The organism is Tropicimonas omnivorans (assembly GCF_031846565.1).
In the GTDB taxonomy this organism is placed as follows: domain Bacteria; phylum Pseudomonadota; class Alphaproteobacteria; order Rhodobacterales; family Rhodobacteraceae; genus Tropicimonas_B; species Tropicimonas_B omnivorans.
On record NZ_JAVRHL010000003.1, the window covers coordinates 1 to 225936 of the forward strand.

Consider the following 225936-nt stretch of genomic DNA (forward strand, 5'->3'; position numbering starts at 1 on the left):
GCGTCCGGCCCTCGCGCGCGAGGCCTGCGTGTCCGCTTGTGCCTCGTTCCAGGCCGTGCGGTATTCCTCGATGAACGTGTCGAGGAGGGCAGGGTGAAGCAGGCGTTCCCGAAGACCCGCCAGGACACGCTCCTCGACGGCGTCGCGGCGGATGGTGGTTCGGTTAGTACAGATGGCCGGTCCCTTGTTGGCAACCGCCGAGCACCCGTAACGGGTCTTGTTGATGAGTGTGTAGCTTGCCGCGCAACATCCGCATTTGATCAGTCCCGAGAGCAGGTAGCTCGGGCGGCGTGCCAGCGGCCGGGGGCAACCCGGATTGCCGGGCGAAGGCGCGGGGCAGGTGGGGCTGGTCTGCGAAGCCGAACGCCGCGGCGACGCCCGCCACGGTGTCACCGAACGGCAGAGCGCGCCGCGCGAGCCGCAGGCGGTACTGCATGGCGTAGGCGTGCGGCGTCGCCCCCGTCTCGCGGCGGAAGCGACGAAGCGGAGGCGGCGGCGTCATCGCACGCACCGGCGGAGAGCACCCGGGCGAGTAGATCGGTCGGGGCCTCCTCGGCTTCACCGGCCTCTCCCGCGGCAATCGCCCGCATCACGGTTTGCGTGCTGCTGGCCGGGTCGACGGACCGGCATGCGCCGAAGCCGATCTCCCGCCGCGCCGCACCGGGGCCAGCAAGGCGGGCTACCAACGAAACGTCGACATAGACGATGTCCCGCCCCCGTCCCGCGCCCACGGGCGCGCCGTCAGGCATCTTCTCGGGGCTGACCGCGATCACGTCGCCGGGGCCCGCCTCGATCGCCCCGCAGCCCGACAAAGAGGCGTGTACGCCAGCGCGCATGAGGCAAGGCCGAACTCGTCGTGGGCATGGCGCGGGAACGTGCGGGCCGATACAAGCAAGATCTCCTCGACACCCGGAAAGCAGGGTGGAGCAAGGCTGCACGATGAGCGGGGAGGGTGGTCATCGGCCGATCCTGGCGGGTCGGGGCGACGAGCGGCAGCACCGGTGAACGTGTTATCCCGGTCAGTTGTCGTTCAGGGATGAAGCTGGGTGGGAGCAGACCGAAGCCCCACGCTAAGCTGCGCACCAAGGTCAGCTGGCTTGGATAGCGCCCTTTGCAAAGGTGACACTGCTGGCATCGGCAAGGAGCGCGAACGGCCCGGAGCAGAAACTGGACTGGGCAGGTGTCCAGGTGAAACTTTCTCGTTCCGTTCGAGGCCCGTTCTCCGGTTCAGTTGCGTCTCCGTCCGGGTGCCGCGGGCCTGGTCAGCTCCAGCGTGGTTCAGCGCCAGGTCTCGGTGCTGACATCTCTGGCGCGGGCAACGGTCCCTGCCTCATCGTACTCGATGAGCAGGACACGATGTTGGGAGAACATGACGTCCCGCATCACATACCATGTGTCGTCTTCGCCAAGGACTTCGTCCGGCTCGCCGAGGATCTCGTGGGCCTCGATACGAGACAGCCCGGTCACTCGTTCGACGACGCCAGGAACCATATCGCGGCGGGTGCGAAAGCTCGCGTCTGTCCCGCCGGCGCTGCGCCATGCCTCGGGATCGAATTCCTCTGCAACGCTCGGCCCTGTATCGAACATCACAATGGCAACCAGCACCGGCAGGAGCCGTTTCCACCCAAGGTATGGCATCGCGATCCCTTAGAGGTTTCTACGGCTCATCCATAGCTGATGTGAAAGGAGGACAGGAAGTCCGAATCTTACGAGGCCTGCCGGCACCCGACTTTCCGCAGATTCCTGCCTGTCAGCGCCAACCGGTTATCTGGTGTCCTGATCACCGGTCCCATACTGAGAGACCTGAATCTTGAGTTTGCCCGCCGTGGCGTTCCGTCCAATAGGTGCAGAGATGCGCAGAGCCGTCGCACTCATCTCGGTGGTCATGCTGGTGGCAGGGCCGACGCGCGCCGATACTGCCCGGGATCTGGCTGTACTGATCGACGCACCGATCGAAGACGTCCGCCAGGCGGTCGCGGCCATCGATAGATGCGCAGCCAGTCAGCCGGACACCCGGGCAAATGCGTTCCGCGGCCTGATCGACGAGGCCGCTGCCTTCGCGGCGGGCGAGACGCTGCTCGGCACCCGCGAACTCCTCACCGATTTCACGCGTCAGATCGTCAGCCAACTCGCCGTCGATAGTGGTTGCACGGCCCTTGTCGATCTGTGGGACAGCAGCGACCCCTGGGTGCGGACATTGCCCGAGGCGGGGATCGGTCTGTCGCGGGCCGACATCGACGCGACCGAACGGTTGGAAGCCCTGGGTCGCCCCCTGTGGGACAGTGTTCCCACCGCGGCGGCGCGGGACCGGCTCCTGGCCCTGTGGGACAGTTTCGACCCGGAGGACGATCAGGTGGTTCTCCTGTGGCTGACACGGCTCAACGCCTGGGCGCCCGCGGTCGAAGAGGCCTGGGAGGATCTGGATGCCGATGCGCGGATCCTTTCGACGCGCGTCGCCTTCGACACCTTGCTTCCGGACGCGGCAGACCTCGAGGTAATCCTTGGCCACGATGACCTCGGCAGCTGGATCGGCGGACGTTACTTCTTTTCGGGGCACGCGGATCTTGAGCGTTTCGAGGGCGTCACGTCGCTTGCTAAGGCGGGATACTTCGGTGGCAGCTACTACAGCACGCTGGCCGAGTCCTACCGCATGGCCATCGACACGATGACCTACATGGGCAACTCGATGGCCTCGATGGGGCTGCTGTTCGACATGATGGACATGAACGCCCAGTATTGAGGGCCTTCCGGTCAGACCGGCGTTATCTCGGCATGGGCAAGTCCGAATTCGGCCAGGACGTTCCGCGCGCGTTGCGACATGACAAGTCGTCCGTCGGGGGCTGTCCCGAAGTCGTCCGTCCCCTCGATGCCCGTCGGCCGAAACCAGACGAAAACCGGAAGAGCGACCTCGGATAAGTCCGGCGCGACGGAGATCTCGGCGTTATCGATGCGAGCGCCGGTCAGTCCCTCTGAAGCGATCGCATTCCAAGCTTCCTTGCGCAGCAGAAAGACCGGGAAACTCTCGATCAGCCCGTCGCCAAGCCAGCCCTCGACCCGGTAATGCACTTTGGACACCACGGGCGGATGGCTCGACCGATCAATGACCGTACCTTCGGCAAGCCCGCCCGCAACCTCGGGCTCCACATTGAAGAACTGCTGCTCGCTCATCGTCATCCGAACACCCTTCTCTGCGCCGCCAGGCCCGACGGCTCGTGCCACAGGCGAGCAACATGTCAGGTTATCACGCCGTCAGCGACACTGACCGTATCCGGAGTTAACAGGGGTCTGTAAACCCTCGTAGAAGACGGACTCTACTGGCAGCAGCGACATAGGCCTGCCTCCGGGACGGCATAGTATCGGTCGGAAACACTGTGAGGGAAACTTGGCCCGAAGCCGAGATTGCCTCGTCCGTCAGAAAGGTCTGTCTCACACCGGCCGCGAAACGCTCGCCAGTGCCCGAAGCTGCTCTTCGGGCAACACGGGGCGAATTGGCCGAGAGGAGCCCTTGGCGATCGCTTTCCGCTTCGCGATGTGGTCAGAGCGAAAGGCGATTGCTTGCGGAGAACTGGTTCATGACATTCCTTGGCTACATCGACCTCTATTGCGAGCGAACGGCGCCGGGGTTTTGGAATGAGCCAATCAATGCCTTGAGCAATGCTGCGTTCCTGATCGCGGCAGTGCTCGCTTGGCGTGCGCTTCAGGCGTCTGGCCGCCGCGGCCTTGCGGAGATCGCGTTGATTTTTCTGGCTGCGTCTATCGGCGTCGGATCATTCCTGTTTCATACCTTCGCCAACGGCAAAACTGAGTTGCTGGACGTGATTCCGATCTGGACGTTTGTCGCATTGTACATCACCATCGTGATTTTTCGAATGAGCAACGGAAACTATCTGAAGACGCTCAGGATATGTCTTATCGTAGCCGCCTGCGTGGGCGTAGGGTTCTGGACGACAGGTAGAGACATTGCCACGAACGACGCCGCGGGGCCCGAACGCCTCAATGGGTCCCTGCAATATCTTCCAGCCATTGTGGCGCTATGGGGGTTTGCCCTTGTTACACTTATCAGGCGTCATCCGGCCAGGGCGCTTGTGGTGACGGCAGCAGCCTGTTTCACGATTTCTCTGGGCTTTCGCACAGTCGATTTGATGGCGTGTCGCGCGACGGGTGTGGGCACGCACTTCATGTGGCATGTCTTGAACGGCGCAATGATATTGGCGCTGCTGCTGGCCCTTATTCGACATCTCCCGCGACCAGAAACACCCCACCGTGACGCGAAAGTCGGGTAGGTCTCGCGCGGCTGGCCTCTGATCTTCACGGGGTTTGAAAGCGCGGCGAACGGCAGCTTCGACGGGCCGCGCTGCAGCATCCTGATATGAGGCTGTGGGGCAGTTCTGGGCCGTTCGAGGTGACCCGGTAATCAGGGCAGAAACCGGAATTTCGCTGCAAGCGCGCGATCGAAGGTCTCGCCGCAAGGGGCGCAATCTTGAGGGTGAGGTGACGTCAGAGTGGCTCCGGAGGCCCTCCGTTCACCAGAGACGACCGAGCGGCCGACATACCCATTGCTCGGACCCGATAATCCTTGTGCATTTTCTGGTACTTGCCGGCTTCCAGAGCTTCGCGGACGCCTTTGTCACATCACTAGTCCAAACAGGATTTGACATACCGGTACAAATTATCACTACTGGTGGCGTCCGGAGGAGGAGGATTTCATGAAGCATCTACGTCTCTACGGAGCCGCTGCGGCATCCATTTTAGCCATCACAGGCGCGCAGGCTCAGGACTTTTCACAGGCTCCCGCCCTCACGGCGATGGTCGAGGCTGGGGACCTTCCACCCGTCGAGGATCGCCTGCCGGCGTCGCCGGAGGTCGTTGAACCGCTGGAGCGAGCGGGGACGTATGGCGGGGTCATCCGCTTCGGTCTGAGAGGCAGTTCGGATCACAATCACATCCTGCGTTTGATGGGGCCGCAGGGTCTGACCCGCTGGGACCCCGAGTACACCGAGGTCATTCCCAATCTCGCCGAAAGCTTCGAGGCCAACGAGGACGCGACCGAGTTTACCTTTCGCCTGCGCGAGGGGCTCAAATGGTCCGACGGTGAGCCCTTCGACGCAGACGACGTGATGTTCAACGTCGAGGATCTGCTTCTCAACGAAGAGTTCGGGCCGACGCCCGTGCGCTTCACGTCAGGCAATCAGCCGCTTTCGATCGAGAAGATCGACGATCTGACGGTGAAGATCACCTTCGCCGCGCCCTACGGGACCTTCCTGCAGGAGCTGGCCGGGCCGCTCGGGCAATATCCGACGCTCTATGCGAAGCATTACTGTCAGCAGTTCCACCCCACCTATGCCGACGACATCGACCAGAAGATCGACGATGCCGGCGCAGGGGACTGGCAGACGCTCTTTCTTCAGACGTGCGGCGACATCGAGATCCCGGCGCGCTGGGGCAACCCCGACCGGCCGACGATGGACCCGTGGATCGTGACCGAGCCCTATACCGGGGCCGCGACGCAGGTCCGGCTGGAGCGGAATCCCTACTTTTGGCAGGTTGATACGGAGGGCAACCAGCTTCCCTATATCGACGCGCTTTCGGGAAGCGTCTCGCAGGACGTGGAAAGCCTGCTCCTGTCCATCATCGGCGGCAATATCGACTGGGCCCTCCGACACATCGACACGACGCAGAACCGCCCCGTGCTCTACGAGAACATGGAATCGGGCGGCTATCGCATGATCGCGGCGGACCCGCGCGGGGGCACGCAGATGACCCTCGACCTCAACCTGATGCATCCCGATGAGGGCCTGCGCGAACTGTTCAACGAGCGCGATTTCCGCGTGGCACTGTCGCTGGGGATCGACCGTCAGGCGATCATCGATACAGTCTTCCTGGGCGTGGGTACGCCGTGGCAGATCGGCGATTTCGAAGGCTCTGCGTTCTATAACGAGCGGCTTTCCACGCAATACACCGAGCACGATCCCGAGGAAGCCAATCGACTGCTCGACGAGTTGGGGCTCGAGCGGGGAGATGACGGCATTCGCCGGATGGACGATGGCCGCCCGGTGCGTTTCCAGGTGGACGTGATCCCGACATATGCACCCGACCATGTCGACCAGCTCGGCCTTATCGAGCAGCAATGGGAAGAGATCGGCGTGGACATGGAGGTCAATCCGGTCGAGCGCACCTTCTTCTTCGAACGGGCCAACAACGCGAACCAGCACGACGCGGCCGTCTGGCCATCGACCGGACCGCTTCTGACAGGAACGCCCGACCAGATCATTCCGATCAGCGACGGGAGCCGGTGGGGTATCCCGTGGTTCAAGTGGTATTCCACCAGTGGCGTCGAGGGTGAAGAGCCCCCGGCCTCGGTGAAAAAGCGTCTCGAACTTTACGACGAGGCCCGCGCCACGACCGATCCCGAGGTCCGCGCGGAACTTCTACAGCAGATCAACGAGATCGCGGCGGACGAGTTCGAGATCATCGGGATTGCGCAGGCGATGGTCAGCTACGGGATCGCCAATGAGGATCTGGTGAACGTTCCGGACACAATGCCCAACGACTGGATCTATCCCACGCCGGCGCCGACCCTGCTTCAGACTTGGTTCTATGACGACCGGAATTGAGATCTAGGCCACCTCGGTCGCGGGGCGTCCATGCGGACGCCCCGTACCTCCAATTCAGGATCGGATTCCCCCATGCTCCTCAGCTTCATCTTGCGCAGAATGCTCTGGGCCGTGCCGTTTCTATTCGCGGCCTCGCTCGTTACGTTCGCGCTGATCACATTGCCGCCGGGTGATTACATCACCACCTACGCCCAAACCCTGTCGCAGTCAGGGGATGCGGTGGATCAGGGCCGACTTGATGCACTGCGCGAACGCTATGCGCTCGATAAGCCCTTCCTCGTGCAGTATTTTGCGTGGATCGGCGGCATCCTTCAGGGAGATTTCGGTATCTCGTTTGAATGGCAACAGCCCGTGTCGACGCTGATCTGGGATCGTCTCGGTCTCTCTTTTGCCCTGGAGTTCTCGACGCTGTTCTTCTCCTGGGCCATCGCGCTGCCTATCGGCATCTATTCCGCCGTCCGCAAATATTCAGTCGGTGATTATGCGGCGTCGGTCATCGGATTCCTGGGGCTCGCGATCCCGAATTTTTTGTTCGCGCTCGTGCTGATGTATATCGCCGTTGTCCATTTCGGTAAGAACGTCTCGGGACTTTTCTCCCCCGAATACGTGGGAGCGCCGTGGTCATGGGCCAAGTTCGGCGATCTGCTCCAGCATCTGTGGATCCCCGTCATCATCCTCGGCACCAGCGTGACCGCCGGCCTGATCCGCATCATGCGTGCGAACCTGCTGGACGAGCTGCACAAGCCGTACGTCGTCACGGCACGCGCCAAGGGCATGTCCGAGTGGAGCCTGATCCTGAAATACCCCGTGCGGCTTGCGCTCAATCCGTTCGTGTCGACCATTGGTTGGGCCTTTCCGCAGCTCATCTCGGGTGCGGTCATCACGGCCTTCGTGCTATCTCTGCCGACCGCCGGACCGCTGATGCTTCAGGCCCTTCTGGCGCAGGACATGTACCTTGCCGGCGCCTTCATTCTTCTTCTGTGCTGTTTCTCGATCGTGGGCATGATGGTTTCGGACATCCTGCTGGCGCTCGTGGACCCGCGCATCCGGTTCAGGTGATCCGATGACAACCATTCCCGATCCCCGTATCGAAGAGATCGCCACGGACGCCGAGGCCTCGCAATGGCGACTGACGTGGCGCGCGTTCAAGCGACACCGTCTGGCTTTGGTAAGCCTCTGGATCATCGTCGCTATTTACCTGATCGCGCTGTTCGCGGAGGTCGTGGCGCCCTACGATCCGCACGCGACGAGCTCGACCGCGGTTTACCACCCGCCGCAAGCCGTCCACTTCATAGACCGCTCGGACGACGGCTTTGCGATCCGGCCCTGGGTCCAGAAGATGACCCTCGTTCGCGATCCGATGACCCTGAGCGCGACCTACGAGCCTGCCGAGGGTGAGAAGGTCTATCTGTCGATCTTCGGGAAGGGTGACGAGTACTCCCTTTGGGGTCTCTTCGACGGCGACCGTCACCTCGTTACCGGCGCCGATCCGGACGAGCGGTTTTACCTTTTCGGGACGGACAGGCTGGGGCGGGACATGCTCAGCCGGACGATTTACGGGGCGCGCATCTCGATGTCCGTCGGTCTACTCGGCGTCACGTTCAGCCTTATCATCGGGACCATCCTCGGCGGGTTCTCGGGCTATTACGGCGGACGGATCGACATGGTGGTACAGCGCCTCGTCGAACTCATCCTCGCCTTGCCGACGATCCCGATCTGGCTGGGCCTCAGCGCGGCGCTACCGCAGGACTGGTCGCCGCTGTCCCGCTATTTCGCCATTACCGTCATCCTCTCGCTCGTCGGGTGGACTGAGCTCGCGCGGGTCGTCAGGGGACGGTTTCTCGCGCTCCGGACCGAAGAATTCGTCACCGCCGCGCGGCTTGATGGAGGCAGTCAGTGGCGGGTCATCTTCCGGCACATGATGCCGTCGATGGCCAGCCACATCATCGCCTCGGTCACGCTGGCGATCCCGGCAATGATCGTCGCGGAGACGGCGCTCTCCTTCATTGGCCTTGGCCTGACGCCGCCGATCATCTCCTGGGGTGTCTTGCTGAAGGAGGCCCAGAACATCCGCTCGATCGCGCAGGCGCCCTGGCTGTTCATCCCTGGCGGGGCGGTCTGCGTGGCCATCCTCGCCTTGAACTTCCTCGGCGACGGTCTGCGCGACGCGGCCGATCCATATTCCAACGCGGAGCGTTGACCTATGACGAATACCGACACCCGTCCGCCGATCCTTCAGGTCGAAAACCTGACGGTGGAGTTTCCCACTCAACATGGGCTCTTTGAAGCCGTCTCCGACGTCAATCTCTCGCTGCACAAGGGGCGCACGCTTTGCGTCGTGGGCGAAAGCGGGTCCGGAAAAAGCGTCACCGCCCGTTCGATCCTGCAGATCGTCGACCGGCCGGGCCGGATCAAGGACGGGAAGATCATGCTCCGCCAGCATGTCCGCGGGCGCGATGAGCTGGTGGACATGGCCCGGCTGGATCCGAAGTCGAAGGAGATAAGGGCGATCCGCGGTCGCGACATCGCGATGATCTTTCAGGAGCCCATGAGCTCCCTGTCTCCCGTTCACCGCATCGGAGATCAGGTGGGAGAAGCCATTCGCCTGCACGAGAAGCTTTCGAAGAAGGACGCGCGGGACCGCGCTGTCGAGCTTCTGCGCCAGGTCGAGATCCCGAAGCCCGAGCAGGCGGTGGATCGCTATCCCTTCGAGTTCTCGGGCGGGATGCGGCAGCGGGCGATGATCGCCATGGCACTGTCCTGCGATCCCGCCGTGCTGATTGCAGACGAACCCACCACCGCGCTCGACGTCACGATCCAGGCGGAGATCCTCGCGCTCATCCGCTCGATTCAGGAGCGGAGCGAAATGGCGGTGATGTTCATCACTCATGACATGGGGGTCGTGGCTCAGATTGCCGACGAGATCGCCGTCATGCGCTTCGGCAAGGTGGTGGAGACCGGCGGCGTCCGGGAGCTTTTCGAGAAGCCGCAACATCCTTACACGCAAGGACTTCTCGATTCCGTGCGCCAGCTCGACCAGCCTTCGGCGCGGCGGCTCGACATGCGCGCAGCGAAACCTGTCGGTGCCCCGATCCTCAATGCGAAGGCCGTGCGCAAGGAGTTCTACATTCCGAAGGGCATCTTCGGGCGGAGCCATGATACGCTGGTTGCGGTGAACGACGCCGACCTCAATCTGCGCTCCGGTGAGAACCTCGGCATCGTCGGGGAAAGCGGATCGGGCAAGACGACCCTCGGCCGATGCCTGCAACGCGTCCTGACCGTCACGACAGGACAGATCGACTACACCTCCGCCGGCGGCGAAACGATCGATCTCGCGCCCTTGTCCGACGCGGATCTGAAAGAGCCGTGGCGACAGATTCGAACGGTCTTCCAGGATCCCTTCGCATCACTGAACCCGCGGATGACCGTGCAGCAGATCATCGCCGAGCCGCTCGTCACCAGGGCCGAGTTGTCCAGGCAGGAAATCCGCGATCGGGTGCGAGAGCTTCTCGAGGTGGTCGGACTGCCACCCTCGGCCGCCGGTCGCTACCCGCACGCGTTTTCCGGTGGACAGCGTCAGCGGATCTCGATCGCCCGAGCCATCGCGCCGAACCCCCGCGTCATCATTGCGGACGAGGCGACCTCGGCCCTGGATGTCAGCCTGCGCACGCAGATACTCGATCTGATGCTGGACCTGCAGGAGCGGCTTGACCTCAGTTTCATCCTCATCAGCCACGATATCGCGGTGATCCGATACTTCTGCGACCGGATTGCGGTCATGTATCGGGGGACCATCGTCGAGACCGGCGAGACAGAGGACGTCTGCACCAATCCGCAGCACGATTACACCCGCGCTTTGCTTTCTGCCGTCCCGGTCGCCGATCCTGCGCGCCGCGGCAGCACCGAGCGTCTGCGTTACCACGAACCGGCTTGAAGGCGAAGCACACGTGAAGATTACCAAGATCACCACCCATCTGATGCAGGTCGGGCCGCGTCCCAAGCCCACTCCCGGAGCAGAGGCCCCCACGAAGGAGAGCTTTCGCGGCTCACGCAACTGGCTCTTCGTCAAGGTCCACACGGATGAGGGGCTCTACGGTGTCGGCGAATGCTCTGGCTGGCCGCGCGCCATCGCGGCTGCGCTGCTCGATCTCGAACAGGTCATCGTCGGGCAGGACCCGGCCCATATCGACCGGCTCTGGGCCAAGATGCACACCGCAATCATGGGGCACGGACTGACCGGAACGGTGGGCAGCGGGGCCATGACCGGGATCGAGATGGCCCTTTGGGACATCAAGGGCAAGGCGCTGGGGCAGCCTGTCTGGAACCTGCTCGGCGGACGTTTCCGCGATCGCATCCCGGTTTACGGGCACGCACGGACAACCGAGGCGGCCGATCGGCTGATGCAGCGCGGCTACCGGGCGCTCAAGGTGGGCGTCATCACCCTCGAGGATGTCGATCTCGTGTTGCGGCTGCGCGAGCATGTCGGCCAGGATGTCGACGTGATGATCGACGCCCACGGCCCGCCGTGGTGGACGGCGGCCGACGCGATTGCGCTCGGCCGCGCCCTGGAGCCGGCGAACCTGCTTTTCTTCGAGGACCCGGTCGCGCCTGAAAACCTCGACGCCCTTGCCCGGGTGCGCGACGCGGTCGACATCCCTCTCGCGGCGGGGGAACGTGTCAGCACGATCTGGGGCATTCGCCCTTACATCGAGCGCGGACTTGTCGACGTGATCCAGCCCGATACCGGACGCGCAGGTGGTATCACACAGATGCGCAAAATGGCTGCCATGGCCGAGGCTCATTACATCACGATGGCGCCGCATTCCGGCTCACTCGGGCCCGTCGCGGAGTACGCTGCCCTGCACGTCATGGCGACGATCCCGAACGCGCTGATGCTCGAAAGGGTGGAGTTCGACTGGGAGGGGCGGGGCGATGTCATCACCCCGGCGCCGGTCGTGGAAGACGGTCATATCAGGGTGCCCGATACGCCCGGTCTCGGGGTCGACATCGTCGAGGACGAGATCGCCCGGTATCCCGCTTCATTGAACGTCATCCTCGATCCCGGCGAGAAGCATTACCAACCGGGTACGGCAGACGGGTATCCCTATTTCCAGACCCGGTACCGTCGGTCCCGCCTGCTGTCGCCTGCACCCGACAAGAACGCGGAGTAGTGGAGCGATCCGCATGATTTCCGATCTCGAGGTGTTCTCACACACTCCATCCCGGGTCGGCGAAAGCCCCGTCTGGGATGCCGACAGGATGCGCCTCTTGTGGGCCGATATCCCGACCGGACAGATCCGTGCCAAGGGCGTCGACGGCGGGGAAGAGACGGTCTGGCAACTGCCCGAACCTGTCGGCTCCTTCGGCCTGACCAGCGACGGGCGCCTCGTCGTCGGCCTCGCCTCCGGTGTCGCACTCTTCGATACCGCAACCGGTCGTCTCGACCGCCTCGCCGAGCCTGAACCCGAACAGGCCGAGCATCTCCCATCGAACCGTCTCAATGACGGTAAGGTGGGCCCCGACGGTGCATTCTGGATCGGTAGCATGCACAAGGTCGGATCAGGTGGTGCGGCGCTCTGGCGAGTGACGGCCGATGGACGGGCGGAGAAGAAGGTGTCCGGCCTCACCACGTCGAACGGTCTCGCCTTCAGCGCTGATGGCCGTACCATGTTCCACGCGGATTCGGGTCAGTGCTGGCTCGACCGCTGGGAGTTCGACCCCGCGACCGGGCACATCGGAAAACGGACAAGGATTGCCGAGCCCGATGACAGTGTCGGCCGGTCCGACGGAGCCGCGGCGGACGTCAACGGTAGATACTGGAGCGCCGGCGTCAGGGCGGGTCGCCTCAATCTCTTCGAGGCGGACGGCAAACTCGTCGGAAGTGCCGACGTGCCGGTGCGGCGCCCGACCATGCCATGTTTCGGCGGGCACGACATGAAGACGCTGTTCTTCACCAGCATCCGTCGCCCCGGTGACGCCGGTCCCGACTGCGGCAAGGTCTTTCGCTGCCGTACGGACGTCGCCGGCGTGCCCGTTTCCCGGTTTCGCGTTTAAGAGCCGCAATCGCCGCTTCGCGATCCGTGGGCTCTCGAAGGGTCAGCTGCCGGCAAGCTCGCGGCCCAGCAAATCCGACGCCTGCATCACCGCATCTCCCACCGCGGACAGCCGCGCGTTCGTGAGGCGCAATGACAGACCGGACACCGAGACGGCGCCTGTTGCTTCACCATTCGATGCGCTGACGACAGCTGCTATGCAGCGCAGCCCGGGGGCATGCTCCTCATCGTCCAGCGCCCATCCGCGGGCCCGAATTTCCGTCAGATCCCTCAGCAGCCCGGCCAGATCTCGGTGACTTTTCGAGGTCATCGGTGGCAAGCCGTGCCGATCGACATGGGCGCGAACCGCGTCCTCGGGCCAGGTGGCCAGGATGGCCTTGCCCATGCCGGAGGCGGAGGCTGGGACACCGGCCCCACCCGGAGCGGCAATGGCCCGCATTATCTCGCGACTCTCCACCTGGCCGATTGTCACGAGGCGTCCGTCCTGAAGGAGACCGACATTCGCCGTCTCGCGTGTCCGGTCGCGCAGGCGTCGCAGGTGGGGCAGCGCAGATCCGGCAAGCGCGTGCCGGCGATCGAAGGCGAGACCGGTCGAGAACGCCTCATGCCCGACATGCCACAGACGCGTGGTGCCGTCGAACAGCGCAAATCCTTCGCTTTCGAGAGTGGTCAGCAGGCGGTGGGTCGTCGAAACCGGCAGCCGGCTGGTCCGCGCCAGGTCGGACACGCTCGCACCCTCGCGGGTGCGTCCAAGCAGGCGCAGCAGGGTGAGCGCGCGCGCGACCGACTGAACGCTGCCTTCCGCCATGGAGACCACCACCTTTCCACATGATGGAAAGCACCGAATGAATCCATGCGCAAGCGGGGCCTTCATGCAACCTGCATCCCAAGCTGAAGGAGGATCCCGCATGACCCGCGTCGAACGCCATGGCCTCGATGTCGCCGCACCGCTTGCAACACTGATCGAGGAAGAGCTGCTGACGGGAGTGACGCCCGATGCCTTCTGGTCCGGCTACGCCGCGCTGTTGCAGGATCTGGCGCCCGAGAACCGCCGGCTGCTGCAAGTGCGTGAGGACCTCCAGGCGAAAATCGACGCCTGGCATGCCGAAACTGGTCCGAGCTTCGACGCGGCAACCTATCGCGCTTTCCTGTCCGAGATCGGCTATCTCGACCCCGAGCCTGGCCCCTTCGCGATCACCACCGGACCCGTCGATCCTGAAATCGCCGCCGTCGCCGGCCCGCAGCTCGTCGTGCCGGTGACCAATGCCCGCTTTGCTCTCAACGCGGCGAACGCGCGCTGGGGCAGCCTCTACGACGCATACTACGGGACCGACGCTGTCGCGGGGCAACCGGCTGGAAAGGGATACGATGCGGCGCGCGGGGCGGACGTGATCGCGCTGGCGAAGGCGCATCTGGATATCGCCCTGCCGCTCGTCGATGCCACCTGGGCGGAGGTCTGCGCACTGGAGGTCGAGGGCGGAGCACTGCGGCTGAAGACGGCAGATGACAACGTCCGGCTGTCCGATCCGGCGCAGTTTGCCGGCTACCTGCGAGAGGCGGACGGTCCGCTCAGGCTGCTGTTTCGCAGCAACGGGCTGCTGATCGAAGTCCTCGTGGACCCGGCGACGGAGGTGGGACAGAATGATCCCGCCGGCATCTCGGATGTGCGGCTGGAATCGGCGCTCACCGCGATCATGGATTGCGAAGACAGCGTTGCAACGGTCGATGCCGAGGACAAGTGCGTCGCTTACCGCAACTGGCTCGGTCTGATGCGGGGCGATCTGGAAGAGACCTTCGAGAAAGGCGGTGAGACCGTCACACGCCGGATGAACCCGGACGTGAGCTATCTGACGCCCGAGGGCGACGAGATCGTGGTGAAGGGCCGTGCGCTGATGCTGGTGCGCAACGTGGGCCACCTGATGACGACGGACGCGGTTCTCCTGGACGGGGAAGAGACGCCGGAAGGAATGCTCGACGCCGTCGTCACCGTCGCCTGCGCGATGCATGACATCGCCAGGAACCAGGGCCCCCGCAACTCCTCCACCGGTAGCGTCTACGTGGTGAAGCCCAAGATGCACGGGCCGCAGGAGGTCGCGTTTGCAGACACGCTTTATGCGCGTGTCGAGGACTTGCTCGGCCTCCCGCGCAACACGGTGAAGCTGGGTCTCATGGACGAGGAGCGTCGCACCTCGGCCAACCTCCTTGCTTGCATGGAAAAAGTGAAGGACCGACTGGTCTTCATCAACACGGGCTTCCTGGACAGGACCGGCGACGAGATCCATACGTCGATGCAGGCCGGGCCCGTCATTCCGAAAGGCGAAATGAAGGACAGCGCCTGGCTGAAGGCCTATGAGGACGGCAACGTCGATGCCGGACTCGCGGCCGGACTTCCGGGGCACGGGCAGATCGGCAAGGGCATGTGGGCCAAGCCCGACGAGATGGCGGAGATGCTGCAGGCCAAGATAGGCCACCCCCGCTCCGGCGCGACAACGGCCTGGGTGCCATCACCCACGGCGGCCACGCTTCACGCTACGCACTATCACATGGTCGACGTGTTTGCGGGGCACCAGGATCTGAAGGCGCGCGAGGTTGCGTCGAAGTCCGCTCTGCTCGACCCTCCGCTCCTGAAGGGCCGCAACCTTGACCCGGCCGAGGTGCGTCGGGCGCTGGAAGAGTGTTCGCAGTCGATCCTGGGCTACGTCGTTCGGTGGGTTGATCAGGGAGTCGGCTGTTCGAAGGTGCCGGACATCACCGACACCGCGCTGATGGAGGATCGGGCGACCCTGCGCATCTCCTCCCAACTTCTGGCGAACTGGTTGATGCACGGGCTGGTAACACGGGACGAGGTCGAGGACGCGCTGCGACGGATGGCCGTGAAGGTCGATGCGCAAAACGAAGGCGACACGTCGTACCGCCCGATGGCGCCGGGTTACGATGGCCCCGCCTTTCGTGCGGCCCGGGCGCTGGTTCTGGAAGGGGCGCAGCAGCCGTCCGGCTATACCGAGCCGCTGCTCCATAAATACCGACGCGAAGTGAAGGAGACCGCGTAATGCTGACGATCAAGAGACTGGATGCCGGCGAGGCGCGGGTCCTCATCGAGGGCGCCGCCGCCAAGGCACGCGAGATCGGCGTGCCGATGTGCATCGCGATCACCGACGAGGGCGGTAACCTGGTAGCGTTCGAGCGTATGGACGGGGGCAAGGTCACCTCGATCACCATCGCCATCGACAAGAGCTATACCGCCAGCGCGGCGAAAAAGGCGACGCACGAATATGGTGAGATCAGCCAGCCCGGAACGCCGGCCTGGGGCATCTCCAGCGCCATCGGCGGGCGCCTGATGGTGGTCGGCGGTGGCCTTCCCGTCGTCGTTGATGGGGAGGTCGTTGGCGGAATTGGCGTCTCCTCGGGCACCCCGGCTCAGGACCGGGAGGTGGCGCAGGCCGGACTGGACGCGCTCGCAACCTGAGGTCGACATCGGCTCGAAAGGGGATCGAGCATTTCGCGATCGCCCGGTCTCGATAAAAAAAAGGCCGGGCGAGGCGCGGTTCCCGAAGTACAAGCGATATGCGCAACAGGAGATAGCGATGCAGATGCCACCGCCGAGTGCTGGAATCCTCTCCCGCAAATCCGCCGTCGTTGCTCGCCTGCGGGACGTACTGGGCGATCGCGGCGTGATCGAAAGGCCGGCGGAACTGCTGGCCTATGAATGCGACGCGCTCTCGGCTTATCGCTGCACACCGCTCGCCGTCGTGTTGCCGTCATCGACGGACGAGGTCGCGGCGGCCCTGCGCGTCTGCAGCGAAGAGCGCGTGCCGGTCGTGCCGCGCGGTGCGGGGACATCGTTGACCGGCGGCTCCATGCCAACGGCCGACGCGGTGATTCTGGGCGTGTCGCGGCTGACACAGGTGCTCGAGATCTCGACGGGCGACCGGCTCGTGCGGGTCCAGACCGGGCGAACCAATCTGTCCGTCACGGGGGCGGTGGAGGCGCACGGGTTCTTCTATGCGCCTGACCCCTCCAGCCAACTGGCCTGCGCCATCTCCGGCAACATCGCGATGAACTCGGGCGGCGCGCATTGCCTGAAATACGGGGTGACGACCAACAACCTGCTGGGTGTGCGGATGGTGCTGATGGATGGGACCATTCTCGATCTGGATGCGACGGCGGAGACCGGGGCACTGGACCTGCTGTCCGTTGTCTGCGGGTCGGAAGGGCAACTCGGGATTGTGACAGAGGCGACCCTGCGCATTCTGCCAAAGCCCGAGGGGGCGCGGCCGGTGCTGATCGGCTTCGACAGCGCCGAAGTGGCCGGGGCCTGCGTCGCCGGGATCATCAAGGCCGGTGTGCTGCCCGTCGCGATCGAATTCATGGACGCTCCCTGCATCCGAGCCTGTGAAGCGCATGCCAAGGCGGGCTATCCCGACTGCGCCGCGCTGCTGATCGTCGAGGTCGAGGGTGCTCCGGCGGAGATCGACCACCAGATCGGACTGATCCGCGACATCGCGGCCAGCCACGATCCGGTGGAGTTCCGGGAGGCCGGCAACGCCGATGAGGCCGCACGCATCTGGCTCGGGCGCAAGTCCGCCTTCGGTGCGATGGGCCAGCTCGGCGATTACATCTGCCTCGACGGAACGATTCCCGTGACAGAGCTGCCGCGCGTGCTGAACCGGATTGGCGAGCTGACCGAGGAATACGGTCTCGGCTGTGCCAATGTCTTTCATGCCGGCGATGGCAACATGCATCCCCTGATACTCTATGACGCCAACGCGCCCGGCGATCTCGAGAAGGCCGAGGCAATGGGGGCGGAGATCCTGCGCCACTGCGTCGAAGTCGGCGGCTGTCTGACCGGCGAGCATGGCGTCGGTGTCGAAAAGCGCGACCTGATGGAGGCTCAGTTCAACCCTGCCGATCTGGAGGCGCAGATGCAGGTGAAGGATGTCTTCGACCCGAACTGGCTGCTGAACCCGGCCAAGGTCTTTCCGCTGGAGCTGTCAGAGGCACGGCGCGGGCAGGGGGCCGAGGTGGCGTGAGAATGGCGGACACGTCCATCATACCCGCTGACGAGGCCCAGTTGGCCGAGGCCATTCGGGCGGCCGACGGTCCCTTGTCGCTGACGGGTGGCGGCACGCGCGGCATGGCTCCCGAAGGGCGGATCCTGTCGCTGGAGGGGCTGACGGGCATCGTCGACTATGTCCCCGCGGCGCTGACGCTCATCGCCAAGGCGGGGACGCCGTTGGCCGAGGTGAATGCTGCTCTTGCGCAGGAGCGGCAGCGGCTGGCCTTCGAACCGCCCGACTGGCGCGCGGCGCTGGAGACCACTGGCGATCCCACGATCGGTGGCATCGTTGCGGCCAACCTCTCCGGCCCGCGGGCCGTCACGGCGGCGACCCCGCGTGATCACCTGCTGGGGCTCCGCTTCGTCGACGGCGGCGGGACTGTCGTCAAGTCGGGGGGGCGGGTGATGAAGAATGTCACCGGGCTCGACCTTGCCCGATTGGTCTGCGGCTCGCGGGGGCGGCTCGGAGCGATTACCGAGGTGGCGCTGAAGGTCCTGCCCATGCCCGAGGCAACGGCGACGCTGGCTGCGCATGGCCTTGATGCGCAGCAGGCCGTTACGGCCATGTCCGCCGCGCTTGCGACGCCATGGGAAGTGACCGGCGCTGCGCGCACACCCGATGGCACGACGTACCTGCGGATCGAAGGGTTCGCCGAGTCGGTCGCCTACCGGCAGGAGCGACTATTGGCGCATCTGGGAAAGGGCTGGGAGATATCCGAAAGCGATCCCTGGCCGGGTATCCGGGACATCAGGGGCCTGGGGCAGGGGGAGTTGTGGCTGCTTCGTTGCCGGCCGTCGGACGCGGCGGGGCTCGTGGTGCGCGCCGGGGCGGAGCGGAGCCTGATGGATCTGGGCGGTGCGCGACTTGTTCTTGCCGTGGCGCCGGGCACGGACCTGCGGGCGAGCCTGCCGGGCGTGCCGGCGGTTCGGGTTGGCCGGCCCGACGCGGCCCCCGAAAGCCCGGGCGTCGCGAGGCTGTCGGCTGGTTTGAAGGCGCGTTTCGACCCGCGCGGATTGTTCGGAGATCATTAGATGCAGACCGCCTTCACCCCCGCGCAGTTGCGTGACCCGGCTACGGCCGAGGCCAACTCGATCCTGCGGGCCTGCGTGCATTGCGGCTTGTGCACCGCGACCTGCCCCTCCTACCAGGTGCTGGGGGACGAGCTGGATTCGCCGCGGGGGCGCATCTACCTGATCAAGGACATGCTCGAGAATGACCGCGATCCCGATCCGGAGACGGTCACCCATCTCGACCGCTGCCTGGGCTGTCTTGCCTGTACGACGACCTGTCCTTCTGGCGTCGACTACATGCACCTGCTGGAGCATGCCCGCGACCATGTCGAGAGCCGCCACCGCCGGCCCTGGCGGGATCGCGCGCTGCGGGCGCTGCTGGCTGGAGTGCTCCCCCATCCGCGCCGCTTCCGGCTGGCACTGAGGGCAGCGAAGATCGGTCAGCCGTTTCGGCGGTTGCTGCCGGACAGGCGCCTCAGGGCCATGATGGACATGGTGCCCGCGCGGACCGCTGCGTCGGCGCGGCACGACGAGCCGGGGCTCCACCCGGCGCTGGGCGAGTCGCGCCGGCGTGTGGCGCTGATGACAGGATGCGCGCAGAAGGTGCTGGACGCGGACATCAACGCGGCCACCATCCGGCTGTTGACGCGGCTGGGGTGCGACGTGGTCATTCCCGAGGACACCGGCTGCTGCGGAGCCCTGGTCCAGCACATGGGCCGGACCCAGCAGGCGAAGAACAGCGCTGCGCAGATGATCCGGGCGGTGACGGCAGCGGGCGAACTCGATGCCTTCGTCGTCAACACGTCAGGCTGCGGCACCAGCATCAAGGACTGGGGTCATCTGTTCCGGGGCGACCCGCTCGAGGTGCAAGCGGCCGACGTCGCGGCCAAGGCGCGCGACGTGTCGGAGCTGCTCGAAGAGTTGATGCAAGAGGCCGAGGTCACGTCTGTCGACCCCGCCAGGACTGGTGTCGCCGGAACCGACGCCTCGCCTGCGGACCGGCCTTGGGGTCGGGTGGAGAGTGGCCCGCACAAGGGCCTGCGGGTCGCGTACCACGCCGCGTGTTCGCTTCAGCATGGCCAGCGCGTGAAGACCGCGCCCAAGGCTCTTCTCGCGGCGGCAGGTTTCGAGGTGATGGAGCCGGCCGACAGTCACCTGTGTTGCGGCTCGGCCGGCACCTATAACCTGATGCAGCCCGAGATCAGTGCGGCGCTGCGCGAACGGAAGGTGGGCACCATCGAGGCGCTGACACCGGACGTGATAGCCACCGGGAATATCGGCTGCATGATGCAGATCGGCGGCGCCACCGGTGTGCCCGTCGTGCATACGGTGGAGTTGCTGGACTGGGCGACTGGCGGACCGCGACCGTCCAAACTCGTTTGAAGCTGCCGCGGTCGATGCAGCGAAGGACGGTCCGCGATCGCCAGAACGTCCGGCGAGGCGGCGCAAGACCAGCCACGACAGCCAGCGAGATCAAGTCGGGGCGGCGATGCGCTGTCAGTCGAGATGGCCCGATTGGCTCCGGAGGCAGGAGTTGCAACGGGTCTCTCAAGCAGAAGAAGCCCCGTGACGGTCCGCAGCTACAGGGAGGGCTAGGCCTTCACCCTTGCCTCACATCGAGCCAGACCCCTCGAACATCCGACGCCGCGCGTTGCAGATGTGGGTTCGCATGTTCTCACTGGCCTTGTCCGGATCCCGCTTCCAAAGTGCGTCGAGGATTGCAAAATGCTCGTCCTGGACGAGACGGGTGCGCTCCCTGGGCCTGCGCAGGGAGAGGCTGCGCGTGACGTTCATACCGGCGAGAATGTGGGTGCGGAGCTGAAGCTGAACCGTTCGATGATAGGCATTGTGCGTGGCGTCGGCGATCGCCTGGTGGAAGGCGCAGTCCTCCTCCGTGCCAATCTCGCCCTCGGTCACGCAACGGTCGAGAGCCGCGGCACACGCTTCGATCCGCTCGCGATCCTCGTCGTCCCAGCGACGTGCCGCAAGCGCCGTAGCGATAGGTTCAATTCCCTCGCGAAACTCGAAGCAACGCTGCAGGTCGCCGAGCGAGTCGATCGGGGCGAGGGCGAAGATCGAGGGGTCCGGCCTCTGCTTGACGTAAGATCCCGATCCCTGCCGCGAAACGATGACGCCATCTTCGCGGAGTTGCGCCAGGGCCTCACGCACGACCGGTCTTGATGCGCCGAACTTCTCACAGAGAGTCAACTCCGCCGGCAACCGGGAATTCTGCTGAAAGTCCCCGCGCGCAATCATCTCCAGGATGCGTTCATAAACGGCAGTGCTGAGGCGAGGGGACTGGCCAGTGGTCGAGGATGCGCTGGCGAGAGGGCTGTCTGCCAAGTGAGTTGCTTCCTTGGTTCTGTGCACTCTACCGCCCCTGCGGTCGAACGCTACCGGTACCCGGAATCTTCAGCAAGGCCAGCCGATATGTCAATAGCTGTACCGCCTTCGGCCATGGATCGCAACCTTGCGTGACGCGTCGTCCGCACCAACAGCCCTTCGCGGAGCTCACCGGACATCTGCAGCACTTGACGTCATTTCGGTATTGGTAAAGATTGGTAAAATGGCAGCCGGCAGCGATGCTGCGGGATCTGAAATGACGAAGTGGAAAAGTAGCGCGATGCTGGTCTCGTCCAGGCTGTTTTCGCCGCGCCATCAGGCCCCTGGCGGTCCGCACGGGTTTGGTTTGATCCAAACGAATGGGGCGAAGGCGATCGTGGCAGCCATGGTAACAGCTTGAAAGATACTGCAGCGCGACGTTTGCGGAGTAGGTGAAGCGGTGTCTTTCGGTTGCCGACCCGACCGCCATTTCGGTGCGCCTGCCTGTACAAATGAATAACCGGAGAAATTTCATGGCCCTGACGCCCGAGACCAGAGAGAAGCTGAAGACCGTCTCTACTCCCACTCTCATGACCGCCCTTTACAAGCGTGGCCTGCGGAACCAGTTCATCCAGGATGTGCGCCGTATAAACCCGGCGAGCGGGACCATGGTGGGCGAGGCATTTACTCTGCGTTACATGCCGGCACGCGAAGACCTGAATACCCTGTCGGTCTTTCGCGACCGGTCGCATCCTCAGCGCCGTGCCGTTGAAGATTGCCCGGAAGGTGCCGTCCTCGTCATGGATAGCCGCAAGGATCCGCGCGCAGCTTCGGCCGGGTCGATCCTGGTCAGCCGATTGATGGTTCGCGGCGTGGCGGGTGTCGTCACCGATGGCGGCTTCCGCGACACGCCCGTGATCGAGACGCTGGACATCCCGGCCTATCATAACCGGGCGTCGGCGCCGACGAACCTGACGCTGCATCAGGCGATCGACATCAACGTGCCGATCGGCTGCGGCGATGCTCCCGTCTTCCCGGGAGACGTGATCGTCGGAGACGGAGAAGGCGTTGTCGTTGTCCCTGCCGATCTGGCGGACGAGATTGCGGACGAGGCGGTCGAAATGACGGCCTACGAGGATTTCGTCGCGGAAATGGTCCTGCAGGGCCGATCGATCATGGGGCTGTATCCGGCGACGGACGATCAGACACATGTGGACTTCGAGCAGTGGCGGAACGCGAACAAACGGTAAGCCCCACCTCGATCAGAATGGAGAAAAGAACGATGGCATCCAGCGAAAACCCAAAGCTTGCCTTCCTTGGCCTCGGGGTGATGGGCGCGCCGATGGCGGGGCATCTCGCCAAAGGCGGCGCGGACGTGAAAGTCTACAATCGTACCGGCTCGAAGGCCGACGCCTGGGTCAAGGACCATGGCGGCGAGAGTGCTGCGACCCCGCGCGAGGCTGCGGAAGGAGCCGATGTCGTGCTTGCCTGCGTCGGCAACGACAACGACCTCTTCAGTCTCTGCACGGGCCCCGACGGCGCGTTTGCCGGCATGAAAGAAGGCAGCCTCTTTGTCGATCACACGACAGTCAGTGCGCGGGTAACGCGGGATCTCGCGGCGCGCGCGAAGGAGGCGGGCATCGGATACGTCGATGCGCCGGTTTCAGGCGGGCAGGCGGGAGCCGAGAACGGACAGCTGTCGGTCATGTGCGGCGGAACCCCGGAAGATTACGCACGCGCTGAAAGTGTCGCGGCGCCTTACTCGAAGATCTGCCGCCGCCTGGGCGATGTCGGGGCCGGTCAGCTCGCCAAGATGTCGAACCAGATCGCGATCGCGGGTCTGGTACAGGGATTGTCCGAGGCGATCGCCTTCGCGGAACGGGCAGGGCTGGATGGCGAAGCGCTGGTCGAAGTCATCTCGCAGGGCGCTGCGGGATCCTGGCAGATGGTGAATAGGCACAAGACCATGCTCGCCGACGAATTCGATCACGGGTTTGCCGTCGACTGGATGCGCAAAGACCTGGCCATTTGTCTCGATGCCGCACGTGAACTGGATGCCTCACTCCCGGTTACCGCGCTCGTCGATCAATTCTATTCCGACGTTCAGGCAATGGACGGTGGTCGCTGGGATACATCGAGCCTCGTAAAGCGGCTACGGCGATAAGTCGGGCCATTCGGACCGGCGGCGCCTAGTGTTGGCGCCGCTGGCCGCGTGGCGCCGGAGTTCATTCTTTCGTTTCGACAATGGCGTAACTGCGCTTAGTTTCCGCTGTCGCGACGACCTGCCCGTCGAGCCGTCGGGGTGGACCTGCCACCTCGTGCTGCAGGCCCGACCGATAAGCTCATCGCGCAAGGTTTGTCTGGCCTCCTTGAAGGTCCGGCGGATGCCGGAAGCCCCAAGATCGAGATGCTGACGCCTTCGCGCTGATCCTGCCCCGAAAAACTGGACCGGAGGGCCACCGCCGCGCACGGCGTGAGGAGGGGCAGCGAATTTGGTCTTTCGCCGTAAGACGTGGGGGAGGGAGCGAACCGAGAGGGATCCGGTGCCTCGTTCATGATCGCGTGCGCCGGCGGCTGCGATTTTGCGCGAGGCCCCTTTCGGGGTGGGGCAGCCCGGATCCTCCGGACTGCCGCAAACTCATTAGTCTTCAATCGCCACATCGGCGATGAGGATTTCAAGCCCGGTAAGCGGGTTGGGCGTGTAGTCGACGTTTTCGCCCAGCATCATCAGGCGGACCTGTTCAGCGATGCCGAACAGCGTCGTCTCGTCGAGATACAGGATCTTCGCCGCTTCCTGGAAAAGCCGGGCGCGCTCCTCGTCCTGCGCCACGTCGGCCTCGGACACCAACCGATCGATCTCGGTATTGCAGGTCGAGGTGAGACGACCTTCACAGGTGATGTACTTGGGGAAGCTGAAGGACGCGTCCCCCGACGTGTTGTCGTGCGAGATCATCATCATTGTCGCCGGCTCGTCTTCAGGGTGCGGCGCTCGCAGGTACTCCAGCCACGCGGTGTTTTCCAGGCTCAGTATCTTCGGGTTCAGTCCGGCCTCTTCCAGCATCTGGGCAATCGCCTGCACCACCTCCGCCAGGGCGCATTCGCGAGCTGCTGAAACAGGTCAATCTTCCCGCGCAATTTGCGGATCACTATCCCAATCAACTGTCAGGTGGGCAACGTCAGAGGGTCGCAATCGCTCGGGCCCTGGCGCTTGAGCCTGAGGTTCTGATCCTGGACGAGCCGGTATCGGCTCTGGACGTTTCGGTTCAGGCGCAGGTGATAAAGGTGCTGATGTCACTGCAGGAACGTCTGGGATTGGCGTATATATTCATCTCGCACGACCTTGCCCTTGTCCGCCTCGTCGCAACGAGGGTTGCGGTCATGAACAAGGGCAGGGTGGTGGAGTACGCCCCGTCCGAGCAGCTATTCGCGAACCCTCGGGACGAATATACGCGGACCCTTCTGGACGCCTCGCCGGCGATCGAAGAAGGGCAGATATATTCGTAGCAGCGGGTCGCCATCAGCGCTTGCGTATTACGCCGTCGTGGTCTGCGGCGGCGAAACGCCCCCCCTGGAAGTGCTGTGACACAGGGCCCTCCGTGTCCTCAAGCAGCGCCTCCGGTGCCGCGAAATCGGCAATCAGGTCCTGGGGGACATATCCTAACTTCTCGGCTTCGGAGTTGTCCCACCAGCTTCCTCCTCCCTTGGAAACTCCATAGACCGTGCTCGCTGTCACATCCGGATGTGTGAGACCGATCAGCACAAGCTGTGCCAGGTCCCGCGGGCTGATCCAGACTTCAAGAGACCTGGGCAGCATTGGCCGGACGCTGCAATTCCCGATCCGGATTATCATGCTGCGCAGCCCGTATTTGTCGAAATAGAGCCCCGCCGTCAGCTCGCTCCAGCATTTTGAAAGACCGTACAATCCATCCGGTCGCATGGCTTCGGACGTGCCGACGATCGTCGTGCGGGGATAAAGGCCGACTGCGTGGTTACTGGAGCCGAGCACGATGCGATCCAGCCCTGTCTCCCGGGCGGCCTCGTAGACATTGGTCGTGCCCGCGACGTTTATTTTGAGGATCTCGTCCAGCGAGGCCTCCTTCGGGATTCCTGCAAGATGTACAAGGCCATCCAGTCCCTCGAAGGCTGAGAGTAGATCCTCCGGGTTCAGCATGTCCGTCTCGCGGAAGTCTTCGTTCTCCGCGAGATCGGGGGGACAAGCCAGATCCAGCACCCTGATCGAGCCGACTTGCTTGCCCAGCTCTCTCCGAAGCCCCGTCCCGACACGGCCGGCACCACCCAGAACCCCGACCACGCTGCTCTTGACGTCCCGCATGTAACTTCCTGCTTTCCCCAAGGATGATCATTCTACCAATTGTCGGGGAGCGCCAGCTTGTCAATAATTGTAAGGTGGAATACCGGGGGGCGCTGCAGGTCAGGTCGTGGACCTGCGTCTGCGCGGACAGACCGGGGTCCGGACGGAAGCAACGTGACTGAAACGCACGCGGAGCGCGTTTTTAGGAGAGTTCATGGGCCAATTTCGTTCCAACGGTCAGACCGGTGGCCGCTTGCGACTGGATCGGGGCGGTATCATGATCGAAGTTCTCGAATATGGCGCGCGGCTGTCGCGGTGCCTCGTGCCGGATGCCACGGGACATCGCGCCGACATAGTGCCCGGCTTCGATACGGCCGAGGCATACGCCGAGCGAGGAGGCGTCACCGGCTCGATCGTCGGCCGTTACGGCAATCGGATCGAGGGGGGCAGGATCGCAATCGGCGATCGGGTTTTCGAATTATCGCGCAACGACGGCGTGCACACGATGCATGGCGGTGCCCAGAATTTCTCGAGCCGGATCTGGCGTGGGGAATACGTGGACGATGATACCATTCGCCTTCGCCTGACGAGCCCGGAGGGCGATCAAGGCTGGCCGGGCCACGTCGAGGCGCAAGTCGAGTACCGGCTCGGTTCCAACCAGACGCTTGCCATCGATATGTCCGCCACCTCGGACACCGACACCTACTTGAACATGCTGTTTCACGGGTACTGGAACCTCGCGGGGCAGGGGACGGGACCGGTTCTGGCGCATTGGCTGAAACTCGCTGCCGACCATTACCTGCCGAAGGGCGGGCCAGGTGTGCCGACGGGAGAGATCCTGTCTGTCGCGGACACCGCGTTCGACTTCAGACGGGGCAAGCGTCTCGGGCAGGATATCGCACGAGTGGGGAGGGGGTACGGCCACGCCTTCTGTCTTTCGAATTACCGCCCCGGCAGGGTTGCGCCAGCCCTCGTACTGGCATGCCCGAGCAGCGGACGCGCGCTCACGCTGCGTACGGATCAGCCGAGTGTCCAAGTCTATACTGCCAACCTCTGGTCAGCTATCGAGGGTAAAGGCGGAGCGGTGTATGACGCTCACAGCGCGGTGGCGCTGGAAACGCAAGCCTACCCGAACGCCCCGAATACACCCACCTTCAATCCGCGCCCGCTCCGCGCGGGTGAAACCTACACCAACAGGATGAGGTTTGCGTTCCACAACGTTGCGAGAAGGGATCGAGGCGCTGCGCTCTTCTCCTGATGTGGACGAGACGCGGACGCCTCCTATGCAACAACGTCGTGCGAGACCAGTTTTCTGCCGCCCACGCGCGGTCCTGGCGCCCGTCGCCTCAGTTACGGCGATCCAGGAGGGGAGCGACGAGTTCTGCGATGAGGGACGATCCCCGCTGTGACGGATGGGTCCGGTCGTCGTCGAAGAGCGAGAGGTCGTCGGAGCTGAACACATCGTCCATATCTGCCAGATCGACCCCCGCATCGGCGTCGGCCATGCGCCGGACGCGGGCTTCGAGCACCTGGTAGGGCGCTTCGCAGACAGTGCCTGCGTAGAGGGGCGTCGTGTAATAATCCGTCCACACGACGCGCGATCCGCGACGGCGCAGATCGGCGACAAGCGCGGGAATGGCCCCTTGCATCCCGTCTTCCGAAATGAGCCGGTCCAGCACCGGGCCGCAATCTGAACAGTCGCAGGTGCTGCGCAGGTCGTTGGCGCCTCCATCGAGCACGATCCACTCGGCCGTCACGCCATCCAGTTGGGAGGGAATGTTGAAGGGTCCGAAGCCCCCGAGCATCCGGGCGCCGGGCATCGAGACGTCGCCCACCGGCTCTCCGAGCCTGGCATTCAGGGTATCCGCGACCGAGGCGTCCTTGTCGCGGTTCCATGCCATGACGGAATCGCCGGCGACCACGACGCGCGCCTCATCGGGCACCCCGCGACCACAGGCTGCCAGCAGCAGGAGGGGAAAAACCAGCCAGCGTTTCATGCGATCAGACGTAAGACGCCGCGCCGCAGGATCAATTGCGCCTCTCCCTGGGCGGAGGATCGACGCCGCCCGGCAAGCGTGTCCTGCCCAGGGCACCGACAGGCCACGCCGCGAAAGTGGCGGCCTTCAGTCCCGTTCCCCCGCCCCGCCGACGAGGCCGAGCCGGGAGGCCATCAGCGTGGCCTCGGCGCGGCTGGCGATGCCGAGCTTGCGGTAGATGTTCTTGACGTGGCTGGCCACGGTGCTCTCGGCGACATCGAGGGCGAGGGCGGCATCCGCGATGCGAAGGCCACGGGCGATCAGGGACAGGACCTCGCGCTCGCGGCGGGTCAGGCTCCCGTCCAGTTCCTCGGACGGGCCGGTGCGCTGGAAATGCTCCATGATGCGCCGCGCGATGGGCGGGGAAATGGCCGGTATTCCCTCCGTGATCTGGCGAAGCTGGCGCTCCAGCCGCGCCTCGGGCTCGCTCTTGAGGAGGTACCCTCGCGCACCGGCCGAAAGCGCCCCGACGATCGCGGTATCGCTCGCCATCGCGGTGGTGACGACAGGGATCGCCATTGGCCTGACCGCGACAAGTCGGCGGATCACGTCGAAGCCGCTGCCGTCGGGAAGCCCCAGGTCGACGAGGGCGAGGTCGATCGGATCGCGCAGGCATGCGGCAAGGGCAGACCGGGTATCTGCGCGCACCGCAAGTTCGGCGTGCGGGAAGACACGCGCCGCGAGGGCCGACATCCAGTCCCGCATCTCGTAATTGTCCTCGACGACGAGGATCCGCACGATGCCCATGTCAGGCCGCGGCGCGATCGGCGAGACCGGGCCCCAGCTTCGCCAGGATCTCGGTGCCCTCGGACCCGGTCGACAGATCGAACGCGCCGCCGCCGGCTTCGAGGCGTGCGCGCATGTTTCGCAGGCCGTGCCCGTCCGGGGCCATCGCGCCGGCAAAGCCGTGGCCGTCATCGGCTATGAGCAGCGACAGCGCATCGGCGCCGCCGACGGGATGGACCCGCATGGCCGTGGCGCCCGAATGCTTGATCACGTTGCTGACAGCCTCGCGCAGGACGGCGCGCAGGGTGACGGCGCGCATGAAGCCGATCCGGGCGCCTTCCCCGAGGGCGCTTGTCGGCCAGTCGAGGGCAATGCCGTGGGGGGCGAGGCGCTCGGCAGTCTCGAGCCGCATCTCGGCCAGGAGTTCGCCGAGATCGAAGGTGCTGTCGAAGCCCTCGTTGATGATGGTGCGCAGATCGGCCAGCGTATCGCGCAGCAGATCGTCCTTGCGCTCCTCGTCGGCGGCGTGAAGCGCCGAGAGGATCTGGGCGCCGATATTGTCATGGACATCCCGGCTGATGCGATCCCGCTCCGTCCGCACGCCGGTCTCGAAGGCGCGGCGGCTCTGTGTCGCGAGATCCAGCAGACGGACGAGCTGGCGCCATGTGGCAATGTCGGACGGTGCGAAGACGCGTCGCCCCCCCGCGGCATAGGCTAGGCGCCGGGGCGGAAGGCCGGCCGGCCCGGGCAATTCGAGGGCGAGGCCCGACTGGACGAGGCGGGGTTCGGGCCGGGTGGCCCCGTCCGGCTCGACCGGCGACGCGCCGTAGAGCTCGGCCAGAAGCGCGTCGTAGCGGCTGTGGCGCCGGGTTTCGTCGGGGGCGAGGGCAATCTCGAGAATGGCGGGCATGTAGTCGGCGGAGGCGTCGAGACCGGGGCGCCGGACAAGCGTCCGGTGGAGCAGGAACTGCCTCAGCGGGAACCAGACGAGGCCCGCGAGGATCAGCGACAGCGCAAGCGAGACATCCGACCGCGCGCCGAGCCAGCCGATAAGCAGAAGGTCGAGGGCGAAGACGGACAGCGCCCCCCCGAGCCAGAGCCAGACCAGCCAGGCGTAGCGGTCGAGGTCGAACAGGCGATAGCGCAGCAGCCCGAGCGCGAGCCCCACATGCATGATCGAGAAGAACCCGAAGGCGTAGCCCTGGCTGATCAGCGACTTGTCCGTCAGGCCGAGCGCCGGCGGCGCCACGGACAGGAACACGAAGAGCGAGCAGCCGACGAGCGTGGCCACCAGAAACCAGCGCAGGCCCGCCCGGTCGAGCGGCTCGCCGCGGCTGCGGATCCATTGCAGGACGCCGAGGACGATGGCGCCGATCATCTGGCTTAGCACCGCGAGCGAGCTCCAGAGCGCCGGCGCGAGCCAGAGCATGTCGGCGACGATGAGTGCGCCGTAGGCAAGGAGCGGAACGAGCAGCCAGCGAGGATGCCAGAGCGGGCGCGGGTACATCATGAAGAGCCCGACGAGCGCGATCCCGAAGGACATCGCGCCCACATGGTTGATCGAGCTCAGCCAGCGGAAGATCGTGCCGTCCATCGCGATCGGCCGGGTCGAGTAGATCGCGGCGGACCAGGCGAAGACGGGCACGAAGAGGCCCGTCGCGGCGAACATCCGTGCGCCCCAGTCCCTTGGCCGCAAGGCAAGGACCCAGGCGCCGATCAGCACCGCGAAGATGCCGACGCCGATCTGGAACCAGAAGGCGGCGGGCAGATGGGAGGCCATGCGCGCGACAGGGGCGTTCGGCGCTGTCGCGACTTCCCCTGAAGCTGTCTCGTAGCGCAGGTCTGTGCCCGGGGTCCGCAGCGCCTCGAAGAGCCTGTCCTGCCTGGCGAAGAAGGCCGCCCGCTCGCCCCAGCTGGGCAGGGTGTCAGGCTCCTCGATCAGGTCGCCCGCGCCGATCTCGATGCCGCCGGCGGAGAGAAGACGCGCGTCCGGCGGCAGGTCGGACTCGGTGCGGGCAAGCGCGGTCCAGATCACGAGGGCGGCGGCGAGAAGCGCAGCAAGGGCGGCGACGGCCAGCGCCGAGACGGGGGAAAGACGGATCACACTCGTTACGAACATACCAAGGACCATCGCGCGTCGGGCCCCGAACGTCCCTCCCCGGAACGGGGGATGGTGCGGCGGCGAACGATTCCCAGAATTAACGCTACGGAAGAAAGCCGCGTCAACAGCGGCTCTCATGTAGGGATCAGTGAAATGAAACTATCGACCTTGGCAGTCGCGGCGCTCGTGACGGCGCTCGCGGCATGTGGAAGCGGTGGCGGCGGTGGCTTCACCAACGTCTCGACGAGCGGCGGCTCCGGTGGGTCGAACGGCGGTGGCGGGTCGAACGGCGGCGGCGGATCGTCCGGCGGCGGCACGGATGTCGAGGGCGCCGAAGGGCTTGGCAAGGTCGTGGAGCTCCGCGGTTTCGCGGCCCAGTCCCGGAAGCAGGAGATGAATATTCCGGGCTCGCCCGTGACGTTGTACGAGGCCGGGCCGTTGCCGTGGAACAATGCCGGCGGCAACGTGAGCGGCCCGGACGGCGTCATCACCGGTGAGGTCGATCTGAGGAACGCCACCTTCGCCGCCAATACCGGCCAAGACTACGTCAGCGCCAGCGGCACGGCCAGCCTGACGCTCGACGGAAGCTTGCCGGACGAGCCGAACGCGACAGGCACCAGCTTCCTTGGACGGCCGTCCTTCCAGAATACGGGCTCGGCCGACCTCTTCACCGTGCGCCCTCGGGATGAGAGCGGCGATGACGTCGAGGATTTCTTCGTCGTCGAGTACGGAAAGAACGTTCTGGATACGCGGTTCAGGGACCAGACCGTCGCCATCCTCTACGGCGGGGACTTCTCGGACGAAGCCGCCTTGTCGGGCAAGCCCGCGACAGCGACCTACAGCCGCTCCGAGGGAGCCGAGATGAGCTTTGCCGTCGGCCGCTCCCCGGCCGAGTTCTCCGGTCCCGGACAGGTCTCCGCCGACGTCCGTCTCGATGTGGACTTCGCCAACTCGACCGTCAGCGGGCGGATCGGCAACTACGACGGCAGCGCGGATGACCCGATCGGCGATGTCGCTCTCGAGAACGGCAAGATCTCGGGCGTCCACTATTCGGGCGGGGCGCGGCTCGTGCAGAGCGGGACGACCACCTCCGCCGGAACGACGTCGAACGGTCACTTCGCCGGCTCCTTCATGGGCGACGATGCCTCGCGCACCTCGGGTGTCCTTCTGCTGAACGGCACCGCGCCGGATCCGAACGATGGCGGCGCCTCCAAGGCGTTCTCGATCACCGGCAACTACACCGCCGATCAACAGGCCCAGCCCTGATCGGCCGCGGGCCGGCCTCCTCCCGGGCCGGCCCGCACCTTGACCCCCTCCCGAGGAGCCCCCGCCCCATGACCGGAGCTTTCCGCCCGTTCCTCGTCGCCCTTACGCTGGCGCTCGGCCTCCCGTCGGTCTCCCTCGCAGAGGCGGGCGCCCCGACGATCCGGATCGAGACCAATCAGCAGGTCATCGCCCTCGTCCGCCTTCTCATTGCCGAAGGGCGGTACGACGAGGCGCGCGCGGCCATCGCGTCCTGGCAGCCGGACCACCCCGATGCAGCCATCCGGCGTGCCTATGTCGAGGGACTGATCGCAAGCGGGCAGGGGGACGAGATGCGCGCCGCCGGGATCTACCGCGCGATCCTCGTCGAACGTCCCGAGCTTGAACTCGCGCGCATGGAACTTGCCGGCGCGCTCTACCGCGCGGGCCGGGACGGCGCCGCGCGCGGGCAGGCGGAGCGCCTGATCGCCGCCGGTGTGGACGACCGCACCGGCGGCTCCCTCCAGCGGCTCGTCCGCTCCATCGACGACCGCCGCCCGGTCCGGGTCCGCGGCTTCCTCTCGGTCCTGCCCTCGACCAACGTGAATGGCGGGACGGACAACGAAACCGTGCCGCTGGGTGACCTCGAGGCGGACATCGACGAGGAAAGCCGCCGGGCGTCCGGCATCGGACTCGCAGCCGGGGCGCAGATCCTGGGCCGGGCGAAGCTGTCCGAAGAGACCGCGATCCTCTCCGATCTCACCCTAGAGGCGCGCCGCTGGGAGGAAATCGATCGCACGCTTCTTCTGGGCAGTGCCCGCATCGGGATCGATCAGCGCTTCGACCGGGCCTCGGTCTATCCCTACCTGTCCTTCGGCGCACAAGCTCAGGACGGCGATGACAGCTACCACTACCGCGGCATCGGCGCCGAACTGAACGTTCGCGCGGGAACCAACTGGCGCCTATTTGCCGCCCCCGACTGGCGCGACGAGACCTTTCCCGACACCCCGGATCGCGACGGCCGGACGCTCTCCTTCAGTGTGCAGGCCGACCGGTTCGGCGGGGCCGACCGCTTCGTGCGACTGATTGCCGGATATTCCGGCGCCCGGAAGGAGACCGAGCGCTACTCGTTCGACGAATGGCGCGTGGGACTTGGCGCCTACCGCGAGTTTCCGAGCGGGATCACGCTCTATGGCCAATCGTTCTATGCCGAACGGGACTACGAGGGCGATTATCCCGGCCTCTCCGAGCCGCAATCCGACCGGCGGACGGAGCTTCTCGCGACGCTGACCAAGCGGGATGTCGTGATCGCCGGCTTCGCGCCCCAGATCACCCTGACGCACAGTCGCAACCGCTCCAACGCGGCCTTCGACGACACCCGGGCGACCACTGCCGAGGTCCGGCTCACCCGGGACTTCTGACGCGGCCCGCGCCGGTCCGGCGCCGACGATCTTTCCGATATCTCCCCGCGATCCGGTCCGATCGTTCCGCATGACGCGGGGCAGTCGAACGAGCTTCCCTATTTGCATCTCCCGGCTTGAGGTTCTCCGCCGCAAGCCGCAAATCCCTTGCGAATTCCATAGGATACAAGGACCAGGGAGCATGATGCTTCGCAATGCAGCCTTCGGCCTGGCCCTCGCGGCCGGCTTCGGTACGGCGCCCGCGACGGCGCAGGTGGACGAGATCCTCAACGTCTCGTACGACATCGCCCGCGAGCTCTACGCGGCGATCAATCCGGCTTTCCTCGACCAGTACGAGGGCGGCGATCTGACCATCAACCAGAGCCATGCCGGCTCCTCGAAGCAGGCGCGCGGGATCCTTCAGGGGCTCCAGGCCGATCTCGTCACCTTCAACCAGGTGCTCGACATCCAGATTCTCGCCGACAACGGCTTCGTGGCGGAGGATTGGCAGGACCAGTTCCCGAACAACGCCTCGCCCTACTATTCGCTGCCGGCCTTCATGGTGCGCGAGGGCAATCCCAAGGGGATCGAAAGCTGGGACGACCTCGTGGCCGAAGACGTCTCGGTCATCTTCCCGAACCCCAAGACTTCGGGCAACGCGCGCTACACCTATCTCGCCGCCTGGGCCTATGCGCTGGCCGAGAACGAGGGCGACGAAGAGGCGGCGCAGGCCTTCGTCGACAAGCTGCTCGAGAATGTCGAGGTGTTCGACACGGGCGGCCGCGGTGCGACGACGACCTTCACCGAGCGCGGGATCGGCGATGTCCTCGTGACGTTCGAGGCCGAAGTGCTCAACATCGTGGATCAGACCCCGGGCTACGAGGCGGTGGTGCCCTCGCAATCGCTGCTGGCGGAGTTCCCGGTCGCCGTGGTGGAGCGCGTGGCAGAGCAGCGCGGCAGCGCGGGGATCGCTCGCGATTATCTCGAGTTCCTCTACTCGGCGCCGGGCCAGGAGATCCTCGCCAGCTTCAACAACCGCGTGCATGACGAGGCGGTCGTCGAGGCGAATGCGGACCGGTTCCCCGAGGTCGAGCTGTTCACTGTGGAGGATGTCTTCGGGTCGTGGCAGGAGGCGCAGGACACTCACTTCGCCTCGGGCGGCATCCTCGACCAGATGCTGCGCGACTGACCCGCCGCGCCCCCCGGGCCTGATGGTGCCGGGGGGCGCAAAAGGACGACGATGCCTGTTCTGCAGACCCCCCAGACGCGCCTGTCGCGGCGCCGCCGCAGCCCTTTGCCCGGGCTCGGCCTCACGCTCGGCGTGACGGTCACCTTCGTCACGCTCATCGTGCTCCTTCCGCTTCTCGGTCTCGGCTGGCAGCTCGCCCAGCTCGGCTGGTCGGACTATCTCTTCGTGATGACCGACAGCCGGACGCTCGCGGCGCTGCGGATCACGCTCACGGCGGCCGCGGCGGCGACGGTGGCGAACGGGCTCTTCGGGCTGCTTCTCGCCTGGGTTCTCGTGCGCTACCGCTTCCCCGGCCGTGCCGCGCTGGACGCGCTCGTCGATCTGCCCTTCGCACTGCCCACGGCCGTCGCCGGGATCGCGCTCGTGTCGCTCTATTCCCAGAACGGCTGGATCGGCGCGCTGACCGCCCCCTTGGGCTTCGAGATCGCCTATAGCTGGGCCGGCATCGTGATCGCCATGCTCTTCACCTCGGTGCCCTTCGCTGTCCGCGCGATCCAGCCCCTGATCGAGGAGTTGGACCCGGCCGAGGAAGCCGCGGCCCTGACACTCGGCGCATCGCGCTGGCAGATCTTTCGCGCGGTCACGCTGCCGCAGTTGATGCCCGGCATCCTGACCGGAACGGGGCTCTCCTTCGTGCGCTCGCTGGGGGAATTCGGCGCGGTGATCTTCATCGCCGGCAACATTCCGTTCGAGACCGAGATCGCCTCGCTCCTCATCATGATCCGTCTCGACGAGTTCGACTATCCGGCCGCGGCCGCGATCGCCGGAACGATGCTGGCGCTGTCGCTCGTCCTCCTCGTCGCGATCAACATCGCGCAGACCCGGCTCTATCGCCGCTTCGAGACGGGGGCCTGAGATGACGCGCCGCATCCTGATCGGCCTCGCAATCCTCTTCGCCGCGCTCGTGATCGTGCTGCCCGTGGCGGCCATCGTGTCGCGCGCCTTCGCCGACGGGGCGGGGGCCTGGTGGGCGGCGGTGAGCGAGGCGGAGACGCTCCAAGCCGTGCGGCTGACCGTCATCACAGCGCTGATCGTCCTGCCGCTCAACATCGTCTTCGGCCTCTGCGCGGCCTGGGCCATCGCGCGCTTCCGGTTCCCCGGCCGCCGCGCCCTGCTGATCCTGATCGAGATTCCCTTCGCCGTCTCACCGATCATCGCCGGCCTGTGCTTCCTCCTGGTCTACGGCGCCTACGGACCGATCGGCGGGGCGCTCCAGCCCTGGGGCGTCCAGCTCATGTTCAACCTCACGGGGATCGTGCTCGTCTCCCTCTTCGTGACCTGTCCCTTCGTGGTCCGCGAGGTCCTGCCGGTGCTGTCGGTCACCGGGGAGGACGAGGAGAAGGCGGCCCTGACCCTCGGAGCGTCGGGCTGGCAGATCTTCCGCTTCGTGACCTTTCCGAACATCACCTGGGCGATGGTCTACGGGGCGATCCTCGCGACCGCGCGGGCCATCGGGGAATTCGGTGCGGTCGCCGTCGTCTCCGGCGCGATCCGTGGCCAGACGATGACGCTGCCCCTGCAGATCGAGCTTCTCTACAACGACTACAACACGACCGGCGCCTTTGCGGCTGCGACGCTCCTGACGGCGCTCGCCCTCGTGACGCTGGTCCTCCGCGGCCTGATCGCCGCGATCCATCCCGCCCGCGGAGCCACGCCATGACGCTCGACATCGCTTCCATCTCGAAATCCTACGAGGGGACGCCCGTGCTGCGGGATGTGTCCCTGACCATCGCGGACGGCGAGTTCGTGGCTCTGCTCGGACCGTCGGGATCGGGAAAGACCACGCTTCTGAACGTCATCTCGGGACTGGTGACGCCGGATGACGGACGCCTGTTGCTGGACGGCGCGGACATCACGGCGACGCCGGCCGGAGAGCGGCGCTTCGGCATGGTGTTCCAGAGCTACGCACTCTTCAGGCACATGACCGTCGCGCAGAACATCGCCTTCGGCCTGCGCGTGAGGACGGGGCGGGACCGCCCCTCCCGCGCACGCCGCGACGCACGGGTCGAGGAGCTTCTGGCACTGATCGAGATGGAGAGCTTCGGCGACCGCTACCCGGCGCAACTGTCGGGCGGTCAGCAGCAGCGGGTCGCGATGGCCCGCGCGCTTGCCATCGATCCGCGCCTCCTGCTTCTGGACGAGCCGTTCTCGGCGCTCGACGCCCAGGTGCGTCAGTCCCTCCGGGGCTCGGTCCGCGAGTTGCAGCAAAGGGTCGGCATCGCGTCGATCCTCGTCACGCACGACCAGGCCGAAGCGTTCGCCGTCGCGGATCGCGTCGTCCTCATGCGCGACGGCCGGATAGAACAGGTCGGCACCGCCAGCGATTTGAAGGAGCGCCCGACCACCGATTTCGTGCGCGACTTCATCGCCTTCTAGAGCGGGATCCCGGGGCCCGTCTCCCCCGGCGCCGAACCGGCACTCCCGGTGCCGCCGTCATCCGCGCCGGTGGTTCCTGCCGGCGCCCGCCCTACACTCCTTGTCGAAATCCGGATGCACGCCCAGGGCCGGGTCTTTCCCCCCGCCTGCGGGGCGCCTCCGGGCCGACCTTGTTGATCGAGAGCCCAAATGTGCCGAGTCCTTGCCTATATCGGACCCGAACTCCCCCTCGAAAGCCTGCTCCTGACGCCCGAGAACAGCCTGGTGAACCAGAGCCTCGATCCCGAACTGCATCCGCTTTTGCAGCTCGCGGGCTGGGGCTTCGGCGCGTGGAGCGAGCATCTGCTGAAGCCGGAGGAGCCGCTGATCTATCATCGTCCCATTGCGGCCTTCTACGACGACAACGCCAAGACCATCATTCCAAGCCTGCAGGCGAGCACCATGCTCGCCCATGTCCGCGCGGCGGCCTACAACTCGAGCACCGTCCTTGCGGATGAGAACTGCCATCCCTTCTCGTTCGACGGCACGCCCTGGATCATCGCGCAGAACGGATCCCTGCCGAACTGGCGCCTTCTCCAGGCGGAGCTCCTCGATCATTGCAAGACCGAGTATCTCTCCCAGATGAAGGGCACGACGGACACCGAATTCCTTTATGTCCTGCTCCTGTCGCTGCTCGAGGGCAATTCGGATGCGGACATGCAGCGGGCGTTCGAGCGGATGCTGTCCCTCATCCTGGACGCCATGAAGACGCTGGATCTCGTGAAGCTGACCAAGCTCAAGATCGCCCTCGTCGCCCCCAACCGCATCATCGGGGTGAATTTCGGTCTCGGCCATTCGGGCGAGACAAAGATCGATGCAGACTGGAGGCAGCTGCGCAAGTCCGGGTCCGGGGACGACCGGTCGCTTTCGATGCTGATCGAGCCGATGTACCTGCTGATGGGCAAGAATTTCGAGCAGTACGAGGGGACCTACAAGGTCGATGTCTGCGATGCGGGCGAAGCGACCGCCGCGATCTTCGCCTCCGAGCCGTTGACAGAGGAGGGCGATGACTGGATCGAGATCGGATTCAACGAGATGGTCGCGCTCGACCGGTCCGGCGGCACCCTGTCGAAAACCGTCAGCCGGCTGAACACGTGATGCTGCGGAGAGGAGGCCCGGCGCCGATCCGGCCGCTGGCGGGGGCAGGGGACGGCTGATGGCGGATCGTTTTACCACGTTTGCGGACCTGAAAGCCGCGGCCGAGGCGGGAGTGGATTACCGCATCCGCCTCGATGATCGTGGATCCCCGGCCGTCATCCTTGCGCCCCATGGCGGTACGATCGAGCCGGAAACCGCCGAACTGGCCGAAGCGATCGCCGGCGACGATCTGTCTTTCTACCTCTTCGAGGCCCTGAAGCCGGGCGCGCACGGCGATTTCCACCTGACATCCCATCGTTACGACGAACCCCGCGCCCTCGATCTCGTCGGGCGATCGGAACGCGCCGTCGCCCTGCACGGGCGGCGGGATGACGGGACCAATACGGTCTGGCTTGGCGGTCGTGATGCCGCGTTGCGCGATGCCATCGGAACAGCTCTCGAAACGTCCGGTTTCGACGCCGCGCGCAACGACAGGCTGCCGGGCGAGCATCCGGACAACATCTGCAACCGAACGCGGTCGGGCCGCGGGGTGCAGCTCGAGCTGCCGCGGTCCTTGCGCCATGTCCTGGCGGACGAGGCCGAAACCGCTCGAACCTTCTGCACCGCCATTCGAAAGGCCCTCGGCGCCGTGTAACTTCTGCCGGGCAGCGGTCATGCCTGGGCCTGACGACATGTGTCACCGCATCCTTGCTCGCAGACCATCAGTGGCCGGCGGGGCCGGGCGATCGTGCTTCCCGTTGAGCAAGTGAGCCCGCCCCGCTCGGTGGACCGGTTTCGGCATCGGTGCATGAAGGAACCCGGCGCCAAGAGCGGGGCGGCCACCGAAGCGGCACCGGATTGCGAAGCCGACCTATTCATCCAATCGGGCGCCGCGGGCGGGAAGCCTAAGGGGGAACTCCGGGCCGCCGCTCATCGGGCTCGAACCGGTTAATCAGGGAGCGAGGCACGCTTATCCTGTTAACTGCTTGACTCGTCAAAACTCGCAATCTCCAGCGAATCACATAAGCCTGAAAGATGAACGAAGGGTAAGAGGCGAGGTGGTTGGATGCGTAAATTTATCTTGGTACTGGCGGGTATCTTCATGGGGAATGCGGCGATGGCTCAAGGCTTCAGTGAAGACTTCGGCTCCCTGAGAAACGATCTCTGGCATGTGGCTGAGTATGACTTCGACCATCCGATGTTCGACACGGATTGGAAGACCGATCACGCTACCGTCGCGGACGGCCTGACCCTGCGTCTTGCGCCGCAAGCCGGAAAGGCGAATGGCTTCACCGGCGGCTCCATCCGCCGGACCTTGCCCACGCAATACGGCCGGTACAGCGCGATCATCCATCCCGCGGCGGGGGAGGGGCTCGTGACCGGTTTCTTCACCTATACCGGCCCTGCCTACGGCACGCGTCACGACGAGATCGACATCGAGTTTCTGGGCAAGGACACGACCCGGCTTCATGCGGCATGGTTCGTCGATGGCGAGCTGAACTCCCGCTTCATCGATCTCGGGTACGATGCCGCCGATGCGCCCCGCCTTTATGCCTTCGACTGGTTGCCGGACCGAATTCGCTGGTACGCGGATGGCAAGATGATCCTCGAGATCACGGAAGCCGACGGCCCGCTGCCGCACGTGCCCGGAATGCTGTTTGCCAATCTCTGGGCGGCGGATCATTCCGTCGCGATCTGGTCGGGAAAGACCCGTCCCGACATCTCTGCGACGGCCCGATTGAATTGCGCGAGCTTTGCGCCCTGGACCGGATCCGGCTTCGACGCTCCTCGGCAATCTTGCGACGGCGCGTCCGGAACCGAACGTCTTGCATCGGCCAGTCGCTGAGGCGTCGGCACTGCATGCAGATGCCCTGCGCTGCAGGACCTCCATGCCGGTGCTGATTCTCACTGCAACTGCCACTGCGATTCGCCTTCGATTTTGCTGCTCTCTCGTTCGTCTCGATCAGGGATAGACCAGGGGGTTTAACAGGAAGCTAAAATCCACGCCTTGCGGGATAATTTTAGTCATCGCCACCTGGAGACATGAGGCGTCGACGCAGTCGGGACCGGGTGTTCGAATCGGCAAGGCCGTTCGCGTTCAGCCCCTCGGCGGACTGGAAATGCGCCAAGGCGGTCTGCGTCGCCGAATCGTATCGTCCGGAGGTCTGCGGCAGGTAGCCCAGGATCACCAATCCGGTCTGCAACGCCCGGAGCTCGGGTCCCTTCGGCGCGGCCACGATCTCGGGGCGGACGATCACCGGGGGAACCGCAACGTTGGCCGGGGTCGCGACGGGGGGCGGGGCGGGAGCGGGAGTGGCTGCGGGAGCGCGTGACGCAGCCCGCGTCGCGACGGGCGCAGGCGGCGCGCTTGAGCTGCTGGCGATCACTGCCGGTGTGGGTGCGGCGACCAGGGCGAGCGGCTCCGGTCCCGTGTCGGTGGCGCGGCCGGAGGAGGAGACCGCGGCGACGGGTGTCGGAGCCGTTCGCCCCTCGGTCAGGCAGGTCTGGTAATCGACGCCCGAATGGCGGCCGAGGAGGCCGATGACCCCCAGTTCGATCAGGTTGCGCACCGCCTGGCTTTCGGATTCCAGCGAGGAGAATTCCAGCGTCAGGTCGAAGGGACGCAACTTGATCAGCCCCGCCGCGCCCGACTTCCAGCTGCGTCCGACGACGACCATGGAATTGGAAACGGACGCACCCGGCAGGACCTGCCGCGTCTTGTAGTTCACCAGGTGGAGATCGACCGTCACGACGCTCAGGGTGCGCTTGCCGGACACGCCGACCGCACCGATCGTTTCATCAAGTTCGGTCGGCGCGGCGGCAAACCCCGCCTCCCGCTCGTGCACACCGCGATCGAGTTGAGAGATCGAGCCCCGGATGTAGTATTCCGGTTTCGGATCGCCCCGCTTGGTATCCTCCGCGACGATGACGTTGAGCCCGGTGCCGCGTACGTGGGTCTGATCGAGGAAAACATACGCGCCGCTGCTGCGGTTCATCTGGCTGATGGCATTGATCAGCATGTCGTCCGCGCCGATCGGCAGCTTGCGTGTGCGATCGGGAATATCGCTCGAGGACAGCGTCGTCCGTCCGCCGCCACGCGCGAGCAACAGACGATCCATGCAGGCCAGCGACTGGCTGAAGGACGTGATGTTGCGCACCGGGGCGGCGTCCGGCTGCATCGTCCGTATGGCGGTCGCGGGCGAGGGGCCGCCGCAGCCGCCGGCGACGCCGATCAGAAGGCCGAACGCCCCCCACCTGCCGGCCCGGCCGAGCGCTTCGCGAAGGGACGGCCAACGGCCGCGACTGGGAGTGTTACGCGTCATGGGCTCTGTCCGGTTTCGGTTTCCCATCGTTCCTCCCTGCTACAGCAACAAGCTTAAGGCTTCCTGAGCCCGGGTGAGGTTTTCACGGCAGAAGCGGGCCGAACGCCTTGTAGTGCAGCGCTTCGAGCACGATGGCGTTGGTGTTGAGCGCAAGGATGTCGTTCGCGCGTCCATCGGCCTCGTACCGGCCGGCCGCCCACCCTCCGTCACCTGCAAGATCGGCAAGCTCGGTGCGCAGGAGGGCGGTGTATTCGGTGTCGTAGATCGCGTCCCAGCCGAAGGCGGCCTTCAGGCTGACGGTGCGCAGTTCGGGGAAGAACTCCCCATCCTCCGTGACGACCGCCCAATCCTCGCCGTTGCTGAAGACCGAGCTGTAGAGAAAGCTCGGCTTCTGATCGATATGGTCTTCGGAGACGGCGGTCAGCTGCCCGGTTCGCGCGTGGCGGCGCTCCTGCGCGCGGTAGAGCGTTGCCGCCAGGCGGCCTGCCTCCGCATTGAAGCCCATTTCGAGACCCTGAAGGATGTAGGGTTCGCTCAGAACGGGCGTGATCGCACCGAAGCTTGCGGCGCTGCGCAGGTCGACGGCGACGCGGGTCCCCTCGATGCGGCGCCAGTCGATCACCCGTCCCGCAGAGATGGCCGAGGTGGCATCCAGCCCCCAGAGCGCCGCGGCGCGGGCGGCGTATTGCTCGTAGCCGATACGCCCTTCCTGAAGATAGACGAGCCCGTCGGCCTCCCGCTCCGTGCCGATCAGTTCCCCCGCAACGGCCATTCCGTCGAGATGCCACTTTGAGAGAACGCCGCGAATCCAGTCCCGGAAGCGCGGGTGATGCTCCTCGAGGACCCTGAGGGCCACGAGAAGGCGGCCCATGTCGATTGCGGACCAGCCGATGCCGTCCGGCGTTGCGCTGTTGCCGTAATCCACCATGGCGAGGGTGCGGGTGTGGTAGGCCTTGTTGGGCAATTGCCCGTCCACCAGGTCCATCTCTCCGAAGCTCTTCAGAAGCTTGTCGGCGCGCCAGCCGAGCTCGGCGTCATCGATGATGTCCAGCTTCCGGGCCGCGACGAGGGAGAGGATATAGGAGGCCTGATCCCACATCGTCGAGGAGGGGTATCCCGCGACGGAACTGACGAGGCCGGTGCCTGCGTCGGTATTGGCCTCCATGTAGCGCCACGCGATGACGGCCGCTTCGCGGTCGGCGGCATCGAGGGCGCGTGGCGGTTGCGCCACAAGCTCGGGCGGTTCGGTCAGGTCCAGCGCGGCCAGCGCGCGGGAGCCGAACCGGCCGGCACCATCCGCGGTGACCGCCAGGCCGGTGGCGAAAACGAGACCGGCGAGAAACAGCAGGCTCGGGCGAAGCGAGAAGGAAGGCGTCATCGTCGGATCCTCGTCAGGGCGTGGCGGTGAGTGGCGGGGCGGGCAGTGAGGCGGAAGCGGGCGGGACCGATGGCGCGCCCGGCTCCGTATCGGGGCGCCAGAGCGCGGCCAGTGCGATCTGCCCGACGGCCAGCATGTTCCAGCCGAGCCAGAATGCGTTCACCGTCAGCATGGACAGCGCGTACCCATCGGCCCCCGAGAGGTGCTGGACTATCCCCCAGCACAGTGCTCCGGCCATCACCCCGAGAAGAACCACGTTGGGCATCACCCGCTTGAGAGACGGCGAGATGACAGGCGTCTTCGGCGTGGGCGGGAAGCGCGGGCGTCGTCCCCGCGCCACGGCCCACATGGCGCGGATCTGAAGAGGCAGGGAGGCGACGCTCATCGCGCGGCCATGGTGGATATTGTATCCCTTGCACCCCGCCAGCATGGCCAGCTCGTTCAGGACCAGCATGGGCATCAGGTGGAGGAAGAAGTCGGCCGAATAGGCGTCGACCGGGGCGATTCCGAAGGCCAGCGCCACGGCCGGCGCCAGGAGCAGGACCGGAGCCCAGAGCGTACTGAAATAGGACCAGAAGGTCGCGGCATAGTGCAGCCGGGTGCGCCACGGCATGCCGCGCCGGAACAGCGGATTGTCCCGCAGCATGATGTCGAAGGTGCCGCCGGCATATTTCAGACGCTGGGTGCTCCAGGCGTCGATCGACCAGGGCGAGAGCATGCGGCACTCGATCTGGGGATGATAGACGGATCTCCACCCCGAGGCGGCGTCGGAATGCAGGTGGATCGAGGTCAGGATGTCTTCGGAGACGTGATAGCGGTACGGCTGCATCGGGGTCCGCCGCAGGACGGGCGCGGCGAGGGCGCCACGGCGAAAGAAGCGGGCCGCGATCCGGTCGAGGAGGCGGCGCTGGTGACCCAGTGCACCCTGGAAGACGGCGTCGCGCCGGTGGATCGATCCCGCTCCGCAGCAGAACGAGGCGCCGTTGCGGTTCCTCCGCCGCTGGATCACGTCGAAGAACAGCATGGCATCGGAGCGGAAGGGATCGGCCCCGACGCGGTCCATGCCGGTCAGCCGCCGCATCAGCGGGGCGAGGCGCGATGCGGGCCGGGCGAGACGCCGGCCGGCGCGGCGCGCGAGCCAGTCCTCCCACGGAGTGCCCTCGGGGATGTCGTAGAACCAGTGCGGCGTCTGCACCCAGGCGACGCCGGGGTCGCGGAAATACCCCATCGTGTTGAGCAGGAAGCCCGGCAGGACCCGGGTGTCGGCGTCGCAGATCACGACGAAATCGCCGGCCGTGCGGAACAGCGCATTGCGCAGGTTGCCCGCCTTGAACCCCACGTTGTCGTCGCGCCGGAAGTACCCCACCCCTTCACGACGCGCGAGCGCCGCCATCTCGGCGCGGTCGCCGTCGTCACAGAGATGGATGCGCAGCACGGTGCCCTCCGGCACCCGCAGCTGCCGCGCCGCCGCGATCGACGGGGCAACAACCTCCACCTCCTCGTCGTAGCTGGTGATGAAGAGATCCACCTCGATCGGACCGTCCCCGCCCAGCCCCGCTTCCGCGCGAAGGGCCGGTGCCGGCAATTGCGGAGTGTCGCCTTCGCGCCAGATGTCGTGGAAGAACAGGAAGGTGCCCAGGAGGCCGAGCGTCTCGGCCGAGGCGACGAGCACCGAGAACGCCATCGCATCGGGGTTGAGCGAGGAGGTCCAGCGCCAGAGCAGGTACCAGATGCCGCACCCGATGGTCGCCCCGGCAAGCAGATGCCAGATCTGCTCCTGCCGCGCCGAATGCGGCGGGACCTGCGGCGGAAAACGGTTTTCGTACCGGCGGAAATAGGGTGTCATCGATGTCGCTTCCTGCTGCATCATTGGTCGGGCGGCGGCACAATGCCGTTGGCATCCCGCCAGGCGTCGGCCAGGGCGGCTGCGATGTCGTGAAGCTTGCCGGCCTCTTGTCTCGGCTCGTCCATCCCGGCGCCCTTGATCGACATCGACCAGCTCCCCGCACGGACCTTCAGGCTCGGATCGCGCGTCATCACGGCGGTCTGCGTGAGCGAGGCGAACCCCGAATAGCGGTAGCCGCAGGCATCGGCCGGATCGCCGAAGGAGGCGGAGAGGGATAGCTGAGGGGCGCCGGGCAGGGCGGCGGCCTCTTCCGGTGTCACGACCTCGAGACCTGCCTCCCCCAGGATACGGACAAAGGCATCATGCAGGTCCGCACCGAACGTATCCGGCAGGCCGGGCGGCGCCGAGATTCGGGTCGCGTCGAAGCCGACCTGCGTCAGGCCCTTCAGTGTCGCGCCCTTCTCGGCCATGGGCAGCGCCTCGAGATCGCCGAGGTCCGGCGCGGCGGAGGGCGCACCGGAATCGCAGATCTGCGGAGCGGCCAAGTGCGATGCGTGCCGCATGGTGGCGAAGAGCCTGCGTACGGTCGCGGTTTCGCCCGGCTCGAAGGGGCGGCTTTCGTACGATCTGAGGGCCGGGCAGCTGGCCGCCTCGGCGCAGGACGGATCGGGCCGGGCCTGCTCGTGCAGGATCCAGAAGCTCTCCGTACGTCTCTCCTGCGCACAAGCGGGGGCAGCAGACGCGAGGGAGGCCAGAAAGAGGATGCGCAGTATCGGTGTCATCGGCATGGCATCCTCAGGCACTTCGGCGGGCGGGACGCCAGGATCCGCGGTCCTGCGGGGAGGCTTCTTGCGGGAGCGGCGTCGTGTCCCGGCCGGTTCCGGTGAGATCGAGATGACGCGTCGGGCCCGCCAGGACGCGGTACAGGCGGCTCTTCTCGGCGAGCCGCGTTCCGGCCTCGACCATGCTGTGGGAGACGCGACTGTTCCGCCCGATCACCGCGCCGGCTCCGATGACGCAGGGTCCATGCAGTTCGGCTCCGGCCTCGATCACCGCGCCGGCGCCGACATGGCAGGGCCCGTGCAACCGCGCCCGGCGCGAGATCTCCGCCCCCGGGGCGATCCAGAGGCCCGGCCGGACGCGCTGGCTGGCGGGAAGTATCCCCGGCAGGTTGCCTTCGAGCGCGGCACGCATCGCGCCATGATACTCCTCTGCGTTGAAGATCGCGCGCCAGCGGAAGGCCCCGGTGTAGGCGCTCACATGGCCGCCGGACGCGATCAGACGCGGCAGCAGTCCCGTTGCGAGCCCGCCCCCGGCCACGTCTCCGAGCCGGTTCAGGATGTCCGCGCGGATGATGTAGATGCCAGCCTCGGCGCTCCCGGTCGCTCCCGCCGGGTCGATCCCGGTGATCCGGCCCTTGCCGTCGTTCTCCAGCCGGACACCACGTCGCTCTCCACCGAGACAGGAGGCGGCGAAGGTCACGTCGGCGCCCTGCTGCTTGTGCCATGCCGCCATGGCGCCGAGGTCCGGATCGCCGAGGATGGGGCCCGCAACGACCACGACATCGCCGCCGAAGGCCGCGTGGCGCGTGGCCATGCCGGCCAGCGTCTCGACGGCTCCGCCCTCTCGGGGCATGCTTGCGGCGCTGCAGAAGAACTGTGCCTGTCCCGGAACCGGGTTGTCATGCAGATGGGCCGGCAGGTCCCTGTCCGGATCCGCGGCATCGATGAGGACGTCGCCGAGCCCGAACCGTGCGAGATGCTTCAGCTGGTGCGCCAGAAGCGGCTGGCCCGCGATGTCGAGGAGCGGCGCCGGCGGACCGCCGGGAACGGGGCCGGGCCGGTCTGCGCCGCACAGGATCACGGCGCGGTGGTTGCACAGCTGCAGCGCCCGGAAGGGAGGGTCCGCCAGGGCGCTCGCGGCGTCGTCGTGACAGGGCAGGATCCCGCCCAGCCCGGCCTTCTGCAGATGGCGCCGCGTCGTGTCGCCGAGGCCGCAGAAGGTGAGGCGCAGACGATCGCCGTAGCGCCCGTAGAGCTCGACTAGGGACGCAGTGCCCGATGCGCTTGCCCCCGTCATCGCCGACAGATCGATGATGGCGGCCGACACGCCGCGGGCCAGGGCTTCGTCACAGACCCGTCCGATGGCCTCGATGGCACTCATGCGCAGCGTCGTGCCTTTGAGGCGCAGGTGGATCAGGCGCAGGGAAACATCTTCGACCGAGACCAGCATCGGGATACTCCGGAACAAGGGGATCAGGCGGCGGTAGCCGGGCGGAAGCGGCGCGGAAGGGGCAGGGGCCCCAGTCCGATCGTCCAGGCGAGCGGCGGGCAGCGTCCGATCAGCCAGACGAGCGCGGAGGTGCCGCTGAGGGCGACCCCGATCTTCACGCCGATCTGCAGGATCGGGCTCAGGGGCACGCCGGAGATCGCAATTTCCGCCAGATCGAGGAAGATCGGGTGGCAGAGATAGATCCCGAACGCATAGGGCGCGGCCACGCTGATCCACCCGGGCCAACGCCGCCCGGCGAAACACATGCAGATCGCGAAGAGCACGATCGGCATCAGGTAGTCGGCCCAGTAACCTGCGGTGAAGCCATACGGCCACTCGCCCTTCTGCACGGTGAGCCACGTCGCCGCGAGCTTGGCGAGAAAGAGCGCGGCGCCGGCAAAGAGAAGCGGCGGCACCCATGCCTCTCGCGCGTCCGCCGGATCGGCCAGCCCGCCGCTCGTCCGCCACAGGCCGAGGAACGCGCCGGCCACCATGCCGTACCCGACATAGGTCAGGCACTTCACGAAACGTACGATCCAGGACAGGGCTTCGGTGTCCCAGAAGGTGGAATATACGAACCCGTCCAGCTCCCGCTTCAGGGCCAGCGTTGCCAGGACCCCGAGGCCAAGGATGGGTTGCTTCACGGCAAGCCGGAAGAGCGGATAGGCCAGGATGATGCCGAAAAGGGTCGGGATGAAGTGCATATGGTACTTCGATGCGCCGAGGAGCAGGTACCGCGCCCAGATGACCGGGTCGGCGAGTTCGGCGCGCAGGGCCGTGCCGTAGCCGAACGCGTCGGCCTTAAGGAGGCTGTAGAAGGCATAGAAGACCGTCCAGAAGACGAAGGGCACGAGGAGGCGGCGCGCCTGGTCGGCAATGACCCTCGAATAGGAGCGCGGCCTGCGGTCCAGCGACATCAGGAGCAGGAACAGAGCTATGATGATGAAGAGTTCGGTGCGCGCGACGTAGATAATCGCGCGCACCAGCATCGGCGCAATCCGCTCGACTTCGGAATAGTCGACGAACGGTTGCCCATTGGCATCCGCTGTCGCATGCAGTCCGATCATCGACACACCCGCGGTCAGCCGCAATGTATCGAGCCAGACATAGCGTTCGGTCTGCGCCATTTGCTTCCCCAATCCCCTCACAGGATCCACACTTCACGGCGATCAGGTTTGGCAGCGCGGGCCTAATTTAATCTGAACGGCATCAATCGCTTGGCGCTTTCGTTTGCAGCAAATTTAGAGTTTCGGATTTCTCGAAAATTGCGTGTTCCTTTTCCCGGAATGCACAAGCGGAATATCTCGGGATTAACGATAATTTATGTCCTGGCCCCTATCGCGGAGGCAAAGGAAAGGAATCCGATGTCTCTCACTCGACTGATCAGCACCGCCCTGCTCGCACTCGGCCCGTTGCCGTCGATCGCCAGTGACGCGCTGTCGGCGCAGGATTGCGCCGCTCTCTGGCAGGCCTACGGCGTCGCCCACGCCTCCTGCCGCGAGGCGCTGGGCGGACAAAAGGCCCACCCTCCGGTGGCGGAGGCCGCGCCCGAAACGGCGCCGCTCGCCACATCGACGCCCCCCGTCGCTCCCGGCCGTCTGACCCGGCAGGAACGACAGGACAATCTCGTCTTCTCGGCCGGCAATGCCGTGATCGATGAGGGGATGAGCGACCAGCTCGACCGTCTGGCGGGCGCGCTGGAAACGCCGCCGCTCGCGGAGGCGTGCCTGCGCCTCGTCGGTCATGCGAACCGCACCGCCGGTGACGACCGGGCCGCCAATGTGCGCCTTGCCCAGGAACGGGCCGAAGCGGTCGCTGAGGCGATCCGCGCGCGGCTCTCGAAGCCGGGCCGGATCCGCGAAATCACCAATGTCGGCGACCATCAGCCGTTGCCGGGCCGGCCCGTAAGCGCCCCCCTGAACCGCCGCGTGACGATCTACGCCCGCCGCTGCCCTTGAGGGCGGAGCCTCAGAGCTCCGTCGCCCTGAGCGAGATCGCCTGCGCGCCCGGACCGGTTTCGCCTTCCGTCAGCCCGGCCTGCACCAGGTCCGCAAGGCCCGGCCAGCGCCGCGCATCGCGGCCGGTGCGGGCTTCGTGCGTTTCGATCCAGGCAAGGTAATCGATGACGTCGGCCAGCCCCGCGAGGGTCAGTTCCCTGTCTCGATAGCCCGGCTCCTCGATGATCAGGCGGACCTGCCGGTTCGACAGCCGCGCGACGAGCGCCTCCGGCACCGGACGGGCAAAGAGGCCGTCGAGAGCTTCCCGTCTGCGCCCGTCATCCAGCGAAATCCGCGCACCGGGTGTGATGGGCCCCAGAAGCCAGGGGGCCTGCGACCCGTCGAGCCGCAGGACAATGCCTGGGCCGCGAGCGACGCAGCCCCTGAGCGGCACCCGGCAGCTCACCGTCCAGGCCGAGCGCCGAAGCCCTTCCTCGACGGAGACAAACCGCGCGGTCCCTTCCGCGGCGATCTGCGCAAAGAGATGCCAGCCCGGGTCCGGCGACCGGGCGGGGGCGGCGCCGAGCGAGGCCAGCCCCAGTCCACCGAGGGCCGCCAGCGCAATCGAGGAGCACCGCGCGCGCCAGCTCAAGCCCCTCAGAAGGCCCCTGCCGGCGCGGATGGCATGCATCGCGCCGGCGGACACGCAACGCTGCGCTTTCTCGAATGCGAGGCCTGACGGCAGATGCGATAGGGTCCTGAACATGACGATCCTCCTTTGCGAGATAGGAGGATGCAGCGTCGCAGGGTGCAGGGCCAAGGCTCGACCGCGTCACGAAGGCGGCGGTTCGAGAGAAGTCGAACGACCGCCCCTTTGCTCATTCAGTCGGGGGGAACACCGATTTGAAATAGTCGGTGAGGAGCTCGTACTCAGCCGGTGATACCGGACGTAATACGGCCGCTGCGGGGGGCATTGCGGGGTCCGCCGGGGCCGGATCGGCCTCGCCCGTCACCACGTCGTCCGTGCCCGGCAGGGGCGCAGCGATGCCGATCTCCGTCAGAAGTTCGGTCAGATCGGTCGCGGCCGGATCGGCCCCCGACATCGCCGGAGTGTCAGCGCCTTCCACTTGCATCTGGAGCAGCATCACCGCCATCTGCGGGTCGAGCCCGATCTCGGTCATCAGGTAGCTCAGATGCTCCACCATCTTCGCATTCTCGGGAACGGGCTCCTCCGCGACCGCTTCGAGCGCGTCTCCGGGCGCTGAGGAGGCGGGCTCCGCCGCGCCGTCTGCCGGGGTCAGGGGAACGCCAATCGCGTCCATCCGGCCAAGGTTCAACTGGCGCTGAAGCTCGATGATCCGGGCTTCCAGGGAGGCAAGGCCGCCATGCGGCGCTGGATCGGCCGGTGGGGGTGCGAGCATCGCGGCGGTCTGCGGCGCGGCCGGATTGGCCGCCGGCGCCGAAGGCAGGTCCGCTTGAGCGGCTGCAGGAGGAGCGGCTGCAGGAGGGGCCGCCGGCGATGCGGCTGCCTCGGCGGAGCGCTGCAGGAGCAGTTCTCTCAGCAGGTTCAGTTCGCCGCGCACCTCAGCCACCTCGGAGCCTGCCGGATCGGGCGCCGCGGTGGGCATTGCCAGGACGGGAAGCATCGGCTGGGTCTGGGGTTGAGGCATCGGAGAGGCCCAGCTCTGCGGCTTGGTCAGGCGCCCGGCATCGGTGAGACCCGCGGCATTGGGGACCGGCCAGTCCCTTGGCAAAACGGTATAATCCTGTTTTGCGGCAACCCAGCGCAGGTAGGCGAAGACGGCACCGACGCCCGTCAGGGACACCCGCGCCTGCTCTTCCCCGTCGCGCCGGCGCACCAGCTCGCCGCCGCTGCCGAGAAGTGTCTCGAGCTGGGCGGTCAGCGGCATCAGGACCTGTTCGGGCAACTGGATCTCGCTCACGCCCTCGGCCAGGTGCAGGGTGTCGCCCTCCTGAACCCCGTCGAGCTTGATCTCGAATTGCCCGCGACCGTTCAGGAACACTGACAGCGGCCCCTTCCGGCCCATGCAGGACAACGTGCGGGGGCGGCAGACCACTTCGAAGATATCGGTGTCGAGCCGCGGTGTGGGGGCAAAGCGGGCATAGCCATCCGGATCGAACCGGAAGTAGACGCCGCCCACGAGACCTTCCTGAAAGGTCGGCCATCCGAAGGCGCCGCGCAGCTCCTGCATGGCCTCCCGCGCGCCGATCGCGAAGGGGATCGAGGTGTCGAGAACCGCGTTCTCCGATGCGAACCCGTCCGCGGAGGCGGGGTCAGCGGCGGTCTGTCCGGATGCGGCGACCGGAAGGATGGCCCACAGCGCGAGCGCCGCGGCACCTGAAAGGGGGAACTGTCTCATCAGTAGTCAGCCTCGCTCTGGATCGAGTGGCGGAGGGCCGGCAGCCAGTCCTCTTCCCTCGGCGGATCGGGATAATTGCGCTTCTCGCGCACGTTCTGGTCGCGGTAGGCCGTGAACCAGACCTCGGTCGAGCCGGTATACGGCGTCAGGATCGGGCCCTGCACCTTGTGCAGGAGTGCCGCCAGGATGATGCCGTTGTTGTTGGCGCTGACGATCTCGACCCGCCCCTGGCCGCCTTCGTAGAGCCCTTCGTACATTCCCCTCTCGGGGTCGTAGAGCTCGATGATCGCGTCGAAGAGCACATCGGTGTACTCGGTGTCCCACAGCGCCCACATCCCCAGCGCGGCCTTCGCGGCGACGGCGGCATGTTTGGGAGAATAGTCGCCCCTGGGCGTGACCGTGTTCCAGGGGTAACCGTCCGAGAAGATGCTGTCGTAGACGAAGTAGGGCGAGCCCTTCACGTTGTGTTCGGAGCGCGCCGTCATGAAGCCGGTCTGGCGCCAGCGCGCTTCTTGCACGGCATAGATCCGGTCGGCGAACTCGGCGCGCCAGCCATCCGAATGGAGCCAGGGCGGCGTGGTGTCGTCATGGGGCAGGTCGAAGCCGAGCTCGAGCCCGTCCTGCAGGTAGGATTCCGTCACCACGTAATTCTGCGAGTGGAAGATGCGGGGATCACGCCCGTCATAGGGCACCGCAACGCCGAACATCGAGGCGGTCAGGAAAGGCTCGGCGCGATGCGACAAGATCGGCTTGAAGCCCCAGAGCGCGAAGCCTTTGGCGGCATATTCCTCGTATCCCAGACGGCCTTCCTGCGCGTAGACGGTGTCCCCCGTCTTCTTGTTGACGTAGGCGCCGCGCATCAGCCCTTCCTCGTCGATGACGTTCGAGAAGTCCCATTTCAGCAGGACGGAATCGATGCTGTTGCCGAGATAGGGAAAGCGGTTCTTCATGATCCGCATCCAGATCAGGAACCGGCCGATATCGAGCGCCGAGAAACCGATCTCGCCGTCCTTGTTGGCATAGTTCACCTTCGCCCCGGTGCGGGTGTGGTACACCTTGTTCGGCAACTCGTCGCGGAAGAGGTCGAGCGTCTTCAGCGTGGTCAGAAGCTGCACGGCGCGGCGGTCGAACTCCGGCTTCTCGATCAGGCACAACTCGTAGGCCGCAACGAGACCGCTCATGTAGGAGGCGGTGTCCCACATCGTCGTCGAGGGGTAGCTGCCGACCGAATTGGCGAGGCCCGTTTCCTCCTGGGTAAAGGTCTCGAAATAGTGCCAGGCGACCTTCGCGGCGCGCATCTCCCGCTCGCTCAGGAACCCGCGGCGGGGCTTGTAGGGGCGAACATATTCGTTGCGCTTCGTATAGCTTCCGGGAGGCGCGTCGGCGGAGCCATCGTCCAGGCGGTCGTAATAGTCGGACGGCATCTCGCACATCCGCGGCGGCCTCTCGCGGCGCGGCTCGTCGCGGACCATGCTTGTCGTGACGCTCGGCAGGTTGCCCCGCATCAGCGCCGGCAGATCGTCCCGGTCGCCGCCGGCCATGATCGGCACCGCCTCGTCGGGCTGGTTGAGAAAGATCGTCCGGGCCCCGATCGCGACCGTGGCCGTCAGCGCCATCATGCCGAGGGCGGACGCGCCGAAGGCGAGGCCACCGAAACGGATCGTCTTTCGCGATGTCTGGCGAGTCGACCTCATCGGCAATGTCTTTCTGTTTCGGGCGATTGTTCCGGGCTCCGCAGCTTGCGGAATGCAGGGCCGCCCGGGATGTGACGGTGTCGATAATTGGCAAATCCGGCTTAAGAAAATGAGAATCGCGACCGGCCCCGAAGGCGCGGAATTTCCAAAAATCTTATGCAGTTCAGTGCGCTTGAAAGGGCTTTCTTAAATGAGGGGGGCGTATGCCTTGCCGAACCTGTTTTTCGAGAACGGATTTGCCGATGCTCACCTCCGCTCCCCTGCAGACCGCCCCCGGCATCCCGCTGGACCACGAGCCGCCCGCGCCCGACAGGGGGCAGTCCGGGATCGGCCCGGAAGGTGAAGCTGGCGGTATCCTCGCGACGGAGCTGCAGACGGAGCACCTTTCGCCGGCGGGCCTGCCCATGGCGGCGCGGGCCCTGCCGATCTGGGCGGCCAGCATGTCCACGGCGTTCACCGTCGGCGCAGGGATCTGCCTTCTGGCGATCGGGCTTCTCGCGGTCTTCTTCCAGACCCTCGTGGCGGAGGAGGCGCAGACCCTTCTCGCGCCGCTTCTGGCCGCGATCGGTATCGTGCCCGTGATCGGCAGCCTCGTCTTCGACTACGCCCATACCCGTGCGCTCGCCGGGTATCGTGCGTTGAGACTGGCTCAGGCCAGGCGCGCCAATGCCTGGCTCGGGGGCGCAGCCGCGTTGATGCTCGCGATCCTCCATCCACTGCTGGGGCTGGGGGTGGTTCTGGCAGCCGCCGCAGCCAGTGCCGGCGCGCGGATCCTCGCCCGCCGGGGGAGCACCGAACCTCTCTGGGATGTCACGCCCGAGGAGGCCACCGCACTTCTCGCCGGGCGCGACGCGGCCGGTCTGCGGCTGGCGCGGAGTGCTCCCGAAGGCCATGCGATGGAAGCGCCCCTGCGCCGCGCGTCCGGCTGGCTTTCCGCCCTCGTGACACTCGCCGCGGCCAGTTATCTCGCCGGTACGGCCCACCTGACCACGGGTGCGGTGCCCGGGGCCGCGCTCATTGCCCTCTGGGCTGGAACGGCGGTTGCCGGTGCCATTCTGGCCCGCTCCCGGCCCGAACGGGATGCGGCCGATCTGGCACGCACCATCGAGCCTCTGGATGCCGACTGCGATGCGCCGCCGGGCCTTGCCGTCCGGAGCCTGACCGTCACCATTCCGGGCGGCTGGGCGCTGCTTTCGGGGGCCAGCTTCTCCGCCGAGCCCGGCACGATCATCGGCGTCTCCGGGCCCAGTGGCGCCGGCAAGACGCTCCTGCTCCGCGCCCTGTCCGCGCCCTACGATCTCGCCGGGCTGGACGTGCGGGGCTCCGCGCGGATCAATGGACGTGACCCGTGGGCCAGGACCGTCGAGGCGGGCCCGGTGCCGACGGTCCACCTGCCGCCCACGCCGCTCGTGCTGCCGGCCTCCGGGCTCGAGAACCTGACCTGCTTCCACGCGGGTCCGGCCGAGGCCCGCGGCAAGCAGATCCTGGAACGTCTGGTCTTTTCCGCCGATGAGGCCGACCGGATCTGCACCGTTCCGGATGCCAGCGTTCTGCCCAGCGGGCAGACGAAGGCACTGGCCTTTGCCCGCGGGTTCCTCCTCGCTCCCGATCTCTACCTTCTCGACCGGCCCGAGGACGGGCTGGGCCCTGCACAGCTCGACGCTGTCCTGTCCCGGCTACGTCTCGAATGCCAGCTCGGCCGTGTTGTCCTGATGGTGACCGAGAACCGCGCGCTCCTCGAGGCCTGCGACAAGCTTCTCGTGCTGCAGGACGGACGGGTATCCGAGTTCGGGGATGCGAGCGAGATCCGAGCCAAGCAAAGCGCGGGCTGGGCCGGCTTCACCGCCGATCGTACCCTGGAGAGCGAAGAAGCGCTGACGAGCTGGGTTGAAGGACGGTTCAGACGCCCCGGCGACGAGGCGAACCGGCGTGCCGCGGCCCAGTTGGCCGCCGAGATGCTCGCCTTCTCTTGTCAGACCGCCGCGCCCGGGTCCGGGCAGCGCCTGCGCTTCGAGCTCAAGCTCTTCGAAGGTCACGGCGTCCTGCGCATGATCGACGACGATCCGGCCCTGTCCTCGGGAAAGCTGGAACAGGCTCGCCGTCAGGCGATGGACGAGGGTCTCGTCGGGCGAATGCCCCCGCTCGCCCGTGTCTTGCGCTACAGCCGGGATCTGGAGGCGAGCGTGGAGAACGATCACCGGCTTTTGACCGCGACGCTGGACATCTATGACCCCCGCGCCGGGCAGGGCGGGTAAGCCCATGGCCCGCTCCTCGCCAGCTTTCCGCCATTGCCCGCGCAGCGCTCGGCGCGGCATCGCGCCAGCCGTCTGGCTTTTGAGCGCCGTCGCCTGTCTCGCGATCCTCGCTGTCGGAGCCTGTCTTGCGGCGAGACTGGCGTCCGTTCCGACGCGGCAGACCTATCCCGGCACGCTTCTGTCCACCGCTGCCCCGCTCAGCCTCGAACTTCCGGCGGGCCTGCCGCCGGCGCAGATCCTGGTCGCCGGCGGGGATGACGTGGCCGCCGGTCAGACCCTGGCGGTCCTCGACCGGGACGCCATTGCCCAGGAACTCGAGGCCTTGCGCCGTCAGCGCCTTCTCGACGTCACCCTGCGCGCCTGCCTGCTGACTCCGCCGGACGAGCCACGCTCGATCACGACCACACAAGAGCTTGTCGGCGGTCCCGGTTCGGAGCTTGACGACGAGACACGCGCGGGGCTCGCCCGGATCGAACAGGAATGCGACGCCCTCAAGGAGGGTGGCAAACGTCGGGCCGACCGGATCGGCGCGGCGGAGAAGGCGCTCGCCCGGGACATCGCCCTTCTCGATACGGCCCGGCGAATGGTGCTCGAGGAGACCGATCCCAGGGACAGGGCGAGCCGGACAATCGCACTAGCGGCGAAGCGAGCCGATCTGGAGAAACGCCGGTCGGCCCTCGACCTGGCGCGGCGGGACGCCGACGCCTCGTCGCAGAGCGAGAGAGGCAAGCGGATCGACATGCTGACGGACCGCATCGCCGAGGCGACCGACCGCGAAAGGGTCCTGGGTCAATATCACGAGGCGCCGCGGCTCAGCTTGCCGCAGTCGGGACGCATCCTCCGGGTCAGGCAGGTGCAGGGCGCGATCGGGACCGACGATGCCGTTCCGCTTCTCGACCTTCAGCCAGCCGGTAGCGCGTCCTGGCGTGTGCGCCTCGACCTGCCAACGGATGACGGGCAAGGGTTCAGGATCGATACGCCCGTCCACGTCTTCATCCTCGGCACCAGCGCCGGGGCGCAGAAACTGTCCGGCCAAGTCAGGCACCTCGCCTTCATCCCCGGCAAGGACAGCATCGAGGTGGAGATCGCCCTGGACGGGCCCAGTCTGTCAGAGCTCGAACGCATGCCGATCTCGCGCGGGCTGGACGGCCCGGGCCGCGCGGTGTCGGTCTCCGTCACCCGGACGCGAACGACGCCGGCGAAAGAAATCGGTCTCGCTCTGAGCGATCTCGGAGGTCGGGTCCACGTAGGTTGGGGGCGTTTTCTTCCGCCATCGCTCGTTCTCTCCGGGCTGGCATCGAGAGGTGCCCTGTCCGTCGGCGGCGCCCCATGAGGGCCTGTACGGTGGCCACTTCGGTTCCGTCTCGGTAGAAGGCCGCGATGGCGCGGCCCGGTCAGCGCGACGTCCAGGGCGTGCTGGGCAGCGGGCACTGAGCCGAAACGCGCGGGGCCTTCTTCTGCGCCGGAGGGCCGGATTGGCGGATGACACCGCACCGATGACAGGAGACTCCCCCATGCTGCCGTGGGTCAAGCTTGCAACCGCGACCGCGCCGGACGGCGACACGCTCAGGCTCCTGCGGCGGGGGGACGAGTTTTCCATTCGGCTCGACGGTGGCAACGAGCTGATGAACAGCAGGCTCGGCGGGTCCGAGGAGGCGCTCGCCACGCTGGCGCTCGGCCGCCTGTCCGGTCGCTCGGCGCCGCGTGTCCTGATCGGCGGGCTCGGCATGGGGTTTACCCTTCGCGCCGCCCAGGCGATTGCGCCCGAGGGCGCGCAGCTCGTCGTGTCGGAACTCGTGCCCGACCTCGTGGGCTGGGCGCGGACGCATATGGCGCCGGTCTTCAAGGAGTGCCTGTCCGATCCGCGGGTCGAGGTGAGGCCGGGAGATGTCCTGGCCGAAATCCGCGAGGCCGAAGGAACGTACGACGCCATCCTGCTCGACGTCGACAACGGTCCGGACGGTCTGACCCGGGCGGGAAACGATGCGCTCTACGATGAGCGCGGTCTGCGCTCCGCGCGCCGGGCGCTGACCGGGGGCGGGGTGCTGGCGGTCTGGTCCGCGGCACCGGATGCGGCCTTCCTGAAGCGGCTCTCGGCGTGCGGGTTCGAGGCCAGCGCGCATACGATCCGGGCGGGGCGCAGCAAGCGCGGCTCACGCCACACGATCTGGACGGCGGTGCGCCCCGGACGCTGACAGCCGTGAGAGAGACGATCCGCGGCTCGATCATCTTCGGGGCCGCGACGACGAGCTTTTGCAGGATGCCTCGCTCTTGTCCACGTGCCCGCCGGGGGAGCGTCTCGTGCCTCGATCCCGGCCGGCGTCCCTTCGTCCCGCAGGGCTTCGGGGGGAGGTGCCGGCTTGTCCGGCATTGTCCCGCAGCCGGATAAGGGCCTCTTCTGTCCTCATGGCGGCATCCGGCGTCACTCGCGGCGCCGGGCGCGCCTCACGCGATGCGCTCTCCCCGGCACCAGACGCCGCGCAGGATCGGGGCGTCGCCGGCTTCAGCAACGCGGATGACATCGCCGCGCTGGCCGGAGGAGAGTGCGCCGCGATCCTCGAGACCGGCGGCGCGGGCCGGGGTCGCGGTGACGCAGGCGACGGCGCGGGGCAGATCGTCCCAGAGCGCGGCCAGCCGGAACGCGGAGAGAAGCAGCGCGCTCGGAACGTAGTCAGAGGACACGATATCGAGCAGATCCGCCTCCGCCAGTTCGCTGGCGGCCACGTTTCCCGAATGGGAGCCGCCCCGGATCAGGTTCGGCGCGCCCATCATCACGCGGATGCCGGTCTGCCGGCAGGCCTCCGCGGCCTCCCTCGTGGTCGGAAACTCGGCGAAGCGGACGCCGACGCGATGGGATGACGCGACCTGGCCCGCCGTGGTGTCGTCGTGGCTGGCAAGCACCGCGCCATAGCGCCGGGCCTCCGCCACCGCGCCGGCCTCGTGGACCGCGCCGAAGCGAGCCTGCAGCGCCTTGAGCTCGGCCACGTGCTTCTCGAATGCCGCGTCGTCCATGCCGCGCTTCTTGGTGACATAGGCCCTGAGCGCCCCGAGGTCGCGGAACTGCCGCTGCCCCGGCGTGTGGTCCATCAGGCTGACGATCCCGACCCGGTCCGAGGGACCGAACTCCGCCATCTCCTCCAGCAGCGTTTCGGAGCAGATCTCCGCCCGGAGATGGAGGAAATGGCTGATCTTGAAATGACCGGCGGCGCGGAGGCTCGTCATATCGTTTGCGAGCGTTCTCGCATAGGCGCCGTATCCGCCCGTTCCGCCGTGGATCGATCCGACGCGCAGCGCATCGAACACGGTCGTGATCCCGGTCGAAGCGAGTTCCGCATCATGGGCCAGAAGGGCAGGGACGTGCGGCCAGTCGACCTCCGGGCGCGGCTCGATATGGCGCTCGAGGTTGTCTGTGTGCAACTCCACCAGCCCCGGCAGGATCATGTCCCCGGCGCAATCGATCGCGCCCGCAGGCACGCCGCCGCCCTCCGCGATCTCGGCGATCTGCCCGCCTTCGATCACGATGCGCCCCGGAAGGACGCGGTCCGGCAGGACGAGCCGGGCATTGGCAAGGTGGACGTCGTTTGGCATGCGGTGCTCGTCTCGTGGTGCCGGATCGGGATCGGCAGGGGGAGGGGGAAGCGTCATGTCATACACTCGGGTCGCGGTCTACTATCTGCCGCCGGGCGGCGATCTGGCCAGATTCGGAGCAAGCTGGCTGGGATGGGACGTCGCGCAGGGCTGTCCGGCGCCGCAGCCCGCCATCGCTGGACTGGCCGAGGTCACTGAAGCGCCGCGGAAGTACGGATTTCACGGCACGCTCAAACCACCCTTCAGGCTTGCGGAGGGGTTGGACATCGCAGCTCTCGAGGAGGCCGTGGAGAGCGTCGCCCGGACTGGTGCGCCGGCGCGGGCAGACGGGCTCGCGCTCACAACCCTCGGGGGCTTTCTGGCGTTCACTCCGGTCGGGGATGCGGCTGCCATCGAACGGCTCGCCGCGTCGTGCGTGACCGAGCTCGACGCATTCCGGGCGCCGGCCGGACCGAACGAGATCGCGCGGCGCCGAGGCGCCGGGCTCACCTCCCGTCAGGACGCGCTCCTGACGCGCTGGGGGTACCCGTATGTCATGGAGGAGTTCCACTTCCACCTCACCCTGACCGGGCGCCTGCCAAAGGACAAGGCGGAGGGCTGGTATCGGGAGGCCCGCGCACGCCTCCCCGAGTTGCCGGTGCCGTTCGTGATGGAGGACGTGGCGCTGGCCGGCGAGCGGCCGGACGGGAGATTCGAGTTGATCCGGCGCTTCCCCCTCACCGGCTGACGCGCCGGAGCGCGCGTTCCCGGGCTGCCCGGATTTGCGGCATTGCGCAGAACGTTCAATCCGTTCCGGGGGAGTCTCCCCGAGGCAGACGGATACCCGGCGCGGCCCGAGCCCGACCGGATGCCATGCACGTCTTGCGCGAGGACACGCCGTCGTCCCCTGCTGGGCGCTTTCAGGAGGGCCCAAGTCGTTTTCGAGCGCTGAGGCGCGATTCGGGGGTGCTAGACAGGACCTGCAAGGTGCCGCTGGAGACAGAGGAGAATTGGGAAGCCGGTGAGAGGCCGGCACTGCCCCCGCAACGGTAAGGAAGCGATGGGCATGGCGACGGAGCCACTGGGGCGAGCAGCCCCGGGAAGGAGCCATGCCGGGCCGCCGGGCCACGCTTCAAGTCCGGAAACCAGCCTTGCGAGAACGTCAGCCGCGGGAGGCGGTGCAGACGCCGGAAGAGTCGCACGGGAAGCGGCATCTGACGGTCTGCCCGCCCTCCGAATTCACTAATCGCCGCGGGGTGCGGCAGGGGAACACCATGCACCACGACCTCACGCAGCTTCTGGCCACGCACAGACCGGGCTACGCGCTGGAGCGACCCTTCTACACCGCCGCCGATATCTACGAGGCCGATCTCGAGGCGATCTGGTACCGCGACTGGCTGTTCGCCATACCCGCCTGCGAGCTCGAGAAGACCGGCTCCTACGTCACGCACACCGTCGGTGCCTACAAGGTGATCCTCGTTCGCGGGGCGGACGGGACGATCCGCGCCTTCCACAATTCCTGCCGTCACCGCGGCTCGATCATCTGCAAGGCCGCGAAGGGCCATGTGCCGAAACTGGTCTGCCCGTATCACCAGTGGACCTACGAGCTCGACGGCTCGCTGCTCTGGGCGCGGGACATGGGGCCGGACTTCGATCCCTCCGCCCATGGCCTGAAGCCTGTCCATTGTCGGGAGCTGGCCGGCCTGATCTATATCTGCCTGGCCGACGAGGCGCCCGATTTCGACACCTTCGCGGACCTCGTGCGCCCCTACCTCGCCGCGCACGATCTGTCCGACGCCAAGGTCGCCCACGAATCCTCGATCATCGAGAACGGCAACTGGAAGCTCGTCTGGGAGAACAACCGCGAGTGCTATCATTGCGGCGGCAACCATCCCGCGCTCTGCCGCACGTTTCCCGACGATCCGGCCGTCACCGGCGTCGAGGACGGCAAGACGCCGCCGCATCTGGCGGCCCATTTCGATCGGCTCGAAGGGGCCGGGATCCCCGCCCGGTTCCAGATCGACCCAAGCGGCCAGTACCGGATCGCTCGGATGCCGCTGAAGGCCGGCGCCAAAAGCTACACGATGGACGGGGGCCTCGCGGTCACGAAGCGGCTGGGGCGCGTGCCGTTCGACGATGCTGGCGCCCTCATGCAGTTCCACTACCCCACGACCTGGAACCACTTCCTGCCGGATCACTCCATCGTCTTCCGCATGACCCCCGTCAGCCCGACCGAAACCGAGGTCACGACGAAGTGGCTGGTGCACAAGGATGCCGTGGAGGGGCGCGATTATGACCTGAAGCGCCTGACCGAGGTCTGGATCGCCACCAACGACGAGGATCGGCGGGTCGTCGAGGACAACCAGCAGGGCATCAACTCTCCGGCCTACACGCCCGGGCCCTATTCGCAGTTCCAGGAATCCGGCGTGCTGCAATTTGTCGACTGGTATTGCCGCAGCCTGTCGGAGCGCCTGCCGGCGCCCTCCCGGATGGCGGCGGAATAACGGCGATGAACGATCTGTCCTCCCTCCCGAAGCGTGCCGTCTGGTCAGATGCCGAGCCGCTCGAATGCGTCTCCATCATCCCCGAGGTGCCGAACACGGCGACCTTCACCTTCCAGGCTCCGTCCGGCGCGCTGTTCGACTTCTCGCCGGGCCAGTTCCTGACGCTGGAACTGCCCTTGCCCTCCGGAACGATCCACCGCACCTACACGATCTCCTCCTCTCCCTCCCGCCCCCGGTCCATCTCGGTGACGATCAAGGCGCAGGCGGGCAGTATCGGGACCCAGTGGATGCTGAACGAGCTTCAGCCCGGAATGCGTCTCAAGGCGTTCGGGCCCGCCGGCGTCTTCACGCACCTGAACCATCCCGCCGAAAAATATCTTTTCATCTCCGCGGGATCCGGCATCACGCCGTCCATGTCGATGACGACCTACATGTTCGACCTCGGAACCATGCCCGACATCGTCTTCGTCAACTGCGCCCGCCGCCCCTCCGAGATCATCTTCCGCGAACGGCTGGAGCACATGGCGTCCCGGATGCCGGGGATCGATCTCAAATGGGTCGTCGAGGGGACCGACCCGTTCCGCCCCTGGACCGGCTATCGCGGCATGTTCAACCAGCTCATGCTCGGCCTGATGGCGCCCGACTATCTGGAGCGGGAGGTCTTCTGCTGCGGTCCAGAGCCGTTCATGCGCGCGGTGCGTGAGGCGCTCTTCGGCCTCGGTTTCGACATGGACCGCTACCACCAGGAGAGCTTTCAGGCGCCGGCGGAGACCGATGCGGACGTCCCCGAGATCGACGACGTGGTCCCGGAGCAGGGTACGGACGTGGAGCTGACCTTCGCGGCGTCCGGTGTGACAGCGACCGTTCACGAGACGGACACGATCCTCGCCGCGGCCCGCAATGCCGGACTGAACATCCCCTCGGGCTGCACCTTCGGCGTCTGCGGCACCTGCCGGATCAAGAAGGTCGCGGGCGAGGTCCACATGGTACACAACGGCGGGATCACCGAGGAGGATGTCGAGGCCGGATACATCCTCGCCTGCTGTTCGAACCCGATCGGAAACGTCACCGTGGATGCGTGAAAGTCCGGGCGCGGCCTTTTCGGCCACGCCCGGCCAGTCCGGTCAGTCCTGAACGAGAAGGATGTTCAGATCCAGCTCGTCCATGCGCGCCATCACGCGGTCGAAGCGGAAGGCCGGCGGCTCCATCGGGAAGACATGCATCTCGGTCGGATCGCCGATGGTGCGGAAGAACGGCTCGAAGACCGCAGGGACGAGCCACCCGAAGAACTTCGTATAGGGCGTGTCGAGCCGGTAGCTGTGGACCGTACCGGGCGTGACCTGGCAGTAATCGCCCGGATAGAGCGTCATCTCCTCGCCGTTGACCCAGAGCGTCATCCGTCCTTCGAGGCAGAAGAAGTTCTCGGTGTGGTGCTTGTGATAGTGCCACGGGATCGGCTGCCCCGCCGGCCCCTCGGTGAGCACCGCGAAGAACGCGCCCTCGGTCGAGGCGGATGTCTGGAGGAGAGAGAAGAGCTGGTCCGCCGCAACGAGCCGCTCGCCCTCGCCGCCCATGAGCACATAGGGCCGCTTCTCCTCCGGGATCTCGCGCGCGGTGACGATCGCGGCCTCAGCCTCGGGAAGCGCGCCCAGCCAGGTCACGTCCGAGGCGGCAGCCGCGGCATCCAGTCTGGGCTGGGGGATCGTGAGGTCAGGCAGATCCGGCTGGACAGGGCGGGAGAAGGGTGTGCCGAGCGCCTCGTAGAAGCCTCCGAGACCGGAGCCGATGGACCACGTCAGAATCCGGGTGCGCCAGCTCTTCATGCGGTAGCCATGCGCCGTCCCGGCCGGAACGTAGGCGTAGTCGCCGGCGGTCAGAAGGTGCGCCTTTCCATCGAGGTGCAGCTCGAGCCGTCCGTCCATGACGTAGAGCGCCTCGTCCGTCTCGTCGTGACGGTGCAGCGGCAGGCCGGCATCCATCGACCCGGTGAGAACCGCTGCGGCACAATCGCCGTCGGTGTCCTCGGGGCGGGAGATCACCGTTGCCACGTGGCCGCCGATCAGGCGGAATTCACCCTCGCCGTCCCTGAGGGCATAGAGTTCGTGCGCACCCGGCAATGTGCCGTCGGCCTGCGCCGTGGGAATCTGCCCCAGTGGAGCGTCCGCCATGACGATATCGCCGGTGAGCGCAGCGGCCGCACCGCCAAGTGCGGCTCTGCGGAAAAAGCTTCTGCGGGAGAGAGTCATCGAAAATCCTGTCGCGTTGGTATCTGCGTCGTGGCTATTCCCATCCAGACATCAAGTATAATATAGATATGTGACTGACTTATCATATCGAGTGATCAATGGAGCTTCGACATCTGCGTTATTTCACCGTACTGGCAGACACGTTGCACTTCGGACAGGCAGCGGCGCGGCTGAACATCGTGCAGCCGGCCCTGTCGATGCAGATCAGGAAACTCGAGGAGGAACTGGGCGTCGCGCTGTTCGAGCGCTCCCGCCGAAAGGTCGCGCTGACCCCGACCGGCGAGCTGTTCCTCATCGAGGCGCGGCGCTGCCTGTCCCATGCCGATCAGGCCCGGTTTCTCGCGCAGGAAGCGAAGCGGGGGGCGATCGGGCAGTTGCGGCTCGGGCTGTCCAACGGGGCGGTTCAGTCCGGCGCGCTGCGACGTGTCATGCGCGCCTTCCGGGCCAGCAGTCCGGGCCTTCTGATCGAGCCTGTGGAGGTGCACCCTGCGGGCGCGGCGGACGCCATTTTTCGGGGAGATATCGATGCCTCCCTCGGAACCACCGCCTCTCTCGCGCTGCCCGAAGGGCTCGAGAGTTACACGATGGCGCAGCACCGGGCCCTCGTCGTCCTGCCGGAGGAGCATCCGCTGGCTGCAGAGGCGGATATCCCGGCCGAAGCGCTGCGCGGCGAGACGTTCATCGGCTATGCCGGGCCGCACGACGTGATGGGCATGTCCCTGACCGTGGGGGCGCTTGGCTACCTTCCCGCCGCGCAGAGGGCCGTCAGCAGCCCGTCGATGACGGTCGGCATGGTGGCGGCGGGTCTGGGCGTCGCGATCGTGCCGGAGAGCATCGCCAGGCCCGAGGCGGGCGCCGTCTTTCGCGGGCTCAGGGACCGGAGGTTCGATATCGACGTGACGCTGCTGTGGTCCGGATCGCAGAGCGCGAGCACCGCCGCCGCCATCGCCCGGATGCTGGCCGAGGAGCCGTGACGGAGGAGAGGTCGGACGGGTTCGCCGCCCGGAGGGGGGTTGCCGCAAGGTCACGGGGACGTCACCATCGGGTCGGCAATACCAGGGAGATGCCCCATGCGCGCCGTACTCGCACTCATTCTCATGACCACCCCCGCTCTCGCCCAGGAGGCCGCCGACGCGGTCGCGCCCGAGCAGGCGACAGGTCTCGTCCGGGAAACGCCGGAGCCGGTCACGTCCGATAACTGGATGGTCGTCGCCGCCAATCCGCTGGCGTCCGAGGCCGGGGCCAAGGTGCTGAGGGCCGGGGGCAGCGCTGCAGATGCGATGGTCGCGGTCCAGGTCACGCTCGGTCTCGTCGAGCCGCAATCCTCCGGCCTCGGCGGCGGAGCCTTTCTCGTCTGGTACGATGCCGAGACGGGAGAAATCACCACACTCGACGGCCGGGAAACCGCCCCCATGGCCGCGACCCCGACGCTCTTCCAGAAGGACGGGGAGCCGATGGGGTTCTTCGACGCGGTCGTCGGCGGCCTCTCGGTCGGCACGCCGGGCACGCCCATGCTGCTCGAAGAGGCGCATCGCCGCTGGGGCCGGGCCAACTGGAGCGGCCTTTTCGACGAGGCCATCGGGCTGGCCGAAGACGGCTTCTCGGTCTCTCCGCGCCTCGCCGCCCTGGTGGCCGAGGATGAGGAGTTCCTCTCCGTCGCGCCCGCCACGGCCGATTATTTCATGCCCGGCGGCTCCGCCATCGCAGAAGGCGATACGCTGACGAACGCCGCCTATGCCGAAACGCTGCGCGCCATTGCAGCGCGCGGGGCAGATGCGTTCTATCACGGGGAGGTGGCAGAGGGGATCGTCGCCACGGTGCGCGGTGCGGCCCAGCCGGGCGTCCTGTCACTGGAAGATCTGGATGCCTACGAGGTCGTCGAGCGCCCGGCGGTCTGCGCACCCTATCGCGGTGCGGAGGTCTGCGGCATGGGCCCGCCGTCATCGGGCGCGCTGACCGTCGGGCAGATCCTCGCGCTTCTGGAACCCTATGAGCTCGCCGCGATGGGGCCCGATTCTCCGGACGCCTGGCGCCTGATCGGCGACGCCTCCCGCCTCGCCTTCGCCGACCGCGGGCGGTACATGGCGGATACCGATTACGTGCCCGTGCCGCGGCTTCTGGATCCCGATTACCTCGCGGGCCGCGCCGAGCTTCTCGAGGGGGACGACAGCCTGCCCGAGGTTTCGCCCGGCATGCCGCCCTGGGATCACGCGGCGCTCGATCTCGGCGACGATGCGTCCATCGAACTGCCGTCCACGTCGCATATCTCCATCGTCGACGCCGACGGCAACGCGCTGTCCATGACGACCACCATCGAGAACGGCTTCGGCTCCCGCCTCCTCGCGCCCGGGGGCTTCCTGCTCAACAACGAGTTGACGGATTTCTCCTTCAGCACCCATGACGAGGGCAGCCCGATCGCCAATCGCGTGGAGCCCGGGAAGCGGCCGCGTTCGTCCATGTCCCCGACGATCGTGATGGAGGACGGCGCCCCCGTCTTCGTGGTCGGCTCTCCGGGTGGCAGCCGCATCATCGGCTACGTCGCCAAGACCATCGTCGCGCATATGGATTGGGGGATGGACCCGCAGGCGGCCGTCGCCTTGCCGAACCTGGTGAACCGGTTCGGGACCTACGATCTCGAGGACGGAACCGCCGCGACCGACCTTCAGGGGCCGCTCGAGGAACTGGGCTTCGAGGTAAACGTGCGTGACCTGACGAGCGGCCTGCACGCCATTGCGGTCAGGGACGGCACGCTGATCGGCGGCGCCGACCCAAGGCGCGAAGGCTTGGCCATAGGCGAATGAGCCGGGGCTGAAAGAATGGGGCGCGGGGGGCAGGGCACCCCCGCGCCCTTTTGTTGTCCCTCGGCAGATTCGGGGCTGGTCTCGCCTGGCCGAGGCGCAGTCGATGCGATCCTCGCGCTGCACCGGTGTCGCGCCCGCCGAAGCGATGGGACCCTTCCGGGATGAATGAGCCGGCGCGAGAGGCCCGTCCGGTCGCGCCGTCGTCATGTCGGGGCCAGTCTGACAAATGCCGGGGAGCGTCTCGCCGCCACCCAAGCCACGCGCGCGGGCGCCGCGGTCATCGCGCCCGCGACCTTTGCGCGGTGCGGCATCCTGAGCGGGAAAAGACATGCCGGGTGACCCTTCGGATCACCTCGGCCTACGAGCCGGAGGAGTTCCGGTCACCGATCGGGCGGCGTCGATCCTCGGCGAGGGGCGCGGCGTGAACGGCGAGATCGCCGGGGGCAGGTCAGAACCCGAGGCCGATCGAGATCATCCCGACGCGTTGCTGCTCGGACTGCTCCTCGAACCGTCGCGACAGGCGCGTCTGCCCGACGAAGAGGTGAGCATCGCCGGACGTGGCCTGAAGTCCGATCCTGACCCGCGACTGGCTTTCCTCGAGGGTCACGCCGTATCCGTCCGGCAGATGCGCGGACCCGGTGACGCGCTGGATGTCCCCGCCGAGCACGAGGCCGACGTCGAAGCCCCGCTCCTCCGGAAGATCGTAGGTCATGAGTTGTCCTGTCACCACGTCCCGGGTCCAGACGGCGGCATCCTGTCCTCCCCCGATGACGATGTCGGCGCCGAAGGAGGCCCGCGTGTCGTCGCCGTAGCGCGCTTCGGCATAGGGGCGCACCATTGCCGCGCCGCCAAGGACGAAGGTGTGCGCCACTTCCCCTTCCAGACTCATCACTCCCCGGTCCGGCAGGTGCGGATCGTCCCGCGTCTCCGGGTCGTAGCCATCGTAGTCGAACAACTCGTGCGCCCGAGCCTGCAGCTCGGGCAGGCCGGTGCTGTCCCCCCTGAGGGCGATCTCGCCGCCGATTCGGGTCTCGACCGGGCCGACGTCGCGATGCAGGAACGCGCCGAAGCCGAGCAGGGTGGAGTAGGGGCGATCGCCGTCCTCTTGCCGGGACGGGGACCAGGGGGTGACGATCTCGCCGCGCCCCCTCAATTCAAGCGTGCTGCCGGCATCCGGCGCGTCGCTGAAGAAGTAGGATCCCTGGTAGGAGCCGGTATTCCACCGGTCGTGACCGTCGCCATAGGTGTCATTGACGAAGAGGCGGGCGGATCCGGCATAGTCGGCCTGAGCGGTGCCTCCCGCCAGCGCGATGACGCAGGCGAGCGCACACCCGGCGAGGCTGACGAGAAACGATGCGGGCATGACAGGAGCCTTGCTGGACGCGGAAGATAAGGTTCACTGGTCCTAGCCCGGAATCTCTTAACGATGCGCTAACGAATCCGATCTCCGGCGCCATTCATCGCCTGTCTGCGACGTCCCTGCCACGTTGCCTGCGTGCGAGCCCGTCAGGACGCGATCTCGTCGGCCTCGATGGCCTCCTCCTCGGACAGGTTCAGCCGGCGGCGCAGATCGGCGAGGTAGGCGCGGTCTGCCGGGCTGTCACCGTCGATGGCGGCGCGGGACGCCAGGTAGAATTCTCCGGCGGTCTCGGCATCGTTCACGTCTGCCAGAAGCGAATCGAGGGGCCTGGGGTTGGCGATCTCGCGCTCCATGATCTGCCGGTCCTGCGGCGTCGCGTCCGCATCGTCGATGGCCCGCATGATCCTGGCCCTCTCGTCCTGCGAGAGCGCACCGTCGGCATAGGCGGCGGTGACCATGGCGCGGATCATCAGGAGGGCCTCGTCCTCGCTGAACCGCTCGGCCGCCGCTTCGCCCTCGCTCATGTCTTGGGGGTCTACGTCATCATACGCATGGGCTCCGCCGCCCGTGGCCGAGGCGCCGCCACCGAGGAAGTCGTTTGCCGTGTCCCGAAGCTTGTCGATCAGCCCGCTGCCGGAGTTGGACGATGCGCTGTGACCGGCGGATTGCGGCCGCTTCGACTGGCTGTCCTTGTAGGCCTGGTAGGCCATGTACCCAAGGGCGGCGAGGCCGAGCTTGCCGCCGAGGCCGCCCCGCTTGCGCCGCCGCGCGCCGAACAGGCCGAGCGCGGCCGCTGAGCCGAGAGCTCCCCGGCTCCGCCCGCGACCGGCCATCCGCGTGGCCAGCATCGTGCCGAGAATGCGTTTCATGCTCATGGCGTTCTCCCCCCGTCTGCAGATCCCGCTGCCGCCGATCCGGCCCGCGCCCTGCCTGTGGCCTCCCAACACCGACGGTCCACTGTCGTTCCGGAGCGCCGGGCGGTCTCGGTCTCGGGCGCGGCAGAAAGAGCGGTGCGACAGAGATGCACTTTGACAGGGGCGCGATCCGAGGCGACACCTCCCCTCATGGTCCGTGCCGCTGCCCGCATCTTCACCGCCGGCCTCGTCGCCCTGCTCCTGGCGAGCATGAGCGTCGTGTCGGCCGTGCAGATGGCGCCGGACGGCAAGGCAATCGAGCGGCAGATGGCGCTGCAGACCTTCGGGGCGGACGTCCTGACGTTCTGCGAGGACCACGAGGGTCATGGAGGTCACGCCGGCGCGGCCCATGACCATGACTGCCCGTTCTGCCACAAGCTGCCCCATCCGCCGCGCGCCGAAGCCCCGCTTGCCGCGCGCCGTCTGGCCTGGGCCATCGAGGCGACGCGGGGGGGCGATCTCTTCCGCGGGCCGCAGCATCTCGGCGCACATGTCTCCGCCCGCGGGCCGCCGCGCACCGTCTGATCTTCCTCGAGGCCCCGCCCGGTCCACGGGCTCCGGGTCACCCCGAACCTGGTGCGGGACGAACCCCGCGCTGATCCGCTTTTTCGGAGACAGACATGTTTGCCAAGACCACTCTTGCCGCCTCTGCGGCCCTTTCCCTGATGTCCGGTGCCGCCCTTGCGCACGCCACGCTCGAGCAGAGCGAGGCCGCCATCGGCTCCACCACCAAGATCACCCTGCGCGTGCCACATGGCTGCGACGGTGAAGCCACCAACGATGTGCGCATCGAGATCCCGGACGGGTTCTACAACGTCAAACCCATGCCGAAGGCCGGCTGGACCCTCTCGACGGAGACCGGTGCCTATGACGTTCCCTTCGACAACCACGGCACCGAAATGACCGAGGGCGTCCGGGTCGTCACCTGGTCGGGCGGCGATCTGCCCGATGCGCATTACGACGAGTTCACCCTGCGCGGCACGGTCGGGCCGGACGAGGATGCAGGCGAGGCGATGTACTTCCCGGCCGTGCAGACGTGTGCCTCAGGCACGGCGGACTGGACCGACACGAGCGGCGCAGGTCACGACGTGCCGAACCCGGCGCCGTCCCTCACCCTGGTCGCGGGCGACAGCGGGCATGGGCATCATGGCCACGGCCACGGCCACGGCGCCGCAGACGGGGAGGATGCCTCCTCGGTCGGGGATCTGCGCATCACCGGCGCGAGCCTCCAGGCCACCGTGCCGAACCAGCCCGTCGCGGGTGGCTACATGACCGTTGCGAACACGGGCGAGACGGATGACGTCCTGGTCGCCGTCAGCTCGTCGGTCTCGGGGCGCGGCGAGGTGCACGAGATGAGCATGGACGGAGACGTGATGCGGATGCGTGAAGTGGAGGGTGGCCTCTCCATCCCCGCGGGAGAGACCGTGACGCTGGAGCCGGGCGGCTATCACATCATGCTGATGGACCTCGAAGGCCCCCTGTCCGAAGGCGAGAGCGCCGACGTCACGCTGACATTCGAGGAGGCCGGCGATGTCACCCTGACCCTGCCGATCGTCTCCCGCCAGCGCGGCGGGCATGGCGACCATGGCGACCATACGCACGACTGAGCGTCATGTCGGGCGCGGGGAGCGACCCCGGCGCCGGCGATGCATCACCCGGTCGCGGCCCCGAAGGGGCCGCGATCACGCAGTCCGGGCAGGGACCGCACCTGCCAAGGCCGGCCCCTGCGCGATATCAGCGGCCGTTCTCGGCCCGCCAGGCCTCGAAGCTCGCCAGGTGCTCGTCCTTCGTGCGTGGGTAGAGACCGATGATTGTCTCGCCGCCCTTCACCTGCTCGGTGACGAAATCCTCGTAGGCCGTCATCTCGACCGCCTCGTCCGCCACCTCCTCGGCCATGTGGGCGGGAATCACGATGACGCAGTCGTCGTCTCCGACCACGATGTCCCCCGGAAACACCGCGACATCGCCGCAGCCGATGGGCACGTTGATGTCGATGGCCTCGTGAAGGACGAGGTTGGTGGGGCTGGACGGGCGGGAATGGTAGGCCGGAATCTCGAGCCCGCCGATCGTCGCGGCATCCCTGAAGCCGCCATCCGACACGACACCGGCACCCCCGCGGACCATCAGCCGCGTGATCAGGATATCCCCGGCGGAGGCCGCGCGCGCATCCTTGCGGCTGTCCATCACGAGAACATGCCCCTCGGGGCAGGTTTCGATGGCGACCCGCTGGGGATGATCGGGATTGCGGAAGATGGAGAGCTCGTTGCGATCCTCCCGCGCGGGCATGTAGCGCAAGGTGTAGGCCGGACCGACCATGTTGCGGCCCTTCGGGGCAACGGGGTGGACGCCCTGGATCACCTGGTTGCGCAGGCCGCGCTTGTAGAGGGCCGTGGCAAGCGTTGCGACGGAGACGTCCGTCAGTTTGGTGCGGGTGGCTTCTGTCAGATCGCTCACGGCGGGTCCTTCGGTTGCATTCGGTTGGGCGGGGTGGGCGGACGCATCGTCCATCAGAAGATATCGGGCTCGCCCGCGGCCGGACCGTGGCCGCGCTCGAGGTAGTCGAAGTCGCAGCCGGTATCGGCCTGGGTGACGTGGTTGGAGAACATCCAGCCCCAGCCGCGCTGGAAGCGGGGGTCGGGCCGGATCCAGGCGGCGCGGCGGCGGTCCAGCTCGTCTTCCTCCACCAGCATGTCGAGCCGGCGGTTCGGAAGGTCGAGCCTGACGGTGTCTCCCGTCTTCAGAAGGGCCAGAGGCCCGCCCACATAGCTTTCGGGTGCGACATGGAGCACGCAGGCGCCATAGGAGGTGCCGGACATGCGCGCATCCGAGATCCGCAGCATGTCCCTGTGGCCCTGCTTCACGAGAGCTGTCGGGATCGGCAGCATCCCCCATTCGGGAAAACCGGGACCGCCGAGCGGACCGGCATTGCGCAGCACCATGACATGATCCGGGGTGACGTCGAGATCGGGGTCGTTCACCGCCTCCTTCATCTCCGGGTAGCTGTCGAAGACGAGCGCCGGGCCTTCGTGGACATGGAACTTCGGATCGCAGGCGGCGGGCTTGATGACGGCGCCGGAGGGCGCGAGGTTGCCGCGCAGGACCGCGAGCGATCCTTCGGCGTAGACGGGGTTCGACAGCGGCCGGATGACATCGTCATTATAGACCTCGGCACCGTCGAGGTTCTCCCCCATCGTGCGGCCGGTGACGGTGAGGCAGGACGTGTCGAGCCGGTCTTCGAGCCGTTTCATCAGGGCGCGCAGGCCGCCGGCATAGAAGAAGTCCTCCATCAGGTAGTCCTGCCCCGAGGGACGGACATTCGCGATGAGCGGGGTCGTGCGGCCGAGCTCGTCCAGATCGTCGAGCGTGAAATCGACGCCGGCGCGGCGGGCCATGGCGATGAGGTGGACGACGGCATTCGTCGAGCAGCCGGTGGCCATGGCGACGGTGGCGGCATTGCGGACCGCGCCTTCTGTGATGATCCGCTCGGGGCCGAGGTCCTCCCAGACCATGTCCACTATGCGCCGTCCGCACTCCGCGGACATGCGCTGGTGGCCCGCATCGGGGGCCGGGATCGAGGAGGCGCCGGGCAGGGTCAGGCCCATCGCGTCGGCGATGGCCGTCATTGTGGAGGCGGTGCCCATGGTCATGCAGGTTCCGGCGGAGCGCGCGATCCCGCCCTGGACGCCGAGCCATTCGGCATCCGAGATCTTTCCGGCGCGCCGCTCGTCCCAGAACTTCCATGCATCGGAGCCGGAGCCGAGGATGCGGCCCGCGTAGTGCCCGCGCAGCATCGGCCCGGCCGGCAGGTAGATCATCGGGATGCCGGCGGTGATCGCGCCCATGACGAGGCCGGGCGTGGTCTTGTCGCAACCGCCCATCAGGACCACGCCGTCGAACGGGTGGGAGCGGATCATCTCCTCGGTCTCCATCGCGAGCATGTTGCGGTAGAGCATCGAGGTCGGTTTGGTGAAGCTCTCGTCCACCGACAGGGCCGGCATCTCGAGCGCGAAGCCCCCCGCCTGGAGGACGCCGCGTTTCACGTCCTGGGCCCGCTCGCGGAAGTGGCTGTGGCACGAATTGATCTCGGACCAGGTGTTGAGGATGCCGATGAGCGGCTTGCCCATGAAATCCTCCTCGCCGTAACCGAGCTGCATCAGGCGGCTGCGATGGCCGAAGCTGCGGAGGTCGTCGGGAGCGAACCAGCGCGCGGAGCGCAGCTGGTCCTTGATCTTGCGGGTCATCCGTCTACTCCACGAATGCGAAGATGAGCCAGGTCAGTAGGATCGTGAAGACGAGGCCGGCGAGTTCGGGCCAGGAGCCGAAGCTCGGCTCCTGCGGATCCTTCTCGCGCCGCTCGAAGGCGCGGGGGTCGATATCCTCGTCGCCTCTGGTGAGATCGTGGTCGGGTGTCATGACGTTTTCCCTCCTCAGTTCAGCAGGTTGGGCAGCCACATGGCGAGTTGCGGGAAGAACAGCACGAGGAACAGTCCGACCGCCTGCAGCGCGATGAAGGGCAGCACGGCGAGGAAGATCTCCTGCAATTCTATCTCCTTCGGCGCCACGGATTTCAGGAAGAAGCAGGCAGGTCCGAAGGGCGGGGACAGGTAGTACATCTGGATGTTCATCGCGAAGAGAACCCCGAACCACACCGGGTCGAAGCCGAGATCCTGGACCACGGGCGCGAAGATCGGCACGGTGATGAAGATGATCGCGATCCATTCGAGGAAGGTGCCGAGCACCATCACGATGAGCATCATCACCACGATGACCATGATCGGCGCGATATCGAGGCCGGTCAGGATGCCGCGAAGGAATTCGCCGCCGCCGATCCGGTTGTAGATCCCGATGAGGGAGACCGCGCCGAGGACGAGCCAGATGATGGAGCCGACGGTGAGCACCGTCTGGCGCATCGCGTCCCGCGCCATGATCCAGTTCAGCTCCCCCCGCGCCGCGGCGACGACGAGCGCGCCGACGGCGCCGATGGCGGCCGCTTCGGTGACCGTGGCGATGCCCGAATAGATGACGCCGAGGACCGAGCCGATCAGGATGCCGGGCAGGATCACGCCCTTGAGGTGACGCATCCGCCGGAAGAACGGCTCCCCGGTTTCGGGAATGTCGTAGATCGGCGCCATGGACGGCGTGATCCGGACACGGATCAGGATGTAGGTGATGTAGAGCGAGGCGAGGATCAGTCCCGGCACGGCGGAGGCCATGAAGAGGTTGGTGATCGAGACCTGCGCGGCGAGGCCGTAGACGATGAGCACGACCGAGGGCGGGATGAGCGTGGCCAGGGCCCCCGCGGCGCAGATGATGCCGATGGAGAGCTTCCGGTCATAGCCGAGACGCATCATCTGGGGCAGGGCGATCAGGCCGAGCATGACGATCTCGCCGCCCATGATGCCGGACATCGCGGCCAGAAGGACGGCGACGATGCAGGTCTGAACCCCGACGGAGCCGCGGAAGCGCCCGCCGGCGATGGCCATCGAGTTGAAGAGGCTTTCGGCGATCCCCGATCGTTCGAGCACGTTTGCCATGAAGACGAAGAACGGCACAGCGATCAGTTCGTACTTGTGCAGGACCTCGCTGACATTCGCGGCGACGATGAAGAAGCCCGCGCGCTCGCCGAAATAGAGGATGGCGGTGGCGAGGGAGACGGTCAGCGTCGTGATGCCGAGCGGGATGCCGATCGCCATCAGCGCCAGGAGCGACAGGACGATCAGAAGGGTGATGTATTCAATGCCCACGGACGAGCTCCCCTTCGGTGGCCTGGATCCAGCGGATGATGTTGGCGAGAAGCTGGAAAATGTAGAGGATGCAGCCCGCGACGATCGCGGTCTTCAGGATCACCGGCTGGATCGAGTTCAGCGCCGTACCGGTATGCTCCATGCGCTCGATGGCGCGGATCGCGGGATCCCAGAGCGCAAGGGTCAGCACGAAGATGGCCCCTGCCGAGACGATCATCTGGACGAGCCGGAAGACCCGCCAGACGCGGTCCCCGACGATCAGCTCCATCATGGTGATCGAGATGTGCCGGCTTCGTTCCGTGACATAGCCCACGGAGAGCACCCAGGCCGCGGCGCAGAGCGTCATCGCAAGTTCGGTGGACCAGATTGTCGGATTGTCGAAACCGTAGCGCATGACGACCTCGAGAGCCGAGACGCCGATGCAGGCAAAGATCAGGGTCGCGCAGCTATGGCCGATGAACACGCTGATGCGGTCCATGATGTCGGCGTAGCGCGCCAGGATGCGGGACATGGGCGCGGGCTTCCTATGGCGATGAGGATGGGCCGCGCCGCCGGGAAAAGGCGGCGCGGCCGGGACGACTTACTCGGCCTCGAGCAGCCCGATCTCGGTGAGATAGGCCAGGTGCGCGTCGAGCGCCTCCTGGGCGAGGTCGGACTTCTTGGCGAACTCCTCCCACTGGGTCCGGGCGGTCTCGCGGAGCTTCATGCGGTCCTCGTCGGACCAGTCGATGACCTCGATCTCCTCGCTCGCATCGTCTCGCTCGGCCAGTTCCTGGTCCTGTTGGCCGACTTCCTCGGCCATGGCGTACATCGCATCGTACCACCACGTCCGCAGCAGCTCCTGGTCCTCGGCGGACATGTCCTCCCAGATGCGCTCGCTCACGGTGAACTGCATCGAGGGCATGGAATGGATGCCGGGATAGAGCGGGTAGGGGGCCACGTCGTGGAGGCCGGTGGCGTCGTTGTTGACGTATGCGGACGCGTCGGCGGCGTCGACGATGCCCTTCTCCAGCGCGCCGAAGACTTCGGAGAACGGGATGGAGATCGGGGAGGCGCCGGCGGCCTGGAACACGGAGGCGGCGAGGCCCTCGGGGGAGCGGATCTTCTTGCCGGCCAGGTCATCGTAGGTGCGGATCGGCACGTTGGCGACGAGCGCCTCGCGCGAATAGGGACCGCAGGCGACCACGTGGACCTCGCCGTCGGTCACCTCGTCCGCCGCCTTCTGCATCATCGCCTCGCCGCCGCCCTCGCGGCAGAAGTCCAGCATCTGCTCGGGCGTCTCGTAGCCGGAGATGAGGTCTCCCATGATCGCGTAGGCGGGTTCGAGGCCGGAGAAGTAGTTCACCGAGGTGAAGTCCCCGTCGATCACGCCGGCCGCGACGGCTTCGGGCGTTTCGCGGGCCGGCACGACCGAGCCGTTCGGCGTCAGGGTGACCGTGATCCGGCCATCCGAGCGCTCCTCGAGTTCGGGCAGCCACTCCTCGGTCAGGTACTTCGTCGAGAAGTCGCCGGCATTGAACGACGTCTGGATATTGAGGTCCTGCGCGAAAGCGCCCGTTGCTGCGAAAAGCGCCGTTCCGGCAAGCAGGATGCTGCGGGTATTCATTGTCATCTTCCTCCCTGATGCGCCGCTATCGGGGCGCTCTGATACGCTAAAATATTAGTTACGTGTCGTCAATATTCGTGATTTTATGGGCGCGCCAATAACTTCGTCCCCAGCGGAAGCTTCTCCCAGTGAGTTTCGAGACCACGACACACATCAGCGCCCGCGCCCCGATTCCCCGCAGGGCGTCGGTCAGCGATCAGATCAGGGAGCTTCTGCGGCAGCGGATCGTGTCGCTCGAACTGGAGCCGGGGCAGAGCCTCTCCCGCACCGATCTCGCCGCGTATTACGAGGTGAGCCAGACGCCGATCCGGGATGCGATGTTGCGGCTCGAGGCCGAGGGTCTGCTCCGGATCTTTCCCCAGGCGCGGACGCTGGTCTCCCTTATCGACGTCGACCACGCGCGGGAGACGCAGTTCCTGCGCCTGTCACTCGAACTGGAGGTCGCGCGGACGCTGTGCGAGCGGCCGGGTCAGGCGCCGATCGAGGCTCTGACGGGGATCGTGGACGAGATGGAGGCTGCCGCGGGCGCCTCCGACATGACGCGTTTTACGCAGGACGATGCCCGGTTCCACCGCACGCTCTTCGCCGCGACGGCCAAGGACGCGCTCTGGGATCTGGTCGTGGAGCGTTCGGGGCATATCGACCGGCTGCGCAAGCTGAACCTGCCGGACCCCGGCAAGATCGAGCGCATACTCGCCTCCCACCGTCAGATCGTCTCTGGCCTCGCCGCGCAGGACGTGGAGGAGACGACGGGCGCCGTCCGCCTACACCTCGGCGAGACGCTGGCACTCGCCGATCAGATCGTTGCGGCGCATCCCGATTACTTCCGCACGGACAGCCCGCCCGCCCCCTGAGGCTGCGTGGCCGGGCGGACCGCCTCCGGCGCGGCAACGCGCACCGCGTCCAGCTCCCGGGCGGCGCCGGCGATGCGGGCGATGCGCGGCAGATCCGCGATCGGCGCGCCCCATCGCTCTGCATTGTAGACCTGCGGCACGAGGCACAGATCGGCGAGGCTCACGGCGTCTCCATGACAGAACCGCCCCGTTCGGGGCCCCTCGAGAAGGGCCTCCACCGCCACGAGGCCGCGCCGGATGAAGTGCCGCATCCAGTGCACGCGCCTTGCCTCCTGCTCGTCCGCCGGCCCGTTCCGCAGAACCTCTTCGAGGACCGAGAGATTGCAGACGGGATGCGTGTCCGCCGCGATGGCAAGCGCGATGGCCCGCACACGGGCGCGTCCCGGTGCATCGGCGGGAACGAGGCCAAGCCCGCGCGTCTCGCTCAGGTACTCCACGATGGCGAGCGACTGGGTCAGCCGCAGCCCGTCGATCTCCAGCACCGGCACGAAGCCCTGCGGATTTCGCGTCAGGTGGTCCCGCGAGCGCTGAACGTTGGCCAAAAGGTCCACCGGCACCGTCTCGTAGGCGATCCCGGCGAGGTTCAGCGCGATGCGGACCCGATAGGACGCGCTCGACCGCCAGTAATCGTGGAGAACGGCGCTCATGCGCGAGCGACCGCGATGGCCTCCCGGATGACATCCAGATCGCCGACATGGTTGAAGAGGGTCAGGATCAGCCGGGCGTTCAGCGCGTCGCTTTCCTCCTTCGTCAGCCCTTCATGGGCGGTCAGGAGCTGGTCATAGGCATCGTCCGGGCGGGCCAGGTTGCGGGTGGTGACAAGCGAGCTCATGCCAGCTCCCTCCCCGTAGCGCGGTCGAGGGCCGCCCGTATCGACGCGGGTTCGGCACTCTCCCAGCGGGCGGCGACATGATGGTCCGGGCGGATCAGGTAGAGCGCGCGGGACTGTCCGCCGAGATAGCGCTCCCGAACCTCCGGCGGCACCTCGATGATCTCCAGCCTCCGCACGTCGCCGATGTCCGGCGCAGGCATCCCGATGGCCAGAAGCGTGAAGCCGGGGCCGAACGCACCGAGCAGGTACCCGTGCCCGATCGGGGCATCGGGGCAGGGAGCGCCGGGCCGCGCGCCGGCCGGCCCGTCCGGCAGCTTGTCCTCGCTGTTCAGCGGGCTGCCGTCGTAGATGCTCGGCTGCGACAGGCGTCCGGAATTGACGAAGGGCCTGGCGAAGTCATGATCCCGCGACAGGTGCAGCACGGCGTTCCGAAAGAGCCGGCTCACCTCCGATTTCGGCGTGATGAAGTCGGTGGAGCGGGTGGAGGCGCGGATGTTCTCGTCCGTGGCATAGCAGCGCTCGGTATCGTAGGTTTCGAGAAGCGCCTCCGGCGCCTCTCCGCGCAGCACCATGGCGAGCTTCCAGCCGAGATTGTCCGCATCCTGGATCCCACCGTTGGCGCCCCGCGCGCCGAAGGGCGAAACCTGGTGCGCGCTGTCTCCGACGAAGATCACCCGGCCATGCCGGAACGTCCGCATCCGGCGGCACTGGAAGGTGTAGATCGACGTCCAGACCAGCTCGTATTCGATGTCCGGCAGCATCTGGTCGATCCGGGCGCGGATGCGCTCCTCCTTCAGTTCCTCCTCGCGGTCCACGTCCCAGCCGATCTGGAAATCGATCCGCCATATATCGTCCGGCTGCTTGTGCAGGAGTGCCGAATCTCCGGCACCCCGGAACGGCGGCTCGAACCAGAAGCGACGCTCCACCGGGAACTCCGCCTTCATGCGCACGTCCGCGATCAGGAAACTGTCGCGAAAGACCTTGCCCTCGAATTCCAGCCCCAGCGCCTTGCGGGTGGGGGATCCGGCTCCGTCGCAGGCCAGGACCCAGTCCGCCGTGATCTCGTAGGGTCCGTCGGGTGTCGCGATCCGGATCCGGGCCGCGCCGTCTTCCTCCAGCAGAGCGTCCACGCGGTTCTTCCCGCGGATCTCGATGGACGCCCCCTCCGCCTCCGCCCGCCGCAGGCGATCCACGAGGACGCGTTCGAAGTAGGGTTGCTGGAGGTTGATGAAGGCGGGCCGACGATGTCCGCCCTCGGGCAGCAGGTCGAACTCGAAGACGAGATCCTCGCCATGGAGCACCTTGCCGACGTTCCACACCACGCCCTTGTCCACCATCGCATCGCCGCAGCCGAGGCGGTCGCAGATCTCCAATGTGCGCTTCGAGAAGCAGATCGCGCGGCTGCCTTCGCCGACGCCCTCGTGATCATCCAGCACCAGCACCCGCACGCCCTTCAGCGCGAGATCGAGGGCGGTGGCAAGGCCGACGGGCCCGCCGCCGATCACCACCGCAGGGTAATGCGCCGCCGCGCCCGCCGCCTGATCCGCGCTCCTCGCGTACGGATAGAGCCGGTGGGCCACCGAATATCGGTCATCCAGCATGTCGTTCTCCTCCCCCCGAAAGCGCGCGGCCCGTTTCCTCCTGCGGCCCGCGCGGCCGGCGTCTCAGCCCTGAAGGGCCTCCCACATTTCCTTGTCCCGCGCCGCGGTCCAGACGCGGGGCGTGTCGATCCCGCGCGCCTCGTCGTAGGCACGGGCGACGTTGAACGGCAGGCAATGCTCGTAGATCGCGTAATCGGCGAACTTCGGATCACAGACCTCGCGGACGTGGGACATCGCGTCCTGCAGCGAGCCGCCGCGCATCGCCACGCGGCGCACCGCATCGAAGGTCGAGGTCACGAAATCGGCGGTGCTGTCGAGGGCGGCGTTCACCTTGTCCCGGCCGACGAGCGCTGCCCCCCGGCCCGGCGCGATCGCGTCGAGATCGAAGGCGCGGATGTTGTCCAGCGTTTGGGGCCAGTCGGTATAATGCCCGTCGCCGCAATAGCAGGCGGAGTGGTATTCGACGATGTCGCCGGTGAACATGACGTTCTGGTCCGGCACGTGGATCACCATGTCACCCGCCGTATGCGCCCGACCGACCTTCATCAGGTCCACCCGCCTCTTGCCGAGATAGACGGACATGCGGTCCGAGAACGTCGTCGTGGCCCAGGTCAGCCCCGGGATGCTCTCGTGGCCCTGGAAGAGGCGCGGAAACCGGTCGAACTCGCTGTCCCAGTCTTCCTGCCCGCGCTCGGCCACCATGCTCTGCGCGACGTCGGACATGATGATCTCGCGCGCCCCATATGCCGACGCGCCGAGAACCCGGACGGCGTGGTAATGCGTGAGCGCAAGATGCGTGATCGGCTTGTCGGTCACCTCGCGGACCTTCTCGATGACGAGGTTCGCCAGTCGCGGTGTGGCCTGCGCCTCGACGATCATCACGGCATCGTCGCCGATGATGACGCCCGAATTGGGATCGCCCTCGGCGGTGAAGGCCCAGAGCCCGTCGCCGACCTCGGTGAAGCTGATTTCCTTGTCCGCCATGTCTCCGGCGGATGCGAATGCCTTGGCCATGTGGCCTCCTTCTCGGTCTGTCAGGGAAAGTCGGGGGCGGGCAGGATCGTGCCGGTGCAGGCGCCGAAGCCCACGCGGTAGCCGTCACCTTGCGCGTGCCCCCGCAAGGTGAGTGTGTCGCCGTCCTCGATGAAGGTTCGGGGGGACCCGCCGATGTCGAGCGGCCTCTCGCCGCCCCAGGTCAGTTCCAGAAGCGAGCCGTAGCTGGACGCATCGGGCCCGGAAATCGTGCCGGAGCCCAGAAGGTCGCCCGTACGCATGGCGCAGCCCGAGGAGGCGTGATGCGCAAGCTGCTGCGCGGCGGAGTAGTAGAGTTCGCGCATGTTGGTGCGGCTGATCTCGTGCCCGTTCATCTCGGCCGACAGGGACACGTCGTAGCCGTCCGGGAAATCAGTTTCGAGGTAGGGCAGGAGGTCCTTCTCCCGCGGGGGGCCGTCCACCGCGAAGGGCGCAAGTGCTGCCCGCGTGACGATCCATGGACTGATCGATGTGGCGAAGGCCTTGGCCTGGAACGGCCCGAGGGGCTGGTATTCCCAGGCCTGGATATCCCGCGCGGACCAGTCGTTCAGAAGGACGTAGCCGAAGATCATCTCCTGCGCCTGCGCGGTGGTGACCGGCTCGCCCATTGCCGATGGCGTTCCGACGATGGCGCCCATCTCCAGCTCGATATCGAGCCGCCGGCAGGGCCCGAAGGACGGTGCGTCCGCCTCCTTCGCCTTGGTCTGCCCGACGGGACGCCTGACGTCCGTTCCGGAAACGACGACGGTGGAGGCGCGCCCGTTATAGCCGATCGGGATATGCAGCCAGTTCGGCGGCAATGCGTTGTCGGCCCCGCGGAACATCGTGCCGACATTGGTCGCGTGATGTCGGCTGGCGTAGAAATCGGTATATTCCGCGACGGTGAAGGGCAGGTGCATCCGCGCCTCCGCCATCGGCACGAGCAGCGGCTCCACCGCCTTCCGCGCGTCCGACCCTTCGGCCAGGAGCTCCGTCAGCCGCGCCCGGAACGCGGCCCACGCCTTCGGCCCATCCGCCATCAGCGGGTTCCAGGCCGCGTCCTGGCACCGCCCTTCGGTTCCCGTCAGGCCGGCCTTCTCGGCACCCGCGGCATCGAGGATCATGTCCCCGATGGCGACGCCGCAGCGCGCCTCGCCGCCAATCTCGAAGACGCCGTAAGGCAGGTTGTTCAGCGGAAAGTCGGTGTCGGGGGCGTTGGCGCTCTCGACCCAGGAGCGGTTCAGCATGGAGGCGGTCCTTTCAATCCTCTTCGTCCCACTCGTCCCAGGGCATCCGCGCGAAGGCGGCGCCCACCCAGATCATCCCCGCGATCGCGGCGAGGACGATCAGTAGGGCGAGGACGGTCATTTCCTGCCCGGCGTTCCGTCGAAATGCTTCTCGAGCCCGTCCCAGCAATCGACATAATCGTCCTGCAACGGAGCCTCCTTCGCGGCGAATTCGGTCAGGTGCTGCGGGAAACGGGTCTCGAACATGAAGGACATCGTGTCGTCGAGCTTGTCGGGACCGAGCTCGGCGTTCGACGCCTTCTCGAACGCTTCCCGGTCGGGACCATGGGGCAGCATGCAATTGTGCAGGCTCATGCCGCCCGGAACGAAGCCCTGAGGCTTGGCGTCGTACTGGCCGTAAATGTTGCCCATCATCTCGGTCATGACGTTCTTGTGGTACCAGGGCGGGCGGAACGTGTCCTCCATCACCATCCATCGCTCCCGGAAGAGGACGAAATCGATGTTCGCGGTCCCTTCGACGCCCGAAGGCGCGGTCAGGACGGTGAAGATGGACGGGTCTGGATGGTCGAAAAGGATCGCGCCCACCGGACAGTAGGTCTTCAGGTCATACTTCACCGGTGCGTAATTGCCGTGCCAGGCCACCACGTCGAGCGGGGAATGCGGGATCTCCGAGCGGTGGAACTGGCCGCACCATTTGACCGTCATGGAGGACGGCACCTCGCGGTCCTCGAAGGCGGCGACGGGCGTCTTGAAGTCCCGCCGGTTCGCCATGCAGTTGGCGCCGATCGGCCCGCGGCCCGGCAGGTCGAACTTCTGGCCGTAATTCTCGCAGACGAAGCCGCGTGCCGGCCCTTCGAGCACCTCGACGCGGTAGACCAGCCCGCGCGGCAGGATCGCGATCTCCTGCGGGGCGACGTCGATGATGCCAAGCTCGGTGGCGAAGCGCAGACGTCCTTCCTGGGGCACGACGAGAAGCTCGCCGTCGGCGGAGTAGAAGTACTCGTCCTCCATGGAGGCCGTGACGAGATAGATATGCGCCGACATGCCGGTCGCGACGTTCACGTCCCCCGCCGTTGTCATCGTGCGCATACCCGTCAGCCAGGTCAGGGCCTCGTCCGAATGGGGAACGGGATCCCAGCGGTACTGACCGAGGGAGGTCACGTCCTGCGGAATGTGCGGCGCGGTCTTCCAGTAGGGCAGGTCGATCCGCTCGTAGCGCCCCTGGTGCTTCACCGAAGGCCGGATGCGATAGCACCACGTCCGCTCGTTCTGGTGGCTGGGTGCGGTGAAGGCCGTGCCCGAAAGCTGCTCGCCGTAGAGGCCGTAATTCACCTTCTGCGGCGAGTTCATGCCTTGGGGCAGGGCGCCCGGAAGCGCCTCCGTCTCGAAGTCGTTGCCGAAGCCGGGCATGTAGCCCGCTGTCGTGCCCTGCGGCGTGGCGGCCTGGAGCAGGCCCGACAGGCGCGTCTGATCGTTCATCGTGGCTCCTCCCCCGGTCGGATGGTTGCTCTCAGGGGTAATGGTTGTATTTGTAACCAACAAGAGAGTTTCCGAGGAGGGCCCATGTCCGAGTTCGACCTGCGTACGTTTCTGCCGTACCTGCTCAACCAGGCCGCGGAGGAGACCAGCCTCGGCTTCTCCCGCGTCTACAAGGACCGCTACGGAATGCTGCGGACGGAATGGCGCGTGTTGTTCCACCTCGGCCGCTACGGCGACATGACGGCGGCGGAGATCGGGCGCCGCGCGAAGATGCACAAGACGAAGATCAGCAGGGCTGTTGCGGCACTGGAAGCGAAGCGGTTCGTCACCCGGCGGGAGGATTCGGCCGATCGCAGGCGCGAGACGCTGACGCTGTCAGCGCAGGGCCGGCGCGCGTTCGACGACCTCGTCGTCGTCGCCGAAGCCCACGACACGCGGCTGACCGCGAACCTGTCAGCGGGCGAACGCGCGGTGCTGATCGACTGCCTCCAGCGCCTCGCCGGGTTCGGCAATGGGGTGGAACGGGCGTTGTCGCCGGCGATTGATGGTTACAAACAAGACGAATACCAATAAACAGCCGGCGGCTCCGGGAGGAGGGGGCCGCGCCGGTCGGCGGCGGGGCACCGGGAAGGCCCTTCGGTCCCGCGTCGTCCGGATATGACCGGCATGAGAAACAGATTTTCCGGGAGGATCAGAATGAGTGTCTACGTCCGTGGCCTGACGGCTGCCGCAACCCTCGCCATGCTTGGCGGGACCGCCGCCGCGCAGGAGACCGAGCTCGTCATGTCGAGCTGGCTGCCGCCGCGCCATCCGATCGTGGTGAACGCGATGAAGCCCTGGGCCGAGGAGGTCGCCGAGGTGACGGACGGCCGCGTCACCGTGCGTGTGCTCGCCTCCCCTCTCGGCGCGCCGCCCGCTCACTTCGACATGGCCCGCGACGGCGTGGCGGACATCACCTACGGCCTGCACTCGTTCAGCCAGGACGACCGTTTCGATGCGAGCGAAGTGGGGCAGTTCTCCTTCCTCGGTGACGACGCCGTCAGCGTGTCCGAGGCGTTCTACACCGTCTATACCGAGGATCTCGGAGCCGCCGAGGACCACGAGGGCACCCATATCCTCGGCCTCTTCACCCATGGGCCCGGCGCCTTCCACAACGGCCGCCGCGCGATCGAGACGCCGGCCGATTTCGAGGGGCTGAAGATCCGTGTGCCGGGCGGCTACACCGCCACGCTGATGGAAGGTCTCAGCGCGACGCCGATCTTCACCTCCTCCACCGAGGTCTACGAGCAGCTGTCCCGCGGCGTGATCGATGGGGCGACCTTCACCAAGGAAGCGCTGACCGCGTTCAATCTCACGGACGACATCGCCTATACGACGACCGTTCCGGGCGGCATGTACAACACGACATGGTTCCTCGTGATGAACGAGGGCGCGTGGGACGGGATCTCCGCCGAGGATCAGGAGGCGATCGAGGGCATTTCCGGTCTCGCCTTCGCGGAGCGCGTCGGCACGGCATGGAACGATGCCGATACCGCCGCCGAAGCGGAGATCGAGGAGGCCGGGATCGAGACGAGCCCCGCGAACGATGAGGTCCTCGCCGCGATCAGGGAGGTCGCGTCGCAGGCGGAAGAGGACTGGGCGGACAGCCTCCCCGAGGGGCAGGACGGCCTCGCCGCCCTCGCGCGTCTGCGCGAGATGACCGGCGTCGAAGGTCCGGCGGACTGATGATGCGCCATCTCGTCGGCGGGCTCGAGATTGTCTCGGGCCTGCTTCTCGTCGCGCTGATGTCCGTGACCGGGATGGACGTGATCGGACGGTATCTCTTCGACAGGCCGCTGCCGGGGGCTTTCGAGATGACCGAACTGCTTCTCGCCGCCCTGGTTTTCGCGGCCCTGCCGCTCGTCAGCCGTTCGGGCGGGCACGTGGAGGTCGACCTGCTCGACAGCCTGCTCCCGCCGGGGGCGCGCCGGGCGCTGTTGTGGATCGGCGCGGCGGCGGCGTTCTGCGTCCTGATGGTCTTCGCGTGGCGGCTGGTGCTTCACGGTCTGCAACAGGCCGGCGACGGGGCGCGCTCGATCTCCCTCGGCATCCCGTTCGCGCCGGTTTCCTTCTTCGGAGCGGCCGGATGTGCCGTGGCGGCGCTGTTCGGCCTTGTCCGGGCGATACGGGCATGACCGAAAGCCTGATCGGGATAGGGGTCCTCCTCGCGCTCGTGTTCGCACGGGTGCCCATTGGGTTCGCCATGGCGCTGGTCGGCGGGGCCGGCTTCGCGCTCATGCGCAATGTCGAAGCCGCGGGCGCGATGATCGGTACGACGGTTTTCGAGACGGGAATGAGCTATACCCTCTCCGTCCTGCCGCTCTTCATCTTCATGGGCAACGTGCTGGCGCAGTCCGGGATCGCGCAAGGTCTCTTCGCCGGAGCCGACCGGATCTTCGGCCGGATGCGCGGCGGGCTGGCGCTTGCCACGGTGATCAGCTGCGGCGGTTTCTCGGCGGTCTCGGGCTCCTCGCTCGCCACAGCCGCCACGATGAGCCGCGTGGCGCTGCCGCCGATGCGGAAATACGGCTATGACGACAGTCTCGCCTCTGGCGCCATCGCCGCTGGCGGCACGCTCGGCATCCTGATCCCGCCCTCCGTCATCCTCATCATCTATGGATTGCTGACCGAGAGCGATATCGGGGACCTCTTCATCGCGGGCCTCCTGCCCGGCGCGCTCGGCGTGCTGCTCTACCTGCTCGCCGTGATGGTCACCGTGCGCCTCGATCCGTCGCGCGCGCCGGACGTCTCGGAGGTCGTGCCGATGTCGCGGCGGGATACGGTGGGCGTTCTGGGAACGCTCGCGCTCTTCATCTTCATCATGGGCGGCATATACGGTGGCGTCTTCACCCCCATCGAGGCAGGCGGCATGGGCGCGCTCTTCGCTGTCCTCCTCGCCGTGGCGATCCGCGGCCTCGACTGGGCGGGCTTCCGGACGGCCGTTCGCGAGACGGTCCTCGCGACGGCGATGATCTTCGCCATCATCATCGGGGCGGAGATCTTCTCCACCTTCATCAACTTCGCGGGCCTGCCGATGGCGCTGGTGGACATGATCTACGAGCTCGACGTGTCGCCCTGGCTCGTGATCGGGGCGATGGTGGCGATCTATCTGGTCATGGGCTGCGTCTTCGAGAGCCTGTCGATGATCCTTCTGACGGTGCCGGTGTTCTACCCCGTCGTGCAGCAGCTCGATTTCGGAGGCGGATGGCTGGGCAATCCGGACGACGTGCTGATCTGGTTCGCCATCGTCGTGGTCGTGGTGACCGAGATCAGCCTGATCACGCCGCCGGTGGGGATGAACGTCTTCGTCATGCGCTCCGTCATTCCCGATATCGAGCTGATGACGGTGTTCCGCGGGGTGCTGCCGTTCTGGATCGCGGACCTCGTGCGGCTTGCGATCCTGATCTTCATCCCGTGGTTCTCGCTCGCGCTGCTCTGATCCTCAGACGAGTCCGGACCACACCAGCCGGAGGGAAATCACGGCGAGGATCGCCAGGATGATCTTGTCGAAGGTCGCCCTGTCGATGGCCCTCGCGAGGCGCGCGCCCACCGGCATTCCGGCGAAGAGGGGCGCAAGCGCGGCGATGCTCAGGATCATCCGTTCGGGAGACAGGATGCCGAGGCCGTAGAGGAACGGGATCTGCACCACGGCTGACGCCGCGAAGAAGGTGGAGATCGTCACGATGAACGTCGCCCGCTCGAGCGAGATCGCGTTCAGGAAGGTGATCGAGACCGGGGCCGAGATCCCCGTCGCGCCCTGCAGGACGCCGCCCATGAGCCCCGCCGGCACGGAGAGCCGCGCGGCGAGGGCTTCGCCGAGGCGCCAGCCGGGCTGGAGGAGGCGGAAGGAGATGTAGAGCAGCACCGCGAGAGCGACGATCAGCAAAAGCAGGTCCGGCGCGAAGGCGGCCAGCATCAGGGAGCCCGTCACCGTGCCGACCGCGCCCGCGGCGGCGAAGCCCCAGATCAGGAGCGGCTCGGGCCGGCTTTTGCGAAAATGCCACGCCTGCCACGAGTTGGAGACGAGGCTGGGCACGGTCATGACCGCGACGGCGAGAGGCACGTCGTAAAGCATGGAGAGAAGGGGGATCGCGAGCAGCGGCGCACCGGCGCCGGTGGCCCCTTTCAGGATCCCGCCGATGAAGAGCGATACGCCTCCGATTATGAGCCCCGTCTGGTCCATCGCGGCCGTCCTAGTCCCTGCGCGCGGCGGCGTCGAGTTGCCCTGGCGGATCTGACGGGGGTGTGGCGAACGCGCGACCTCATTCCCCCGCTGACATCGCGCGGGCGAGGGCCGTGACCTCCGCCATCGAGGTCAGGCTCCTGCGTTCGAGGAGCAGCCGCCTCGCCGTGCGCAGGGCGACGGCTTCGCAGGCCGCGCGGGTTGGCACATCCGCGATCATCTCGAAATCCTCGACATGGGAAATTCCGAGGATGCGGCGGATCATCTTCGCCCCGGCAAAGCCCAGCGTCTCCGCGAAGATGTCCCTCAGCCGCGCGTCGATGAAGGCATCCGCCGTGCCATCCCCGGCGACCTCCGGGATCAGGGTGCCGTCCGCATCCGGCCGGGCAAGCGTCCTGAACTCCCGGGCAAAGGCGGCCCAGAGGCCCGCCGCGGTCTCCAGGATCCACTCGGCGTGATCCGTCCGCTCCCCGGCATGGCCGGGCTGGCTTGCGTGGGCGAGGAGGAGGTTGCCGATCAGCGCGCCGATATCGAAGGCCATTGGCCCCATGAAGGCCCATTCGGGGTCGATCACGCGGGTATCGCCGCGCCGCACCATCACCGATCCGGTGTGCAGATCGCCGTGAATTAGCGCCTCCGCCCGGCTTCGGAAGATGTGCTTCATCTCCGTCGCCGCGGCCTTCAGCGCGCCGTCCGAGCGGAACTCGGCCGCGAGCGCCTCCTGCCCGGGTGTTAGACGGTTGAGCGGTGCGTTCCAGTAGGGGCCCGTGAAGACCACGTCCTGCGTCGTCTGGCAGAGGACGGCATTGCCGGCGAAGGCTTCCACCAGACGCGTTTTCCGCGAGGTCGTCATCGCGTGATCCGAGGTCAGGACCAGCGTTCGGGCGAGGTACCGTCCGAGGTCCTGCGCGAGGCGGGGAAAGCGGCGCCCGGCCACGAGGGCATGCCTCAGGACGACGTGCTCGCTCAGGTCCTCCATGACGATCAGAGCCAGATCCTCGCGCCATCCGATCAGCTCCGGCAACTGCCCCGGAGCGTGCGTTCCGTGCTCGATCATCGCCCGGTGCTCGAACGTCGCGCGGGAGACGGGGAAGGGCCAGCTCTCCCCGATGGAGCGGATATAGGGCAGCGCCTGTTTCACCACGACCGATCCCGCCGGCCCACGGACGCGGAAGACGGCGTTCATGTTGCCGTCGCTGATCTCGCCCGCGCTCCAGCGGTCCGGTCCGCCGCCGAGACGCTCCGGCACGCCGGGCAGATCGGCCAGGAGCCGGGGCAGGGCGGCCGCGCCCATTCGGGCGTAGCCGGGAGGAACTGGATAACTTTGCATCATCCCGCTCATCTGGGGCGTGGCGGCGGTCCCGCCAGTGACGCGGTGGACGGCCCTAGAACAATGCCGTGAGAAAAGGTTACCACGGTGTCTTCCGCGCCGTATCTCGGCGCAATCTGGGCCAAACGACCGAGGAGATGCCATGATGAGACGACCCCGCGCCGCCCTTTGGGCCTCCCTCCTTGCCGCCATGGCCGGCGTCGCGAGCGCCGAGACCGATCCCGCCGATTGGGATGCGGTCCTGGGCGCTGCCGAAGGACAGACCGTCTACTGGAACGCCTGGGGCGGCGATCCGCGCACCAATGCCTATATCGAATGGGCCGCGGGCAAGGTGGCCTCCCGGTTCGGCGTCGAGCTGGAGCTGGTGAAGCAGTCGGACATCTCAGCCGCGATCTCCACCGTCCTGTCGGAGAAGAGCGCCGGCAAGGACGAGGGCGGCTCCATCGACCTGCTCTGGATCAACGGCGAGAACTTCGCCGCGATGAAGCAGCAGGACCTGCTCTTCGGTCCCTGGGCGGAGGACCTGCCGAACTGGTCGCTTCTCGGGGCCGAGGACAATCTGGCCCTGACCGAGGATTTCACCGTGCCCACCGAGGGGCTCGAGGCTCCGTGGAGCATGGCGCAGGTGGTCTTCTATCACGACAGCGCCCGCGTGCCCGAGCCGCCGAAGACGGTCCGGGATCTCCTTGAGTGGACGCGCGCGAACGAGGGCCGGTTCACCTACCCCCAACCGCCGAACTTCCTAGGCACGACGTTCCTCAAGCAGGCTCTTCTCGGCCTCGTGGAGGATACCGCCCCGCTCTATGCGCCCGTCTCGGAGGCCGATTACGAAACGGTCACGGCGCCGCTCTGGGACTGGCTCGGGGAGCTGACGCCGACCCTCTGGCGCTCCGGCGCGGCCTATCCGCAATCGGGGCCGGCGCAGCGGCAGCTGATGGCGGACGGGGAGATCGACATCGCGATCTCCTTCAGCCCCGCCGAAGCCTCCGCCGCCATCGCGAAGTTCGAACTGCCGGAGAGCGTCAGGACCTATGTTCTCGACGGTGGCACGATCGGCAACGCCAATTTCCTCGCCATTCCCTACAACGCGACCGCAAAGGAGGGCGCGATGGTGGTGGCGAATTTCCTGATGTCCCCCGAGGCGCAGGCGCGCAAGCAGGATCCCGAGGTCCTGGGCGCCCTGACCGTGCTCGATGTCGCCGGTCTCGGCGACGAGGACCGCGCGCTCTTCGACGATCTGGACCTCGGCATCGCGACGCTCACCCCCGAAGAGCTGGGATCGCCCCTGGCCGAGCCTCATCCGAGCTGGATGGAGCGGATCGAGGAGGACTGGGACCGCCGCTACGGTGCCGGTCAGTAAGGTCGCGGGCTCGGTGGGAGAGGCTCGCATCCTGGCGGCGCCGATGCGCCCGCGCGGGCGGCCACGGCTTCTGCCCTTGGCGCCGCTCTTCACCCTCGCGGTGCTTCTGGGGCCGGTGGCGGCGGGGCTGATCGGCGTCCTTGCGCCCGCATTCGGCTACTATCCGGCGCTCGGGGCAACCGAGCTGTCGCTCGCGCCATTCCGCTCACTGCTGGCCTGGCCGGGACTGGGGGGTGCGGTGCGTCTCTCGGCCGTCACCGCGCTGGCCTCCACCGCCCTCGCTCTCGGCGTGACGCTGCTCATCTGCGCCGCCTGGCATGGCACGCGCGCGTTCGGCGCCATCGAGCGTCTGCTCTCGCCGCTTCTCTCGGTGCCCCATGCCGCAGCGGCGCTCGGGCTTGCCTTCCTGATCTCCCCCTCCGGCTGGATCACCCGTGCGCTCTCCCCCTGGGCGACGGGATGGGATCTGCCGCCGGACGTCCTGATCGTGGGCGATCCGGCTGGCTTTGCCCTGATCGCGGGGCTGGCCGCGAAGGAGATCCCGTTCCTCCTTCTAATGACCCTCGCGGCGCTGTCGCAGATCCCGGCGCGCCGCAGCGTCCTTCTGGCGCAGACGCAAGGCTACGGCCGTGTCACGGCATGGGTGAAGACGGTCTTCCCGCGTGTCTACCCGCAGATACGGCTGCCGATCTACGCCGTCCTCGCCTTCTCCGCCTCGGTGGTGGACGTGGCGGTGATCCTCGGCCCCTCGACGCCGCCGCCGTTGTCGGTCCAGATCCTGCGCTGGCTGAACGATCCGGACCTCTCGATGCGGTTCGAGGCGGGGGCCGGGGCGGTGCTGCAATTCGGGATCGTCCTTTCGCTGCTGGCTCTTTGGCGCTTCGGCGAACTGGTCCTCGCGCGCGGCGGAGGCGCCTGGATCGCGCGGGGCGCGCGCGGGCGGGCGGATGCGGCATGGCGGGGGCTCGCCGTATCCGCCGCCGGGCTCTCGGCCGGGGCCGTCCTGCTGGCCGTCGCGGGCCTCGCGGTCTGGTCCTTCGCCGGCTTCTGGAGCTTTCCAGATGCGCTGCCGGCCGGTCTGACCTTGCGGTCCTGGGAGGGGCAGTTGCCGGGGCTGGCCGAGCGCATCGGGACCACGATCCTGATCGCGGCACTCGCCACCATCATCTCGCTCCTGCTCGTTCTCGCCTGCCTCGAAGCCGAGTATCGCCATGGCCTCCGCCCCGGCACGCGGGCGCTCTGGCTTCTCTACATCCCGCTCATCGTGCCGCAGACAACGTTCGTCACGGGCCTTCAGACCCTTGCCATCGGGACGGGGCTGGCCGGGTTGACGGGCTCGGTCATCGCCGCGCATGTCGTGTTCGTGCTGCCATACGTCTTCCTCTCCCTCGGCGATCCGTTCCGGGCCTGGGATCCGCGCTACGGACTTGCGGCGGCGACGCTCGGGGCAGGTCCGGACCGGCTTCTCTGGCAGGTACGCCTGCCGATGCTGCTTCGCCCGATCCTGACCGCGGCTGCGGTGGGCTTCGCCGTCTCCGTGGGTCAGTACCTGCCCACGCTGCTCCTTGGCCTCGGGCGCGTGCCGACGCTGACGACGGAAGCCGTGGCGCTCTCCTCCGGCGGAGACAGACGGCTCATCGGCGTCTATGCCATCACGCAGACGGCGGTGCCGCTCCTCGGCTTCGCCGCGGCCATCGCGCTTCCCGCCTTCGCGTTCCGAAACCGGAAGGGGCTCGCATGACGGACGGATTGTCGCTCGAGGGGGTCAGAATCGCGTTGCGGGGGGTGCCGCTCGTCTCGCTGGACGTGCGGATCGCGCCGGGCGAGGTCCTGACGATCATGGGCCCCTCGGGGTCCGGCAAATCGACGCTCCTGTCGCTGCTCGTCGGAGCCTGTCCGCCCGAATTCGAGACGCGGGGACGTGTGCTGCTGGGCGGACGCGACCTTGCCGGTCTCGGGCCGAGGGAGCGCCGGATCGGACTGCTCTTCCAGGACGACCTGCTCTTTCCCCACATGTCCGTCGGCGCCAATCTCGCCTTCGCCCTGCCGCCCTCGCTCAGGGGCCGCGCGGCGCGGCGGCGCGCGGTGGAGGCGGCGCTCGAGGATGCGGAGCTTGCAGGCTTCGCGGATCGTGATCCCGCCACGCTGTCGGGCGGACAGCGCTCCCGCGTCGCGTTGATGCGGACGCTTCTCGGCGAGCCGCAGGCGCTTCTTCTCGACGAACCCTTCTCCCGCCTCGACGCTGATCTCCGGGAGAGTCTGCGCGGTTTCGTCTTCGACCGTATCCGCGCTCGCGGCGTGCCGGCGCTTCTCGTCACCCACGATGCCGAGGATGCCGCCGCCGCCGGGGGCCGCGTGGTGGACCCGCTTGGTCGCGGCGCCGGCGCTCAGGCGAAGGCGGCCAGCTTGTCGTAGAAGTGTCCGAAGATGTCGTCCCGCGCGATGTCGTAGGCCTCCCGGATCTCGTGGCGCCCCTGCTCCTGGGAGAAGCGCAGGTCCTCCCCGAGGACGGGGGAGGGGGTGAGGATTGTCGGCACCCAGGCCGGATCCACGAGCCATGCGATATCGATCATGTCCCAGATCACCCAGGTCCGCCGGGCGGTGTCCGCGGTGGCGAACATGCGGTGAAGGGGGTTCTGGTCGTAGAGCTTCCAGAGCGCGTCACCAAGCGCCCCGCGTCCCTTCACGAAGAGCTCCATCTCGGGGCGCGAGATGCGCAGCTGCGCGCCGACATGGTAGCCCGGCAGGTAGACCAGCGGCACGCCGCAGCCGAAGAGCAGGCGCGCGGCATGGGGGTCCTGCACGAGGTTGAGCGCGGGCCACTGGTCATGGGGCTGGCGGGAGGGGAAGCCGGCGGTCCAGAGCACGACGATACGGGCCGCGATCTCGGGCGCGCGGGCAAGGGCGGCGGCGACATTGGTCAGGCAGCCCATCGCGGCGACGTAGAGCGGTCCCTCGCCCGCAAGCGCCAGCTCGACGAGGGCCTCGGCGCCCTCCGACCAGACGATATCGTCCGGCCCCGTCATGTAGCGCGGAGCGCCGCGCAGGGCCGGGGTCTCGCCTGCGCCGCAGAGACCGTGGATGCGCCGGATCTCCGCATGGGACGCCTCCATGCCCGCGTCCGGCGTCACGAGTTCCGCGTCGAGACTGGCGGCGCTCCGCCCCTCGGCGGCGAGCCGTGCGGCCCAGGCTTGGTGCATGGGGCGACCCTGTCCTGCCTCCGCGCGGCGCAGTTCGGGAAGGTGGTGCCGGAAGGAGAACGGCTCGGCCACGGTTGCCTCAACCTGAACCCGCTCCGGTGTCATCAGCGCCCAGGCGAGGGCGAACTGGTCGTCGATCTCGTTGGCGCAATCGGTGTCGATCACGAGGCGGACGGGCGCGCCGTCCGGCGGGGCGAGGCGCGTGCGGCGGAAGGCGGGGGAGAGATCCGGGAAGCTGGTCATGGGCCCGGATATACCATTCCCCGCGCCGGGAACCACGGGGCCGCGGGCCCCCTTTTGCCCCGGGCGGCGCCGCGCATAGGGTGCGGGCGGCAGATGAAGGAGAGACCATGCCCCTGACCGACGAGGCGAAGGCCGTCCTGCGGGACGTGACCACGGCGACCCTGACGACGATCCTGCTCAAGAAGGGTCTGCGCAATGTCTGGATCCGGGGCGCGATGCCGCTTCGGCCCGGCGAGGAGCGGCTGGTGGGGGAGGCCTTCACCATGCGCTTCGTTCCCGCGCGGGAGGATCTGGCGACGCCGGCCTCCTGGGCCAGCCCGATCTCCACCCGCACGGCCATCGAGGAGATGGCGCCCGGTCAGATCGCCGTGATCGACGCGATGGGGATCGCCGATGCAGGCGTGTTCGGGGACATCCTGTGCGCGCGGATGGCGCAGAAGGGCGTGGGGGGCCTGATCACGGACGGCGCCGTGCGGGATCTGTCGGGCGTCCGGGCGACGGGGTTGCCGGTCTGGTGCCGCGGCGTGGCCGCGCCGCCCTCCGTCGCCGGCCTGACCTTCGTCGGCTGGGGGGAGACCATTGGCTGCGGCGGTGTCGCGGTGCTCGCCGGGGACGTGATCGTCGCGGACGAGGACGGCGCCGTGGTGATCCCGCAGGCGCTTCTGGACGAGGTGGTGGAGGAGGCTCCGGCGCAGGAGCAGATGGAAGGCTGGATCATCGACGAGGTCGGCCGCGGTGCCCGCCTTCCCGGTCTCTACCCGATGAACGAGGAGACCAGGGCACGCTACGACATATGGCGCGACCTCGGCCGGCGGCGCGACGAGACGAGCTGAAGGGAGGCGGCGAGCGACGGCTCCCGGAGCCACCCCGGCTGGGCGGCGCGCGTTATGGCGAGGCTGGACGCCGCCGCCCGTCGGTCCGGCGCCGGTCCTCGTCAAAGGGCCGGAGCCACATATACTTGAGACCCTACTTGCGAATTGTTCGCAAAAGCGTATGTATCCGATGCAGACGCCGCTCCCCCCGGGTGCGGCCCGATATCAGCCGATGGGAGACATCCATGCCGAGACCGACCCGCCTCATGCTTGCCGGGACCGCGCTCATCGCGCTCGCCGCGACCGCGCGGGCGCAGGACGGAGAGCCGATGAAGGTGGTCACCACCTTCACCGTCCTTGCCGACATGGCGCAGAACGTGGCCGGGGACGCGGCCGAGGTCGTGTCGGTGACCAAGCCCGGCGCTGAAATCCACGGCTACGAGCCGACCCCGCGGGACATCGTCCGCACGAGAGGGGCCGACCTCGTGCTCTGGAACGGTCTGAACCTCGAGCTCTGGTTCGAGCAGTTCCTCGCCAATCTCGGCGATGTGCCGTCCGCCACGCTGACGGACGGGATCGACGCGATCCCGATCGCGGAAGGGGCCTACGAGGGTCAGTCGAACCCGCATGCCTGGATGGGCCTCGAGAATGCCGCCCGCTACGTCGACAATATCGTCGCGGCCTTTTCGGAAGTCGATCCGGACAATGCAGGAACCTACGAGGCCAACGGAGCGGCCTACAAGGAGGAGATCCGCGCGACCATCGAGCCCTTGCGCGAGCGCATCGCGACGATCCCCGAGGACCAGCGCTGGCTGGTGACCTGCGAAGGCGCGTTTTCCTACCTCGCGCGCGACTTCGGGCTGAAGGAGCTCTATCTCTGGCCAATGAACGCGGATCAGACGGGGACGCCGCAGCAGGTTCGCAAGGTGATCGACGGGGTGCGCGACAACGAGGTGCCGGTGGTCTTCTGCGAAAGCACGGTGAACACCGCGCCGGCCCGCCAGGTCGCGCGGGAGACGGGTGCGGAGTACGGCGGCGAGCTCTATGTCGACTCGCTCTCCGCCGCCGACGGACCCGTGCCGAGCTACCTCGATCTTCTCCGCGTGACCTCCGAGACGGTTGCGAACGGCCTCGCGCCCGCGGCGGAATGACAGGGAGCGCGAGGGGGGCTTAGCCGGCCCCCCGATGACAACAGGAGCGGGGCGCCGGGGACATGGCGGCCCGCCAATCAGGGATCAGACATGCTCGACACCACGGCCGACATCGACAGGAAGACCGACGCGGAGGGACCCGCGGGCGGGATCTACGCGGACGACGTGACGGTCACCTACCGCAACGGGCATACCGCGCTGTCCCATGCCAGCTTCGGCATCCCCCGCGGCACGGTAACGGCCCTCGTCGGGGTGAACGGGGCCGGGAAGTCCACGCTCTTCAAGGCGATCATGGGGTTCGTTCCGGCGGCGCGCGGGGAGATCCGGCTTCTGGGCCGCAGCGTGAAGGAGGCGCTGCGGGAGAACCTGGTCGCCTACGTTCCGCAATCGGAGGAGGTCGACTGGGCCTTTCCGGTGCTGGTCGAGGACGTGGTGATGATGGGGCGCTACGGCCATATGGGTTTTCTGCGGCGCCCCAAACCGGCGGACCGGGCGGCGGTGGACGAGGCGCTCGCGCGCGTGAACATGCAGGAGTTCCGGCACCGCCAGATCGGCGAGCTCTCTGGCGGTCAGCGCAAGCGCGTGTTCCTCGCCCGGGCCCTCGCCCAGGACGGCCGGGTGATCCTGCTGGACGAGCCGTTCACCGGCGTCGACGTAAGGACCGAGGAGCAGATCATCGTCCTGCTGAAGGAGCTGAAGGCGGAGGGGCGGGTGATGCTCGTCTCCACCCACAATCTCGGGTCCGTGCCCGAGTTCTGCGACCGCTGCGTCCTCGTGAAGGGAACGGTGCTGGCCCACGGACCGACCGGGACGACCTTCACCCGCGCCAACCTCGAACAAGCCTTCGGCGGTGTTTTGCGCCATTTCACGTTGGGCGGCGCGGACCTGCACGAGGATCACGATGCGGATGCCCGCTCGATCTCCATCTTCACGGACGACGAGCGACCGCTCGTTCATTACGGCGACCGGCCGCGGACGCAGGGCGAGGGCGAGTAGATGGACGTTCTGCTCGAGCCGTTCGCCTATTCCTACATGACGAACGCGATGTGGGTCTCGGCCATGGTGGGGGCGGTCTGCGCGTTCCTGTCGGTCTATCTCATGCTCAAGGGATGGTCGCTGATCGGGGACGCGCTCTCCCATTCCGTGGTTCCGGGCGTCGCCGGGGCGTACATGCTCGGCCTGCCATTCGCGCTCGGCGCGTTCCTCGCGGGCGGGCTGGCGGCGGGGGCGATGCTCTTCCTGTCGGACCGCTCGGGGCTCAAGGTGGACGTGATCATCGGCCTCATCTTCACGGCCTTCTTCGGGCTCGGCCTGTTCCTCGTCTCGATCAACCCGATGTCGGTCTCGATCCAGACCATCACGATGGGCAACATCCTCGCCATCACGCCCGGAGACACGCTTCAGCTCGCGGTCATCGGGGCGGTCTCGCTGACGGTCCTTCTGCTGAAATGGAAGGATCTCATGGTCACCTTCTTCGACGAGAACCATGCGCGATCCATCGGGCTGCGGCCGGGCCTTCTCAAGGCGGTCTACTTCGTCCTGCTCTCCGCCGCGGTCGTCGCCGCGATGCAGACGGTCGGAGCGTTTCTCGTCATCGCCATGGTGGTGACGCCTGGGGCGACGGCGTATCTGCTGTGCGACCGGTTCCCGAGGCTCCTGATGCTCTCCGTCGCGATCGGCGCGGGGACGAGCTTCTTCGGCGCCTATGCCAGCTACTTCCTTGACGGGGCGACGGGGGGCGTGATCGTCACCCTCCAGACGCTGATCTTCCTTGCCGCCTTCGTCTTCGCACCCAAGCACGGCATCCTGGCGGCGAAGCGCAAGGCGCGGGCGGCGCTGAGGGAGCCTCTGCCGCTCAGGGCAACAGGGGAGCCGGCGGAATGACCTTCGAGACGCTTCTTCTTCCGTTTCAGTTTCCATTCATGCTCAAGGCATTCGCCATCGCCGCCCTCGTGGCGGTGCCGACGGCGCTGCTCTCATGCTTCCTCGTCCTCAAGGGCTGGGCGCTCATGGGGGATGCGGTCAGCCATTCAATCCTGCCGGGCATCGTGCTTGCCTGGATCACGGGCATCCCGCTCATCGTCGGAGCCTTCGCCGCCGGAATGGGCTGCGCGCTCCTGACCGGTTACCTCGCCGAGAACAGCCGGGTGAAGCAGGACACGGTGATGGGTGTCGTCTTCTCGGGCATGTTCGGGGTCGGCATCATCCTCTACACCTCGATCGACACGAACCAGCATCTCGATCACGTCCTCTTCGGCAACATGCTCGGGGTCGGGGCGCAGGACCTCTGGACGGCGGGTCTGATCGCGCTCGGAGTGTCGGGAGTCCTTCTGGTGAAGTGGAAGGACTTCCTCCTCCACGCCTTCGATCCGGCGCAGGCGCAGGCGAGCGGTCTGAGGACGAACTGGCTGCATTACGGCCTTCTGTCCATCCTGTCCCTGACCATCGTCGCGACGCTCACCTCCACCGGCCTGATCCTCGCCGTGGGGCTTCTGATCGCGCCGGGGGCCATCGCCTTCCTGACGGTCCGGAGCTTCGGACAGATGATGGCGGTCGCGGTGACGGTCTGCCTCGCGGCGATGCTCGGCGGCGTCTATGCCAGCTTCTGGCTCGACAGCGCGCCGGCCCCGACGGTGATCCTGATCCTGACGGCGATGTTCCTCGTCGCGTTCATCCTCCGGCTGCGAACGACCCGAGCCGCGTCGAGGCGGCTGAACGCTGCCGAGAGCTGACATCGCCCCAGTTGCGCCCTTCGAGCCGTTGGCCGTCCGGCAACGGGCTCGCTTCGACGGGCCGGCCTGCTTTGCAAGTGCAGCGGCAGGCGTACACGCCCATCAGATCGGCAGATGCCCGCGTTCTGCGCGCCATTGTGCCATTCCCGGCAATGTGATTGGCTCGATTCCATAAACCAAACAGGGAGCGAGTCATGTTTCGCCATCTCATCAAAGCGGCGGGTGTCGCCGCGATCGGCCTCGTCGCCGCCGGGTCCGCAAGCGCCCAGGAACCGCAGTTCTTCCGCATCGGCACCGGCGGCACCGCCGGCACCTATTACCCGATCGGCGGCCTCATCGCGAACGCGATCTCCAGCCCGCCGGGATCCCGTGCCTGCGAGGAAGGCGGCTCCTGCGGCGTGCCGGGTCTGATCGCGACGGCGCTGTCCGCCAACGGCTCCGTGGCCAACGTCAACGCCATTGCCGGCGGCACGCTGGAATCCGGCTTCGCCCAGTCCGACGTCGCCACCTGGGCGCAGACGGGCACCGGCATCTGGGAAGACCGTGACGCGGTCGAGGGCCTGCGCGCCATCGCCAACCTCTACCCCGAGACGATCCACCTCGTCGCCGCCGCGGACAGCGGCATCGAGGGCGTGGCCGATCTCGAGGGCAAGCGCGTCTCGCTCGACGAGCCGGGCTCCGGCACCCTCGTCGACGCCCGCATCATCCTCGGCGCCTACGGCCTCTCCGAAGATGACGTGGACGCCGCGTTCCTGAAACCCGACCAGGCCGCCGAGCGCATGCGCGACGGCGCGATGGACGCGTTCTTCTTCGTCGGCGGCTTCCCGGCCGGCGCCATCGCCGAACTGGCGAGCCAGGACGATATCACGCTGGTTCCGATCTCCGGTGACGAGGCCTCCTCGATCCGCGACGAGTACACCTTCTTCGCCGAGAACGTCGTTCCGGCCGGCACCTATGAAGGCGTGGACGAGGACGTCACCACGCTGTCCGTAGGCGCCCAGTGGGTGACGAGCGCGGATCAGCCCGAGGAGCTCGTCTACGACATCACCGCGGCCCTGTGGAACGAGAATACCCGCAAGCTGCTCGATGCCGGCCACCAGAAGGGCAAGGAAATCACCGCCGATACGGCGCTGAACGGTGTCGGCATCCCGCTGCACCCCGGCGCCGCCCGCTTCTACGAGGAGCAGGGCATGGAACTGCCGGAAGGTTCCGCGGCCGAGTGATCGCCTGATCGCCAAGGACAGATCCGGGGGCGCCATGGCGCGCCCCCGGGTTACAGCCATCGCCGGATCGCCCGGCTTCCCCGACAGTATGATTGCGACCCGCCGCAGCGCCCCCGACCGGCGTATGCGGACCCTTCGGAGACACCCCGATGACCCAGCTTCCCGATCAAGAGCGCGCCGAGCATCTGACCGAAGAGCAGATGAAGGAGCTGGAGGAGCGCTACGATCCCGAAGTGCGCTTCCGCCCGTTGCCGCCGTTCCTCGGCTGGGTCACGGCGATCGCGCTGTTCGTGCTGTCCTGCTACCACTTCTACACCGCCGGCTACGGCATCCCGCAGGCGACGACCCATCGCGGCCTGCACCTCGCCTTCACGCTTGCGCTCGTGTTCCTGTCCTTCACGCTCTGGAACCGCCGGGACACGCCGCACCAGGGGATTCTCGCGCCGCTCGGCCTGCCGCTCTATGACTGGGCCTTCGCGATCGCAGGCGCCGTCTCCGCCTTCTACGTGCCGTGGATCTTCGACGATCTGGCCTTCCGCGTCGGTGCGCCGCTGCCGATCGACGTCATCATGGGAACCATCCTGATCGTCACCCTGCTCGAGGCGACCCGCCGGGCGATGGGCTGGCCGCTCCCGATCATCGCGCTGCTGTTCCTCGCCTACGCCTATTTCGGACGGTCCATGCCCGGGGTGCTCACCCATCCCGGCGCCGACTGGACCGGCATCGTGAACCACCTCTACCTGACGAGCCAGGGCATCTACGGCACAGCGCTCGGGGTCATATCGACCTACGTCTTCCACTTCGTGCTCTTCGGCGTGATGGCGACGCGGATCGGTCTCGGCCAGCTCTTCATCGACCTCGCCTCGGCCCTTGCGGGACGGTTCGCCGGCGGTCCGGCGAAGGTCTCCGTCGTGTCCTCGGCCATGCTCGGCTCGATTTCCGGCTCCTCCATCGCCAATACCGTCACCACCGGCTCGCTGACGATCCCGGCGATGATCCGGATCGGCTATCCGCGCCACTTCGCCGCCGCGGTGGAAGCCGCGTCCTCGACGGGCGGTCAGATCACGCCGCCGGTCATGGGCGCCGTGGCCTTCCTGATGATCGAGTACCTGGGCGTCCCCCTCACCACGATCCTCACCGCCGCCCTCGTGCCCGCGTTCATGCACTTCTTCGGCGTCCTCGTTCAGGTCCATCTCGAAGCGCGCCGCCGCGGCCTGCGCGGGCTGACGAAGGACGAGCTTCCCGTCGCCTGGACCGTCTTCAAGGCCGGCTGGCTCACGACGTTGCCGCTCTTCGTCCTCGTCGCCACGCTGCTCTCCGGGTACACGCCCTACCTCGCGGCGTTCTACGGCATCCTTGGCTGCATCCTCGTGCTGATCGTGCAGAACATCGTCCGGCACGACCTCAAAACCGCTGCCGTCGAGAGCGTGCGGGAAACGTGGGACGGCTTCGTCGTCGGTGCGAAATACTCGCTCTCCGTCACCGTGGCCGCCGCCCTCGTCGGCGTCATCATCGGTGTCGTCACGCTGACCGGCGTCGGCTTCAAGATCGCCTACATGGTCACCTCGGTCGCCGCCGGCTGGGCCACGGACCTGAGCGCGTTCCTGTCGGTCCTGCCGTTCGAGATCATGTCCGTCGAGGCGATGACGCTGCTCTTCACGCTTTTCATGACTGCCGTCGTCTGCGTCCTCATGGGGTGCGGCATCCCCACCACGGCGAACTACCTCATCATGATCGCCGTCGCGGCGCCGATCCTCGGGCTCCTCGGCGTGCAGCCCATCGTCGCGCACTTCTTCGTCTTCTATTACGGTGTGCTGGCGGACATCACGCCCCCTGTGGCGCTCGCGGCCTATGCCGCGGCTGGGATCGCGGATGCAAACGCCTTCAAGGCCGGCAACACCGCCTTCCGGCTCGGCATGGGCAAGGCGCTCGTCCCGTTCGTCTTCGCCTTCTCGCCGTCGATGCTGCTCGTCACGGAAGGCTTCACATGGAGCGAGTTCTTCCTGTCGACCTTTGGCGCGATGGCGGGCATCTGGATGCTCTCCGCCGCCTTCTCCAACTGGCTCTTCGCCCCGCTCCGGGCCTACGAGCGGGTGCTTCTCGCCCTGTCGGCGATCCTGCTGGTGGCGCCGGATCTCTACGCCACGCTCATCGGTGTGCTCCTGGTCCTGCCGGTTCTGATCAGGCAATTCCCGGCGCTCCGCAAGGATCCGCTGGAGCGGGCGACCTCCTAGGCAGGCGGCGCCTGGTTCGCGGCGACGCGCCAGGCACCGGGCGCCCCTTCGAGGAGGGGAGAGCGGAAGGCGCCCTCGACCGGGAGCTGATCCAGAAGGCCTCTCCAGCGCTCCGTCTGCAGCATCGCCGCGCCGAGAACGACGGGCGGCCGGCCCGCGAGATCCAAGAGCTCCAGCCCCGCGCGCATGGAGCTGCCGGTGGAGATCGCATCGTCGATCATCGCGGTCCGGCGCCCCTCGAGGAGCGGCAGCAGACGCGGATCGAGGTAGAGGCGCTTGGTGCTGTCAGGGCTCGTGATCGAGGAGAGCGGAACGGACAGCGCCGGATCGTACCAGAACTTGCGCGATGTCCCGAGGGGCACGTACCGCGCGTGGCCGAGCCGCTGCGCCACCGCCCGCGCGAGCGACAGGCCAAGCGTCGGCAGTCCGATGACGATCTCGGGCGCATGGACCTTCAGCCGCTCCGCGAGGGCATCGGCGAGCGCTGCCTCGACCGCGAAGGAGGCCTGGCCCAGGATCAGGGAGGCGATGGCGTGGCGCGTGCCCTTCAGCGGCCTGATCGGAAGCAGGAGCACGCGCCCATCCGGCAGCCGCGCCGGGTAACTTCGGTCGAACGGCGCCGCCGGAGCCTCGTCCGCGTTCAGAAAGTCCTGCCAGAAGTCGTGATCTTCCATGCTGCGTGACTACCTCTCACTGTCTCTTGCGGTTAAACTGCCCGGATGAAGGACAATATAGATTTCAACGCGCTCGCCGCGTTCCGCCAGGACTTGCATCGCCATCCGGAACTCGGGTTCGAGGAGCATCGGACGGCGGCCGCCGTCGCCGCGCGCCTGAGGGCCCTCGGCCTCGAGGTCACGGTGGGCATCGCCGAGACGGGCATCGTCGGCACGCTCCGGGGAGGGCAGGGGCCGTCCGTAGGCCTCCGCGCCGACATGGACGCGCTTGCCATGAGCGAAACCTCCGGACGCGCCTATGCCTCCGAGGTGCCGGGGCGGATGCATGCCTGCGGCCATGACGGGCATACCGCGATGCTTCTCGGCGCGGCGGAGGTTCTCGCCGCGGATCCGCCCGCAGGTACCGTCCACTTCATCTTCCAGCCCGCCGAGGAGGGGCGCGGCGGCGCGCGGCGCATGGTGGAGGAGGGATTGTTCACGCAATTCCCCTGCAATCACGTCTTCGGGCTGCACAACATGCCCGGCATTCCCTGTGATCGCATGGCCGTGGTCGCGGGTCCGCAGCTCGCCTCCTCCGATTCGTGGCGCGTGAGCTTCCGCGGCATCGGCTCCCATGGCGCAAAGCCCCACCAGGGGCGGGACGCGGTAACGGCGTCGGGGCAGTTTCTCGCCGCGCTCCAGACCATTCCGGGCCGCGTCGTCGATCCGCTGCAACCCGCCATCGTCAGCGCCTGCGCGGTCTCGGGGGGCGACATGAACGCGCTGAACGTGATCCCGGCCGAGGTGCAGATCGGCGGCACGGCGCGGGCCTTCTCGCCCGACGTGCGGGACCAGCTGGAGACGGAGATCGGCCGCCTCGCGCGCGGCATCGCGGCTTCGATGTGCGTCGAGGCGGAGTATACCTTCATCCGCCGCATTCCGCCGGTCGTGAACGATGCGGGCGCCACGGCCATCGCGCTTGCTGCCGCAGAGGAGGTGTCGACGGGCGTGGATACGGGCTTTCCGCCTTCTACGGCCGGGGACGACTTCGCCTTCTTCTCGGCGGAGGCGCCGGGCGCCTATGTCTGGCTCGGCAACGGCCCGGCGCGGGACGGCGCGCTTCACCACAATCCCGGTTACGATTTCAACGACGACGCGCTTCCGACCGGCGTCGCGTTCTGGGTGGCGGTCGCACGGAAGGCCCTCGGCGCCTGACCTCATGCCGGTCCGAGGACCGGGCTCGGCAGGAGGCGCCCGGCGAGCGGGTCCGCGATGCCGAGGTCGGTCTGGTGCGGCCCGGCATTGCAGGCGAGGGTCGCGCCCACCAGCGCCTTGAAGACGAGGTAGGGCGGGTTCCATTCCACGATCTCGTCCATCGCGGTCTTGAGCGCGGTAAAGCCCGCGGCGATCTCCTCCAGCGGCGCGTCCGAGACGAGGCCGGCGACGGGCAGGGGCAGAAGGGCGGTGACCCGTCCGTCCTTCACCGCAACCATCCCGCCGCCGCAGGCGATCAGCGCCTCGGCCGCGACTGCGAGATCCTCGGGCTCGGCGCCGAAGAGGGTCAGGTTGTGGCTGTCATGGCTCACGGTGGTGCCGAACGCGCCGTGCCAGCGGCCCCACCCGGTCAGGAAACCGGTACGAGGGGTCGAGGGGCCGCGACCATGTCGGTGAAGCACGGAGATGAGCGTGGCGTCCTTCGGCGGCTGCACGCGCCCGTCCCTGACCTCGGCCACAGTCTCCCCCCATTGCGTGAACCGCGGACGGTCGATGGTGGCGACGCGGACGCGGGCCCCTTCGGCGCGGGGCAGGATCTCAGCGGGCGACGGGGCATCGCAATGCATGATGCCGAGGAGCGCGGGCGGAACACGGCGTGGCTCCGGCGAGGCCGGACGAACGGGGGCGCCATCCCGGATCACCCGCACGACGCTGACCGAATCCAGATCTTCCAGCAGGACGAGATCGGCGCGTTTGCCGGGGCCGACGAGGCCGAGGTCGGACCGCCCGATCCGGAGTGCGCCGTTCAGCGTCGCCGCCTGAAGCGCGCGCATCGGCGACAGGCCGTAGCGGATGAGCCGGCGAAGCACGTCGTCGAGCCCGCCCGCGGCCGCCAGATCGTCGGGAAAGACATCGTCGGTGCAGAGCGTCACGGTGGGCGGAAGCTGCGGCAGCGCCTCCAGCAGCTCCGCGAAGCCCGGAAGCAGGTGATCGTGCGAGCCGCGCAGTTCGACCGTCATGCCCGCCTCGAGGCGCGCGCGGAGGTCGTCGGGCGAGGTCAGCTCGTGGTCGGACGCGATTCCGGAGGCGGCATAGGCCTGCAACGCGCCGCCCTCGAGACTTCTAGCATGGCCGCAGATCATCTTGCCGGAGGTGAGCGCAGCCTGGACGATGCCGCGCATCCGGTCCGCGCGGCCGGTCACGGCGGCCATGTCCATCACCTCGGCGAGGCCGAAGGTGCCCGGCTCGGCGAGGAGGTCCGCGATGATCTCCGGCCCGAAATCGGCGCCGGACACTTCATAGCCCGGTGCGGCGGGAACGCAGGATGGAACGAGCGGCAGGAACCGCAAGGGGGAGGCATCCGCCTCGCCGAGCGCGTAGTCCATTCCGGCCCGGCCGGCGACGTTGGCGAATTCGTGGGGGTCCCAGACGGCGGTCGTGACCCCCCGCGGCAGCATCGCGGCGGCATAGGCGGCTGGCGTGACCATGGAGCTTTCGACATGCATGTGCGTGTCGATGAAGCCCGGTGCAATCGTCAGCCCGTCAGCCTCGATCACCACGCCCGCTTCGTGCGCCGGGTCCGGCGCATGCACCGAGGCGATCAGGGCGCCGACGATGCCGACATCCGCCTGCCGCAGCGTGTGCGTCACGGGGCAGGCGATGCGCCCGCCGCGGATCAGCAGATCGAACGGGGCGCGGCCCATGGCGGCGGCGACGGCGCGGTCCCGCAGTTCGGGATCGGTGAGGTCGGCATCGCTCATCCCACGCTTGCCCAGGATTGGAAGCACCACTCCCGCACCGCCTCCGCATCCACGTCGGTTGCAATCCGGGCATTGGCGGGACCGTCGCCGCGGCGGGTCTGACCCCGGCGCTCGCCCTCGCTGATGTCCACCTCAAGGGCGATGTCCTCGAAGCGGAAGAGATCCGGCGCGAGAAGGGCGGCGGCGGCCACGGGATCGTAGAGCGCCATGCTGCTTCGCCCGCGGGACAGGCCGATATCGAGATAGCCGCCCATCAGGTCCCGCAGCAGATCGCAGGGCAGGCGCTCTATGTCCTCCTCGACGATCTGCACCTTCCGGCAGGCCTCGAGGTCGATCATGCGGATCCGGGTGCCGCGCTCCAGCAGGATCCGGACGGCCAGCGCATCGGCCAGCGCGTTGAACTCGGCGAACTCGGTATGGTTGCCCCGCCCGAGGCTGCCGCCCATCCACGTGATCTCGTCGGGGCGCAGGTCCGGCCGGGCGAGGGCGAGCGTGGCCAGATTGGTCAGCGGCCCGAGCGCGAGGATCGGGCCGCCGCCCTCCTCGAGCCACGTCGTCAGGGCCGGAAGGGCGGCGGACAGATCGGCGCGCCGCGGCGGCACTTCCATGCCTCGGGTCGGCATGCCGCGCGGGCCGAGGATCCGCTCGGCGGTCTCGACCTGTCCGAGGATCGGCCGGTCCGCTCCGGAGAAGAGGGCGCAGTCGCCGCAGAAGAGCTCCGCCGCGCCGGCGGCATTCTCGCAGGCCCTGGGCAGCGTGCTGCAGCCGAAGGAGACGGAGACGCCCGCGACGGGAACGCGCGCCGTGATCGCGAGGATCGCGAAGAGATCGTCCACGCCCATGTCGGTGTCGATCCAGACTGGGGGCGCGGCAGGGTCGATGTCGGCGCCGCTCATTTTGCTCTCTCCAGCGTCACGGCCCTCTCGCGGGGCAGGTCGAAGGCAACCGTCTCGCCGATGCCATGGGCGGGACGTTCGGCGGCGACATCCGCCTTGATCTGGCCGAACTGCGTATCGAGGACATAGTCCCGCCGCTCCCCGGCGAAGGAGACGCCCTGGACGCGGCCCTCGTAGGGCCCGCTGCCCAGCTCCACGGCGCTCGGGCGCCAGGCCAGCGCGGTGCCGTCCTCCTGCGGCAGGATCGTCTCGAAGCCGACGAAATCGGCGACGAAGCCGGTGGCGGGACGGTTGTAGATCTCCTCCGGGCTGCCCTGCTGTTCGATCCGGCCGCCGCGCATGACGATGATCCGGTCGGCGAGGGACAGCGCCTCGGCCTGGTCGTGGGTGACGAAGACCATGGTGACGCCGGTCTCGCGCTGGACGCGTTGCAGCTCCATCCGCATCTCGAGACGCAGGCGGGCGTCGAGGTTGGACAAGGGCTCGTCGAGCAGAAGCACCTTGGGCTGCATCACCAGCGAACGCGCGAGGGCGACGCGTTGCTGCTGGCCGCCGGACAGCTCCGCCGGCATCCGGGAGGCGAAGTCTGAAAGGCCCACCGTCGCCAACCCTTCCTTGACCCGCGCATCGAGATCCGGGGTCTTCTTCATTTTCAGCCCGAAGGCCACGTTGTCGTAGACGCTGAGATGCGGGAAGAGCGCGTAGGACTGGAACACGAGCCCGACCTCCCTGCGCGACGGCGGTACCCGCGTCACGTCCCGCCCATCGATGGTGATGGTGCCGGAGCTGGGATTGAGCAGGCCCGCAATGGCCCGCATCGTCGTGGTCTTGCCGCAGCCCGATGGCCCGAGAAGACAGATCAGTTCGCCCTTGGCGATCTCAAGATCGAGCGCGGGCACGGCGACGGTGTCGCCATAGGTCAGGGTCAGGCCCTGGAGTGAGACATAGTCAGACATAGCGGGACAATCCGAGGAACCGCTCGGCGGCGAAGACGATCGCGATCGACAGCGCCGCGAGGAGCGCGGCGAGCGCCGCCACCGAGGGGTCATAGGTGATTTCCATGTAACCGATCATGTCGATCGGCAGCGTGGTGATGCCGGGGCCGGACAGGAAGAGGGCCACCGGCACTTCGTTGAAGGAGGTGACGAAGCCGAGGATGAAGGCGGCGAGGATGCCGCCCCTGATGTTCGGCAGGACGACCCTGAGGAATGCACCGAGCCGGGAGCAGCCGAGCATCACCGCGGCTTCCTCGATATCCGCGCGCAGGTTGTCCATCGAGGCCGAGACGACCCGGACGGCATAGGGCAGGACGAGCGCCGTATGCGCGAGGAAGAGCGCCAGCCCGATGCCGATCCCGGTCGGGATCACGAGGTAGCGCAGGAGCGCGAGGCCGACGATGATGCCGGGGACGATGATCGGCGCGGAGACGAGGAGGCGCACCAGCTCCGCCCCGCGCACGTCGTAGCGGGCCATGGCGTAGGAGGCCGGCACGCCCAGGATCAGCGCGGCGAGCGGGGAGCACAGGCCGAGCCAGATCGAGATCGCGAAGGAGGAGCGGAAGCTGTCGATCGAGAAGACCTTCTCGAACCATTGCAGCGACAGCCCGTCCGGCGGAAACGCCATCACCGGACCCGCCGAGAGGGCGGCGCCGAGGATGATGATGAAGGGTCCGATCAGGAACACCAGAAGGAGCGATATCACGGTCCAGGCGGCGATGCGGTTCATGCTGCGGTCCTCCGCTTCACGGTGGCGAGGCGGCGCAGGACGAGGTTCGCACCGAAGCACATGAGGATGAGGATGAGGGCGATGACGCTGGCGGAGGCGAAGTCCCGGGCGACGGTGACGCGCTGGTAGAGCAGCGTCTCCAGCATCAGGACCTTGGAGCCACCGAGGATCGCGGGGGTGATGTACGCGGTGAGCGAGCCGGTGAAGACGAGCGTCCCGCCGATCACGAGGCCCTCGCGGGTCAGTGGCAGGATCACCCGCAGGAAGACCTGGACCCAGTTCGCGCCGAGAAGACGGGCGGCGGGAACGGCGTCGGACGGCATGTTCTCCATCGCGGAGATCAGGCTGACGATCATCAGCGGCATGAAGAGCTGCAACAGGCCGATGAAAACGGCCGTCTCGGTGAAGAGAAAGCGGATCGGTTCGATCCCGAAGAGGCCGAGCGTTTCGTTCACGATCCCGGTGCGGCCGAGGATCACGAGCCAGGCATAGGTCCGCGCGACGGGGGAGATCATCAGCGGCAGGATCACCAGGCCGAAGATCCGTCCCCGCGATTTCGGCGGCAGGGAGACGATGGCGAAGGCCGCGACGTAGCCGATGATCGCGGCGGTCAGCGTGACGAGGACACCGAGCTTCAGCGTGCGCCAGAAGACGGCGCGGTAGCGCGGGTCGGCGAAGAAGTCGGAATAGGCGGAGAGCGAGAACCCGCCCTCGGGGCCGACGAAGGCCTCCGAGAGCAGGATGGCGACCGGCACCAGGAACAAGGCCGCGGCGAAGAGCGCCGCGGGCAATGTCAGCGAAAGACCGGTCGTGCGGTTGCCGAAGACGCTACTGGACAACGAGAGCGTTCCACTGCTCGATCCAGGCCTCGCGGTTGTCGACGATGGCCTCGGGCGGCAACAGGTCGAGCTGTGCGACGGTCTCGGCGCCGTAGGTCAGGTTGTCGGCCGCCTCGTCCGAGACGGTGACCTCGGCATTGGCGGGGCTGTCCACGAGACCCTCGGCGAGCTTGGTCTGGACTTCGGTGGAGAGCCAGTAATCCATGAACCGCGTCGCCAGCTCCTCGTTGCCGTTGTTCGCCGTCATGACCATGACGTTCAGGCCGCCGGTCTGGCCTTCCTCGGGCTCGGCCCAGGCGATGGGCAGGCCGCTGTCCTTGAACTGGCCCCAGGCGAAGCGGCCGATCGGAGCGGCCCAGATCTCTTCCTGCATCATCAGCTGCGCGAGCTGGGACGACCGGACGTAGAAGGTGACGATGTCGTCGGAATGCTCGCCGAGCTCTTCCATCGGCGTCTCGAGGGAGGTGTCGTCGTCGCCGAGCGCCTTGCCGAGCATGTAGAGGGCCGGGGGGCCCTGGTTCGTCGTGACATCCGGGAAGGCGACGTTGCCTGCGAGTTCCTCGGAGAGAAGATCGCCCCAGCTCGTCACCTCGACCTTGTCGGTGCGGTAGGCGATGGAGGTCGCGTAGAAGGTGTAGCCGATCGCCTCGCCGTTGCCGAGCGGGTCCTTGGCGAGATCGTAGAGCTTGTCGAAGTTCTCGAGCGCGCCCGTGTCGATCGTCTGGAGGAGGCCGTCGCGGGAGGCTTCGAGCGCGTCGTGGACGGAGACCACCGCCATGTCGATCACCGGGTTTTCCCTGTTGGCGGCGATCTTGGCCAGCCGCTCGACGGAGTTGCCGGTCTCGACGATAACCTCGCAGCCCGTTTCCTCTTCGAAGGGCGTGTAGAGGATCTCGTCGAACTCGTCCTGCGCGAAGGAATAGACCGAGATGGTCAGTTCGCAATCCTGGGCGTTCGCGGCGGGCGCGAGGGCCAGCACGGAGGCGCCGGCTATGAGGGAGCGTTTCAGCATGGGATGGTCTCCTGTCGGGGGTTGGTCTTCAGCGCCGTCGAGGCGCGCGGGATGAGCGTCATGGGGACGCGCATCGGGGGCGGTGAGGGCCGCCCTTCTAGTATTGCGGTGAGGGTCTCGATCGCGTGGCTGCCGATGGCGTTCGAATCCGCCACCAGCGTCGTGAGCGCCGGGCGCATGACCGAGGCGAAGACAAGATCGTCGAAGCCAGAAAGGGCGACCTGCTCCGGAACCTCTATGCCGGCCTCGTTCAGAGGTCCGAGGATCTGCAGGGCGACGAGGTCGGACGTGGTCGCGATGGCGGTGGCGCCGCGTCCGATGGCCTCGAGGCAGGTCGAGATGCCGTCTTCCTCGAGCCAGGCGGTCGTTGCCGTCATGCCCTCGCCGAGGCTCTCGCGCATCCCGGCGATGCGGTCGCGCTGGACCGGCGAGGCGTCGCTGTCGCCGATGAGGACGAGGCTCGAATGTCCACGTTCGGCGAGGTGGCGCACGATGGTGGCGCCGCCGCCGCGATGGTCCGCCGAAACGGTATTGCCGGGCGTCGAGGGCGTATCGATCAGGGCATGCGGCACCGGCAGGGTCTCTATGACGGTGCCGCGGCGGGGGATGATCACGAGCGCGTCGACGCCGCGCTGGAGCATCCGCGCGATCGCCTCTTCCTGGCCGCCGCGATCTCCGTGGCTGTCGGCGATGAGGATGCCGTAGCCAGCCGTCTCGCTCTGGCGCTGGATCGCCTGTGCCATGCGGGGGAAGAGGGGGTTGGACAGATCCGGCAGGATGAGGCCGAGCATCTGGGAGCGACCGGTGCGCAGGGCCCGTCCCGCGGGGCCGGGGCGATAGCCTAAGCGGTCCGCCTCGGCCCGGACCCGCTCGGCCAGCTCGGCCGAGACCCGCCCGGTGCCGCGCAGGGCGTTGGACACGCTGGCTGGTGAAACTCCCAGCGCATTCGCGATGTCCTTCAGCTTCGGCTGCACGCGATGCGAACCCTCTTCTGCCGTTGTCTGCCGTTGTCCGGGGGCGAATGAGTCGCCGCCGGGGTAAATCGTTTAATCAGTTTGAAGCGACCGACCCTCCACGGTCAAGGCTGAATTCCGGCGAAAGGTTATCGATACGGGCCGGGTCCTGCCTTCATTGAGCCGGAAATGGGCGCTTTCGGCGCGGGCGATGACGAATCGTGCACGTTGCGGACATGCCGGCCCGCGCCCGGTTCTCTTTTCCGCGGCGCCGGAGTAGGGACGGGCAGCGGACAGCGCGGAAGGAGCCATGTCGGGACAGGGATGCTGCATCGGCGCGGGAGCGGGCGCCCCTGACGGGGATGCGGAGCATGTCGCCGCCGTGGAGGCCGTCATGCCTGCCTCCGAGGCTGTACGGGCCGAGCTCAGGGCAAGGCTGACGGAGATCCCCGGCGGCATCTTCGAGATGGGAGCGCGCACGTCCACCTACCCGGGCGATCTCGACGCGCCGCGCCGCAAGGTCCGCATTTCTCCGTTCCTGATGTCCCCCGTCGCCGTGACCAACGCCGACTATGCCCGCTTCGTGGAGGCGACCGGCTATCGGACCCTGGCCGAAAGGTTCGGTTGGAGTTTCGTGTTCCACCTGCTCCTGAGCGACCCCGAGCGCTTCGGGAAGTTTCCCCCCGGCCTTCGCTGGTGGCGCCAGGTCGAGGGCGCGACATGGGCCGCCCCCGAAGGCCCCGGCAGCACGTGGGACGGGCGCGCCGATCACCCGGCGGTCCATCTCGCCTGGTACGATGCGGTTGCCTATTGCCGCTGGGCGGGCTTTCGCCTGCCGCGGGAGGCCGAATGGGAGCGCGCCGCGCGGGGCGGCAAGGCGCGCCTGAAGTTTCCCTGGGGCAATCAGCGCGAGCCGGGCGGGGTGCACCGGATGAACGTCTGGCAGGGCCGGTTCCCGGATGAGAACATCGCCGAGGACGGCTTCATCGGCACCGCGCCCGTGACCGCCTTCGAGCCGAACGGCTACGGCATGATGAACATGACCGGGAATGTCTGGGAATGGGTGGCGGACCGACATGGCCCCCGTCCGGCGCCGGGACGCATGCCGGAGCGCGACCCGGAGGGGCCGGCGGAGGGAACGGCGCGGATCCAGCGCGGCGGCTCGTTCCTCTGCCACGAGAGCTACTGCGACCGCTACCACGTCCATTCCCGCACCCGGAACGACCCCGACAGCTCGACGAGCAACGCGGGGTTCCGGGTGGCGGCGGACCTGTAGCCTGCGGGCCCCGGTTCCGGGGCGCCGCCGCCGGTCCGCAGTTCGGGCCTCGACTTCCCATCGCCCGAACGTCAGGATCCCCGCCATGTCAGACAGCTTTTTTGTGAGCCGATGAAACGCCCCGGTCTCTTCGACGTCCAGAGCCACAGCCTGCGTCCGCTGTGGCTGCGCGTCCTGATCGTGGCGCTGGTATGCGCCTGGGCGATCTCGGAGGTCCTGCGCGAGGCCTGGGCCTGGGCCGCGCTGTCGGGAGCGGCGGCGATCTACCTGATCCACCAGCTTCTCATCGCATTCGATCCCGGCCCGCCCCCCGGCGAGGATTAGGGCCGGAAGAGCGTCCGCGCCTCCCGCACCTGTGCCTCGATGAACTCCGCGGCGATCCGCACGCGCTGCGCCACGCGGAGGTTCTCGTGCCACGCCATCCAGTAGGTCCGCGTCACGATGTGGCCCGGCAGGACCGGCACGAGGTCCGATCCGGCGGCCATGAAGTCGTGCACGATGCCGATCCCGGCGCCCGAGCGGACGGCGGCGAGCTGGCCAACGGCGGTGGAGACCTCGATCCGGGAGCGCCAGCCGGGCAGGATCTCACCGGCATAGGCCAGCTCGGAGGTCGGGATCATGTCCTCGACATACCCGACGAGGTCGTGCCCCTCGAGATCGGCAGGGGTGGCGGGGGTGCCGCACCGTGCGAGATATCCCGCCGAAGCGTAGCACCTCAGCGTATAGTCGGCGAGGCGCTGGACCCTGAGCCGCCCTCGATCGGGCCGGCCGACCATCACCGCGATATCCGCTTCCCGCCGCGACAGGGAGAAGGCGTGCGGCATCGGCACGAGCTCGACGCGCAGGTCGGGATAGATATGGGTCAGGCGATGGAGACGGGGGGCGAGGAAGGCCGCGCCGAACCCGTCCGGAGCGCCGATCCGAATCGTTCCGCGCACCTCGCCCCGGCGCCCCTGGAGGCGTGCGAGGCTCTCCAGCATCTCGGCCTCCATCCGCTCCGCCGCCTCGAAGATGATCCGTCCGTCCTCGGTCAGCTCCGATCCGCGGGTGGTGCGTTCGAGAAGCCGAGCGCCGACGGCCTCCTCCAGCGCCGAGACCCGCCGCGACAGGCGGGCCTGTGACGTGCCGAGGCGCTTCGCGGCGCCCAGCATCTGCCCCTCCCGCGCGACGGCGAGGAAAAACTTCGCATCATCCCAGTCCATACATTTGCGTATAACGGATCGCCGCTGACGTCTATTTCTATGCGGTCATGGCTGTGCAATCGTCGCCGCCATCACAGTTAGGGAGAGGATCCATGAGCATGTCCGAGATCGGTCACTACATCTCCGGCGCCCGCACCGCCGGCACGTCCGGGAATAGCCAGCCCGTCTACAATCCCGCCACCGGGGACGTCGCAGCCGACGTCGCGCTTGCCTCCCGCGGAGAGGTGGACGCCGCCGTTGCCGCCGCGAAGGAGGCGTTTCCGGACTGGTCCGGGCAGACCCCTCTGAAACGCGCCCGCGTCCTCTCCCAATTCAAGACGATCCTCTGGGAGCGCATGGCGGACCTTGCCGAGGCGATCTCAGCCGAGCACGGCAAGACCCATGAGGATGCAGTGGGCGAGGTGACGCGCGGCCTCGAGGTGGTCGAGTTCGCCGTCGGCATCCCGACCCACCTCCAGGGCGACTTCTCCGCCAATGTGGGCTCCGGCGTGGACAGCTACTCGGTGCGCTCGCCCCTCGGTGTCGTCGCCGGGATCACGCCGTTCAACTTCCCGGCCATGGTGCCGATGTGGATGTTCCCCGTCGCGCTTGCCTGCGGCAACACCTTCGTCCTCAAGCCCTCGGAGCGGGACCCGTCGGCGTCGCTCCTGATCGCCGAATGGCTGACCGAAGCGGGCCTGCCGGACGGCGTCTTCAACGTGGTGCAGGGCGGCAAGGAGGCGGTCGACGCGCTTCTGGAGAATCCCGATGTCCGCGCGATCTCCTTCGTCGGCTCCACCCCCATTGCGAAGTACATCCACCGCACGGGCACCGCGAACGGCAAGCGGGTGCAGGCCCTGGGCGGCGCCAAGAACCATGCCGTGATCATGCCCGACGCCGATCTCGACATGGCTGCAAATGCCCTGATGGGCGCTGCGTTCGGCTCCGCCGGTGAGCGCTGCATGGCGGTGTCCGTCGCGGTTCCGGTGACGGACGCGGTTGCCGATGCGCTGATCGAGAAACTGGTGCCGAAGATCGAGGCGCTGAAGATCGGTCCCTCGACGGACAGCGCCTCGGAGATGGGTCCGCTCGTGACGAAGGAGCATCTCGAGAAGGTGCGCGGTCTGATCGGACGCGGCGAGGAGGAGGGCGCGCAGATCGTCGTCGACGGGCGCGACTTCCGCCAGGACAAGCAGGGCTTCGAGAACGGGTACTACATCGGCGGGACGCTGATCGACCGGGTAGAGCCCCAGATGGACGTCTGGAAGGAGGAGATCTTCGGCCCGGTCCTGTCGATGGTGCGTCGCGCGTCCTACCAGGAGGCGGTCGACCTGATCCACGCGCACAACTACGCCAACGGGACCGCGATCTTCACCCGCGACGGCGATGCCGGGCGCCGTTTCGCGCAGGACATCGAAGTCGGCATGGTCGGTGTGAACGTGCCGATCCCGGTGCCGATGGCGTTCCATTCCTTCGGCGGCTGGAAGGATTCCATCTTCTCCGATCATGCCATGCACGGGATGGAGGGCGTGCGCTTCTACACCCGGATCAAGACCACGACGATGCGCTGGCCGACGGGCGTGCGCACCGATGCCGAGTTCTCCATGCCGACGCTTGGATAAACCGGTCCTTCGGTGATCCGGACCACGGTCCGGCCCCGCACCGTCAAGGATGCGGGGCCGGCGGGCGCTTCAGGGAGGCGATGCCGCCCTGGCGCTGGCGGGCCGTGGTCATCCGCCGCAGAATGTCTCGTAGAGCGCGGCCATCACGGCCTCAATCTGCGGATCGTCGATGCGGTAGTGGATGGCCTGACCCTCGCGGCGGGTGGCGACCATGCCCGCCTCTCGCATCTTCGCAAGGTGCTGGGAGAGGGCCGACTGGCTGAGGCCCACGGTCCTTTGCAGGACGCCCACCGTGCGCTCCCCCTTCGACAGCTCGCACAGGATCAGCAGCCGCTTGGTGTTCGCCATGAGCGACAGGCGCGCGGCGACGTGGTCCGCACGCGCTTCGAGAGCGTCGATGGAAGGGCCGCAAGGGAGCGTCATATTAGCGTTGACTGATTTAGGGTCTGCTAATAGATAGCTGTCGCAGTCCGGAAGGGCAAGTCTGGAGCGACAGGGCATGGAAACAAACGCGATCACCCCCTTCACACCCCTGGCCTCGCTCGGGGGCGGGGTGATGATCGGGCTTTCGGCGGTCATGGTCATGGCGCTGTTCGGCCGGATCGCGGGGATCGCCGGGATCACGCGTGGCACGCTCGGGGCGATCCTTCCGGGGGCAGGGGGACGGGACGGCCGCGACTGGCGCGCGACGTTCCTCCTGGGGCTTCTCGCGGCGCCGGTCCTCGTGACAGTCGCTGGCGGTGGGGTGCCGCAGACGGTGCCGGAGGCTCCCCTTCCGATGATCCTCGCGGGCCTTCTCGTCGGGGTCGGAACGGCGCTCGGATCGGGCTGCACGTCCGGACACGGCGTCTGCGGGCTGGCGCGGCTCTCGCGGCGGTCCTTCGCGGCGGTGGGAACGTTCATGGTGGTCGCCTTCGCCACGGTCTTCGTCCTCCGCCACGCCCTGGGAGCCGCGTGATGCGGCCCGTCTTCGGGTTCATCGCGGGCCTCCTCTTCGGCCTTGGATTGATCGTTTCGGGCATGGCGGACCCGGCCAAGGTCCTCAACTTCCTCGATCTCTTCGGCACGTGGGACCCGTCCCTCGCCTTCGTCATGGGCGGAGCGACGACGACCGCCTTCATCGGCTACCGCCTCGTCCTGCGACGGCCGTCGCCTGTCCTCGGCACTGAGTACGACATCCCCGCCACAAGCGGCATCGACCGCAACCTGATCGCGGGCTCCGCGCTCTTCGGGCTCGGCTGGGGGATCGGCGGTTTCTGTCCCGGTCCCGCCCTCACCGCGCTGCCGCTCGGCGCGCCCGGCACGCTCCTCTTCGTGCCCGCCATGCTGATCGGCCTGTGGCTCGGCGCGCGGGCGGGCACTCTCTCCTTCTCGTCACGAAAGACCGAACCATGACCTCTCCCCTCAAAGAGCGTATCGTCCGGCATTCGCCGAGCCGCGGGGCGGGCAGCCCCGATGTCTGGGGGATCTACGAGCCCGATACCGGGTCGATCCAGTATGTCTGCGCCGATCCCGCGACGAAGGACGCGGCCCTGATCGACATCGTCTGGAACCTCGATCCCAAGCATTACCGCTTCTCCACCGAGAGCCTCGACCAGGTGCTTGCGCTGGCCCGCCGGGAGGGGCTGAACGTCATTTGGGTGCTCGACACGCACCCCCATGCCGATCACGTCACGGCCTCCGCGATTGCGGGCAAACGGACTGGAGCGCCGACCGGGATCGGTGCCCTCGTCCCCCGGATCGCCACGATCTGGGAGGGCATCTACAACATGCCCGGCGCGTTCGACGTCACCCGGGACTACGACCGGCTCTTCGCCGAGGGAGAGAGGATCCCGCTGGGCCAGCTCGAGATGCAGGTGATGCTCTCGCCCGGCCATACGCTCGGCTCGATCAGCTATGTCTGCGGGGACGCGGCGTTCACGCATGACACTCTGATGCAGCCGGACGTAGGGACCTCCCGCGCCGATTTTCCGGGCGGCACGACGGAGGAGCTCTGGGACTCGATCCAGGCGATCCTCGCCCTGCCGCCGCAGACGCGCTGCTTCGTCGGCCACGATTACGGCACCTCCGAGCGGCGGGAGCCGGAATGGGAGGCGACGGTCGCGGAGCACAAGGCGCGCAATCCGCATGTGAAGGACGGCACGAAGAGGCAGGACTACATCGACCGGCGAGACGCGCGCGATGCCACGCTGGCGCTGCCCAACCGGATCTTCGCTGCGCTCCAGATCAACCTGCGCGGCGGTCGCCTGCCGGAGCCGGAGGCGGACGGGACGTCCTACCTCAAGATCCCCGTGAACAAGTTCTGATCCCCGGATGAGCCTCGAGAGGTACCTGCCCGTGTTCGACTGGGGCCGCCGCTACGACCGCGCGGCCCTGACCGGCGATCTCGTGGCCGCGGTGATCGTCACGATCATGCTGATCCCGCAATCGCTGGCCTATGCCATGCTCGCGGGATTGCCGCCGGTGGCGGGCCTTTACGCCTCGATCCTGCCGCTGGCGCTCTACGCGATCTTCGGCACGTCGCGCTCCCTCGCGGTCGGGCCGGTCGCGGTGATCTCGCTTCTGACGGCGAGCGCTGCGGGGGCCGTCGCGGTGCCCGGAAGCGCGGCCTATATCGAGGCGACGGTGGCGCTGGCGCTCCTGTCGGGCGCAATCCTTCTGGCGATGGGGCTCTTTCGTCTCGGGTTTCTCGCGAACCTGCTGTCGCATCCGGTGATCTCGGGGTTCATAACAGCGTCCGGTCTTCTCATCGCGGCATCGCAGGTGCGCCATGTCCTCGGCGTCTCCGCCGGTGGCGGGACATTCCCCGAAACGATCCAAGCGCTTCTCGTGGCCTTGCCGGAAACGAACTGGCCCACGCTCGTCATCGGCGGGGCGACGATCGGCTTTCTCTTCTACGCGCGGTCGCGCCTGCCCTACGTGCTGAGGCGGGCCGGAATGCCGGAGCGGCGTGCGGCGCTCCTCGCTCGGACGGCGCCGGTGGTGGCTGTGGTCCTGTCGATCCTCGCGGTGATCCTCCTGGGCCTTGCCGGTCGGGGCGTCGCGGTCGTGGGGGACGTGCCGCGGGGCTTGCCGCCCCTGTCCCTGCCGGGGGCAGACCTTGCGCTCTGGGCGCGCCTTCTGCCGGCGGCGTTCCTCATCTCCGTGGTGGGGTTCGTCGAGTCGGTCTCCGTCGCCCAGACGCTGGCGGCGAAGAAGCGCCAGTCGATCCGGCCCGACCAGGAGCTGATCGGCATCGGCATGGCGAACCTCGCCGCGGCGGTCTCGGCCGGCTACCCCGTCACGGGCGGCTTCGCGCGCTCGGTCGTGAACCACGATGCGGGGGCCGAGACGCCGGCCGCCGGCGCCTATACCGCCATCGGCATCGCCCTGGCCTCGCTTTTCCTGACGCCGCTCCTGCGGAACCTGCCCGTCGCCGTCCTCGCCGCGACGATCATCGTGGCGGTGCTGTCGCTCGTCGATTTCGGCGCCCTCCTGCGGACCTGGCGCTATTCCCGGATCGACTTCATCGCCATGGCCGGTACGATTCTCGTGACGCTCGGGGTCGGTGTGGAGGCAGGGATCCTCGCCGGCGTCTCGCTCTCGCTTCTCCTGCATCTCTGGCGCGGCTCCCGGCCGCACGTGGCGGAGATCGGGCAGGTGCCCGGGACGCGGCATTTCCGCAATCGCCTGAGGCACGACGTGGCGATGGACCCGTCCGTCCTGTCGCTCAGGATCGACAGTTCGATCTGGTTCGGCAATGCGCGGGCGGTGGAGGACGTCCTGCAGGATGCGGTGGCGGGGCGCCACAGGCTGCGGCACCTCGTCCTGAACTGCGCCGCGGTGAACAGCGTCGACGCCAGTGCGCTCGAAAGCCTGGAGCGGTCGCGCGCGCGGCTTGCGGATCAGGGGATCGCGCTGCATCTGTCCGAAGTGAAGGGGCCGGTGATGGATCGGCTCGCGCGCACCGATTTCATCGAGCACCTGGGCGGAACGGTGTTCCTGTCCCACCACGAGGCGATGACGGCACTGGCGCCCGACATGACGGCTCTCGCCGATGCCGCGCCCCGACCGGTCATCGACGCGCGCCGCCCCTCGCCGGAGCGCCCTGCGCTGCCGGACTGACCTCTCGATCAGACCCGGGCCTCGGTCCGGGGGAGAACCTGCGCGGGCCGCTGAGCACCAGCTGAAATTCCGGGGCCGTTAACCTCGTTGAAAGCCCTGTCGTGCGATGGCTCGGTCCGAGAACGGATGGAGGGTCGCGCTGTGGTCGACGTTAAGCGGACGAAACTGGACGGGGTCTTCCTCATAGCGCCGAAGCGCTTCGGGGATGTCCGGGGGTTCTTTGCCGAGACCTATCGCCGCGACGCTTTGCGCAAGGCGGGGATCGAGACGGAGTTCGTGCAGGACAATCACTCGCTCTCCCACGCCGCCGGGACGGTCAGGGGGCTGCATTACCAGTCGCCCCCCCATGCGCAGGCCAAGCTCGTGCGCTGCGGCAGGGGACGCCTGTTCGACGTCGCCGTCGACGCGCGGGCCGGCTCGCCGAGCTACGGGCACTGGGTCGGGTATGAGCTGTCCTTCGAGAACGGACGGCAATTGTTCATTCCGGAGGGCTTCCTGCACGGCTTCATGTCGCTCGAGGACGATACCGAGATCGTCTACAAGTGCTCCGACCACTACGCGCCGGACTGCGATGGCACGGTGCACTGGCAAAGCTGCGGGATCGAATGGCCGAAGACGGGCCTGGCGCCGCTTCTGTCGGAAAAGGATGCGGCAGCCGTTCGGTTCAGCGCCTTCGAATCGCCGTTCGTCCACGCGGGAGTTCCGGCATGAGGATCCTGATCACGGGCGGTGCGGGCTTCATCGGATCCGCGGTCGTGCGCCTCGCCGTCGCCCGCGGACATGAGGTGGTGAACGTGGATGCGATGACCTACGCGGCCTGCGAAGCGAATACGGGCCGTGCCGCAGAAACCGGGCGCTACACGCTGGAGCGCGCCGATATCAGGGATCGCGGACGCCTCGATGCGATCTTCGCGGAGCATAGCCCGGACGCGGTGATGCACCTCGCGGCCGAAAGCCATGTCGACCGCTCCATCGACGGGCCGGGCGCGTTCGTCGAGACGAACGTGATGGGCACCTTTCACCTCCTCGAGGCCGCCCGCACCCACTGGACCCAGCGGGGCAGGCCGGACGGCTTCCGGTTCCACCACATCTCGACCGACGAGGTCTTCGGCTCCCTCGGCGCCACGGGGGCGTTCACCGAAGACACCCGCTACGACCCGCGATCGCCCTATTCGGCGACCAAGGCGGCGTCGGACCATCTGGTGCGCGCATGGCACGAGACCTACGGCCTGCCCATGGTTCTGACCAATTGCTCGAACAATTACGGTCCCTTCCAGTTTCCCGACAAGCTGATCCCCGTCGTGATCCTCAAGGCGCTGGCAGGGGAGGCGATTCCGGTCTACGGCGCCGGACGGAACGTAAGGGACTGGCTGCACGTGGAGGATCACGCCGACGCGCTCCTCGAGGTGCTGAACGAGGGGCAGGACGGACGAAGCTACGCGATCGGCGGCGAGAACGAGGCCCGCAATATCGACCTCGTCCACACGATCTGCGCCATCCTCGACGAGGAGCGCCCCGCCTGGGCGCCGCATTCCTCCCTGATCCGGTTCGTGGAGGACCGTCCCGGCCACGATGCCCGCTACGCGATCGATCCCGCCCGGATCCGCGAGGAACTCGGCTGGCGGCCGTCCATCTCTCTTGCGGAGGGGCTGCGGCAGACGGTGCGGTGGTACATCGTGAACAAGGACTGGTGGCGTCCGCTCATGACGAGGAGCGGGGCAGGGGAGCGGATGGGGATGGCGGCATGATCCTCGTCTTCGGCAAGTCGGGACAACTCGCCCGTGAAATTGCCCGCCGCGCGCCGGATGCCCTCTGTCTCGGCCGCGAGGATGCCGACCTGACGCGCCCCGAGGGCTGCGCGCGGCTGATCCGGTATCATCGGCCGACCGCCGTCATCAACGCCGCCGCCTATACGGCCGTCGACCGCGCCGAGAGCGACGAGGACACGGCCCGCCGCATCAACGCGGACGCCCCCGCCGCCCTGGCCCGCGCCTCCGCCGACGTGGGCTGCCCCTTCGTTCACGTCTCCACCGATTATGTCTTCGCAGGAGACGGCGAGACGCCGTTTTCGCCGGAGGACGGGACCGCCCCGCTCGGCGCCTACGGCCGCACCAAGCTCGCCGGCGAAGAGGGCGTCCGGGCGGCCGGCGGGGTCCACGCGATCCTGCGCACGAGCTGGGTCTTCAGCGCTCATGGCGGCAACTTCGTCGCCTCCATGCTGCGCCTGTCCGCAACGCGGGACATGCTCTCCATCGTCGGCGATCAGATCGGCGGGCCGACCCCGGCCGGCGCCATCGCCGAGGCCTGCCTGACCATCGCATCCCGGCTCGCGCGCGATCCGTCCCTCGCCGGAACCTATCATTTCAGCGGCGCACCCGATGTAAGCTGGGCCGGCTTCGCCGAAGAGATCTTCCGCCAGTCGGGGCGGTCCACGACCGTCACGCCGATCCCGTCATCGCAATATCCCACGCCGGCGCGGCGTCCGATGAACTCCCGGCTCGACTGCGGCACACTCCATCGCTTCGGCCTCGAGCGGCCGGACTGGGCGTCGGCGCTGCGCGAGGTCCTGTCGGAGATGTCCGAGCGGTCCGAGTGGGCCTGAGGATCGGAGATGCCAGCGGACGAATAGGTGTTTGACCGCGGGCAGGTCCGCCCCGATCATGTCGCCTGACCAAAGCGGACAGGAGCGTGACCGATGGCCCTCGACACCGACCTGAGACTTCCGGGGCGAGACGCGATCCGCGCCGCCCACCTCAAGAGCGAAGCGGATGTCCTGGCCGATCTCGCGGCGCGGGACCCGGTCCCGTCCGACCTGCTCGCCCGGGCCGGGACCCGCGCCGCTGACCTCGTCCGCAAGGTCCGCTCGGACGGCGATCCGGGCCTGATGGAGGCGATGCTCGCCGAATACGGCCTCTCGACGCAGGAGGGCGTGGCCCTCATGTGCCTCGCCGAGGCGCTTTTGCGGGTGCCCGACTCGCCCACCATGGACGCGCTCATCGAGGACAAGATCGCGCCGTCCGAATGGGGCACGCATCTTGGTCGTTCCTCCTCCTCGCTCGTCAACGCGTCGACTTGGGCGCTGATGCTCACCGGACGTATCCTCAAGGAAGATGACGGCGGCGGGATCGCAGGCACCCTCCGCGGCGCCGTGAGGCGGCTGGGTGAACCCGCCATCTCGAGAGCGGCGCGGCAGGCGATGCGCGTGATGGGCGCTCAGTTCGTCCTCGGCCGGGACATGGGCGAAGCCCTCTCCCGCGCGAAATCGCAGCAGCGGCAAGGCTATACGCACAGCTTCGACATGCTCGGCGAGGCCGCGATGACGCAAGGGGACGCCGATGCCTATTTCGCGTCCTACAAGTCCGCCATCGAGCGGATCGCCGGCGCCGCGAAGGGGCGCGGTCCGACCAAGGATCCGGGCATCTCGATCAAGCTCTCCGCGCTTCACCCGCGCTTCGAGGAAACCCACCGGGAGGCTGCCGTCGCCGCGCTCGTTCCCCGCGTTGCGGAGCTTGCCGGAGATGCCGCGAAAGCCGGGATCGGCCTCAATATCGACGCTGAGGAATCGGGGCGCCTCGAGATGACGCTGGACGTCTTCGGCGCGCTGCTGCGCGATCCGGCCCTGTCGGGGTGGGATGGGCTTGGCTTCGTGGCTCAAGCCTACGGTCTCCGCGCCGGCCCCGCCATCGACTGGCTGCACGATGCGGCCGAAGCGGCCGGGCGTCGGATCTGCGTGCGTCTGGTGAAGGGGGCCTACTGGGATACCGAAATCAAGCGGGCGCAGGAGCTCGGACTGGACACGTTCCCGGTCTTCACCCGCAAGCCGGCCAGCGACGTCTCCTGGCTGCGCTGTGCCCATCGGCTGCTTGAGGCACGTGACCGGATCTACCCGCAATTCGCCACCCACAACGCGCACTCCATCGCGACCGTGGTGGAGATGGCCGGGAACGATCGGGACGGGTTCGAATTCCAGCGGCTTCATGGCATGGGCAGCGCCATTCACGATGCGGTCATGGCGCGCGAGGGGACGCGATGCCGCATCTACGCGCCGGTCGGGGCGCACCGCGATCTGCTCGCCTATCTCGTTCGGCGCCTTCTGGAGAATGGCGCGAACAGCTCCTTCGTGAACCAGCTTACCGACGAGTCCGTCGCTCCGGAGAAGGTCGCGGCGGATCCCTTTGCCGCTGTCGAGGCGGCCGGCGAGAACCGCGCCGTGGTTCGGCCCGCTGACATCTACGCTCCGGATCGCAGGGCGGCCATGGGATGGGACCTCGACGACCGGGCCGCGCTGCACGCTCTGGAGACCGCCGTGGCAGAGGCGGAGGCCGAGCCCGAGGCGGGCCCGCGTCTGGCGATCGAGCCACTGGGCGGGCCCGCCCCGATCAACATCGCAAACCCCTCGACAGGCGCCCGCGTCGGGTCCGTGCGCGAAGCGACCCCTGAGGAGGCGACGGCCGCATTCGAGGCCGCCACTGTTTGGGACGCTCCGGCGGAGCGCCGCGCCGAGGTGCTTGTCAGAGCGTCAGACCTGATGGAGGCGCGGGCGGCGGAGATCTTCGATCTGCTCGCGCGCGAGGCCGGAAAGACACGCGCCGACGCGGTCGCCGAGCTGCGCGAGGCGGTCGATTTCCTGCGCTACTACGCTCGTCGAGGAACCGAACTCGCGGGTCCCCCGCGGGGCCGGATCGTCTGCATCAGCCCGTGGAACTTCCCGCTTGCGATCTTCACCGGCCAGATCGCCGGGGCGCTCGCTGCCGGCAATGCGGTTCTCGCAAAGCCCGCCGAAGCGACGCCGCTCATCGCCGCGCTCGCCGTGGACCTTCTGCACGAGGCCGGCGTGCCGCGAGGTGCGCTGCAATTCCTGCCCGGGACCGGCGCCGCGCTGGGCGTGCCCCTGGTGTCCGATCCGCGGGTGGACGGTGTGCTCTTCACCGGCTCGACGGGAACGGCCCAATCGATCGGCCGGGCGCTCGCCGCCCATGCCGCCCCGACGTCGCCACTCGTCGCGGAAACCGGCGGGCTGAACGCGATGGTGGTCGATTCGACCGCGCTGCACGAGCAGGCCGTTCGCGACATCATCACCTCCGCCTTCCAGTCCGCGGGCCAGCGCTGCTCCGCCTGCCGCATCCTCTACGTGCAGAGCGACGTGGCCGATGCCCTTCTCGACATGCTCTTCGGCGCGATGGATCTGCTCCGGCTCGGCGATCCGTCGGACATCCGGACCGATGTCGGGCCGGTGATCGGAGCGGACGCCAAGGCCGGGATCGAGGCCCATATCGAGGCCGCCCGCGAGGAAGGGCGCCTGCTCAAGCAAGTCGCCGCGCCGGAAGGCGGGCATTTCGTCGGGCCTGCCGTCATCGAGGTCGGCGGGATCGGGCAGCTGGAGCGGGAAGTCTTCGGCCCGGTGCTGCACGTCGCCAGGTTCAAGGCGGACGATCTCGAGCGGGTGATCGAGGATATCAACGGCGCCGGATACGGTCTGACTTTCGGACTGCATACGCGGATCGACAACCGCGTTCAGGACGTCCTGCAGCGGATCCGGGTCGGTAACGCTTACGTCAACCGAAACCAAATCGGTGCGGTGGTCGGCTCGCAGCCCTTCGGTGGCGAGGGGCTTTCGGGAACCGGTCCGAAGGCAGGCGGGCCGTCCTATGTCGTCCGTCTCGCGGCTCCGGGTCGTCGGGCGGCGGTAGAGGTCGAGGGGCCGGTCGCCGACGAAGCGTCGGTTCAGGCTGCGATTGACGCCGCCCGCCCGCCGGAGGGCCGCAAGGCCGAGGTGCGGGAGATGCCGGGGCCGACCGGGGAGACCAACCGCCTGACGACGCTCGGCCGCGGAACGGTGCTCTGTCTCGGACCGGGGCGCGCGGCGTCGACGGAGCAGGCGGAGACGGCCCGCAGGGCGGGCTGCGCGGCCGTGCTCGTCACACCGGGTGCGACGGGGGCGGATGCCGTGGAGGGCAGCTTGCCCGCCGAAGCGCTCCGGCGTTTGACAAGATTCGCCGGCGTGGCTTGCTGGAGCGAGGATGAGGCGCGGCTCCGGGCGATCCGCGTGGCGCTCGCCGGCCGGGAGGGAGCCATCCTGCCGCTCTGGACCGAAGAGGACCTGGCCGCCCGTGCCCGGCTTGAACGGCATGTCTGCATCGATACGACGGCGGCCGGCGGTAACGTCTCCCTCCTTGCGCGCGCCGGCGAGGGGTGACGCCTCGCCCCCCTCGGCCCGGTTCATTCTGGGTGTCGCGACGGGGGCGGACGTCATGGCAAAGAGATGCACAAAATAGCGCTCGCCCGGGCACGCGGTTCGATCCGCGCCCGGGTCTGACCCGTCGATCGCGCGCGCTACCCTCCGCTACCCGATGGGAGGACGTTGGCAGATTGACGCGGCCCGAGGGGATTGCGGCGCCTCAGGAGGTTTGCGCGACGTGCGTCAGGATTGCGGCGTAGAAAACGAAGGAGGCGACGAGGACGAAGACGTGCCAGATCGTCGTGTGGAAGGGCAGCCTGTCCGTGAGATAGAAGACGACGCCGGTGGTGTAGATCAGCCCGCCGATCACGATCAGCGACAGCACGACCGGGGACAGCGTCTGCAGAAGCGCCCATCCGCCAAAGAGGCCGGCCCATCCCATGACGAGGTAGAGCCCGATGGCGACAGGCCGAAAGCGCTCCGGCGCCAGGATCCGCAGCGAGCTGCCGGCGATTGCGGCCGTCCAGAGGCCCCCCAGGAGGTAGGCACCGGGCCATCCCGACAGCAAGGTGAAGGGTGTGTAGGTGCCGGCGATCTTGAAGTAGATGGCGGAGTGGTCCAGCCCGCGGAGGACGGGCGTCCAGCGCCGCGCGGGCAGCATGTTGTAGAGCGCTGAGCAGAGCAGCATGGCGATGAACGTCACCCCATAGACCGATATGCCGACGATCGCTGTCACGTCACCGCGCCAGAATGCCGTGAGCGTGATCAGAACCGGAACGGCGGCCAGCGCCGCGGCAACACCGATGACGTGGACAACCCCGTCGGATACCTCTTCGGCACGGCTGTATGCCGGGCGGACCACGCGGGCGTGAAGTGGCGCGGAACGGGGCTGATCTGGGATGTGGCTCATGGGAGGATTTTAAGCCGGGCGGCGTGTCCATCAAGGTCGCGCGCCGCGCTGAAACGCAACGTTCGCGCGACCGCGGAGCCTGCGTCAGGCCACTTTCGCTCCCAGGGCGGGGGCACGGTCACCACCCGAGAGGGGCACGTCCGTCTGCGCTTCCATGAGACGGCGCGCAAGGTAGCGCCCATACTCGGTCTTGGCGTGACGCTGGGCGTGGTCTGCGAGGTCGTCCAGCCCGATCCAGCCTTGCTCGAAGGCGATCTCCTCGAGGCAACCGACCTGCCGACCGGTGCGGGCGATGTCGTCCCTGACGAAATTCCCCGCGTCGAGGAGGCTGGCATGGGTGCCGGCATCCATCCAGGCATGCGCAGCATCGAGATGCAGCACATCGAGGGATCCATCCGCGAAGTAGGTGTCCAGAAGGCTCGTGATCTCGAGCTCGCCGCGGGGCGAGGGGCGAACGGCGCGGGCGCGCTCGGGCGCCGTGCCATCGAGGAAATACAGTCCCGTCACCGCGTCGTTCGACGGCGGAATCGGCGGCTTTTCCATGATGGCAGCGGGGCGCCCCTCCGCATCGTAGGACAGCACGCCGAAGCGCTCGGGGTCGGACACGCGGCGGGCGAACACGCTGGCGCCCCGCGCCTTCTGCGCTGCGCGGCCTGTGAGGCGGGCGAGGTCCGGCCCGTGAAAGATGTTGTCGCCGAGGACCATCGCGGAGGGGGCGCCGTCAAGAAACGCCTCGGCGATCAGGTAGGCCTGGGCGAGGCCGTCCGGGCGGGGCTGCTCCAGCCACGTGATCTCGATGCCCCATTGAGCGCCGTCTCCCAGCATCCGGCGGAATTGCGCGGCGTCCTGCGTGGTGGTGATGATCGCGATTTCCCGGATCCCCGCCTGCATGAGAACCGAGATCGGATAGTACACCATCGGTTTGTCGTAGACGGGCAGAAGCTGTTTCGAGAGTCCGATCGTGATTGGCCAGAGCCGGGTACCGGAGCCGCCGGCCAGTACAATTCCCTTACGCTTCGTCTCCATCGAGGCCTCCACCTTTGCGATGGGCGGGACCATCCCATGGAGAGACTAAGATTCGCTTACCCCGCGTCCGAGCCGGCCATGGGCGATCGGGCGCCGTTACAGTTCAGACGTCCGGCAAAGAAAGTCTGTCCGACCAGACCGGGGTGCACGCAAGCCAACCGGGATGCACGCAAGCCAAGGCACGTGGTCCACCGTCAGGCCGCACCGGCGCAACTGGGTGAATGAGGGGGGGGAGAATGGTGGGCGACCCTGGAATCGAACCAGGCGTGGGTCTCCCCGGCGGAGTTACAGTCCGCTGCCGCACCTTGCAGCACGTCGCCCGACGCTGGGGCGAGATAGCGAAGCGGGGCGGAGGGGTCAAGCGGTGAATGTCTTGCCTTTGTCGCGCCGTGAGGGCAGGGCAGGGGCATGAAGAAACCGACTTGGGTCATAGACAAGGAAAAGGCGAAGCGCGGGGAGGCCCGGGCCAGTTTCTGGCTGTTCGGCCTGCATGCCGTTCGCGACGCCCTTCTCAATCCGCGCCGCGAGAAACTCCGTCTCGTGGTCACGCGAAACGCGGCCGATCGGCTGGGGGAGGCGCTGTCGCACGGTCCCGAGCCCGAGATCGCCGATCCGCGCAAGTTCCCCGTGCCGCTCGATTCCGGCTCCGTCCACCAGGGAGCCGCGCTCGAAGTCCGTGCGCTGGACTGGGGCTCCCTCGCCGATGTCTGCGCGCCGTCCGCCGAGACCCCGCGCGTCGTTCTGCTCGACCGGGTGAGCGATCCGCACAACGTCGGCGCCATATTGCGCTCGGCGGAGGTCTTCGGGGCAAGGGCGGTCATCGCCCCGGCGCGTCACGCGGCGCCCGAGACCGGGGCACTGGCCAAGACGGCCTCCGGTGCCCTTGAACGGCAGCCCTACCTCCGCGTGCCCAACCTCGCGCGGGCGATGGAGGAGTTGCGGGGCCTCGGATACGGGCTCATAGGCCTCGACGGTGAGGCGGAGACCGGCCTCGCCGATGCCGCCGAAGAGATGTCGGACCGCCCTGTCGGTCTCGTCCTGGGTGCCGAGGGGCCGGGGCTCCGCGCCCTGACGAAGGACACCTGCGACAGACTTGCAAGGATCGAGGCGGCGGGGGCCTTCGGCTCGCTCAACGTCTCGAACGCCGCCGCCGTATCCCTCTATGCCACCCGCCCGCGCTGAACGGCTCGGGCCGAGTCGATACGGACCTTTCGTCACATGGTCCGTTCGGGGCGGCCTCGCGGCATTTGCGAATGGGCCAGTCGAATGGGCAGCACCATGACCGACGCGGCCGCCGACATCATCGACCTCTATCGCCGCCATGCAGGCGCATGGATCGCGATGCGGGGAACGAGGCTCACGGAAGGGGTGTGGCTGGACAGGTTTGTCGGCCTGATGCGGCCGGAGGCCTCGGTGCTGGACATCGGGTGCGGAGCGGGCGTGCCCATTGCCCGTCATCTTGCCGGGGAGGGGCTCAGGGTGACCGGCGTGGATGCGTCTGACGAGATGATCACGTGCTTCCGCGTCAATCTGCCGGACCAGACGGCGCAGCTGGCCGACATGCGCTCCCTGAAGCTGGGCCGGACATTCGACGGACTGATCGCCTGGGACAGCTTCTTCCACCTCACACCGGACGATCAGCGCGGGATGTTCGCCATCTTCCGCAGCCATGCTGAACCGGGGGCCCCGCTTCTCTTCACGAGCGGTCCCGCCTTCGGTGAGGCGATGGGGACGCTCGAGGGCGATCCACTCTATCATTCCAGCCTTGATCCCGAGGAATACCGCGAGCTTCTGGACCGTCACGAGTTCGACGTCGTGGGCCATGTGGCTGAGGATCCGGATTGTACCGGGCACACGGTCTGGCTGGCGCGGCGCCGCTTCGCGGAGTGAGCGGAAGCTGCCGAAACGCGCCGATCGTCTGACCGGATGGGGGTGGCGCAGCCGATTTTTCCCGTCCTGATGAAAAAAGTCTTTCCGGTGCCTTCGGGCGACATTGCGGATTTTCCTTCAAAATCAGCGCCCACCGCTTCTCCGCATACCGTCACGCTTAAGTGACCGAGGCAAAATCGCCTCAGTCTGGAACGAAATGGAAGCATGCTTAGTTGGTGGGTCAGGAAATACGACACCGGAACAGTCGTGTTTCGCTTCACTGTCCCTCGTTCCGTGACTGGCGCCCGGCTCCTAGAGGACCGGGCGTTTTTTTGTCCGCGCGTCCGGGCTATGTCTGTGCGCATGAGCATCAACCAGACCGACCAAGACATCCGCCGCATCCTCGGACGCGCCCGCACGATCTGCCTCGTGGGCGCCTCGCCGAAACCCGAGCGCGCGAGCCACCGTGTGGGCCATTTCCTCGCAGGGCGCGGCTATCGCGTGATCGGGGTCAATCCGGGTCAGGCCGGGACTGACCTCTACGGCGAGCCTGTGGCGTCCTCCATGGAAGAGGCTGCCGCACGCGCCGAGATCGACTTTCTCGACATATTCCGCCGCTCGGACGCGGTCCTGCCGGTGGTCGAGGAGGCGCTCAACGTCCTGCCGATGCTGAAAACGATCTGGATGCAGCTCGGCGTGATGAATGCCGAGGCGGCCGAGCTTGCCCGGTCCCGCGGCATCGATGTCGTCGAGGACCGCTGCCCTGCGATCGACTACCCGCGCCTCTTCGGCAACATTCGGGTAGACGAGATCGAGGGCTGAGCTTCAGCCGCCTGACTGGCGCGCGGCCTTCTCGTCGATCCCGGACCTGCCTTCGCGCGCCTCGAGGACGGCTTCGATATCCGCGAGGGAAACGTCCCTCGCGCGGCACATGACGAGGAGGTGGTAGATCGCGTCGGCGGCTTCGCTGGCGAGCTTCTCACGATCGCCGCGCACCGCCTCGATGATCGCTTCCACCGATTCCTCGCCGAATTTCTCGGCGCATTTCTCTGGGCCGCGGGCGAGGAGCTTCGCCGTCCAGGAGCTTTCGGGATCGGCCCCGGCGCGCTCGGCAATTCGCTCGGAGAGGCGGGCTATGGTGCTGCCGTCGGACATGGGGTGCGCTCCTCAGGTGGGACGGACGGGAATGCCGGCGGCCGACATGTGCGCCTTCGCCTCGCCGATCGTGTGGGTGCCGAAATGGAAGATCGAGGCGGCGAGGACCGCGCTCGCGCCGCCCTTCAGAACACCGTCGGACAGGTGGTCGAGCGTGCCGACGCCGCCCGAGGCGATGACGGGAACGGGCACTGCATCCACCACGGCCCGGGTCAGTTCGAGATCGAAGCCGGCGCGGGTGCCATCGCGGTCCATGGACGTCAGGAGGATCTCGCCGGCTCCCTTCGCGGCCATTCTGGTCGCGAAGTCCAGCGCGTCGATCCCGGTCGCCTTCCGCCCGCCATGGGTAAAGATCTCCCAGCGTCCGTCCTCGACCCGCTTGGCGTCGATCGCGACGACGATGCACTGGCTGCCGAAGCGGTCGGCGGAGCGGGCCACGACGTCCGGATCGGCCACGGCGGCGGAGTTGAACGAGACCTTGTCCGCCCCTGCAAGAAGTAGCGCGCGCACGTCTTCGGGGCTGCGGACGCCGCCGCCGATGGTCAGCGGCATGAAGCAATGTTCGGCCGTGCGGGTCGCCAGGTCGAACAACGTGCCGCGATTCTCGTGAGTGGCGCGGATGTCGAGGAAACACAGCTCGTCGGCGCCGGCGGCATCGTAGGCGCGGGCGGCTTCCACCGGGTCCCCGGCATCCACCAGGTCCACGAAGTTGACGCCCTTGACCACGCGCCCGTCGGCGACGTCGAGGCAGGGAATGATCCGGGTCTTCAGCATGGGCGGAGGCTTACAGACGCCCCCGTGATTTGACCAGCCGGAACCGTGCCGGGAGGGCATCGGTTCGCCCCCGGTATGGGAGAGGAGACTGAAAATGATCCGCAAGACACTCGCCGCCGCCGCGCTGGCGCTCACTGCGTCCCCCGCGTTGGCCGACTGAGAGAGCCGCACCTCGGATGACGGCGTGGGCGAAACGATGGACCGGCTCGTATCCGCCGTAGAAGGCGCCGGCGCCACCGTGTTCGCGCGCGTGAACCATGCCGAGGGTGCTGCCGGCGTGGGCATGGAGCTTCCGGGCGCCGAGGTGCTGATCTTCGGCAATCCCGAACTCGGCACGCAAGTCATGCAGGACGACATCCGCGCCGGCCTTCTCCTGCCTCTCCGCGTTCTCGTTTACGACGATGCGGGCCAGACCGTGATCCTCTGGCAGGAGCCGGAGGAGATGTTGGGCGATCTGAGCATCGACGACGACGCGGCCTATATCGAGAGCATCGGGGACGCTTTGGACAATCTCACGGGCGCGGCGGCGGGCTGAACCGCCCTCGCGCCGCGTCCTGCCCTAGCGGCGGAGCGCCGCGAGGGCCTTGGAGAGATCCAGCTTGCCGTCATAGAGCGCCCGGCCCGAAATCGCGCCCGCGATCCCCCCGGCATCCCGGAGGGCCATGAGATCGTCCAGGGACGAGACGCCGCCGGAGGCGATGACCGGCACGTCCACGGCATCAGCAAGTGCGGCGGTCGCCGGCACGTTCGGCCCGCCCATCGCGCCGTCCCGGTCGATATCGGTGTAGATGATCGCCGTGATCCCGGCATCCTCGAACGCCCGGGCGAGGTCGGTCACCTCCATGTCCGTTTCGGTCGCCCATCCCCGCGTCGCGACCTTGCCGCCCCTCGCATCGAGACCCACGGCGATCTGCCCAGGAAACACCTTCGCCGCCTCGCGCACGAGGTCCGGCTCCTCGACCGCGACCGTCCCGAGGATCACCCGGCCGACGCCGCGGGAGAGCCAGAACTCGATGGTGCGCAGGTCACGGATGCCGCCGCCGAGCTGCACCGGGATCTCCACCGCGCCGAGGATCCCCTCGACCGCCGCGCCGTTCACCGGTTTGCCCTCGAAGGCGCCGTTCAGATCGACGATGTGGAGCCATTCGCAGCCGGCTTCGGCAAAGCTCTTCGCCTGCGCCGCGGGATCCTCGCCGAACACCGTCGCTTCGGACATCTCGCCCCTGAGCAGGCGCACGCACTGGCCGTCCTTCAGGTCGATGGCGGGGTAGAGGATCATCGGGGCGTTTCCTTCTCGTCGCGGGATCGCGCGCGTGATGCCACGGCGCCGCCTCGCTGCCAAGCGCGCCTCCGGGCCTTGCGCGGCATCAAGCGACGGTACGTCAGGATTGCCGTGGGGGCCGGACATGGAGAACACTTGCCGGCAGGGAGATCTAGGGAGGAGAACCCGATGAAGAGACTAGCTTTCGCGGCCGCGGCCCTCGCGCTGTCTGCCGTTGCCGCCTTCGCCGATCCGGTGGAAGGCCTGTGGAAGACCGAACCCGGCGACGACGGCGCCTATGCCCATGTCGTCATCCGGCCCTGCGGCGCCAATATCTGCGGCGTGATCGCCCGCGGCTTCGATGCCGGAGGAACCGAGATCCAGTCGAAGAATATCGGCGCGCGGATGATTTGGGACATGAGCGCCGACGGCGGCGGCTCCTATTCGGGCGGCAAGATCTGGGCGCCGGACCGCGATAAGGTCTATCGCTCGAAGATGGAGCTTTCCGGCAATTCGCTGAAGGTCTCGGGCTGCGTCGGGCCGATCTGTCGCGGCCAGAACTGGGTGCGCGTCCAGTGAGCTGAGCTCGGGCGCCCGTATCAGGGCGCCCAGCCGAGGAAGTTTGCGATGAGTCGCAGCCCCGCTTCCTGGGACTTCTCGGGGTGGAACTGCATCCCGGCGGCATTGTCTTTGGCGACGATGGCGGTGATGTCCCCGCCGTGATCGACATGGGCCAATCGCTCCCCGGCACGGTCCATCGCCATGTGGTAGGAATGGACGAAATAAGCGTGGTCGCCGGTCGCGATCCCGTCCAGCAGCGGGTGCGGCCGCTCGATGACCAAGTCGTTCCAGCCCATGTGCGGGACGGTGAGCGAGAGGTCGGACGGCTCTATCTTCACCACGTGCCCGTCGATCCAGCCGAGGCCCGGCACCGTCTCGTATTCATGCCCTTCGCGCGCCATGAGCTGCATCCCGATGCAGATGCCGAGGAACGGGATCGCCCGATGCTCCACGGCCTCCCGAAGCGCCTCCTCGAGCGGACCGCGCAAGGCGCGCATGCAGGCCGGAAAGGCGCCGTCGCCGGGCAGGACGAGCCGGTCCGCGGCCGCGATGTCCTCGGCGGCCCCGCTCACGACGATCTCCCCGCCATCCGTCTCCCGCGCCATGCGCTGGAAGGCCTTCTCGGCGGAGTGCAGGTTGCCGAAGCCCGCATCGATCAGAACCGTCCGCGCCATCAGAGCGCGCCCTTGGTCGACGGGACCGCGTCCGGCTTTCGCGGGTCCGGTTCGACGGCTTCCCGGAGCGCCCGTGCCACCGCCTTGAAGGCCGCCTCGGCGATATGGTGCGAATTGATCCCGGCGAGCCGGCTCACATGCAGCGTGATCCCGCCATGGGTGGAGAGCGCCTGGAAGAACTCCCGCACGAGTTCGCTGTCGAAGCTCCCGATGGACGCGGACGGCAACTCGACGTCCCACACGAGGTAGGGGCGTGCGGACAGATCGAGCGCGGCGCGCACGAGCGCATCGTCCATCGGCAACAGGCAGGCGCCGTAGCGCCGGATCCCGGCCTTGTCGCCGAGCGCCTGAACGAGCGCCTGGCCGAGCGCGATGCCGGTATCCTCGACCGTGTGGTGATCGTCGATATGCAGATCGCCCTCGGCGCGGATCTCCATGTCGATCAGCGAATGCCGGGACAGCTGGTCGAGCATGTGATCGAAGAAGCCGATCCCGGTGCGATTGTCGTAGAGTCCGGTGCCGTCGAGGTCGATGGCGACCGTGATCTTCGTCTCGCTGGTTTCTCGGCTGATCTCGGCGCGCCGCATGGCAGGTCTCCCGGAAAACTGGCCCGGCCACCCTATAGGGCGCGCCGCCGCGACTGGAAAGCCGCGGCGGCCGTCCCGGAGGCGCGCCGTTGCGAAAACGCCAGCGCCCGGTTCCTCTTTCCCGCGCAGCGCCGCCCGAGGGGTGGCGCCGCGAGAGATCCTAGTCCTGCACCGGCTTCGTGGGGTTGCGGTAGCTCATGCGCCGGACGGAGCCGGTCTTGGAGCGCATGAGGATCGTCTCGGTGGTGAGATACCCGACCTCGCGCCGGATGCCGGACAGGATCGAGCCGTCCGTCACGCCGGTCGCGGCGAAGATCACGTCCGAGGTCACCATGTCGTCGCGGGCATAGATCCGGTCGAGATCGGTGACGCCGGCCTTCGCTGCGCGGCCGCGTTCGTCGTCGTTGCGGAAGGTCAGGCGACCCCACATCTGCCCGCCCATGCATTTCAGGGCGGAGGCGGCGAGCACGCCCTCGGGTGCGCCGCCGGCGCCCATGTACATGTCGATGCCGGTCCGCGTGGCCTCGGCGCAGTGGATGATCCCGGCGACGTCACCATCGGTGATCAGGCGGATCGCAGCGCCGGTCGAGCGGATCTCGTCGATCATCTCCTGATGCCGGGGGCGGTCGAGCACGCAGACCGTGATGTCATGTGCCGTGCCGCCCTTCGCGGTCGCCAGCGCATGGATCCGCTCGGCGGGGGACATCTCGAGGCTGACGACGTCCTGCGGGTAGCCCGGCCCGACGGCGAGCTTGTCCATGTAGACGTCCGGCGCGTGGAGCAGCGTGCCGCGGGGGCCCATGGCGATCACGGTCAGCGCGTTCGGCATGTCCTTGGCGGTGAGCGTGGTCCCTTCGAGGGGGTCGAGCGCGATATCCACCGCCGGGCCGTTGCCGGTGCCGACTTCCTCGCCGATGAAGAGCATCGGCGCCTCGTCCCGCTCCCCTTCGCCGATCACCACGACGCCGGCGATGTCGAGCTTGTTGAGCTGCTCGCGCATGGCGTTGACGGCGGCCTGGTCCGCTGCCTTCTCGTCCCCGCGGCCGATCAGGCGGGCCGATGCGATCGCCGCCGCCTCCGACACCCGGGCGAGGCCGAGGGAGAGCATTCGGTCGTGGAATTCGGGCTGATCGGTCATTCACCTGTCCTCGGGGAAGTTCACATTTCCGCAAAGACCTACCGCCCGGCGCCGGAGGGGGGAAGGGCCGGCTCCGGATGTGAGCGCTGCCATGGCGAGAAAACTCATCTCAGCGAGGCAAGGAGCGCCGGTGAGGGGCGCCCGGTGGGCTCGAGGCCGCGGCTTTGCTGGTAGGCGCGGATCGCCTCCTCGCTCTTCGGTCCGATCACCCCGTCCGCGCCGCCGGTGTCGAAGCCGCGGGCGGTCAGGCGCTGCTGAAGGTCCCGCCGCTGGGATTGCGTGAGGCCGGTCGCGTCCGGTCCGAAGGAGGCGGACAGCGGGCCCTGTCCTGCGATCCGGCCGCTGAGATAGGCGACGGCGAGGGCGTAGTTGTTGGAATTGTTGTAGCGCTTGATGACGTCGAAGTTCGGCCCGAGCCGGAAGACAGGTCCGCGCCCGTCTGGCTGCACCGTCGGTCCCCCGGTTCCGGCGGGCACTTCCACCGCCGCGATGCCGCCCCGCTGCCAGCCGGAGCGGGTGAGGTAGGCGGCGGTGGAGGCCAGCGCGTCGGCCGGGTTCTCGGACCAGATGTCGCGGCGGCCGTCGCCGGTAAAGTCCACCGCGTAGGCCTGATAGGAGGTCGGAATGAACTGGGTGTGTCCCATCGCGCCGGCCCAGCTTCCGGTGAGGTTCGCAGGCGTCGTGTCGCCCCGGGCGAGAATGCGCAGGGCGGCGTCGAGCTGGTCCTCGAAGAACGCTCCGCGGCGACCGTCGAAGGCGAGGGTTGCGACGGCGGACGTCACGGGAATGTCCCCGCGGCGCGTGCCGAAGCTGCTCTCGACGCCCCAGAACGCGGCGACGGTCTCGGCCGGCACGCCGTACTGCGCCTCGATGGCCTGGAGCGTGCCGTGCTGGCGCGCGAACGCCGCACGGCCCGCCGCGACCTTTTCTTCGGACGCGACGATGGCGATGTAATCCTCGAAGGAGCGCTTGAACTCGGTCTGCGCCCGGTCCCGCTCGACCACGCCCGGAAGGTACCCTGCGTTGCGCAGGCCCGCCGCGATGGCAGCCTCGGAAATGCCGCGCGCGGCGGCGCGGCCGCGATACGCCGCGAGCCAGCGGTCGAACGCTGCGTTCGGCACCGGGCGGTACTCGTCCGACACCGCCGCACGCGTCATGAGGGCCGGGCTACTGCAACCTGCAAGGGTCGCGGCGCCGGCGCCGGCGAGGAAGATACGTCTCGTAAAGGCCATGGGTCTGCTCTCCGCCCCTGATTTTGGGGCAGACTAGCCGCAAGCGGAGCCCGTGGAAACGGGGGGCGCAGAGGGTCGGGGCGGAGACCCGCCAGTGCCGCCGGTCCGCCTCGGGCCGTGGGGCGCGATTGACGAAGGAGGGGGCGCAGGCCCCCCGTGTTAAACGTCCTCGATGCGCAGGGCGACCGGCTCGCCGATCAGCACGCCGGTGGATTTGAACGCCTCGAGCGCCGCCTGCAGGTCCGCCGCGCTGGCCTTGTGCGTCACGATGAGGACGGGCGCGGAAATGTCGTCATGCCCGGTCTGGCGCATCCGGTCGATGGAGACGCCGCATTCACCGAGGGCGGTGGCGATCCGGGCGAGGGCGCCGGGCCGGTCCTCGAGGCGCATCCTGAGATAATAGGGAGCGGGGGATGCGGCGGCGGCGGTCCTCAGCTCTCCCAGAGATTTTGTCGGCGCGCCGTAGGTCGGCACGCGAAGGCCGCGGGCGAGGTCGACGATATCCGACAGGACCGCGCTCGCGGTCGGACCTTCGCCGGCGCCGGCGCCCTGGAGCACGATCTGGCCCACCGCATCGCCCTCGAGGACGACCATGTTCGTTGCGCCGTCGAGCTCGCCCAGCGGCGAATTGGCGGGAACGAGACAGGGCGACATGCGGGCCTCGAGGCCGCGTCCGGTCATCTGCGCGACGCCGAGCAGCTTCACGCGGTATCCCATGCGCGCGGCGGCCTCGATATCCTCGATGGAGACCCGCTCGATCCCCTCGATCTGCACCGCCTCGAAGGGCACGCGGGCGCCGAAGCCGACCGCGGCGAGAAGTGTGAGCTTGTGCGCGGCGTCGATCCCGCCGACATCGAGGGTCGGATCGGCCTCGAGATAGCCCAGTGCATTCGCTTCTTCGAAGACGGCCTCGTAGGGCAGGCCGGCGCTCTCCATCCGGGTCAGGATATAGTTACAGGTTCCGTTCATCACACCCATGATGCGGGTGATCTCGTTGCCCGCGAGGCCTTCGGTCAGCGCCTTCATCACCGGAATGCCGCCGGCGACGGCGGCCTCGAAGCGGATGGTGCGGCCGGCCGCCTCGGCGCGGCCCGCAAGGTCAAGGCCGTGAATCGCGAGAAGCGCCTTGTTGGCGGTGACGACATCCTTTCCGCTGTCGAGCGCGGCCTCGACGGAGGCCTTCGCCGGCCCGTCCGATCCGCCCATCAGCTCGACATAGACGTCGATATCGTCCCGCCGGGCGAGGGCGACGGCATCGTCCTCCCAGTCATACCCGGTGAGCGCGACGCCCCGGTCGCGGGCGCGCTCGCGGGCCGAGACGGCGACGATCTCGACCGGGCGTCCGGCGCGGGCGGCGATCATCTCGGCATTGCGGCGCAGGATCCGCACGACGCCGACGCCGACGGTCCCGAGCCCGGCGATTCCCAGTCGAAGCGGCTCGGTCATGGCAGTGATCCTCTCGTCGTGCAGGGGCACCCGGCCCCGAAATCTACAGGCGCGGAGGGGATAGCCGGTTCGGGAAGGGGGCGCAACGCGGGGCGGCCGTGGGCGAGAAAGACGGGCGGCGGCTGCGCCTCAGCCGTCCCGCCGGTCGAGGGCCTCGGCCATGCGCTCCTTGGTCTCTGCGTCGACCACCGGGCCATCGAGGCGCTCCGCCCGGCGGCGGAGAGCCTCCGCCTCGGCGGCGGTCATCGGGCCGGGATCGGTGCCGGCGCGGGCCGCGCGCGCCTCGGCGATGATGGGATCGAGGGCGACGAGGTCAGGATAGGGCGCGGCGCGGGCCTGATCGCTGGTGGCCGTATCGAGATCCGGGAAGGGAGCGCAGGCGGCTCCGGCGAGGAGCGCGAGCGCGAGGAAGATCGATCGGACAGGCATCAGGGGGCACTCCGGGCGTCGGCGCGGCGAAGGTACCCCGCGCGGACCCGTGCCGTCCAGACCGCGGAGCTTGCGCCCCGCCGCCCGGGCGGGCCATACCTGCCGCGGGCCAGACCGGGGGAGACAGGCATGGAGAGCGAGATCCTCGCACGGACAAGCGCATCGCGGCCGCGGGCCCTGTTCGGCACGGCGACCCTCGGCGTCCTCGCGGCGCTCTGCTTCTGGCTCGCGCTCTCGGAACCGGCCCTGTCGCTCGTCGGGCGGCTCCTCGTGATCGCGCTTGCCGCGGTGGCGCTCGCAGGCGCCGTCGCACTCTTCCGCGCGGGCCGGACGGAGCTGATCCTGACGCGGGAGGCGCTGACCGACGGAGAGGGACGGGAGATCTTCCGCGTCTCCAAGGTCGTGGGCGTGGACCGGGGGGTCCTCGCGGTGAAGCCCTCGAACGGCTTCCTGGTGCGGCTGTCGGAACCGGGCGGTCTGCACTGGTCCCCCGGCCTGTGGTGGCGGATCGGTCGGCGCGTCGGCGTCGGCGGTCTGACAGCGCCGTCGCGCACCAAGGTGATGGCCGAGGGGCTGTCTCTCCTCTTGGCCGAGCGGAACGTTCAGTAGCAGCTCTCGCTGCCGTTCTCGACCTCGGGCGCGAAGCGGGGGCGGGTCACGACGAATTGCTCGAGATCCAATGTCGGCAGTCCCACGTTGAAGGCCGGCTCGTAGGACAACGCCGTCTCGGTAAGGATCAGCGTGTCGCCGAGCGGCATCATCGGGATGCGACCGTCGAGGCCCGCAAGGTCGCCGCTGCCGAGCCCGGCCCTGCCGTCGCGGTTCACCCAGGACCAGCAGACATCCAGCTGACGGCCGGAGGGGTCGTCGCAATTGCCCTGGCAGCGCACGGAGGTGATGCGCACGGTGGGCGGGCCGCCCTTCACCGTCATGAAATCGAAGACGTTCACGAGGCCGGCAAGATAGCCGGTATCGACGCCCGATTCGCGGCTGATCATGTCCGCGATGGTATAGGCGGCGCGGGCGTTCGTCGTCTGGGCACGGTACGCATCGAACCAGACGAAGGAGCCCACGTAGAACCAGCACAGGAGCGGCAGGGCGAGCACGGCCTCCACCGAAAGCGAGCCACGGCAATCGGCGGCGAATTCGGCCATGGCGGCCCGGATGCGCGCGCATGCGAGGCGCGCCCGGGACCGGCCGGTGGGGCAGGGGCGGGCGGTCATGAGCGCGGCTCGTTGACGAAGGCGGCGCGGGCGACGAGGGCGTAGTAATCCTCGGTCTGGCGCTGCAGGGCAAGGCCGAGGCCGGTGGTCGGGAAGATCGGCCGGACCACGGCGCAGACCCTGAGCAGCATCATGTCGTGCTGCCCGCCGGGGATGAAGTCGGTGACGGGGGCGACGTCCTCCTCCTTGTCCACACAGCGCACGCCGCTCGTGCCCGCCGTCCAGTCGTCCTTGCTGACCCGCGTCAGCTCCACCACGAGGCTGTTTTGGCAATCCGGGATGACGGTGGCATACTCGCAGATACGGTTGCGGAGCTTCTCGTGGGTCGGGCTGGCCTCGAGGCCGAGGCGCAGCTCCCGCACGGACAGGTCGGTCGCGCGGTCCAGCATGACTTGGCGCACCTGGAGGAACCCCCCCTCGAGGGTGGACAAGAAGACAACCATGAAGATCGGGAAGAGGATGACGAACTCGATGGTCGCCGTCCCGGCCTCGTCCCGGGCGAACCGGCGCAGAGCATGCCTCAGTCCGGAATGCCGGGGGCCGTGCGGGGGGCGCGCGGCGCTCATTGGGTCAGCCTCAGCTGGTTGATCTGGCGCGCGATCGAGGAGAAGGCCTGCGCGATCTCGACCGCCTTGACGTCGAAGAAGTGAGAGGTGGTGGAAGCGCAATCGCTCAGCGTGCTGTCGCCGTTGCCGCGTGTCTCCATGCCGATGGTGAACACGACGACACCGGCATTCTTTGCCGCTTCGCAGATCTTCGACGTCCGGCTGTTCTTGGTGTTCGTGCCGATGGAGGAAAAGACCTCGTTGTAGTAGGTGTTCCAGTTGCCGCCGAGCGCTTCGCGCCGGTCGTAATAGGCGTAGTTGGCGACCGAACGGCTCGCCCAGAGCTCGGGCCAGGTCATCGTGCGGGCGCGATCCCAGTTCCGGTAGGGAGCGTACTGCCATTCCCGGTCGCGGAACCAGTACCAGTAGTTCCGGCCGTTCGAGCGGTAATAGAGCGATTCCCGACCGTCATACCGGTCGTAGTAGATATCGGCCGTACCGGACGAGAACTCGTCCCTGAGGTAATGTTGATCGGTGTTCTCGCCGTCGGACATGACGACGAGGACCTTGAGCGCGTCCTCCTCGTCGTAGTCGTAGGGGCGGCCGTTGAACTGGCTCGAGACAGCCTCGTCCAGGACCATGTCGGCGATGATCGGGCGCGCGGTGGGATCGAGCAGCGCGGCCCCCCACTTGGCGCCGATGTCGATCGAGGTGTTGCCCTCCGCCCGGAAACTGTCGATCCGGTCGTGGAGCGCCTGGATGTCGCTCTCCATCACGGTGATCTCCCGGCTCTCGAGGACCGGACAGACGAACCGGTTGGGATCGGGCGGCTTGCTATAGGTGGAGATCTCGAAATGCCCGGTGCGCTGGAGACGCTGGTTGGGATAGATCGCCGGCGTCGTGAAGTCCTCGCTCCGGAAGTCGACGCACCACGAGTAGCGATGCTCCTCGGAGACGTTGTAGTGCTTCAGCAGGTCTTCCCCGGCATTCACCTGCGTGGCAAACGGCACGATGTTGATCGAAATGCGGTCCTGCTCGGTGGCCTTGCCGAGGACGGTGTCGACGAAATCCTTCGCCGCGTCCTTCAGCAGGTTCAGGCGGCCGTAGTTCCCCATGGAGCCCGAATTGTCGAGAACGAGCGAGATCTCGACCTTCATGATCGTCTCGTTCGCGGTCCCGGCGGCCGGGGTCTTCAGCGTGTCGATCCCGACGAGGCGCATCAGGAGGGTGCGGATCTCGTCGCTGGTGGAGGCGCTGACGGAGCGGTAGTTCAGCCCCTCTTCCACATTCACGTCCACGGACAGATCGTCGAGGCCGGCGCGGTCGAAGTAATCCCGCACCACGTCTCGCGGCTCGAGGGTCTGGTCCAGGTCGGCGGCGGCGAGGACGGCGTTGTCGAGGGTGTTCTGAAGCTGGGTTCGCCGCAACTCGAACCTCATGGTGTCGAGCCCGATGCTGACCGCGAGCAACATGCCCGACAGCAGGAAGAGCGAGAAGATCACGAGCCCGCCATGCTGCTCCCTGACGAACCGCACGAGGGCGCGGCCGGGCACGGAGCTCTTGTCACTGTTCCTGATCGGCCCGTTGGCCATGGATCACCTGCGCTATGGTCGGCGGATACTCTTCCGCGAGGGTCTCTAGAGCGGCGAAACCGTTCGAAATTGCGGCACGGGTGGGGAGAGCGGGTGAAAACATCCCGGTATCGGCCCGACTTTCCGGCAAATGACCGCGGAGGTTTAACACAAGATTTGCAATTCGCCTCGACAAGGGGCGCATGCGGAGCCCGGCCAAACCGATTCGGACGCTGGACCCGGACCGGGCGGCGTCTACCTGAGAGGCCGGTGGCAGGAGGAGAACGAGATGAGCGACGTCAAGGAGCCGACATTCCGCGAGAGCGTGGATCTGATGTTCAACCGCGCTGTCGCGCTGATGGACCTTTCCCCCGGCCTCGAGGAGAAGATCAGGGTCTGCAACGCGACCTACACGGTGCGCTTCGGGGTCCGCCTCCGCGGCTCGATCCACACTTTCACCGGATACCGCTCGGTCCATTCGGAGCACATGGAGCCCGTGAAGGGCGGCATCCGCTTCGCGATGGACGTCAACCAGGACGAGGTCGAGGCGCTGGCGGCGCTGATGACCTTCAAATGCGCCCTGGTCGAGACGCCCTTCGGCGGCTCCAAGGGCGGGCTCTGCATCGACCCGCGCGAGTGGGACGAGCACGAGCTGGAGCGCATCACCCGCCGCTTCGCCTACGAGCTCATCAAGCGCGACCTGATCCATCCCAGCCAGAACGTCCCCGCGCCGGACATGGGCACCGGCGAGCGGGAGATGGCCTGGATTGCCGATCAGTACCGCCGGATGAACACCACCGACATCAACGGCAATGCCTGCGTCACCGGCAAGCCGATCCATGCCGGCGGCATCAAGGGCCGCGTGGAAGCGACGGGACGGGGCGTGCAATACGCTCTCCGGGAGTTCTTCCGGCATCCCGAGGACGTCGCCATCGCGCAGCTTTCAGGAAAGCTCGCGGACAAGCGAATCGTCGTTCAGGGCCTTGGCAACGTGGGCTACCACGCCGCGAAGTTCCTGTCGGAGGAAGACGGCGCGCGCATCGTCGGCGTGATCGAGCGGGACGGGGCGATCACCGATCCCGATGGCATAGACATCGACGCACTCAGGGACTGGATCGCGGCCCATGGCGGGGTGCGCGGCTATGGCTCGGGCACCTATGTCGAGAACGGCGCGGCGGTTCTCGAAACGGAGTGCGACATCCTGATCCCCGCCGCCCTCGAAGGCGTCATCAACCTGTCCAACGCCGAGCGGATCCGGGCGCCCCTGATCATCGAGGCGGCGAACGGGCCCGTCACCGCGGGTGCGGACGAGATCCTGCGCAAGCGCGGCACGATCATCATTCCGGACATGTACGCCAATGCCGGCGGCGTCACGGTCAGTTACTTCGAATGGGTTAAGAACCTGTCCCATATCCGGTTCGGCCGGATGCAGCGCCGGCAGGAAGAGGCGCGGCACCAGGTCATCGTGGACGAGCTGGAACGGCTGTCCGCGGACAGTGGCGTCGGCTGGACCCTGAGCCCAGGCTTCAAGGAACGCTACCTGCGCGGCGCGGACGAGCTGGAACTGGTACGGTCCGGCCTCGATGACACGATGCGCACGGCGTACCAGGCCATGCGGCAGATCTGGCACAGCCGGGAGGACGTTCCGGACCTGCGCGTCGCGGCCTACCTCGTCTCCATCGACCGGATCGCCCAGAGCTACCGCGCCAAGGGGCTCTGACGCTCCAAGGGGGGCAGGGGCGCGCCTGCCACGCCTCCCGCATGCGCGGCGCGCCTTCGGTTGCCAACGGGGCGGGCGCATGGTCTTGATGCACCATGCGTATTCTATTTCTTGGCGATGTCATGGGGCGCGCGGGGCGCGCCGCGATCACCGAAAGGCTGCCTGGCATCAGGGCGGCGTGGAAACTCGATTTCGTCGTGGTCAACGGCGAGAATGCCACCCACGGTGTCGGCCTGTCCGCGGACCATGCGAAGGGGATCTTCGAGGCGGGGGCCGATTGCGTCACGCTCGGTGACCATGCCTTCGACCAGTCCGACATGCTCCGCTACGTCGATCAGGAGCCGCGGATCATCCGCCCGATCAACTACGCGAAGACGGCGCCCGGCGTCGGCGCGCGGGTCTTCACCGCCGCCGGCGGCAAGAAGGTGCTGGTGGCGCAGGTGCTGGGGCAGGTCTTCATGAAGCGGCCGTTCGACGACCCCTTCTCCGCCCTCGATGCGGTCCTGTCGAAGCATCCGCGCGGCGGGATGGTGCAGGCCTCCCTCATCGACATCCACGCCGAGGCCACGAGCGAGAAGATGGGCGTAGCCCATTTCTGCGACGGTCGGGCCAGCATCGTCGTCGGGACGCACACCCACGTTCCGACCGCCGATGCGCGGATCCTGCCCGGCGGCACCGCGGCCCTGTCGGATGCGGGAATGTGCGGCGATTACAACAGCGTCATCGGCATGAAGAAGGACGAGCCTATGCGGCGCTTCATCTCCGGCATGTCCAAGGGCCGATTCGAGCCCGCGGCGGGGGAGGCGACCCTCTCCGGCCTCTACGTCGAAACGGACGACCGCACGGGCGCCGCGACGCGGGTCGAGATGGTGCGGCAGGGCGGCCTCCTGCCGCCGGCCGGTCCATGACGCGTCCGCCAGGCCCGGGCGCCCGGAGGCGCGGGTGATCGCCGATCTCCTTTCGGGTCCGGGGGAGGCGATCCTCTCGGGCGTGATCGTCGCGTCGATGTTCGTGATGTTCCTGCGGGAACGCTTCCCGGCCGAGGTCGTGGCGCTGGGCGGCGCCGCGGCGATGCTGCTGACCGGCATCGTGCCCTACGAGACGGCGCGGGAAACGCTGGCGAACCCCGCGCCCTGGACGATCCTTCTGATGTTCATGGTGATGGGCGGCCTCGTACGCACCGGCTCGCTGGAGGCGCTGACCCAGCTCGCGGAGCGGCAGGTGGATGCGCGACCCATCGTGACGCTGGCCGGGCTCATCGTCTGCGTCGCGCTCGGCAGCGCCTTCATGAACAACACCCCCGTCGTCGTGGTGATGATCCCCGTTTTCGTCCAGGTCGCCCACCGCCTCGGCGTCGCGCCGTCCAAGCTCCTGATCCCGCTGTCCTATGCCGCCATCCTCGGCGGCACGATAACGCTCATCGGCACCTCGACGAACCTCCTCGTGGACGGCGTCGCGCGGCAGCGTGGAATGGAGCCGTTCAGCATCTTCGAGATCGCGCCCCTCGGCCTCGTCCAGCTCGCGCTCGGTCTGCTCTACATTGCCCTCGTCGGGCGGCGGATCCTGCCCGAGCGGACGTCCCTCGGTGGCACCCTCGCGAACCGGCGGAAGATGCGCTACTTCACCGAGGTCGCCCTGCCGGAGGGCAGCCCCCTCATCGGCAAGCATGCGGTCGAGGTGGAAGCGTTCCGCCGCGAGGGCGTGCGCCTCGTGGACGTGCTGCGCGGCGATGCCTCCCTCCGCCGGGACATGGCCGCCGTCATCCTGGAGGTCGGCGACCGCGTCGTTCTCAGGACCGAGATGGCGGAGCTTCTCTCGCTCCAGGAAAACAAGCAGCTCCGGGCGCTGGACAAGCTCTCCTCGACCGAGACGCAGACGGTCGAGGTGCTGATACAGCCCGGTGCGCGGATGGTCGGCCGGTCGCTCGGCGCCATGCGTCTCAGGCGCCGATACGGCGTCTATCCCCTCGCGGTCCACCGGCGGAGCCAGAACATCGGCCGGAAGCTGGACGATGTCGTGGTCCGCGTCGGCGACACGCTCCTGCTCGAAGGGGCGCCGGCGGATATCGAGCGGCTCGCCGCGGACATGGACCTCGTGGACGTCTCCCGGCCGACCGAACGCGCGTTCCGCCGCGGTCACTGGCCGATCGCGGTCGGGGCACTTTCAGGCGTCGTGCTCCTGGCCGCCCTCGGGGTCGCGCCGATCCTGGTCCTCGCCTTAGGTGCGGTCGCGCTGATCCTGCTGGCGCGCTGCGTCGATGCCGAGGAGGCCTTCTCCTTCGTGGACGGACGCCTCCTTGCCCTCATCTTCGCGATGCTCGTCGTCGGGGCGGGGCTCGAGGCCTCGGGCGCGGTGGCGTATCTCGTTGAGGGAATCGAGCCCTGGCTGACCGGATTGCCGCCGATGGCGGTGGTCTTCGCGGTCTACGTCATCACGTCGATCCTGACCGAGACGATCTCGAACAACGCGGTTGCCGTCATCGTCACGCCCATCGCCATCGAGCTGGCGCTCGCGCTCGGTTTCGACCCGCGTCCCCTCGTGGTGGCGGTCATGTTCGCCGCGTCTTCCGCCTTTTCGACACCCATCGGCTACCAGACCAACATGATGGTCTACGGCCCCGGCGGTTATCGCTTCGCGGACTTCCTCAAGGTCGGTATCCCGCTCAACCTGTTGCTGGCCTGCTCGGCGAGCGTTCTCATCCCGCTGATCTGGCAGATGTGAGGGCGGGCGCAGCGCGATATTGCCCATACGGCCACTCGCCGGTATAGGACGCTCTCGCACAAACTTCTCTCATCGGCACGAGTTCGGGAGGCATCCATGGCCGGCCATTCCAAATGGGCCAACATCCAGCACCGCAAGGGTCGTCAGGACGCCGCGCGGTCCAAGCTGTTCTCCAAGCTCTCCAAGGAGATCACCGTCGCCGCGAAGATGGGCGATCCCGATCCCGAGAAGAACCCCCGTCTGCGCCTTGCGGTGAAGGAAGCCAAGTCGAACTCCGTCCCCAAGGACGTGATCGACCGCGCGATCAACAAGGCGACCGGCGGCGACGGCGACGATTACGAGGAAATCCGCTACGAGGGCTACGGCCCCGGCGGCGTTGCCGTGATCGTCGAGGCGATGACCGACAACCGCAACCGCACCGCCTCCACCGTGCGCTCCACCTTCGGCAAGCATGGCGGAAACCTCGGTGAGACGGGCTCCGTGTCCTTCATGTTCGAGCGCAAGGGCGAGATCGTCTACACCGCGGCCGCCGGCGACGAGGACACGGTGATGATGGCCGCGATCGAGGCCGGCGCAGAGGATGTCGAGCATTCCGAGGAGGGGCATGTGATCTACTGCGCCGATACGGATCTCAACGACGTCTCGTCCAAGCTGGAAGAAGAGCTGGGCGAGAGCGAGTCGACCAAGCTCGTCTGGAAGCCGACCACGACCACCGAGCTCGACCTCGATGGTGCCACCAAGCTCATGAAGCTGATCGACGTGCTCGAGGATGACGACGACGTCCAGCGCGTCACGGCGAATTTCGAGGTGTCGGACGAGGTTATGGCGCAGCTCTGAAGGATCACGGCGGCGGGCTACGGCCCGCCATCGCGCCGCTATCCCGCCTCGGGACTGTCCTCCAGACCGCCTTGCTGTCGCAGACGCCCATGGCCATGCCGGGGCTCGCCGCCCGAACCACGCGAGGCGCCCGGAACCGGATGACAGGTTCTGACGAGGGGTGATCCTGCATGACTGCCGCGCTCCAGGGCTTCGCGATCGGCCTGTCGCTCATCCTGGCGATCGGGGCGCAGAATGCGTTCGTCCTCCGGCAGGGCCTGCGGCGCGCGCATGTCTTCTCGGTGGTCGCGGTCTGTGCGCTGTCGGACGCGGCCCTGATCGCGGCGGGCGTCGCCGGCTTTGCCGCCATACTGGAGCTCGCGCCCTGGTTCGCCACCGTGGCGCGGCTCGGCGGGGCGGCCTTCCTCATCGTCTACGGCGCGCTCTCGCTCCGATCCGCCCTTCGCGGCACCGAGGCGCTGGAGGCGGCCGAGGAGGGGACGGGCTCGCGCATGCGCGCGATCGGCGTCTGCCTCGCGCTGACCTGGCTCAACCCGCATGTCTACCTCGACACGGTGGTGCTCCTCGGTTCGGTCAGCGCGCGGTTCGAGGGGCAGCGGCTCGAATTCGCGCTCGGGGCGATGTCCGCCTCGCTCTTCTTCTTCACATCGCTCGGCTACGGCGCACGGCTCCTCGCGCCGCTCTTCGCGAGGCCCTCCGCGTGGCGCGTGCTCGACCTGCTCGTCGCGGCGGTGATGTGGCTCATCGCGGCGGGGCTTCTTTTCGGCCACTGAGCAAGGCTGGACCCTTGGATGCGGCGCGATTAAGAGGGGCGCATGACAGGGCAGCAGATCGCATTTCGGCGAATTATCGGCCCGGCGCGCTGATCCAGCCGCCGGGACCCGTTCGGCGCGTCCCCCGAGGCGCGCCTCTCTTCGCCCTACCTTCGCCCGACAGATCCGAGGACGCCGCCCGATGTGCGCCGAGACCACGACCCCCGAGACCGACTTCAAATCCACGCTGAACCTGCCGCAGACGGAGTTTCCGATGCGCGCCGGCCTGCCGAAGCGGGAGCCGGAATGGCTCGATCGCTGGACGCGGCTCGACGTCTATCATCGTCTCCGGTCGAGCGCCGCGGGGCGCGAGCCCTTCATCCTGCATGACGGCCCGCCCTATGCGAATGGCCATCTGCATATCGGTCACGCCCTGAACAAGATCCTGAAGGACATGATCGTCCGGTCGCAGCAGATGATGGGCCGCGATGCGCGCTACGTTCCGGGCTGGGACTGCCACGGCCTGCCGATCGAGTGGAAGATCGAGGAGGCCTACCGCGCCAAGGGCAAGAGCAAGGACGAGGTGCCGGTCCTGGACCTCCGCCGCGAATGCCGCTCCTTCGCGGAAGGCTGGATCGACATCCAGCGGGGCGAGTTCAAACGCCTCGGCATCACCGGCAACTGGGACGCGCCTTACCTCACGATGGACTTCCATGCCGAGGCGGTGATCGCGGCGGAGTTCCAGAAGTTCCTGATGAACGGAACGCTCTACCAGGGCTCCAAGCCCGTGATGTGGTCCCCGGTGGAGAAGACCGCCCTGGCCGAGGCCGAGGTCGAGTACCACGAGCGGACGAGCCCGGCGATCTGGGTCGCCTTCCCGATCTGGTACTTCGCCGACGCGGACGGCTCCTTCCGGGAACTGGTCGAGACGGGCGCCATCACCGGTGAGAACCCGGTGGATGCGCTCACCGATCTCGCGGCGGAGTTCCAGCAGGCCTCCGTCGTGATCTGGACCACGACGCCCTGGACCATCCCGCAGAACCGCGCCGTCTGCTACGGCCCCGACATCGCCTACGGCCTCTACGAGGTCACCGAGGCGCCGGAGGGCAACTGGATCGAGACCGGGCGGCGGGTGATGCTCGCCGACGATCTGGCGGAGGCCACCTTCGCCGCCGCCAAGGTGACGGGCTGGAAGAAGGTCCGGGACATCACCCCCGCCATGCTGCGCAGCATCTCCCTCGGCCACCCCTTGTGCAACGTCGAGGAGGCAGGCGGCGAGTGGCATTTCGACGTGCCGCTCCTGCCGGCGGATCACGTCACCTCCGATGCCGGCACGGGCTTTGTCCACACGGCGCCGAGCCACGGGGACGACGATTACCAGGTCGGCCTGAAACACGGTCTGCAGATGACCTACAACGTGATGGAGGACGGCTCCTTCCGCGAGGACCTGCCGCTCTTCGGTGGCGAGCTGATCGTGAAGCCGAACGGCAAGGAGGGCGGCGCGAACGAGGCCGTCATCAAGCGCCTCGCCGCCGAGGGGCGGATGGTCGCGCGGGCAAAGCTCACCCACTCCTACCCGCATAGCTGGCGTTCCAAGGCGCCGTTGATCTTCCGCAACACGGCGCAATGGTTCGCCGCCATCGACCGCCCTGTCGGCGACGGGCTCGACGAGTTCGGGCGGACGATCCGCGAGCGGGCTCTGACCTCGATCGACGAGCTGGTGACGTGGACCCCGAAGACGGGCCGCAACCGTCTCCACTCGATGATCTCCTCCCGGCCGGACTGGGTGTTGTCGCGCCAGCGCGCCTGGGGCGTGCCGCTGACCTGCTTCGTCAAGGTGGGCGCCAAGCCCGACGATCCGGACTTCCTGCTGCGCGATGCCGGCGTGAACGCACGCGTCGTCGAGGCGTTCGAGGCCGAGGGCGCCGATGCATGGTACGAGGAGGGCGCCAAGGCGAGGTTCATCGCGGATGCGGCGAACCCGGACGAGTACGAGCAGGTGTTCGACATTCTCGACGTCTGGTTCGACAGCGGCTCGACCCACTCCTTCGTCCTGCGCGATCGCGACGACGGCAGCCCCGACGGGATTGCGGATGTCTATCTCGAGGGCACGGACCAGCATCGCGGCTGGTTCCACTCCTCCCTCCTGCAGGCCTGCGGCACAAAGGGCCGGGCGCCCTATCGCGCCGTCGTCACCCATGGCTTCACGCTGGACGAGAAGGGCATGAAGATGTCCAAGTCGCTCGGCAATACCATCCTGCCCGAGCAGGTGGTGAACCAGTACGGCGCCGATATCCTGCGTCTCTGGGTGTCACAGTCGGACTACACGGCGGACCAGCGCATCGGGCCCGAGATCCTGAAGGGCACGGCGGACGCCTACCGCCGCCTGCGCAATACCCTGCGCTTCGTTCTGGGCTCGCTGCCCGAGGATGTGCCGACGCTTCCCGAGGACATCTCCGAACTGCCGGATCTCGAACGCTTCGTTCTTCACCGGCTTCAGGAGACGGACCGGGACGTTCGCGCGGCCTATGCCGCCTACGATTTCCAGCGCGCGTGGCGGAGCGTCTTCGAGCTCTGCACCCTCGACCTCTCCTCGTTCTACTTCGACGTGCGCAAGGACGCGCTCTACTGCGATGCGCCGTCCTCCGAGCGGCGCCGGGCATGCGAGGCGGTCCTCGGCGCGATCTACGACCGCGTCGTGACCTGGCTCGCGCCGATCCTGACCTTCACCATGGAGGAGGCCTGGCTGGAGCGGCATCCGGGCGAGGACAGCTCCGTGCACCTCGTCGACATGCCGGACACGCCGGAAGCCTGGCAGGACGAAACCCTCGCGGCCCATATCCGCAAGCTGCGCGCCGCGCGCCGCACGGTGACGGGCGCGCTGGAGATCGCCCGCCGGGACAAGGAGATCGGCGCCTCGCTGGAAGCGGCCCCCATCGTCCACCTGAGCGAGGAGTACGCGTCCGAGGTAACGGATCCCGAGCTCTTCGCGGATTACTGCATCACCTCGGACGTGCGCCTGACCACTGATCCCGCGCCGCAGGATGCGTTCCGCTCCGAGGACGTGCCGGGCGTGGGCGTCGAGGTGGTGCGGGCTGACGGCGCGAAATGCGGTCGGTGCTGGAAGGTGCTGCCCGATGTCGGCGGGCACGCCCATGCGGGCGTCTGCGGCCGGTGCGATGCCGCCCTGACCGAGCTCGGGGTTTGAGCAATACGGACGATGCGGCCATTGCGGCGGAGCTGCGCCGGCTGGCGCGGGAGCGGGGGGCGGACAAGACGTTCTGCCCCTCTGAGGTCGCCCGCGCCATGGCGTCCGACTGGCGCCCCCTGATGGAGGACGTGCGCCGGGTGGCGGGCGATCTCGCGGCGAGGGGTGAACTCAGGGCGACGCAGAAGGGCGTCCCTGCAGATCCCGTATCCGCGACCGGCCCGATCCGGCTCGCGCGCGCCGACTAGCGCGGGGCCGGGGAGGGGGCGCTGCCCCCGCCTGCCGCGGCAGGCTCCCCCGGGGTATTTCCTAGAAAGATGAACGGGCCGGCGTCAGTCAGGCGCGGCGTTCGGGAACGATCTGCTGCACGATCCCGACGAGGATCAGGTAGACCGACGTCGCGACCAGCCCCCAGGACGCCCAGCTTCCGGGGGTGAAGTCCAGCCAGGCCGCCCATGCGCCGAACGCTGTCCACGCGAGCGCGACGGGCAGTGACACCGCCCGCCAGCGCTTCGTCCGCACCGGGTGGATGAACTTGAGATTGGTGAACATCGCCGCTGTGAGCGCGATGACGAGCACCAGAATCACCCAGAAGTTCGGCTCCACCGCGAAGATCACGAGGACCATCATGTTCCAGCAGCCAGGGAAGCCGGCAAAGGAATTGTCCGTCGTCTTCATCCGCGTGTCGGCGAAATAGACCACCGATCCGAAGGTGATCACGATGATCGCGAGCCACCCGGTCCAGCCCGGCAGGAGGCCGGACATGAAGAGCGCGTAGGCGGGGATGAAGACGTAGGTCAGGTAGTCGATGATCAGGTCGAGCAGCACACCGTCATATTGCGGTGCGTTGGTCTTCACGTCGTATTTCCGCGCGAGCGGGCCGTCGATGCCGTCCACCGCGAAGGCGACGACGAGCCATGTCCACATGGTGGACCAGTCCCCCACGGTCGCGGCGAGCATCGCGAGCATGGCGAAGACCGCGCCGGTGGCGGTGAGAAGGTGGACGCTGAGGGCGGCGCGGGCGGCTGATGTCATCCCGTCGTCATGGAGGAAAGCTGGGCGCTGTGCAAACCACAATGGCAGCCACCTGGCTCCCACTCGCGGGAGCCTCAGTCCCTGCGGCCCTGCGGGTGGGCGGCGTCATACACCTCCATCAGGCGGGCGGTGTCCACGGCGGTATAGGCCTGCGTGGTCGACAGGGAGGCATGGCCGAGCAGCATCTGGATCGCCCGCAGATCGCCGCCGGCGGAAAGCAGGTGGGTCGCGAAACTGTGCCGCAAGGCGTGCGGCGTCGCGGTGGCGGGCAGGCCGAGCGCGGCGCGGGTCCGGGCCATGGCGCCCGACAGGATCCGGGGATTGAGCGGGCCGCCGCGGGCCCCGCGAAAGAGGTAGTCCGCCGCCCGGAGCGGGAAGGGTTGGAGGCGGCGATAGGCTTCGACCGCGTCCCGGGCAGCGGGCAGGACGGGAACGACCCGCTCCTTGCCGCCCTTTCCGCGGATGCGCAGCGTCTCGCCCAGAGGCGCCTCGGCGGCAACGAGGGAGAGCGCCTCCGAGATCCGCAGGCCGCAGCCGTAGAGAAGGGTGACGACGGCGATGTCCCGCGCGGCGATCCACGGCTCCGCGGCGTCGTCACCGATGGCGGACAGCATGGTCTTCGCGGCCTCCTCCTCGAGCGGGCGGGGCAGGCGGCGGCGATGGGCCGGGGCGCGGGCGGAGAGGATGGCGGTCAGGTCCAGCCCCTCCCGCTCCGCCAGCCAGCCGGCGAAGCTCTTGACCGAGGAGAGGGCGCGGGCGCGGCTTCGGGCGCCGGTCCCGCGCTCCCTCTCATGGGCCATGAAGGCGCGAATGTCGGCGGTGCGCAGCGCCGCGAGATCCGCCGGGCCCGGAGCACCACCCAGATGCCCGGCGAGGAAACCGAGGAACTGCGTCACGTCCCTGCGATACGCGGTGACGGTATGGGCGGCCGCGCCGCGGGAGGCCGAGAGATGGTCCAGCCAGCGGACGAGGGCGTCCGCCAGTGCGGGGGAGAGGGCGTGGTGTGTCAGCCCAGCCAGCGGCGCATCTGCCGCTCGAAGACGCTGGCAAGAAAGCCGAGGAGATCCGTCCCCTGGCTCGGCTTGAACTGGTGCGGGTCCTCCGCGCCGAGGGCGAGCATGCCCGGCAGGCGGCCGGGGCCGAGATCGAGCCGCAGCAGCGCCTCGGAATTGATCCACTCCGCCGTGCCGCCATAGAGCCGCGTTCCCTCCTCGGGACGGGCCTGGCGCAAGGTGACGGGACGGACGGGGGCGGAGCCGCGCCCGGAGGCGTAGCTTTCGATGAAACCGGGCGGCACCACGGTCAGCACGTCGTCGAGGCGCTGGATCGCGGCGTCGCCCTCCTCGGACGCGCTTTCGAGAACGAGGCGGACGGCGTCCACCCGGAGGGTCGCCGCGACCTCCCCGCCGAGAGCGGCGAGGAAGCCTTCGAAATCGGCCGGGGCGAGCAGGGCCAGAACGGCGCGGTGGATCTGGTTGGTGCCGCTGAGATTCTCGTAGGCCGCGGCGATGACCGACCGGTGGGTGTCCTCCAGCCGGTCGAGCCGCGCCTCGAGCCGCTCCATCGCGATGCCGCGCAGATCCACGATGTTGTGGCCCATGCTCTTCTCGTTGGCGGCGATGAGGGCGCGCATGATGTCGCGATCCTCGAGGATCACGTCCGGCGCGTCGATGATCCGGTCGCGCAGATCCCCCAGATTGACCGCAGGGTCCGTCATGCTGTCACCCATCTCGTCCATCGCTTCAACTCCGCCCGTCAAGAGGCCGACAGGTCAGAGAATTTTCTGGCCGGTCTTTTCCCAGTCGGCGAGGAACGTGTCCAGCCCCTTGGTCGTCAGCGGGTGCTCGGCGAGCTTCTTGATCACCTCGGGTGGCATCGTCGCCACATCGGCGCCGATCCGCGCAGCCTCGGTGACGTGGTTCACCGTGCGGATGGAGGCGGCGAGGATCTGGGTCTCGAAGCCGTAATTGTCGTAGATCGTCCGGATGTCGGAGATCAATTCCATGCCGTCGAGGTTGATGTCGTCGAGGCGGCCGATGAAGGGGGAGATGAAGGTCGCGCCGGCCTTCGCCGCGAGGAGGGCCTGGTTGGCGGAGAAGCACAGCGTGACGTTGACCATGCGGCCCTCGCCCGACAGCACCTTGCAGGTCTTCAGGCCATCGAGGGTCAGCGGAACCTTGATCGCGATGTTGTCGCCGATCTTGGCCAGTTCGCGGCCCTCGGCCAGCATGGTCTCGTGGTCGGTGGCGACGGTCTCGGCGGAGACGGGGCCTTCGACGAAGCCCGCGATCTCGGTCACGACTTCCTTGAAGTCCCGGCCGGATTTCATGATCAGCGAGGGGTTCGTGGTCACGCCGTCGAGCAGGCCTGCATCGTTCAGCTCGCGGATCGCGTCGACGTCGGCGGTGTCGGCGAAGAATTTCATCTCGGGTACTCCTGTCGTATCGGCGACACGCCGTCGGCGCCGCCGTTTCCCGTCTGGAGGTAGCGCAAACGCCGGGGCATAAAAACCCCCGGCGGCGTCCGCAGGCGGTTGCGGTCCGGCCTCTCGGGGCGCATTTTCGCCGTTCCCATCCCCCATGCGGCCGGAGGGCGATCCGCCTTGCGCTCCCACGACGACGACCAGCGGCACTTCCCGGCCGGCGCTCCGGTGTCGGTGTTGACGACCCAGCCCCTGGGACGCCCGCTCGACTATCTCGCGCCGGATGGCGGCTGCACCCTCGGGGCGTTCGTCGCCGTGCCGCTCGGGCCGCGCCAGGTGATGGGTCTGGTCTGGGGGCCGGGGACGGGGGAGGTCGATCGCGCCCGGCTGCGCCCTGTCTCCGGGCGCCTCGAGGCGGAGCCGATGCGGACCGAGCTGCGCGAGTTCATCGCCCGCGCCGCGGATTACACGCTGACACCGCTGCCCTCGATGCTCCGGCTTGCCACCCGTGCGCCGGGCCTCGGCGAGGGCGAGGCGCTCAAGCGCGTCTATGTCCGGGGCGAGGGCGAGCCGGACCGGATGACCGAGGCCCGCGGCCGCGTTCTGGATGTGCTGGACGAATATGGCGGGCTGCCCTTCGCCCTCGGAGAACTCGCACAGCTTGCGGGGTGCGGCACGAGCGTCGTGAAGGGGCTCGTGAAGCAGGGCGTCGTCGCCGAGGTGGAGACGCCGCGGGACGGGCCATTCCCAACGCTCGATCCAGGCCGGCCGGGAGTGGAGCTGAGCGCGGAGCAGGCGGCGGCATCCGGGATACTGCGCAAGGGGGTGGCCTCGGGGCAGTACGGGACGACCCTCCTGAAGGGTGTCACCGGGTCCGGCAAGACGGAGGTCTATCTCGAGGCAGTGGCCGAATGTCTGGAGCGGGGGCGACAGGCGCTCGTCCTTCTCCCGGAGATCGCGCTGACGGGCGCGTTCCTCTCCCGCGTCGAGGCGCGGTTCGGAGCGAAGCCGGCGGAGTGGCATTCGGGCGTGACGCAGACCGAGCGGCGCCGCGTCTGGCGGATGGTCGCCGCGAACGGGGCCTCGCTGGTGGTCGGGGCGCGCTCGGCGCTCTTCCTGCCGTTCCATGACCTGGGGCTCATCGTCGTCGACGAGGAGCATGACGGATCCTACAAGCAGGAAGACGGCGTGCTGTACAATGCGCGGGACATGGCGGTGCTCCGCGCCTCGCTGAACGGTGCGCGCGTGATCCTCGCCTCGGCGACGCCGTCGCTTGAGACCTGGGCGAACGCAGAGGCGGGAAAGTACGACCGGCTCGACCTTGCCGCCCGTCACGGCGAGGCGCGGATGCCGCGGCTGGACGCGATCGACATGCGCGCCGAGGCGATGGAGGCCTCCAGCTGGATCTCTCCGTCCCTCAAGGGCGCCGTCGCCGCGCGGCTGGAGAAGGGAGAGCAGTCGCTCCTCTTCCTCAACCGCCGGGGCTATGCGCCGGTGACCGTCTGCCGGGCCTGCGGGCATCAGATCGGGTGCGATCAGTGTGACGCGAAGATGGTGGAGCACAGGTTCCAGAAGCGTCTCGTCTGCCATCAATGCGGGGAGACGAAGCCGATCCCGCCGGCCTGTCCCGCCTGCGAGGTCGAGGGCAAGCTCGCTCCGGTCGGTCCCGGCGTCGAGCGGCTGGCGGAGGAAGCCGCGGCAGAGTGGCCCGAGGCGCGGATCGCCGTCCTCTCCTCCGACCTCTTCGGGTCGGCGCGCGCGCTGAAGTCCCGCGTGGCGGACATCGCGGAGGGCGGGGCGGATATCGTCATCGGCACGCAACTCGTCGCGAAGGGGCACAACTTTCCGCTCCTGACCCTCGTCGGCGTCATCGACACCGATCTGGGGCTGCAGGGGTCGGACCTGCGCGCGGCGGAGCACACGTTCCAGCAGGTGCGTCAGGTCGCCGGGCGCGCCGGGCGGGTGGCTGGCCGCGAGGGCGCCGCGCTCCTGCAGACGTGGCAGCCGGAGCACCCGGTGATCCGGGCGATCCTGTCGGGCGACGAGGAGGGGTTCTGGAAGGCGGAGGCGGAGGAGCGGCGTGCCGCCGGCATGCCGCCCTACGGCCGGATGGCGGGGATCGTGCTGTCCTCCCCCGATGTCGCGTCGGTGTTCGACCTCGGGGCGGCGATGGCGCGGCAGGACGGGCCGATCAGGAAGATCGGGGCGCAGGTCTTCGGGCCGGCGCCCGCGCCGATCGCGCGGATCAGGGGGCGGCACCGGGTTCGCCTTCTGGTTAAGGCGGCGAAGGGCGCGCCGCTCCAGCCGGCCGTGGCGGAGTGGGTGGCGCAGTTCCGCCTGCCGGCGAACCTGCGCCTCGCGGTCGATATCGATCCGCAGAGCTTCTTCTGACGCGGCAGTGAGCCGGGCGGCGGCTGTAAATCAGCCCGGGGCGCCTTATATCCGGTGCCAAGGCCCTCAGGAGGATAGTCCCCGATGTTTCTCTTCCAGCGCAAGAAGATGGAGATGGTCAGCGAAGCCGATGCGCTTCCCGGCCGCGATACCCCGATCACCGACCCCGGCACCCACACCGTCCTCGGCACGAAGATGGCGCACGAGGTCCCGGAGGGGCTCGAGCAGGCGATGTTCGGCATGGGCTGTTTCTGGGGCGTCGAGCGCATCTTCTGGAAACTGCCGGGCGTGCACTCGACCATGGTCGGTTACGCCGGGGGCTACACGCCGAACCCGACCTACGAGGAGGTCTGCACGGGCATGACGGGCCATAACGAGGTGGTCCGAGTGGTCTACGATCCGGCCGTGATCAGCTACGAGCAGCTTCTGAAGACGTTCTGGGAAGGTCACGATCCGACGCAAGGGATGCGGCAGGGCAATGACGCGGGCACGCAGTACCGCTCCGGCATCTACACCTTCAACGAGGCGCAGGCCGAGGCGGCTAGGCGCCTGCGGAAGGCCTACAGCGAGGAGCTGGTGCAGAAGGGGTATGACGGGATCACCACGGAGATCGTCCCGGCGCCGACCTTCTACTTCGCGGAGGAGTATCACCAGCAGTACCTGGACAAGAACCCCGGCGGCTATTGCGGCATCGGCGGCACCGGAGTGACCTGCCCGGTGGGCACCGGCGTCGGCGTGTCGTGAGGGCGTAAGTAACCCTGCAAAACGAGATGAGGCGCGTGCCGACCCCTTCGCGCCTCACTCGCCGACGGACCGGCTCAGTGAGGGTCCGTGGCGATGTCGTTCTCGGCGGTTTCGGGAAACCACTGCGCTCGGGATTTCAACAGGAGCAGGTGACGAGCCAGCGCTTCCATCGGCGCATCGCCCGGAAATCTGGCGAAGGCTCGGCCGGCATCCTCTGCCAGCTGGTTCAGGCGATCGACTTGGGTCATCGGCCGCTCCTGTCGGCTAAGGGCTCCTTGATCGACAAGCGGTCGCGCGCGCCGATGTTCCCCGAAACTGGCAGCGAGACTTTAAGAAACTGTGACTAAAAGAGGCCGCCCTGCCGGGGCGCCGCTTCGGGTACGGGGGCCGGAAGCCCCAGATGCAACCATGCGCCCTGTGTCAGCATGCGTCCGCGGGGGGTACGCTGGATGAGCCCCTGTTGCAGCAGATACGGCTCGATCACTTCTTCGAGCGCGTCGCGGCTCTCGCTCAGGGCCGCCGACATCGTCTCGATTCCAACCGGCCCGCCCTCGTAATGCTCGGCGATGAGCTTCAGGTAGCGCCGGTCCGCCCCGTCGAGGCCGCGCGCATCGACGCCGAGGCGGGTGAGGGCGCGATCCGCGAGCGCGCGGGTGATGGTCCCGTCCCCTTCGACCAGCGCGAAATCGGACACGCGGCGCAGCAGTCGCCCGGCGATCCGGGGCGTGCCGCGGGCGCGCCGGGCGATCTCCCGCACGCCGTCCGGATCGGCGCCCATCCCGGACAGGCGCGCCCCGCGGGTGACGATGCTCGCGAGTTCGTCCTCGGTGTAGAAGTCGAGGCGCACCGGGATTCCGAAACGGTCCCGCAGCGGGGTCGTCAGAAGGCCGAGCCGCGTCGTCGCGCCGACGAGGGTGAACGGCTGGAGCTCGATCCGCACCGTCCTGGCCGCCGGCCCCTCGCCGATCACGAGGTCGAGCTCGAAATCCTCGAGCGCCGGGTAGAGCACTTCCTCGACCACCGGGTTCAGGCGGTGAATCTCGTCGATGAAGAGCACGTCCCGCGCCTCGAGATTGGTCAGGATCGCGGCGAGGTCGCCGGGCCGCGCAAGGACGGGCCCGGAGGTCATGCGGAAGCCGACGCCGAGCTCCTTCGAGACGATTTGGGCCAGTGTCGTCTTGCCGAGACCCGGAGGGCCGTGGAAGAGGACGTGGTCCATGGCCTTCCCGCGCCGCCGCGCGCTCTCGACGAAGACGCGCAGGTTTGCCCGTGCCTCCGCCTGGCCGGTGAAGTCGTCCAGCGCTTGCGGGCGCAGGGCCGGGCCGTCGTCTTCGAGCGGCTCCGGGCGCAGGATCGGGTCGGGGTCGTCCGTCACGGGATCATTCCTTCGGCGCAAGCCGCTTCAGCGCGGACCGGATCAGACCGGCGGCCCCGGCCTCGGGATCGTCTCCCGCGGCGCTCGCCACCGCCCCGGCCGCTTCGCTCCGCCCATAGCCCAGATTGACGAGGGCCGACAGGGCATCCGCCTCGGACGCCCCGCGAGAGGCCGGCGCCGGCTCTGCCGCAGGGGCGGGGACGGGTCCTGCAGGCGCGGGCTGCACCGGCGCGGGCGCCTCGCTCTCCAGAAGGCCCCCCATCGCCATGACATGCCCCACCTTGTCCTTCAGCTCGTTCACCACCCGCTGAGCGATCTTGGGGCCGATCCCCGGCGCGGCTTTCACCATGGCCCAGTCCCCCGTGGCGATGGCCCGGCCGAGCGCTTCGGCGCCCACGGTCCCCAGGATCGCGAGCGAGGCCTTCGCGCCGATGCCGGAGACGGAGATCAGCTGCCGGTGCCATTCGCGCTCCAGCAGGGTTGGAAAGCCGTAGAGCGTGAGCGCGTCTTCCCGAACGGCAAGCTCCGTCCAGAGAGCCGCGGCCTCGCCGACCACGAGCCCCGCCAGCACCCGCTCGGGGCAATAGACGACATAGCCGAGGCCGCCTACGTCGATCATCACGTGGTCGAGGCCCTTGTGCACAACCCGGCCGGCGACGCGCCCGATCATGCGCGGGCCATCGCGGCTGCGAGCTTTCCGCCCGTTTGCAGGTGGTGCGCATGACAGACGGCAATCGCGAGGGCGTCGGCCGCATCGGCGCCGGCCAGCTCGATGCCGGGGAACTGCAGGCGGACCATGTGGTCGATCTGGGCCTTCGCCGCGCGGCCGGTGCCGACCATCGCCTTCTTGACGGCGGAGGGCGCATATTCACCGACGTCGAGCCCCGCCTGCGCCGGGACCAGCATCGCGATCCCGCGGGCCTGGCCGAGCTTCAGCGTCCCTGCGCCGTCGCGGTTGACCACCGTCATTTCCACCGCAGCCGCGTCAGGCGCGTGCTCCCTGAGCGCGGCGGTCAGTCCCGAATGCAGCGCGCAGAGCCTGACGGCCAGAGGCACCCCCGGCTGTGTGCGGCAGATGCCGTTTGCGACATGAACGAGTCGGCTGCCCACCTGCTCGATCACGCCCCATCCCAGGGCGGTCAGCCCCGGATCGATCCCGATGACCCGCATATGTCTCTGCCTCTTTTATTATCACGTTTTGTTTCCTTCTAGCACGAAGCGCGAACATCGGCCAGCGCGCAGCTCGGCATGTGCGGTCTGAAAACGACGCTTCGTGGCGATGCTGCGGCGCAGCGAGACGAATGCGACATCCGAGGTGTCGTTCCCGGTCCGCATGGCCCCTCAAGGGCCGTCACCGACCTTTAACCGTTGGCGTTTATGCCTCTTGAACGGGCGCAGCCGCAGGGATACCTGCGCCTTCCGAAACAGGCCCGACACACTTCGATTTACAGGCGACCACCAGATGTCCTACGCGCTTCTCACCCCCCGCGCTCCGCGCGAAACGATCTCCATCCGCCCGTTCGTCATGGACGCCCTCGAAACCCTTCAATCCTGGCGCGATGCCGCCGTGACACGCAAGACCCTGCTTGCCCTGTCCGACGACGCTCTCGACGATATCGGCCTGACCCGTGGCCAGATCGAAGCGATGCCGCGCCGCGCGATCCGCAGCCTCTGAGGCCGAAGCGGCAGAGGCGGGCGCCGGGTGGGGGCAGCCCCAACCGCCCCGTCGCCGCGGCGGACGTCGCCTGATACGAAAAAGGCGTCGGATCATCGGATCCGGCGCCTTTTTCTTGTGCAAGCGGCGCCGGAGCGCCGGGCCCTGACCGTCCTCAGACCTTTTCGAGGCAGAGCGTCGCCCAGCCCGAGATCTCCCGCCGCGACCTGAGCTGCATCCCCGCCGCGTGATAGGCGTCGATGACCTCGTCGGCCTGCCGCAGGAGCAGGCCCGACAGAACGGCATGTCCGCCCGTATCGAGGGCGCCGGCGATGTCGGGGGCGAGATCGATCAGCGGTGCCTTGAGGATATTGGCGAGCACGAGGCGGTAGGGCGCATGGGCCGCGATGTCGGGATGGCCGAGGCCCGCCGCCTCGACGCAGGTCACGCGCTCCGAAAGCCCATTCGCCGCGAGGTTCGCTTTTGCCACCTCGACCGCGACCTCGTCGATGTCGGAGGCCACGACCGGCCCTTCGAGGACCCGCGCCGCCGCCATGGCCAGAACGGCCGTGCCGCAGCCGACATCGAGAACCGGCGTCCGCGCCGTGCCATCCTCGATCATCGCGTCCAGCGTCTCGAGGCAGCCGAGCGTCGTGCCGTGGTGCCCCGTGCCGAACGCCATCGCCGCCTCGATCAGCAGGGGTTCGCTCCCCTCCGGGACCTGGTCCGCATCGTGGCTGCCATAGACGAAGAAGCGCCCGCCCTTCACTGGCGTCAGCTCCCGCCGCACCTTGGCCACCCAGTCCGTCTGCGGCAGCTCGGACACCGCGAAGGGCTTCGCGCCGAACGCCGCGGCCAAGAGGGCAAGGCCGGTCTCGTCGGGTTCCTCGGTGAAGTAGCCGCCGATCTCCCACAGACCCGACCCGTCCTCCATCTCGAAGACGCCGACGCCGGTGGGCTCGGGGTCCAGCCGCTCCATCGCATCGCCGAGCGCCTCGGCCTGATCTTGTCCGGGCAGGGTGGTGAGGGCGGTATAGGTGGGCATCCGGGGGCTCCGCGGCTTTCAGGTTCACGCCGGGTAGGGGAGGGCACCCTCGGGGTCAAGCGGCCGGGAAGGGCGAGGGCGGCTGGACGCGCGGACGCAGGGCCGGCATGTAGGGCGCATGACACCCGACGAGATCCAGGCCCTCTTCACCCGCAGCGATGGCTCCTACCGGTTCGCCCGGTGGGGCCGTCCCGTCGCACCGGTGGTCTTCGGCACCGACGATGCGACACTCGGGGTCGTCAAGGGCGCCGCCGAGGCCGTGGCACGGCTGTCTGGCCGGACCCTCGCCGAGACGGATCCCGAGCTCGGCAGTAACCTGATGATGTTCTTCGTCTCCGGATGGGACGAGCTGGCGGATGTGCCGGACCTCGATCGCCTTGTGCCTGATCTGGACAGCCTCATTCCGCGGCTGGTGTCGGCCGAGGCCAATCAGTACCGCGTCTTCCGCTTCGACGCCGCCGGTGCCATCCGGGCCTGCTTCGCGTTCATCCGCATGGATGCGCATCTGGCGGAGCTGCCGGCCGAAACCATCGCGCTCGGCCAGGTCGTCCAGTCCGCTCTTCTCTGGTCGGACACGGCCTTTGCGGGGACCTCGCCCCTGGCGCGCACCGAGGACGGACACACGATCCTGCGGCCCGAGATCGCGGATGTGATCCGGGCGGCCTACGATCCCGTCATGCCGGACATGGCGGACGATCCGGCTCACGCCCTTCGTCTCTTTGCCCGGTTGCGAGCGGCAGGATGAGCGCGGCGCACCGTCTTCCCGTGACTGTCTGGTACGAGGATACGGACATGGGCGGCATCGTCTATCACGCCAATTACCTCAAGTTCGTCGAGCGCGGCCGCTCCGCATGGATCGCGAAGCTCGGCATCGACCAAGAGGCGCTGAGGCAGGCGGGCACCGTCTTCGCCGTCAGGCGGATAGAGGCGGATTACCTCGCTCCGGCCCGGTTCGCCGACGAACTGGTCGTGGAGACCCGCATCCGGAGCATCGGCCCCGCGCGTTGCGACATGGCCCAGAGCGTTCTGCGCGGGGAGACGATCCTCTTCGGCGCCCGTGTCACCCTCGTCGCCCTGGGCCCCTCCGGCCGACCGACGCGCCTTCCCGCCATGCTCCGGGATGCCCTGACCGGTGCCCCTTAAGCGGCTTCGGCGGTCGCGCAGATGCCCCGGGGCGAAGAGGGGATGGCGCCCGCCCGTCGGACCTCGCGGGCCGTTTTGAGCGGAATAACGCCATCGTGTTGGCATTCCTCGTGCAAAGCTTGTAAAAACAGGCCTAACAGTGCCACCGCCAGAGTGGCAAAGCAGAGCAGAGCAGGCAGATGGACCCCTCGACCCTTCAAGCGGCCTCCGAGATCGATTTTTCGTTCTGGGCGCTGTTCTTCCGCGCCACGATTACCGTCAAGCTGGTGATGCTGATGCTGATCGGCGCGTCCTTCTGGGCGTGGGCGATCATCATTCAGAAAATCATCGCGTTCCGCAAAGCCCGTGCCGAGCAGGCGGAGTTCGACCAGGCGTTCTGGTCTGGCGAGCCGCTGGACGAGCTTTACGAGCGCCTCGGCCCCGAACCGGCCGGCGCGTCGGAGCGCATCTTCGCCGCCGGCATGACCGAGTGGCAGCGCAGTCATCGCACCGACGGGCGGCTGATCCCCGGCGCCGAGAGCCGGATCGAGCGGTCGATGGATGTCGCCATCACCCGCGAATCCGAAAAGCTGAACTCCCAGCTCGGCTTCCTTGCGACGGTAGGATCCACCGCGCCCTTCATCGGTCTCTTCGGGACCGTGTTCGGCATCATGAACGCCTTCGTCGAGATCGCCGAGCAGCAGAACACCTCGCTTGCGGTCGTCGCGCCGGGCATCGCTGAGGCGCTCCTCGCCACCGGCCTCGGCCTTCTCGCGGCCATTCCGGCGGTCATCGCCTACAACAAGCTGAATGCCGATGCGGACCACCTGATCGGCGGCTACGAGGCCTTCTCGGACGAGTTCTCCACCATCCTCTCCCGGCAACTCGAGGCGGTCGCCTGACATGGGAGCCGGTGTCATCAAACCGGCCGGCGGCGGAGGCGGCCGGCGCCGCGGACGTCGCAGGGGTCGGGCCGGTGCGATGTCCGAGATCAACGTCACGCCCTTCGTGGACGTGATGCTGGTGCTCCTCATCGTCTTCATGGTGGCCGCGCCGCTCCTGACCGTGGGCGTGCCCGTCGAGCTTCCGAAAACCGCCGCCGAGGCGCTTCCGCAGGATCCCGAGGAGCCGCTGGCGGTGACGCTGACGGCCGATGGCGGGATCGCGATCCAGACCACCGAGGTCGCGGCGGACGAGCTGATCGGCCGGCTGCAGGGAATCGCCGCCGAGCGTGAGAACGACAAGATCTACCTCCGCGCCGACGGGGCCATTCCCTATGCCCGCGTGGTGGAGGTCATGGGCGCCCTGAACCGCGGCGGCTTCTCCAACATAGGCCTCGTGACCGAGACCGGCGGGCCCACCTTCGACGGCGGAGGCGGCTGAAACCCATGCGCAGGGGCGTCCAGATCTCCGGCGCAGGGCATCTCGCGCTCGCCGTCTGGCTGCTCGTGGGCGGCTGGCTTCCCGACCGTCGTCCGGACGAGGCGGATTTCACCGATGTGACCGTGGTCTCCGGCGAGGAATTCGCCGCGCTGGTCGCCGGCGGCGGCGCGCCCGATGCGCCCCAGGTGGGCGAGGAGCCCGCGGCTCCGGCCGCGCCGGACGAGGCCGCCGAGGCGCCTGAGGTGCCCGCGGCGGACACGTCGCCCGAGCCGCAGCCCGCCCCAGAGGCGACGCCGGCAGAAGATCCGGACCCGGCGCCCGATGTCAGCGGCGTCGCCGCGCCCCAGGCCGAGGTTCAGCCGGACGCCCCCGGACAGCAGCCCGCCCCCGACAGCCCCGACGGGGCCGCCGTGACCTTTGCCCCGGACGAGACGCCAGTGCCCCGCGAGGCGCCGCGTGTCGCGCCCCTCGCCGCGCCGGAGCCCGACGCCCAGGCGGAGGTGTCGGACACCGTTCAGGCCGCGGTCGATCCCGACGCCGAGGCGGAGGCCGAGACCCCCGTGGAAGAGGCGCAGGAGGCGACCGCTCCCGAGGAGGCGACGACCGAGACGGTGACGGAGGCGGACGAGCCGCAGGAGGCCGGAGAGGTCGTGGCCGCCCTCGCGCCCGCCGGCTCGCCGCGCCCCCGCACACGCCCTGCGCAGCCGGCCCCGACCCCCGAGCCGGAGCCCGAACCCGAACCCGAACCGGAGCAGGTTGCGGCGGCCGAACCCGAACCCGAGACGCAAACGCAGCCGGAACCCGCCGCCGATCCGATGGCCGACGCGATCGCCGATGCCGTGGCCGACGCCGTCACCGATTCCGCCCCTGCGCCGTCCCCGTCTCCGTCCGAGTATAGCGGCCCGCCGATGACCGCCGGCGAGAAGGACGCGCTTCGCGTGGCGGTGCAGCGCTGCTGGAACGTGGGCTCGCTCTCGACCGAGGCGCTTCGCACCACGGTGACCGTCCTCGTCACGATGAACGAGGATTCGACGCCCGACACGGGCACGATCCGCATGACCGACTTCTCCGGCGGCAGCGAAACGGCCGCCCGGCAGGCGTTCGAGGCGGCCCGCCGCGCGATCATCCGCTGCGGCGCGTCCGGCTTCTCCCTCCCGGCCGAGAAATACGGCGCCTGGGCGGAAATCGAAATGGTATTCAACCCCGACAACATGAGGGTCAGGTAATGGCCCCATCCCCTCTTCGCGTTCTTCGTTCGGCCCGCATCAGGAAAGGCCCGTCCATGACCCTCTCGCGACTTCTTGCCTCGCTCGCCATCACGGCTGCGCTGGCGATGCCGGGCCTTCCCGCTCCGGCCAACGCCCAGGGCGGTCCGCTCCGGATCGAGATCACCGAAGGCGTGATCGAGCCGCTCCCGGTCGCGATTCCGCCCTTCATCGCGGAGAGCCCGGCCGCCGAGCAACTGGCCGCGGACCTCACCCGCGTTGTGTCGGCGGACCTGACCGGCACCGGGCTCTTCCGCGAGATCCCGCAGAGCGCCTATATCTCCGGCGTCTCGGCGTTCGATCAGACGATCCAGTATGCCGACTGGAAGGCGATCAACGCGCAGGCGCTCGTCACGGGCGCGGTCAACGTGGATGGCGCCGGGAACGTCACGGTGAAGTTCCGCCTCTACGACGTCTTCTCCGAGGCGCAGCTCGGCGAGGGGCTTCAGCTCGACGGCGGATCGAATGCGTGGCGACGCCTCGCGCACAAGGTGGCCGACCAGGTCTATTCCCGGATCACGGGCGAGGGCGGCTATTTCGACAGCCGCGTCGTCTTCGTTTCCGAGGAAGGCCCGAAGGATGCCCGCCGCAAGCGCCTTGCCGTCATGGATTACGACGGTGCGAACGTGCAGTACCTGACGGACAGCGCGTCCATCGTGCTCGCGCCGCGCTTCTCGCCCTCCGGCGACCGCGTTCTCTACACCTCCTACGAAACCGGCCAGCCGGAAATCTTCCTGCTGAACGTGGGCTCGGTGCAGCGTCAGCAGATCCCGGTGCCGGGCGATGCGATGACCTTCTCGCCGCGCTTCTCGCCCTCCGGCGATTCGGTCGTCTTCTCGCTCAGCCAGGGCGGCAACACCGACATCTACGCAATGAATCTCGGTGGCGGTCAGCCGATCCGCCTGACGAGCACGCCCGCCATCGAGACGGCGCCCAGCTTCTCTCCGGACGGCTCGCAGATCGTATTCGAAAGCGATCGCTCCGGCAGTCAGCAGCTCTACATCATGTCCGCCTCCGGCGGCGAAGCGCGGCGGATCAGCTTCGGCCCGGGCCGCTACGGAACGCCCGTCTGGTCCCCGCAGGGCGATTACATCGCCTTCACCAAGCAGAACGAGGGCCGTTTCCACATCGGCGTGATGCGCACCGACGGCTCCGAGGAACGGCTGCTGACGGCCTCCTTCCTCGACGAGGGTCCGACCTGGGCGCCGAACGGGCGGGTCATCATGTTCACCCGCGAGAGTGCCGGTGCCGGCGGCACGGCGCAGCTTTTCTCGGTGGATATCTCGGGACGGAACCTCAAGCAGGTCTCCACGCCCGGCGCGGCGTCCGACCCGGCCTGGTCGCCGCTTCTGCCCTGACCAGGCGAAATGCCCCCGGCGGCGCCTAGGCGGCACCGGGGGGAGTTGTTAACGTGATCGGAACGCGGCCGCCGGCAAGACCCGGCGCCGCCCGATGATAGAAAAGAGAAGGAATACGGGATGGCGAGAACGGCGATCAAAGCGCTGGTGATCCTCAGCGCGCTCGGCCTCGGGGCCTGCCAGAACGCGGATCGCTTCGCGGACGGGACCATGGGCGGTGGCCCGGGCGGACCCGGCACCGTCGTCGATCCGCTGGCCGGCGGCGCGAACGATCCGACCTCCACGGCCTATTTCCAGCAGACGATCGGCGACCGGGTTCTCTTCCCGGTGGACCAGTCCTCGCTCACGGGCGAAGCGCGCAACACCCTGACGCAGCAGGCGCAGTGGATGCAGCGCAACCCCGAATACGCCGCCACCGTCGAGGGCCACGCGGACGAACAGGGCACGCGGGAATACAACCTCGCGCTCGGCGCGCGCCGCGCCAACTCGGTCCAGGAATACCTGATCAGCCAGGGCGTCGCCGGATCGCGCCTGCGGACGGTCTCCTACGGCAAGGAACGTCCCATCGAGGTGTGCTCGACCGAAGCCTGTTACAGCCGCAACCGCCGCTCAGTCACAGTGCTGAACGCGAGCGGCGGCGCGGGGTTCTGATCCGATGAAGCTCGCAGCCGCCCTCCTGCTCTCCGCGGCGCTCGCCCTTCCGGGGGCGAGCCACGCGCAACAGGCCGATGCCGAGACGCTGGCGGATCTCCGGCAGGAACTCTCGGTGCTCTTCGTCGAGTTCCAGCGCCTCCAGCGGGAGCTCTCCACCACCGGCGCCGCGGGCGGAGAGACCCTTCCGGCCTCCGTCCTCGAGCGGGTCGACGTGATGGAGCAGCAGCTCCAGAGCCTGACCTCCCGCGCCGAGGAGCTCCAGTTCCGGGTGGACCGCGTCGTCACGGACGGAACCAACCGCGTCGGGGACCTCGAATTCCGGATCTGCGAGCTGGAGCCCGGCTGCGACATCTCCGAGGTGGGCGAGACGTTGACCATCGGCGGCGGCGACATGCCGGCGACCGGCGGCGGCGCGCCCGCCTTCGGCGGCAACGCGATCGGGGCGGGGGACATCGCCTCACCGATCGACGGCGGCAGCGGGGCCGCGTCCGGCGCGGACAGTGGCGGCGCGCAGCTCGCCGTGGGTGAACAGCAGGATTTCGACCGGGCGAAGGAGGCCCTCGACTCCGGTAGCTTTCGCAGCGCCGCAGACCTCTTTGCGACCTTCACCCAAACCTATCCCGGCGGACCGCTGAACGCGCAGGCGAACTATTACCGTGGCGAGGCCCTCGCGGGCCTCGGCGACACGGCTCCGGCCGCGCGGGCCTATCTCGAGAGCTTCAGCGCGGATCCGGGCAGTTCCGTCGCGCCGCAGGCGCTTCTGAGCCTCGGCCAGAGCCTGTCCTCGCTGGGGCAGAACCAGGAAGCCTGCGTGACCCTCGGCGAAGTCGGAACGCGTTTTCCGGGCAGCGACGCGGCGGCAGAGGCGGCTTCGGCGCGCGACGCGGCCGGGTGCTTCTGAGCGTCATGGCCGTGGCGGTCTCGTGAGCCTCGACGAGAGGTTCGCGGCCGCCATGGCCGAGCTCGTGCCGGAGGAGCCGCGCGCCCTCGGCCTCTCGATCTCGGGCGGCGGCGATTCGACGGCGCTTCTGCACCTCGCCGCCGGTTGGGCCCAGGGCCGGGACATCTCCCTCTGGGTCCTGACCATCGATCACAACCTGCGCCCGGCCGCCCGCATCGAAGCGGCGGCGGTTGCGGCGCAGTCCCGCGACCTGGGCCTGCCACACGCCACCCTCCGCTGGGCCGGGTGGGACGGGCAGGGGAACCTGCAGGACGCCGCTCGCCGCGCGCGTCACGGTCTCATCGATCTCTGGCGGGGCGGAGTGCGGCACATCCTCACCGGCCACACGGCGGACGATCAGGCCGAGACGGTCCTTCTCAACCTCGCGCGGGGGTCGGGCGTCGATGGCCTTGCGGGCATGTCGGCCTCCTCACCGATTCGCCCGCCTCTCGCCGTGGAGCCCGTGGCCTCGAACGGAGAAGGGCCGCCGCCCGATCCCGGCCGGGCACCCGGATTCGTGATCCAGCGCCCGCTTCTGGCGATGCGGCGGGAAGAGCTTCGGGACTGGCTCCGCGAACGGGGACTGTCCTGGGCGGAAGACCCGTCCAACGACGACGACCGATTCGACCGCGTCCGCGCCCGCAAGCTCCTCGCGGCGGCGGCGCCTCTCGGCCTCGAGACCGGGGGGCTGACGGCGACCGCCGCGCGCATGGCACGGGCGAGGGCGGCGCTCGAGGCGCGGACCCGCGACGCGGCTATGGAGATCGCGGACGTCCAGTCGGGGGACGTCGTACTGGACCGGGACGGCCTTGCCGCGCTCGACGCCGAAACCCGGCTCCGCCTTCTGTCGCAAGCGCTCGTCTGGGTCTCGTCTGCCGATTATCGCCCCCGTGCCAAGGCCTTGGAGCAACTGGCGTCGGACGCGCTCGATGGCCGCCACGGCGCGCTTCACGGCTGCCTCCTTCGCGCAGGGCCGGAGCGGATCAGGATCCTGCGCGAAGAAGCCGCCGTTGCCGGCCACGTTCTGCCGGCCTCCACGGAGGGGCCGGTCGTCTGGGACAATCGCTGGCGCATCGGCCCCGCGCCCGAGCCGGATTTGCAGATCGGCCCACTGGGGGCGGACGGAGTGCGGGCGATCGGCGGCGCGCCCAAGGGCGGCCTGCCGCGGCTGTCGCTTCTCGCCTCACCGGCGCTTCGTCGGGCGGATGGCGAGCTTATCGCCGCACCTCTGCCCGGTTGGGGGGCAAAAACGCGCCTTTTCCTCGATCCGCCGTGGGGGGATTTCGCCTCATCCGCGATGTCGCATTGAACCGGCTGTCCCAATCCTTATCTTAGCGCCCATACGGAGCCGCCCCACTGGCGGGTCCGAAGGCAGATTGGAGCTCTCCTTTGGGTAACGCGCGCAACATCGCCTTCTGGGTCGTTCTGTTTCTCTTGATCCTGGCGCTGTTCAACCTCTTCTCCGGCGGTCAGTCGACGATGAACGCCCGCCAGCTCAGCTACACCGAATTCGTCCAAGCCGTGAACGACGGCGACGTGGATCAGGTGACGATCGACGGCGAACGCGTCCGCGTTCGCGGCAATGACGGGACGAACTACTCGACCGTCGTGCCCGAAGGGGTCGACATCACCAGCCTCACCGATCGCCTCGTCGACCAGGACGTCGAGATCGTGGGCGAGCCGCAGCAGCAGAACGGACTTCTGTCCTATATCGGAACGCTCCTGCCCTTCGTGATCCTGATCGGCATCTGGATCTTCCTGATGAACAGGATGCAGGGCGGCGGGCGCGGCGGCGCGATGGGCTTCGGCAAGTCCAAGGCCAAGCTGCTGACCGAGAAGCAGGGACGGGTGACCTTCGACGACGTCGCCGGCATCGACGAGGCGAAGGATGACCTCGAGGAAATCGTCGAGTTTCTGCGCAACCCGCAGAAGTTCTCCCGCCTCGGCGGCAAGATCCCGAAGGGCGCGCTTCTCGTCGGCCCTCCGGGGACCGGCAAGACGCTTCTGGCCCGCGCCGTTGCCGGCGAAGCAGGCGTGCCGTTCTTCACCATTTCCGGCTCCGACTTCGTGGAGATGTTCGTGGGCGTCGGCGCCAGCCGCGTCCGGGACATGTTCGAGCAGGCCAAGAAGAACGCCCCGTGCATCGTCTTCATCGACGAGATCGACGCGGTCGGCCGTTCCCGCGGTGTCGGCTACGGCGGCGGCAACGACGAGCGCGAGCAGACGCTCAACCAGCTCCTCGTCGAGATGGACGGGTTCGAGGCGAACGAGGGCATCATCATCGTCGCCGCGACCAACCGTCCGGACGTCCTCGATCCCGCCCTCCTGCGGCCCGGCCGCTTCGACCGTCAGGTCCAGGTGCCGAACCCGGACATCAAGGGGCGTGACAAGATCCTCGGTGTCCACGCCCGCAAGGTGCCGCTCGGCCCCGACGTGGACCTGCGGATCATCGCCCGCGGTACGCCCGGCTTCTCCGGCGCCGACCTTGCAAACCTCGTCAACGAAGCGGCGCTGATGGCCGCGCGCGTCGGACGGCGGTTCGTGACGATGGACGATTTCGAGAATGCCAAGGACAAGGTCATGATGGGGGCCGAACGGCGTTCCATGGTGATGACCGAGGACGAGAAGAAGCTGACCGCCTTCCACGAGGCAGGCCACGCCATCGTCGGCCTGAACGTCCCGCAGCATGATCCGATCCACAAGGCGACGATCATCCCGCGCGGGCGTGCGCTCGGGCTCGTCCTGTCGCTCCCGGAGCGCGACCAGCTTTCGGTCACCTACACCAAGTACAAGTCCAAGATCGCCATGGCGATGGGTGGCAAGGTGGCCGAGGAGCTCACGTTCGGAGCGGAGAACGTCACGTCCGGCGCCGCGTCGGACATCCAGCAGGTGTCCAAGATCGCCCGCGCGATGGTGACGCAGTTCGGCATGTCCAAGGATCTGGGCAACATCGACTACGCCAACGAGCAGCAGAGCTATCTCGGCTCCTATTCCGGGGGATCGAGCACCGGCCCCTCGACGCAGGAGCGGATCGATTCCGAGGTTCGCTCGATCGTGGACGAGGGCTACGAGACGGCGAAGCGCATCCTGACCGAGAAGTCCGAGGACCTGCGTCGTCTCGCCGAGGGTCTGCTCGAATACGAGACGCTGACCGGACCCGAGATCACGAAGGTGATCAATGGCGAGGCGCTGACCCGGGGCGATGACGACGATGCCGGAAGCGGCAACGCCCCCTCCGTCGCCTCGATCCCGAAGACCAAGCCGCGCCCGCGTCCCGATGCCGGCCTGGAGCCCGAGCCGACCAGCTGACACGGGTCTGACGGCCAGAGACGAAAAGACCCCCGCAGCCTGAACGGCGCGGGGGTCTTTTTTCGTGGCGATGCTGCTTCGGGCGGGGCGGCCGGATCTCGCCCCGCCTTTCTCCTCAGGTCAGGCGACGAGCGACGCGATATCCGTCACAGCGATCCCTTGCGCCTTCGCAACGGCCCCGTTGGTGACCCGCCCGGCATGGACGTTGAGCCCCGCGGCGAGGTGCGGATCGTCGGCGCAGGCCCGTTTCCAGCCCTTGTCCGCCAGAGCGAGCATGAAGGGCATCGTGGCGTTGCCGAGCGCGATGGTCGAGGTCCGGGCCACGGCGCCGGGCATGTTGGCAACGCAGTAATGCATGATGCCGTCCACCGCGTAGATCGGATCGTCGTGGGTCGTCGCGCGCGAGGTCTCCGCGCAGCCTCCCTGATCGATGGCGACATCCACGATGACGGAGCCCGGCTTCATCGCGGCGAGGTGCTCCCGGCGGATGACCTTCGGCGCCTCCGCTCCCGGGATCAGGACCGCGCCGATCACCATGTCCGCCGCCGACACCTCCTCCTCGATGGACTGCGCCGAAGCGTAACGGTTGCGGAAGGTGCCGCCGAACGCCTCGTCGAGCTGGCGCAGGCGGGGCAGGGAAAGATCGAGCACGGTCACGTCGGCGCCCATCCCGGCCGCGATCCGCGCCGCGTTCGTGCCGACGACACCGCCGCCGATCACGGCGATCCGCGCCGGCGTCACGCCCGGAACGCCGGCCATCAGGACGCCCCGGCCGCCATTGGCCTTCTGCAGCGTCCAGGCACCCATCTGCGGCGCGAGGCGGCCCGCGACCTCCGACATCGGCGCGAGGAGAGGCAGCCCGCCACGGCCATCCGTCACCGTTTCATAGGCGACGCAGGTGGCCCCCGACGCGACGAGATCCCGCGTCTGATCCGGATCCGGGGCGAGATGGAGATAGGTGAAGAGGACCTGCCCCTCGCGAAGCTGGGCCCGCTCGGACGCCTGCGGCTCTTTCACCTTCACGATCATCTCGGCGCTGGCGAAGATTTCCTCCGCGGTGTCCGCGATCCGGGCTCCTGCTGCGGTGTAATCCGCATCCTCGAACCCCGCGCCGGTCCCGGCGCCGCGCTCGATCAGGACCTCGTGGCCGCGCTGGACGGCCTCGCGCGCTGCCATTGGCGTGATGCCGACGCGATATTCCTGGTTCTTGATTTCCCTGGGCGACCCGATGCGCATGATCCTCTCCTTTCGCTCCTCCTGAGGGGAAGCGTAGCGGGCGAAGACTGACAAATGGCTGCGAAATGTGGAACACTATCGGAGCTGCGTGCACGAATCGTGTGCAAAAAGGCTTCTGAGCAAGAGAACTGTGCGATGACACCGCTCGACGACATCGATCGCCGTATCCTGAGGGAGCTTCAGCGGACGGGGCGGATCTCGAACGCGGAGCTCGGGGACGCCGTCGGCCTCTCCGCCTCCGCCTGCCATCGCCGCATCGCCCGACTGGAGGCGCAAGGGGTCATCCGGGGATACGCGGCGCTCCTCGATCGCACGCACCTGTCCCGGCGCACCACGGTCTTCGTGGAGATCACGCTGTCCGGTCAGGCCGTCGAGATCCTCGACGCCTTCGAGGCGGCTGTCGCCCGCATCCCGGACGTTCTGGAATGTCACCTGATGGCCGGCACCGCTGATTACCTGCTCAAGGTCGTCGTCGAAGACGCGGAGGCCTTCGCCGCCCTCCACCGGCGCCACCTTGCTCGCCTCCCCGGCGTGGCGCAGATGCAATCGAGCTTCTCGCTCCGCCGCGTGCGGGATACGACCGAACTGCCGGTCTGATGGGGGCGGCTCCGGCCGTGTCCGGGGCAGGGCGGTCCTCATCCGGGATTGCGCGCCATGCAGGTCTGTGCAAGACAAAGGACAGCATAATCCGAACCGATCGGTCCAGTTCGATGAGCACCCATTCAACGCGCCGCACGGTGATGGTGGACACGCAGGTCCGCCCCTCAGACGTCACGCGGTATCCCGTTATCGAGGCCATGCTGGCCGTGCCGAAGGAACTCTACGTTCCTGCGTCGAAGCGCGAGACGGCCTATATCGGCGAGAACATCGACCTGGGCGGCGATCGCACGATCCTGGCGCCCAGAACGCTCTCCAAGATGCTGGATGCGCTCGATCTGGACACGGACGCGCTCGTCCTCGTCGTGGGTGGCGCCTATGGCTACGCGCCCGCGGTGGTGGCCCGCATGGTGGAGGCCGTGATCGCCATCGAGGAAGAGCCCGAGATGGTGTCCGAGGCGGAATCGACGCTGTCCTCCGAGGGCGTGGACAATGTCGCCGTGATCGAGGCGCCCCTGGCCGAAGGCGCGCCCCAGCACGGCCCGTACGATGCGATCCTGATCGAGGGTGGCGTCGAGACGATCCCCGAGGAGCTTCTCGCGCAACTCAAGGAGGAGGGGCGTATCGTCGCACTCTTCAACGAGGGCCGTCTCGGCGTGGTTCGCCTTGGCCTCAAGGTCGACGGCCGCATCTCATGGCGGGACCTGTTCAATGCGGGCGCCCCGATCATGCCCGGTTTCCTGGCGGAGCGCGCGTTCGTGTTTTGACTGACGCGGGGCCGACGGCCACACGTGACGAGTGACGACGGGCCGGTACGAGGCCGAGACTACGAGGATAACATGGCTAATTCGAATTTGCTGGCGCGCGGATTGCGCCGCCTTGTCGCTCCCGTTGCAGGAGCGCTCGCTATGTCCGCAATCCTGTCGGGTCCCCTTTCCGCCGAGACGCTGACCGATACGCTCCGCGACGCCTATCGCAATTCCAACCTGCTCGAGCAGAACCGCGCCGTTCTGCGGGCCGCCGACGAGGACGTGGCGCAGGCCATGGCGTCCCTGCGTCCGACGCTCGATTTCGTGGCCTCGTCCAACCGGACGTTCCCGCAGGACCCCGCCCAGCGTCTCGCCGGCGTGCCGCCCGTGATCACGACGGCCCAGCTTCAGGCGTCCATCACGCTCTATGCCGGCAACCGCAACCGCCTGGCCGTCGAGAGCACCAAGGAAACCGTGCTGTCCACCCGGGAGGCCCTTCGCAGCATCGAGCAGAACGTGCTCCTGGCCGCGGTGCAGGCCTACCAGGACGTGCGGTCCGCGGAGTCCTTCGTCCAGCTGCGTCAGAACAACAACCGGCTCATCACGCAGGAACTCAACGCTGCGAGGGATCGCTTCGAGGTGGGTGAGGTGACGCGGACGGATGTGGCGCTGGCCGAAAGCGCCCTGGCCGAAGCCCGCTCCCTGCTGACCTCCGCGCAGGGCGACCTCGCCACCGCGCGCGAAGCCTTCAAGCTCGCCGTCGGCCGCTTCCCCGGCGATCTGGCCGATCCGCCGCCGCCACCGGCCCTGCCCGCCACCGAAGCCGAAGCCCGCGAGATCGCGGTGCGCACCCATCCGGCGATCCTTCAGGCGCAGCGGCAGGTCACCGTCGCCGAGATCGGCATCGAGATCGCCGAGGGGGCCTACATGCCCACCGTCACAGGGTCGATAACCGGCTCCACCGATTCCTACCAGCAGGACGAGGAGCGTACGGCGTCCCTCAATTATTCCCAGCCGATCTACCGGGGGGGACAGCTGGCCTCGCTTGAGCGCCAGGCCGCGGCGCGCCGCGATCAGGCCCGCTCCAGCCTTCTGCGCACGGTGCGGGAAGTCGAGCAATCCGTCGGCAACGCCTGGGCGCAGCGGGCCGTGACCGCCGGCCTCGTGGATGCCTCCCGTCGCCAGATCGTCGCCGCGCAGACCGCCTTCGACGGCATCCGCGAGGAGGCCCGGCTCGGCGCGCGAACAACGCTCGACGTGCTCGATGCGGAGCAGGATCTGCTGAACGCCCGAGTCGTTCTGGTGGACGCGCAGGCGCAGGGCTACGTCGCGAACTTCTCGCTGCTCTCCGCCATGGGTCTGCTGACCGCTGAGCATCTGGAACTCGGCGTCCAGACCTACGATCCGGCTGCCTACTACAATGCCGTCAGGGATGCGCCGGCCTACCTCTCGCCGCGCGGTCAGAAGCTCGACAAGGTGCTGGAGCGTCTCGGGCGCCAGTGATCGGCCCGCCCATCCGGGCGGAGCCGTATACCACCCGGGTCCGTTCCCCGTTGTCGGACGTGGAGAGCTTCGGTAACCTGTTCACCATCGGGGACTGAGGAGCGGCCATGTCCAGACAAAGCAATGCGCGGGATTCCGGCGACGTGCTGTCGTCCATCCGCCGGCTCGTTGCCGCGGACCCTCTCCTCGGGCCGGGTGAGGCAGCGCGGCCCGCGATCGGGCCGGATGATGATCGGGCCCCGCCTCCTTCCGCACTGATCCTGATGCCATCACAACGGATCGAGCACATCCCGGGCGCGCCGGAATACCCGCCCGAAGCCCCCTTTGCCGAAGATGCGGCAGCGCTGGCGCAAGTGGCCGAGGTCCTGAACGGGCCAGAACCCGCCGAGGCGCCCGAAGCACCGGCTCCTGCGGCTGCGGACTCCAGTCCCGAGACGCCCACCAGGCAGCGCCCGTGGGAGGAAATCGAAGCCTATACCGACAATGCGCCCGCCGCTTGGGAGCCCGACAGGGGCGATGCCGCCGCGCGCATGGGCGATCCGGGCGAGGAGATCGCCGCCTTCTTCCGCTCGACCTTCAAGCCCGAAACCCCTGACCCCCATGGGTGTCCTTCGGGGACCGGGACGGAACGCCGGCCGGACCGCGGCGGACGCCTCGATCTGGGACGTGCCGCGGAGGACGCCGCCCGAGCGCTCCGGGACGAGGATCCTGACGGGGAGCCCGGGGGACGTGCGGAGGAGGGCGCCCTGCACGCGCCGGAGGCGCCCGTGGAGCAGGCTCCAAGCGACCTCGATACCCTGGGCAGCTTCGATCCCGGATACGACCTGCCTTGGCCCGGTGACGAGGACGACTTCGATTCCCTCGCGCCCGGGCACACGGGGCCGTCCGAACAGGAATTCTCGAGTTCCCTCGAAGATGCCCTGTCAGGGGCCGACGGCCTTGGTGGGCTCGATGAGGCGGCGCTGTCGGAGCTGGTGACCCGAATCGTCCACCGCGAGCTTCAGGGCAGTCTCGGCGAGCGCATCACGCGCAATGTCCGCAAGCTCGTCCGCAGCGAGGTGGAGCGGGCTCTCGAGCTGCGCAGGTTCGACTGACGCGCTCACGCCGAGAGGCCGCGCCCGACCCCGCGCCATGGCGGGCCGGGCCCGGCCCCATTGGCGCGCCCCGCGATCGATCATGACGGCCCGAATGTCACAGTGAAAAAACCCCGCCGGCTGCTGCCGCGGGGCGTGTGTCGGAGCAATCGCGTCCCGGAGAGGGAGGCGGGGGCCGGCGACGCATCGCCGCCGGCCCATCCGTCATCAGGCCGCTTCGGCCTGCTCGGCCGCAGCTTCGGCAGCATGACGCCGCTCGCTTTCCTCGCGGGAGAGGGCGACGGACGTCCTTACACCCTTGCCCACGAACTCCATGAGGCCAGAGACCACACGCTCGTTCGGGTCGATCCCGGCACAGCTCAGGACTTCGCGCCCGTCCTTGGAGCGCGCCCAGCGCGCAATCTGGTCAGGCCCGTTGCCGAACTTCTTGTCGTCGGCAATCGCGTCGTCGAGCGCAGCCAGCACCACGGCAGCAAAAAGCTTTCGGGCACGCTGGCCCTGCTCATGGTTGAAGGCCGTGCCATCGATGAAATCTCGCATTTCTTATCCTTATTCCCGGTCTTGCCTTTCCGGCTTGGGGCCGAATATGACGTTTTTGCAGCGATTCGGTATGCCATCAAACGCATTGCTACGTTGCGTCCAGTGCATGGCTCCCGGTATGCCCGACTCCCTCCGAGCCCAAGATATGGTAAGCTTGCGGGGCTACTGGTCCGGCGATATAGGGGCAGGCAACCAAGCTTCAACTTACATAGGCGGGATGGCGCTGCGATGCCGAAAATCAACGGCAATGAAATTCGTCCGGGTAACATACTTGAACATGATGGCGGTTTGTGGGCCGCCGTGAAGGTCGACCACGTGAAGCCGGGCAAGGGCGGCGCGTTCGCCCAGGTCGAGATGAGGAACCTCCGGAACGGCTCCAAGCTCAACGAGCGCTTTCGGTCGGCCGACAAGGTCGAGCGGGTGCGTCTGGAGCAGAAGGATCAGCAATTCCTCTACGAGAGCGATGGCATGCTGGTCTTCATGGATACCGAGACCTACGAGCAGATCGAGCTTCCCGCGGAGATCCTCGGCGACCGGCGCCCGTTCCTGCAGGACGGCATGACGATCCAGATCGAGTACCACGAGAGCGAGGCCCTGAGTGCGTCGCTGCCCCAGAAGGTCACCTGCAAGGTCGTCGAGACCGAGCCGGTGGTGAAGGGTCAGACGGCGGCGAACAGCTTCAAGCCGGCGATCCTCGACAATGGCGTGAAGGTCATGGTGCCCCCCTTCGTCGGTCAGGACGAGGACATCGTGGTGAACACCGAGACCATGGACTACTCCGAGCGCGCCTGACCTTGGGGTCATGACGTGAAGGTTGCTGGCGGCGCGCCTTGGGAGCTGATCCCGGCGCGCCGTCTCTCTTTCAGGGGTCTGAACTGGCCCTGCCGGAGGCGGTCCGCGCGAAGCGGCGCAGCGCACCCGTCGTGCCCTGGCGCAGCTTTCGTGGCGCGCGGCCTTGCCGTCAGTCCCTCGGCAGGGCCCTGATGCGCGCCCCGCCCGCTTCCATCTCTGGCCCGATGCGGTCGTGCCGGAGATAGGCCAGCCCGCGGGAGCCTGCGACCGTGTGGAGGGTTCCAGCCGGCTTGCCGCCCGAGGTGATCGGCGTGCCGGGCTCCGCGTCCCCCTCGACCTCGACCTGCACCAGACCTTTCTTCAGTTCGGTCTTGTGCCGCATCCGCGCCGTGACCTCCTGGCCGACATAGCAGCCCTTGCGGAAGTCGACCCCGCCGATATCGGCGAAGCGGTGCTCGAGGATATAGCTTTCGTTGGGCACCAGCTCGACGCAGCTTTCGGGGATCGCCGCCTCCACGCGCAGACTGTCCCAATCCGTTCCGGACGCCTCGCCCGGCGTCGCCGAAATCATGCGCCACCCGAGGGACGGGTCCCGCGGGTCCGCGAACGCCCCCTCTGGCGCCTCTCCAAGCCCGCGCAGGACGTAGAGCTCCGTCTCCTCGATCTGCACCTTCGCGCGCAGGCGGTACATGGCCAGACGCTTGCCGAGGTCCGCGGCCAGCGGCTCCGCGACGTCGAGCAGGATCCGCTCGACGTCTTGGATCAGGAAGAAATCGGCGAGGTACTTGCCCTGTGGCGTCAGGAGGGCGGTGTAGATCGGCCCCTCGGATAGCTTTTTGACGTCGGTCGTCACGAGGCCCTGCAGGAAGTCGGCGGCATCGGCGCCGCCGATGGCCAGAACCTTGCGTCCGGGCGCGGTCTCTTTGACGGTCATCGTCTTTCCCCTCTGCTGATCTGCCCGATATAGGGGAGGCACCGCCCGGTCGAAAGCGGCCTCCCCTCAGATGGACCACCCATGCCAGCACCGATCACCGTCATCGTGCCGACGCTCAATGCCGAAGCGGTTCTTCCGAAGGCGCTGGAACGCCTCATGGAGGGCTTGAAGGAGGGGTTGATCCGGGAACTCATCGTCACGGACGGCGGCTCCTCGGACGCGACGCTCGCGATCGCCGACGCTGCGGGAGCGGAGATCGTGACGGGGGCTGCGGGGCGGGGCGGCCAGGTGGCCCGAGCGATCCGCGAGGCGCGGGGGGAGTGGATCCTCGTCCTCCATGCCGATACGTGGCTGCAGCCCGGCTGGCCCGAGGCGGTGCGGTCCGCCCTCGAGCGCCCCGCTGCCGCCCACGTCTTCCGCCTCGCTTTCCGGTCTGACAGCGCCGGCGCGGCCTGGACGGCGGGGTGGGCCAATCTTCGCAGCCGCTGGGTCGGACTGCCCTACGGCGATCAGGGGCTTCTGATCGCGCGCGACCTTCTGGACGGGGTGGGCGGCTATCCGGACCTGCCTCTGATGGAGGATGTTGCGCTTGCGCGGTCCCTCAGGGGGCGCATCCGCCTCATGCCCGCCACCGCGACGACCTCGGCCGAGCGCTACGAGGCGAATGGCTGGGCGGGGCAGGGGGTGCGGAACCTCCTGAGGCTCGGCCGCTATCTGTGCGGCGCCGATCCAGCGCGGCTCCGGGCGGATTATGCCGCGCCGGTCTCCTCGTCTGCGTCCTCAGCGTCGCCGGACGAGTCCGAATTGCGGAACTGAAGGCGGTAGAGTTCTGCGTAGCGCCCGTCCTGCACCAGAAGCTCGTCATGGGTGCCTTCCTCGACCACGCGGCCGCCATCCATGACCACGATGCGGTCGGCGTTGCGAATGGTGGAGAGCCGGTGGGCGATGACGATCGTGGTGCGGCCCTCCGCAAGGCGGTCGAGCGCGGCCTGCACCACGGCCTCGGAGCGCATGTCGAGGGCGCTGGTCGCCTCGTCGAGAAGCAGGATCGGACGGTCCCGGAGAAGCGCGCGGGCAATGGCGACGCGCTGGCGCTGACCGCCCGAGAGATTGCCGCCGCGCGGGCCGGCGGGGCTGTCGAGGCCATCGGCGAGGTTGTCCACGAAATCGGTGATATGCGCCGCTTCCATAACCTCCCGCAGCCGCTCTTCGGAGACGTCGGTGCGGCCGAGCAGGATGTTCTCCCGCAGCGACTCGTCAAAGAGGAGCGCATCCTGGCTCACCATCGAGAACTGGGAGCGCAGGTTCGCCAGATCGAGATCGCGAATATTCGTGCCGGCCAGCGTGACCTCGCCGCCATCGGTCTCCACGAGCCGGGTGAGCACGTTGAAGACCGTGGACTTGCCGGCGCCGGATGCGCCCACGAGGGCCGTCGTCTCGCTAGATCTCGCGACGAAGCTCGCCTTGCGCAGGACCGGCAGGTCGCCATAGGCCAGTTCCACGTCCCTCAGTTCGATATCGCCGAGCGCCTCGGGCATCTCTTTGGGGGACCGGCTCATGACGAGATTGGGCTGGGTATCGAAGACGGCCTTGATCCGGTCCATGCTGACCGCCGTTGCCTGGAACGTGCCCGAAACCGCGCCGAGACGGCGGATCGGGTCGAAGGCGAGGGCCATTGCGGCGAAGAAGGACATGAACTCGCCGACCGTCTTGTCGCCGTTGATGATCTCGGAGCCGCCGAAGAGCAGCACTGCGCAGAAGCCGAGGCCTGACATCAGGTCGATCATCGCCGGGATCAGAGCCTTGGCGATGGACGCGCGGACCTCGCTGTTGATCCGCCGGTCGGCGAGCGCGCGGTAGCGGTCGGACTGGTAGGTCTCCAGCTCGTTCAGCTTGACGGGCGCGATGCCGTGGAACACCTCGTTCAGGCGCGTGGACATGTCCGACGCGATCTGCCGGTTTTCCCGGGTGACGGTGCGGACGAGCTTCTGGATCAGGAGCGACGGCAGGACGAGGAAGGGCGTGCCGACGAGCGCGATCAGCGTCCATTTCCAGTCGATCACCATGACGACCGTCAAAAGCGAGATGAGGCTGACGATGTCGCGTCCGACGCCGGTGATGACCACGTTCGCCACCGACTTGATGGAGCCGGTATCGCCCTTCATCCGTTCCATCAGGGCGCCGGGCGGATTGGCGGAGTGGAAGAGCGTGTCCAGCATCATCAGGTGCCGCAGCAGGTCGTGCTGGACGTTGAAGACGATCTGGTTCGAGGCGCGCGTGATGATGATGCGCTGGCCGAGATTCATCGCCGCACGGACCACGAAGATGCCGAAGATCACCCCGGCGACCCAGTAGAGCGCGTCGTAGTTGCCGGAGATGAAGACGTTGTCGAACATCGGCTTCATCATGTAGCTGAGGAGGCCCAGCATGGACCCCTCGACCGACATCAGGATGCCGGCGATGATGATGACCCAGAGGAAGCGACGGACATAGCTCGTCCACGCCCAGGCGAAGAGGCGACGCTGATCCTTGAATGACAGGTCCGGGCGGTCGTCGAGCTTGCTCATGCGCTGCGTGCCCGCCTGAAGCGGGGCCTCTCGTTGAAACTGGCCTCGATCGCCTTCGGATCGTACTCGGTGCGGAACCACTCTTCGAGGCCGATGGGAGCTTCGGCGTTGCGGTCTTCATACACGTCGAGGATGTGATCGACGATGCCGGTGCGCGTCCATTTCAGGTGCAGGTAGCGCAGCGACAGGTGGCTGCGGGCCTCCTCGAGCGGGATGCCCTCCACGATCACGCGGTAGAGCACGGCGGCGAAGCCCGCCCGGTCCGCACCGGACTTGCAATGCAGCAGGAACGGCTTGTCGATGCTCTTCAGCGTGTCGACGAGCTTGAGGATTTCCCGCCGCTTGGCGGCCTTGCGGGCGTAGATCTTGGCCGTGACGAGCCGGAGGCCGAGTGCGTCGCAGGCCTCCTTCTCGAACAGCCACGGCGAATACCTGTCCTCGCCGCGAAGGTTCAGAATCGTCGTGATCCCCATCTCCCTGTAGCGCCTGAGGCGCGCGGGGCCGGGATGGTTCGAGCGGTAGACGCCCTCGGCGACCTTGTCGAAATTGGTCCAGGGCAGGCGGAGGGCCGCGTGGTCCATCAGGTGGAAATGGACGAGCGCCTGGCGCCGTTTGGCCGGTGTCGAGATGTCGTCGCCGAACGAATTCCGGACGCGTCTCTCGATCCGCTTAAGCCACGTCGCGACGCGCTGCACCATCTCGTCCTTCGTCAATCGTCCCGGCGTGCGGGGCAGGAAAGCAACGCCCTCACCCCGCGGGTCCGCCCGGCTCTATCGCATGGCGCGGGGCAGGGGCAAGCGCGGCCCACATTGACCGGCGCGAAGCGGCGGCCTAACGCGTTGAGTGCGGGGCGCGATGAGCGCCGCTTCGAGACAAGGCTTCCCATGACCCTTTCCAACGGTATCCGCTACCTCGCCACGCCCGGCCCCTCCGTCATGCCCGAGGAGGTCCTGCGCGCCATGCACCGCAGCGCGCCCAACATCTATTTCGGCCCGCTGCACGATCTGGTGGACGGGCTGATCCCCGATCTGAAGCGCATCGCGCGGACGAGCGGCGATGTCGCGATCTATACCGCCAACGGCCACGGTATCTGGGAAGGGGCGCTGTGCAACGTTTGCCGCCGGGGGGACAGGATCCTCGCGCTGTCCACCGGGCGGTTCACGGAGCATTGGTCCGAGGTCGGCGCACGGCTCGGGCTGATCCCCGAGCTGATCGATTTCGGACGGCGGGACAGCCTCGATCCGTCCCGCATCGAAGAGGCGCTGAAAGCCGATGCCGCCCATCAGATCCGCGCCGTGATCGTATGCCACGTCGATACCTCCACGGGCGTGCGCAACGATATCGCGCCCATCCGGGAGATCCTGGACCGTCTGGAGCACCCGGCGCTCCTGATGGTCGACACGATGGCCTCGCTCGCCTGCGACAGGGTTGAGATGGACGGCTGGGGCGCCGACGTTCTTCTGGCGGGCTGCCAGAAGGGCCTGATGACGCCGCCGGGCCTCGCCTTCATCTGGTTCAACGAGAAGGCCTCGGCGGCGCGCGAGCGCTCCGACATGGCGACGCCCTACTGGGACTGGGTGCCGCGCACCCGGCCGCAGGGCTTCTACCAGTACTTCTTCGGCACCGCGCCGACGCACCATCTCTACGGGCTCCGCACCGCGGTCGACATGATCCTCGAGGAGGGGCTGGAGGCCGTCTGGCGGCGGCACGAGATCCTCGCTTCCGCGATCTGGGCCGCGGTGGAGACCTGGGGTGAGGGCGGCGCGATGGAACTCAACATCCCGCAGGCGCACCTGCGCAGTCACGCCGTCACCGCCGTGCGCCTGCCGGGGGGCGGAAAGCGTCTTCAGGACTGGCTCGAGGCGAATGTCGGCCTGACCCTCGGCATGGCGCTCCAGATCGGCGGTCCCGACGATCCCCGCTCCGAGGGTCATTTCCGCATCGGCCACATGGGTCACGTCAACGCGCAGATGATCATGGGCGTTCTGGGCAGCATCGAGGCGGGGCTGGAGGCGCTCGGCATCCCGCGGGGCGAGGGCGCGGTGGCTGCGGCCGCAAAGGTGATCGCGGAGGGGGCGGCCGGCTGAGCCGGCGACAGGGCAGGACGCCCCCCTCCCCGGGCTAACCCTTCCGCGCCTCCGAGAGCGCGACCGGAAGGGCGTCTGCGAAGACGTCCAGCACCTCGTCCGGCGCCGTCGAGACGCGGATGCACCGGTCCTGCGGGGCACGGAAGGGCATCCGGACGAAGACGTCCTGAGCCGCGAGCGCCTGTACCAGCCGCCGGGAGAAGGCGCCGTCCTCCCTGCAATCGACGGCGACGAAGTTGGTGGCCGAGGGCAGGGCGAGGAGGCCGTTATCTGTCGCGATCCGGCCGATGCGCTCCCGCGCGGACTCGACCTGACCGATCACGCGCGCGAGGTGCGCCTCGTCCCCGAGGGCGGCCAGCGCGGCGGCCTGCGAGATCCTCGGGATTCCGAAATGGTCCCGCACCTTGTCGAAGGCCCGGATGATGTCCGGCGGGGCGATGGCATAGCCGACCCTGAGCCCGGCGAGACCGTAGGCCTTGGAGAATGTCCGCAGGCGAATGAGGCGGCGGTCGGTGGTATCGAGGGGAAGGCTCTGCCCGCCGGGGGCGAACTCCGCATATGCCTCGTCCAGCACCAGAAGGGCGTCCTTCGGCAACGCGTCCAGCATCCGCGCGATGGTCTCCGGCTCGTGCCACGTGCCCATCGGGTTGTCCGGGTTGGCGTGATAGACAAGCCGTGCGCCGGTTTCCGCGGCTTTCGCGACGAGCGCTTCCGGGTCCTCGAAATCGTCCCGGTAGGGCACAGTCTCCAGCCGGCCGCCATGGGCCGCGACGTGGTAGGCGAAGGTCGGGTAGGCGCCGTCCGAGGTGACCACCGCGGATCCGTCCGAGGCGAAGAGGCGCACGAGGTCGTTGAGGATGCCGTCGATCCCGGCGCCGATGGCGATGGCCTCGGCCTCGATCCCCAGCTTGGCTGAAAGCGCGATCCTGAGATCCCAGCTCGCACTGTCGCCGTACATCCAGACGTCCGTCGCGGCGTCCTGCATGGCCGCCACCGCGGCGGGCGAGGGGCCGAAGCCGCTTTCGTTGGCACCGATCCGTGCGGCGAAGGGTCGGCCTCTCTGGCGCTCCTGCACCTCGGCGCCGACGAAGGGCACGGTCTCTGGCAGGGAACGGGCGAGGGCGGTCAATCTGGGATCACTCATGGGACGGAAGACTTGCCCGCAAGGAGGCGGGGCGGCAAGCGTGTTTCGAGATGGACGGGCGGGAGAGGCGGAGCGGGAGGCGAGGACGGTGCCACGCTGTTTCGCCCCCGGCACCCCCCTCCTTTCCCCTCCTTCGGCGGAACCGCGCTTCCTTGTCGCGCCTCGCGCCCATCGCCTTGCTCACGGAACGGAGAGCGTTACCCTCCCGCGCGACCGACCGGAGAGCCGTGACATGCCCGAAACCCCCGACTTCCTCGAAACCGCCCAGGGCCGCCGCCTTGCCTATCGCAGGATTGAGGGGACGGGCCCGTGGATCGTGTTTCTCGGCGGGCTTCGCTCCGACATGGAGGGCACGAAGGCGCTCCATCTCGAGGCTTGGGCGAAGCGGGAGAGGCGCGCCTTCCTGCGGTTCGACTATTCGGGCCACGGCGCCAGCTCCGGCACCTTCGAGGAGGGCGCGATCGGGGACTGGGCGGAGGACACCGCCGCGATGCTGGAGACGCTTCCGGGCGATATCGTCCTCGTCGGCTCCTCCATGGGCGGCTGGCAGGCGCTCCTCGCCGCGCGGGCCATGCCGGGCCGGGTCCGGGGCCTGGTCACGATCGCCGCGGCCCCCGATTTCACCGAGGACGGCTACGCCGCATCGTTCACCCCCGCCGAACGCTCGAAGCTGGAGCGGGAGGGCCGCATCGCGCGTCCCTCCGAGTACGGCGAGGACATGATCATCACCCGCCGCCTGATCGAGGATGGCCGGAGCCACCTCGTCCTGCGCACGCCGCTCTCGCTGCCGATGCCGGTCCGGATGCTGCAGGGCACGGCGGACGATGCCGTCGAGGTGTCCGTGGCGACGCGCCTTCTGGACCACGCGGAGGGCCCCGACATGCGCCTGACGCTCGTGAAGGATGCGGATCACCGCATGTCGTCCCCCGCCGAACTGGCGCTGATCGAACAGGCGCTCCGCGAGGTCCTCGTTGCTGCGGAGGGGGCGGAATGAGAGCCGCCATGTGGGTGCTCGGCCTTCTCTGCGCGGCGGTCCTGATCTTCGGTCTCGCCTGGGGCCTCGGGCCCCGCGAACCGGTGCGCGTAGTTTCGCAAGTCGATGCCGGGGACGTGCCGGAGACCAACCTCAGCCGCTGGCTCGACGAGCGGGAGGACGAAACGCCCGACCTGCGCGACGACGCCCGCAAGGAGGTCGTATGGCATGGCGAGGAGGGCCACGCGACGGTTCTGTCCGTGGTCTACCTGCACGGCTTTTCCGCCAGCCCGGCGGAATTGCGCCCGGTTCCCGATCTGGTCGCGGCGGAGCTGAAGGCGAACCTCTTCCTGATGCGCTTCAAGGGTCACGGCCGGGACGGCGCCGCGATGGCCGAGGCGAGTGTCGGAGACTACGTGGATGACGTGGCGGAGGCGCTTATCGTCGGGCGGCGCCTCGGCGAGCGCGTCCTCGTCCTTGCGACGTCGACGGGCGGCGCTGCGCTCACGCTCGCGCTCTCTGCAAACCCGGATCTGCGCCGGGACCTCCACGGCGTCGTGATGATGTCTCCGAACTTCAGGATGAAGGCGACGGGATCGGCGCTTCTGACATGGCCGTTCGCGCGGAGCTTCGTGCCCGTCCTGCTTGGCGACAGCCGCGGCTTCGACCCCCAAAGCGAGTCCCATGCGTCCCATTGGACCGAGAGCTATCCCAGCCGCGCCCTCATGCCGATGGCCGCGCTCGTCAAGGCGGCGCGGGAGGCGGATGTGTCGGGGATCGAGGCGCCCGCGCTTTTCCTCGTCTCGCCCACCGATACCGTCGTCTCCTCCGAGGCCACGCGGGAGGTGTCGCTGCGCTGGGGCGGGGCCGCGACCTTCGAAAGCTGGCATCTGAAGCCGGGGGACGACCCGGACGGCCACGTCCTCGGCGGCCGTATCCTCAGTCCGGGTTCGACGGACGCCCTCGCGGCCCGCATCGACGCCTTCGCCGGCAGCGTCTGACGGCCCGGACCCGGAACCGCCGCCGTGTCGTTGGTCCCCCGAAGAGAGGGGCCGAGCGCCCCGTTCCAGCCGAACGCCAGGGGGCGCGACATGACACAGCACGACATCGGATCGCTTCAGAGCATCGAGGAGAACACGCCGGTGAAGGCAGATGCCGGCGGTACGGACATTCTCATCATCCGCCGCGGAGACGAGGTGACGGCGCTGGCCCATGCCTGCCCTCACTTCGGCCTGCCGCTCTCCAAGGGCCATCTCGATGGCGACCGGCTGATCTGCGCCTTCCACCACGCCTGCTTCGATGTCGGCACCGGCAAGCAGACCGAGCCACCGGGCCATAACGATCTTCGCCGCTACGAGGTGGAGGTCCGGGACGGGCGCGTGCTGGTCGAGGTCGAGGACGGGGCAGAGGCCCATCTCGAGCCTGCATTCACCACGCGCGGGGCTGACACGAGGCGCTTTGTCATCGTCGGCAGCGGAGCCGTGGCCGATGCGGCGGCCCTGACCCTGCGGGAGAACGGGTTTTCGGGCGCGATCGCGATGATCTCGCCCGAGGAGGCGCCGCCCTACGACCGGACCCTGATGAGCAAGGCCGTTCTCGCGGGAGGCGATGGTCCCCGCGGGCCGACCATTACCGGGGCGGACATGCTGGCTGCTCGGGACATCGAGCTGCTGCGGGGCACCGTGCGCGCCGTCTCGCCCGAAGAGAAGACCCTCTCGCTGGAGGATGGCGGTACGGAGGCATTCGACGCTCTTCTGGTCGCGCCGGGGGGAACCCTGAACACGCTCGGCGCGCCGGGCGAGGATCTTCCCGGCATTCACGGCCTGCGCTCCCGCGTGCAGGCGGAGCGGATCGCGAAGGAGGCTGAGGGCGCCCGCCGCGCCGTGATCGTCGGCGGCGGCTTCATCGGCCTCGAGGCCGCGCTGTCGCTGGCCAAGCGCGATATCGACGTGACGGTGGTTCTGCGCGACCCGGTGCCGATGAGGGGCGTGGTGGGCGAGCGTGTCGGCCGGGCGATCCGCGCCGAGCATGAGGCGGAGGGCGTGACCTTCGTCGAGGGCGAGGTGACCGGTTTCGAGGGAGAGGAGCGCGTCAGCGCGGCCCGGCTCGAGAGCGGGGACAGTATCGAGGCGGACCTCGTTCTCGTCGCCATCGGCGTCACCCCGGCGACCGCCCGAATAGGCGGTCTGAACGCCGAGGCCGATGGCGGCGTCCTCACCGGGCCGGACCTCTCCGTTCCCGGCGCGCCGGGTCTCTTCGCCGCGGGGGACGTGGCGCAGGTGCCGACGCCATGGGGCCGCGTGCGGATCGAGCATTGGCGTGTCGCCCGGCAGCACGGGATGCGTGCGGCGCGGGCAATGATGGGCGAGCGTGTCGAGGAGGTCGGGGTGCCGTTCTTCTGGACCGCGCTGAAGCGCCAGTACCGTTATCTCGGCCATGCCGAGGACTGGGACGAGATCGTCATCGACGGCGCGCCAGAGGATGGCGGTGATTTCGTCGCCAGGTACATCAAGGATGGCAAGGTGATGGCCCTCTTCGGCGCCGGGCGCGATGCCGAGATCGCCGAGGCGCACGCCCGGATGATCCGCAAGGGTGGACCGCTGGACCGGTAAGGTTCAGGTTCAGAGGCACGGGCGGGCTGTCCCGAGTGGTCGGACCCTTTCGCCTCGCCCTGCGCCGGATCGCCCGGGGCAGACGGGTCAACATCGCTCCCCCATCGATTGCGGGGGGCGTCCGTCGCGGTTATGTCCCGCGAAAGTCGCCCCATCGAGGCGGCGCATTGGAAGGATCTCTTTGCCATGCGGCTCATCGCCTGCACCGCCCTCGCGACCCTCGTCAGCTTTCCCGCCCTGGCGGACGAGCTCGAGGAAGAGGCCGTCGCACTCTTCGAGGCGGCCTATCCCGAAGACCAGTGCTGGAGTTATTACGAGAGCCGTCCCGCGCCCCAGCGGAGGGAGTTCACCGTGGAGGGAGGCGCGGAGCCGGAGACGGTCACGACCTTCGAATTCACCTGCATTTCCGCGGCCTACAACGTCGTGAAGGCGGTTCTTCTGCACACGCAGATCGATGGCCTGCGCGTGCAGAGCTTCGCCTATCCCGCGATGGACATCACCTATGAGGGCGGCAGCGATGTCGACGCCCCGGCCGGCCCGGTGGAGACGATCGAAATCGTCGGTTACGGCACCAAGAGCGGTGTGACCACGCCCGTCACCGACGAGGAAACCGGGCAGATCGTCGCCGAGGAAAAATGGCGGGGCATCGGCGATGCGGGCACGTCCGGCACGTGGACGTTGACGCCGGGCGGGTACATCCTGACGGGCTTCGAGATCGACGCGACCTATAACGGAGAGATCGATCCGGTGACCGTCCTCGAAGGCGGCGAGCCGGTCACGTCGGAGTAACGGCGAGGGGGGCAGACGCCGCGACCCGTGGCGCGCTCCCGGCCTCGCGGCGGCATAAACGGCAAAAGGGGCGCCCGCGGGCGCCCCATTGTCTTTTCAGGCCCGGACGTCGCGCCTCACGCCGCCTTGCTTCGGCGGTTGGAGCGGGCGTTCTTCTTGGTGAAGTCGAGCACGAGCGGGCGGATGTTGTTCCGCCAGGACCGGCCGGCGAAGATGCCGTAATGGCCGGCTCCGGGCTCGAGGTGCTCCGCCTTCATGTCATCCGGCAGGCCCTTCAGCATCTCCAGCGCGGCGACGCATTGGCCGGGCGCGGAGATGTCGTCGTTCGCGCCTTCCACGGTCATCACGGCGACGTCGTGGATCGCGTCGATGTCGCAATGCTCGCCGTTCACGGTGAAGACGTTCTTCGCGATCTCCCGCTCCTTGAAGACGCGCTCGACGGTGGAGAGGTAGAACTCCGCCGTCATGTCCATCACGGCAAGATACTCGTCGTAGAACTTGTTGTGCCGGTCGTGATCGGACGCGGTGCCGCGGGCGACGTTGACCACCTGGTTGAAGAATGCCTTCGCGTGGGTGTCCGCATTCATCGCGATGAACGAGGTGAGCTGCTGAAGGCCCGGATAGACGAGACGCCCGGCGCCGGCGAACTTGTAGCCCACCCGCTGGATCACGTGTTGCTCGAGCTGGCCCATGGTGACGGAGGCGCCGAAATCGGTCACTTCCGTGGGCGCGGCGCCGGGGTCGATCGGACCGCCGATGAGCGTGAGCGTGGACGGCTGCGCCTCTGGCTCGTGCTTGGCGAGGTAGGCCGTTGCGGCGAGCGCCAGCGGCGCGGGCTGGCATACGGCGACGACATGCGTGTCCGGCCCCATATGCCGGATGAAATCGACGAGGTAGAGGGTGTAGTCCTCCACGTCGAACTTGCCCTTCGAGACGGGAATGTCCCGCGCGTTGTGCCAGTCCGTGACGTAGAGGTCGCAATCGGGCAGCAGCGAGGCCACCGTGGAGCGCAGGAGCGTCGCGTAATGCCCCGACATGGGCGCGACGAGCAGCACCTTGCGCTCGACATCCTCGCGGCCTTGCACGGAGAAGTGCAGAAGATCGCCGAAGGGCGCCGCGATGACCGTTTCCATCTCGACGAGGTGGTCGCGGCCGTCCTCGCCGACGACGGTGTCGATCTGCCAGTCCGGCTTCATCGCCATGCGGGAGAAGCTGCGCTCAGTGACTTCGCCCCAAGCGGCGGTGAGGCGCACCATCGGGTTGAGGCTGAGACCGAATGCGGGGTGCGAGAACATCGCCTTCGCCGTCGATCCGAACCATTCGTTTGTGATGCGGGCGGATTCCATAAGGTCGTAGGTCGCCATGGGCTTCATGGGCGGTCTCCCTCTCTTCGGCGCACGGCCGGGCAAAATCGCCGCTTTGCCTCCCTACGCAGGCGACGTTACGATGAGGTGAAACTAGGGGGGCAAGCAGGGCATGACAACCGACGATGACGGAAGCGGTCCGAACCTGGAGGCCTTGAACGCCAACATAGAGCGCATCGAGGATCTGTCGCAGAGGCTGGTCTCGGCCCTCGCGCAGCGCCGGAAGATATCGCCGTCGCTCCAGGGGCCTGGCGAGGATCTCTACATGAAAGCGGCCTCCGCCTGGATGGCGGAGATGATGTCGAACCCCTCCAAGATGATCGAGCACCAGGTCGGTTACTGGGGCAAGACGCTCAAGCACTACGTCGAGGCACAGCAGTCGCTGACCTCCGGCAAGTTCGCCGCGCCCGAGGATCCGGGGCCGAACGACCGGCGCTTCGCCGGGGATCTGTGGCAGACGCATCCCTACTACAACTGGCTCAAGCAGCAGTACCTTCTGTCCTCCGAGGCGATCACCGGGGCGGTGGAGAAGCTCGATCACCTGGAGCCGCGCGACCGCAAGCGGCTCGAGTACTTCTCCCGCCAGATCGTGGACATGGCCTCGCCCGCGAATTTCCTCGGCACCAATCCGGATGCGCTGGCCCGGGCGGTCGAGACGGACGGGCAGAGCCTCGTGGACGGGCTCGAGAACCTCGTGCGCGATCTGGAAGCGAACCGGGGGGACCTGCTTGTCACCCTTGCCGATCCCGACGCGTTCAAGGTGGGGGAGAACATCGGCTGCACCGAAGGCTCGGTGGTCTTCCGCAACCGGCTGATGGAACTGATCCAGTACGCGCCCCGCACCGAGACGGTGCATCGCACGCCGCTGGTAATCTTCCCGCCCTGGATCAACAAGTTCTACATCCTCGATCTCAACGCCGAGAAGAGCTTCATCCGCTGGGCGGTGGAGCAGGGGCATACCGTCTTCGTCGTCTCCTGGGCGAACCCGGATGCCAGCTATGCCGATGTCGGCATGAACGATTACGTCGAGGAGGGCTTTCTGACCGCCATCGAGGAGGTGAAAGGCATCTGCGGCGAGGAGAAGGTCAACGCGATCGGCTACTGCATCGCCGGCACGACCCTCTCCGCGACGCTCGCGCTGATGAAGAAGCGGGGCGATGCCTCCGTCCGGTCCGCAACCTTCTTCACCACGCTGACCGACTTCTCGGACCAGGGCGAGGTCGGCGTCTTTCTCGATGACGATTTCGTGGACGGGATCGAGGAGGAGGTGACGCGCAGCGGCGTGCTCGACAGTTTCTACATGTCCCGAACGTTCTCCTTCCTGCGCGCGAACGACCTCGTCTATCGCCCCGCGATCAAGAGCTACATGATGGGCGAACGGCCGCCCGCCTTCGATCTGCTGTTCTGGAACGGGGACGGGACGAACCTGCCCGCGCGCATGGCGGTGGAGTACCTGAGGGGGCTCTGCCAGGAGGACAGGTTGGCAGAGGGCACGTTCCGGCTCTGCGGCGAGACGGTGGCGCTGTCCGATGTGTCGGTGCCGCTCTGCGCCGTCGCCTGCGAGACGGATCACATCGCCGCCTGGCGCTCGTCCTACCGCGGAATTCGCCAGATGGGCAGCCGCAGCAAGACGTTCATCCTGGCCGAGAGCGGACATATCGCGGGCATCGTGAATCCGCCCGCGAAGAACAAGTACGGCTTCTTTCTCAACGAGGACATGCCGGAGCTGCCCGAGGACTGGAAGGAGGGGGCGGCGCGTCAGAGCGGCTCCTGGTGGCCGAGCTGGGCGTCCTGGATCAAGTCCCGCGCAGGCGCGCAGGTGCCGGCCCGCACGCCGGGGACGACCGCCCGTCCCGCGCTGGCAGCGGCTCCCGGCACGTATGTCCTCCCCGGCGAGGCGGCCTGAACTCGTCGCCTCGGCGCGCTCGCCTCGCCACGGTCCGGCCTCGGCACGGGGGCAGGGCGGATCCCCACTTCGTCCTGACGCCGAGGCCGGGTGACCTAGGGGGAACTTTTTTTGCTGCAGTGCAGAATATCCCCTTGTCATGCTGCAGTGCGGCATCTATTTACATTGGGCAAGGGCGCGGGACGGCCACAGGGGCCGCACACCCGGCGCATTGATGCTAAGGAGTGATATCGTGACCAAGGCCGACGACATGAACAAGATGATGCAAGAAATGATGGCGGCGTTCCCCTATGACGCCTCTTCCCTGCAGGACGCGTTCAAGACGTCCGCCGCGCTCGGCGAGAAGATGTCCCGGGTCGCCATCGAGGCTGCCGAGAAATCCACCGAGATTTCCGCGCGCTGGACCAAGGACAGCCTGACCAAGGTGTCCGAGATGACCAAGGTGAAGGACGATCCGCAGGACTACACGAAGGCGATGACCGATTTCGCCTCCGCGCAGGCCGAGATGTCCGCCGAGACCATGGCGGCCTTCGCCGAAGTCGCGAAGAAGGTCCAGATGGAGACGGTCGAGCTGATGCTTGCCGCCGGCAAGGACTTCTCCGAGGACGCGACCGCCGCCGTGAAAAAGGCGACGACCGACGCCACCGCGGCCACCAAGAAAGCGACGTCCGCGGCCGCCTGATCAGGCGCCGGACGACCAAAAGAACGCGGACCCGTGCAGGCGCCTCCCTCCTGCACGGATTCGGGGGAAGGGCGGGGCGCCATGCAGGCGCACCCGCCCTTTTCGTGCGACGCGGCTTTCCTTTCCCAAATCGCTGCCCTACCTTTCCCCGACTGCCGAGGGGAGGACGTGAAGTGTCCGACGAGACGTCTGTGCTTTTGATCAAGCGCTATGCGAGCCGGCGGCTCTACAATACCGAGACGAGCGACTACGTGACGCTCGAGGATATCGCGTCCTTCATCCGCGCCGGGCGCGAGGTGAAGATCGTCGATCTTAAATCGGGCGACGACCTGACCCGCCAGTACCTTCTCCAGATCATCGCCGAGAACGAGAGCAAGGGCGAAAGCGTCCTTCCGCTCGACGTGCTCACCGATCTCGTCCGCTCCTACCAGGGCAAGGCGGGGTCCGTGGTGCCGCAGTTCCTTGCCATGTCCTTCGACATGCTCCGTGAAGGGCCGTCCAAGGCGGTCGAGAACATGACGCGCATGAACCCGATGGCGACGATGCCGGGCTTCGATCAGATGGTGAAGCAGCAGGAAGCGTTCATGAAGGCGATGACCGGCGGGATGCCCTCCGGATGGTCCGGGCCGAGCCCCGAGGCGGCGCAAGAGACGCCCGCGGCCGCCTCCGCCGGCGGGGACGATCTCGAGGAGATTCGCCGCCAGGTCGCTGAACTCAAGGAAGAATTGCGCGCCGCGAAGGGTAAGTAAGAGGGCCGCTTTCCCTGGCTTCGGCCCTCCGTCACGCCCTCTGCCGATTGGGCATTGCTCTTGAGCGCGAGAAACCGCTACTGTCGTGCGAAGGGCCTGCGCGGCCGAGCCGTGCGTTTCCTTACGAAAATTTCACTGATCTGGAAGATGGTGAGCCCGCGATAGTCGGTCCTCCCCCGCCCGGTCAGCGTCACCCGGCCGCACCCTCGTGCGGCCACGCCCGGTCCCGCGTTCCGCGGAAATGGGTTCACCGAACTGGATGCGTCACGGCTGATGGCCGGATCGCATCGGAGATCAAACGCGATGCAAGGCGCGGTCGGACATGAGCAGGCAGGCAGGGTGCTTCACAGCGCCGCGGCCGCCGCGTTCCATGAGCGTGCCATCGCCCCAACACAAAACCCCCGACAATTCCGCACGGCCAAGTCGCCGCCCGGTTCGCGGGGGGTCTTGAGAGACTCATGGCAAAAAAGATGCTTATCGATGCCACCCACGCGGAAGAAACCCGCGTCGTGGTGGTGGACGGAAACAAGGTCGAGGAGTTCGACTTCGAAACCGTCAATCGCCGGCAGCTCGCCGGTAATATCTACCTCGCGAAGGTCACACGGGTAGAGCCGTCCCTTCAGGCCGCCTTCGTCGATTACGGCGGCAACCGGCACGGCTTCCTCGCCTTCTCCGAAGTCCACCCCGACTATTACCAGATCCCCAAGGCGGACCGCGATGCGCTCCTCGCCGAGGAAATGGCGCTGGCCGAGGCCGAACAGGATGAGAGCGGCGACGAGGACGGCAAGTCCGGTGGACGCTCGTCCGGCGGTCGCAGCCGCTCGCGCAGCCGGTCCCGCTCCCAGAAGGCGAGCACGGACGGCGATGCCGTCGCCACGCAGGAGACGTCCGCCGAGGGCGGCCCCTCGGGCATGGACGTCGTCGATCTCGGCGATGAGGAGGACGGCGATGCCCCGGCGCAGGTGCCAGACGCACCCGAGCCGCCCGTCGCCGCCGACACCGACGGGGACGAGGGCGCGTCCCGCGATACCCGCGGGGACGATATCGAATCCGTCGCCGACGAGGATGTCAGCGAAGAGATCCGCGCGCCGAAGCCGCGGGCCCGTCGCTACAAGATCCAGGAAGTCATAAAGGTTCGCCAGATCCTCCTCGTGCAGGTCGTGAAGGAAGAGCGTGGCAACAAGGGCGCCGCGCTGACCACGTACCTGTCGCTCGCGGGCCGTTACTGCGTGCTGATGCCGAATACCGCCCGCGGCGGCGGCATCTCCCGCAAGATCACCAACGCGACCGACCGCAAGAAGCTCAAGGAAATTGCCTCGGGCATCGAGGTGCCGAAAGGCGCCGGTCTCATCATCCGCACCGCCGGCGCGCAGCGCACCAAGGCCGAGATCAAGCGGGACTACGAGTACCTTCTGCGCCTCTGGGAACAGATCAGGGAGCTCACGCTGAAAAGCATCGCGCCCGCGCCGATCTACGAGGAAGGCAACCTGATCAAGCGCTCGATCCGCGACCTCTACAATCGTGAGATCGACGAGGTCTGGGTCGAAGGCGAAACCGGCTATCGCGTGGCCAAGGACTTCATGAAGATGATCATGCCGTCCCACGCCAAGAACGTGAAACAGTACACCGATCCCATGCCGCTCTTCGCGCGGCACCAGGTCGAGAGCTACCTGTCGGGCATGTTCAACCCGACGGTGCAGCTCAAATCCGGCGGCTACATCGTCATCGGCATCACCGAGGCGCTCGTTGCGATCGACGTCAACTCCGGCCGGGCCACCAAGGAAGGCTCGATCGAGGAGACGGCGACCAAGACCAACCTCGAAGCGGCCGAGGAGGTGGCGCGCCAGCTCCGTCTGCGCGACCTCGCGGGTCTCATCGTGATCGACTTCATCGACATGGAAGAGCGCAAGAACAACGCCGCCGTCGAGAAGCGCTTCAAGGACAAGCTGAAGACCGACCGCGCCCGCATCCAGGTCGGCCGCATCTCCGGCTTCGGCCTGATGGAGATGAGCCGTCAGCGCCTGAGGCCCGGCATGCTCGAGGCGACGACGCAGCCCTGTCCCCACTGCCACGGCACGGGACTGCTGCGCTCCGACGACTCGCTCGGCCTGATCATCCTGCGACAGATCGAGGAGGAGGGGACTCGCGACCGCACCCGCGAAGTGCTGATCAAGGCGCCCACCGGCATCGTCAACTTCCTGATGAACGACAAGCGCGAGCACATCGCCGGGATCGAGGCGCGCTATGGCTTGGCCGTCAGGATCGAGAGCGACCCGATGCTGATCTCGCCCGACTACACGATCGAGAAGTTCAAGACGGCGACGCGCAACGTGGCAGAGGTCACGGCGCCCGTCATTTCCGTGGACACGTCTGACATGCCGGAGCTCCTTCCCGAAGAGGAGGAGCTGGAGGACGCGACGGACAACCTCCCCGGCGCCGAGGCTCCGGCCGAGGTCGAGGTGCAGGGCGGATCTGATGCGGAGACGCCCTCGTCCGAGGAAGACAAGCCGAAGAAGAAGCGCCGTCGTCGGCGTCGGCGCGGCAAGGGTGGCGGCAACGGCGATCAGCAGGGCGGCGATCAGCAGGGCGATACGTCCGAGACTGGCGCGCAAGGCGAGAGCTCCGATGCTGAAACGGCCTCTGAGGAGCAGGACGGATCCGATGCCGGCTCCGGGGAAGAGCCGCAGGAGGAGCAGCCGAAGAAGAGCCGGTCCCGCACGCGCAGTCGCTCCCGCAGCCGCAAGCCGGCCGTGACGGACGCCGAGCAACCGGCGGAACCGCACCAGGCACCGGACGAGACCCCCGCGCCCGCCGCGGTCGTCGAAGCGGAGGCGATCGCGCCCGAAGGCGCCCCGCAGATCGCCGATGCGGCATCCGGGGCCGGGGCGCTCTCCCCGCGCATGCCCGAGGAGGCAAGCGCGCCCCAGCCGGAGCGGGATGAGGCGCCGGCCCCGACGACACCGGCGCCCGTGGAGCACCCTGTGCCCGCCGAGGAGCCGGCCCCCGTTGCCAGCGCGCCCGAGCCGGAGCCCCAGCCCGAACCGGCCGCCGAGGACGAGAGCGAGACGAAGGACAGCAAGCCCAAGCGTCGCGGGTGGTGGTCCCTCGCACGCTGAAGCTTGAAGCCGAAAACGCTCAGCCGCCCGTCAGGTTCTCCTGGCGGGCGGTTTGCCGTTTGGAGGGTCCGGGGGAGAGAGCAGGGGACCGGACGCGCGAAACCGCCGCTGCCATATAAGACGCGGTGCCGGTAGAGCATGAAAAAGGGGGAGGTAAATGCAGGCTTCTGTTGCCAGGTGCCTGCGAACCCCGCCTGCCCTTGCTAGAGGACAGGGCTTAAGTTTCGGTCTTGTTACTGCTTACGCAGCAACGGCGACCGGAGCACGGTTGTCATTGGCAACTATCATGCTTGGACCGATAACGGTGGTACCTCACCGAGCAAAAGCTGACCTCTTTAGACGTCCGTCGATCCTAATTTCGGCCCCATGATCCCGCCAATGTGGGATATTTGGTGGAGCCGCCGGGTACCGCCCCCGGGTCCGAACCGCTTATTACAGGCGCGTTTATTGCCATAGTCCCCGAAGGGACGAAACAGAAATAGTCGCTCGTTCCGCATCCTTCAAGCCGGGAAACGGTCTGCATCTGCCTGATTTTTGGGGAAAGCGCTTCTACCAGCGCAGGACGACGGAGCCCCAAGCAAGTCCGCCGCCGATCGCTTCCATCACCACGAGGTCACCGGACTTGAACCGGCCCTGCGACGCGCCCACCGAGAGCGCGAGCGGGATGGATGCGGCGGACGTGTTGCCGTGGTCCTGAACGGTGAGGATCACCCGGTCCATGCCGAGGCCCATCTTCTTCGCCGTTGCCTCGATGATGCGCGAATTCGCCTGGTGGGGCACGATCCAGGCCACGTCCGCGCTTGTCAGCCCGACCTTGCCCAGAGCCGAATGGGCCGTGGCCGCCAGTTTCTCCACAGCATGCCGGAAGACCTCGCGTCCCTGCATCTTCAGAACGCCGCTGGTGCCGGTGGAGGTGCCGCCATTGACGTAGAGGATGTCCCTGTGGCGGCCGTCCGAGTGCAGATCGGTGGCGAGGATGCCGCGATCGGCGGATGTTCCCTCGCCCTCCTCGGCCTCGAGCACGACCGCGCCCGCACCGTCGCCGAAAAGGACGCAGGTCGCGCGATCTTCGAAGTCCAGGATCCGGGAGAAGGTCTCGGCGCCGATCACGAGGATGCGGCGGGCAGTGCCGGCCCTGATCAGGGCATCCGCATTGGCCATCGCGAAGACGAATCCGGCGCAGACCGCCTGGATGTCGAACGCGAACCCCGTCGTCAGACCGAGCTCCGCCTGCACCATGGTGGCGACGGAGGGAAAGGTGAGGTCCGGCGTGGAGGTGGCGACGATCAGCGCGTCGATCTCGGCCGCCTCGAGCCCTGCATCCGCCAGGGCCGCGCGCGCGGCGCGGGAGGCGAGGTCCGCAGTCGTCTGGCCTTCGGCGGCGAAGTGGCGCCGCTCGATGCCGGAGCGGGACCGGATCCATTCATCGGACGTCTCGAGGCTGGCCTCGAACTCGGAGTTGGGAACCACGCGGTTCGGCAGGTAATGGCCCACGCCCTTGAGGACGGCGCGGATCTGCCGCGCCTCGCTCGTGGTCTGTCGGCCTATGGCCGCCCCGGCGTCAGGCATCTGTCGCGCTCCGGTCCTGTGTGTCCGTATCGGCCTCGCCCAGCTCGGACAGCCGGGCGGCGAGGCGGTCGTTGAACCGGCTTTCCGACAGCTTGAACGCCAGCTTGATGGCGGATGACACGCCGGTCGCATCTGACGAGCCGTGGCTCTTCACCACCGTTCCGTTCAGCCCCAGGAACACCCCGCCGTTGTTCCGCCGCGGATCGATCCGTTTGGACAGGCGCCGAAGCGAGGTCATCGCGAGAAGCGCGGCGACACGGGAGAGGGGGGTGTGCTTGAAGGCTTCGCTCAGGAACGTCCGGATCAGGCTCGCGGTGCCCTCGGCCGTCTTGAGCGCGACATTGCCGGTGAAGCCGTCGGTGACGATCACGTCGACCTCGCCGCCAGGGATATCGCCGCCCTCGACGAAGCCGTGAAAGTCAAAATCGGCCCGCCTGGAGGCGGTCTCGATCAGGTCGTAGGCGATCTTCAGCTCCGCCCGACCCTTGTGCTCCTCGGTGCCGACATTGAGAAGGCCGAGGCGCGGGCGCTCGATCCCGAGCCCGTCCCGGGCATAGGCGGAGCCCATCAGGGCGTATTGCATCAGATCACGCTGATCGGCCCGGATATCCGCGCCGACGTCGAGCATGACGCTGAATCCGTTCGCGTTCAGGGAGGGCCAGAGGCAGGCGATGGCGGGGCGGTCGACGCCCGGCAGCTTGCGCAGGCGCACCATGGAGATCGCCATGAGCGCGCCGGTATTGCCGCAGCTTACCGCGACCGCGGCCTCGCCGTTGCGGACGCTCTCGATGGTCGACCACATGGACGTGCCCTTGCCGCGCCGCATGACGTGGCTGGGCTTCTCGTCCATGGTGACGACGTCGCCGGCATCGCGGATCACGCAGCGCTCGGTGAGCTTGCGCTTCGCCACGAGCGGCTCCAGATCGGCCTTAGGGCCGTGCAGGATGAACCCGATATCCGGGTTCTTCGCCGCCGATTCAGCCATGCCTGCGACGACGGCGTCCGCTCCGCGGTCGCCGCCCATCGCATCGACTGAAATGACGATTCGGCCGGACAGGGCCGCCGGAACGCCGGAGCTGTCCTGCACCTCGAGGTCGGAGGTCATGTCCGCTCCCGGAATGGCCGGGATCAGGCCGCGTCTTCGTCGATATCGACTTCGTCCGCGGCGGCAACGATTTCACGGTCGTTGTAGTGCCCGCAGGCGCCACAGACGTGATGCGGGCGCTTCAGCTCACCGCAGTTCGGGCACTCCGCCGGGTTCCCCGGAACCAGAGAATCGTGGGCGCGACGCATGTTGCGGCGCGATTTCGTAACTTTGTTCTGAGGGACGGCCATGTCTCAACCCCGAATAATTCGGCCGAAGCGGGCCCGGTGCGCACCTTGCGTCACCGCCGTCCAACGGCTCATCGCGTTTCTCGTATCGGCGCCTCATACGCCCGGTCTCCCCGGCAATCAAGCGGGGAGCCGTCTCAAAAGAGGCCGCACCATAACGTTTTTACGCTGCGGCGCAAGACAGGACCCGGACCGGGGCTCAATGCGGCCCTCCGCTTCCCGATTCTCCGCCCCCCTCCCGCAGCGCCTTGAGGGCCGCGAACGGACGCGCATCCTCATCGCGCATCGGCTCCACGCCCGGCGCGGCGAACACGGCCTCTCCGAGTTCGGCCCCTTCGGCGCGGGGGAATTCGGGAAGCGCAAGATCGAGCGCCTCACCGAGCACATCGGACAGGTCGAGCATGGCGGGCAGGGGCTCCGCCGTATCGTCCTGCGGCATCTCGACCTCGGTTTCCTCCGGCTCGGACCAGTCCTCGACATAGCGGCGCACCACATTCTCCGAGACCACGGTCTCGACCGGTGCCCCCGTCACCACGCATGCCTGCGTGGCGCGCGCCGTAATAGTCGCCTCCAGGCGCCAGTCGCGCCTCGCCGCCGGGATCAGCTGTCCCTCGAGCCGCGCCGAGCTCACGGCCTCGATCTTCAGGCGCTCCCGGATCGCCTCGAGGCCGGCCTCGTCCGGGGCGTAGTTCACCTTGTGCGCGTCCCGCCGCGGCAGGGATGACAGGCGCATAACCGCATCGTTGGCTCTATCCTCGCTCATGCCGGACCTTCCTTTCTTGATCCCGAAACTTGCCCTGATATAAGCCCTCCATAGCCGCGGCCCGCAAGGAGCCGGGGAATAATGTGGTCATCGGCTCCGGACAGGGGCCGGGCCACGCGGGGGCGTGAGGGCGTGGATGGGCCGAGTGAGCAAGCTGGTACGCGGTATTCGGACAGTCGCCCTGGCCGGCGCTCTTGGCGCGATGGCGGCCTGTCAGCCGATTTACAACAATCATGGCTACACGCCGTCTGATGCGGATCTTGCACAGATCGAGGTCGGCCGGGACACCCGCGAGACGGTCGCCGCCCAGATCGGCAGCCCCTCCGCCACCGGCGCGATCGGCGAACAGGGTTACTACTACGTCTCGAAGCGCGTCCGGTCCTACGGCTACCGCGCCCCCGAGGTGATCCAGCGCGAGGTCGTGGCGATCTCCTTCAGCGAGGCCGGCACCGTCTCCAATGTCGAGCGCTTCGGCCTCGAGGACGGCAACATGGTCGCGCTCTCCCGCCGCGTCACGGACAGCAATATCGAGAATGTCGGCTTCCTGCGTCAGCTCGTGGGCTCCATCGGCAACTTCACTGCCGACAATCTTCTCGGCAATTGAGGGCAGGGGGCGCGTTGGCCGGCGCCCCCCTTCATCTTTCCAGACCATACCCCCGCCGGGGCCATGTCCGCGGTCTCAGCCGGTCTCCGGCTTGAACTCGAGCGCGACGCCGTTGATGCAGTAACGCAGGCCCGTGGGCCGCGGCCCGTCGGGAAAAACATGGCCGAGATGCCCTTCGCAGCGATTGCAGTGCACCTCGGTGCGCTTCATGAAGAGGCTGCGATCGACGCGCTCGCCGACGAGATCCCCATCCTTCGGGGCATAGAAGCTGGGCCAGCCGGTGCCGCTGTCGAACTTGGTCTCCGAATCGAAGAGCGGCGCAGCGCATCCGGCGCAGACGAAGACGCCCGGTTCTTTAGGGAAATCGTCATGGGTGAAGGCACGCTCGGTGCCGTGCTTGCGCATCACCTTGTACCCCATGTCCCCGAGTTGGGCGCGCCATTCCTCGTCCGACTTCTCGACCTTCTCGATTTCCGTGCTCTCCGCCATCGTCTCCCGCTTTCCCGCGTCTCCGGGGGCCGGCCCCGGCGCGAACTGTCTTGTTGATGCGTTGTCTCTTGCCCATAGGTAGGAAATCCTGCGGAGCTTCCAAGCGGAGGAGGAGCCGTAATGCTCGATCTAAGGGGAGGGCGCTACGTCGCCCGCCCGGCCACGACCTCCTCGGATATCTCCGCCTGCCTTGCGCTGCGAGCCGCGGCGTTCCGGGGTGGCGCGCCGGATGAGGATGCCTTCGACGGTGCGTCTCGCCACGTCATGGTCGAGGACCGCCGGACCGGAGAGGCCGCCTGCACCTTCCGTCTCGCGTTTTATCGCGGGGATGAGATCGCGCGGAGCTATTCCGGCCTACGCTACGACTTGTCCCGTCTTGCGGGGTTTCCCGGCGTCCTTCTCGAACTCGGCCGGTTCTGCATCCGCAGCGGCGCGCCGGATGCGGACATCCTGCGCCTGGCCTTGGCTGCGCTGACGCGGGAAGTCGATGCCGCCGGCGTCACGCTCCTGTTCGGATGCAGCTCCTTTCCGGGGACCGACCCGGCCGAGCACGCCACGGCCCTCGGGTACCTTGCGGGGCGGGCTCCCGCGCCGGCGGACTGGGCGCCCGGCATCGGAACGCCAAGCACGGTCCCGCTCGCCCGCTTCGCCCAGGCCGCGCCGCCGCGCCGCGGGCTTCTTGCCCTGCCGCCGCTTCTGCGCAGCTATCTGGGCCTCGGCGGCTGGACCTCCGATCACGCCGTGATCGACAGGGATCTCGGCACCACGCATATCTTCACCGGTGTGGAGATCGCCCGTATTCCGCCGGCCCGCGCCCGCGCGCTCCGTCTCGTGGCTGACGTATCCCAAGGCGCCTGACGCGCTGCCACGGGCGCAGATCCATGGCCCGGGCGGAGGAAGACGCCGGCAGCGGAGCGGTCCCCGGCAAGGAGGCGGATCGCCCGTGCGGTGACGGGGAGGGCCTCGCCGCCGTGCCCATCGCGCCACATTTTCGTCCGGAACGCATGGTGAAACCCCGGCGGTATCAATGAATTCGCCGGGACGTTCCATGCCCACCGCCGCCAAGCTCGTTGCCGCAATAGGCTTTGCCCTGATGGCCTACATCGCCTCGGAGGCCTTCAAGCCCCTGCTGCCGGAGGGGACGAGAGTGCATCTTCTGTCACCCGTCAACGCCGGCATCGGGGCGCTCTCGGGGTGGCTCGTCATGGGCCGTCTTGCGGGGCGTGGCTACCGCGAGGCGGTGTCCTCGGGACTGAGAACGGCGGCTGTCGCGGCGTTCTACATCCTGACCGGGTGGGCCGCCTGCGAGATGATCCGCAAATCCATGCGGCTGCTTTACGACGGGCCGATGGAGGCGCTTGTTGCGATGATGGGCATGATCGGCGAATACGCCATCATGGCGGCGACGGATCCCTGGACGGCGCTGATCATCGTCGGCGGCGGCGTTGTTGCCGCTTGTCTTTCGGAATGGGCTGCACGCAATCTTGGCTGATCGAACGATATGCTTCCTCGCCGGACCGCTCTCGGATCCGGGCCTCCTGCGCTCCGTGACCGGGGAGCGGCTCCGCCTGGAGCCTGCGCGCCTCGACGGGTTCGGCACCGCGGGTCCGGACGAGGAGAGCGGCGGTCCCGTCTGCCTGCGACGCGCGGATGGCAGCGTGGGGGGCGTTCTGGCGGAGCTCACGGGCGATGCCGCGCAGCGTCTCGCCACGTATGTCGCACTCTTCGGGGCGGAGCTTCGCAAGGTGCGCGTTGGCGAGGAGGCCGCGCTAGCTCCCCTGAACGAGGAGGCGCCCTTGCGGTCGCATGACGCCGCGGCCTGGGCGCAGAGGCTCGGCCCCAGTGCTCCCCTTGCCGCCGAGGAGGCGCTGGCGGCCCTCGCCGCCGGCGTGCCCGCGGACGTCGTCAAGGGACGCTACGCCAAGCTGATGGTCCGCGCGCAGGCCCGCGCCAATGCCCGCAATGACACGCCGCCAGCGACCACGCGCCGCGCGCGGGAGGAGGGCGACCTCGTGATCGAAGGCTGGCGGCAGCCCTACGCGAACTTCTTCGCCGTCGAGGAATACGACATCGACCACATCCGCTTCGACGGGACCCGCAGCGGGCGTCTCGAACGGGCGGTCTTCGTGTCGGGGGACGCCGTCACCGTCCTGCCCTACGATCCCGTCCGCGACCGGGTCCTCCTCGTGGAACAGATCCGCCTGGGCCCCCTCGGGCGCGGCGATCCCAACCCGTGGACGCTGGAGCCCATCGCCGGGCGGCTCGACGGCGGCGAGACCCCCGAGACGACGGCCCGCCGGGAAGCCGAAGAAGAGGCGGGCCTTGCGCTCACCGAACTCATCCCGTGCGGGCGCTACTATCCATCGCCGGGGGCGAAATCCGAATTCGTCTATTCGTACATCGGTCTTGCAGACCTGCCGGATGGCGCCGGGGGTCTCGGCGGCGCGGCCGAGGAAGCGGAAGACATCCGCGCTCACGTTCTGTCCTTCGACAGCCTGATGTCCCTCATCGCGAGCGGGGAGGCCCAGACCGGGCCCTTGATCATTTCCGCGCTCCGACTCGCGGCGCTCCGGCCATCGCTGCGGAGTTGACTCCCGTCCGCCCGATTGTAGCTGTGAGGGGCGACAGAGGAGCCACGCCCATGCAGATCAGACAGAACCTTGCCGATGCGGTGGGAAACACCCCTCTCATCCGGCTGAACGGCCCCAGCGAGGCCACGGGCTGCGAAATTTACGGCAAGGCGGAGTTCCTCAATCCCGGACAATCCGTGAAGGATCGCGCCGCCCTCTGGATCATCCGGGACGCCATGGCCAGGGGCCAGCTGAAGCCCGGCGGCACCATCGTCGAGGGGACGGCGGGGAATACCGGCATCGGCCTCGCCCTCGTCGGCGCGTCCATGGGGTTCCGCACCGTGATCGTGATCCCCGAGACGCAGAGCCAGGAAAAGAAGGACATGATCCGCCTGGCCGGCGCTGAGCTCGTGGAAGTCCCGGCGGTGCCCTACAAGAACCCGGACAATTACGTGAAGTATTCGGGCCGCCTCGCCGAGGAACTGGCGAACACGCTTCCCGAGGGCGCGATCTGGGCCAACCAGTTCGACAATACCGCCAACCGCGAGGCCCATATCGAGGGGACCGGCCCCGAGATCTGGGCGCAGACCGACGGCAAGGTGAACGGCTTCATCTGCGCCATCGGCACGGGCGGCACGCTTGCGGGCGTCGGCATGGCGCTGCAGCCCAGGGGCGTGAAGATCGGCCTCGCGGATCCGGGCGGCTCCGCGATGTACTCGATCTACCGCACCGGTGAGGCGGACGCCTCCGGCAGTTCGATCACCGAAGGGATCGGGCAGGGCAGGGTGACCGCCAATCTCGAAGGCTTCACGCCCGACTTTCTCGCCAAGATCGAGGATGACGAGGCCCTGCGCGTCACCTTCGACCTTCTCAAGCACGAAGGTCTCTGCCTCGGTGGCTCGTCCGGGATCAACGTCGCGGGGGCGATGGCGATGGCGCGGGACATGGGACCGGGTCACACCATCGTCACGGTCCTCTGCGACTACGGGACCCGCTACCAGTCGAAGGTCTGGAACCCCGAATTCCTGCGCGAAAAGGGCCTCCCGGTCCCCGATTGGCTGGAGAAGGACGCCTCCGATCTGCCGCGCGTCTTTGCCGGCTGAATCGGGTTGCGCCCGCCCCGTGCCTCACGCTAAACCCCCGTCCAACGGAGAGGTGGCCGAGTGGTCGAAGGCGCACGCCTGGAAAGTGTGTAGGCGGGAAACCGTCTCCAGGGTTCGAATCCCTGTCTCTCCGCCACATTGCATATATTGTGGTTTTGAATGGGTCGCCTCTGGCGGCCTTTTTCTTTTGTTGCCAGGGCGCCCGGCGCTGGATCGCGCGCGTCACGGTGACGGGGCAGCAAAACCGCAAGGGCGCGCCGCTTCGAGCTGAGCTTGGGGGCGAGACCAAGCCTCCCCGGTGACAGGCAGAAGGCCGGTCGACAGTGTCGGGCGGTCTGAAATCCTGATGTGCCTCTCTCCGATCAGGATCGGGACGCACGAGACGGCGCGTCGCCTGGCTCGGAGGTTGCGCGCCGTTCGGGACGTGGCGAAGTCCCGGGGGCGTTCGGTCCGGCGAGCCGCCGCCTGCCACCGGGAAACCTCATGCTGCCATCACGCGCGATCCATCACGCGGACCAGGGCCGGGAAGTAGGCATCGCCCAGCCCGGCGTCGCGGGCCTTCTCCATCCGCGTCTTTGCCAGTTCGGCACCATGGGCCTGGAACCCGGTCAGGTTGGCCAGCTCGAGGGCGTACTTGACGTCCTTCAGGGCATAGTCGGTCGGGAAGGCGCCGGACGGGAAGACGTCTGGCAGCATGGCCTTCATGCCATGGTTGCGCAGGGCGAAACTGTCGGCCGAGCCCTTGGCCAGCGTGTCGAACAACAGCGCGTCATCGACCCCCGCGGCGCGCCCGAGGGAGAGCGCTTCGGACAGGGCCACCACGGTCTCGAAAAGCACCATGTTGTTGAGGATCTTCACCACCTGTCCGCATCCGACAGGCCCGCAATGGGTGATGTCGGTCGCCGCATGGGCCAGGAGGGGGTGGATGACCGCGACGTCCTCGTCGGAGCCGCCGACCATGATCGACAACGTGCCCTCTTCGGCGGCCTGCCGCGTGCGGGCAACAGGGGCATCGACAAGACGCATTCCCTTTTCCTGCAAAGCCTCGGAGAGGTCCCGCGACAGGCCGACCGGGGAGGTGGACATGTCCACGACCAGAAGCCCGGCCTTGCCCGAGGGCAGGATTTCGTCGCGAATGACTGTCTCGACCTGTGCGCCGCCGGGCAGCGACAGGAAGAGGATGTCCACCTCCGCCGCCATCGCAGCCAGACTCTGCGCAGCGACGGCCCCATGCTCGACGAGGCGGGCGACAGGGGCAGGGGAGAGATCGAAGACCTGCATCTGCGCGCCAGACCCTCGCGTTATGTTGCGACAGATCGGCTCGCCCATCACGCCGAGACCGGCAAAACCGAGGGTCGCGGCTTCGGCGGAGGTGGTGGTCCTGGGGGTCATTGTTGCTCTCCTTGGGGGACGGGAATGGACAGGATCGAGGTGCCGCAGAGCGATCCGAGGAAGGCGCGCGTCTCGTCCCGGGAAAAGGCGATGGAGGCGATGTTGCCGAGGCGGCTCCGGCCGGTGTCATAGAAGTGCTCCCTTCCCATGCGGCCCTCGGCCAGGGCGCTCTCGACGCGGGTCACGAGGTCCGGGTCGTGGTCTTCCAGAACCAGCTCGGCCCGACCGTCCGGCGCAACGCGCCACAGCCGGTTCGAGACGATGCAGGTGACCCAGAGATGCCCGGCGCTGTCGAAGCGGATCCCGTCGGGGAAGTCTCCCCGTCCGAATTGCACCATGGTGCGGCGATTGCTCAGCCCGTCCGGCCCCAGGTCGAAGCGGGTGATACGGCGTGAGAAGGTCTCGGAGATGACAAGGCCGGAGCCATCCGGGGTCAGCCGGCATTCGTTGGCGAAGCAGATGTCATCCGCCAGGATTCGCGCCGTGCCATTCTCAACCATCACGATCAGACCGTCGGCGATCTTGTCCGAATAGGCCTTGAAGCGCGGTTGCTGGATGGTGCTGACGGTGATCCACATCCGGCCGGTGTCGTCGGTCATGACGAAGTTCGCCGCTGCGAGGGGGACGCCCTCGGCCTCCATGACTTCGCAGGTCAGGCTCCGGTCCGCTCCGAGGCGCCAGATCCCGCCGCCCTCTCCGATATTGGCGATCAGAACGCTGCCGTCAGGCTGCGGCGCGATGCCGTTGGGCACCAGTTCGGCGCCGCCTGCCACCGCAGGCGCGGGCCCCTCGGTCACGACCTGACCATCGGGAGAGATCCGGCTGATCCCGCGCGCCCGATGCGAGACGATCAGGCCACCGCCCTCTGTGACGTGAACCGATTCCGGGCGATCCAGCCCCTGTCCGATGCGCGTGACGTCATCGACCGAGAGTAGCGGCTTGCCTGCCGTGTCAGTCATGTAGGAGAGCTCCATGAAAATGGCCAATGTGTTCTGTTTTGGACGGGGCCCGCATCGCCTCGGAAAGACGTGTTCGCCGCCGTCATTCGATTTTCCAGAAGATTAAACTTGCAATCTCAATCCGTGACTCTCTACACAATAGAACATGAATTCTGTCAGGTGCAACAGCGGCGTCGACATGACCGACCAGGTAATCGCCACCTTCATGCGTTTTCCCGCGCTCCTCGCCGGGCATCCCGAGATTGCTCGGCGGGCGGATCGCGCCAGTATCGTGCTGCTCCTGGAGGCCGGGTCCCAAGGGGTGCGTCTTCAGCTTGAGAAGGGTCAGGCAGACGTGCTTCCGGCCGAGGGCCCGATGCGGGGCTGGGATATCGCCCTGCGTGCCGCGCCCGAGGCCTGGGCCGATCACTGGCAGGCCGTTCCGGCGCCGGACGCCTTCGACATCCTCGGCATGGTCCGACACGGGCGGATGCGGATCGAGGGCAATTTCGCGCCGCTCATGCGGCACTTGCAGGTGGTGAAGGACATCCTTGCGCTGCCGAGGGCCGCGGCGTGAGCCCGCGTTTCGATCCCGTCACCGGGCGCTACCTGCGCCTCGACATCGGCGGCAGGCCGCATCGTCTCTATGTCGAGGAAGCGGGGCAGGGCATTCCGCTACTATGCCTGCACACGGCCGGGGCCGATGGCCGGCAATATCGGGACCTGCTGCTGGACGAGGCCGTCACGGCGCGCTTTCGGGTGATCGCCTTCGACATGCCATGGCATGGCAAGTCCAGCCCGCCGGAAGGCTGGCAGGACGAGGACTACCGCCTGAGCACCGAGGCCTATGTCGGGATGATCCTCGATGTCTGCGCGGCGCTCGAGCTTGACCGCCCGGTGGTCCTTGGATGTTCGATCGGGGGGCGTATCGTGCTGCAGTTGGCCGCCGGTCATCCCGAGCGGTTCCGGGGGCTGATCGGAGCCCAGGGCGCCGCATGGCAGGATCCCTGGTACGACATCGACTGGCTGCACCGTCCCGATGTCCATGGCGGAGAGATTTGCGCCGCGCTGATTTCCGGCCTGATCGCGCCGGGCGGCCCCTCGGCGGACAGGCACGAGACGCTTTGGCACTACATGCAGGGCGGTCCGGGGGTCTTCAAGGGCGACCTCTGGTTCTACCGCGTCGACGGCGATCTGCGCGAGACCATCGCGCGGATAGACACCGCGCGCTGTCCGCTCTGGCTGATGGCGGGGGAATACGATTTCTCCTGCCGCCCGGAGGACATGATCGCCACCGCGGAGGCCATTCCGGGCTGTCAGGCGGTGAGAATGGAACGGCTGGGCCATTTTCCGATGAGCGAAAACTACGGGCAGTTTGCCCGCAGCCTGACCCCGATCCTCGAGGAGATATCGGGGCCGGTTCCGAGGGCGTAGAGCACCTAGGTGAACCACGAAACGTGAACACAAACGGGAGGAGAACAACCATGAAACGTACCACAATTCTCGCGGCGGCTTCGGCGCTTGCGATGGTCGCGACGGGCGCAGTTGCTCAGGAGACCCTGAAGATCGGGGCGCTCGTCACCATGTCCGGCGCCGGCGCGAGCTGGGGCAACGGCATGAAGCGCGCGGCGGAGCTGGCCGCCGAGGACGTCAACGAGGCCGGCGGCCTCGAGGTCGGTGACACCACGTACCAGGTCGAGATCATCGCCTACGACGACAGCTACAAGGCCAACGAGGCGGTGACCGCTGCCAACCGCCTCGTCTTCGAAGACGAGGTCAAGTACATCATCGGCACCGTCGGCTCGGCGCCGATCCTCGCGATCCAGCCGATCACCGAGGAAAACGGCGTCATCACCATGACGCTGGGCTTCACCGCCCAGGCGCTCGGGGCCGACAAGCAATATACCTTCCGCCCCAATCCGACCACGGCAGAGGTGGCCCAGCCGCAGATCGACTGGATCGTGCGCACTCAAGGCGTGGAGACCGTCGGGGCGCTCTTCCCCAAGGACGAGACCGGCGAGGCCATCGCGGAAGACCTGTCCGGCGCCTACGAGCAGGCCGGCGCGACCCTTGTTGCAACCGAGTTCTTCGAGCGTGACCGTGTCGACTTCATTCCGCTGCTGACCCGCATCATCGCCCAGGGCGTGGATGCGATCGAGCTTGACGGCAACTCACCGGTCACGGCGGGGCAGATCGTGCAGCAGGCGCGGGATCTGGGCTTCGAAGGCGTGATCATCCGCACCGGTGGCCCCGCCACACAGGAGATCGTCAACGTCGCCGGCGAGGCCGCCACGGAAGGGATGTTCGTCCACTCGGCCTTCGACCCCGGCGTGGCCAGCGCAAAGGCCTACGAGGAGCGCTACGTCGAGACCTACGACGAGCCGATGAACGGCTTCTCGCCCTTCTTCTACGACGGCACGAAGATGCTGTTCCAGGCGATGCAGGACGCCGGCACGGTCGAGGATACCGAGGCGGTCGCGACCGCCTACGAGAACATCTCGGACTACGAGGGCATCCTCGGCACGATGAACTGGACCGGGAGCGAGCGCTACGGGATCGCTCACCAGCTCGACAGTCCCTTCTACATCGCCCGGGTGACCGGCGGTGAGGAAGAGATCGTCGCCCGCTGCACCTCTACCGGCTGCGAGTAAGCGCCCTGCTGCCGCGCGCCCGGCAAGGCTCGGCGCGCGGCCCCCTCCATGTATAAGGACCGGCATCCGTGAGCTTCCTCATCGCCCAGTCGCTGATCAACGGCGTGATCCTGGGAACCCTCTACCTTCTGATGGCGATCGGCTTCACGCTGGCCTTCGGCGTCATGCGCATCGTCAACTTCGCGCATGGCGAATTCTACATGATCGGCGCCTTCTGCGCGTTGATCGGCGTGACCTGGCTGGGGCTGCCCTATCCGGTGACCCTGGCCCTGACCATCGTGTTTGCCATCCTCATGGGCGCGGTGGTCGAGCGCCTGGTCTTCCGCCCCTTCCGCAATGACGAGCTGTCAGGGATGATCGCCTCGCTCGGGCTCGCGATGATCCTGCAGCACGGGGCGCTCATTCTCTTCGGGCCCGATCCGCAGGCGTTCCCGGCGATGGCGACCGGTGTGTTCAAGTGGGGCGCGCTGATCGTGCCCAAGTCGCGGGCCCTCGCGCTCGGCATCGGCATCGTGATCCTGCTGATCTTCTACCTCTTCCTGATGCACACCCGGCATGGACGGGCGCTGCGCGCGCTCGTTCAGGATCAGGAGGTCGCCGCAGTCTTCGGGGTGCGGCTGGAGATCATGTATCCGCTCGGCCTCGGCCTCGGCATCGCGCTGGCCGCGGTGGCAGGCGGCCTGATGGCGCCGCTCTTCGGGGTCTCTCCCTTCATCGGTGCGACGCCGCTCCTGAAAGCCTTCATCGTGGTAATCCTCGGGGGTCTGGGATCGATCCCGGGCGCTGCCCTCGCGGCGATCCTGCTGGGGCTGATCGAGAGCTTCACCTCGTCCTTCGTCAGCGCCTCGGCCGCCGATATCGTGACCTTCGCGCTGGTCATCGGCGTGCTCCTGGTGCGGCCCGCGGGTCTTCTGGGGAGGGCGGAGGCATGAGCTCAGCGCTCACCCGCACCACCTCCGGCCCGCGGGCGATGGCGCTGCTCTGGGCCGTGGCCCTGGTGGCGGTCGCACTGATCCCCTGGATCACCGGCAGTACCTTCCACTTCCATATCGCGATCATGGTCTGCATTTCGGCCATGGCGACCGGTGGCCTCGCGGTCACCGCCTGGGTCGGCCAGCTTTCGCTCGCCCATGCGGCCTTCGCCGGAATCGGGGCCTATACCTCGGTCCTGCTCGTCACCCGTCTGGACCTGCCCGTCCTTCTGGGACTGCCGGCCGGCGCGCTGGTCGCGGGGGGCGTGGCCTTCGTGATCGGCGCCCCCTTGCTGCGGCTGCGCGGTGTCTACTTCGTGCTGATCACCTTCGCGCTGAACGAGCTCTTCCGCCTGGTCATGCTGGAAATCCCCGAATACTCGGGCGGATCGAGCGGCATCGCGGGCATTCCCAAGATCTCGCTCTTCGGCGCGACCCTGTCGAGCTACGAGGCCGTCTATCCCTTCGCCCTGGTCTGCCTCGCGCTGGTCATGGGTCTGCTCGTGCTGATCCGCAAAGGCCAGCTCGGCCGACGTTTCGGCGCGGTCGAGGAGAACCTTGCCCTGGCCGAGGCCTCGGGCATCCCGACCGCGCGGACCCAGAACCTCGCCTTCACCATCGGCAGTGCGATCGCCGGATTCGCGGGAGCTTTCCTCGCGCATTACGTTGGCTTCATCTCGCCCGAGACCTTCGGGTTCCAGCTCTCGGTCTCCTACGTGATCATGCTGGTGACGGGCGGACGGCTGGCGCTCTGGGGGCCGCTGGTCGGCGCGCTCTTCCTGACGCCGCTGCCCGAGTTCCTGCGCGGCGCGGTCGAGTACCAGCACATCATCTACGGCGTGATCCTGATCGCGGTGCTGCGGTTCCTGCCGCAGGGCCTGGCGGGACTGCCGGCACAGCTTTCACGCAAGGAAGGCCGGGCATGAGCACGCTTCTGGAAATCGGTGGCCTGACCAAGCGCTTCGGCGGTCTTACCGCGCTGTCGGATGTCAGTTTCTCCGTGGCCGGGGATGCGATCACCGGCCTGATCGGCCCCAATGGCGCCGGCAAGACGACCTGCTTCAACCTGATCACCGGGACCTTCCCGGCGACCTCCGGCACCATCCGGTTCCGGGATCAGGATATCTCGGGGTTGCCGCCGCACCGCATCGTCGAGCACGGGCTGGCGCGGACCTTCCAGGCTGCCACCACCTTCCCGAAAGTCAGCGTGCGCGAGAACATCCTGCGCGGGGCGCTGCTGCGTCATCCGCTCGGGCTGGGGGCGATGCTGTTCGGCGGCGCGGCGGCGAGGCGCGCCGAGCAGGAGGCGCGGGGCAGGGTCGAGCATGTGATGGAGGCGCTGGATCTGACCGACCATGCCGACCGCGCAGCCGGAACGCTGGCCTACGGCCATCAGAAGCGCCTCGGCGTGGCGATCGGCCTGGCCACGCAGCCCGGGCTGCTGCTCCTGGACGAACCGGCCGCGGGGCTCAATCCCGACGAGGTGGACCGCTTCGCCTCCATGCTCAGGGAGATCCGCGCAAGCTTCGGGGTCTCGGTGCTGATCGTCGAACACCATATGCGGCTGATCATGCGGGTCTGCGATCACCTGGTCGTTCTGGATCACGGCGAGAAGATCGCCGAGGGCGCGCCCGCCGAGGTGCGCGACGACCCGAAAGTCATCGAAGCCTACCTGGGGGCCGACCATGCGCAGTGATCTTTCCGTCCGCAACCTGGTGGTGAACTACGGACCCGTCCGGGCCCTGCACGGCGTCAGCTTCGACGTGCCCGCGGGGCAGGTGGCAGCGCTCGTCGGCTCGAACGGGGCAGGCAAGAGCACTGTGCTGAAGTCGATCTGCGGCCTGCTGAAGCCCGTGGAGGGCGAGATCCGCGTCGGCGACGAGGTGCTGCAGCCCCGCCCGGGCGATCCGCTGCGCCACGGCGTTGCGCTCTCGCCCGAGGGACGGCGGCTGTTCGGCCAGCTTTCGGTCGAGGAAAACCTGATCATGGGCTCCTACGCCGTGCGCGACAAGGCGGCGCGCCGCGAGATGATGGACCGGGTCTACGGCTACTTCCCGCGGCTGAAGGAACGGCGGCGGCAGATGGCAGGCTCGCTCTCGGGAGGGGAGCAGCAGATGTGCTCCATCGGCCGCGCCCTGATGGCGCTGCCGCGGGTGCTGCTGCTCGACGAACCCTCGCTGGGGATCGCGCCGATCATCGTCTCCGAGCTTGCCGTCATCATCGAGGAGATCAGCCGCGACATGTCCATGACCGTGCTGCTGGTCGAACAGAACGCGCAGATGGCCCTGTCGATCGCCGCAAGCGGCGTGGTGCTGGAAACCGGCAACGTCGTGCTGACCGGCACGGGGCGTGAACTTCTGGAAAGCCCGGAGGTCCGGGCCGCCTATCTTGGAACTTGAGGAAGAACAGAACATGTCGCTGCTCGCGAAGAAGGCCACGGTTCCTCCGGCCGATCAGGTACAGGATCTGCTGATTGCCGGGCGAGCCGTGCCCGGAGACGGGCCGCCGCTGCGTGTGGTGAACCCGGCGACGGGCGCGCTTCTCGGGCGCGTCGGAACCTCGAGCCCGGCTCAGGTGGCCGAGGCGATCGCCGCCGGCCACGAGGCAGAGCGCCGGACCGGCTGGTCCCGGTTGCCCCCGCATGAGCGGGCGCGCATCCTGTCCCGCGCCGCGGACGAGATCGAGCGCCAGGCCGATCATCTCGCGGTCCTCCAGATGAGCGAGAATGGCAAGACGCGCAAGGAAAGCCATGCCCAGGCCATGTCGGCGGCCGGGATCTTCCGCTACTACGCCGCCGTCTGCGAATGCAGCGAAGAGGCGATGCCGCCGGCCCGCGGTGACTACTACACGATGCAGGTCTACGAACCGGTGGGCGTGGTCGCCGCCCTGACACCCTGGAACTCTCCGCTGACCATGGGGGCGCAGAAGATCGCGCCGGCCCTCGCGGCGGGCAATGCGGTGGTGTTGAAGGCGGCAGAGACCACGTCCTTCGTGACCCTGGCCCTCGGGCAATGCGTCGTGGAGGCCGGTTTGCCCGAGGGGCTGCTGTCGGTTCTCGCCGGCGGGCGCGAGACCGCCGTGGCGCTGGTCGAGGATCCGGGCATCGGCCTGATCAGCTTCACCGGCGGCACCGCCACGGGGCAGAGCATCGCCCGCGGCGCGGCGGACCGGCTGGTGCCGATGATCCTGGAACTGGGAGGCAAGTCGCCGCATATCGTCTTCGCCGATGCCGACCTCGAGGAGGCGGCCAGATCGGTGGCGAGCGGGATCTTCGGCGGCACCGGCCAGTCCTGCGTTGCCGGCTCGCGGCTCTTCGTCCAGGCCTCGGTGGCGGATCGCTTCCGCGCCCTGCTGATCGAGGCGGCCGGGGCGATGCGGCTCGGCCCGCCCAGCGATCCCGCGAGCGTAATCGGCCCGCTGTCGTCCTTCGCCCATCGCGAGCGGGTCGAGAGTTTCGTGAAGGCCGGTGTCGCTTCGGGGGGCGAAATCCTTTTCGGCGGCCAGCGCCCGGAGGGCGAGGTTTTCGCGGAGGGCGCCTATTTCGAGCCAACGATCATCGGCGGGCTCGATAACTCCGCCGCCATCGCGCAGGAAGAGATCTTCGGCCCGGTCCTTTGCTTCATGACCTTCGAGGACGAGGCGGACCTGGTGGGCGCGGCCAATGACAGCGATTTCGGCCTCGCGGCGGGGATCTGGACCGAAAGCTATCGTCGCGCCTGGCGGGTGGCCCGCGCCCTCGAGGCCGGGACAGTCTGGATCAACACATATAAGCAGCTCTCCATCGCGGCCCCCTTCGGCGGCTTCAAGCTGTCCGGGCAGGGGCGGGAGAAGGGCCTGCAGGGGATGCGCGCCTACCAGCAGATGAAAAGCCTCTACTGGGCCGTCTGAGTGGCGGTGGCCGCGGCCCGATCCCGCGGTTCGATAGAGACGAATTGAGGCGGAATGCTTATTCTAACCAGCGCATAGGCCGAGGTAGATGTGACAGCCCAGGACACCACAGGTCCCGACAAGGATAAATCATCGCGCGGCGTGGCAGCGGTGGACCGAGCGCTCTCGATCATCGCGGCCCTCGAAGCCAGCACGATACCGCGCAACCTTTCCGAGATCGCCCGTGCGACCGGACTCTACAAGAGCACCATCCTGCGACTGATGGAGTCCTTGCAAGCGGCCGGCTACGTGATCCGGATCGAGGATTCCAAGTATGCGCTGGGCCCGACGATCATGCAGCTTGGCCTGGCTTACGAGCGCAGCAACCCGCTGCGTCATCACGTCCTGCCGGTCATGGAACGTCTCGTATCGATCGGAACGGAAAGCCCGTCTTTCCACGTGCGCCAGACCGAGACCGAGCGGCTGTGCCTGTTCAGGCTGGATTCGCATCATTCCACCCTCGACCGTGTGCATGTCGGGGACCGACTGCCGCTCTATCGAGGCGCGGCGGGCAAGATCCTGCGCGCGTTCGGTGATCCTCCCGAGCAGGGCAGCGATATGGATGAGATCCGGCAGGAGGGCCTCGCCATCTCGCTTGGTGAGAGGGACAAGCTCTGTGCGGGCATCGCCGCGCCTGTCTTCGCCGGATCGGAGCGTCTGCTGGGGGCCCTGTCCTTCTCGGGGCCGAGGGAGCGGTTCCGCGAAGAGGACATCGCTCGCATGCGGCCTCAGATGATGGACGCCGCAAAGGAGCTTTCCATCGGCTTGGGCGGATAGGCTGAAGACGCCCCAGCGTGGCGACGAGACGTGCTCCGTGAAGCGAGGATGCCGCCTTCGCTGATCCTGGGTCGTGATCGCGCCGCGGCCGGGCCGATGCCGGCTTGCGCTACCCTTTCACCGCGCCCGAGATGAGCGCCGTCACGATCATCCGTTGCAGCGCCACGAACACGAGGACGGCGGGCAGAACTGCGATCAGGCAGGCGGCGGCGAGAAGCTGCGTGGTGGACGCGCTGACCGAGCCGGCGAAGTTGAAGATCGCGACGGAGATCGGCCAGTCCTGATCGCGCTCGAGCAGGATGAACGGGACCAGGAACTGCGACCAGTTCATCACCATCGTCAGCACGAAGGCCGAGGCGAGGCCGGATCGCGCCAGGGGCAGGACGATGCGGCCGAGGATCAGCCAGCGGGACGCCCCGTCGATCTGGGCCGCCTCCTCGAGTTCCACCGGAATCGCGTCGAACGTGACCTTCAGGAGCCAGACGGCGAGCGGCATCCCGATGGCGCCGTAGACGGCGATGACGGAGAGGTGGAGGTTCAGAAGATCGAGCGTGCTCATCCAGCGGTACAGCGGCACGAGGATCACGAGGGGGGAGATCATCTGCACGGCGAGGAGGCCGACGAGCACCGCGCCCTGACCCCGGAACGGGATGCGGGAGCAGGCATAGGCCGCCGGAATGGCCAGGGCGATGGCCAGCGCCCCGCCGCCGGCCGAGAGCTTGAGGCCGTTCCAGAGGTAGCTCAGGAAGGCGCGGTCCGACAGGACGGCGCTGAAGTTGTCCAGCGTCGGCGCCTCGGGAATGAAGCGCGCGGCGCCGAGATAGACCTCCGCCGGGGTTCGGATCGCGAGACTGACGAGCCAGGCGAAGGGCAGCAGGAAGAAGGCCGCGAGGAGGGCGAAGAGGGCATAGCTCGCGACATCGCCCCAGCGTGCAGCGCTCACGATGTGCCCCGGTCGCGGCCGATCCACCCGATCAGGAGTGTCAGCGTGATGCCGGCAGCGAAGAGCAGGAGCGCCAGAACGGCGCCGCCCGCGAGGTCGAGATTGTAAAACACCGTATTGAAGGTGAAGAGCGCGAGGACCTCGGTCGCCCGGCCCGGCCCGCCGCCTGTGAGGGCCAGGATCGAGTCGAAGGTGTTGAGCGTCTGCACCGAAACGAGGACGGAGTTCACCGCGATGGCCCGTCTCATGAGCGGCAGGGTGATCGACCGGAAGGTCCGCCACGGGCCGGCGGCGTCGAGCTCGGCCACCTCGTAGAGAACCGGGGGGATGCCGCGGCGGGCGGCGTAGAAGACGATCATGGAGAAGGCCGTGCCCTGCCAGAGGTTCGCGATGACCGCCGAGACCAGCGCCATCTTTGGATCGGAGAGCCATGCGACAGGTCCCAGGGCCACGGATCCGAGCAGGCTGTTGAGCGTCCCGTAGGGCGCCTCGTCGAAGAGCAGCCCCCAGATAAGCCCGTTCGCGATCCCGGGCACGACCCAGGCCGCGAGAACGAGCGTCCGGAACGCGGCCATGCCCTTCAGCCCCCGCCGTTCTCCCCGCACGATCAGGAGCGCAATGGACAGCCCGGCGAGTTGCAGCGCGACGACGTTGACCGCCACGAAGATCACCGTCGTCGCCAGTACCTTTCGCAGCGCCGGATCGCCGAGGATCGAGCGCACCGCGTCGAGGGAAAGTCCGGTCGCCGGAGCGATCAGTGTGGCGTCGCTGAAGGCGAGCCGGACGACATCAAGAACGGGGATCGCGTAGAACACGGCCAGGACCGCCACGGCCGGCAGAAGCCAGGGCCATGGCTGCCCCTGACCCGGCGGTCGCTCGCGGAGGGCCGGGGCTGCCGTCATTGCCGCGCGTAGGCCGCCTCGACGGCTGTCGCCGCGGCATCCAGCGCCTCTTCGGGCTCCTGCGTGCCGGACAGGACATTGCCGAGAAGGATCTGAATCTGGTTCGAAATCTCCGGATAGACCGCCGCGCCGGGCCGCGCGACGCCGTTCTCGAGCGCCTCGGCGAAGAGCTCGAATTCCGGGCCGTCATAGGCGTCGTACTCGGTGTAGATCGACGCGGATGTGGGCAGGAGCCCCTGGGCGGCATTGCCGGGCCCGGCATAGATCTCCTTCGCGATCTCGCCGCAGAGGGCGGCCTTCTCGGGATCGTCCGACAGCGCGGCGATGGACCATCCGCCGGTTCCGGTCGCGCGCTGGTCCGCCGTGGGGCCGGGCAGTTCGGAGACCTCCCAGTTGGCGAAGCGGTCCGTGGGCAGCGTGGTGCGCAGCTGGCCGTATTGCCAGTTGCCGCCGACGAACATCGCCGCGGAGGAGGCGGCGGCCGCAGCGGTGAAGGCGTCGTAATCGGTGATCGAGGTGATCCGGGCCGGCGCGGCGCCACTGTCCACCAGGCCGTCGTAGTAGCGGATCGCGGCGAGGAATTTCTCGCGGTTCTCGCCCTCGGCGAAGATCGGCGCGCCGCTCTCGTCCACGAGCCGGCCTCCCTGAGCCCAGAAGTTCGCGAGCCAGTCGAAGGCCGTTCCTTCCCAGCGTCCGCCGTTGATCAGGATGCCCTCCCGGCCGGCCTCGGCCGCGGCGAGCGCAGCGGCCTCGACCTCCGCCCAGGTCTGCGGCGCATCGGGGATGAGCGAGGTGTCGCGGTAGAGGACGCGCAGATCCGTGAACCACCACCAGGCCAGGACGTCGCCGTCCTCGTTCGTCACCGCATCCCGAACGAAGGGAAAGAGATCGGCCACATCCTCGTCGCTGAACACGGCGTTCATGGGACGAAGGACGCCCGTCTCCTTGAAGAGCGCAAGCTGGCTCGAATCGATCATCGCGCAATCGGGCCCGCGGCCGCCTTGGGTCTGTTGCAGAAGCCGGGCCTGCTCCTGGCCGATATTCCCGGTCTGAAGCTGGGTCTCGATCTTCCAGTCCGGGCGCTCGGAGATGAACTCCGAGAACAGCCGCTCGAAGGCCTCCTTCGTGGCGGGATCCGAGGAGTAGAGGTCGTAGGAGGTGAGTCGGAAGGTCAGCGTTTTGGGCGCATCCGGCAGGCCGACGCGGTTCCGTCCGATCAGATCCTGCGCATGGGACGGGCTCGGCAGGGCGGCGATGGTGGCGAGGGCGGACAGGGCGGCGAGGATCGGCGTCTTCATGTCAGTTCTCCCGATTGGGTTCAGTCAAGGGCCGCTCGAATACGGTCGAAAGGAGGGGGCGTAGCGCGTCCATGGGAAGGACGGGTGCACTGGCCTTTGGGATCAGGCCGGGGGTGAAGATCTCCGCCGGCAGGCGGTCCAGAAGCGCGGGATCGTCCGCGATGATGTGGATGGGCACGTCCGGCGGAGCGTCCTGCCCGGTCAGGAGCGGAGCGGGCTGATGGTCCCCGAGGACGATGAAGAGCGCCCCGTCCCCGAAGCCGGCGATGTACTGGCCGGTCACCTCAAGGGCGTAATCGAGGGACATGGCGTATTGCGCGCGGATGCGGTCCGGATCGGACCAGACCTCGCGCGGAGACTCGCCATCGCGGTGCTGCCCGTCGAAGATCGCGCCGTCGCCGATATCCTCCCAGGGGACGATCCGGGGCAGGGGCGTCCACGGCGCATGGGAGGTGACGAGGGCGAGCTCGATCATGTCCGGGCCGGGACCGCGCAGGAGCCTGTCCATGGCGCTCCAGGTGTACTGGTCGGGCATCGTGACCCATTCGAACGGCTCGCCCGCATAGCCAAGACCGTCCGCATCCAGCGTGATGTCGTAGCCGAACCAGCCCGCCTCCGGCCAATCCAGCGTGATCGCCGGCATCGCCGCCCCGGTGCGCCAGCCGGCGGCGCCGAAAAGGGCGTTCAGGGACATGCGCTCAGAGGTCATCAGTCGATCGTAGCGGACCTGGCTGTCGGTCCATAGTCCCGAAAGCAGCGTGCCGTGAGCGAGCCAGCTCTGCCCGCCCCGCGTCGGCGCGGCGGTCCAGGCGGAGCGGGCGTGCCAACCGGCGTCTCCGAGGGTTTCGCCCACCGCGGAGAGGCGCGGGCCGGAGAGATCGCCGTAATCCGGCGCGTCGAGGAAGGTGCGGCCGTAGGATTCGATGAAGGCGAGGATCACGTCCCGGCCTTCGAGGGCTGCGAAGGTGGCCTCTTCGGACGGTGAGGTCCGGAGCTCTTCGGTGAACTCCGCCAGATCCGCGACGCCCCGCCCCATCCGGCCGATCTGCTCCGCCACGACCGGCGTCGCGGAAAAGGAGGACCAGCCGGGCGTGACGTAGCTGAGGCCGAGGGGGGCGGCCGCGAGGATGACCGGGGCAGCTCGAGCCCAGGGCGGAACGCGGGACAGGCGGAAGAGGCAGACCCAGAGCGCGGCTGCGGCGAGCGCGATGGCCAGAAGGATCGCCGCGATCCCGAAGGCGGCTTCGAGACGCCCGATGCTGGAGGCGAGGAGGGACCAGCCCGAGACCAGAAGGTGCAGGTCGAGGAGCGGATTGAACGGGCGACTGAAGGCCAGGTAGGTGCCGAGGTTCGAGACCCTGAGCACGATGAGCCCGACCGCGAGCAGGACGAGCGCGGCCCTCAACATCCGCCCCGGCAGCAGCGCCAGCAGGGTGAGGAGGAGCGGCAGTTCCGTCGTCGGCCGCAGGAAACGGGAGGCGGTGAGGCCCGCGGGGTGCGAGGGCATGACCAGCACGAGATGCAGGATGAGGACGCCGAGGGCGACTGCGAGGCCATTTGCGATTGCGCGGATTCTCATCGCCGGTCCGCCAATTCGATATCCCGCACGCCGGGACCGGGGGAGGTGAGCAGAAGCGCCAGCGCGGGCAGAACGGAGATAAGCATCGCGAGGCCGAAGGCGATCCCGGCGGCGACGCCGGCCGCCGGGCTTGCACCCGCGATCGGAAAGAGCGCGGCGGCGGCGCCCTCGCGCCAGCCCCAGCCCGCCACGGTCAGCGGGATGACCATGGCGAGGAGGATCATCGGGATGAGAAGAAGAGAAGCGCCGAGTGGCAGCGCCACCCCGGTCGCCCTCGCGCAGGCGGCGAAGGCGGCGACGTTCAGAAGCGCGGCCCCGACGGAGAGCGCGGCATGGGCGACGCGCACCTTTGCGGACGGCAGGCACTGCGCCACGAAGCCCGCGATCCGGCTGCCGCGCAAGGCGAATGCCGCAACGACAAGGGCCGCGACGATAATGATTGCCAGGGCGCTCCAGCGGCCGACCGGCCACGCGATGGCGCCGGGGACGAGCAGGACCGAGATGAGCCCCGCCAGCGCCACCGCCAGCATCCCGGCCTGACCGAGGGCGCGCTCGAAGATCACCGCCTGCCCGGCGCGCCTCAGGCCGTTCTGCCCGATCCTCGAGCGCACCGCCCGGGCTCCGTCGCCGACGACCCCGCCCGGCAAGGTCGTGTTGGCCAGCTGCGACAGGAAATACTCGCGCACCGCCCAGCCCGCCGAAAACTCCATTCCGAGGCAGCGCGCCACCAGCCGCCATCTCAGCGCCATTGCAAGGGTCTGTGCCAGCAGGCACGCCACCGCCGCGGCGATCCAGACGGGCGCCACGGACCGCAGCCGTTCGATCACCTCGGCGCGGCCCACGGCCCAGATGAAGAGGGCGATCAGAAGGATCGATCCTGCAAGGCGGAGGTATCGGTTCACCGCGTCCTCGCCAGCCACAGGATATCGCGCCCGAAGGACCACGCCACGAGCGCCGCCGCGACGAGGGCCGCCGGCCGCGCGAGGATCTCCGGCAGGAGAGGTGCCGTCAGGGCGGCGAGCGTGCCGATCTGCAGGACGCAGACGGTCTTCCTGCGGAAGCTGCCCGGGAGCGGCGCCTGGAGCCACGGAAGCGCGACCCCCGCCGCCACGAAGGCATAGCGGGCGAAGCCGAGGACGAGAAGCTCCGGCCCCGCGCGCCCGTTCAGCATCAGAGACAGGGCAAGGATGGCGGCGAGGGCCGAATCGACCTCCATGTCGAAGCGCGCGCCGAAGGCCGAGGACAGTCCCTGCCGCCGCGCCAGCCACCCGTCGATGCCGTCGAGCGACAGCGTCAGGATCGCCAGCACGAAGACGGGCCAGCCGGGCAGGACGCCACCGGCGAGACTGGCGGCCAGTCCCGCCGTCATCGCAAGGCGGATTGCGGTGACGAGGTTGCAGGCGCCGACGCGCCCGTGCGGATAGTGAAGAGACATGCCGCGCGTCGCGATGATCGCGCCCGCCAGGAAGATCGCGGCCGTCACCGCGACGCCGGAGGGAGCCAGTCCCCAGCCGAGGGCAAGCGCAAGCGGCGCGATCGCCGTGCAGACCAGCGCCATGCGCCACGCCGGAGAGGCGCCGGAGGGACCGATATCGACACTCATGCGGCGCGTGCCTGAACGGCCACCTCGGCTCCCAGCGGCAGGTGGTCCGAGGCGGCGCGGACGGTCGGACCGCTCAAGGCCCGCGCGTTGCGGACTGCCTCCGGACGATCCGTCAGGATCCGGTCGAGCGGCAGGACGGGGCGGCCGGACGGGAAGGTGGACCGCCGCGGACCGGCGAGGCGCAAGCCGGTGGCGCGGGGCTGCAGGGCAAGCCCGCCCCAGGGGCGCCACTCATTCAGATCGCCGAGGAGCACGGTCTGCATGACGGGGCGCCGCGCGATCACCTGGGCGACCAGCCGCAATTGAGCGACGCGGAGCATCTGCAGGAGCGAGAGGTGGCAGGACACGATGCGCAGGGCCTGGCCGGCAATCCGCGTCTCCGCCAGAATCGCGGCGCGAGGGCAATGACCCGGAAGCTCGACGATGCGGCGCGATGTGACGTCGAATTCCGGGCCGAGAAACAAGACGTTTCCAAGGTATCCCGAGCTCTCGGGACCCCACCGCATGTCCTCTTCGTCATGCAGGCTGCGAAGTCCGGTGAGTTCTTCGATGCGGCTGCCCTCGAAGAGCGCCCCATGCGGATGGTCGTCCGCGTCTGCTTCCTGCAGCGCGAGAATGCGGGGCGCCGCGGGGCGGATATCCTCCGCGATGGCCTCCACGATCCGCGCACCGTCGCACCGTCCGTCCCGTCCGACGGCGCGGTGGACGTTCCAGGTCACGCAGGAAACTGTCTGTGTCGTCACATGCGTACTTTCCGCATTCATCGCGTTGCAGGCCCGCTCGCCGGGCGCGGCATCCTCCGGAAGCTAGGATGCAGCGGTGGCGCGGCAACGCCACGTTTGTCGCACCCGAGGATCGCCACCTGCCTCTCTGGTTCGGCGCGTGGGCCAGCATTGCGGACCCTTCGGCGCGCGGCCCCTTCCCTCGGCGGATGGCGCCCGGAAGGCGTGGCGTGCTTCAAGCGTGGATCGTTGTGAAAGGGCGGCACTCCCGACCTCGCGGGGCGCGCGGCTCTGGTGCTCCACGGCGGGGCGTGCTCTGGGTTCGGGCGGGAGGAGACGGGAGGCGGTAACGCCTTCTGCCCGGCCATATGCAGGTGATCGCCCTGGACCCTAGACATCCCCAGACCGGCCGACCGAGGGTGCAGGGACGTCCTGCGCAGGCGGTCGCGGGCGTGCTTCTGGTCGCCACCACGATCCTGGTCATCTGCCACGAATGGTCCGGGCTTGCGGTCTTCGCCCTGCCGGCGGCCGTCACGACGTTCGGAGCGATCGCGCTTCTGGCCCTGCGCGTGGCCTGGTCGCGCAGGCTTTACCTGCTGATCGGGGGCGCACTCTTCGCCGTCGTGGCCGCGGTGCTTCCGGGGTGGCGGGACGCAGCGGCAGCGGCCTTCGGGACCGCCAGCTTCATCGCCGCCTTCTTCACCGCCCTCATGACGATCCGCAGCGTTGCAGCAGGCTCGCCCTCCATTCAGGCGTGCGGGATGTTCCTCGCGCAGCAGCCGCCGGGGCGGCGCTACCTCGCGCTGACCATCGGCGGCCACCTCTTCGGGCTCATCCTGAGCTACGGCGCCATCTCGCTTTTGGGATCGCTGGCCGCGTCGAGTGTGGCGAAGGAGCCGGATCCCGAGATCCGCGCCCACCGGAAACGGCGAATGCTGGTGGCGATCCAGCGCGGCTTCGTCTCGACGCTGCCATGGTCGCCGCTCGCGTTCGCCGTCGCGATCTCCACGACGCTGGTGCCGGGCGCCTCGTGGTCGGGCGCTGTCCTGCCCTGCCTCGTCAGCGCCCTGATCCTCTCCGGGACGGGCTGGGCGCTCGACACGATCTTCAAGCCGCGCCTGACCGTGCCGCGCCCCGCCACGCGGGCCGAGGGGGGCTGGCTGAAGGCGATGGCGCCGCTTCTCATTCTTCTTGCGATCCTGCTTGGCTGCGTGACCGCGATCTGGGCCGTCGCGGAGTTGCGCATCATTGCCGCGGTGATGAGCGTCGTGCCGATCATCGCGCTTGTCTGGGCGGGGATCCAGGGGCAGGGCGAAGAGGGCGCGCTCCGGCATGTCGGAACCCGCGCCGCCGCCTTCGCCGTGCGGGACCTGCCCGGGAACGGACCGGAACTGGTCCTGCTGGTCATGGCCGGGTTCATTGGAACGATCGGCGGACAGCTCGCCGCGGCGGTCGTGCCGGGCACGGGCTTCGATCTGGCGGCCCTGCCCACGTGGTCGGTCTTGCTGATCCTGTTCTGGCTCATCCCGGTCGCGGGGCAGATCGGCATGAACCCCATTCTCGCGGTCTCCCTCATGGCGCCTCTTCTGCCGACGCCCGAGGCGCTCGGCGTCGCGCCCTCCACGGTCATCGTCGCGATCACCGGCGGCTGGGCGCTGAGCGGGTCGACCTCCCCCTTCACCGCGTCCACGCTCCTCATAGGCTCCCTCGGCGGCGTGAGCGCGACCCATGTGGGCCTGCGCTGGAACAGCCTCTACGCGCTGACCTGCGGTTTCGTCCTGTCCCTCTGGGTGCTCCTCCTTGCGATCCTCTCATGACGGCCCTGCGGACCGGGGAGCAGTGACCGGCGAGCCGTGATCGCGAGCCGACCCTGAGCCTCGGCACACGGCCCGGCGGAGTTCAGTCCCGCGTCACGTCGAGCGGCTGGAAGACCGGCCCGCCATTGGCCTCTCCGTGGAAGGCGGTGACGCCGAAGATCGCGCGCATCCGGGCAGGGGTCAGGACGTCGGTCGGCGAGCCGTCCGCCACGATCGAGCCGTCCTTCAGCGCGACGAGGCGGGTGCAGTGGCGCGCGGCGAGGCCGAGGTCGTGGAGCGTGACGACGAGACCGTGGCCCTCGCCCGCCAGTCCGCGGAACACCTTCATGGTCGAGATCGCATGGGAGGGATCGAGACCCGCCGCCGGTTCGTCCGCCAGCAGTAGGGGCGCTTCCTGCGCCAGGGCGCGCGCGATGAGGACGCGGGCCTGCTCGCCGCCCGACAGCCGGGTCGCGGCGCGGCGGCGCAGGTCCACGAGTCCGGTGCGCTGGAGGGCGGCCTGGACGGCACTCCCGTCGTCCGGACCGGGCGCGTGGGGGGTCCGGCCGAGGGCGACCACATCCTCCACCGCGATGGGCCACGCGATCTCCCGCGCCTGCGGCAGGAAGGCCGCCGCGCGGGCCCGCTCCCGCGGCGCAAGCTCCGCGAGGGAGCTTTGCCCCGAAGAGGGCACGAGGCCGAGAGCGGCGCGCAGGAGCGTCGTCTTGCCGGCGCCGTTCGGGCCGATGAGGCCGACCAGCTCCCCGCGCTCGACCTCAAGGGAAATATCGTTCAAGATCGGCCTGTTGCGGAGCGTAACGCAAAAGGACCGAAGGGTGAGGAGGCTCATGGCGCGCCCTCCGCCCGCGTCCTCAGAATCAGGCGCAGGAAGACTGGTGCGCCGATGAGGGCGGTCACGACACCGAGCTTCAGATCCTCCCCCGGCAGAACCACCCGGACCGCGATATCGGCCGCGAGGACCAGCGCCGCCCCGCCGAGCGCAGACGCCGGCAGAAGGCGCGAGGGGCGCGCGCCTGTGAGCGGCCGGAGGACATGGGGCACGACGAGGCCGACGAAGCCTATGGTCCCGGCGACGGCCGTGGCCGCTCCGACGATCCCGGCCACGCCGACGACGAGGGCGAGGCGCAGGCGGCCAAGACGGATCCCCATCGCCTCGGCCGCATCCTCGCCCAGCGTCAGTGCGTCGAGGCCCCGCCGGGCCAGGAGGAGCGGGAGCGCCCCCGCCGCGATGAAGGGCGCCGCGAGCCAGACATGGCGCATCGAGCGGTCGGCGAGCGAGCCCATCATCCAGAAGACGATCTCGTTCGCTGCAAAGGGGTTCGGCGAGAGGTTGAGGACAAGTGCCGTCAGCGCGCCTGCCAGCGAGGAGACGGCGATCCCGGCGAGGATCAGCGTGACACTGCCGCCGCGCGGTCCCGCGAGAAGGAGAACGAGCACGACGCCCGCCGCCGCGAAGGCGAGGGCGAAGGCGGGCAGGGCGAGCGCATAGGCCGCGGCGAGCCCGGTCTGAAGGGCGAGGACCGCGCCGAAGGCCGCCGTGGCCGAGACGCCGATGAGTCCGGGCTCGGCGAGGGGGTTGCGCAGGTAGCCCTGCAGCGCGGCGCCCGAAAGCCCGAGGCCGCCACCGACGAGGACGGCAAGCAGGGCGCGTGGAAGGCGGATCTCCCGCATGACGAGGGCAAGCGGCCCGTCGCTTCCCACAAGAAGCGCGTTCAGCGACGTCAGAGGGCCGATCCCGGCCGGGCCTATGCTCAGCGAGACGAGGAAGAGCAGGATGACGAGCCCGGCGAGGGCGGCGGTCACGCGGCTCATCGGGCCTCCAGCCCGCGC

Annotated in this window: 217 protein-coding genes, 2 tRNA genes, 1 other RNA gene, 1 pseudogene and 1 riboswitch (1 of these 222 only partly in view); of the genes and pseudogenes, 122 read left to right on the plus strand and 99 right to left on the minus strand. The window is 67.8% G+C overall.

Annotation, left to right across the window (positions count from 1 at the left end; genetic code table 11):
* The 4 genes from RM543_RS10575 to RM543_RS10585 form a co-directional block, all read right to left on the minus strand.
* Positions 1 to 276 (minus strand): recombinase zinc ribbon domain-containing protein (locus RM543_RS10575; RefSeq protein WP_432280465.1); only part of this gene is annotated, 276 nt, incomplete at its 3' end.
* A complete protein-coding gene (locus RM543_RS18955) occupies positions 164 to 502 on the minus strand; it encodes a helix-turn-helix domain-containing protein (RefSeq protein WP_432280453.1) in 339 nt (112 codons plus the stop codon). The genes RM543_RS18955 and RM543_RS10575, both read right to left, overlap by 113 nt.
* Positions 390 to 836 carry a hypothetical protein gene (locus tag RM543_RS10580; RefSeq protein WP_311691396.1) on the minus strand — a complete coding sequence of 149 codons (447 nt, stop codon included), beginning with the start codon at positions 834 to 836 and terminating at the stop codon, positions 390 to 392. The genes RM543_RS18955 and RM543_RS10580 overlap by 113 nt, the downstream gene beginning before the upstream one ends.
* A 442-nt stretch (positions 837 to 1278) precedes the next feature.
* Complete coding sequence (locus RM543_RS10585; protein WP_311691398.1) at positions 1279 to 1638, minus strand: hypothetical protein; 360 nt, start codon at positions 1636 to 1638, stop codon at positions 1279 to 1281.
* A gap of 214 nt (positions 1639 to 1852) precedes the next feature.
* Between RM543_RS10585 and RM543_RS10590 the strand changes: the two genes are divergently transcribed.
* Complete coding sequence (locus RM543_RS10590) at positions 1853 to 2740, plus strand: hypothetical protein (RefSeq protein ID WP_311691400.1); 888 nt, start codon at positions 1853 to 1855, stop codon at positions 2738 to 2740.
* 11 nt (positions 2741 to 2751) lie between these two features.
* Here the strand turns inward: RM543_RS10590 and RM543_RS10595 are convergent, their stop codons facing one another.
* Positions 2752 to 3174, minus strand: coding sequence for a hypothetical protein (locus RM543_RS10595; protein WP_311691402.1), 423 nt, complete (start codon positions 3172 to 3174; stop codon positions 2752 to 2754).
* A 398-nt stretch (positions 3175 to 3572) separates the two neighbouring features.
* Here RM543_RS10595 and RM543_RS10600 point away from each other — a divergent pair, with 398 nt between their 5' ends.
* The 7 genes from RM543_RS10600 to RM543_RS10630 all read left to right on the plus strand — a co-directional run bounded on the left by RM543_RS10600 (position 3573) and on the right by RM543_RS10630 (position 12668).
* Positions 3573 to 4283, plus strand: a complete 711-nt coding sequence (locus RM543_RS10600) for a ceramidase domain-containing protein (protein WP_311691404.1) — start codon at positions 3573 to 3575, stop codon at positions 4281 to 4283.
* Positions 4284 to 4706: 423 nt separating this feature from the next.
* The gene (locus RM543_RS10605; protein ID WP_311691406.1) at positions 4707 to 6614 is read left to right on the plus strand and encodes an ABC transporter substrate-binding protein; all 1908 of its coding nucleotides are present in this window, start codon (positions 4707 to 4709) and stop codon (positions 6612 to 6614) included.
* 72 nt (positions 6615 to 6686) lie between these two features.
* Positions 6687 to 7673 carry an ABC transporter permease gene (locus RM543_RS10610; RefSeq protein WP_311691408.1) on the plus strand — a complete coding sequence of 329 codons (987 nt, stop codon included), beginning with the start codon at positions 6687 to 6689 and terminating at the stop codon, positions 7671 to 7673.
* Between the two features lie 4 nt (positions 7674 to 7677).
* Positions 7678 to 8814: an ABC transporter permease gene (locus RM543_RS10615; RefSeq protein WP_311691410.1), complete on the plus strand. Its 1137-nt coding sequence runs from the start codon at positions 7678 to 7680 to the stop codon at positions 8812 to 8814.
* Between the two features lie 3 nt (positions 8815 to 8817).
* Positions 8818 to 10548 (plus strand): ABC transporter ATP-binding protein, encoded by a 1731-nt coding sequence (locus tag RM543_RS10620; protein ID WP_311691412.1) that lies wholly within the window; start codon positions 8818 to 8820, stop codon positions 10546 to 10548.
* 13 nt (positions 10549 to 10561) lie between these two features.
* The gene (locus tag RM543_RS10625; protein ID WP_311691414.1) at positions 10562 to 11785 is read left to right on the plus strand and encodes a mandelate racemase/muconate lactonizing enzyme family protein; all 1224 of its coding nucleotides are present in this window, start codon (positions 10562 to 10564) and stop codon (positions 11783 to 11785) included.
* A 13-nt stretch (positions 11786 to 11798) separates the two neighbouring features.
* Positions 11799 to 12668, plus strand: a complete 870-nt coding sequence (locus RM543_RS10630; protein ID WP_311691416.1) for an SMP-30/gluconolactonase/LRE family protein — start codon at positions 11799 to 11801, stop codon at positions 12666 to 12668.
* 42 nt (positions 12669 to 12710) lie between these two features.
* Here RM543_RS10630 and RM543_RS10635 read toward each other — a convergent pair whose 3' ends face one another.
* Positions 12711 to 13475 (minus strand): IclR family transcriptional regulator, encoded by a 765-nt coding sequence (locus tag RM543_RS10635; protein WP_311691418.1) that lies wholly within the window; start codon positions 13473 to 13475, stop codon positions 12711 to 12713.
* Between the two features lie 100 nt (positions 13476 to 13575).
* On the opposite strand from RM543_RS10635, the gene RM543_RS10640 reads away from it, so the two are divergent.
* From RM543_RS10640 to glcF, 5 genes are all read left to right on the plus strand, one after another.
* Positions 13576 to 15717, plus strand: a complete 2142-nt coding sequence (locus RM543_RS10640) for a malate synthase G (RefSeq protein ID WP_311691420.1) — start codon at positions 13576 to 13578, stop codon at positions 15715 to 15717.
* Entirely contained in the window at positions 15717 to 16133 is a 417-nt protein-coding gene (locus RM543_RS10645; RefSeq protein WP_311691422.1) for a GlcG/HbpS family heme-binding protein, read from the plus strand. The genes RM543_RS10640 and RM543_RS10645 overlap by 1 nt, the downstream gene beginning before the upstream one ends.
* A gap of 118 nt (positions 16134 to 16251) precedes the next feature.
* Positions 16252 to 17697 carry an FAD-linked oxidase C-terminal domain-containing protein gene (locus tag RM543_RS10650; protein ID WP_311691424.1) on the plus strand — a complete coding sequence of 482 codons (1446 nt, stop codon included), beginning with the start codon at positions 16252 to 16254 and terminating at the stop codon, positions 17695 to 17697.
* Positions 17698 to 17699: 2 nt separating this feature from the next.
* Positions 17700 to 18755, plus strand: coding sequence for an FAD-binding protein (locus tag RM543_RS10655; RefSeq protein ID WP_311691426.1), 1056 nt, complete (start codon positions 17700 to 17702; stop codon positions 18753 to 18755).
* Positions 18756 to 20117, plus strand: coding sequence for a glycolate oxidase subunit GlcF (glcF, locus tag RM543_RS10660; RefSeq protein WP_311691428.1), 1362 nt, complete (start codon positions 18756 to 18758; stop codon positions 20115 to 20117).
* Positions 20118 to 20345: 228 nt separating this feature from the next.
* Here the strand turns inward: glcF and RM543_RS10665 are convergent, their stop codons facing one another.
* Positions 20346 to 21104 (minus strand): FadR/GntR family transcriptional regulator, encoded by a 759-nt coding sequence (locus tag RM543_RS10665; RefSeq protein WP_311691430.1) that lies wholly within the window; start codon positions 21102 to 21104, stop codon positions 20346 to 20348.
* Between the two features lie 485 nt (positions 21105 to 21589).
* Here RM543_RS10665 and RM543_RS10670 point away from each other — a divergent pair, with 485 nt between their 5' ends.
* Together RM543_RS10670 and RM543_RS10675 are read left to right on the plus strand one after the other, a co-directional pair.
* A complete protein-coding gene (locus RM543_RS10670; RefSeq protein WP_311691432.1) occupies positions 21590 to 22306 on the plus strand; it encodes a ribonuclease activity regulator RraA in 717 nt (238 codons plus the stop codon).
* A 32-nt stretch (positions 22307 to 22338) separates the two neighbouring features.
* Entirely contained in the window at positions 22339 to 23220 is an 882-nt protein-coding gene (locus RM543_RS10675) for an NAD(P)-dependent oxidoreductase (RefSeq protein WP_311691434.1), read from the plus strand.
* Positions 23221 to 23697: 477 nt separating this feature from the next.
* Here RM543_RS10675 and RM543_RS10680 read toward each other — a convergent pair whose 3' ends face one another.
* Positions 23698 to 24117: a periplasmic substrate-binding domain-containing protein gene (locus RM543_RS10680; RefSeq protein WP_311693390.1), complete on the minus strand. Its 420-nt coding sequence runs from the start codon at positions 24115 to 24117 to the stop codon at positions 23698 to 23700.
* Here RM543_RS10680 and RM543_RS10685 point away from each other — a divergent pair.
* Entirely contained in the window at positions 24015 to 24560 is a 546-nt protein-coding gene (locus RM543_RS10685; protein WP_311691436.1) for an ABC transporter ATP-binding protein, read from the plus strand. The two genes, RM543_RS10680 and RM543_RS10685, sit on opposite strands and share 103 nt — an antisense overlap.
* Positions 24561 to 24573: 13 nt before the next feature.
* Here the strand turns inward: RM543_RS10685 and RM543_RS10690 are convergent, their stop codons facing one another.
* Positions 24574 to 25389 carry an NAD-dependent epimerase/dehydratase family protein gene (locus RM543_RS10690; protein ID WP_311691437.1) on the minus strand — a complete coding sequence of 272 codons (816 nt, stop codon included), beginning with the start codon at positions 25387 to 25389 and terminating at the stop codon, positions 24574 to 24576.
* A gap of 193 nt (positions 25390 to 25582) precedes the next feature.
* On the opposite strand from RM543_RS10690, the gene RM543_RS10695 reads away from it, so the two are divergent.
* Positions 25583 to 26626, plus strand: coding sequence for an aldose epimerase family protein (locus RM543_RS10695; protein ID WP_311691439.1), 1044 nt, complete (start codon positions 25583 to 25585; stop codon positions 26624 to 26626).
* Positions 26627 to 26714: 88 nt separating this feature from the next.
* On the opposite strand, the gene RM543_RS10700 is transcribed toward RM543_RS10695, so the two are convergent.
* The 3 genes from RM543_RS10700 to RM543_RS10710 all read right to left on the minus strand — a co-directional run bounded on the left by RM543_RS10700 (position 26715) and on the right by RM543_RS10710 (position 30249).
* A complete protein-coding gene (locus RM543_RS10700) occupies positions 26715 to 27365 on the minus strand; it encodes an SGNH/GDSL hydrolase family protein (protein ID WP_311691441.1) in 651 nt (216 codons plus the stop codon).
* Positions 27366 to 27491: 126 nt separating this feature from the next.
* A complete protein-coding gene (locus RM543_RS10705; RefSeq protein WP_311691443.1) occupies positions 27492 to 28151 on the minus strand; it encodes a LuxR C-terminal-related transcriptional regulator in 660 nt (219 codons plus the stop codon).
* A 1-nt stretch (position 28152) separates the two neighbouring features.
* Entirely contained in the window at positions 28153 to 30249 is a 2097-nt protein-coding gene (locus tag RM543_RS10710) for a hypothetical protein (RefSeq protein WP_311691445.1), read from the minus strand.
* A 135-nt stretch (positions 30250 to 30384) separates the two neighbouring features.
* Here RM543_RS10710 and RM543_RS10715 point away from each other — a divergent pair, with 135 nt between their 5' ends.
* The 9 genes from RM543_RS10715 (at position 30385) to RM543_RS10755 (ending at position 39460) form a co-directional block, all read left to right on the plus strand.
* On the plus strand, positions 30385 to 31497 hold the full coding sequence (locus RM543_RS10715; protein ID WP_311691447.1) for a transferrin-binding protein-like solute binding protein: 1113 nt from the start codon (positions 30385 to 30387) through the stop codon (positions 31495 to 31497).
* Positions 31498 to 31565: 68 nt separating this feature from the next.
* Positions 31566 to 32894, plus strand: coding sequence for a surface lipoprotein assembly modifier (locus tag RM543_RS10720; RefSeq protein ID WP_311691449.1), 1329 nt, complete (start codon positions 31566 to 31568; stop codon positions 32892 to 32894).
* 184 nt (positions 32895 to 33078) lie between these two features.
* Positions 33079 to 34062: a thiosulfate ABC transporter substrate-binding protein CysP gene (gene cysP / locus RM543_RS10725; RefSeq protein ID WP_432280466.1), complete on the plus strand. Its 984-nt coding sequence runs from the start codon at positions 33079 to 33081 to the stop codon at positions 34060 to 34062.
* A 51-nt stretch (positions 34063 to 34113) separates the two neighbouring features.
* Positions 34114 to 34977, plus strand: coding sequence for a sulfate ABC transporter permease subunit CysT (cysT, locus tag RM543_RS10730; RefSeq protein WP_311691453.1), 864 nt, complete (start codon positions 34114 to 34116; stop codon positions 34975 to 34977).
* Between the two features lies 1 nt (position 34978).
* The gene (gene cysW, locus RM543_RS10735) at positions 34979 to 35782 is read left to right on the plus strand and encodes a sulfate ABC transporter permease subunit CysW (RefSeq protein ID WP_311691455.1); all 804 of its coding nucleotides are present in this window, start codon (positions 34979 to 34981) and stop codon (positions 35780 to 35782) included.
* Positions 35779 to 36498, plus strand: a complete 720-nt coding sequence (locus tag RM543_RS10740; protein WP_311691457.1) for an ABC transporter ATP-binding protein — start codon at positions 35779 to 35781, stop codon at positions 36496 to 36498. The genes cysW and RM543_RS10740 overlap by 4 nt, the downstream gene beginning before the upstream one ends.
* 189 nt (positions 36499 to 36687) lie before the next feature.
* Positions 36688 to 37635, plus strand: coding sequence for a class II glutamine amidotransferase (locus RM543_RS10745; protein WP_311691459.1), 948 nt, complete (start codon positions 36688 to 36690; stop codon positions 37633 to 37635).
* A gap of 58 nt (positions 37636 to 37693) precedes the next feature.
* On the plus strand, positions 37694 to 38269 hold the full coding sequence (locus RM543_RS10750) for a poly-gamma-glutamate hydrolase family protein (RefSeq protein WP_311691461.1): 576 nt from the start codon (positions 37694 to 37696) through the stop codon (positions 38267 to 38269).
* Positions 38270 to 38680: 411 nt separating this feature from the next.
* Entirely contained in the window at positions 38681 to 39460 is a 780-nt protein-coding gene (locus tag RM543_RS10755) for a family 16 glycosylhydrolase (RefSeq protein WP_311691463.1), read from the plus strand.
* A 175-nt stretch (positions 39461 to 39635) separates the two neighbouring features.
* Here RM543_RS10755 and RM543_RS10760 read toward each other — a convergent pair whose 3' ends face one another.
* The 6 genes from RM543_RS10760 to RM543_RS10785 form a co-directional block, all read right to left on the minus strand.
* Positions 39636 to 40937: a peptidoglycan-binding protein gene (locus RM543_RS10760; RefSeq protein ID WP_311691465.1), complete on the minus strand. Its 1302-nt coding sequence runs from the start codon at positions 40935 to 40937 to the stop codon at positions 39636 to 39638.
* Positions 40938 to 41019: 82 nt separating this feature from the next.
* Positions 41020 to 42315, minus strand: a complete 1296-nt coding sequence (locus RM543_RS10765) for a DUF3131 domain-containing protein (RefSeq protein WP_311691467.1) — start codon at positions 42313 to 42315, stop codon at positions 41020 to 41022.
* A gap of 13 nt (positions 42316 to 42328) precedes the next feature.
* Positions 42329 to 44161, minus strand: coding sequence for a glycosyltransferase family 2 protein (locus tag RM543_RS10770; RefSeq protein WP_311691469.1), 1833 nt, complete (start codon positions 44159 to 44161; stop codon positions 42329 to 42331).
* A gap of 20 nt (positions 44162 to 44181) precedes the next feature.
* Entirely contained in the window at positions 44182 to 44943 is a 762-nt protein-coding gene (locus tag RM543_RS10775; protein WP_311691471.1) for a hypothetical protein, read from the minus strand.
* 13 nt (positions 44944 to 44956) lie between these two features.
* The gene (locus tag RM543_RS10780; protein WP_311691473.1) at positions 44957 to 46393 is read right to left on the minus strand and encodes an STAS domain-containing protein; all 1437 of its coding nucleotides are present in this window, start codon (positions 46391 to 46393) and stop codon (positions 44957 to 44959) included.
* Positions 46394 to 46416: 23 nt separating this feature from the next.
* Positions 46417 to 47559 (minus strand): acyltransferase, encoded by a 1143-nt coding sequence (locus tag RM543_RS10785; protein WP_311691475.1) that lies wholly within the window; start codon positions 47557 to 47559, stop codon positions 46417 to 46419.
* A 237-nt stretch (positions 47560 to 47796) separates the two neighbouring features.
* Here RM543_RS10785 and RM543_RS10790 point away from each other — a divergent pair, with 237 nt between their 5' ends.
* A complete protein-coding gene (locus RM543_RS10790) occupies positions 47797 to 48390 on the plus strand; it encodes an OmpA family protein (RefSeq protein WP_311691477.1) in 594 nt (197 codons plus the stop codon).
* Positions 48391 to 48400: 10 nt separating this feature from the next.
* Here RM543_RS10790 and RM543_RS10795 read toward each other — a convergent pair whose 3' ends face one another.
* The 3 genes from RM543_RS10795 to RM543_RS10805 all read right to left on the minus strand — a co-directional run bounded on the left by RM543_RS10795 (position 48401) and on the right by RM543_RS10805 (position 52444).
* The gene (locus RM543_RS10795; protein WP_311691479.1) at positions 48401 to 49135 is read right to left on the minus strand and encodes a hypothetical protein; all 735 of its coding nucleotides are present in this window, start codon (positions 49133 to 49135) and stop codon (positions 48401 to 48403) included.
* Positions 49136 to 49247: 112 nt separating this feature from the next.
* Positions 49248 to 50750 carry a hypothetical protein gene (locus RM543_RS10800; protein ID WP_311691481.1) on the minus strand — a complete coding sequence of 501 codons (1503 nt, stop codon included), beginning with the start codon at positions 50748 to 50750 and terminating at the stop codon, positions 49248 to 49250.
* Complete coding sequence (locus RM543_RS10805) at positions 50750 to 52444, minus strand: DUF3131 domain-containing protein (RefSeq protein WP_311691483.1); 1695 nt, start codon at positions 52442 to 52444, stop codon at positions 50750 to 50752. Before RM543_RS10805 ends, RM543_RS10800 begins: the two co-directional genes overlap by 1 nt.
* A gap of 242 nt (positions 52445 to 52686) precedes the next feature.
* Between RM543_RS10805 and RM543_RS10810 the strand changes: the two genes are divergently transcribed.
* The 3 genes from RM543_RS10810 (at position 52687) to RM543_RS10820 (ending at position 56894) form a co-directional block, all read left to right on the plus strand.
* Entirely contained in the window at positions 52687 to 54699 is a 2013-nt protein-coding gene (locus RM543_RS10810; RefSeq protein WP_311691485.1) for an ATP-binding cassette domain-containing protein, read from the plus strand.
* A gap of 4 nt (positions 54700 to 54703) precedes the next feature.
* Entirely contained in the window at positions 54704 to 56032 is a 1329-nt protein-coding gene (locus RM543_RS10815) for an HlyD family secretion protein (RefSeq protein WP_311691487.1), read from the plus strand.
* A gap of 181 nt (positions 56033 to 56213) precedes the next feature.
* Complete coding sequence (locus RM543_RS10820; protein WP_311691489.1) at positions 56214 to 56894, plus strand: spermidine synthase; 681 nt, start codon at positions 56214 to 56216, stop codon at positions 56892 to 56894.
* 250 nt (positions 56895 to 57144) lie between these two features.
* Here RM543_RS10820 and RM543_RS10825 read toward each other — a convergent pair whose 3' ends face one another.
* Complete coding sequence (locus RM543_RS10825; protein ID WP_311691491.1) at positions 57145 to 58287, minus strand: alpha-D-ribose 1-methylphosphonate 5-triphosphate diphosphatase; 1143 nt, start codon at positions 58285 to 58287, stop codon at positions 57145 to 57147.
* Between the two features lie 55 nt (positions 58288 to 58342).
* Here RM543_RS10825 and RM543_RS10830 point away from each other — a divergent pair, with 55 nt between their 5' ends.
* The 3 genes from RM543_RS10830 (at position 58343) to RM543_RS10840 (ending at position 61852) form a co-directional block, all read left to right on the plus strand.
* Positions 58343 to 59014: a DUF1045 domain-containing protein gene (locus RM543_RS10830; protein ID WP_311691493.1), complete on the plus strand. Its 672-nt coding sequence runs from the start codon at positions 58343 to 58345 to the stop codon at positions 59012 to 59014.
* 220 nt (positions 59015 to 59234) lie between these two features.
* Positions 59235 to 59434, plus strand: a riboswitch (cobalamin riboswitch).
* 106 nt (positions 59435 to 59540) lie between these two features.
* The gene (locus RM543_RS10835) at positions 59541 to 60770 is read left to right on the plus strand and encodes an aromatic ring-hydroxylating oxygenase subunit alpha (protein ID WP_311691495.1); all 1230 of its coding nucleotides are present in this window, start codon (positions 59541 to 59543) and stop codon (positions 60768 to 60770) included.
* A gap of 5 nt (positions 60771 to 60775) precedes the next feature.
* Entirely contained in the window at positions 60776 to 61852 is a 1077-nt protein-coding gene (locus RM543_RS10840) for an FAD-binding oxidoreductase (protein WP_311691497.1), read from the plus strand.
* A 42-nt stretch (positions 61853 to 61894) separates the two neighbouring features.
* Here the strand turns inward: RM543_RS10840 and RM543_RS10845 are convergent, their stop codons facing one another.
* Positions 61895 to 63016: a quercetin 2,3-dioxygenase gene (locus RM543_RS10845; protein ID WP_311691499.1), complete on the minus strand. Its 1122-nt coding sequence runs from the start codon at positions 63014 to 63016 to the stop codon at positions 61895 to 61897.
* Positions 63017 to 63114: 98 nt separating this feature from the next.
* Between RM543_RS10845 and RM543_RS10850 the strand changes: the two genes are divergently transcribed.
* Together RM543_RS10850 and ggt are read left to right on the plus strand one after the other, a co-directional pair.
* Positions 63115 to 63990 carry a LysR substrate-binding domain-containing protein gene (locus RM543_RS10850; RefSeq protein WP_311691501.1) on the plus strand — a complete coding sequence of 292 codons (876 nt, stop codon included), beginning with the start codon at positions 63115 to 63117 and terminating at the stop codon, positions 63988 to 63990.
* A gap of 96 nt (positions 63991 to 64086) precedes the next feature.
* Positions 64087 to 65817: a gamma-glutamyltransferase gene (gene ggt / locus RM543_RS10855; RefSeq protein ID WP_311691503.1), complete on the plus strand. Its 1731-nt coding sequence runs from the start codon at positions 64087 to 64089 to the stop codon at positions 65815 to 65817.
* Between the two features lie 448 nt (positions 65818 to 66265).
* Here ggt and RM543_RS10860 read toward each other — a convergent pair whose 3' ends face one another.
* Positions 66266 to 67180 (minus strand): lipid A-modifier LpxR family protein, encoded by a 915-nt coding sequence (locus RM543_RS10860; protein ID WP_311691505.1) that lies wholly within the window; start codon positions 67178 to 67180, stop codon positions 66266 to 66268.
* Between the two features lie 143 nt (positions 67181 to 67323).
* A complete protein-coding gene (locus RM543_RS10865; RefSeq protein WP_311691507.1) occupies positions 67324 to 68052 on the minus strand; it encodes a DUF533 domain-containing protein in 729 nt (242 codons plus the stop codon).
* Between the two features lie 189 nt (positions 68053 to 68241).
* Between RM543_RS10865 and RM543_RS10870 the strand changes: the two genes are divergently transcribed.
* Positions 68242 to 68616, plus strand: a complete 375-nt coding sequence (locus RM543_RS10870; RefSeq protein ID WP_311691509.1) for a hypothetical protein — start codon at positions 68242 to 68244, stop codon at positions 68614 to 68616.
* Between the two features lie 95 nt (positions 68617 to 68711).
* On the plus strand, positions 68712 to 69698 hold the full coding sequence (locus tag RM543_RS10875) for a DUF1775 domain-containing protein (RefSeq protein ID WP_311691511.1): 987 nt from the start codon (positions 68712 to 68714) through the stop codon (positions 69696 to 69698).
* Positions 69699 to 69825: 127 nt separating this feature from the next.
* Here the strand turns inward: RM543_RS10875 and RM543_RS10880 are convergent, their stop codons facing one another.
* The 6 genes from RM543_RS10880 to dctP form a co-directional block, all read right to left on the minus strand.
* Positions 69826 to 70536, minus strand: a complete 711-nt coding sequence (locus RM543_RS10880; RefSeq protein ID WP_432280467.1) for a ribonuclease activity regulator RraA — start codon at positions 70534 to 70536, stop codon at positions 69826 to 69828.
* A gap of 62 nt (positions 70537 to 70598) precedes the next feature.
* Positions 70599 to 72332: an L-arabinonate dehydratase gene (araD, locus tag RM543_RS10885; RefSeq protein WP_311691515.1), complete on the minus strand. Its 1734-nt coding sequence runs from the start codon at positions 72330 to 72332 to the stop codon at positions 70599 to 70601.
* A 4-nt stretch (positions 72333 to 72336) separates the two neighbouring features.
* Positions 72337 to 72504, minus strand: coding sequence for a hypothetical protein (locus tag RM543_RS10890; RefSeq protein ID WP_311691517.1), 168 nt, complete (start codon positions 72502 to 72504; stop codon positions 72337 to 72339).
* 14 nt (positions 72505 to 72518) lie between these two features.
* Positions 72519 to 73835: a TRAP transporter large permease gene (locus RM543_RS10895; protein ID WP_311691519.1), complete on the minus strand. Its 1317-nt coding sequence runs from the start codon at positions 73833 to 73835 to the stop codon at positions 72519 to 72521.
* Entirely contained in the window at positions 73825 to 74346 is a 522-nt protein-coding gene (locus tag RM543_RS10900) for a TRAP transporter small permease subunit (protein WP_311691521.1), read from the minus strand. Before RM543_RS10900 ends, RM543_RS10895 begins: the two co-directional genes overlap by 11 nt.
* Positions 74347 to 74415: 69 nt before the next feature.
* Entirely contained in the window at positions 74416 to 75447 is a 1032-nt protein-coding gene (dctP, locus tag RM543_RS10905) for a TRAP transporter substrate-binding protein DctP (RefSeq protein ID WP_311691523.1), read from the minus strand.
* Positions 75448 to 75569: 122 nt separating this feature from the next.
* Here dctP and RM543_RS10910 point away from each other — a divergent pair, with 122 nt between their 5' ends.
* Positions 75570 to 76295, plus strand: coding sequence for a GntR family transcriptional regulator (locus RM543_RS10910; RefSeq protein WP_311691525.1), 726 nt, complete (start codon positions 75570 to 75572; stop codon positions 76293 to 76295).
* On the opposite strand, the gene maiA is transcribed toward RM543_RS10910, so the two are convergent.
* The 6 genes from maiA to hmgA form a co-directional block, all read right to left on the minus strand.
* On the minus strand, positions 76262 to 76942 hold the full coding sequence (gene maiA / locus RM543_RS10915) for a maleylacetoacetate isomerase (protein ID WP_311691527.1): 681 nt from the start codon (positions 76940 to 76942) through the stop codon (positions 76262 to 76264). The genes RM543_RS10910 and maiA overlap by 34 nt on opposite strands.
* A complete protein-coding gene (locus RM543_RS10920; protein ID WP_311691529.1) occupies positions 76939 to 77127 on the minus strand; it encodes a DUF2783 domain-containing protein in 189 nt (62 codons plus the stop codon). Before RM543_RS10920 ends, maiA begins: the two co-directional genes overlap by 4 nt.
* Positions 77124 to 78728 carry an FAD-dependent oxidoreductase gene (locus RM543_RS10925; RefSeq protein WP_311691531.1) on the minus strand — a complete coding sequence of 535 codons (1605 nt, stop codon included), beginning with the start codon at positions 78726 to 78728 and terminating at the stop codon, positions 77124 to 77126. Before RM543_RS10925 ends, RM543_RS10920 begins: the two co-directional genes overlap by 4 nt.
* Positions 78729 to 78791: 63 nt before the next feature.
* Complete coding sequence (locus tag RM543_RS10930) at positions 78792 to 79742, minus strand: MBL fold metallo-hydrolase (protein WP_311691533.1); 951 nt, start codon at positions 79740 to 79742, stop codon at positions 78792 to 78794.
* A gap of 20 nt (positions 79743 to 79762) precedes the next feature.
* Positions 79763 to 80986 carry a fumarylacetoacetase gene (gene fahA / locus RM543_RS10935; protein WP_311691535.1) on the minus strand — a complete coding sequence of 408 codons (1224 nt, stop codon included), beginning with the start codon at positions 80984 to 80986 and terminating at the stop codon, positions 79763 to 79765.
* Between the two features lie 117 nt (positions 80987 to 81103).
* The gene (hmgA, locus tag RM543_RS10940; protein ID WP_311691537.1) at positions 81104 to 82465 is read right to left on the minus strand and encodes a homogentisate 1,2-dioxygenase; all 1362 of its coding nucleotides are present in this window, start codon (positions 82463 to 82465) and stop codon (positions 81104 to 81106) included.
* Between the two features lie 84 nt (positions 82466 to 82549).
* Here hmgA and RM543_RS10945 point away from each other — a divergent pair, with 84 nt between their 5' ends.
* The 4 genes from RM543_RS10945 (at position 82550) to RM543_RS10960 (ending at position 85943) form a co-directional block, all read left to right on the plus strand.
* Positions 82550 to 83038 (plus strand): MarR family winged helix-turn-helix transcriptional regulator, encoded by a 489-nt coding sequence (locus RM543_RS10945; protein WP_311691540.1) that lies wholly within the window; start codon positions 82550 to 82552, stop codon positions 83036 to 83038.
* Between the two features lie 123 nt (positions 83039 to 83161).
* Positions 83162 to 84190: a TRAP transporter substrate-binding protein gene (locus RM543_RS10950; RefSeq protein ID WP_311691542.1), complete on the plus strand. Its 1029-nt coding sequence runs from the start codon at positions 83162 to 83164 to the stop codon at positions 84188 to 84190.
* A 2-nt stretch (positions 84191 to 84192) separates the two neighbouring features.
* Positions 84193 to 84639: a TRAP transporter small permease gene (locus tag RM543_RS10955; RefSeq protein ID WP_311691544.1), complete on the plus strand. Its 447-nt coding sequence runs from the start codon at positions 84193 to 84195 to the stop codon at positions 84637 to 84639.
* Positions 84636 to 85943 (plus strand): TRAP transporter large permease, encoded by a 1308-nt coding sequence (locus RM543_RS10960; RefSeq protein ID WP_311691546.1) that lies wholly within the window; start codon positions 84636 to 84638, stop codon positions 85941 to 85943. The genes RM543_RS10955 and RM543_RS10960 overlap by 4 nt, the downstream gene beginning before the upstream one ends.
* A gap of 3 nt (positions 85944 to 85946) precedes the next feature.
* On the opposite strand, the gene RM543_RS10965 is transcribed toward RM543_RS10960, so the two are convergent.
* Together RM543_RS10965 and mtnK are read right to left on the minus strand one after the other, a co-directional pair.
* On the minus strand, positions 85947 to 86687 hold the full coding sequence (locus RM543_RS10965; protein WP_311691548.1) for a sulfite exporter TauE/SafE family protein: 741 nt from the start codon (positions 86685 to 86687) through the stop codon (positions 85947 to 85949).
* A gap of 79 nt (positions 86688 to 86766) precedes the next feature.
* Entirely contained in the window at positions 86767 to 88017 is a 1251-nt protein-coding gene (mtnK, locus tag RM543_RS10970) for an S-methyl-5-thioribose kinase (RefSeq protein WP_311691550.1), read from the minus strand.
* A 145-nt stretch (positions 88018 to 88162) separates the two neighbouring features.
* Between mtnK and RM543_RS10975 the strand changes: the two genes are divergently transcribed.
* From RM543_RS10975 to RM543_RS10985, 3 genes are read left to right on the plus strand one after another with little or no spacing between them, the layout of a single operon-like run.
* Positions 88163 to 89377, plus strand: coding sequence for an ABC transporter substrate-binding protein (locus RM543_RS10975; RefSeq protein ID WP_311693335.1), 1215 nt, complete (start codon positions 88163 to 88165; stop codon positions 89375 to 89377).
* A 43-nt stretch (positions 89378 to 89420) separates the two neighbouring features.
* Positions 89421 to 91118: an ABC transporter permease gene (locus RM543_RS10980; RefSeq protein ID WP_311693336.1), complete on the plus strand. Its 1698-nt coding sequence runs from the start codon at positions 89421 to 89423 to the stop codon at positions 91116 to 91118.
* The gene (locus RM543_RS10985) at positions 91115 to 91792 is read left to right on the plus strand and encodes an ATP-binding cassette domain-containing protein (RefSeq protein WP_311691552.1); all 678 of its coding nucleotides are present in this window, start codon (positions 91115 to 91117) and stop codon (positions 91790 to 91792) included. Before RM543_RS10980 ends, RM543_RS10985 begins: the two co-directional genes overlap by 4 nt.
* Here the strand turns inward: RM543_RS10985 and RM543_RS10990 are convergent.
* A complete protein-coding gene (locus RM543_RS10990; protein WP_311691554.1) occupies positions 91765 to 92820 on the minus strand; it encodes a nucleoside hydrolase in 1056 nt (351 codons plus the stop codon). The genes RM543_RS10985 and RM543_RS10990 overlap by 28 nt on opposite strands.
* Positions 92821 to 92927: 107 nt before the next feature.
* Between RM543_RS10990 and RM543_RS10995 the strand changes: the two genes are divergently transcribed.
* From RM543_RS10995 to RM543_RS11025, 7 genes are all read left to right on the plus strand, one after another.
* Complete coding sequence (locus tag RM543_RS10995) at positions 92928 to 93653, plus strand: ribonuclease activity regulator RraA (protein ID WP_311691556.1); 726 nt, start codon at positions 92928 to 92930, stop codon at positions 93651 to 93653.
* Positions 93654 to 93877: 224 nt separating this feature from the next.
* Positions 93878 to 94783, plus strand: coding sequence for a metal ABC transporter substrate-binding protein (locus tag RM543_RS11000; RefSeq protein WP_311691558.1), 906 nt, complete (start codon positions 93878 to 93880; stop codon positions 94781 to 94783).
* 90 nt (positions 94784 to 94873) lie between these two features.
* Positions 94874 to 95779: a manganese/iron ABC transporter ATP-binding protein gene (locus RM543_RS11005; RefSeq protein ID WP_311691560.1), complete on the plus strand. Its 906-nt coding sequence runs from the start codon at positions 94874 to 94876 to the stop codon at positions 95777 to 95779.
* Positions 95780 to 96667: a metal ABC transporter permease gene (locus RM543_RS11010; protein WP_311691563.1), complete on the plus strand. Its 888-nt coding sequence runs from the start codon at positions 95780 to 95782 to the stop codon at positions 96665 to 96667.
* Entirely contained in the window at positions 96664 to 97515 is an 852-nt protein-coding gene (locus tag RM543_RS11015) for a metal ABC transporter permease (RefSeq protein ID WP_311691565.1), read from the plus strand. Before RM543_RS11010 ends, RM543_RS11015 begins: the two co-directional genes overlap by 4 nt.
* A 194-nt stretch (positions 97516 to 97709) precedes the next feature.
* Entirely contained in the window at positions 97710 to 98738 is a 1029-nt protein-coding gene (locus tag RM543_RS11020; RefSeq protein ID WP_311691567.1) for a TAXI family TRAP transporter solute-binding subunit, read from the plus strand.
* A 149-nt stretch (positions 98739 to 98887) separates the two neighbouring features.
* A complete protein-coding gene (locus RM543_RS11025; RefSeq protein ID WP_311691569.1) occupies positions 98888 to 100972 on the plus strand; it encodes a TRAP transporter permease in 2085 nt (694 codons plus the stop codon).
* Here RM543_RS11025 and RM543_RS11030 read toward each other — a convergent pair.
* Positions 100969 to 101646, minus strand: coding sequence for a phosphoribosyltransferase (locus RM543_RS11030; protein WP_311691571.1), 678 nt, complete (start codon positions 101644 to 101646; stop codon positions 100969 to 100971). The two genes, RM543_RS11025 and RM543_RS11030, sit on opposite strands and share 4 nt — an antisense overlap.
* Positions 101647 to 101691: 45 nt before the next feature.
* Between RM543_RS11030 and RM543_RS11035 the strand changes: the two genes are divergently transcribed.
* Positions 101692 to 102840, plus strand: coding sequence for an amidohydrolase (locus RM543_RS11035; protein ID WP_311691573.1), 1149 nt, complete (start codon positions 101692 to 101694; stop codon positions 102838 to 102840).
* Between the two features lie 2 nt (positions 102841 to 102842).
* Here RM543_RS11035 and RM543_RS11040 read toward each other — a convergent pair whose 3' ends face one another.
* Genes RM543_RS11040 through RM543_RS11070 form a run of 7 tightly spaced genes read right to left on the minus strand, consistent with a single transcriptional unit; the run spans position 102843 to position 110046 of the window.
* A complete protein-coding gene (locus RM543_RS11040; protein ID WP_311691575.1) occupies positions 102843 to 104600 on the minus strand; it encodes an adenine deaminase in 1758 nt (585 codons plus the stop codon).
* Complete coding sequence (locus tag RM543_RS11045) at positions 104597 to 105496, minus strand: nucleoside hydrolase (protein WP_311691577.1); 900 nt, start codon at positions 105494 to 105496, stop codon at positions 104597 to 104599. The genes RM543_RS11040 and RM543_RS11045 overlap by 4 nt, the downstream gene beginning before the upstream one ends.
* Entirely contained in the window at positions 105493 to 106452 is a 960-nt protein-coding gene (locus RM543_RS11050) for an ABC transporter ATP-binding protein (protein WP_311691579.1), read from the minus strand. Before RM543_RS11050 ends, RM543_RS11045 begins: the two co-directional genes overlap by 4 nt.
* Entirely contained in the window at positions 106445 to 107221 is a 777-nt protein-coding gene (locus tag RM543_RS11055) for an ABC transporter permease (RefSeq protein WP_116084570.1), read from the minus strand. The genes RM543_RS11050 and RM543_RS11055 overlap by 8 nt, the downstream gene beginning before the upstream one ends.
* Entirely contained in the window at positions 107218 to 108060 is an 843-nt protein-coding gene (locus tag RM543_RS11060) for an ABC transporter permease (protein WP_311691583.1), read from the minus strand. The genes RM543_RS11055 and RM543_RS11060 overlap by 4 nt, the downstream gene beginning before the upstream one ends.
* Positions 108050 to 109072 (minus strand): ABC transporter substrate-binding protein, encoded by a 1023-nt coding sequence (locus RM543_RS11065; RefSeq protein ID WP_311691585.1) that lies wholly within the window; start codon positions 109070 to 109072, stop codon positions 108050 to 108052. Before RM543_RS11065 ends, RM543_RS11060 begins: the two co-directional genes overlap by 11 nt.
* Positions 109066 to 110046: a LacI family DNA-binding transcriptional regulator gene (locus RM543_RS11070; RefSeq protein ID WP_311691587.1), complete on the minus strand. Its 981-nt coding sequence runs from the start codon at positions 110044 to 110046 to the stop codon at positions 109066 to 109068. Before RM543_RS11070 ends, RM543_RS11065 begins: the two co-directional genes overlap by 7 nt.
* A 289-nt stretch (positions 110047 to 110335) precedes the next feature.
* Between RM543_RS11070 and RM543_RS11075 the strand changes: the two genes are divergently transcribed.
* Positions 110336 to 111301: a formylglycine-generating enzyme family protein gene (locus tag RM543_RS11075; RefSeq protein WP_311691589.1), complete on the plus strand. Its 966-nt coding sequence runs from the start codon at positions 110336 to 110338 to the stop codon at positions 111299 to 111301.
* A gap of 111 nt (positions 111302 to 111412) precedes the next feature.
* Positions 111413 to 111625 (plus strand): hypothetical protein, encoded by a 213-nt coding sequence (locus RM543_RS11080; RefSeq protein WP_311691591.1) that lies wholly within the window; start codon positions 111413 to 111415, stop codon positions 111623 to 111625.
* Here the strand turns inward: RM543_RS11080 and RM543_RS11085 are convergent.
* Complete coding sequence (locus RM543_RS11085; protein ID WP_311691593.1) at positions 111622 to 112503, minus strand: LysR family transcriptional regulator; 882 nt, start codon at positions 112501 to 112503, stop codon at positions 111622 to 111624. The genes RM543_RS11080 and RM543_RS11085 overlap by 4 nt on opposite strands.
* 98 nt (positions 112504 to 112601) lie before the next feature.
* Here RM543_RS11085 and RM543_RS11090 point away from each other — a divergent pair, with 98 nt between their 5' ends.
* A complete protein-coding gene (locus RM543_RS11090) occupies positions 112602 to 114104 on the plus strand; it encodes a CoA-acylating methylmalonate-semialdehyde dehydrogenase (RefSeq protein WP_311693338.1) in 1503 nt (500 codons plus the stop codon).
* A 108-nt stretch (positions 114105 to 114212) separates the two neighbouring features.
* Here the strand turns inward: RM543_RS11090 and RM543_RS11095 are convergent, their stop codons facing one another.
* Complete coding sequence (locus RM543_RS11095) at positions 114213 to 114527, minus strand: ArsR/SmtB family transcription factor (RefSeq protein WP_311691595.1); 315 nt, start codon at positions 114525 to 114527, stop codon at positions 114213 to 114215.
* 76 nt (positions 114528 to 114603) lie between these two features.
* Here RM543_RS11095 and RM543_RS11100 point away from each other — a divergent pair, with 76 nt between their 5' ends.
* The 8 genes from RM543_RS11100 (at position 114604) to putA (ending at position 124404) form a co-directional block, all read left to right on the plus strand.
* Positions 114604 to 115062 (plus strand): YeeE/YedE family protein, encoded by a 459-nt coding sequence (locus RM543_RS11100; RefSeq protein ID WP_311691597.1) that lies wholly within the window; start codon positions 114604 to 114606, stop codon positions 115060 to 115062.
* Complete coding sequence (locus tag RM543_RS11105) at positions 115062 to 115499, plus strand: DUF6691 family protein (RefSeq protein ID WP_311691599.1); 438 nt, start codon at positions 115062 to 115064, stop codon at positions 115497 to 115499. Before RM543_RS11100 ends, RM543_RS11105 begins: the two co-directional genes overlap by 1 nt.
* A complete protein-coding gene (locus RM543_RS11110) occupies positions 115496 to 116410 on the plus strand; it encodes an MBL fold metallo-hydrolase (RefSeq protein ID WP_311691601.1) in 915 nt (304 codons plus the stop codon). Before RM543_RS11105 ends, RM543_RS11110 begins: the two co-directional genes overlap by 4 nt.
* A gap of 7 nt (positions 116411 to 116417) precedes the next feature.
* Positions 116418 to 118208 carry a SulP family inorganic anion transporter gene (locus RM543_RS11115; protein WP_311691603.1) on the plus strand — a complete coding sequence of 597 codons (1791 nt, stop codon included), beginning with the start codon at positions 116418 to 116420 and terminating at the stop codon, positions 118206 to 118208.
* 141 nt (positions 118209 to 118349) lie between these two features.
* On the plus strand, positions 118350 to 118919 hold the full coding sequence (gene rfbC, locus RM543_RS11120; protein WP_311691605.1) for a dTDP-4-dehydrorhamnose 3,5-epimerase: 570 nt from the start codon (positions 118350 to 118352) through the stop codon (positions 118917 to 118919).
* Positions 118916 to 119956: a dTDP-glucose 4,6-dehydratase gene (gene rfbB, locus RM543_RS11125; protein ID WP_311691607.1), complete on the plus strand. Its 1041-nt coding sequence runs from the start codon at positions 118916 to 118918 to the stop codon at positions 119954 to 119956. The genes rfbC and rfbB overlap by 4 nt, the downstream gene beginning before the upstream one ends.
* Positions 119953 to 120810, plus strand: a complete 858-nt coding sequence (gene rfbD, locus RM543_RS11130; RefSeq protein ID WP_311691609.1) for a dTDP-4-dehydrorhamnose reductase — start codon at positions 119953 to 119955, stop codon at positions 120808 to 120810. The genes rfbB and rfbD overlap by 4 nt, the downstream gene beginning before the upstream one ends.
* A 93-nt stretch (positions 120811 to 120903) precedes the next feature.
* Entirely contained in the window at positions 120904 to 124404 is a 3501-nt protein-coding gene (gene putA, locus RM543_RS11135) for a bifunctional proline dehydrogenase/L-glutamate gamma-semialdehyde dehydrogenase PutA (protein ID WP_311691611.1), read from the plus strand.
* Between the two features lie 202 nt (positions 124405 to 124606).
* Here putA and trhA read toward each other — a convergent pair whose 3' ends face one another.
* The 3 genes from trhA to RM543_RS11150 form a co-directional block, all read right to left on the minus strand.
* Positions 124607 to 125296 carry a PAQR family membrane homeostasis protein TrhA gene (gene trhA / locus RM543_RS11140; protein ID WP_311691613.1) on the minus strand — a complete coding sequence of 230 codons (690 nt, stop codon included), beginning with the start codon at positions 125294 to 125296 and terminating at the stop codon, positions 124607 to 124609.
* Between the two features lie 84 nt (positions 125297 to 125380).
* Positions 125381 to 126322: a glucose-1-phosphate thymidylyltransferase RfbA gene (gene rfbA / locus RM543_RS11145; RefSeq protein ID WP_311691615.1), complete on the minus strand. Its 942-nt coding sequence runs from the start codon at positions 126320 to 126322 to the stop codon at positions 125381 to 125383.
* Positions 126323 to 126559: 237 nt separating this feature from the next.
* Positions 126560 to 126643, minus strand: a tRNA-Tyr gene (locus tag RM543_RS11150).
* 87 nt (positions 126644 to 126730) lie between these two features.
* Between RM543_RS11150 and RM543_RS11155 the strand changes: the two genes are divergently transcribed.
* From RM543_RS11155 to RM543_RS11165, 3 genes are all read left to right on the plus strand, one after another.
* Entirely contained in the window at positions 126731 to 127504 is a 774-nt protein-coding gene (locus tag RM543_RS11155) for a TrmH family RNA methyltransferase (protein WP_311691617.1), read from the plus strand.
* A gap of 96 nt (positions 127505 to 127600) precedes the next feature.
* Entirely contained in the window at positions 127601 to 128212 is a 612-nt protein-coding gene (locus tag RM543_RS11160) for a class I SAM-dependent DNA methyltransferase (protein ID WP_311691619.1), read from the plus strand.
* A 330-nt stretch (positions 128213 to 128542) separates the two neighbouring features.
* Positions 128543 to 129013, plus strand: coding sequence for a CoA-binding protein (locus tag RM543_RS11165; protein WP_311691621.1), 471 nt, complete (start codon positions 128543 to 128545; stop codon positions 129011 to 129013).
* A gap of 3 nt (positions 129014 to 129016) precedes the next feature.
* Here the strand turns inward: RM543_RS11165 and RM543_RS11170 are convergent, their stop codons facing one another.
* Together RM543_RS11170 and hisF are read right to left on the minus strand one after the other, a co-directional pair.
* Positions 129017 to 129346, minus strand: a complete 330-nt coding sequence (locus RM543_RS11170) for a phosphoribosyl-ATP diphosphatase (RefSeq protein WP_311691627.1) — start codon at positions 129344 to 129346, stop codon at positions 129017 to 129019.
* A gap of 12 nt (positions 129347 to 129358) precedes the next feature.
* The gene (hisF, locus tag RM543_RS11175) at positions 129359 to 130120 is read right to left on the minus strand and encodes an imidazole glycerol phosphate synthase subunit HisF (protein ID WP_311691629.1); all 762 of its coding nucleotides are present in this window, start codon (positions 130118 to 130120) and stop codon (positions 129359 to 129361) included.
* 178 nt (positions 130121 to 130298) lie between these two features.
* Here hisF and RM543_RS11180 point away from each other — a divergent pair.
* Positions 130299 to 130655, plus strand: a pseudogene (locus RM543_RS11180) (DUF302 domain-containing protein); the annotation flags it as partial.
* Positions 130656 to 130679: 24 nt separating this feature from the next.
* Here the strand turns inward: RM543_RS11180 and hisA are convergent.
* Positions 130680 to 131399, minus strand: a complete 720-nt coding sequence (gene hisA / locus RM543_RS11185; protein WP_311691634.1) for a 1-(5-phosphoribosyl)-5-[(5-phosphoribosylamino)methylideneamino]imidazole-4-carboxamide isomerase — start codon at positions 131397 to 131399, stop codon at positions 130680 to 130682.
* Between the two features lie 171 nt (positions 131400 to 131570).
* Here hisA and RM543_RS11190 point away from each other — a divergent pair, with 171 nt between their 5' ends.
* A complete protein-coding gene (locus RM543_RS11190; RefSeq protein ID WP_311691637.1) occupies positions 131571 to 131960 on the plus strand; it encodes a DUF2147 domain-containing protein in 390 nt (129 codons plus the stop codon).
* Between the two features lie 20 nt (positions 131961 to 131980).
* Here the strand turns inward: RM543_RS11190 and hisH are convergent, their stop codons facing one another.
* The 6 genes from hisH to RM543_RS11220 form a co-directional block, all read right to left on the minus strand.
* Positions 131981 to 132616, minus strand: a complete 636-nt coding sequence (hisH, locus tag RM543_RS11195) for an imidazole glycerol phosphate synthase subunit HisH (protein WP_311691639.1) — start codon at positions 132614 to 132616, stop codon at positions 131981 to 131983.
* Positions 132616 to 133203 (minus strand): imidazoleglycerol-phosphate dehydratase HisB, encoded by a 588-nt coding sequence (gene hisB, locus RM543_RS11200; protein WP_116084532.1) that lies wholly within the window; start codon positions 133201 to 133203, stop codon positions 132616 to 132618. The genes hisH and hisB overlap by 1 nt, the downstream gene beginning before the upstream one ends.
* A 160-nt stretch (positions 133204 to 133363) precedes the next feature.
* Positions 133364 to 134341, minus strand: a complete 978-nt coding sequence (gene glpX / locus RM543_RS11205) for a class II fructose-bisphosphatase (protein WP_116084530.1) — start codon at positions 134339 to 134341, stop codon at positions 133364 to 133366.
* 104 nt (positions 134342 to 134445) lie between these two features.
* Positions 134446 to 135573, minus strand: a complete 1128-nt coding sequence (locus tag RM543_RS11210; protein ID WP_311691643.1) for a lytic murein transglycosylase — start codon at positions 135571 to 135573, stop codon at positions 134446 to 134448.
* Positions 135574 to 135732: 159 nt separating this feature from the next.
* Positions 135733 to 137019, minus strand: coding sequence for a homoserine dehydrogenase (locus RM543_RS11215; protein ID WP_311691645.1), 1287 nt, complete (start codon positions 137017 to 137019; stop codon positions 135733 to 135735).
* Between the two features lie 129 nt (positions 137020 to 137148).
* The gene (locus tag RM543_RS11220; RefSeq protein WP_311691648.1) at positions 137149 to 137448 is read right to left on the minus strand and encodes a hypothetical protein; all 300 of its coding nucleotides are present in this window, start codon (positions 137446 to 137448) and stop codon (positions 137149 to 137151) included.
* A 129-nt stretch (positions 137449 to 137577) separates the two neighbouring features.
* Between RM543_RS11220 and RM543_RS11225 the strand changes: the two genes are divergently transcribed.
* Positions 137578 to 138057, plus strand: a complete 480-nt coding sequence (locus tag RM543_RS11225) for a hypothetical protein (RefSeq protein ID WP_311691650.1) — start codon at positions 137578 to 137580, stop codon at positions 138055 to 138057.
* On the opposite strand, the gene RM543_RS11230 is transcribed toward RM543_RS11225, so the two are convergent.
* Genes RM543_RS11230 through RM543_RS11240 form a run of 3 tightly spaced genes read right to left on the minus strand, consistent with a single transcriptional unit; the run spans position 138051 to position 140808 of the window.
* Positions 138051 to 138671, minus strand: a complete 621-nt coding sequence (locus tag RM543_RS11230; RefSeq protein ID WP_311691652.1) for a TadE/TadG family type IV pilus assembly protein — start codon at positions 138669 to 138671, stop codon at positions 138051 to 138053. The two genes, RM543_RS11225 and RM543_RS11230, sit on opposite strands and share 7 nt — an antisense overlap.
* Complete coding sequence (locus RM543_RS11235) at positions 138668 to 139237, minus strand: TadE/TadG family type IV pilus assembly protein (RefSeq protein ID WP_311691654.1); 570 nt, start codon at positions 139235 to 139237, stop codon at positions 138668 to 138670. The genes RM543_RS11230 and RM543_RS11235 overlap by 4 nt, the downstream gene beginning before the upstream one ends.
* Positions 139234 to 140808 (minus strand): pilus assembly protein TadG-related protein, encoded by a 1575-nt coding sequence (locus tag RM543_RS11240; RefSeq protein WP_311691656.1) that lies wholly within the window; start codon positions 140806 to 140808, stop codon positions 139234 to 139236. The genes RM543_RS11235 and RM543_RS11240 overlap by 4 nt, the downstream gene beginning before the upstream one ends.
* Before the next feature lie 268 nt (positions 140809 to 141076).
* Here RM543_RS11240 and RM543_RS11245 point away from each other — a divergent pair, with 268 nt between their 5' ends.
* The 7 genes from RM543_RS11245 to RM543_RS11275 all read left to right on the plus strand — a co-directional run bounded on the left by RM543_RS11245 (position 141077) and on the right by RM543_RS11275 (position 150273).
* Positions 141077 to 142507, plus strand: a complete 1431-nt coding sequence (locus RM543_RS11245; protein WP_311691658.1) for a Glu/Leu/Phe/Val family dehydrogenase — start codon at positions 141077 to 141079, stop codon at positions 142505 to 142507.
* A 95-nt stretch (positions 142508 to 142602) separates the two neighbouring features.
* The gene (locus RM543_RS11250; RefSeq protein WP_311691660.1) at positions 142603 to 143415 is read left to right on the plus strand and encodes a TIGR00282 family metallophosphoesterase; all 813 of its coding nucleotides are present in this window, start codon (positions 142603 to 142605) and stop codon (positions 143413 to 143415) included.
* Between the two features lie 34 nt (positions 143416 to 143449).
* On the plus strand, positions 143450 to 145228 hold the full coding sequence (locus tag RM543_RS11255) for an SLC13 family permease (RefSeq protein WP_311691662.1): 1779 nt from the start codon (positions 143450 to 143452) through the stop codon (positions 145226 to 145228).
* Between the two features lie 96 nt (positions 145229 to 145324).
* Positions 145325 to 146065 carry a YebC/PmpR family DNA-binding transcriptional regulator gene (locus RM543_RS11260; protein WP_116084513.1) on the plus strand — a complete coding sequence of 247 codons (741 nt, stop codon included), beginning with the start codon at positions 145325 to 145327 and terminating at the stop codon, positions 146063 to 146065.
* A gap of 170 nt (positions 146066 to 146235) precedes the next feature.
* The gene (locus tag RM543_RS11265; RefSeq protein ID WP_311691664.1) at positions 146236 to 146838 is read left to right on the plus strand and encodes a LysE/ArgO family amino acid transporter; all 603 of its coding nucleotides are present in this window, start codon (positions 146236 to 146238) and stop codon (positions 146836 to 146838) included.
* A 181-nt stretch (positions 146839 to 147019) separates the two neighbouring features.
* Positions 147020 to 150025 carry an isoleucine--tRNA ligase gene (gene ileS, locus RM543_RS11270; RefSeq protein WP_311691665.1) on the plus strand — a complete coding sequence of 1002 codons (3006 nt, stop codon included), beginning with the start codon at positions 147020 to 147022 and terminating at the stop codon, positions 150023 to 150025.
* Entirely contained in the window at positions 150022 to 150273 is a 252-nt protein-coding gene (locus tag RM543_RS11275; protein WP_311691666.1) for a DUF3253 domain-containing protein, read from the plus strand. The genes ileS and RM543_RS11275 overlap by 4 nt, the downstream gene beginning before the upstream one ends.
* Positions 150274 to 150361: 88 nt before the next feature.
* Here RM543_RS11275 and RM543_RS11280 read toward each other — a convergent pair whose 3' ends face one another.
* The 4 genes from RM543_RS11280 to fsa form a co-directional block, all read right to left on the minus strand.
* Positions 150362 to 151060 carry a CDP-alcohol phosphatidyltransferase family protein gene (locus RM543_RS11280; RefSeq protein ID WP_311691667.1) on the minus strand — a complete coding sequence of 233 codons (699 nt, stop codon included), beginning with the start codon at positions 151058 to 151060 and terminating at the stop codon, positions 150362 to 150364.
* 74 nt (positions 151061 to 151134) lie between these two features.
* Positions 151135 to 152070, minus strand: a complete 936-nt coding sequence (locus tag RM543_RS11285; RefSeq protein ID WP_311693340.1) for a tyrosine recombinase XerC — start codon at positions 152068 to 152070, stop codon at positions 151135 to 151137.
* Positions 152067 to 152798, minus strand: a complete 732-nt coding sequence (locus RM543_RS11290; protein ID WP_311691668.1) for a DUF484 family protein — start codon at positions 152796 to 152798, stop codon at positions 152067 to 152069. The genes RM543_RS11285 and RM543_RS11290 overlap by 4 nt, the downstream gene beginning before the upstream one ends.
* 33 nt (positions 152799 to 152831) lie before the next feature.
* On the minus strand, positions 152832 to 153485 hold the full coding sequence (fsa, locus tag RM543_RS11295; protein ID WP_311691669.1) for a fructose-6-phosphate aldolase: 654 nt from the start codon (positions 153483 to 153485) through the stop codon (positions 152832 to 152834).
* A gap of 177 nt (positions 153486 to 153662) precedes the next feature.
* Between fsa and RM543_RS11300 the strand changes: the two genes are divergently transcribed.
* Positions 153663 to 155873: a primosomal protein N' gene (locus RM543_RS11300; protein ID WP_311691671.1), complete on the plus strand. Its 2211-nt coding sequence runs from the start codon at positions 153663 to 153665 to the stop codon at positions 155871 to 155873.
* Between the two features lie 84 nt (positions 155874 to 155957).
* Positions 155958 to 156617, plus strand: a complete 660-nt coding sequence (msrA, locus tag RM543_RS11305; protein WP_311691673.1) for a peptide-methionine (S)-S-oxide reductase MsrA — start codon at positions 155958 to 155960, stop codon at positions 156615 to 156617.
* Positions 156618 to 156691: 74 nt separating this feature from the next.
* On the opposite strand, the gene RM543_RS11310 is transcribed toward msrA, so the two are convergent.
* The 4 genes from RM543_RS11310 to ruvC form a co-directional block, all read right to left on the minus strand.
* Positions 156692 to 156865: a hypothetical protein gene (locus RM543_RS11310; protein ID WP_311691675.1), complete on the minus strand. Its 174-nt coding sequence runs from the start codon at positions 156863 to 156865 to the stop codon at positions 156692 to 156694.
* A gap of 95 nt (positions 156866 to 156960) precedes the next feature.
* The gene (gene ruvB, locus RM543_RS11315) at positions 156961 to 157992 is read right to left on the minus strand and encodes a Holliday junction branch migration DNA helicase RuvB (RefSeq protein WP_311691677.1); all 1032 of its coding nucleotides are present in this window, start codon (positions 157990 to 157992) and stop codon (positions 156961 to 156963) included.
* Positions 157993 to 157996: 4 nt separating this feature from the next.
* Entirely contained in the window at positions 157997 to 158662 is a 666-nt protein-coding gene (gene ruvA / locus RM543_RS11320; protein ID WP_311691678.1) for a Holliday junction branch migration protein RuvA, read from the minus strand.
* Positions 158659 to 159162, minus strand: coding sequence for a crossover junction endodeoxyribonuclease RuvC (gene ruvC / locus RM543_RS11325; RefSeq protein ID WP_116084497.1), 504 nt, complete (start codon positions 159160 to 159162; stop codon positions 158659 to 158661). Before ruvC ends, ruvA begins: the two co-directional genes overlap by 4 nt.
* A gap of 292 nt (positions 159163 to 159454) precedes the next feature.
* On the opposite strand from ruvC, the gene RM543_RS11330 reads away from it, so the two are divergent.
* A complete protein-coding gene (locus tag RM543_RS11330; RefSeq protein WP_311691680.1) occupies positions 159455 to 159667 on the plus strand; it encodes a DUF1127 domain-containing protein in 213 nt (70 codons plus the stop codon).
* Between the two features lie 154 nt (positions 159668 to 159821).
* On the opposite strand, the gene RM543_RS11335 is transcribed toward RM543_RS11330, so the two are convergent.
* Positions 159822 to 160691 carry a 50S ribosomal protein L11 methyltransferase gene (locus RM543_RS11335; RefSeq protein WP_311691682.1) on the minus strand — a complete coding sequence of 290 codons (870 nt, stop codon included), beginning with the start codon at positions 160689 to 160691 and terminating at the stop codon, positions 159822 to 159824.
* A 118-nt stretch (positions 160692 to 160809) separates the two neighbouring features.
* Between RM543_RS11335 and RM543_RS11340 the strand changes: the two genes are divergently transcribed.
* The 10 genes from RM543_RS11340 (at position 160810) to ftsH (ending at position 170722) form a co-directional block, all read left to right on the plus strand.
* Positions 160810 to 161436 (plus strand): hypothetical protein, encoded by a 627-nt coding sequence (locus RM543_RS11340; RefSeq protein WP_311691684.1) that lies wholly within the window; start codon positions 160810 to 160812, stop codon positions 161434 to 161436.
* The gene (locus RM543_RS11345) at positions 161433 to 161834 is read left to right on the plus strand and encodes a YbgC/FadM family acyl-CoA thioesterase (RefSeq protein ID WP_311691686.1); all 402 of its coding nucleotides are present in this window, start codon (positions 161433 to 161435) and stop codon (positions 161832 to 161834) included. The genes RM543_RS11340 and RM543_RS11345 overlap by 4 nt, the downstream gene beginning before the upstream one ends.
* A gap of 179 nt (positions 161835 to 162013) precedes the next feature.
* Positions 162014 to 162715, plus strand: a complete 702-nt coding sequence (tolQ, locus tag RM543_RS11350) for a protein TolQ (RefSeq protein WP_116084490.1) — start codon at positions 162014 to 162016, stop codon at positions 162713 to 162715.
* Position 162716: 1 nt separating this feature from the next.
* A complete protein-coding gene (gene tolR, locus RM543_RS11355) occupies positions 162717 to 163196 on the plus strand; it encodes a protein TolR (RefSeq protein WP_116084488.1) in 480 nt (159 codons plus the stop codon).
* Positions 163197 to 163201: 5 nt separating this feature from the next.
* A complete protein-coding gene (locus RM543_RS11360) occupies positions 163202 to 164422 on the plus strand; it encodes an energy transducer TonB (RefSeq protein WP_311691689.1) in 1221 nt (406 codons plus the stop codon).
* Between the two features lie 56 nt (positions 164423 to 164478).
* Positions 164479 to 165819: a Tol-Pal system beta propeller repeat protein TolB gene (gene tolB, locus RM543_RS11365; protein WP_311691691.1), complete on the plus strand. Its 1341-nt coding sequence runs from the start codon at positions 164479 to 164481 to the stop codon at positions 165817 to 165819.
* Between the two features lie 120 nt (positions 165820 to 165939).
* Positions 165940 to 166470 (plus strand): peptidoglycan-associated lipoprotein Pal, encoded by a 531-nt coding sequence (gene pal, locus RM543_RS11370; protein WP_311691693.1) that lies wholly within the window; start codon positions 165940 to 165942, stop codon positions 166468 to 166470.
* Positions 166471 to 166474: 4 nt separating this feature from the next.
* Complete coding sequence (gene ybgF, locus RM543_RS11375; RefSeq protein ID WP_311691695.1) at positions 166475 to 167374, plus strand: tol-pal system protein YbgF; 900 nt, start codon at positions 166475 to 166477, stop codon at positions 167372 to 167374.
* A 22-nt stretch (positions 167375 to 167396) separates the two neighbouring features.
* Positions 167397 to 168722: a tRNA lysidine(34) synthetase TilS gene (gene tilS, locus RM543_RS11380; RefSeq protein ID WP_311691697.1), complete on the plus strand. Its 1326-nt coding sequence runs from the start codon at positions 167397 to 167399 to the stop codon at positions 168720 to 168722.
* 80 nt (positions 168723 to 168802) lie between these two features.
* Complete coding sequence (gene ftsH, locus RM543_RS11385; protein WP_311691699.1) at positions 168803 to 170722, plus strand: ATP-dependent zinc metalloprotease FtsH; 1920 nt, start codon at positions 168803 to 168805, stop codon at positions 170720 to 170722.
* A 120-nt stretch (positions 170723 to 170842) separates the two neighbouring features.
* Here ftsH and ald read toward each other — a convergent pair whose 3' ends face one another.
* The gene (ald, locus tag RM543_RS11390) at positions 170843 to 171958 is read right to left on the minus strand and encodes an alanine dehydrogenase (protein WP_311691701.1); all 1116 of its coding nucleotides are present in this window, start codon (positions 171956 to 171958) and stop codon (positions 170843 to 170845) included.
* Between the two features lie 135 nt (positions 171959 to 172093).
* On the opposite strand from ald, the gene RM543_RS11395 reads away from it, so the two are divergent.
* The 4 genes from RM543_RS11395 to RM543_RS11410 all read left to right on the plus strand — a co-directional run bounded on the left by RM543_RS11395 (position 172094) and on the right by RM543_RS11410 (position 175901).
* Positions 172094 to 172555, plus strand: coding sequence for an Lrp/AsnC family transcriptional regulator (locus RM543_RS11395; RefSeq protein ID WP_311691703.1), 462 nt, complete (start codon positions 172094 to 172096; stop codon positions 172553 to 172555).
* A 113-nt stretch (positions 172556 to 172668) separates the two neighbouring features.
* A complete protein-coding gene (locus RM543_RS11400) occupies positions 172669 to 173322 on the plus strand; it encodes a protein-L-isoaspartate O-methyltransferase family protein (RefSeq protein ID WP_311691705.1) in 654 nt (217 codons plus the stop codon).
* A 141-nt stretch (positions 173323 to 173463) separates the two neighbouring features.
* A complete protein-coding gene (locus tag RM543_RS11405; protein ID WP_311691707.1) occupies positions 173464 to 174807 on the plus strand; it encodes a TolC family outer membrane protein in 1344 nt (447 codons plus the stop codon).
* 107 nt (positions 174808 to 174914) lie between these two features.
* Positions 174915 to 175901, plus strand: a complete 987-nt coding sequence (locus tag RM543_RS11410) for a hypothetical protein (RefSeq protein ID WP_311691709.1) — start codon at positions 174915 to 174917, stop codon at positions 175899 to 175901.
* Between the two features lie 207 nt (positions 175902 to 176108).
* Here the strand turns inward: RM543_RS11410 and RM543_RS11415 are convergent, their stop codons facing one another.
* Complete coding sequence (locus RM543_RS11415; protein WP_116084468.1) at positions 176109 to 176441, minus strand: DUF6280 family protein; 333 nt, start codon at positions 176439 to 176441, stop codon at positions 176109 to 176111.
* 228 nt (positions 176442 to 176669) lie between these two features.
* Between RM543_RS11415 and efp the strand changes: the two genes are divergently transcribed.
* A complete protein-coding gene (efp, locus tag RM543_RS11420; protein WP_311691712.1) occupies positions 176670 to 177233 on the plus strand; it encodes an elongation factor P in 564 nt (187 codons plus the stop codon).
* Positions 177234 to 177402: 169 nt separating this feature from the next.
* Here efp and ygfZ read toward each other — a convergent pair whose 3' ends face one another.
* Positions 177403 to 178167: a CAF17-like 4Fe-4S cluster assembly/insertion protein YgfZ gene (gene ygfZ / locus RM543_RS11425; RefSeq protein ID WP_311691714.1), complete on the minus strand. Its 765-nt coding sequence runs from the start codon at positions 178165 to 178167 to the stop codon at positions 177403 to 177405.
* A gap of 81 nt (positions 178168 to 178248) precedes the next feature.
* Here ygfZ and RM543_RS11430 point away from each other — a divergent pair, with 81 nt between their 5' ends.
* Positions 178249 to 178983 (plus strand): TIGR04283 family arsenosugar biosynthesis glycosyltransferase, encoded by a 735-nt coding sequence (locus tag RM543_RS11430; RefSeq protein WP_311691716.1) that lies wholly within the window; start codon positions 178249 to 178251, stop codon positions 178981 to 178983.
* Here RM543_RS11430 and RM543_RS11435 read toward each other — a convergent pair.
* Both RM543_RS11435 and RM543_RS11440 read right to left on the minus strand, forming a co-directional pair.
* The gene (locus RM543_RS11435; protein WP_311691718.1) at positions 178917 to 180734 is read right to left on the minus strand and encodes an ABC transporter ATP-binding protein; all 1818 of its coding nucleotides are present in this window, start codon (positions 180732 to 180734) and stop codon (positions 178917 to 178919) included. The genes RM543_RS11430 and RM543_RS11435 overlap by 67 nt on opposite strands.
* Positions 180731 to 181447: a fused DSP-PTPase phosphatase/NAD kinase-like protein gene (locus RM543_RS11440; RefSeq protein ID WP_311691719.1), complete on the minus strand. Its 717-nt coding sequence runs from the start codon at positions 181445 to 181447 to the stop codon at positions 180731 to 180733. Before RM543_RS11440 ends, RM543_RS11435 begins: the two co-directional genes overlap by 4 nt.
* 171 nt (positions 181448 to 181618) lie before the next feature.
* Here RM543_RS11440 and RM543_RS11445 point away from each other — a divergent pair, with 171 nt between their 5' ends.
* Complete coding sequence (locus RM543_RS11445) at positions 181619 to 182821, plus strand: pyridoxal-phosphate-dependent aminotransferase family protein (protein WP_311691721.1); 1203 nt, start codon at positions 181619 to 181621, stop codon at positions 182819 to 182821.
* A gap of 34 nt (positions 182822 to 182855) precedes the next feature.
* Here RM543_RS11445 and RM543_RS11450 read toward each other — a convergent pair whose 3' ends face one another.
* Positions 182856 to 183965 (minus strand): pyridoxal phosphate-dependent aminotransferase, encoded by a 1110-nt coding sequence (locus RM543_RS11450; RefSeq protein WP_311691723.1) that lies wholly within the window; start codon positions 183963 to 183965, stop codon positions 182856 to 182858.
* 232 nt (positions 183966 to 184197) lie between these two features.
* Between RM543_RS11450 and RM543_RS11455 the strand changes: the two genes are divergently transcribed.
* From RM543_RS11455 to RM543_RS11470, 4 genes are all read left to right on the plus strand, one after another.
* Entirely contained in the window at positions 184198 to 184959 is a 762-nt protein-coding gene (locus RM543_RS11455) for an alpha/beta fold hydrolase (RefSeq protein ID WP_311691725.1), read from the plus strand.
* On the plus strand, positions 184956 to 185939 hold the full coding sequence (locus tag RM543_RS11460) for an alpha/beta hydrolase (RefSeq protein ID WP_311691727.1): 984 nt from the start codon (positions 184956 to 184958) through the stop codon (positions 185937 to 185939). The genes RM543_RS11455 and RM543_RS11460 overlap by 4 nt, the downstream gene beginning before the upstream one ends.
* Before the next feature lie 90 nt (positions 185940 to 186029).
* Complete coding sequence (locus RM543_RS11465; protein ID WP_311691729.1) at positions 186030 to 187550, plus strand: FAD-dependent oxidoreductase; 1521 nt, start codon at positions 186030 to 186032, stop codon at positions 187548 to 187550.
* Positions 187551 to 187682: 132 nt separating this feature from the next.
* On the plus strand, positions 187683 to 188339 hold the full coding sequence (locus RM543_RS11470; RefSeq protein ID WP_311691731.1) for a hypothetical protein: 657 nt from the start codon (positions 187683 to 187685) through the stop codon (positions 188337 to 188339).
* 116 nt (positions 188340 to 188455) lie between these two features.
* Here the strand turns inward: RM543_RS11470 and phaZ are convergent, their stop codons facing one another.
* The gene (phaZ, locus tag RM543_RS11475; RefSeq protein WP_311691733.1) at positions 188456 to 189712 is read right to left on the minus strand and encodes a polyhydroxyalkanoate depolymerase; all 1257 of its coding nucleotides are present in this window, start codon (positions 189710 to 189712) and stop codon (positions 188456 to 188458) included.
* A gap of 103 nt (positions 189713 to 189815) precedes the next feature.
* Here phaZ and RM543_RS11480 point away from each other — a divergent pair, with 103 nt between their 5' ends.
* The 4 genes from RM543_RS11480 to RM543_RS11495 all read left to right on the plus strand — a co-directional run bounded on the left by RM543_RS11480 (position 189816) and on the right by RM543_RS11495 (position 196156).
* Positions 189816 to 191609, plus strand: coding sequence for a PHA/PHB synthase family protein (locus RM543_RS11480; protein ID WP_311691735.1), 1794 nt, complete (start codon positions 189816 to 189818; stop codon positions 191607 to 191609).
* A 232-nt stretch (positions 191610 to 191841) separates the two neighbouring features.
* Positions 191842 to 192291, plus strand: a complete 450-nt coding sequence (locus RM543_RS11485; protein ID WP_432280454.1) for a phasin family protein — start codon at positions 191842 to 191844, stop codon at positions 192289 to 192291.
* Between the two features lie 173 nt (positions 192292 to 192464).
* Positions 192465 to 193040, plus strand: a complete 576-nt coding sequence (phaR, locus tag RM543_RS11490) for a polyhydroxyalkanoate synthesis repressor PhaR (RefSeq protein ID WP_311691739.1) — start codon at positions 192465 to 192467, stop codon at positions 193038 to 193040.
* A 458-nt stretch (positions 193041 to 193498) separates the two neighbouring features.
* The gene (locus RM543_RS11495; RefSeq protein ID WP_311691741.1) at positions 193499 to 196156 is read left to right on the plus strand and encodes an Rne/Rng family ribonuclease; all 2658 of its coding nucleotides are present in this window, start codon (positions 193499 to 193501) and stop codon (positions 196154 to 196156) included.
* A gap of 156 nt (positions 196157 to 196312) precedes the next feature.
* Here the strand turns inward: RM543_RS11495 and ssrA are convergent.
* The 5 genes from ssrA to RM543_RS11520 form a co-directional block, all read right to left on the minus strand.
* Positions 196313 to 196664, minus strand: a transfer-messenger RNA (tmRNA) gene (gene ssrA, locus RM543_RS11500).
* Between the two features lie 41 nt (positions 196665 to 196705).
* Positions 196706 to 197725 carry a beta-ketoacyl-ACP synthase III gene (locus RM543_RS11505; RefSeq protein WP_311691743.1) on the minus strand — a complete coding sequence of 340 codons (1020 nt, stop codon included), beginning with the start codon at positions 197723 to 197725 and terminating at the stop codon, positions 196706 to 196708.
* Positions 197718 to 198830 carry a phosphate acyltransferase PlsX gene (gene plsX, locus RM543_RS11510; RefSeq protein WP_311691746.1) on the minus strand — a complete coding sequence of 371 codons (1113 nt, stop codon included), beginning with the start codon at positions 198828 to 198830 and terminating at the stop codon, positions 197718 to 197720. The genes RM543_RS11505 and plsX overlap by 8 nt, the downstream gene beginning before the upstream one ends.
* Before the next feature lie 23 nt (positions 198831 to 198853).
* Complete coding sequence (rpmF, locus tag RM543_RS11515; RefSeq protein ID WP_311691748.1) at positions 198854 to 199060, minus strand: 50S ribosomal protein L32; 207 nt, start codon at positions 199058 to 199060, stop codon at positions 198854 to 198856.
* Between the two features lie 196 nt (positions 199061 to 199256).
* Entirely contained in the window at positions 199257 to 199820 is a 564-nt protein-coding gene (locus tag RM543_RS11520) for a YceD family protein (protein ID WP_311691751.1), read from the minus strand.
* Positions 199821 to 199956: 136 nt separating this feature from the next.
* Here RM543_RS11520 and RM543_RS11525 point away from each other — a divergent pair, with 136 nt between their 5' ends.
* The gene (locus RM543_RS11525) at positions 199957 to 200424 is read left to right on the plus strand and encodes an outer membrane protein assembly factor BamE (RefSeq protein WP_432280455.1); all 468 of its coding nucleotides are present in this window, start codon (positions 199957 to 199959) and stop codon (positions 200422 to 200424) included.
* Positions 200425 to 200499: 75 nt separating this feature from the next.
* Here RM543_RS11525 and msrB read toward each other — a convergent pair whose 3' ends face one another.
* Positions 200500 to 200913, minus strand: coding sequence for a peptide-methionine (R)-S-oxide reductase MsrB (gene msrB, locus RM543_RS11530; protein WP_311691753.1), 414 nt, complete (start codon positions 200911 to 200913; stop codon positions 200500 to 200502).
* Between the two features lie 120 nt (positions 200914 to 201033).
* Between msrB and RM543_RS11535 the strand changes: the two genes are divergently transcribed.
* The 6 genes from RM543_RS11535 (at position 201034) to RM543_RS18960 (ending at position 205118) form a co-directional block, all read left to right on the plus strand.
* The gene (locus RM543_RS11535) at positions 201034 to 201771 is read left to right on the plus strand and encodes a GNAT family N-acetyltransferase (RefSeq protein WP_311691755.1); all 738 of its coding nucleotides are present in this window, start codon (positions 201034 to 201036) and stop codon (positions 201769 to 201771) included.
* Between the two features lie 190 nt (positions 201772 to 201961).
* Entirely contained in the window at positions 201962 to 202405 is a 444-nt protein-coding gene (locus RM543_RS11540) for a TrgA family protein (protein WP_311691757.1), read from the plus strand.
* Positions 202398 to 203504 (plus strand): NUDIX domain-containing protein, encoded by a 1107-nt coding sequence (locus RM543_RS11545; RefSeq protein ID WP_311691759.1) that lies wholly within the window; start codon positions 202398 to 202400, stop codon positions 203502 to 203504. The genes RM543_RS11540 and RM543_RS11545 overlap by 8 nt, the downstream gene beginning before the upstream one ends.
* Positions 203505 to 203554: 50 nt before the next feature.
* On the plus strand, positions 203555 to 204586 hold the full coding sequence (locus RM543_RS11550; RefSeq protein ID WP_311691761.1) for a cysteine synthase A: 1032 nt from the start codon (positions 203555 to 203557) through the stop codon (positions 204584 to 204586).
* 46 nt (positions 204587 to 204632) lie between these two features.
* Positions 204633 to 204722: transfer RNA gene (locus RM543_RS11555), tRNA-Ser, on the plus strand.
* Positions 204723 to 204884: 162 nt separating this feature from the next.
* The gene (locus RM543_RS18960; protein ID WP_432280456.1) at positions 204885 to 205118 is read left to right on the plus strand and encodes a phage integrase central domain-containing protein; all 234 of its coding nucleotides are present in this window, start codon (positions 204885 to 204887) and stop codon (positions 205116 to 205118) included.
* Here the strand turns inward: RM543_RS18960 and RM543_RS11560 are convergent.
* Both RM543_RS11560 and RM543_RS11565 read right to left on the minus strand, forming a co-directional pair.
* A complete protein-coding gene (locus RM543_RS11560) occupies positions 205079 to 205978 on the minus strand; it encodes an NAD(P)-dependent oxidoreductase (protein ID WP_311691763.1) in 900 nt (299 codons plus the stop codon). The two genes, RM543_RS18960 and RM543_RS11560, sit on opposite strands and share 40 nt — an antisense overlap.
* On the minus strand, positions 205975 to 206937 hold the full coding sequence (locus RM543_RS11565; RefSeq protein WP_311691764.1) for an SMP-30/gluconolactonase/LRE family protein: 963 nt from the start codon (positions 206935 to 206937) through the stop codon (positions 205975 to 205977). The genes RM543_RS11560 and RM543_RS11565 overlap by 4 nt, the downstream gene beginning before the upstream one ends.
* Positions 206938 to 207115: 178 nt before the next feature.
* Here RM543_RS11565 and RM543_RS11570 point away from each other — a divergent pair, with 178 nt between their 5' ends.
* The 9 genes from RM543_RS11570 to RM543_RS11610 all read left to right on the plus strand — a co-directional run bounded on the left by RM543_RS11570 (position 207116) and on the right by RM543_RS11610 (position 215242).
* A complete protein-coding gene (locus RM543_RS11570; RefSeq protein ID WP_311691766.1) occupies positions 207116 to 207493 on the plus strand; it encodes a hypothetical protein in 378 nt (125 codons plus the stop codon).
* A complete protein-coding gene (locus RM543_RS11575) occupies positions 207490 to 208350 on the plus strand; it encodes an alpha/beta fold hydrolase (RefSeq protein WP_311691768.1) in 861 nt (286 codons plus the stop codon). The genes RM543_RS11570 and RM543_RS11575 overlap by 4 nt, the downstream gene beginning before the upstream one ends.
* A 50-nt stretch (positions 208351 to 208400) precedes the next feature.
* Positions 208401 to 209567, plus strand: a complete 1167-nt coding sequence (locus tag RM543_RS11580) for an ABC transporter substrate-binding protein (RefSeq protein ID WP_311691770.1) — start codon at positions 208401 to 208403, stop codon at positions 209565 to 209567.
* Positions 209568 to 209635: 68 nt separating this feature from the next.
* The gene (locus tag RM543_RS11585) at positions 209636 to 210499 is read left to right on the plus strand and encodes a branched-chain amino acid ABC transporter permease (RefSeq protein ID WP_311691772.1); all 864 of its coding nucleotides are present in this window, start codon (positions 209636 to 209638) and stop codon (positions 210497 to 210499) included.
* On the plus strand, positions 210496 to 211464 hold the full coding sequence (locus tag RM543_RS11590) for a branched-chain amino acid ABC transporter permease (protein WP_311691774.1): 969 nt from the start codon (positions 210496 to 210498) through the stop codon (positions 211462 to 211464). Before RM543_RS11585 ends, RM543_RS11590 begins: the two co-directional genes overlap by 4 nt.
* Positions 211461 to 212234, plus strand: coding sequence for an ABC transporter ATP-binding protein (locus tag RM543_RS11595; protein WP_311691775.1), 774 nt, complete (start codon positions 211461 to 211463; stop codon positions 212232 to 212234). The genes RM543_RS11590 and RM543_RS11595 overlap by 4 nt, the downstream gene beginning before the upstream one ends.
* Positions 212224 to 212937 (plus strand): ABC transporter ATP-binding protein, encoded by a 714-nt coding sequence (locus RM543_RS11600; RefSeq protein ID WP_311691776.1) that lies wholly within the window; start codon positions 212224 to 212226, stop codon positions 212935 to 212937. The genes RM543_RS11595 and RM543_RS11600 overlap by 11 nt, the downstream gene beginning before the upstream one ends.
* Entirely contained in the window at positions 212927 to 214426 is a 1500-nt protein-coding gene (locus RM543_RS11605; protein WP_311691778.1) for an aldehyde dehydrogenase, read from the plus strand. Before RM543_RS11600 ends, RM543_RS11605 begins: the two co-directional genes overlap by 11 nt.
* A 150-nt stretch (positions 214427 to 214576) precedes the next feature.
* Positions 214577 to 215242, plus strand: a complete 666-nt coding sequence (locus RM543_RS11610) for an IclR family transcriptional regulator (RefSeq protein ID WP_311691779.1) — start codon at positions 214577 to 214579, stop codon at positions 215240 to 215242.
* A 109-nt stretch (positions 215243 to 215351) separates the two neighbouring features.
* On the opposite strand, the gene RM543_RS11615 is transcribed toward RM543_RS11610, so the two are convergent.
* The 7 genes from RM543_RS11615 to RM543_RS11645 are packed head-to-tail and all read right to left on the minus strand — an operon-like array spanning position 215352 to position 222310.
* Positions 215352 to 216185, minus strand: coding sequence for a carbohydrate ABC transporter permease (locus RM543_RS11615; RefSeq protein WP_311691780.1), 834 nt, complete (start codon positions 216183 to 216185; stop codon positions 215352 to 215354).
* Positions 216182 to 217087, minus strand: a complete 906-nt coding sequence (locus RM543_RS11620) for a carbohydrate ABC transporter permease (RefSeq protein ID WP_311691782.1) — start codon at positions 217085 to 217087, stop codon at positions 216182 to 216184. Before RM543_RS11620 ends, RM543_RS11615 begins: the two co-directional genes overlap by 4 nt.
* Positions 217084 to 218385: an extracellular solute-binding protein gene (locus RM543_RS11625; RefSeq protein ID WP_311691783.1), complete on the minus strand. Its 1302-nt coding sequence runs from the start codon at positions 218383 to 218385 to the stop codon at positions 217084 to 217086. Before RM543_RS11625 ends, RM543_RS11620 begins: the two co-directional genes overlap by 4 nt.
* 1 nt (position 218386) lies before the next feature.
* On the minus strand, positions 218387 to 219964 hold the full coding sequence (locus RM543_RS11630) for an LTA synthase family protein (RefSeq protein WP_311691785.1): 1578 nt from the start codon (positions 219962 to 219964) through the stop codon (positions 218387 to 218389).
* Positions 219961 to 220866: a lysylphosphatidylglycerol synthase transmembrane domain-containing protein gene (locus RM543_RS11635; RefSeq protein ID WP_311691787.1), complete on the minus strand. Its 906-nt coding sequence runs from the start codon at positions 220864 to 220866 to the stop codon at positions 219961 to 219963. The genes RM543_RS11630 and RM543_RS11635 overlap by 4 nt, the downstream gene beginning before the upstream one ends.
* Entirely contained in the window at positions 220863 to 221567 is a 705-nt protein-coding gene (locus RM543_RS11640) for a CDP-alcohol phosphatidyltransferase family protein (protein WP_311691788.1), read from the minus strand. Before RM543_RS11640 ends, RM543_RS11635 begins: the two co-directional genes overlap by 4 nt.
* Positions 221564 to 222310, minus strand: a complete 747-nt coding sequence (locus RM543_RS11645; RefSeq protein WP_311691790.1) for an endonuclease/exonuclease/phosphatase family protein — start codon at positions 222308 to 222310, stop codon at positions 221564 to 221566. Before RM543_RS11645 ends, RM543_RS11640 begins: the two co-directional genes overlap by 4 nt.
* Positions 222311 to 222708: 398 nt before the next feature.
* Here RM543_RS11645 and RM543_RS11650 point away from each other — a divergent pair, with 398 nt between their 5' ends.
* Entirely contained in the window at positions 222709 to 224106 is a 1398-nt protein-coding gene (locus RM543_RS11650; RefSeq protein ID WP_311691792.1) for a hypothetical protein, read from the plus strand.
* An 82-nt stretch (positions 224107 to 224188) separates the two neighbouring features.
* Here the strand turns inward: RM543_RS11650 and RM543_RS11655 are convergent, their stop codons facing one another.
* The 3 genes in view from RM543_RS11655 to RM543_RS11665 are tightly spaced (each overlapping or abutting the next) and all read right to left on the minus strand, a layout consistent with a single transcriptional unit that may run on beyond the window.
* Positions 224189 to 224935: an ABC transporter ATP-binding protein gene (locus RM543_RS11655; RefSeq protein ID WP_311691794.1), complete on the minus strand. Its 747-nt coding sequence runs from the start codon at positions 224933 to 224935 to the stop codon at positions 224189 to 224191.
* Positions 224932 to 225918, minus strand: coding sequence for a FecCD family ABC transporter permease (locus RM543_RS11660; RefSeq protein ID WP_311691796.1), 987 nt, complete (start codon positions 225916 to 225918; stop codon positions 224932 to 224934). Before RM543_RS11660 ends, RM543_RS11655 begins: the two co-directional genes overlap by 4 nt.
* Positions 225915 to 225936 carry the final stretch of an ABC transporter substrate-binding protein gene (locus RM543_RS11665; protein ID WP_311691798.1) on the minus strand. Its footprint extends 827 nt past the window's final position, so 22 of the gene's 849 nt are visible here — the last part of the coding sequence; the start codon falls outside the window, past its right edge; the stop codon is at positions 225915 to 225917. The genes RM543_RS11660 and RM543_RS11665 overlap by 4 nt, the downstream gene beginning before the upstream one ends.

Coding starts and splice junctions, on each gene's coding strand:
- RM543_RS11630 (WP_311691785.1), bottom strand. CDS start 219,964: ATGAGAATCCGCGCAATCGCAAATGGCCTCGCAGTCGCCCTCGGCGTC.
- RM543_RS11435 (WP_311691718.1), bottom strand. CDS start 180,734: ATGAGCAAGCTCGACGACCGCCCGGACCTGTCATTCAAGGATCAGCGT.
- RM543_RS10870 (WP_311691509.1), top strand. CDS start 68,242: ATGGTCCGTGCCGCTGCCCGCATCTTCACCGCCGGCCTCGTCGCCCTG.
- RM543_RS10615 (WP_311691410.1), top strand. CDS start 7,678: ATGACAACCATTCCCGATCCCCGTATCGAAGAGATCGCCACGGACGCC.
- tolB (WP_311691691.1), top strand. CDS start 164,479: ATGACCCTCTCGCGACTTCTTGCCTCGCTCGCCATCACGGCTGCGCTG.
- RM543_RS11010 (WP_311691563.1), top strand. CDS start 95,780: ATGGACGTTCTGCTCGAGCCGTTCGCCTATTCCTACATGACGAACGCG.
- hisF (WP_311691629.1), bottom strand. CDS start 130,120: ATGCTGAAGACCCGGATCATTCCCTGCCTCGACGTCGCCGACGGGCGC.
- RM543_RS11460 (WP_311691727.1), top strand. CDS start 184,956: ATGAGAGCCGCCATGTGGGTGCTCGGCCTTCTCTGCGCGGCGGTCCTG.
- RM543_RS10930 (WP_311691533.1), bottom strand. CDS start 79,742: ATGGCCAAGGCATTCGCATCCGCCGGAGACATGGCGGACAAGGAAATC.
- msrA (WP_311691673.1), top strand. CDS start 155,958: ATGTTTCTCTTCCAGCGCAAGAAGATGGAGATGGTCAGCGAAGCCGAT.
- araD (WP_311691515.1), bottom strand. CDS start 72,332: ATGACCCGCAAGATCAAGGACCAGCTGCGCTCCGCGCGCTGGTTCGCT.
- ygfZ (WP_311691714.1), bottom strand. CDS start 178,167: ATGACCGTCAAAGAGACCGCGCCCGGACGCAAGGTTCTGGCCATCGGC.
- RM543_RS11210 (WP_311691643.1), bottom strand. CDS start 135,573: ATGGCCTTTACGAGACGTATCTTCCTCGCCGGCGCCGGCGCCGCGACC.
- RM543_RS10745 (WP_311691459.1), top strand. CDS start 36,688: ATGTGCCGAGTCCTTGCCTATATCGGACCCGAACTCCCCCTCGAAAGC.
- RM543_RS11560 (WP_311691763.1), bottom strand. CDS start 205,978: ATGACCCCCAGGACCACCACCTCCGCCGAAGCCGCGACCCTCGGTTTT.
- RM543_RS11080 (WP_311691591.1), top strand. CDS start 111,413: ATGAAACGCCCCGGTCTCTTCGACGTCCAGAGCCACAGCCTGCGTCCG.
- RM543_RS10955 (WP_311691544.1), top strand. CDS start 84,193: ATGCGCCATCTCGTCGGCGGGCTCGAGATTGTCTCGGGCCTGCTTCTC.
- cysW (WP_311691455.1), top strand. CDS start 34,979: ATGACGCGCCGCATCCTGATCGGCCTCGCAATCCTCTTCGCCGCGCTC.
- RM543_RS11430 (WP_311691716.1), top strand. CDS start 178,249: ATGCCAGCACCGATCACCGTCATCGTGCCGACGCTCAATGCCGAAGCG.
- RM543_RS10890 (WP_311691517.1), bottom strand. CDS start 72,504: ATGACACCCGACCACGATCTCACCAGAGGCGACGAGGATATCGACCCC.
- RM543_RS11455 (WP_311691725.1), top strand. CDS start 184,198: ATGCCCGAAACCCCCGACTTCCTCGAAACCGCCCAGGGCCGCCGCCTT.
- RM543_RS11600 (WP_311691776.1), top strand. CDS start 212,224: ATGCGCAGTGATCTTTCCGTCCGCAACCTGGTGGTGAACTACGGACCC.
- RM543_RS11660 (WP_311691796.1), bottom strand. CDS start 225,918: ATGAGCCGCGTGACCGCCGCCCTCGCCGGGCTCGTCATCCTGCTCTTC.
- ald (WP_311691701.1), bottom strand. CDS start 171,958: ATGCGCATCGGGTCGCCCAGGGAAATCAAGAACCAGGAATATCGCGTC.
- RM543_RS10815 (WP_311691487.1), top strand. CDS start 54,704: ATGGCCCGCTCCTCGCCAGCTTTCCGCCATTGCCCGCGCAGCGCTCGG.
- RM543_RS11580 (WP_311691770.1), top strand. CDS start 208,401: ATGAAACGTACCACAATTCTCGCGGCGGCTTCGGCGCTTGCGATGGTC.
- rfbA (WP_311691615.1), bottom strand. CDS start 126,322: ATGGAGACGAAGCGTAAGGGAATTGTACTGGCCGGCGGCTCCGGTACC.
- RM543_RS10675 (WP_311691434.1), top strand. CDS start 22,339: ATGGCATCCAGCGAAAACCCAAAGCTTGCCTTCCTTGGCCTCGGGGTG.
- RM543_RS11225 (WP_311691650.1), top strand. CDS start 137,578: ATGGAGAGCGAGATCCTCGCACGGACAAGCGCATCGCGGCCGCGGGCC.
- RM543_RS11065 (WP_311691585.1), bottom strand. CDS start 109,072: ATGCTGAAACGCTCCCTCATAGCCGGCGCCTCCGTGCTGGCCCTCGCG.
- RM543_RS10755 (WP_311691463.1), top strand. CDS start 38,681: ATGCGTAAATTTATCTTGGTACTGGCGGGTATCTTCATGGGGAATGCG.
- RM543_RS11000 (WP_311691558.1), top strand. CDS start 93,878: ATGCCGAGACCGACCCGCCTCATGCTTGCCGGGACCGCGCTCATCGCG.
- RM543_RS11045 (WP_311691577.1), bottom strand. CDS start 105,496: ATGAGCGGCGCCGACATCGACCCTGCCGCGCCCCCAGTCTGGATCGAC.
- RM543_RS10705 (WP_311691443.1), bottom strand. CDS start 28,151: ATGGGCATCGTGCGGATCCTCGTCGTCGAGGACAATTACGAGATGCGG.
- RM543_RS10795 (WP_311691479.1), bottom strand. CDS start 49,135: ATGTTCAGGACCCTATCGCATCTGCCGTCAGGCCTCGCATTCGAGAAA.
- RM543_RS11245 (WP_311691658.1), top strand. CDS start 141,077: ATGAGCGACGTCAAGGAGCCGACATTCCGCGAGAGCGTGGATCTGATG.
- RM543_RS10720 (WP_311691449.1), top strand. CDS start 31,566: ATGACCGGAGCTTTCCGCCCGTTCCTCGTCGCCCTTACGCTGGCGCTC.
- RM543_RS10830 (WP_311691493.1), top strand. CDS start 58,343: ATGTCATACACTCGGGTCGCGGTCTACTATCTGCCGCCGGGCGGCGAT.
- RM543_RS11040 (WP_311691575.1), bottom strand. CDS start 104,600: ATGAGCGATGCCGACCTCACCGATCCCGAACTGCGGGACCGCGCCGTC.
- RM543_RS11265 (WP_311691664.1), top strand. CDS start 146,236: ATGACTGCCGCGCTCCAGGGCTTCGCGATCGGCCTGTCGCTCATCCTG.
- RM543_RS10810 (WP_311691485.1), top strand. CDS start 52,687: ATGCTCACCTCCGCTCCCCTGCAGACCGCCCCCGGCATCCCGCTGGAC.
- RM543_RS10775 (WP_311691471.1), bottom strand. CDS start 44,943: ATGACACCGATACTGCGCATCCTCTTTCTGGCCTCCCTCGCGTCTGCT.
- RM543_RS10920 (WP_311691529.1), bottom strand. CDS start 77,127: ATGAGCTCGCTTGTCACCACCCGCAACCTGGCCCGCCCGGACGATGCC.
- RM543_RS10985 (WP_311691552.1), top strand. CDS start 91,115: ATGACGGACGGATTGTCGCTCGAGGGGGTCAGAATCGCGTTGCGGGGG.
- RM543_RS11230 (WP_311691652.1), bottom strand. CDS start 138,671: ATGACCGCCCGCCCCTGCCCCACCGGCCGGTCCCGGGCGCGCCTCGCA.
- RM543_RS11095 (WP_311691595.1), bottom strand. CDS start 114,527: ATGACGCTCCCTTGCGGCCCTTCCATCGACGCTCTCGAAGCGCGTGCG.
- RM543_RS11340 (WP_311691684.1), top strand. CDS start 160,810: ATGACACCCGACGAGATCCAGGCCCTCTTCACCCGCAGCGATGGCTCC.
- cysT (WP_311691453.1), top strand. CDS start 34,114: ATGCCTGTTCTGCAGACCCCCCAGACGCGCCTGTCGCGGCGCCGCCGC.
- RM543_RS10670 (WP_311691432.1), top strand. CDS start 21,590: ATGGCCCTGACGCCCGAGACCAGAGAGAAGCTGAAGACCGTCTCTACT.
- RM543_RS11450 (WP_311691723.1), bottom strand. CDS start 183,965: ATGAGTGATCCCAGATTGACCGCCCTCGCCCGTTCCCTGCCAGAGACC.
- RM543_RS11620 (WP_311691782.1), bottom strand. CDS start 217,087: ATGACGGCAGCCCCGGCCCTCCGCGAGCGACCGCCGGGTCAGGGGCAG.
- RM543_RS10715 (WP_311691447.1), top strand. CDS start 30,385: ATGAAACTATCGACCTTGGCAGTCGCGGCGCTCGTGACGGCGCTCGCG.
- RM543_RS10845 (WP_311691499.1), bottom strand. CDS start 63,016: ATGACTCTCTCCCGCAGAAGCTTTTTCCGCAGAGCCGCACTTGGCGGT.
- RM543_RS11335 (WP_311691682.1), bottom strand. CDS start 160,691: ATGCCCACCTATACCGCCCTCACCACCCTGCCCGGACAAGATCAGGCC.
- ileS (WP_311691665.1), top strand. CDS start 147,020: ATGTGCGCCGAGACCACGACCCCCGAGACCGACTTCAAATCCACGCTG.
- RM543_RS10865 (WP_311691507.1), bottom strand. CDS start 68,052: ATGAGCATGAAACGCATTCTCGGCACGATGCTGGCCACGCGGATGGCC.
- ggt (WP_311691503.1), top strand. CDS start 64,087: ATGCGCGCCGTACTCGCACTCATTCTCATGACCACCCCCGCTCTCGCC.
- RM543_RS10760 (WP_311691465.1), bottom strand. CDS start 40,937: ATGACGCGTAACACTCCCAGTCGCGGCCGTTGGCCGTCCCTTCGCGAA.
- RM543_RS10645 (WP_311691422.1), top strand. CDS start 15,717: ATGCTGACGATCAAGAGACTGGATGCCGGCGAGGCGCGGGTCCTCATC.
- RM543_RS11020 (WP_311691567.1), top strand. CDS start 97,710: ATGTTTCGCCATCTCATCAAAGCGGCGGGTGTCGCCGCGATCGGCCTC.
- RM543_RS11525 (WP_432280455.1), top strand. CDS start 199,957: ATGGGCCGAGTGAGCAAGCTGGTACGCGGTATTCGGACAGTCGCCCTG.
- tolQ (WP_116084490.1), top strand. CDS start 162,014: ATGGACCCCTCGACCCTTCAAGCGGCCTCCGAGATCGATTTTTCGTTC.
- RM543_RS10740 (WP_311691457.1), top strand. CDS start 35,779: ATGACGCTCGACATCGCTTCCATCTCGAAATCCTACGAGGGGACGCCC.
- efp (WP_311691712.1), top strand. CDS start 176,670: ATGCCGAAAATCAACGGCAATGAAATTCGTCCGGGTAACATACTTGAA.
- RM543_RS11550 (WP_311691761.1), top strand. CDS start 203,555: ATGCAGATCAGACAGAACCTTGCCGATGCGGTGGGAAACACCCCTCTC.
- RM543_RS10700 (WP_311691441.1), bottom strand. CDS start 27,365: ATGAAACGCTGGCTGGTTTTTCCCCTCCTGCTGCTGGCAGCCTGTGGT.
- RM543_RS11240 (WP_311691656.1), bottom strand. CDS start 140,808: ATGGCCAACGGGCCGATCAGGAACAGTGACAAGAGCTCCGTGCCCGGC.
- RM543_RS11170 (WP_311691627.1), bottom strand. CDS start 129,346: ATGTCCGACGGCAGCACCATAGCCCGCCTCTCCGAGCGAATTGCCGAG.
- RM543_RS11165 (WP_311691621.1), top strand. CDS start 128,543: ATGTCTGTGCGCATGAGCATCAACCAGACCGACCAAGACATCCGCCGC.
- RM543_RS11570 (WP_311691766.1), top strand. CDS start 207,116: ATGACCGACCAGGTAATCGCCACCTTCATGCGTTTTCCCGCGCTCCTC.
- msrB (WP_311691753.1), bottom strand. CDS start 200,913: ATGGCGGAGAGCACGGAAATCGAGAAGGTCGAGAAGTCGGACGAGGAA.
- RM543_RS11415 (WP_116084468.1), bottom strand. CDS start 176,441: ATGCGAGATTTCATCGATGGCACGGCCTTCAACCATGAGCAGGGCCAG.
- RM543_RS11405 (WP_311691707.1), top strand. CDS start 173,464: ATGTCCGCAATCCTGTCGGGTCCCCTTTCCGCCGAGACGCTGACCGAT.
- RM543_RS10875 (WP_311691511.1), top strand. CDS start 68,712: ATGTTTGCCAAGACCACTCTTGCCGCCTCTGCGGCCCTTTCCCTGATG.
- RM543_RS11030 (WP_311691571.1), bottom strand. CDS start 101,646: ATGGAAGATCACGACTTCTGGCAGGACTTTCTGAACGCGGACGAGGCT.
- mtnK (WP_311691550.1), bottom strand. CDS start 88,017: ATGCAAAGTTATCCAGTTCCTCCCGGCTACGCCCGAATGGGCGCGGCC.
- hisB (WP_116084532.1), bottom strand. CDS start 133,203: ATGCGGCGCGCCGAGATCAGCCGAGAAACCAGCGAGACGAAGATCACG.
- RM543_RS11330 (WP_311691680.1), top strand. CDS start 159,455: ATGTCCTACGCGCTTCTCACCCCCCGCGCTCCGCGCGAAACGATCTCC.
- RM543_RS10595 (WP_311691402.1), bottom strand. CDS start 3,174: ATGACGATGAGCGAGCAGCAGTTCTTCAATGTGGAGCCCGAGGTTGCG.
- RM543_RS11260 (WP_116084513.1), top strand. CDS start 145,325: ATGGCCGGCCATTCCAAATGGGCCAACATCCAGCACCGCAAGGGTCGT.
- RM543_RS11540 (WP_311691757.1), top strand. CDS start 201,962: ATGCCCACCGCCGCCAAGCTCGTTGCCGCAATAGGCTTTGCCCTGATG.
- RM543_RS10945 (WP_311691540.1), top strand. CDS start 82,550: ATGTCCGAGTTCGACCTGCGTACGTTTCTGCCGTACCTGCTCAACCAG.
- RM543_RS10650 (WP_311691424.1), top strand. CDS start 16,252: ATGCAGATGCCACCGCCGAGTGCTGGAATCCTCTCCCGCAAATCCGCC.
- RM543_RS11505 (WP_311691743.1), bottom strand. CDS start 197,725: ATGCCTGACGCCGGGGCGGCCATAGGCCGACAGACCACGAGCGAGGCG.
- RM543_RS10630 (WP_311691416.1), top strand. CDS start 11,799: ATGATTTCCGATCTCGAGGTGTTCTCACACACTCCATCCCGGGTCGGC.
- phaZ (WP_311691733.1), bottom strand. CDS start 189,712: ATGAAGCCCATGGCGACCTACGACCTTATGGAATCCGCCCGCATCACA.
- RM543_RS10900 (WP_311691521.1), bottom strand. CDS start 74,346: ATGTCCCGCATCCTGGCGCGCTACGCCGACATCATGGACCGCATCAGC.
- RM543_RS11110 (WP_311691601.1), top strand. CDS start 115,496: ATGACCTCTCCCCTCAAAGAGCGTATCGTCCGGCATTCGCCGAGCCGC.
- glcF (WP_311691428.1), top strand. CDS start 18,756: ATGCAGACCGCCTTCACCCCCGCGCAGTTGCGTGACCCGGCTACGGCC.
- RM543_RS11105 (WP_311691599.1), top strand. CDS start 115,062: ATGCGGCCCGTCTTCGGGTTCATCGCGGGCCTCCTCTTCGGCCTTGGA.
- RM543_RS10785 (WP_311691475.1), bottom strand. CDS start 47,559: ATGGCGCAGACCGAACGCTATGTCTGGCTCGATACATTGCGGCTGACC.
- RM543_RS10850 (WP_311691501.1), top strand. CDS start 63,115: ATGGAGCTTCGACATCTGCGTTATTTCACCGTACTGGCAGACACGTTG.
- RM543_RS11035 (WP_311691573.1), top strand. CDS start 101,692: ATGAAGGACAATATAGATTTCAACGCGCTCGCCGCGTTCCGCCAGGAC.
- RM543_RS11465 (WP_311691729.1), top strand. CDS start 186,030: ATGACACAGCACGACATCGGATCGCTTCAGAGCATCGAGGAGAACACG.
- RM543_RS10710 (WP_311691445.1), bottom strand. CDS start 30,249: ATGTTCGTAACGAGTGTGATCCGTCTTTCCCCCGTCTCGGCGCTGGCC.
- RM543_RS11535 (WP_311691755.1), top strand. CDS start 201,034: ATGCTCGATCTAAGGGGAGGGCGCTACGTCGCCCGCCCGGCCACGACC.
- RM543_RS10655 (WP_311691426.1), top strand. CDS start 17,700: ATGGCGGACACGTCCATCATACCCGCTGACGAGGCCCAGTTGGCCGAG.
- RM543_RS10995 (WP_311691556.1), top strand. CDS start 92,928: ATGCCCCTGACCGACGAGGCGAAGGCCGTCCTGCGGGACGTGACCACG.
- RM543_RS11215 (WP_311691645.1), bottom strand. CDS start 137,019: ATGACCGAGCCGCTTCGACTGGGAATCGCCGGGCTCGGGACCGTCGGC.
- RM543_RS11025 (WP_311691569.1), top strand. CDS start 98,888: ATGACCCAGCTTCCCGATCAAGAGCGCGCCGAGCATCTGACCGAAGAG.
- RM543_RS11445 (WP_311691721.1), top strand. CDS start 181,619: ATGACCCTTTCCAACGGTATCCGCTACCTCGCCACGCCCGGCCCCTCC.
- RM543_RS11360 (WP_311691689.1), top strand. CDS start 163,202: ATGCGCAGGGGCGTCCAGATCTCCGGCGCAGGGCATCTCGCGCTCGCC.
- RM543_RS10960 (WP_311691546.1), top strand. CDS start 84,636: ATGACCGAAAGCCTGATCGGGATAGGGGTCCTCCTCGCGCTCGTGTTC.
- RM543_RS11520 (WP_311691751.1), bottom strand. CDS start 199,820: ATGAGCGAGGATAGAGCCAACGATGCGGTTATGCGCCTGTCATCCCTG.
- RM543_RS10695 (WP_311691439.1), top strand. CDS start 25,583: ATGGGCCAATTTCGTTCCAACGGTCAGACCGGTGGCCGCTTGCGACTG.
- RM543_RS10840 (WP_311691497.1), top strand. CDS start 60,776: ATGAACGATCTGTCCTCCCTCCCGAAGCGTGCCGTCTGGTCAGATGCC.
- dctP (WP_311691523.1), bottom strand. CDS start 75,447: ATGACAATGAATACCCGCAGCATCCTGCTTGCCGGAACGGCGCTTTTC.
- RM543_RS11590 (WP_311691774.1), top strand. CDS start 210,496: ATGAGCTCAGCGCTCACCCGCACCACCTCCGGCCCGCGGGCGATGGCG.
- RM543_RS10820 (WP_311691489.1), top strand. CDS start 56,214: ATGCTGCCGTGGGTCAAGCTTGCAACCGCGACCGCGCCGGACGGCGAC.
- RM543_RS11640 (WP_311691788.1), bottom strand. CDS start 221,567: ATGAGTGTCGATATCGGTCCCTCCGGCGCCTCTCCGGCGTGGCGCATG.
- RM543_RS11565 (WP_311691764.1), bottom strand. CDS start 206,937: ATGACTGACACGGCAGGCAAGCCGCTACTCTCGGTCGATGACGTCACG.
- RM543_RS11190 (WP_311691637.1), top strand. CDS start 131,571: ATGAAGAGACTAGCTTTCGCGGCCGCGGCCCTCGCGCTGTCTGCCGTT.
- cysP (WP_432280466.1), top strand. CDS start 33,079: ATGCTTCGCAATGCAGCCTTCGGCCTGGCCCTCGCGGCCGGCTTCGGT.
- RM543_RS10600 (WP_311691404.1), top strand. CDS start 3,573: ATGACATTCCTTGGCTACATCGACCTCTATTGCGAGCGAACGGCGCCG.
- fsa (WP_311691669.1), bottom strand. CDS start 153,485: ATGAAATTCTTCGCCGACACCGCCGACGTCGACGCGATCCGCGAGCTG.
- RM543_RS10965 (WP_311691548.1), bottom strand. CDS start 86,687: ATGGACCAGACGGGGCTCATAATCGGAGGCGTATCGCTCTTCATCGGC.
- RM543_RS10950 (WP_311691542.1), top strand. CDS start 83,162: ATGAGTGTCTACGTCCGTGGCCTGACGGCTGCCGCAACCCTCGCCATG.
- rpmF (WP_311691748.1), bottom strand. CDS start 199,060: ATGGCCGTCCCTCAGAACAAAGTTACGAAATCGCGCCGCAACATGCGT.
- RM543_RS11655 (WP_311691794.1), bottom strand. CDS start 224,935: ATGAGCCTCCTCACCCTTCGGTCCTTTTGCGTTACGCTCCGCAACAGG.
- RM543_RS10690 (WP_311691437.1), bottom strand. CDS start 25,389: ATGCGGGACGTCAAGAGCAGCGTGGTCGGGGTTCTGGGTGGTGCCGGC.
- RM543_RS11220 (WP_311691648.1), bottom strand. CDS start 137,448: ATGCCTGTCCGATCGATCTTCCTCGCGCTCGCGCTCCTCGCCGGAGCC.
- RM543_RS11155 (WP_311691617.1), top strand. CDS start 126,731: ATGAAGAAACCGACTTGGGTCATAGACAAGGAAAAGGCGAAGCGCGGG.
- hisH (WP_311691639.1), bottom strand. CDS start 132,616: ATGGCGCGGACGGTTCTGATCGATGCGGGCTTCGGCAACCTGCACTCC.
- RM543_RS10640 (WP_311691420.1), top strand. CDS start 13,576: ATGACCCGCGTCGAACGCCATGGCCTCGATGTCGCCGCACCGCTTGCA.
- maiA (WP_311691527.1), bottom strand. CDS start 76,942: ATGAGCGCCGTTCTCCACGATTACTGGCGGTCGAGCGCGTCCTATCGG.
- RM543_RS10580 (WP_311691396.1), bottom strand. CDS start 836: ATGCGCGCTGGCGTACACGCCTCTTTGTCGGGCTGCGGGGCGATCGAG.
- fahA (WP_311691535.1), bottom strand. CDS start 80,986: ATGCTGAACCGCTCCTGGGTCGAGAGCGCCAACGCCCCCGACACCGAC.
- RM543_RS10780 (WP_311691473.1), bottom strand. CDS start 46,393: ATGCTGGTCTCGGTCGAAGATGTTTCCCTGCGCCTGATCCACCTGCGC.
- pal (WP_311691693.1), top strand. CDS start 165,940: ATGGCGAGAACGGCGATCAAAGCGCTGGTGATCCTCAGCGCGCTCGGC.
- RM543_RS11480 (WP_311691735.1), top strand. CDS start 189,816: ATGACAACCGACGATGACGGAAGCGGTCCGAACCTGGAGGCCTTGAAC.
- rfbD (WP_311691609.1), top strand. CDS start 119,953: ATGATCCTCGTCTTCGGCAAGTCGGGACAACTCGCCCGTGAAATTGCC.
- putA (WP_311691611.1), top strand. CDS start 120,904: ATGGCCCTCGACACCGACCTGAGACTTCCGGGGCGAGACGCGATCCGC.
- RM543_RS11050 (WP_311691579.1), bottom strand. CDS start 106,452: ATGTCTGACTATGTCTCACTCCAGGGCCTGACCCTGACCTATGGCGAC.
- RM543_RS10975 (WP_311693335.1), top strand. CDS start 88,163: ATGAGACGACCCCGCGCCGCCCTTTGGGCCTCCCTCCTTGCCGCCATG.
- RM543_RS11310 (WP_311691675.1), bottom strand. CDS start 156,865: ATGACCCAAGTCGATCGCCTGAACCAGCTGGCAGAGGATGCCGGCCGA.
- rfbB (WP_311691607.1), top strand. CDS start 118,916: ATGAGGATCCTGATCACGGGCGGTGCGGGCTTCATCGGATCCGCGGTC.
- trhA (WP_311691613.1), bottom strand. CDS start 125,296: ATGAGCCACATCCCAGATCAGCCCCGTTCCGCGCCACTTCACGCCCGC.
- RM543_RS10860 (WP_311691505.1), bottom strand. CDS start 67,180: ATGCCCGCATCGTTTCTCGTCAGCCTCGCCGGGTGTGCGCTCGCCTGC.
- RM543_RS11495 (WP_311691741.1), top strand. CDS start 193,499: ATGGCAAAAAAGATGCTTATCGATGCCACCCACGCGGAAGAAACCCGC.
- RM543_RS11160 (WP_311691619.1), top strand. CDS start 127,601: ATGACCGACGCGGCCGCCGACATCATCGACCTCTATCGCCGCCATGCA.
- RM543_RS10805 (WP_311691483.1), bottom strand. CDS start 52,444: ATGAGGTCGACTCGCCAGACATCGCGAAAGACGATCCGTTTCGGTGGC.
- RM543_RS10605 (WP_311691406.1), top strand. CDS start 4,707: ATGAAGCATCTACGTCTCTACGGAGCCGCTGCGGCATCCATTTTAGCC.
- RM543_RS11250 (WP_311691660.1), top strand. CDS start 142,603: ATGCGTATTCTATTTCTTGGCGATGTCATGGGGCGCGCGGGGCGCGCC.
- RM543_RS11005 (WP_311691560.1), top strand. CDS start 94,874: ATGCTCGACACCACGGCCGACATCGACAGGAAGACCGACGCGGAGGGA.
- RM543_RS10765 (WP_311691467.1), bottom strand. CDS start 42,315: ATGACGCCTTCCTTCTCGCTTCGCCCGAGCCTGCTGTTTCTCGCCGGT.
- RM543_RS11400 (WP_311691705.1), top strand. CDS start 172,669: ATGAGCACCCATTCAACGCGCCGCACGGTGATGGTGGACACGCAGGTC.
- ruvA (WP_311691678.1), bottom strand. CDS start 158,662: ATGATCGGGCGCGTCGCCGGCCGGGTTGTGCACAAGGGCCTCGACCAC.
- RM543_RS11090 (WP_311693338.1), top strand. CDS start 112,602: ATGTCCGAGATCGGTCACTACATCTCCGGCGCCCGCACCGCCGGCACG.
- RM543_RS10835 (WP_311691495.1), top strand. CDS start 59,541: ATGCACCACGACCTCACGCAGCTTCTGGCCACGCACAGACCGGGCTAC.
- RM543_RS10590 (WP_311691400.1), top strand. CDS start 1,853: ATGCGCAGAGCCGTCGCACTCATCTCGGTGGTCATGCTGGTGGCAGGG.
- RM543_RS11115 (WP_311691603.1), top strand. CDS start 116,418: ATGAGCCTCGAGAGGTACCTGCCCGTGTTCGACTGGGGCCGCCGCTAC.
- RM543_RS10610 (WP_311691408.1), top strand. CDS start 6,687: ATGCTCCTCAGCTTCATCTTGCGCAGAATGCTCTGGGCCGTGCCGTTT.
- RM543_RS11410 (WP_311691709.1), top strand. CDS start 174,915: ATGTCCAGACAAAGCAATGCGCGGGATTCCGGCGACGTGCTGTCGTCC.
- RM543_RS11280 (WP_311691667.1), bottom strand. CDS start 151,060: ATGACATCAGCCGCCCGCGCCGCCCTCAGCGTCCACCTTCTCACCGCC.
- RM543_RS10620 (WP_311691412.1), top strand. CDS start 8,818: ATGACGAATACCGACACCCGTCCGCCGATCCTTCAGGTCGAAAACCTG.
- RM543_RS10750 (WP_311691461.1), top strand. CDS start 37,694: ATGGCGGATCGTTTTACCACGTTTGCGGACCTGAAAGCCGCGGCCGAG.
- glpX (WP_116084530.1), bottom strand. CDS start 134,341: ATGACCGATCAGCCCGAATTCCACGACCGAATGCTCTCCCTCGGCCTC.
- RM543_RS11345 (WP_311691686.1), top strand. CDS start 161,433: ATGAGCGCGGCGCACCGTCTTCCCGTGACTGTCTGGTACGAGGATACG.
- RM543_RS11290 (WP_311691668.1), bottom strand. CDS start 152,798: ATGGACGAGATGGGTGACAGCATGACGGACCCTGCGGTCAATCTGGGG.
- RM543_RS11470 (WP_311691731.1), top strand. CDS start 187,683: ATGTCCCGCGAAAGTCGCCCCATCGAGGCGGCGCATTGGAAGGATCTC.
- RM543_RS10980 (WP_311693336.1), top strand. CDS start 89,421: ATGCGCCCGCGCGGGCGGCCACGGCTTCTGCCCTTGGCGCCGCTCTTC.
- RM543_RS10770 (WP_311691469.1), bottom strand. CDS start 44,161: ATGACACCCTATTTCCGCCGGTACGAAAACCGTTTTCCGCCGCAGGTC.
- RM543_RS11595 (WP_311691775.1), top strand. CDS start 211,461: ATGAGCACGCTTCTGGAAATCGGTGGCCTGACCAAGCGCTTCGGCGGT.
- RM543_RS10680 (WP_311693390.1), bottom strand. CDS start 24,117: ATGCTGGAAGAGGCCGGACTGAACCCGAAGATACTGAGCCTGGAAAAC.
- RM543_RS10635 (WP_311691418.1), bottom strand. CDS start 13,475: ATGGCGGAAGGCAGCGTTCAGTCGGTCGCGCGCGCGCTCACCCTGCTG.
- RM543_RS10790 (WP_311691477.1), top strand. CDS start 47,797: ATGTCTCTCACTCGACTGATCAGCACCGCCCTGCTCGCACTCGGCCCG.
- RM543_RS18955 (WP_432280453.1), bottom strand. CDS start 502: ATGACGCCGCCGCCTCCGCTTCGTCGCTTCCGCCGCGAGACGGGGGCG.
- RM543_RS10585 (WP_311691398.1), bottom strand. CDS start 1,638: ATGCCATACCTTGGGTGGAAACGGCTCCTGCCGGTGCTGGTTGCCATT.
- RM543_RS11075 (WP_311691589.1), top strand. CDS start 110,336: ATGTCGGGACAGGGATGCTGCATCGGCGCGGGAGCGGGCGCCCCTGAC.
- RM543_RS11055 (WP_116084570.1), bottom strand. CDS start 107,221: ATGAACCGCATCGCCGCCTGGACCGTGATATCGCTCCTTCTGGTGTTC.
- RM543_RS11015 (WP_311691565.1), top strand. CDS start 96,664: ATGACCTTCGAGACGCTTCTTCTTCCGTTTCAGTTTCCATTCATGCTC.
- hmgA (WP_311691537.1), bottom strand. CDS start 82,465: ATGAACGATCAGACGCGCCTGTCGGGCCTGCTCCAGGCCGCCACGCCG.
- RM543_RS11235 (WP_311691654.1), bottom strand. CDS start 139,237: ATGAGCGCCGCGCGCCCCCCGCACGGCCCCCGGCATTCCGGACTGAGG.
- RM543_RS11625 (WP_311691783.1), bottom strand. CDS start 218,385: ATGAAGACGCCGATCCTCGCCGCCCTGTCCGCCCTCGCCACCATCGCC.
- ruvC (WP_116084497.1), bottom strand. CDS start 159,162: ATGCGGGTCATCGGGATCGATCCGGGGCTGACCGCCCTGGGATGGGGC.
- RM543_RS10825 (WP_311691491.1), bottom strand. CDS start 58,287: ATGCCAAACGACGTCCACCTTGCCAATGCCCGGCTCGTCCTGCCGGAC.
- RM543_RS10800 (WP_311691481.1), bottom strand. CDS start 50,750: ATGAGACAGTTCCCCCTTTCAGGTGCCGCGGCGCTCGCGCTGTGGGCC.
- tolR (WP_116084488.1), top strand. CDS start 162,717: ATGGGAGCCGGTGTCATCAAACCGGCCGGCGGCGGAGGCGGCCGGCGC.
- ybgF (WP_311691695.1), top strand. CDS start 166,475: ATGAAGCTCGCAGCCGCCCTCCTGCTCTCCGCGGCGCTCGCCCTTCCG.
- RM543_RS11395 (WP_311691703.1), top strand. CDS start 172,094: ATGACACCGCTCGACGACATCGATCGCCGTATCCTGAGGGAGCTTCAG.
- RM543_RS11085 (WP_311691593.1), bottom strand. CDS start 112,503: ATGGACTGGGATGATGCGAAGTTTTTCCTCGCCGTCGCGCGGGAGGGG.
- hisA (WP_311691634.1), bottom strand. CDS start 131,399: ATGATCCTCTACCCCGCCATCGACCTGAAGGACGGCCAGTGCGTGCGC.
- RM543_RS10990 (WP_311691554.1), bottom strand. CDS start 92,820: ATGACCAGCTTCCCGGATCTCTCCCCCGCCTTCCGCCGCACGCGCCTC.
- plsX (WP_311691746.1), bottom strand. CDS start 198,830: ATGACCTCCGACCTCGAGGTGCAGGACAGCTCCGGCGTTCCGGCGGCC.
- RM543_RS10925 (WP_311691531.1), bottom strand. CDS start 78,728: ATGCTGGATGACCGATATTCGGTGGCCCACCGGCTCTATCCGTACGCG.
- RM543_RS11100 (WP_311691597.1), top strand. CDS start 114,604: ATGGAAACAAACGCGATCACCCCCTTCACACCCCTGGCCTCGCTCGGG.